The sequence below is a fragment of the Hydrogenophaga sp. SNF1 genome, assembly GCF_034421675.1.
GTDB classification, from domain to species: Bacteria; Pseudomonadota; Gammaproteobacteria; order Burkholderiales; family Burkholderiaceae_C; genus Hydrogenophaga; species Hydrogenophaga borbori.
Genome location: NZ_CP139793.1, coordinates 2,004,564 through 2,231,296, shown reverse-complemented (window position 1 = coordinate 2,231,296; position 226,733 = coordinate 2,004,564). Strand labels below are relative to the sequence as shown.

At 70.6% G+C, this 226,733-nt stretch carries 200 protein-coding genes, 1 other RNA gene and 2 pseudogenes (2 of these 203 cut by a window edge); 66 read left to right on the top strand and 137 right to left on the bottom strand.

All coding sequences use genetic code 11. From position 1 onward, the window contains the following. The 3 genes from SOM08_RS10600 to SOM08_RS10590 all read right to left on the bottom strand — a co-directional run. A protein-coding gene (locus SOM08_RS10600; protein WP_322470641.1) for a thiamine pyrophosphate-binding protein crosses the window boundary here: on the bottom strand, positions 1-540 show its beginning. 1,167 nt of this gene lie to the left of the window's left edge; 540 of the gene's 1,707 nt are visible here — the first part of the coding sequence; the start codon lies at positions 538-540; the stop codon falls past the left edge of the window. After that, entirely contained in the window at positions 537-1,784 is a 1,248-nt protein-coding gene (locus tag SOM08_RS10595; RefSeq protein ID WP_322470640.1) for an MFS transporter, read from the bottom strand. Before SOM08_RS10595 ends, SOM08_RS10600 begins: the two co-directional genes overlap by 4 nt. A gap of 88 nt (positions 1,785-1,872) precedes the next feature. After that, entirely contained in the window at positions 1,873-4,287 is a 2,415-nt protein-coding gene (locus SOM08_RS10590) for a DUF1631 family protein (RefSeq protein WP_322470639.1), read from the bottom strand. A 265-nt stretch (positions 4,288-4,552) separates the two neighbouring features. Here SOM08_RS10590 and SOM08_RS10585 point away from each other — a divergent pair, with 265 nt between their 5' ends. After that, the gene (locus SOM08_RS10585; protein ID WP_116957906.1) at positions 4,553-4,792 is read left to right on the top strand and encodes a hypothetical protein; all 240 of its coding nucleotides are present in this window, start codon (positions 4,553-4,555) and stop codon (positions 4,790-4,792) included. A gap of 29 nt (positions 4,793-4,821) precedes the next feature. Here SOM08_RS10585 and clpB read toward each other — a convergent pair whose 3' ends face one another. The 9 genes from clpB to SOM08_RS10540 all read right to left on the bottom strand — a co-directional run bounded on the left by clpB (position 4,822) and on the right by SOM08_RS10540 (position 14,930). After that, positions 4,822-7,428 carry an ATP-dependent chaperone ClpB gene (gene clpB / locus SOM08_RS10580; protein ID WP_322470638.1) on the bottom strand — a complete coding sequence of 869 codons (2,607 nt, stop codon included), beginning with the start codon at positions 7,426-7,428 and terminating at the stop codon, positions 4,822-4,824. 122 nt (positions 7,429-7,550) lie between these two features. Further along, the gene (locus tag SOM08_RS10575; RefSeq protein WP_322470637.1) at positions 7,551-8,303 is read right to left on the bottom strand and encodes a GNAT family N-acetyltransferase; all 753 of its coding nucleotides are present in this window, start codon (positions 8,301-8,303) and stop codon (positions 7,551-7,553) included. An 11-nt stretch (positions 8,304-8,314) separates the two neighbouring features. Beyond that, positions 8,315-8,788 carry a molybdenum cofactor biosynthesis protein MoaE gene (locus SOM08_RS10570; protein WP_116957903.1) on the bottom strand — a complete coding sequence of 158 codons (474 nt, stop codon included), beginning with the start codon at positions 8,786-8,788 and terminating at the stop codon, positions 8,315-8,317. Positions 8,789-8,790: 2 nt separating this feature from the next. Continuing rightward, positions 8,791-9,045, bottom strand: a complete 255-nt coding sequence (locus SOM08_RS10565; RefSeq protein WP_070397853.1) for a MoaD/ThiS family protein — start codon at positions 9,043-9,045, stop codon at positions 8,791-8,793. Next, a complete protein-coding gene (gene glp / locus SOM08_RS10560; RefSeq protein ID WP_322470636.1) occupies positions 9,042-10,325 on the bottom strand; it encodes a gephyrin-like molybdotransferase Glp in 1,284 nt (427 codons plus the stop codon). The genes SOM08_RS10565 and glp (SOM08_RS10560) overlap by 4 nt, the downstream gene beginning before the upstream one ends. After that, positions 10,322-10,855 carry a molybdopterin-guanine dinucleotide biosynthesis protein B gene (gene mobB, locus SOM08_RS10555; protein ID WP_070398232.1) on the bottom strand — a complete coding sequence of 178 codons (534 nt, stop codon included), beginning with the start codon at positions 10,853-10,855 and terminating at the stop codon, positions 10,322-10,324. Before mobB ends, glp (SOM08_RS10560) begins: the two co-directional genes overlap by 4 nt. A gap of 61 nt (positions 10,856-10,916) precedes the next feature. Then, positions 10,917-12,359, bottom strand: coding sequence for a threonine synthase (thrC, locus tag SOM08_RS10550; protein WP_322470635.1), 1,443 nt, complete (start codon positions 12,357-12,359; stop codon positions 10,917-10,919). Then, positions 12,359-13,681 (bottom strand): homoserine dehydrogenase, encoded by a 1,323-nt coding sequence (locus SOM08_RS10545; RefSeq protein ID WP_116957900.1) that lies wholly within the window; start codon positions 13,679-13,681, stop codon positions 12,359-12,361. The genes thrC and SOM08_RS10545 overlap by 1 nt, the downstream gene beginning before the upstream one ends. Positions 13,682-13,703: 22 nt before the next feature. Next, positions 13,704-14,930, bottom strand: coding sequence for a pyridoxal phosphate-dependent aminotransferase (locus SOM08_RS10540; RefSeq protein WP_070397857.1), 1,227 nt, complete (start codon positions 14,928-14,930; stop codon positions 13,704-13,706). 116 nt (positions 14,931-15,046) lie between these two features. Between SOM08_RS10540 and SOM08_RS10535 the strand changes: the two genes are divergently transcribed. The 3 genes from SOM08_RS10535 to SOM08_RS10525 all read left to right on the top strand — a co-directional run bounded on the left by SOM08_RS10535 (position 15,047) and on the right by SOM08_RS10525 (position 18,003). Next, positions 15,047-15,448 carry an Mth938-like domain-containing protein gene (locus tag SOM08_RS10535; protein ID WP_116957899.1) on the top strand — a complete coding sequence of 134 codons (402 nt, stop codon included), beginning with the start codon at positions 15,047-15,049 and terminating at the stop codon, positions 15,446-15,448. 129 nt (positions 15,449-15,577) lie between these two features. Further along, positions 15,578-16,054 (top strand): peroxiredoxin, encoded by a 477-nt coding sequence (locus SOM08_RS10530; RefSeq protein ID WP_070397859.1) that lies wholly within the window; start codon positions 15,578-15,580, stop codon positions 16,052-16,054. A gap of 209 nt (positions 16,055-16,263) precedes the next feature. Continuing rightward, complete coding sequence (locus SOM08_RS10525) at positions 16,264-18,003, top strand: PhoH family protein (protein WP_116957898.1); 1,740 nt, start codon at positions 16,264-16,266, stop codon at positions 18,001-18,003. Positions 18,004-18,012: 9 nt separating this feature from the next. Here the strand turns inward: SOM08_RS10525 and SOM08_RS10520 are convergent, their stop codons facing one another. From SOM08_RS10520 to ppsA, 15 genes are all read right to left on the bottom strand, one after another. Then, positions 18,013-18,387, bottom strand: a complete 375-nt coding sequence (locus tag SOM08_RS10520) for a hypothetical protein (protein WP_322470634.1) — start codon at positions 18,385-18,387, stop codon at positions 18,013-18,015. 80 nt (positions 18,388-18,467) lie between these two features. Beyond that, positions 18,468-19,445: a hypothetical protein gene (locus SOM08_RS10515; protein ID WP_322470633.1), complete on the bottom strand. Its 978-nt coding sequence runs from the start codon at positions 19,443-19,445 to the stop codon at positions 18,468-18,470. Positions 19,446-19,584: 139 nt separating this feature from the next. Then, entirely contained in the window at positions 19,585-21,006 is a 1,422-nt protein-coding gene (gene dnaB / locus SOM08_RS10510) for a replicative DNA helicase (RefSeq protein WP_116957895.1), read from the bottom strand. Between the two features lie 157 nt (positions 21,007-21,163). After that, on the bottom strand, positions 21,164-21,619 hold the full coding sequence (rplI, locus tag SOM08_RS10505; protein WP_070397864.1) for a 50S ribosomal protein L9: 456 nt from the start codon (positions 21,617-21,619) through the stop codon (positions 21,164-21,166). 14 nt (positions 21,620-21,633) lie between these two features. After that, positions 21,634-21,915 (bottom strand): 30S ribosomal protein S18, encoded by a 282-nt coding sequence (gene rpsR, locus SOM08_RS10500; protein WP_009520643.1) that lies wholly within the window; start codon positions 21,913-21,915, stop codon positions 21,634-21,636. A 12-nt stretch (positions 21,916-21,927) separates the two neighbouring features. Next, the gene (priB, locus tag SOM08_RS10495; protein WP_116957894.1) at positions 21,928-22,215 is read right to left on the bottom strand and encodes a primosomal replication protein N; all 288 of its coding nucleotides are present in this window, start codon (positions 22,213-22,215) and stop codon (positions 21,928-21,930) included. 30 nt (positions 22,216-22,245) lie between these two features. Next, positions 22,246-22,617, bottom strand: a complete 372-nt coding sequence (gene rpsF, locus SOM08_RS10490) for a 30S ribosomal protein S6 (protein ID WP_070397866.1) — start codon at positions 22,615-22,617, stop codon at positions 22,246-22,248. Between the two features lie 195 nt (positions 22,618-22,812). Beyond that, positions 22,813-24,927: a sodium:solute symporter family protein gene (locus SOM08_RS10485; RefSeq protein ID WP_322470632.1), complete on the bottom strand. Its 2,115-nt coding sequence runs from the start codon at positions 24,925-24,927 to the stop codon at positions 22,813-22,815. Between the two features lie 3 nt (positions 24,928-24,930). Continuing rightward, positions 24,931-25,191 (bottom strand): DUF4212 domain-containing protein, encoded by a 261-nt coding sequence (locus SOM08_RS10480; RefSeq protein WP_116958016.1) that lies wholly within the window; start codon positions 25,189-25,191, stop codon positions 24,931-24,933. Positions 25,192-25,337: 146 nt separating this feature from the next. Then, positions 25,338-25,913 (bottom strand): tetratricopeptide repeat protein, encoded by a 576-nt coding sequence (locus SOM08_RS10475; protein WP_116957892.1) that lies wholly within the window; start codon positions 25,911-25,913, stop codon positions 25,338-25,340. After that, positions 25,910-26,209 (bottom strand): hypothetical protein, encoded by a 300-nt coding sequence (locus SOM08_RS10470; RefSeq protein ID WP_070397870.1) that lies wholly within the window; start codon positions 26,207-26,209, stop codon positions 25,910-25,912. Before SOM08_RS10470 ends, SOM08_RS10475 begins: the two co-directional genes overlap by 4 nt. 180 nt (positions 26,210-26,389) lie before the next feature. Further along, positions 26,390-28,060, bottom strand: a complete 1,671-nt coding sequence (locus SOM08_RS10465; RefSeq protein ID WP_116957891.1) for an MFS transporter — start codon at positions 28,058-28,060, stop codon at positions 26,390-26,392. A gap of 237 nt (positions 28,061-28,297) precedes the next feature. After that, positions 28,298-30,361: a VC_2705 family sodium/solute symporter gene (locus tag SOM08_RS10460; protein ID WP_322470631.1), complete on the bottom strand. Its 2,064-nt coding sequence runs from the start codon at positions 30,359-30,361 to the stop codon at positions 28,298-28,300. Beyond that, positions 30,354-30,638 (bottom strand): DUF4212 domain-containing protein, encoded by a 285-nt coding sequence (locus tag SOM08_RS10455; RefSeq protein WP_116957890.1) that lies wholly within the window; start codon positions 30,636-30,638, stop codon positions 30,354-30,356. Before SOM08_RS10455 ends, SOM08_RS10460 begins: the two co-directional genes overlap by 8 nt. Before the next feature lie 63 nt (positions 30,639-30,701). Further along, entirely contained in the window at positions 30,702-33,107 is a 2,406-nt protein-coding gene (gene ppsA, locus SOM08_RS10450; protein ID WP_116957889.1) for a phosphoenolpyruvate synthase, read from the bottom strand. Positions 33,108-33,270: 163 nt separating this feature from the next. Here ppsA and SOM08_RS10445 point away from each other — a divergent pair, with 163 nt between their 5' ends. Continuing rightward, complete coding sequence (locus SOM08_RS10445; RefSeq protein ID WP_070397875.1) at positions 33,271-34,092, top strand: pyruvate, water dikinase regulatory protein; 822 nt, start codon at positions 33,271-33,273, stop codon at positions 34,090-34,092. Between the two features lie 93 nt (positions 34,093-34,185). Here SOM08_RS10445 and ahpF read toward each other — a convergent pair whose 3' ends face one another. Beyond that, a complete protein-coding gene (gene ahpF, locus SOM08_RS10440; RefSeq protein ID WP_116957888.1) occupies positions 34,186-35,766 on the bottom strand; it encodes an alkyl hydroperoxide reductase subunit F in 1,581 nt (526 codons plus the stop codon). A gap of 101 nt (positions 35,767-35,867) precedes the next feature. Then, on the bottom strand, positions 35,868-36,431 hold the full coding sequence (gene ahpC / locus SOM08_RS10435; protein WP_116957887.1) for an alkyl hydroperoxide reductase subunit C: 564 nt from the start codon (positions 36,429-36,431) through the stop codon (positions 35,868-35,870). 385 nt (positions 36,432-36,816) lie between these two features. Here ahpC and SOM08_RS10430 point away from each other — a divergent pair, with 385 nt between their 5' ends. Then, a complete protein-coding gene (locus SOM08_RS10430) occupies positions 36,817-38,997 on the top strand; it encodes a catecholate siderophore receptor Fiu (protein WP_116957886.1) in 2,181 nt (726 codons plus the stop codon). Between the two features lie 78 nt (positions 38,998-39,075). On the opposite strand, the gene ppk2 is transcribed toward SOM08_RS10430, so the two are convergent. Together ppk2 and SOM08_RS10420 are read right to left on the bottom strand one after the other, a co-directional pair. Beyond that, positions 39,076-39,987 (bottom strand): polyphosphate kinase 2, encoded by a 912-nt coding sequence (gene ppk2, locus SOM08_RS10425; RefSeq protein WP_116957885.1) that lies wholly within the window; start codon positions 39,985-39,987, stop codon positions 39,076-39,078. A 91-nt stretch (positions 39,988-40,078) separates the two neighbouring features. Next, positions 40,079-41,275 carry an MFS transporter gene (locus tag SOM08_RS10420; RefSeq protein WP_416187007.1) on the bottom strand — a complete coding sequence of 399 codons (1,197 nt, stop codon included), beginning with the start codon at positions 41,273-41,275 and terminating at the stop codon, positions 40,079-40,081. A 97-nt stretch (positions 41,276-41,372) separates the two neighbouring features. On the opposite strand from SOM08_RS10420, the gene SOM08_RS10415 reads away from it, so the two are divergent. From SOM08_RS10415 to SOM08_RS10400, 4 genes are all read left to right on the top strand, one after another. Next, positions 41,373-42,290: a LysR family transcriptional regulator gene (locus SOM08_RS10415; protein WP_116957883.1), complete on the top strand. Its 918-nt coding sequence runs from the start codon at positions 41,373-41,375 to the stop codon at positions 42,288-42,290. A gap of 85 nt (positions 42,291-42,375) precedes the next feature. Next, positions 42,376-44,079: a YbaL family putative K(+) efflux transporter gene (gene ybaL / locus SOM08_RS10410; RefSeq protein WP_116957882.1), complete on the top strand. Its 1,704-nt coding sequence runs from the start codon at positions 42,376-42,378 to the stop codon at positions 44,077-44,079. A gap of 49 nt (positions 44,080-44,128) precedes the next feature. Continuing rightward, positions 44,129-44,458 carry a hypothetical protein gene (locus tag SOM08_RS10405; RefSeq protein ID WP_116957881.1) on the top strand — a complete coding sequence of 110 codons (330 nt, stop codon included), beginning with the start codon at positions 44,129-44,131 and terminating at the stop codon, positions 44,456-44,458. A gap of 88 nt (positions 44,459-44,546) precedes the next feature. Continuing rightward, positions 44,547-45,869 carry a hemolysin family protein gene (locus tag SOM08_RS10400; RefSeq protein ID WP_116957880.1) on the top strand — a complete coding sequence of 441 codons (1,323 nt, stop codon included), beginning with the start codon at positions 44,547-44,549 and terminating at the stop codon, positions 45,867-45,869. A gap of 27 nt (positions 45,870-45,896) precedes the next feature. Here SOM08_RS10400 and SOM08_RS10395 read toward each other — a convergent pair whose 3' ends face one another. From SOM08_RS10395 to SOM08_RS10385, 3 genes are read right to left on the bottom strand one after another with little or no spacing between them, the layout of a single operon-like run. Then, complete coding sequence (locus SOM08_RS10395; RefSeq protein WP_322470630.1) at positions 45,897-46,961, bottom strand: maleylacetate reductase; 1,065 nt, start codon at positions 46,959-46,961, stop codon at positions 45,897-45,899. Between the two features lie 23 nt (positions 46,962-46,984). Beyond that, a complete protein-coding gene (locus tag SOM08_RS10390; RefSeq protein WP_116957878.1) occupies positions 46,985-47,845 on the bottom strand; it encodes an NAD(P)-dependent oxidoreductase in 861 nt (286 codons plus the stop codon). Next, entirely contained in the window at positions 47,842-49,206 is a 1,365-nt protein-coding gene (locus SOM08_RS10385; RefSeq protein WP_322470629.1) for an amidohydrolase family protein, read from the bottom strand. Before SOM08_RS10385 ends, SOM08_RS10390 begins: the two co-directional genes overlap by 4 nt. A gap of 219 nt (positions 49,207-49,425) precedes the next feature. Between SOM08_RS10385 and earP the strand changes: the two genes are divergently transcribed. From earP to SOM08_RS10365, 4 genes are all read left to right on the top strand, one after another. Beyond that, positions 49,426-50,463, top strand: coding sequence for an elongation factor P maturation arginine rhamnosyltransferase EarP (gene earP / locus SOM08_RS10380; RefSeq protein WP_322470628.1), 1,038 nt, complete (start codon positions 49,426-49,428; stop codon positions 50,461-50,463). A 105-nt stretch (positions 50,464-50,568) separates the two neighbouring features. Continuing rightward, positions 50,569-51,123 carry an elongation factor P gene (gene efp / locus SOM08_RS10375; protein WP_070397887.1) on the top strand — a complete coding sequence of 185 codons (555 nt, stop codon included), beginning with the start codon at positions 50,569-50,571 and terminating at the stop codon, positions 51,121-51,123. A gap of 70 nt (positions 51,124-51,193) precedes the next feature. Continuing rightward, on the top strand, positions 51,194-52,072 hold the full coding sequence (locus SOM08_RS10370; protein ID WP_116957876.1) for an AEC family transporter: 879 nt from the start codon (positions 51,194-51,196) through the stop codon (positions 52,070-52,072). Between the two features lie 16 nt (positions 52,073-52,088). Then, a complete protein-coding gene (locus SOM08_RS10365; RefSeq protein ID WP_116957875.1) occupies positions 52,089-52,982 on the top strand; it encodes a TIGR00730 family Rossman fold protein in 894 nt (297 codons plus the stop codon). A gap of 16 nt (positions 52,983-52,998) precedes the next feature. Here the strand turns inward: SOM08_RS10365 and SOM08_RS10360 are convergent, their stop codons facing one another. The 3 genes from SOM08_RS10360 to SOM08_RS10350 are packed head-to-tail and all read right to left on the bottom strand — an operon-like array spanning position 52,999 to position 58,749. Further along, on the bottom strand, positions 52,999-54,381 hold the full coding sequence (locus SOM08_RS10360; RefSeq protein WP_181936419.1) for an efflux transporter outer membrane subunit: 1,383 nt from the start codon (positions 54,379-54,381) through the stop codon (positions 52,999-53,001). Beyond that, a complete protein-coding gene (locus tag SOM08_RS10355) occupies positions 54,371-57,529 on the bottom strand; it encodes an efflux RND transporter permease subunit (protein WP_116957874.1) in 3,159 nt (1,052 codons plus the stop codon). The genes SOM08_RS10360 and SOM08_RS10355 overlap by 11 nt, the downstream gene beginning before the upstream one ends. Before the next feature lie 11 nt (positions 57,530-57,540). Further along, positions 57,541-58,749, bottom strand: a complete 1,209-nt coding sequence (locus tag SOM08_RS10350) for an efflux RND transporter periplasmic adaptor subunit (RefSeq protein ID WP_116957873.1) — start codon at positions 58,747-58,749, stop codon at positions 57,541-57,543. 111 nt (positions 58,750-58,860) lie between these two features. On the opposite strand from SOM08_RS10350, the gene SOM08_RS10345 reads away from it, so the two are divergent. Beyond that, complete coding sequence (locus SOM08_RS10345; protein WP_322470627.1) at positions 58,861-59,601, top strand: TetR family transcriptional regulator; 741 nt, start codon at positions 58,861-58,863, stop codon at positions 59,599-59,601. On the opposite strand, the gene SOM08_RS10340 is transcribed toward SOM08_RS10345, so the two are convergent. Genes SOM08_RS10340 through SOM08_RS10305 form a run of 8 tightly spaced genes read right to left on the bottom strand, consistent with a single transcriptional unit; the run spans position 59,502 to position 67,074 of the window. After that, complete coding sequence (locus tag SOM08_RS10340; protein WP_116957871.1) at positions 59,502-60,668, bottom strand: MFS transporter; 1,167 nt, start codon at positions 60,666-60,668, stop codon at positions 59,502-59,504. The genes SOM08_RS10345 and SOM08_RS10340 overlap by 100 nt on opposite strands. Before the next feature lie 8 nt (positions 60,669-60,676). Next, a complete protein-coding gene (gene rmuC / locus SOM08_RS10335; RefSeq protein WP_116957870.1) occupies positions 60,677-62,065 on the bottom strand; it encodes a DNA recombination protein RmuC in 1,389 nt (462 codons plus the stop codon). A gap of 2 nt (positions 62,066-62,067) precedes the next feature. Then, a complete protein-coding gene (locus tag SOM08_RS10330) occupies positions 62,068-63,066 on the bottom strand; it encodes a 2-hydroxyacid dehydrogenase (RefSeq protein ID WP_070397896.1) in 999 nt (332 codons plus the stop codon). Positions 63,067-63,110: 44 nt separating this feature from the next. After that, positions 63,111-64,523 carry a sodium:proton antiporter gene (locus SOM08_RS10325; protein WP_322470626.1) on the bottom strand — a complete coding sequence of 471 codons (1,413 nt, stop codon included), beginning with the start codon at positions 64,521-64,523 and terminating at the stop codon, positions 63,111-63,113. Between the two features lie 13 nt (positions 64,524-64,536). After that, positions 64,537-64,884, bottom strand: coding sequence for an FKBP-type peptidyl-prolyl cis-trans isomerase (locus tag SOM08_RS10320; RefSeq protein WP_070397898.1), 348 nt, complete (start codon positions 64,882-64,884; stop codon positions 64,537-64,539). Between the two features lie 47 nt (positions 64,885-64,931). Then, the gene (locus SOM08_RS10315) at positions 64,932-65,651 is read right to left on the bottom strand and encodes a nitroreductase (protein ID WP_116957867.1); all 720 of its coding nucleotides are present in this window, start codon (positions 65,649-65,651) and stop codon (positions 64,932-64,934) included. After that, positions 65,648-66,091 carry an acyl-CoA thioesterase gene (locus SOM08_RS10310; RefSeq protein WP_116957866.1) on the bottom strand — a complete coding sequence of 148 codons (444 nt, stop codon included), beginning with the start codon at positions 66,089-66,091 and terminating at the stop codon, positions 65,648-65,650. Before SOM08_RS10310 ends, SOM08_RS10315 begins: the two co-directional genes overlap by 4 nt. Next, positions 66,088-67,074, bottom strand: coding sequence for a histone deacetylase (locus SOM08_RS10305; protein WP_116957865.1), 987 nt, complete (start codon positions 67,072-67,074; stop codon positions 66,088-66,090). The genes SOM08_RS10310 and SOM08_RS10305 overlap by 4 nt, the downstream gene beginning before the upstream one ends. Positions 67,075-67,325: 251 nt before the next feature. Here SOM08_RS10305 and SOM08_RS10300 point away from each other — a divergent pair, with 251 nt between their 5' ends. The 5 genes from SOM08_RS10300 to SOM08_RS10280 all read left to right on the top strand — a co-directional run bounded on the left by SOM08_RS10300 (position 67,326) and on the right by SOM08_RS10280 (position 72,048). Continuing rightward, entirely contained in the window at positions 67,326-67,868 is a 543-nt protein-coding gene (locus tag SOM08_RS10300) for a phasin family protein (RefSeq protein WP_116957864.1), read from the top strand. Between the two features lie 301 nt (positions 67,869-68,169). Beyond that, a complete protein-coding gene (locus tag SOM08_RS10295; protein WP_322470625.1) occupies positions 68,170-69,507 on the top strand; it encodes an NAD(P)/FAD-dependent oxidoreductase in 1,338 nt (445 codons plus the stop codon). Beyond that, positions 69,504-70,505, top strand: a complete 1,002-nt coding sequence (locus SOM08_RS10290) for a hypothetical protein (RefSeq protein ID WP_220377553.1) — start codon at positions 69,504-69,506, stop codon at positions 70,503-70,505. Before SOM08_RS10295 ends, SOM08_RS10290 begins: the two co-directional genes overlap by 4 nt. Then, positions 70,505-71,314, top strand: a complete 810-nt coding sequence (locus SOM08_RS10285; protein ID WP_322470624.1) for a lysophospholipid acyltransferase family protein — start codon at positions 70,505-70,507, stop codon at positions 71,312-71,314. Before SOM08_RS10290 ends, SOM08_RS10285 begins: the two co-directional genes overlap by 1 nt. Further along, positions 71,281-72,048, top strand: coding sequence for a glycosyltransferase family 2 protein (locus SOM08_RS10280; protein ID WP_322470623.1), 768 nt, complete (start codon positions 71,281-71,283; stop codon positions 72,046-72,048). The genes SOM08_RS10285 and SOM08_RS10280 overlap by 34 nt, the downstream gene beginning before the upstream one ends. On the opposite strand, the gene fabG is transcribed toward SOM08_RS10280, so the two are convergent. The 16 genes from fabG to SOM08_RS10200 form a co-directional block, all read right to left on the bottom strand. Next, positions 72,029-72,757, bottom strand: a complete 729-nt coding sequence (gene fabG / locus SOM08_RS10275) for a 3-oxoacyl-ACP reductase FabG (RefSeq protein WP_116957860.1) — start codon at positions 72,755-72,757, stop codon at positions 72,029-72,031. The genes SOM08_RS10280 and fabG overlap by 20 nt on opposite strands. Beyond that, positions 72,754-73,236 carry a 3-hydroxylacyl-ACP dehydratase gene (locus tag SOM08_RS10270; RefSeq protein WP_116957859.1) on the bottom strand — a complete coding sequence of 161 codons (483 nt, stop codon included), beginning with the start codon at positions 73,234-73,236 and terminating at the stop codon, positions 72,754-72,756. The genes fabG and SOM08_RS10270 overlap by 4 nt, the downstream gene beginning before the upstream one ends. Further along, complete coding sequence (locus SOM08_RS10265; protein ID WP_322470622.1) at positions 73,233-74,051, bottom strand: beta-ketoacyl synthase chain length factor; 819 nt, start codon at positions 74,049-74,051, stop codon at positions 73,233-73,235. Before SOM08_RS10265 ends, SOM08_RS10270 begins: the two co-directional genes overlap by 4 nt. Beyond that, positions 74,048-75,238, bottom strand: coding sequence for a beta-ketoacyl-[acyl-carrier-protein] synthase family protein (locus tag SOM08_RS10260; RefSeq protein WP_322470621.1), 1,191 nt, complete (start codon positions 75,236-75,238; stop codon positions 74,048-74,050). The genes SOM08_RS10265 and SOM08_RS10260 overlap by 4 nt, the downstream gene beginning before the upstream one ends. Before the next feature lie 22 nt (positions 75,239-75,260). Next, positions 75,261-75,980, bottom strand: coding sequence for a class I SAM-dependent methyltransferase (locus tag SOM08_RS10255; RefSeq protein WP_322470620.1), 720 nt, complete (start codon positions 75,978-75,980; stop codon positions 75,261-75,263). 13 nt (positions 75,981-75,993) lie between these two features. After that, positions 75,994-76,812: a polysaccharide deacetylase family protein gene (locus SOM08_RS10250; RefSeq protein ID WP_322470619.1), complete on the bottom strand. Its 819-nt coding sequence runs from the start codon at positions 76,810-76,812 to the stop codon at positions 75,994-75,996. Then, the gene (locus SOM08_RS10245; RefSeq protein ID WP_322470618.1) at positions 76,809-77,468 is read right to left on the bottom strand and encodes an alpha/beta hydrolase; all 660 of its coding nucleotides are present in this window, start codon (positions 77,466-77,468) and stop codon (positions 76,809-76,811) included. Before SOM08_RS10245 ends, SOM08_RS10250 begins: the two co-directional genes overlap by 4 nt. Further along, positions 77,465-79,801, bottom strand: a complete 2,337-nt coding sequence (locus SOM08_RS10240) for an MMPL family transporter (protein WP_322470617.1) — start codon at positions 79,799-79,801, stop codon at positions 77,465-77,467. The genes SOM08_RS10245 and SOM08_RS10240 overlap by 4 nt, the downstream gene beginning before the upstream one ends. Before the next feature lie 55 nt (positions 79,802-79,856). Further along, positions 79,857-80,432, bottom strand: a complete 576-nt coding sequence (locus tag SOM08_RS10235) for a LolA-related protein (RefSeq protein WP_322470616.1) — start codon at positions 80,430-80,432, stop codon at positions 79,857-79,859. Then, the gene (locus SOM08_RS10230) at positions 80,429-81,346 is read right to left on the bottom strand and encodes an acyl-CoA synthetase (RefSeq protein ID WP_116957851.1); all 918 of its coding nucleotides are present in this window, start codon (positions 81,344-81,346) and stop codon (positions 80,429-80,431) included. The genes SOM08_RS10235 and SOM08_RS10230 overlap by 4 nt, the downstream gene beginning before the upstream one ends. A 46-nt stretch (positions 81,347-81,392) precedes the next feature. Further along, a complete protein-coding gene (locus tag SOM08_RS10225; RefSeq protein ID WP_116957850.1) occupies positions 81,393-81,695 on the bottom strand; it encodes a 3-hydroxyacyl-ACP dehydratase FabZ family protein in 303 nt (100 codons plus the stop codon). Further along, positions 81,682-83,043 (bottom strand): AMP-binding protein, encoded by a 1,362-nt coding sequence (locus SOM08_RS10220; RefSeq protein WP_322470615.1) that lies wholly within the window; start codon positions 83,041-83,043, stop codon positions 81,682-81,684. Before SOM08_RS10220 ends, SOM08_RS10225 begins: the two co-directional genes overlap by 14 nt. Beyond that, on the bottom strand, positions 83,040-83,702 hold the full coding sequence (locus SOM08_RS10215) for a hypothetical protein (protein WP_322470614.1): 663 nt from the start codon (positions 83,700-83,702) through the stop codon (positions 83,040-83,042). Before SOM08_RS10215 ends, SOM08_RS10220 begins: the two co-directional genes overlap by 4 nt. 67 nt (positions 83,703-83,769) lie before the next feature. Then, positions 83,770-84,057, bottom strand: coding sequence for a phosphopantetheine-binding protein (locus SOM08_RS10210; RefSeq protein ID WP_116957848.1), 288 nt, complete (start codon positions 84,055-84,057; stop codon positions 83,770-83,772). Positions 84,058-84,084: 27 nt separating this feature from the next. Continuing rightward, positions 84,085-85,344 (bottom strand): beta-ketoacyl-[acyl-carrier-protein] synthase family protein, encoded by a 1,260-nt coding sequence (locus tag SOM08_RS10205; RefSeq protein WP_116957847.1) that lies wholly within the window; start codon positions 85,342-85,344, stop codon positions 84,085-84,087. Between the two features lie 2 nt (positions 85,345-85,346). Further along, positions 85,347-85,586, bottom strand: a complete 240-nt coding sequence (locus SOM08_RS10200) for an acyl carrier protein (RefSeq protein ID WP_116957846.1) — start codon at positions 85,584-85,586, stop codon at positions 85,347-85,349. Between the two features lie 138 nt (positions 85,587-85,724). Between SOM08_RS10200 and SOM08_RS10195 the strand changes: the two genes are divergently transcribed. Next, entirely contained in the window at positions 85,725-86,429 is a 705-nt protein-coding gene (locus SOM08_RS10195) for a phosphatase PAP2 family protein (protein WP_245980820.1), read from the top strand. Here the strand turns inward: SOM08_RS10195 and SOM08_RS10190 are convergent. Further along, positions 86,395-87,351, bottom strand: coding sequence for a patatin-like phospholipase family protein (locus tag SOM08_RS10190; protein WP_116957845.1), 957 nt, complete (start codon positions 87,349-87,351; stop codon positions 86,395-86,397). The genes SOM08_RS10195 and SOM08_RS10190 overlap by 35 nt on opposite strands. 95 nt (positions 87,352-87,446) lie before the next feature. On the opposite strand from SOM08_RS10190, the gene SOM08_RS10185 reads away from it, so the two are divergent. Continuing rightward, positions 87,447-88,496 carry an extracellular solute-binding protein gene (locus tag SOM08_RS10185; RefSeq protein WP_116957844.1) on the top strand — a complete coding sequence of 350 codons (1,050 nt, stop codon included), beginning with the start codon at positions 87,447-87,449 and terminating at the stop codon, positions 88,494-88,496. A gap of 51 nt (positions 88,497-88,547) precedes the next feature. Here the strand turns inward: SOM08_RS10185 and SOM08_RS10180 are convergent, their stop codons facing one another. The 9 genes from SOM08_RS10180 to SOM08_RS10140 form a co-directional block, all read right to left on the bottom strand. Continuing rightward, positions 88,548-89,252 carry an SDR family oxidoreductase gene (locus SOM08_RS10180; RefSeq protein WP_116957843.1) on the bottom strand — a complete coding sequence of 235 codons (705 nt, stop codon included), beginning with the start codon at positions 89,250-89,252 and terminating at the stop codon, positions 88,548-88,550. 74 nt (positions 89,253-89,326) lie between these two features. Beyond that, positions 89,327-90,739 carry a sulfite reductase subunit alpha gene (locus SOM08_RS10175; RefSeq protein ID WP_322470613.1) on the bottom strand — a complete coding sequence of 471 codons (1,413 nt, stop codon included), beginning with the start codon at positions 90,737-90,739 and terminating at the stop codon, positions 89,327-89,329. Positions 90,740-90,774: 35 nt separating this feature from the next. Further along, complete coding sequence (locus SOM08_RS10170; protein WP_116957841.1) at positions 90,775-91,794, bottom strand: FAD:protein FMN transferase; 1,020 nt, start codon at positions 91,792-91,794, stop codon at positions 90,775-90,777. Between the two features lie 134 nt (positions 91,795-91,928). Further along, complete coding sequence (locus SOM08_RS10165) at positions 91,929-92,792, bottom strand: DUF4198 domain-containing protein (protein WP_322470612.1); 864 nt, start codon at positions 92,790-92,792, stop codon at positions 91,929-91,931. A 28-nt stretch (positions 92,793-92,820) separates the two neighbouring features. After that, complete coding sequence (locus SOM08_RS10160) at positions 92,821-93,333, bottom strand: DUF2271 domain-containing protein (protein ID WP_116957839.1); 513 nt, start codon at positions 93,331-93,333, stop codon at positions 92,821-92,823. 22 nt (positions 93,334-93,355) lie between these two features. Beyond that, positions 93,356-94,018 carry a PepSY-associated TM helix domain-containing protein gene (locus tag SOM08_RS10155; RefSeq protein ID WP_116957838.1) on the bottom strand — a complete coding sequence of 221 codons (663 nt, stop codon included), beginning with the start codon at positions 94,016-94,018 and terminating at the stop codon, positions 93,356-93,358. A gap of 123 nt (positions 94,019-94,141) precedes the next feature. Further along, positions 94,142-95,527, bottom strand: a complete 1,386-nt coding sequence (locus SOM08_RS10150; RefSeq protein ID WP_322470611.1) for an efflux transporter outer membrane subunit — start codon at positions 95,525-95,527, stop codon at positions 94,142-94,144. A 46-nt stretch (positions 95,528-95,573) separates the two neighbouring features. Continuing rightward, complete coding sequence (locus SOM08_RS10145) at positions 95,574-97,580, bottom strand: MacB family efflux pump subunit (RefSeq protein WP_116957836.1); 2,007 nt, start codon at positions 97,578-97,580, stop codon at positions 95,574-95,576. Beyond that, positions 97,577-99,121, bottom strand: coding sequence for an efflux RND transporter periplasmic adaptor subunit (locus SOM08_RS10140; RefSeq protein ID WP_116957835.1), 1,545 nt, complete (start codon positions 99,119-99,121; stop codon positions 97,577-97,579). Before SOM08_RS10140 ends, SOM08_RS10145 begins: the two co-directional genes overlap by 4 nt. Before the next feature lie 162 nt (positions 99,122-99,283). On the opposite strand from SOM08_RS10140, the gene SOM08_RS10135 reads away from it, so the two are divergent. Then, positions 99,284-100,810: an ATP-binding protein gene (locus SOM08_RS10135; protein ID WP_322470610.1), complete on the top strand. Its 1,527-nt coding sequence runs from the start codon at positions 99,284-99,286 to the stop codon at positions 100,808-100,810. After that, positions 100,803-101,492, top strand: a complete 690-nt coding sequence (locus tag SOM08_RS10130; protein ID WP_116957833.1) for a response regulator — start codon at positions 100,803-100,805, stop codon at positions 101,490-101,492. The genes SOM08_RS10135 and SOM08_RS10130 overlap by 8 nt, the downstream gene beginning before the upstream one ends. A gap of 4 nt (positions 101,493-101,496) precedes the next feature. On the opposite strand, the gene SOM08_RS10125 is transcribed toward SOM08_RS10130, so the two are convergent. Genes SOM08_RS10125 through SOM08_RS10100 form a run of 6 tightly spaced genes read right to left on the bottom strand, consistent with a single transcriptional unit; the run spans position 101,497 to position 106,089 of the window. Further along, positions 101,497-102,438, bottom strand: coding sequence for a metal ABC transporter solute-binding protein, Zn/Mn family (locus SOM08_RS10125; RefSeq protein ID WP_322470609.1), 942 nt, complete (start codon positions 102,436-102,438; stop codon positions 101,497-101,499). Then, positions 102,435-103,340 carry a metal ABC transporter permease gene (locus SOM08_RS10120; protein WP_322470608.1) on the bottom strand — a complete coding sequence of 302 codons (906 nt, stop codon included), beginning with the start codon at positions 103,338-103,340 and terminating at the stop codon, positions 102,435-102,437. The genes SOM08_RS10125 and SOM08_RS10120 overlap by 4 nt, the downstream gene beginning before the upstream one ends. Then, complete coding sequence (locus tag SOM08_RS10115) at positions 103,337-104,149, bottom strand: metal ABC transporter ATP-binding protein (RefSeq protein WP_322470607.1); 813 nt, start codon at positions 104,147-104,149, stop codon at positions 103,337-103,339. Before SOM08_RS10115 ends, SOM08_RS10120 begins: the two co-directional genes overlap by 4 nt. After that, on the bottom strand, positions 104,146-105,081 hold the full coding sequence (locus tag SOM08_RS10110) for a metal ABC transporter solute-binding protein, Zn/Mn family (protein WP_220377552.1): 936 nt from the start codon (positions 105,079-105,081) through the stop codon (positions 104,146-104,148). Before SOM08_RS10110 ends, SOM08_RS10115 begins: the two co-directional genes overlap by 4 nt. Positions 105,082-105,113: 32 nt before the next feature. Next, positions 105,114-105,719 carry a DUF6162 family protein gene (locus SOM08_RS10105; RefSeq protein ID WP_116957830.1) on the bottom strand — a complete coding sequence of 202 codons (606 nt, stop codon included), beginning with the start codon at positions 105,717-105,719 and terminating at the stop codon, positions 105,114-105,116. A 31-nt stretch (positions 105,720-105,750) separates the two neighbouring features. Next, positions 105,751-106,089: a hypothetical protein gene (locus SOM08_RS10100; RefSeq protein WP_322470606.1), complete on the bottom strand. Its 339-nt coding sequence runs from the start codon at positions 106,087-106,089 to the stop codon at positions 105,751-105,753. Positions 106,090-106,415: 326 nt separating this feature from the next. Here SOM08_RS10100 and SOM08_RS10095 point away from each other — a divergent pair, with 326 nt between their 5' ends. From SOM08_RS10095 to SOM08_RS10085, 3 genes are read left to right on the top strand one after another with little or no spacing between them, the layout of a single operon-like run. Next, positions 106,416-107,138: an energy transducer TonB gene (locus SOM08_RS10095; protein ID WP_116957828.1), complete on the top strand. Its 723-nt coding sequence runs from the start codon at positions 106,416-106,418 to the stop codon at positions 107,136-107,138. A gap of 33 nt (positions 107,139-107,171) precedes the next feature. Further along, a complete protein-coding gene (locus SOM08_RS10090) occupies positions 107,172-107,918 on the top strand; it encodes a MotA/TolQ/ExbB proton channel family protein (RefSeq protein ID WP_116957827.1) in 747 nt (248 codons plus the stop codon). A 4-nt stretch (positions 107,919-107,922) separates the two neighbouring features. Next, a complete protein-coding gene (locus SOM08_RS10085) occupies positions 107,923-108,333 on the top strand; it encodes an ExbD/TolR family protein (RefSeq protein WP_116957826.1) in 411 nt (136 codons plus the stop codon). 117 nt (positions 108,334-108,450) lie between these two features. Here the strand turns inward: SOM08_RS10085 and SOM08_RS10080 are convergent, their stop codons facing one another. Further along, entirely contained in the window at positions 108,451-108,858 is a 408-nt protein-coding gene (locus tag SOM08_RS10080) for a GlcG/HbpS family heme-binding protein (protein WP_116957825.1), read from the bottom strand. Between the two features lie 183 nt (positions 108,859-109,041). On the opposite strand from SOM08_RS10080, the gene SOM08_RS10075 reads away from it, so the two are divergent. After that, a complete protein-coding gene (locus SOM08_RS10075; RefSeq protein WP_070397943.1) occupies positions 109,042-109,740 on the top strand; it encodes a Bax inhibitor-1/YccA family protein in 699 nt (232 codons plus the stop codon). 108 nt (positions 109,741-109,848) lie between these two features. Next, complete coding sequence (locus tag SOM08_RS10070; protein ID WP_116958008.1) at positions 109,849-110,166, top strand: hypothetical protein; 318 nt, start codon at positions 109,849-109,851, stop codon at positions 110,164-110,166. A 102-nt stretch (positions 110,167-110,268) separates the two neighbouring features. Here the strand turns inward: SOM08_RS10070 and rlmD are convergent, their stop codons facing one another. The 5 genes from rlmD to surE all read right to left on the bottom strand — a co-directional run bounded on the left by rlmD (position 110,269) and on the right by surE (position 115,059). After that, on the bottom strand, positions 110,269-111,690 hold the full coding sequence (rlmD, locus tag SOM08_RS10065) for a 23S rRNA (uracil(1939)-C(5))-methyltransferase RlmD (protein ID WP_322470605.1): 1,422 nt from the start codon (positions 111,688-111,690) through the stop codon (positions 110,269-110,271). Positions 111,691-111,725: 35 nt separating this feature from the next. Beyond that, positions 111,726-112,511, bottom strand: a complete 786-nt coding sequence (locus tag SOM08_RS10060) for a 3'-5' exonuclease (RefSeq protein WP_116957823.1) — start codon at positions 112,509-112,511, stop codon at positions 111,726-111,728. 12 nt (positions 112,512-112,523) lie between these two features. Next, the gene (locus SOM08_RS10055) at positions 112,524-113,423 is read right to left on the bottom strand and encodes a peptidoglycan DD-metalloendopeptidase family protein (RefSeq protein ID WP_116957822.1); all 900 of its coding nucleotides are present in this window, start codon (positions 113,421-113,423) and stop codon (positions 112,524-112,526) included. 77 nt (positions 113,424-113,500) lie between these two features. Continuing rightward, positions 113,501-114,280 (bottom strand): protein-L-isoaspartate(D-aspartate) O-methyltransferase, encoded by a 780-nt coding sequence (locus SOM08_RS10050; RefSeq protein WP_116957821.1) that lies wholly within the window; start codon positions 114,278-114,280, stop codon positions 113,501-113,503. Next, a complete protein-coding gene (surE, locus tag SOM08_RS10045; RefSeq protein ID WP_116957820.1) occupies positions 114,277-115,059 on the bottom strand; it encodes a 5'/3'-nucleotidase SurE in 783 nt (260 codons plus the stop codon). Before surE ends, SOM08_RS10050 begins: the two co-directional genes overlap by 4 nt. Positions 115,060-115,216: 157 nt before the next feature. Here surE and SOM08_RS10040 point away from each other — a divergent pair, with 157 nt between their 5' ends. Continuing rightward, positions 115,217-116,203, top strand: coding sequence for an NADPH:quinone oxidoreductase family protein (locus SOM08_RS10040; protein ID WP_116957819.1), 987 nt, complete (start codon positions 115,217-115,219; stop codon positions 116,201-116,203). Between the two features lies 1 nt (position 116,204). On the opposite strand, the gene SOM08_RS10035 is transcribed toward SOM08_RS10040, so the two are convergent. The 5 genes from SOM08_RS10035 to SOM08_RS10015 all read right to left on the bottom strand — a co-directional run bounded on the left by SOM08_RS10035 (position 116,205) and on the right by SOM08_RS10015 (position 122,708). After that, a complete protein-coding gene (locus tag SOM08_RS10035) occupies positions 116,205-116,828 on the bottom strand; it encodes a TolC family protein (RefSeq protein ID WP_322470604.1) in 624 nt (207 codons plus the stop codon). Continuing rightward, on the bottom strand, positions 116,825-117,349 hold the full coding sequence (locus SOM08_RS10030; RefSeq protein WP_322470603.1) for a TolC family protein: 525 nt from the start codon (positions 117,347-117,349) through the stop codon (positions 116,825-116,827). The genes SOM08_RS10035 and SOM08_RS10030 overlap by 4 nt, the downstream gene beginning before the upstream one ends. A gap of 299 nt (positions 117,350-117,648) precedes the next feature. After that, a complete protein-coding gene (locus tag SOM08_RS10025) occupies positions 117,649-120,876 on the bottom strand; it encodes an efflux RND transporter permease subunit (RefSeq protein ID WP_116957817.1) in 3,228 nt (1,075 codons plus the stop codon). Positions 120,877-120,888: 12 nt separating this feature from the next. Continuing rightward, positions 120,889-122,067 (bottom strand): efflux RND transporter periplasmic adaptor subunit, encoded by a 1,179-nt coding sequence (locus tag SOM08_RS10020; RefSeq protein ID WP_116957816.1) that lies wholly within the window; start codon positions 122,065-122,067, stop codon positions 120,889-120,891. Between the two features lie 143 nt (positions 122,068-122,210). Beyond that, the gene (locus SOM08_RS10015) at positions 122,211-122,708 is read right to left on the bottom strand and encodes a c-type cytochrome (RefSeq protein WP_322470602.1); all 498 of its coding nucleotides are present in this window, start codon (positions 122,706-122,708) and stop codon (positions 122,211-122,213) included. A 258-nt stretch (positions 122,709-122,966) separates the two neighbouring features. Here SOM08_RS10015 and SOM08_RS10010 point away from each other — a divergent pair, with 258 nt between their 5' ends. After that, a complete protein-coding gene (locus SOM08_RS10010; RefSeq protein WP_116957814.1) occupies positions 122,967-123,695 on the top strand; it encodes a sigma-70 family RNA polymerase sigma factor in 729 nt (242 codons plus the stop codon). Between the two features lie 52 nt (positions 123,696-123,747). Continuing rightward, on the top strand, positions 123,748-125,019 hold the full coding sequence (locus SOM08_RS10005) for an MFS transporter (protein WP_116957813.1): 1,272 nt from the start codon (positions 123,748-123,750) through the stop codon (positions 125,017-125,019). Between the two features lie 17 nt (positions 125,020-125,036). Here the strand turns inward: SOM08_RS10005 and SOM08_RS10000 are convergent, their stop codons facing one another. Beyond that, on the bottom strand, positions 125,037-125,588 hold the full coding sequence (locus SOM08_RS10000) for a dihydrofolate reductase family protein (protein WP_322470601.1): 552 nt from the start codon (positions 125,586-125,588) through the stop codon (positions 125,037-125,039). Positions 125,589-125,742: 154 nt separating this feature from the next. Between SOM08_RS10000 and SOM08_RS09995 the strand changes: the two genes are divergently transcribed. The 13 genes from SOM08_RS09995 to SOM08_RS09935 all read left to right on the top strand — a co-directional run bounded on the left by SOM08_RS09995 (position 125,743) and on the right by SOM08_RS09935 (position 138,089). After that, on the top strand, positions 125,743-126,570 hold the full coding sequence (locus SOM08_RS09995; RefSeq protein ID WP_116957812.1) for a metal-dependent hydrolase: 828 nt from the start codon (positions 125,743-125,745) through the stop codon (positions 126,568-126,570). An 89-nt stretch (positions 126,571-126,659) separates the two neighbouring features. Then, positions 126,660-127,430 carry a FadR/GntR family transcriptional regulator gene (locus SOM08_RS09990; RefSeq protein ID WP_116957811.1) on the top strand — a complete coding sequence of 257 codons (771 nt, stop codon included), beginning with the start codon at positions 126,660-126,662 and terminating at the stop codon, positions 127,428-127,430. Further along, the gene (locus tag SOM08_RS09985) at positions 127,427-128,104 is read left to right on the top strand and encodes an aldolase (protein ID WP_116957810.1); all 678 of its coding nucleotides are present in this window, start codon (positions 127,427-127,429) and stop codon (positions 128,102-128,104) included. The genes SOM08_RS09990 and SOM08_RS09985 overlap by 4 nt, the downstream gene beginning before the upstream one ends. A 46-nt stretch (positions 128,105-128,150) precedes the next feature. Then, entirely contained in the window at positions 128,151-129,179 is a 1,029-nt protein-coding gene (gene denD, locus SOM08_RS09980; protein ID WP_116957809.1) for a D-erythronate dehydrogenase, read from the top strand. A gap of 40 nt (positions 129,180-129,219) precedes the next feature. Continuing rightward, positions 129,220-130,191 carry a TRAP transporter substrate-binding protein gene (locus tag SOM08_RS09975; protein ID WP_116957808.1) on the top strand — a complete coding sequence of 324 codons (972 nt, stop codon included), beginning with the start codon at positions 129,220-129,222 and terminating at the stop codon, positions 130,189-130,191. Positions 130,192-130,312: 121 nt separating this feature from the next. Then, entirely contained in the window at positions 130,313-130,804 is a 492-nt protein-coding gene (locus tag SOM08_RS09970; protein ID WP_116957807.1) for a TRAP transporter small permease, read from the top strand. 33 nt (positions 130,805-130,837) lie between these two features. Next, positions 130,838-132,166 (top strand): TRAP transporter large permease, encoded by a 1,329-nt coding sequence (locus tag SOM08_RS09965; RefSeq protein WP_116957806.1) that lies wholly within the window; start codon positions 130,838-130,840, stop codon positions 132,164-132,166. A gap of 13 nt (positions 132,167-132,179) precedes the next feature. Then, positions 132,180-133,613 (top strand): aldehyde dehydrogenase family protein, encoded by a 1,434-nt coding sequence (locus SOM08_RS09960; RefSeq protein WP_322470600.1) that lies wholly within the window; start codon positions 132,180-132,182, stop codon positions 133,611-133,613. A gap of 27 nt (positions 133,614-133,640) precedes the next feature. Further along, positions 133,641-134,402 carry an SDR family oxidoreductase gene (locus SOM08_RS09955; protein ID WP_116957804.1) on the top strand — a complete coding sequence of 254 codons (762 nt, stop codon included), beginning with the start codon at positions 133,641-133,643 and terminating at the stop codon, positions 134,400-134,402. Positions 134,403-134,416: 14 nt separating this feature from the next. Next, positions 134,417-135,532 (top strand): GTP 3',8-cyclase MoaA, encoded by a 1,116-nt coding sequence (gene moaA, locus SOM08_RS09950; protein WP_116957803.1) that lies wholly within the window; start codon positions 134,417-134,419, stop codon positions 135,530-135,532. A 15-nt stretch (positions 135,533-135,547) separates the two neighbouring features. Continuing rightward, positions 135,548-136,177 carry a molybdenum cofactor guanylyltransferase MobA gene (mobA, locus tag SOM08_RS09945; RefSeq protein ID WP_116957802.1) on the top strand — a complete coding sequence of 210 codons (630 nt, stop codon included), beginning with the start codon at positions 135,548-135,550 and terminating at the stop codon, positions 136,175-136,177. Then, positions 136,174-137,448 carry a gephyrin-like molybdotransferase Glp gene (gene glp / locus SOM08_RS09940; protein ID WP_322470599.1) on the top strand — a complete coding sequence of 425 codons (1,275 nt, stop codon included), beginning with the start codon at positions 136,174-136,176 and terminating at the stop codon, positions 137,446-137,448. The genes mobA and glp (SOM08_RS09940) overlap by 4 nt, the downstream gene beginning before the upstream one ends. 245 nt (positions 137,449-137,693) lie before the next feature. Further along, entirely contained in the window at positions 137,694-138,089 is a 396-nt protein-coding gene (locus SOM08_RS09935) for a hypothetical protein (RefSeq protein ID WP_322470598.1), read from the top strand. 6 nt (positions 138,090-138,095) lie between these two features. On the opposite strand, the gene SOM08_RS09930 is transcribed toward SOM08_RS09935, so the two are convergent. From SOM08_RS09930 to SOM08_RS09915, 4 genes are all read right to left on the bottom strand, one after another. Further along, positions 138,096-141,191 (bottom strand): efflux RND transporter permease subunit, encoded by a 3,096-nt coding sequence (locus SOM08_RS09930; RefSeq protein WP_322470597.1) that lies wholly within the window; start codon positions 141,189-141,191, stop codon positions 138,096-138,098. A 31-nt stretch (positions 141,192-141,222) separates the two neighbouring features. After that, positions 141,223-142,368, bottom strand: a complete 1,146-nt coding sequence (locus SOM08_RS09925) for an efflux RND transporter periplasmic adaptor subunit (RefSeq protein WP_116957798.1) — start codon at positions 142,366-142,368, stop codon at positions 141,223-141,225. Positions 142,369-142,511: 143 nt separating this feature from the next. Continuing rightward, positions 142,512-142,946 (bottom strand): ribonuclease HI, encoded by a 435-nt coding sequence (gene rnhA / locus SOM08_RS09920; RefSeq protein ID WP_116957797.1) that lies wholly within the window; start codon positions 142,944-142,946, stop codon positions 142,512-142,514. 70 nt (positions 142,947-143,016) lie between these two features. Then, positions 143,017-143,784: a class I SAM-dependent methyltransferase gene (locus SOM08_RS09915; protein ID WP_181936417.1), complete on the bottom strand. Its 768-nt coding sequence runs from the start codon at positions 143,782-143,784 to the stop codon at positions 143,017-143,019. Positions 143,785-143,851: 67 nt separating this feature from the next. Here SOM08_RS09915 and gloB point away from each other — a divergent pair, with 67 nt between their 5' ends. Together gloB and SOM08_RS09905 are read left to right on the top strand one after the other, a co-directional pair. Further along, complete coding sequence (gene gloB, locus SOM08_RS09910) at positions 143,852-144,625, top strand: hydroxyacylglutathione hydrolase (RefSeq protein WP_116957795.1); 774 nt, start codon at positions 143,852-143,854, stop codon at positions 144,623-144,625. After that, a complete protein-coding gene (locus tag SOM08_RS09905; RefSeq protein ID WP_416187006.1) occupies positions 144,604-146,259 on the top strand; it encodes a transglycosylase SLT domain-containing protein in 1,656 nt (551 codons plus the stop codon). The genes gloB and SOM08_RS09905 overlap by 22 nt, the downstream gene beginning before the upstream one ends. A 19-nt stretch (positions 146,260-146,278) precedes the next feature. Here the strand turns inward: SOM08_RS09905 and SOM08_RS09900 are convergent, their stop codons facing one another. The 4 genes from SOM08_RS09900 to dnaX form a co-directional block, all read right to left on the bottom strand. Beyond that, positions 146,279-147,337 (bottom strand): ABC transporter substrate-binding protein, encoded by a 1,059-nt coding sequence (locus SOM08_RS09900; RefSeq protein WP_322470596.1) that lies wholly within the window; start codon positions 147,335-147,337, stop codon positions 146,279-146,281. Between the two features lie 82 nt (positions 147,338-147,419). After that, complete coding sequence (recR, locus tag SOM08_RS09895) at positions 147,420-148,022, bottom strand: recombination mediator RecR (RefSeq protein ID WP_070397975.1); 603 nt, start codon at positions 148,020-148,022, stop codon at positions 147,420-147,422. Between the two features lie 11 nt (positions 148,023-148,033). Continuing rightward, complete coding sequence (locus tag SOM08_RS09890) at positions 148,034-148,366, bottom strand: YbaB/EbfC family nucleoid-associated protein (RefSeq protein ID WP_116957792.1); 333 nt, start codon at positions 148,364-148,366, stop codon at positions 148,034-148,036. Between the two features lie 112 nt (positions 148,367-148,478). Next, entirely contained in the window at positions 148,479-150,431 is a 1,953-nt protein-coding gene (dnaX, locus tag SOM08_RS09885; RefSeq protein WP_322470595.1) for a DNA polymerase III subunit gamma/tau, read from the bottom strand. Positions 150,432-150,501: 70 nt separating this feature from the next. Between dnaX and ffs the strand changes: the two genes are divergently transcribed. Then, positions 150,502-150,598: signal recognition particle sRNA small type (ffs, locus tag SOM08_RS09880), an RNA gene on the top strand. A 14-nt stretch (positions 150,599-150,612) separates the two neighbouring features. Further along, on the top strand, positions 150,613-150,966 hold the full coding sequence (locus SOM08_RS09875) for a DOPA 4,5-dioxygenase family protein (RefSeq protein ID WP_322470594.1): 354 nt from the start codon (positions 150,613-150,615) through the stop codon (positions 150,964-150,966). A gap of 138 nt (positions 150,967-151,104) precedes the next feature. Here the strand turns inward: SOM08_RS09875 and SOM08_RS09870 are convergent, their stop codons facing one another. The 5 genes and pseudogenes from SOM08_RS09870 to SOM08_RS09850 form a co-directional block, all read right to left on the bottom strand. Further along, the gene (locus tag SOM08_RS09870; protein ID WP_322470593.1) at positions 151,105-152,046 is read right to left on the bottom strand and encodes a hypothetical protein; all 942 of its coding nucleotides are present in this window, start codon (positions 152,044-152,046) and stop codon (positions 151,105-151,107) included. Positions 152,047-152,176: 130 nt separating this feature from the next. Beyond that, positions 152,177-153,483, bottom strand: a pseudogene (locus tag SOM08_RS09865) (TIGR03862 family flavoprotein). Beyond that, entirely contained in the window at positions 153,480-154,697 is a 1,218-nt protein-coding gene (locus tag SOM08_RS09860) for a 3'-5' exonuclease (RefSeq protein WP_322470592.1), read from the bottom strand. The pseudogene SOM08_RS09865 and the gene SOM08_RS09860 overlap by 4 nt, the downstream one beginning before the upstream one ends. After that, positions 154,646-156,754 carry a UvrD-helicase domain-containing protein gene (locus SOM08_RS09855; RefSeq protein WP_322470591.1) on the bottom strand — a complete coding sequence of 703 codons (2,109 nt, stop codon included), beginning with the start codon at positions 156,752-156,754 and terminating at the stop codon, positions 154,646-154,648. Before SOM08_RS09855 ends, SOM08_RS09860 begins: the two co-directional genes overlap by 52 nt. After that, the gene (locus tag SOM08_RS09850) at positions 156,751-159,285 is read right to left on the bottom strand and encodes a PD-(D/E)XK nuclease family protein (RefSeq protein ID WP_322470590.1); all 2,535 of its coding nucleotides are present in this window, start codon (positions 159,283-159,285) and stop codon (positions 156,751-156,753) included. The genes SOM08_RS09855 and SOM08_RS09850 overlap by 4 nt, the downstream gene beginning before the upstream one ends. Before the next feature lie 213 nt (positions 159,286-159,498). Here SOM08_RS09850 and trxA point away from each other — a divergent pair, with 213 nt between their 5' ends. The 4 genes from trxA (at position 159,499) to SOM08_RS09830 (ending at position 163,539) form a co-directional block, all read left to right on the top strand. Next, positions 159,499-159,831: a thioredoxin TrxA gene (gene trxA / locus SOM08_RS09845; RefSeq protein WP_070397983.1), complete on the top strand. Its 333-nt coding sequence runs from the start codon at positions 159,499-159,501 to the stop codon at positions 159,829-159,831. Positions 159,832-160,037: 206 nt separating this feature from the next. Further along, positions 160,038-161,300: a transcription termination factor Rho gene (gene rho, locus SOM08_RS09840; RefSeq protein WP_070397984.1), complete on the top strand. Its 1,263-nt coding sequence runs from the start codon at positions 160,038-160,040 to the stop codon at positions 161,298-161,300. A 170-nt stretch (positions 161,301-161,470) separates the two neighbouring features. After that, positions 161,471-161,725 (top strand): type B 50S ribosomal protein L31, encoded by a 255-nt coding sequence (locus tag SOM08_RS09835; protein WP_070397985.1) that lies wholly within the window; start codon positions 161,471-161,473, stop codon positions 161,723-161,725. A 110-nt stretch (positions 161,726-161,835) separates the two neighbouring features. Then, positions 161,836-163,539 carry an ArnT family glycosyltransferase gene (locus SOM08_RS09830; RefSeq protein ID WP_116957785.1) on the top strand — a complete coding sequence of 568 codons (1,704 nt, stop codon included), beginning with the start codon at positions 161,836-161,838 and terminating at the stop codon, positions 163,537-163,539. A gap of 27 nt (positions 163,540-163,566) precedes the next feature. On the opposite strand, the gene phoR is transcribed toward SOM08_RS09830, so the two are convergent. The 7 genes from phoR to pstS form a co-directional block, all read right to left on the bottom strand. Further along, positions 163,567-164,889: a phosphate regulon sensor histidine kinase PhoR gene (gene phoR, locus SOM08_RS09825; protein WP_116957784.1), complete on the bottom strand. Its 1,323-nt coding sequence runs from the start codon at positions 164,887-164,889 to the stop codon at positions 163,567-163,569. Between the two features lie 58 nt (positions 164,890-164,947). Next, on the bottom strand, positions 164,948-165,679 hold the full coding sequence (gene phoB / locus SOM08_RS09820; RefSeq protein ID WP_116957783.1) for a phosphate regulon transcriptional regulator PhoB: 732 nt from the start codon (positions 165,677-165,679) through the stop codon (positions 164,948-164,950). Beyond that, complete coding sequence (gene phoU / locus SOM08_RS09815) at positions 165,676-166,377, bottom strand: phosphate signaling complex protein PhoU (protein WP_070397988.1); 702 nt, start codon at positions 166,375-166,377, stop codon at positions 165,676-165,678. Before phoU ends, phoB begins: the two co-directional genes overlap by 4 nt. A 39-nt stretch (positions 166,378-166,416) precedes the next feature. Next, positions 166,417-167,244, bottom strand: a complete 828-nt coding sequence (gene pstB, locus SOM08_RS09810) for a phosphate ABC transporter ATP-binding protein PstB (protein WP_245980814.1) — start codon at positions 167,242-167,244, stop codon at positions 166,417-166,419. Positions 167,245-167,282: 38 nt separating this feature from the next. Then, the gene (gene pstA, locus SOM08_RS09805; protein ID WP_116957782.1) at positions 167,283-168,137 is read right to left on the bottom strand and encodes a phosphate ABC transporter permease PstA; all 855 of its coding nucleotides are present in this window, start codon (positions 168,135-168,137) and stop codon (positions 167,283-167,285) included. Between the two features lie 19 nt (positions 168,138-168,156). After that, positions 168,157-169,149 (bottom strand): phosphate ABC transporter permease subunit PstC, encoded by a 993-nt coding sequence (gene pstC / locus SOM08_RS09800; protein WP_116958005.1) that lies wholly within the window; start codon positions 169,147-169,149, stop codon positions 168,157-168,159. Positions 169,150-169,294: 145 nt separating this feature from the next. Continuing rightward, positions 169,295-170,326, bottom strand: coding sequence for a phosphate ABC transporter substrate-binding protein PstS (gene pstS / locus SOM08_RS09795; protein ID WP_070397991.1), 1,032 nt, complete (start codon positions 170,324-170,326; stop codon positions 169,295-169,297). 196 nt (positions 170,327-170,522) lie between these two features. Here pstS and SOM08_RS09790 point away from each other — a divergent pair, with 196 nt between their 5' ends. Next, on the top strand, positions 170,523-172,010 hold the full coding sequence (locus tag SOM08_RS09790; protein ID WP_116957781.1) for a Ppx/GppA phosphatase family protein: 1,488 nt from the start codon (positions 170,523-170,525) through the stop codon (positions 172,008-172,010). Positions 172,011-172,082: 72 nt separating this feature from the next. After that, positions 172,083-172,544: a hypothetical protein gene (locus tag SOM08_RS09785; protein WP_181936416.1), complete on the top strand. Its 462-nt coding sequence runs from the start codon at positions 172,083-172,085 to the stop codon at positions 172,542-172,544. 7 nt (positions 172,545-172,551) lie between these two features. Here SOM08_RS09785 and SOM08_RS09780 read toward each other — a convergent pair whose 3' ends face one another. From SOM08_RS09780 to SOM08_RS09765, 4 genes are read right to left on the bottom strand one after another with little or no spacing between them, the layout of a single operon-like run. Next, entirely contained in the window at positions 172,552-173,034 is a 483-nt protein-coding gene (locus SOM08_RS09780; RefSeq protein ID WP_116958004.1) for a SixA phosphatase family protein, read from the bottom strand. Positions 173,035-173,059: 25 nt separating this feature from the next. Then, positions 173,060-175,138, bottom strand: coding sequence for a polyphosphate kinase 1 (gene ppk1 / locus SOM08_RS09775; protein WP_116957780.1), 2,079 nt, complete (start codon positions 175,136-175,138; stop codon positions 173,060-173,062). Next, positions 175,135-176,058, bottom strand: a complete 924-nt coding sequence (locus SOM08_RS09770; protein ID WP_116957779.1) for a UDP-2,3-diacylglucosamine diphosphatase — start codon at positions 176,056-176,058, stop codon at positions 175,135-175,137. Before SOM08_RS09770 ends, ppk1 begins: the two co-directional genes overlap by 4 nt. Beyond that, the gene (locus SOM08_RS09765) at positions 176,058-176,840 is read right to left on the bottom strand and encodes a GNAT family N-acetyltransferase (protein WP_116957778.1); all 783 of its coding nucleotides are present in this window, start codon (positions 176,838-176,840) and stop codon (positions 176,058-176,060) included. The genes SOM08_RS09770 and SOM08_RS09765 overlap by 1 nt, the downstream gene beginning before the upstream one ends. Before the next feature lie 96 nt (positions 176,841-176,936). On the opposite strand from SOM08_RS09765, the gene SOM08_RS09760 reads away from it, so the two are divergent. Further along, entirely contained in the window at positions 176,937-177,470 is a 534-nt protein-coding gene (locus SOM08_RS09760; protein WP_322470589.1) for a DOMON-like domain-containing protein, read from the top strand. 11 nt (positions 177,471-177,481) lie between these two features. Then, positions 177,482-178,687: a DUF1343 domain-containing protein gene (locus tag SOM08_RS09755; RefSeq protein WP_322470588.1), complete on the top strand. Its 1,206-nt coding sequence runs from the start codon at positions 177,482-177,484 to the stop codon at positions 178,685-178,687. A 13-nt stretch (positions 178,688-178,700) separates the two neighbouring features. Here SOM08_RS09755 and SOM08_RS09750 read toward each other — a convergent pair whose 3' ends face one another. The 5 genes from SOM08_RS09750 to SOM08_RS09730 all read right to left on the bottom strand — a co-directional run bounded on the left by SOM08_RS09750 (position 178,701) and on the right by SOM08_RS09730 (position 184,236). After that, positions 178,701-179,192, bottom strand: coding sequence for a GNAT family N-acetyltransferase (locus tag SOM08_RS09750; RefSeq protein WP_322470587.1), 492 nt, complete (start codon positions 179,190-179,192; stop codon positions 178,701-178,703). Next, positions 179,192-180,526 (bottom strand): phosphoglucosamine mutase, encoded by a 1,335-nt coding sequence (gene glmM, locus SOM08_RS09745; protein WP_322470586.1) that lies wholly within the window; start codon positions 180,524-180,526, stop codon positions 179,192-179,194. Before glmM ends, SOM08_RS09750 begins: the two co-directional genes overlap by 1 nt. 75 nt (positions 180,527-180,601) lie before the next feature. Continuing rightward, positions 180,602-181,423 (bottom strand): dihydropteroate synthase, encoded by an 822-nt coding sequence (gene folP, locus SOM08_RS09740; protein WP_322470585.1) that lies wholly within the window; start codon positions 181,421-181,423, stop codon positions 180,602-180,604. Between the two features lie 73 nt (positions 181,424-181,496). After that, entirely contained in the window at positions 181,497-183,413 is a 1,917-nt protein-coding gene (gene ftsH, locus SOM08_RS09735) for an ATP-dependent zinc metalloprotease FtsH (RefSeq protein WP_116958003.1), read from the bottom strand. Between the two features lie 157 nt (positions 183,414-183,570). Next, positions 183,571-184,236, bottom strand: coding sequence for an RlmE family RNA methyltransferase (locus SOM08_RS09730; protein WP_116958002.1), 666 nt, complete (start codon positions 184,234-184,236; stop codon positions 183,571-183,573). 39 nt (positions 184,237-184,275) lie between these two features. On the opposite strand from SOM08_RS09730, the gene SOM08_RS09725 reads away from it, so the two are divergent. From SOM08_RS09725 to SOM08_RS09715, 3 genes and pseudogenes are all read left to right on the top strand, one after another. Beyond that, positions 184,276-184,746 (top strand): YhbY family RNA-binding protein, encoded by a 471-nt coding sequence (locus tag SOM08_RS09725; RefSeq protein ID WP_116957772.1) that lies wholly within the window; start codon positions 184,276-184,278, stop codon positions 184,744-184,746. Between the two features lie 57 nt (positions 184,747-184,803). After that, positions 184,804-186,873: a M3 family metallopeptidase gene (locus SOM08_RS09720; protein ID WP_116957771.1), complete on the top strand. Its 2,070-nt coding sequence runs from the start codon at positions 184,804-184,806 to the stop codon at positions 186,871-186,873. Positions 186,874-186,919: 46 nt separating this feature from the next. Further along, positions 186,920-187,584, top strand: a pseudogene (locus tag SOM08_RS09715) (DUF4124 domain-containing protein). A 7-nt stretch (positions 187,585-187,591) separates the two neighbouring features. Here SOM08_RS09715 and rpiA read toward each other — a convergent pair. Continuing rightward, positions 187,592-188,263, bottom strand: coding sequence for a ribose-5-phosphate isomerase RpiA (rpiA, locus tag SOM08_RS09710; RefSeq protein ID WP_116957769.1), 672 nt, complete (start codon positions 188,261-188,263; stop codon positions 187,592-187,594). Positions 188,264-188,305: 42 nt separating this feature from the next. Between rpiA and SOM08_RS09705 the strand changes: the two genes are divergently transcribed. Then, entirely contained in the window at positions 188,306-189,388 is a 1,083-nt protein-coding gene (locus SOM08_RS09705; RefSeq protein ID WP_116957768.1) for a quinone-dependent dihydroorotate dehydrogenase, read from the top strand. Between the two features lie 12 nt (positions 189,389-189,400). On the opposite strand, the gene SOM08_RS09700 is transcribed toward SOM08_RS09705, so the two are convergent. From SOM08_RS09700 to SOM08_RS09665, 8 genes are all read right to left on the bottom strand, one after another. After that, positions 189,401-190,519, bottom strand: coding sequence for an NAD(P)/FAD-dependent oxidoreductase (locus SOM08_RS09700; protein WP_322470584.1), 1,119 nt, complete (start codon positions 190,517-190,519; stop codon positions 189,401-189,403). Then, on the bottom strand, positions 190,516-191,286 hold the full coding sequence (locus SOM08_RS09695) for a S1 family peptidase (RefSeq protein WP_116957766.1): 771 nt from the start codon (positions 191,284-191,286) through the stop codon (positions 190,516-190,518). The genes SOM08_RS09700 and SOM08_RS09695 overlap by 4 nt, the downstream gene beginning before the upstream one ends. 1 nt (position 191,287) lies before the next feature. Beyond that, positions 191,288-192,397 carry a nucleotidyltransferase family protein gene (locus tag SOM08_RS09690; RefSeq protein WP_147326177.1) on the bottom strand — a complete coding sequence of 370 codons (1,110 nt, stop codon included), beginning with the start codon at positions 192,395-192,397 and terminating at the stop codon, positions 191,288-191,290. 61 nt (positions 192,398-192,458) lie between these two features. After that, positions 192,459-193,379 (bottom strand): HprK-related kinase A, encoded by a 921-nt coding sequence (locus SOM08_RS09685; RefSeq protein ID WP_116957764.1) that lies wholly within the window; start codon positions 193,377-193,379, stop codon positions 192,459-192,461. Continuing rightward, positions 193,376-193,672: a hypothetical protein gene (locus SOM08_RS09680; RefSeq protein WP_116957763.1), complete on the bottom strand. Its 297-nt coding sequence runs from the start codon at positions 193,670-193,672 to the stop codon at positions 193,376-193,378. Before SOM08_RS09680 ends, SOM08_RS09685 begins: the two co-directional genes overlap by 4 nt. Further along, the gene (locus tag SOM08_RS09675; RefSeq protein WP_147326176.1) at positions 193,669-194,283 is read right to left on the bottom strand and encodes a hypothetical protein; all 615 of its coding nucleotides are present in this window, start codon (positions 194,281-194,283) and stop codon (positions 193,669-193,671) included. The genes SOM08_RS09680 and SOM08_RS09675 overlap by 4 nt, the downstream gene beginning before the upstream one ends. 111 nt (positions 194,284-194,394) lie before the next feature. Then, positions 194,395-195,789 (bottom strand): TIGR03013 family XrtA/PEP-CTERM system glycosyltransferase, encoded by a 1,395-nt coding sequence (locus SOM08_RS09670; RefSeq protein WP_116957761.1) that lies wholly within the window; start codon positions 195,787-195,789, stop codon positions 194,395-194,397. Between the two features lie 678 nt (positions 195,790-196,467). After that, complete coding sequence (locus SOM08_RS09665) at positions 196,468-197,829, bottom strand: hypothetical protein (protein WP_322470583.1); 1,362 nt, start codon at positions 197,827-197,829, stop codon at positions 196,468-196,470. A gap of 281 nt (positions 197,830-198,110) precedes the next feature. Between SOM08_RS09665 and SOM08_RS09660 the strand changes: the two genes are divergently transcribed. Continuing rightward, positions 198,111-200,294 (top strand): hypothetical protein, encoded by a 2,184-nt coding sequence (locus SOM08_RS09660; RefSeq protein ID WP_322470582.1) that lies wholly within the window; start codon positions 198,111-198,113, stop codon positions 200,292-200,294. 12 nt (positions 200,295-200,306) lie between these two features. On the opposite strand, the gene SOM08_RS09655 is transcribed toward SOM08_RS09660, so the two are convergent. Then, positions 200,307-201,362 (bottom strand): glycosyltransferase, encoded by a 1,056-nt coding sequence (locus SOM08_RS09655; RefSeq protein ID WP_116957758.1) that lies wholly within the window; start codon positions 201,360-201,362, stop codon positions 200,307-200,309. A 26-nt stretch (positions 201,363-201,388) separates the two neighbouring features. Further along, the gene (locus tag SOM08_RS09650) at positions 201,389-202,168 is read right to left on the bottom strand and encodes a class I SAM-dependent methyltransferase (protein ID WP_070398011.1); all 780 of its coding nucleotides are present in this window, start codon (positions 202,166-202,168) and stop codon (positions 201,389-201,391) included. Positions 202,169-202,571: 403 nt separating this feature from the next. Between SOM08_RS09650 and SOM08_RS09645 the strand changes: the two genes are divergently transcribed. From SOM08_RS09645 to SOM08_RS09635, 3 genes are read left to right on the top strand one after another with little or no spacing between them, the layout of a single operon-like run. After that, entirely contained in the window at positions 202,572-215,252 is a 12,681-nt protein-coding gene (locus SOM08_RS09645) for a non-ribosomal peptide synthetase/type I polyketide synthase (protein WP_322470581.1), read from the top strand. Positions 215,253-215,288: 36 nt separating this feature from the next. Next, the gene (locus SOM08_RS09640; protein ID WP_322470580.1) at positions 215,289-216,095 is read left to right on the top strand and encodes an alpha/beta fold hydrolase; all 807 of its coding nucleotides are present in this window, start codon (positions 215,289-215,291) and stop codon (positions 216,093-216,095) included. Positions 216,096-216,100: 5 nt separating this feature from the next. Further along, positions 216,101-216,961, top strand: a complete 861-nt coding sequence (locus SOM08_RS09635; protein ID WP_322470579.1) for a serine aminopeptidase domain-containing protein — start codon at positions 216,101-216,103, stop codon at positions 216,959-216,961. On the opposite strand, the gene SOM08_RS09630 is transcribed toward SOM08_RS09635, so the two are convergent. Both SOM08_RS09630 and SOM08_RS09625 read right to left on the bottom strand, forming a co-directional pair. After that, entirely contained in the window at positions 216,952-217,218 is a 267-nt protein-coding gene (locus tag SOM08_RS09630; RefSeq protein ID WP_181936414.1) for a Txe/YoeB family addiction module toxin, read from the bottom strand. The two genes, SOM08_RS09635 and SOM08_RS09630, sit on opposite strands and share 10 nt — an antisense overlap. Next, entirely contained in the window at positions 217,212-217,454 is a 243-nt protein-coding gene (locus SOM08_RS09625; protein WP_116957754.1) for a type II toxin-antitoxin system Phd/YefM family antitoxin, read from the bottom strand. Before SOM08_RS09625 ends, SOM08_RS09630 begins: the two co-directional genes overlap by 7 nt. Positions 217,455-217,622: 168 nt before the next feature. On the opposite strand from SOM08_RS09625, the gene SOM08_RS09620 reads away from it, so the two are divergent. Next, positions 217,623-217,949, top strand: a complete 327-nt coding sequence (locus tag SOM08_RS09620) for a hypothetical protein (protein ID WP_147326175.1) — start codon at positions 217,623-217,625, stop codon at positions 217,947-217,949. 14 nt (positions 217,950-217,963) lie between these two features. On the opposite strand, the gene SOM08_RS09615 is transcribed toward SOM08_RS09620, so the two are convergent. The 6 genes from SOM08_RS09615 to SOM08_RS09590 form a co-directional block, all read right to left on the bottom strand. Next, positions 217,964-218,794, bottom strand: a complete 831-nt coding sequence (locus tag SOM08_RS09615) for a DMT family transporter (protein WP_416187005.1) — start codon at positions 218,792-218,794, stop codon at positions 217,964-217,966. Positions 218,795-218,852: 58 nt separating this feature from the next. Then, entirely contained in the window at positions 218,853-219,854 is a 1,002-nt protein-coding gene (locus tag SOM08_RS09610; RefSeq protein WP_116957751.1) for an NADPH:quinone reductase, read from the bottom strand. A gap of 142 nt (positions 219,855-219,996) precedes the next feature. Beyond that, positions 219,997-220,902, bottom strand: coding sequence for an alpha/beta fold hydrolase (locus tag SOM08_RS09605; RefSeq protein WP_322470577.1), 906 nt, complete (start codon positions 220,900-220,902; stop codon positions 219,997-219,999). Beyond that, the gene (locus SOM08_RS09600; protein ID WP_116957749.1) at positions 220,899-221,666 is read right to left on the bottom strand and encodes a serine aminopeptidase domain-containing protein; all 768 of its coding nucleotides are present in this window, start codon (positions 221,664-221,666) and stop codon (positions 220,899-220,901) included. The genes SOM08_RS09605 and SOM08_RS09600 overlap by 4 nt, the downstream gene beginning before the upstream one ends. Beyond that, a complete protein-coding gene (locus SOM08_RS09595) occupies positions 221,663-225,001 on the bottom strand; it encodes an amino acid adenylation domain-containing protein (protein ID WP_322470576.1) in 3,339 nt (1,112 codons plus the stop codon). Before SOM08_RS09595 ends, SOM08_RS09600 begins: the two co-directional genes overlap by 4 nt. Beyond that, positions 224,998-226,733 carry the 3' end of a type I polyketide synthase gene (locus tag SOM08_RS09590; protein ID WP_322470575.1) on the bottom strand. Its footprint extends 2,818 nt past the window's final position, so 1,736 of the gene's 4,554 nt are visible here — the last part of the coding sequence; its start codon lies off the right edge, out of view — the gene reads right to left on this strand; the stop codon is at positions 224,998-225,000. Before SOM08_RS09590 ends, SOM08_RS09595 begins: the two co-directional genes overlap by 4 nt.

Sequence of the window (226,733 nt, the reverse complement as noted above, 5' to 3'; positions counted from 1 at the left end):
CACGCTGTCCACGCGCTGCGTGAGCATGTCCTCGGGCAGCACCAACACAACGGGGCCGGGGCGGCCGTTCATGGCGGTGGCGAAGGCGCGCGCCACGTACTCGGGAATGCGGCGGGCGTCGTCGATGCGCTCCACGCGCTTGGCCATACCCTTGGTGGACGGGCCGAAGAAGGCGGCGAAGTCCACTTCCTGGAAGGCCTCGCGGTCGCGCGCGTCGCTGGCCACGTCGCCCACGAACAGCACCATCGGCGTGCTGTCCTGGAAGGCCGTGTGCACGCCGATGGAGGCGTTGGTGGCGCCTGGACCGCGCGTGACGAAGCAGACGCCGGGCCGGCCCGTGAGCTTGCCCTGGGCCTCGGCCATGAAGGCGGCACCGCCCTCCTGCCGGTTGGTGACGAAGCGGATGCGCTTCGCGTGCGCGTGAAAGCCGTCCAGCACGGCCAGGAAGCTCTCGCCCGGCACGCCGAAGGCGTGCGTCACGCCCTGCTCGATCAGGCACTCGACCAGCAGGTGACCCGCGAGCTTGGTGGACGCGGTCATGCCACCGCCACCCGCTTGCCCACGCCCAGCGCGGCGTAGGCGGACAGGGCCAGCACCACCGCGCCGCCCGCCAGCGTGGCCGCGTACCAGCCGTGGTCCATGAGCACGCCGAACACCAGCGGCGCGAGCGCGAAGCCCACGTCCAGGCCCGAGTAGACCGTGCCGTACACCCGGCCGGTGGCGCCCTTGGGCGTGGCGCGTTTGATGAGCATGTCGCGGCTCGGCCCGGCCACGCCGAGGGCGAAGCCCGTGATGGCCAGCACGGCCATGGTGCCGAACTCGCCGAACCAGCCGGTGGCGCACACCAGCATCAGCAGCGCGCCCAGGCCCATGCCCCAGGCCAGCACCGTGTCGCTGGAGATCTGGTGCCGCTGGCCATAGACGGTGACGAAGCCGCCGACGAACATGCCGAAGGCCGAGCACAGCATGTAGGCGCTGACGGTCAGCGTGGCCGCCTCCATCGAGGTGCCGTACAGCGCCTGCAGGATGGAGGGCACGAAGCTCTGCACCACGGCCAAGGTCATGGTGGAGAGCAGGAAGAAGGCGAAGCACCACCACACCACGGGCAGCTTCAGGAAGGCCAGGTCGTGTGCCCCGCCGGCGTGCGCCGCGGGGGCGCGCACCACCACCTCGGTGCGCAGCTTGTCGCGCTGCCACCAGAGCAGCGCCAGCACGCCCGTGTACAGCAGGGCGGCCGAGTAATAGGCCGTGCGCCAGTCGCTCAGGCTGGTGATGCCGACCAGGAAGACCGGCGCCAGCGCCCAGCCCAGGCTGCCCGTCACGCCGTGCACGCTGAAGGCATGGCCCAGGCGGGCGGTGGACACGCGCTGGTTGAGGATGGTGAAGTCACAGGGGTGGAACGGCGCGTTGCCCAGACCCGCGAGCACGGCCGTGGCCATCAGGCCCCAGTAGCCGGTGGCCTGCGAGGCGACCAGCGAGGCCAGCAGGAAGCAGCCGATGGCGGCGAACAGCACCGGGCGGGCGCCCACGCGGTCGACCAGGAAACCCGACAGCGCCTGGCCCACACCCGAGATGATGAAGAACACCGTCATGAGCAGGCCCACGTCGGCGAAGCCCAGACCGAAGTCGCGGATGAACAACGGGAACAGCGGCGCCAGCAGCATGTGGGAGAAGTGGGAGGTGCCGTGCGCCAGGCCGACCAGCCCGATGACGGCGGCGTCTTGCCTGAGCGGAACGGGGTTCGCGGGCGGCAGCGTGCCCAGCGCGGTGGCGGCGGAAGTCATGGGCCGAGATGGTACCCAGGCGGCACCCGCCCCGGGCGCTCACGGGTTTTCACCGAAAGGTGGCGCGCGGCGCGGCGGGGGCGGGCCCTTATTGCACGCTGACCGGCTCGAGCACCGGCGGTGCGCCCGAGGCCAGCACCGTGTCCAGCGCCGTCTGCACCACCGGACGGGCCTCCACCGGGCGCAGCCAGCGGTTGCGGATGAGGCGCACGCAGACGCGCTTGGTCATGGAGTGCGCCCGGCCGCCTCGGCTGGTGAACATGAACAGCGTGCCGCGCGTGCTGGCCCAGATGAGCTGGGCGCGCAGCCACTCGCCGTGTGAGTACATGTCGACCCAGGTGCCTTCGCGCAGCGACATCAGCAGCTGCTCGGCGTCCATGGCCGGCGCCTCCAGCGGCGCGTGGTCGGAATCCCCCTCGCCGTGCAGGCTGCCGAGGTCGGAGGCCAGGGTGTCCTCGAAGCCTGCGTTGGCCAGCTCTTGCTGGCCCAGCCAGGGCTGCGCCGCTGCCTTGGGCAGGCGCTGCTCGGGCGTGGCCGGCGCGAATTCGTCGAGCCGGGTGGGGTCGAACGCGGGCTCCAGCGGGATCGGGTCGGAATGGCCCGAATCGCTGCGCACCTTGGCGCGGCGCAGGCCCAGCACGGGCTCATGCAGTCGCATCAGGGCGTCGAAGAACGGCTGGGTCTCCTCGCGCGTCTTGCCCAGGGCGTCCAGCCCCTGGTGCAGGGTCTTGATGAGGCCGGGCACGATGCGGAACAGGTCGGCCGGACGGCGCAAGGTCACTTCCTTGCGGATGCTCCACAGCAGGTCGGTGACCGCCTTGCGGTAGGCGTTGAGCTCGGCCTGGCTGTCGGGCAGGCCCATTTCGGCCTGCGCCAGCACCAGGGCCCAGCTGCCGTAGATGAAATCCAGGATAAAGCCCGGCGCGTTCTCCACGTCAGGGCGCTGGCTCAGGTCCCAGGCGGTGCGATCGGCCAGGGCCTGGCGCTCCTCGGCGTGGCGCAGGGCGTGCAGGCGGTCGTTCTGCAGCTGCTGTTCGCGGTCGTCCTGCGAGCGCCAGTGGCCGCGCAGCTTGTCCAGGGCCTCGCCGAAGGCCTTGGGCTCCTTGCTGGCGCGCTCGTTGAGCTGGCGAAAGGCATCGCGCACCGGCCCGAAGAAGGATTCGAACTCCTCGCTGAACTCGTCGTTGTAGCGGAAGCTGCGCTGCGCCACGCTTTCCACCAGGCGGCGCGCGGGGTGGGCGTCTTCGTTGAAGTAGCGCGGCTCGGTCAGCGCCTGGCTGAGCAGCGCGGGCTCCAGCGCCACCACGGCCTCGCGCACCGGCGCCAGCAGCAGCGGGTCGCGCGCCACCTGGTTGACCAGCTTGCGCACCACGTCCAGGCCGATGGCCTGGCCCACCGAGCGGGCCTGGCGCTTGAGGTCGAGCAGCGCGCGCGTGCGCGCAACCGCGCTGGCGAAATCGCCCCAGGCCTCGGCCTTGAGCTGCGAGCCGATGCTGACGCCGCGCGCCGGGCGGTCCACCACGGGCAGGTCGCGAAAGCGCGTGCGCTCCTCTTCGAGCACCGCGTCGTCGAGCACGGGCAGCGAGGCCTCGGCCTGCATCGCGGCCATTTCGCGGTCGAGCTGGCGGAAATACTGCTCGTTCAGCGCCTGCGCATACTCTTCGCCGCCCTGCTGCAGGAACTGCTGCATCACGTCGTGGTCGAGCGTGGGGTGGGCGCGGGCCAGGTCGCCCATGGCCGGCATGAAGGGATGGACCGGCTCGGGCCGGGCCGGCGCGGCCTCGGTGGCCACGCCGCTGGGGGTGAAGCCGAAATCGAGCAGGTCGCGCTTGGGCTGTGCGGGCCGCGTCGCCTGCGGATCGGCCACCAGCCGAACGCGGTAGCTGGCCTCCTGCACGTTCGCGCGCTGCAGCATCAGCGCCAGGTTTTCGTACAGGCCGCGCAGTTCGCGGCCCAGCACCGGGGCCAGGTGGCGCATCCAGAGCGTGCGCACCTCGGCGTCGCTTTCGCTGGCGGTCAGCATCTCGCGCAGCACCCGCACGTAGACCGAGGGGCGCAGCGGGTTTTTCTCGGCGTGCACGGTGTCCAGGCCGATGAGCGAGCTCATGCGCGCGTCGAGCACGGCCAGGGCCTGCTCCACCTCGGGCAGCAGGTTCTGCAGCAGCTTGGCGGACTCGATCGATTCGGCCACCGCGTTGTCGTCCACCAGCGCCAGCAGCTCGGTGTTGGACAGCAAGGCCAGGCTGGAGGTATTGCCTTCGTTGTACCCGGTGTGAAAAGCCGCCTTCAGGCGCTGCGCGAAATTGGGGCCCCAGCCATTGCGGTGCTTGAGCAGCGCGAACCAGGACCGCGCCGCGCGGTCGCGCGCGGCCACCTCGCGCAGGTCCTTTTCCTCGGCCTGCAGGGAGGACACGCCCACGTCGATGCAGCGCCCCAGCATGGGCGCGGCGTGGCGGACGGCTTCCTCGAAGCACTGCTCCAGCAAGGGAGAAGGAACGGTCATGTCGGCAAAGGGGCCAGGGGAGCGGCGGTCACCAGGTGATGAAAGCATCACGTGATGCAGGTCACGGTTATAGCCGCCCGAGGTGTGAACGAAGTGGTGATCGGCCGATTTCCGGACAGGGGTAGCCCCTGGGGCTCCAATCGGTCGCCCGGGGCTGCCGGACGGCCCCGCAGGCGCGCGCCCGCGGCTGGCCCGGAACTTGTATGCCCGGGCATCGGGCGCGGTTTCACGGTGAAGTCACGCCGCCAATGCACGCTTCAGGGACATGGAAGGCCACCTCTACACGAAGACGCCCCGCGCCTGGGAGGCGCTGGCCCGCCCCGACGGGCTGGACCGCCGGGCGCACACCCTGCTGCTGATGGCCAACGGCCGGCGCAGCCTGCGCGAACTCTCGCGCCTGCTGGACGAGGACGTGCACGAACTGGCCCGCCGCCTGGCCGCGCAGGGCTATCTGCTGGACAACCAGACGCCGGTACTGGCCGACGTGGACGACGAGGCGGCCTGAGGGCCGGCCGCGCCACGCGCGGCGGCCGATCAGGCCATGGGCAGCGGCTCGCCGAACTCGAACACGCCCGGGTTGCGCACCGGGTCCACACCGACCGGAATGGCCGACTTGGGCGGGTAGCGGCCCTCCAGCAGCAGCTTGGACAGCGGGTTCTCGATGCGCTGCTGGATCGCGCGCTTGAGCGGGCGCGCACCGAACACCGGATCGAAGCCGACCTTGGCCAGCTCGCCCAGCGCCGCCGGCGAGACCTCGAGCTTGAGGTCCATCTTCTGCAGCCGCGCCTGCAGCGCCTGCAGCTGGATGGCGGCGATCGCCTCGATGTTCTTGGCGTCGAGTGCGTGGAACACCACGGTCTCGTCGATGCGGTTGAGGAACTCGGGGCGGAAATAGCCCTTGAGCTCGCCCCACACGGCTTCCTTCACCTCGTCGTAGGGCTGGCCGACCATGGACTGGATCATGTGCGAGCCGATGTTGCTGGTCATCACGATCACGGTGTTCTTGAAGTCCACGGTGCGGCCCTGGCCGTCGGTGAGGCGACCGTCGTCGAGCACCTGCAGCAGCACGTTGAAGACGTCGGGGTGGGCCTTCTCCACCTCGTCGAGCAGCAGCACCGAGTAGGGCTTGCGGCGCACCGCTTCGGTGAGGTAGCCACCCTCCTCGTAGCCCACGTAGCCGGGCGGCGCACCGATCAGGCGCGCGACCGAGTGCTTCTCCATGAACTCGCTCATATCGATGCGCACGAGGTGGTCTTCGCTGTCGAACAGGAAGCCCGCCAGCGCCTTGCACAGCTCGGTCTTGCCCACGCCGGTGGGGCCCAGGAACAGGAAGGAACCGGTGGGCCGGTTCGGGTCGGACAGGCCCGAGCGCGAGCGGCGGATGGCGTTGGCCACCGCGCTGATGGCCTCGTCCTGGCCCACCACGCGTTGGTGCAGGCGGTCCTCCATCTGCAGCAACTTGTCGCGCTCGCCCTGCATGAGCTTGCTCACCGGAATGCCGGTGGCGCGCGCCACCACCTCGGCGATCTCCTCGGCGCCGACCTGGGTGCGCAGCAGCTGCGGGCGGCCGCCCTCCTTCTTGCCGGTCTCGGCCGCCTGGGCGTCCTTCAGGCGTTTTTCCAGTTCGGGCAGCTTGCCGTATTGCAGCTCGGCGACCTTGTTGAAGTCACCCTTGCGGGTGAATTCCTCGATCTGGTGGCGCAGCTTGTCGATCTCTTCCTTCACCTGGGCCGAGCCCTGGGCCTGGGCCTTTTCGGCCTTCCAGATCTCCTCCAGGTCGGCCAGCTCACGCTTGAGGCGCTCGATCTCTTCGTCGATCAGGCCCAGGCGCTTCTGCGAGGCCTCGTCGGTTTCTTTCCTGATGGCCTCGCGCTCGATCTGCAGCTGGATGAGCCGGCGGTCCAGCCGGTCCATGGCCTCGGGCTTGGAGTCGATCTCGATCTTGATCTTGGCCGCGGCCTCGTCGATCAGGTCGATGGCCTTGTCGGGCAGGAAGCGGTCGGTGATGTAGCGGTGGCTCAGCTCGGCCGCGGCCACGATGGCCGGATCGGTGATCTCCACGCCGTGGTGCACCTCGTACTTTTCCTGCAGGCCGCGCAGGATGGCGATGGTGGCTTCCACCGACGGCTCGTCCACCAGGATCTTCTGGAAGCGGCGCTCCAGCGCGGCGTCCTTCTCGATGTACTTGCGGTACTCGTCCAGCGTGGTGGCGCCCACGCAGTGCAACTCGCCACGCGCCAGCGCGGGCTTGAGCATGTTGCCCGCGTCCATGGCGCCTTCGGCCTTGCCGGCACCGACCATGGTGTGCAGCTCGTCGATGAAGACGATGGTTTGGCCCTCGTCCTTGGCCAGTTCGTTGAGCACGCTCTTGAGGCGCTCCTCGAACTCGCCGCGGTACTTGGCGCCGGCCAGCAGCGCGGCCATGTCCAGACTGAGCACGCGCTTGCCTTTGAGGCTGTCGGGCACCTCGCCGGCCACGATGCGCTGCGCCAGGCCCTCGACGATGGCGGTCTTGCCCACGCCGGGTTCACCGATCAGCACCGGGTTGTTTTTGCTGCGCCGCTGCAGCACCTGGATGGCGCGGCGGATCTCGTCGTCGCGGCCGATCACCGGGTCGAGCTTGCCCGCGCGGGCGCGCTCGGTCAGGTCCATGGTGTATTTCTTGAGCGCCTCGCGCTGGCCCTCGGCCTCGGGGCTGTTGACCTGCTGGCCGCCACGCACGGCGGCGATGGCCGCCTCCAGGCTCTTGCGCGACAGCCCGTTCTCGTTGGCGATGCGGCCCAGCTCGCCCTTGGCGTCGGCCACGGCGAGCAGGAAGAGCTCACTGGCGATGAAGGCGTCGCCGCGCTTGATGCCGTCCTTTTCGGTGGCCTGGAGCAGCTTGGCCAGTTCGGGGCCGACCTGCACCTGCTCCTGGCCCTGCACCTGGGGCAGCCGCTTGACAGCCGCCTCGGCCGCCTGCACGAGGCCGGGCACGTTCACGCCGGCGCGCTGCAGGATGGACACCGGCCCGTCGGTCTGGCGCAGCATGGCCAGCAGCAGGTGCACGGGTTCGATGTAGGCGTGGTCATTGCCCAGCGCGAGGGACTGGGCGTCGGCCAGGGCTTCCTGGAATTTGGTGGTGAGTTTGTCGAGACGCATGGGAGGGGCGCTCCGAAAATGTGGATTGCCAGGCACATGGCGGCAATGGAGCCATTTTCAAGCCGGCCCGGCCTGCCTGCCAACGCCCGCGCTTGATCCAGGTCAAGCCGGAGTGGCCTGCCTCAGCGGCGCCAGTAGGCGTAGGGCCAGGCCAGCTGGAAGCCCGCGCGCTGGTACAGCGCCAGCGCCGGTGCGTTGCCCGCGTCCACCTGCAGGAACACGCGAGGAATGCCGCGGCGCAGCGCCTCGCCGGCCATGGCGCGCAGCACCATGCCCGCCAGCCCTCGCCCGCGCTGGCGGGCGGCCGTGCGCATGCCATGCACGCCCAGCCAGCCGTGGCCGACGCTGGCGGCGCCGCAGGCCAGGGTCTGCCCCGCCTCGCTCAGGCTGGCGAAGCGCGTGCCCTGGGCGCGCGAGAGCGCGCGCGAGCGGCTCGCGCCATCCACCGGGTCGAGGCCCTCGCCGAGGAACATGGCGAGCCAGGCGGCGTCCGGGGCATCGGCCAGGCGCAGCTCGACGCCGTGCGGCGGGTCGGGCAGGCGGCGCAGCAGCTCGGCCGTTTCGGCGATGTGGGTCTGCGTGGGCTGGGCCCGCCGGAAGCCGCGTTCGCCCAGGGCCTGGGTGAAGGCCGCCCAGTCGGGCCGTTCGGGCAGGCGCCAGGCCACGGGGAAGCCGCGCGCGCCGTAGCGCTCCGCGATGGCGTCGATGAGGGCGGGATCGGGGGCCGCGTGCGACAGCGGAACGGCGCACTGCGCGCGTCCCACGGTGCCCCGGTCCATGGGCAGCAGCCAGCCCGGCAGGCCATCGTCGAGCTGCTCGGGCGCCACGGCCTGCACCGTGTTGCGTTCGATCGCCTCGACGGTGCGGCTGTCCATGCCCTCGGTCCTCAGGCGTTGCTCGCGGGCAGGCCCCAGCGGGCCAGCGCGGCGTCGTCACTCACGCGCGCGTCGACCCAGCGCGCGCCCTCGGGCGTTTGCTCCTTCTTCCAGAACGGCGCCTGGGTCTTGAGGTAGTCCATCAGGAACTCACAGGCCTGGAAGCTCTGGCCCCGGTGGGCGGCGCTGACCACCACGAGCACGATCTGGTCCAGTGGCTGCAGCGGCCCCACGCGGTGGATGACCCGCGCACCGAGGATGTCGAAGCGCCGGAAGGCCTCGTCGATCATGGACTCGATGGCCTTTTCGGTCATGCCGGGGTAATGCTCCAGCTCCATCGCGCTGACGGCGAGGCCGTCGTTGCGGTCGCGCACGGTGCCGATGAAACTGCAGACCGCACCCACGCCCTTGTCCTGCAGGCGCAGCAGCGCGACCTCGGTGCTGAGGTCGAAGTCGGCGGTCTGGATGGAAACGCGCGCGACCATGTTCAACCGCCGGTCACCGGCGGGAAGAAGGCCACCTCCGCACCGTCGGCAAGCGCGGCGCTTTCGTCGGCCATGGCCTGGTTCAGCGAGACGCGAACGGCCTTGCCGCGCGCCAGCGCCTGCGCATGCGCGCCGCCGCGCGCGATGAGTTCGTCGCGCAGCGCCGCCAGCGTGGGCGCGGCCGTGCTCAGGCGCTCGGCGCCGGTGCCGATGGCCTCGCGGATGGAGGCGAAGTAGCGCAACTGGATGGTGTTCATGCAAGCAGGTCCGACAGGGCGATGAAGCGCACGGTGTCGCCCGGCGCGATGGTGGTGCCCGAGGGGTTGTCGACCAGGCCGTCGGCCCAGACCACGGAGGTGAGCACGCCCGAACTCTGGTTCGGGAACAGCTCGACGCCGCCGCTGGCGTTGCGGCGCGCGCGCAGGAATTCGCGGCGCCTGTCGGCGCGCGGCAGGCTGAAGTCGGCGCGCAGCGGCAGTGCCGCGGGCAGGCGCAGGGCGTGGGGATCGGCAACGCCCTGCAGCTGCAGCAGGAAGGGACGCACGAGCAGCAGGAAGGTGATGTAGCTGGACACCGGGTTGCCCGGCAGGCCGATGAAGTGGCAATGGCTGCCCACGCCCTGCCCCGCGCCCGCGTCGCGCCGCACATGGCCATAGGCGAAGGGCTTGCCGGGCTTCATGGCGATCTGCCAGAGATCGAGCCCGCCCAACTGCTGCACCGAGGGTTTGATGTGGTCTTCCTCGCCCACCGACACGCCGCCGCTGGTGAGGATCAGGTCATGGTGGTCGGCCGCCGTCTTGAGCGCGGCCAGCGTGGACTCGCGCTGGTCCGGCACGATGCCGAGGTCGCTCACCTCGCAGCCGAAGCGCTGCAGCAGCGCGCGCAGGAAAAAGCGGTTGGAGTTGTAGATGGCGCCGGGCTTCATGGCCTCGGGCGGCACCTCGCCGGGCATCACGAGCTCGTCGCCGGTGGAGAACAGGGCCACGCGCGGGCGGCGCACCACCCGCAGATGGGGCAGGCCCAGGCTGGCCGCCAGGCCCAGGGCGCCCTCGTCCAGGCGCTGGCCGCGCGTCAGCACGGTGGCGCCGCGCGTCACGTCCTCGCCCGAGCGGCGCACCCACTGGCCAGGTTCGGGAATGGTGTCGATGTGCACCGCGTGCAGGTCGCCGCCGACCTCGCGCGTGTCTTCCTGCATGACCACCGCGTCGGCGCCTTCGGGCATGGGCGCGCCGGTGAAGATGCGCGCGCAGGTGCCGGGCTGCAGCGGCCCGCCCGAGTGACCGGCCGGGATGCGCTGGCTGATGGGCAGCACCACGCCTTTGTCGGTCACGTCGGCGCAGCGCACGGCGTAGCCGTCCATGGAGGAGTTGTCCTGCGGCGGCACCTGCAGGGCGCTCACCAGGTCCTGCGCCAGCACGCGGCCCACGGCGTCGATGGTGGGCACCGTGTCGGTGTCGGCAAGGGGCATGACGCGGCCGAGCAAAGCGGCCAGGGCGTCGTCCAGGGCCATCAGGGGCGCGCGGGCCGGAGCGTTCATGGGGCGTCGGGGGGTCTGTAGTGGAACCGGCTGGCATTGTCGACCAGCCACGCGGCCACGTCATCGGGCGCGTTCAAATCCAGCACCGGGCGTGCGGGTGGCTCGGGCAGGGCCGCCGGGCTGTCGGTGGCCACGGCCAGGACCCGGGGCTGCGCCGGGTAGATCACGGGCTGGCCACTGGCCTGGCGCCAGACCTCGATCTTGGGCAGGCTGCTGCCCTTGAAACCCTCGACCAGCACCCAGTCCACCTCGGCGCTGAGCCGTGCGATGAGCGCGTGCACGTCGTGCGTGGCCTCGGTCTCCAGCTCGCGCATGAAGACCACCCGCCGGGGCGACGCGGCCACGATCTCCACGGCGCCGGCCTCGCGGTGGCGCCAGGTGTCCTTGCCGGGGTGGTCGATGTCGAAGCTGTGGTGCGCGTGCTTGATGACCGAGACGCGGTGGCCGCGCAGGCGCAGGGCGGGAATGAGCTGTTCGACCAGCGTGGTCTTGCCCGAACCCGAGAATCCCGCGAAGCCGACGACGTTCACCGGAGCACCCTCCGCGCCGCGCCTGGCGGGGCTGATCGCCTGGGGAACGGCCCGGCGACGCTCATGCGGCCGCGGTGCGCTGGGCGATGTAGGCCTTGACCCGGTCGACGTCGGCCGGCATCACGGTCACGCGCTTGGGCAGCGACTCGATGCCCACGTAGGCGGCCGGGCGCTCGGGCTCGTGGCCCAGGGCCTCCACGATGGTCTCGGCGAACTTGATCGGCAGGGCGGTTTCCAGCACCACCATGGGCACGCCCGGCTCGAGGTGCTCGCGCGCCACCTTGACGCCATCGGCGGTGTGGGTGTCGATCACCACGGCATGGCGTCGGTCGACCTCGCGGATGGTGGCCAGGCGGTCGGCGTGGGTGCTGCGCCCGCTTAGGAAGCCGTAGTGCGCGGCGGCGTCGGCGAAAACGGCATCGCCGCTCAGGTCGAAGCGGCCTTCGCTCGACAGCGCGTCGGCGAACAGCGCCTTGCAGCGCGCCGGGTCGCGGCCCACGAGGTCGAAGACGAAGCGCTCGAAGTTGCTCGCCTTGGAAATGTCCATCGAGGGGCTGGAGGTCTCGTGCGTGTCGGCGCTGCCGCGCACGCGGTAGACGCCGGTGCGGAAGAACTCGTCGAGCACGTCGTTCTCATTCGTGGCCACCACCAGCCGGTGGATCGGCAGGCCCATCTGCCGCGCCACGTGGCCCGCGCAGACGTTGCCGAAGTTGCCGCTGGGCACGGTGAAGCTCACGCGCTCGCCGTTGTGCCCCGTGGCCTGGAAGTAGCCGGCGAAGTAATAGACCACCTGGGCCAGCAGCCGCGCCCAGTTGATGGAGTTGACCGTGCCGATCTTGTGGCGGCGCTTGAAGTCGAGGTCGTTGCTGACGGCCTTGACGATGTCCTGGCAGTCGTCGAACACGCCCTCGATGGCGATGTTGTGGATGTTCGGGTCCGTCAGGCTGAACATCTGCGCCTGCTGGAAGGGGCTCATGCGGCCGTGCGGGCTGAGCATGAAGACGCGCACGCCGCGCTTGCCCTTCATGGCGTGCTCGGCCGCGCTGCCGGTGTCGCCGCTGGTGGCGCCCAGGATGTTGAGCGACTCGCCGCGGCGGCCCAGCTCGTACTCGAACAGCTGCCCCAGCAGTTGCATGGCCATGTCCTTGAAGGCCAGCGTGGGGCCGTTGGACAGGGCCTCGAGGTAGAAACCGTCCTCGAGCTGCTTGAGCGGCACGATGGCCGGGTTGCCGAACACCGCCTCCGTATAGGTGCGCTCGCAGAGGGCGCGCAGGTCGGCCGCGGGGATGTCGTCGATGTAGAGCGACAGGATCTCGAAGGCCAGCGCCGCGTAGCCGCCAGGCTTGCCTTCGTTGAAGACCGCGCGCAGGCGTTGCAGCGCGGCGGCGTCCACCTGCGGGTAGCGCTCGGGCAGGTACAGGCCACCGTCGGGTGCCAGGCCTTCCAGCAGGATCTCGCAGAAGCGCTTGCGTTCGGCGTGGCCGCGCGTGGACAGGTAACGCATCAGCGGAGCTCTTCCTTGCGGATGCGCACGATGGGCGAAAGCACCGTGGGCAGGGCCTGCAGCTCGGCCAGCACCTTGTCCATGGTGCCTTCGCGCGTGTCGTGCGTGAGGATGATGAGGTCGGTGCTGGTGGCGCCCTCGCCGCCCACCTCGTCGGCCTCGCGCTGCAGCACGGCGTCGATGCTGATGCCGTTGAGCGCGAGCACGCCCGTGACCTTGGCGAGCACGCCGGCCTCGTCGGCCACGCGCAGGCGCAGGTAGTAGCTGGTGACCACCTCGCTCATGGGCAGCACCGGCAGGTCGCTCAGGGCGTCGGGCTGGAAGGCCAGGTGCGGCACGCGGTGGTGCGGGTCGGCCGTGTGCAGGCGCGTCACGTCCACCAGGTCGGCGATCACGGCGCTGGCCGTGGGCTCGCTGCCCGCGCCCTTGCCGTAGTACAGCGTGGTGCCCACGGCGTCGCCGTGCACCACCACCGCGTTCATCGCCCCCTCGACGTTGGCCAGCAGGCGCTTGGCCGGCACCAGGCTGGGGTGCACACGCAGCTCGATGCCGCGCGGCGCGCGCTTGGTGATGCCCAGCAGCTTGATGCGGTAGCCCAGCTGCTCGGCGTAGCGGATGTCGGTGGCCGACAGCCGGGTGATGCCCTCGACGTAGGCCTTGTGAAACTGCACCGGGATGCCGAAGGCGATGGCGCTCATGATGGTCGCCTTGTGCGCCGCGTCCACGCCCTCGATGTCGAAGGTCGGGTCGGCTTCGGCATAGCCCAGGCGCTGCGCCTCCTTGAGCACGACCTCGAAGTCGAGCCCCTTGTCGCGCATCTCCGAGAGGATGAAGTTGGTGGTGCCGTTGATGATGCCGGCGATCCACTCGATGTGGTTGGCCGAGAGGCCCTCGCGCAGCGCCTTGATGATCGGGATGCCACCGGCCACGGCGGCCTCGAAGGCCACGATCACGCCGCGCGCCGAGGCCGCCGCGAAGATCTCGGTGCCGTGCACCGCGAGCAGGGCCTTGTTGGCCGTGACCACGTGCTTGCCCGCCGAGATGGCCTCCATCACCAGGGCCTTGGCGATGCCATAGCCGCCGATGAGCTCGATCACGATGTCGATGTCGGGATTGGCGATCACCTCGCGCGCGTCGCCCACGACGGTGACGCCCTCGCCCACCACGGCCCTGGCACGCGCCACGTCGAGGTCGGCCACCATGGTGATCTGGATGCCGCGGCCGGCGCGGCGGCGGATCTCTTCCTGGTTGCGTTGCAGCACGTTGAAGGTGCCGCTGCCCACGGTGCCAATGCCCAGCAGGCCCACTTGAATCGGTTTCATCGGTCGATCGGAAAGGAAAAACTCAGTTGCCGTGGCGTTTTCGCCAGTGTTCGAGGAAGCGCGCGACGCGGCCGATGGCCTCGCGCAGGTCGTCCTCGTGCGGCAGGAAGACGATGCGGAAGTGCTGGTTGTCGGGGTAGTTGAAGCCCGATCCCTGCACCAGCATCACGCGCGTTTCCTGCAGCAGTTCCAGGAACAGCTGCTGGTCGTCCTGCACGGGGTACATCGCCGGATCGAGCTTCGGAAACATGTAGAGCGCCGCCTGCGGCTTGACGCAGCTCACCCCCGGGATCGCCGTGATGAGTTCGTAGGCCAGGTCGCGCTGGCGGCGCAGGCGCCCGCCCTCCTGAACCAGGTCGTTGATGCTCTGGTAGCCGCCCAGGGCGGTCTGGATCGCCCACTGGCCCGGCACGTTGGCACACAAGCGCATGTTCGAGAGCATGTTCAGGCCCTCGATGTAGTCCTTGGCGGGCTTCTTGTCGCCCGACACCACCAGCCAGCCCGCGCGGTAGCCGCAGGAGCGGTAGCTCTTGGACAGCGAGTTGAAGGTGAGCGTGAGCACGTCGTTCGACAGGCTGCCGATCGGCACGTGCTTGACGTCGTCGTACAGCACCTTGTCGTAGACCTCGTCGGCGAAGATCACCAGGCCGTGCTGGCGCGCCAGGCCCACGATCTGCTGCAGCAGCTCCTTGGGGTACAGCGCGCCCGTGGGGTTGTTCGGGTTGATGACCACGATGCCCTTGGTGGCCGGCGTGATCTTGCGGCGGATGTCCTCGATGTCGGGCATCCAGCCCTTGGACTCGTCGCACATGTAGTGCACGGGCGTGCCGCCCGAGAGACTGGCCGCCGCCGTCCACAGGGGGTAGTCGGGGGCCGGCAGCAGCAGCTCGTCGCCGTCGTCGAGCAATGCGTTGGTCGCCATCACGATCAGCTCGCTGGCGCCGTTGCCGAGGTAGATGTCCTCCAGCGTGACACCCTGGATGCCTTGCAGCTGGGTCTCGTGCATCACCGCCTTGCGCGCCGCGAAGATGCCCTTGCTGTCGGAGTAACCCGCCGAATTCGGCAGGTTGCGGATCATGTCCTGCTGGATCTCCTCGGGCGCATCGAAACCGAACACCGCCAGATTGCCGATGTTGAGCTTGATGATCTTGTGGCCCTCTTCCTCCATCTGCCGCGCCGCGTCCATGATGGGACCGCGGATGTCGTAGCAGACGTTGGCGAGCTTGGCGGATTTCTGGATGGTCTTCAAAGTCCCTCCGAGGGCGGAAGCCTGGCGCGGTAAGGCTAAGATGGGTGCCGCGCCGGTCACGAGCAAACTTGCGATTTGACCACAGTTCTCCAGCCCGCCCAGGGCGCGAACGCCCCATGAAACTGCACGCCGACACGCCCCACCAGCTCGCCATTACCGCCCTCGGCGAGGGCTGGATCGCGATCAACGGTGAGCGCCACACGGCCAGTGTGGTGCTCACGGCCGGTGGGCAACTGCGCCCCTGGAACTGCGAGCGTTTCGAGGACCTGGGCCCCGGGCACTTCGAGGAACTGCTGGACCCGGCCGGCGTGACGCCGGAATTGGTGGTCTTCGGCAGCGGCGCGCGGCTGCGCTTCGTGGCACCCCGGCTGCTGCGCGCCCTGCTGGAACGCGGCATTGGCGTGGAAACCATGGACACCGCGGCCGCCTGCCGGACCTACAACATCCTGGCCGGCGAAGGGCGCCGCGTCGCGGCGGCCCTCCTACAAGAAGGTGGATCCCAGCCCGTATCCGGGTAATCGGGCCCTCAAAGAGGTAAAATACTGGGTTGTTGCCCGGTCAGACCTTCCGTATGCATGCGCAGCGTCGGTCCGGCCACTCGGGCAGCCAACGCAACACCATCCACTTACGTCAGGGGTCTCCACAGCATGGCCGTCGTTGTCAACAAACCCATCCCCGAGTTCGAATCCCTGGCCACCGGCGGCGTCAAGGTCAGCCACCAGAGCCACCTCGGTCAGACGCTCGTGCTGTATTTCTACCCCAAGGACAATACGCCTGGCTGCACCACCGAGGCCATGCAGTTTCGCGACAAGTACAAGGATTTCGTCAAGGCCGGCGCCCAGGTGTTCGGCGTCTCGCGCGACAACATGAAATCGCACGACGACTTCAAGGCCAAGCTGGAGCTGCCCTTCGAGCTCATCGCCGACACCGAGGAAAAGATGTGCCACATGTTCGGCGTGGTCAAGAACAAGATCATGTACGGCAAGAAGGTCAAGGGCATCGAGCGCAGCACCTTCCTGATCGGGCCCGACGGCGTGCTGCGCCAAGAGTGGCGCGGCCTGAAGGTTCCCGGCCACGTCGAGGAAGTGCTCAAGGCCGTCAAGGCACTCAAGAAGGCCGCCTGAACGCCCGGTGGTGCGGCGCAGCGACACCCCGCTGCCCGACCGCGTCACCGCGCTTTCGGTGACATGCGGAAGGTGTATAGTGATTCGCATGTCTTCGGGCATCTTCCCTGTCCACCGCTGTTTCCGCCCCCTCCGACGCACGCAAAGCCGCCCGGTTTTCCCGGCGGCTTTTTGTTTTTTCGAGCCCGCGCGCTGAACGCCAAGCCCACATGCCCCTGCCCCCCGCCCCCTCCAAACGCGCCGCCCTCCTCGCCCCCGACGCCTACACCCTCAAGGCCTCCAACGCCAACCTCGAAGATTACGACGAGCGCGCCGGCGGCCTGAACATCCTCCCGGACGACGACACGCTGGCGGCGCCCGAGCCGGTCGACGCACCCGCCCCGCGAAAAGCGCGCCCCGCGCCGGCCGCCAAGGCCCGCCGCGCACCACCCCCCGCCCTGGAACTCAAGGACCGCACCGAGCGCCCCGAGCCGGCCGCGCCCGCCTCCACCAGCCTCGCGCCCTCCTCGCCCGTGGCCGCCCCGCGGCGCCGCGCTGGCGGCAAGCTGGCCAGCGGCGGCCCCGCCCGCCTCTTCGTGCTCGACACGAACGTGCTGCTGCACGATCCGATGAGCCTCTTCCGCTTCGAGGAACACGACATCTACCTGCCGATGATCGTGCTGGAAGAGCTGGACGGCCACAAAAAGGGCATGACCGAGGTCGCCCGCAACGGCCGCCAGACCAGTCGCACGCTCGATGCCCTGGCGGCCCAGGCCGGTGGAGACATGACCAAGGGCCTGAAGCTCTCCGCCACCGGCCACCAATCCGCGCGCGGCCTGCTGTTCTTCCAGACCGAGCCGCTGCTGAGCGAGTTGCCCCCGTCTCTGCCCCAGGGCAAGGCCGACAACCAGATCCTCGGCGTGGTGGCTGCGCTGCGCCAGCGCCACGCCGATCGTGAAGTGATCCTTGTGTCCAAGGACATCAACATGCGCGTGAAGGCGCGCGCACTGGGTCTGGCCGCGGAGGACTACGAGAACGACAAGACCCTGGACGACGGCGAGCTGCTGTACCCGGGCTCGCTGGCCCTTCCGCAGGACTTCTGGACGCGCCAGAGCAAGACCATCGAAAGCTGGCAGAGCGGCAGCCACACCTTCTACCGCGTGAGCGGCCCGGCGGTGGGCCAGTTCCACATCAACCAGTTCGTCTACTTCGAAGCGCCGGGCGAGCCCTCGCTGTATGCGCGCGTGACCGAGATCCGCGACAAGACCGCGGTGCTCAAGACGCTCAAGGACTACACCCACCTCAAGAACGCCGTCTGGGGCGTGACCAGCCGCAACCGCGAGCAGAACTTCGCGCTCAACCTGTTGATGGACCCCGAGATCGACTTTGTGACGCTCGCCGGCACCGCCGGTACGGGCAAGACGCTGATGGCGCTGGCCTCCGGCCTCACGCAGGTGCTGGACGACCGGCGCTACACCGAGATCATCATGACCCGGGCCACCGTCAGCGTGGGCGAAGACATCGGTTTCCTGCCCGGCACCGAGGAAGAAAAGATGGGCCCCTGGATGGGCGCGCTGGACGACAACCTGGAGTTCCTGGCCAAGGGCGACGGCGGCAATGCGGGCGAATGGGGCCGCGCAGCCACCAATGAACTCATCCGCAGCCGCATCAAGGTCAAAAGCATGAATTTCATGCGCGGCCGGACCTTCATGAACAAGTACGTGATCATCGATGAGGCGCAGAACCTGACGCCCAAGCAGATGAAGACGCTGATCACGCGCGCGGGCCCAGGCACCAAGATGATCTGCATGGGCAATCTGGCGCAGATCGACACGCCCTACCTCACCGAAGGCTCCTCGGGCCTGACCTACGCGGTGGACCGCTTCAAGGGCTGGCCGCACGGCGGGCACATCACGCTGGCGCGTGGCGAACGCTCAAGGCTCGCCGACTTCGCCTCCGAGGTGCTCTAAGGCCCGCCTTCATTCGGGTGGCGCGCCGCCGTCGGCCTCGGCCAGGCCCACCAGAACGGAGAGCAACAGCCGGACATCGGTCTCACGGCGCACGTCCACGTCGATGACCGGCACGCGCCAGCCCGCCGCCTCCAGGCCGGCGCAGTAGGCCTCGACGCCGGGCGAGGGATGCGTCTCCAGCCGCCCCACGCCCACCACTGTCGGCAGGGGCCCGATGGGCCCGGCCAGCACTCGCAGGTGCCGCTCCACCTGGGCAATGGGGTCGGTTTGGCTGTTGTCGGCCAGCACGATGAGGCCCCACGCGCCAGCGGCGGCGGGGGGCTTGCCATTCAGTGCTCCACCACTTCCGTCGAGGCTCATGGGCACGGCGATGCCCTCACCCATGGATCGGCTGGCGGTGGCCTTGCCAGCACCCCTGGGCCCGGTGATGACAACCTTGAATTCGGCAGGTGTCGTGGCGGGGGTCACCACAAGCGCCACTTCTCGCGCAAGGGCTTGAACCGCGCCGACACCGTGGCGTCGCGGACCGCCCCCAGGGGACGGGTGGTCTCTTCCAGTTGGCCAAGGCCCAACGCGTCCCCCGTGAGCACAAAGGCGCGCACCACCGGCAGCGGCAGACCCGCACGCTCGGCCAATTCCAGGGCGGTGTATGGCCGGCGCCACAGCAAGGCCGCCAGGTGCGGATGGCCCGGCGCCATGAGCCCCATGGCCTGAGGCCAGCGCCGCAGGCGCCAGGCACCGCGCAAAGGCGGATGGGGGGCGCGCGCCTCCACCATGGTCGCGCTCAGGCGCCACAGGAACGCGCTCAGCGAATGCGTCTCGGCGCCTTGCAGCACGTCTTCGTCGGCCGCCGTGCACGGGCGCAGCGCACCCAGGTCATGGGCGTGCGAAAGCAGTTGCTCAACCGGAACGCTGGCCTGCATGGACTGCGACACCGCATCGAGGCGGAGCAACTGCCCTCCGCCGATCGGCAATACGCTGTGGCCACAGGTCCGAAGCGCCGCCCGCAGCCGCTCGAACAGAAAGGACAACCACCGCTGGCGATGCCGGGGGTTCGAAGACCGCCGCCGGGGCATGGCCTGTTGCAAGGCCGTGATGACGCCGCTCATGCGCAAGGGAGAACTGACGGTGATCGGGCCACCCCACCCGAACGGCACGGTGGCGGCGTCGGTGACCACGACGGTGGTGCGGCCCGGGCAGGTGCTCAGTGCCGCCGGCGAGGCAAAGACCACATGGCAACCGGCGACGTCCTCGCTGTACCGAAGCCCCATCCCGAGCGCCCCGTCCAGCCAGCGCACCAGCGCCCGCAGGATGGTGGTGTCCTGGGCCGGCAGGGCCAGCGATCCGATCGTCACGCCCTCAGGGCCTGGGTGGCCCCGCCGATTGGCGGGGCTTGGTGGCACCACGGCCGGCACATCCCATGGTGGCGACTGGCTGATCATGCGTCCTCCCTGCATCAAGAGGCGCGAACTATGTGCGTCCCCCTACCGGTACTGGTGTGGTCGGACCCTAGAGAACAGCAGATGGTGAGAACTCAGGGCGTCGGGGTGGGAACGCCCGCGCTTTCCCGGCGCGAAGGGGTCAGTAGTCGCCGCCGCCCACGAGCGATTCGAAACGGGTCAACATATTCAAGAAGGCCAGCTTGACCGTTCCCGTGGGGCCGTTTCGCTGCTTGCCGATGATGATCTCCGCAACGCCCGGCTCTTTGCAGGCGTCCTTGGTGTAGTACTCGTCGCGGTAGATGAACATGATGATGTCCGCGTCCTGCTCGATGGCGCCCGATTCGCGCAGGTCGCTCATCATCGGGCGCTTGTCGGTGCGCTGTTCGACCGAACGGTTGAGCTGGGACAGCGCGATCACCGGGCATTGCAGCTCCTTGGCCAGCATCTTCAGGCCACGCGAGATCTCGCCGAGCTCGGTGGCCCGGTTGTCGCCGCCGTCGCTGCTGGAGCCGCTCATGAGCTGCAGGTAGTCCACCACGATCAGACCGAGCTTGCCGCAGGTGCGCGCCAGGCGACGTGCGTTGGCGCGCAGCTCGCTGGGCGTGAGGCCGGGCGTCTCGTCGATGTGCAGCGAGACATTGCGCAGCTTCTCGATGGCCTCGGTCAGGCGCGGCCATTCGTCGTCGGTCAGCTTGCCGGTGCGCAGGTGGCCCTGGTTGATGCGTCCGATGGAGCCCACGATACGCACCGCGAGCTGGGCCGCGCCCATTTCCATGGAGAACACGGCGACGGGCAGGCCTTCGTTCAGCGCCACATGCTCGGCGATGTTGATGGCGAAGGCGGTCTTGCCCATCGACGGACGCGCCGCCAGCACGATCAGATCGCCCCCCTGCAGGCCCGCGGTCATGCGGTCGAGATCGATGAAGCCGGTGGGCACGCCGGTCACGTCCTGCGGGTTGTCGGCCATCTCCTGCACACGATCGAGCAGGTCGACCACCAGCCGGTCCATCGACTGGAAGCCCTCCTTCATGCGCGAGCCTTCTTCGCCGATCTTGAAGATCTTCTGCTCGGCCTCGTCGAGGATCTTGGCGACCGGCTTGCCCTGCGGGTTGAAGGCGGAGGTGGCGATTTCGTCGCTGGCGGCCACGAGCTTTCGCAGCACGGCGCGCTCGCGCACGATCTCGGCGTAGCGGCGGATGTTGGCCGCGCTGGGCACGTACTGCGCGAGCGAGTTGAGGTAGGCCAACCCGCCCGCCTCGTCGGCCTTGCCCAAATTCTGCAGGTGCTCGAACACGGTCACCACGTCGGCCGGCTTGGAGGCGTTCACCAGCGCAGCTATGGCCGAGTACGTCAGGCGGTGCTCGTAGCGGTAGAAGTCGGAGTCGTTGAGCAGGTCCGCCACGCGGTCCCAAGCCCCGTTGTCCAGCAACAGGCCGCCGAGCACGCTGGACTCGGCTTCGATGGAGTGCGGCGGAACGCGGAGCTGCGCGACCTGGCGGTCACCGGTCTCGTCGAGGCCGCTGCCAAGGTCAGGAAATGGGCTGGAGAAGGCGGTGGACATGCGGCGTCAGGGCAAAGGGGCATGGTACGCCCCCGGGTAGCCCTCGTCAGGGGACAACCCTGTGGAGAACCGGTGGGAATGCGGTGCATCCCCGGTGAAAAGAAAAAGCCGCTGCCCGAAGACAGCGGCTTTCTGGCGGACCGGAGCCCGCGGGCGATCAGGCGGTTTCGCCCAGCACCGAGACGGCCACGTCGACCGTGACGTCGGTGTGCAGGTTGATCTGCACGGTGTAGTCGCCCACGGCCTTGAGCGGGCCATTGGGCATGCGCACCTGCGACTTGACCACGTCCTTGAAGCCTTGCTTGTGCAGCTCGTCGGCCACGTCGTGGTTGGTGACGGAGCCGAACAGACGGCCATCCACGCCAGCCTTCTGCGTGAGCTTGAGGGTGGTGGCGGCCAGCTTCTCACCCACGGCCTGGGCGGCGGCCAGCTTGGCGGCGGCGGCCTTCTCCAGTTCGGCGCGGCGGGCCTCGAAGGCCGCCAGGGCGTCCTTGGTGGCGCGGCGGGCCTGGCCGGTCGGGATCAGGAAGTTGCGGGCGTAGCCATCCTTGACCTTGACGACATCGCCGAGGGCGCCGAGGTTGTGGACTTTTTCGAGAAGAATCACTTGCATGTCGGGCTCCTCAATCAGACGCGGTGCTGATCGCTGTAGGGCAGCATGGCCAGGAAGCGCGCGCGCTTGATGGCGGTGGTGACCTGGCGCTGGTAGATCGCGCGGGTGCCGGTCAGGCGCGCCGGGATGATCTTGCCGTTTTCAGAGATGAAATCGCGAAGGACGTCGATGTCCTTGTAATCCACCTCTTCGACCTTGGCGACGGTGAAGCGGCAGAAGCGCTTGCGCTTGAAGAGCAGCGACTGGGTGTTGCGCTTGGGGCGCTTGTCTTTGTTGAAACGCTTGGGTGCAGCCATGATGGGCCTCTCCTATGTCTTGCTGAATGCCTGGATGTGGAAGACCACGCCTTTGCCGTTGCGCGCATTCGCGAGGAACCCGTCGAAGTCCGCCAGTTCGTTGAGCGCCTGCTTCTGCAGGGTCTCGGCCAGGGCCCCGAAGGCCACGGCACGGATCTGGAGGGCGACGGTGCGGGGTGTGTCCAGTTCGGTCTGCTGTGACTCGTGTTCGAGCACGAGATTGAGCACCGGGATGCCTGCCGGTGTGTAACGCAGGTTCTGCACCTGCACCACCGCGGCCTGCAACTGGAGACGGTTCACCCGATTCCCGCGAACCTCACGCCAGGGGCGTCAGGCGGATTGCTCCTGCGATTGCTGCTGGGCCTTGCGGGCCTCTTCGCGCTCGACCGTCTTCATCATGGACGACGGGCCGGTGTCGGCCTTCTTGCGCTGCACGCTCAGGTGGCGCAGCACCGCATCGTTGAAGCGGAAGGCGTGCTCCAGCTCGTTCATCACGGCCTGGTCGGCCTCGATGTTGACGCAGAGGTAGTGGGCCTTGGACAGCTTGTTGATCTGGTAGGCCAGCTGGCGGCGGCCCCAGTCTTCAACGCGGTGGATCTTGCCGCCACCGGCGGTGATCATGCCCTTGTAGCGCTCCAGCATGGCCGGAACCTGTTCGCTCTGATCCGGATGGATCAGCAAGACGATCTCATAGTGACGCATGGACTCTCCTTGTGGATGCCCCCGGCCGATCGGAAAACCCTGGCCTGGGAGTTTGACAGCCGCCCCCAGGCGTCAGCAGGGGTGCAGCAAGGCAAGCCCCCGATTATACAAAAGTGAAAAGCCCGGGCCACCTGCCGGTGGTCCGGGCCTGGAATCGCCCGCCGGCGCGGCGGGCGAGGGCCTATCGGGTGCCGTTCAGGCGGCCTTCAGGTTGGGGTAGCGCACATGCTCCACCAGCTCCTGGATCTTCTTGCTCGGTGCCGGGGTCACCAGGCTGACCAGGACGATCACCGCCATGCCCAGCGGCACGCCGAACACGCCGGCCGAGATCGGCTGGATGCCCCACCACAGCTCGATCGGCGAGGTGACGCCGAAGATGCCACGCAGCCAAGGCTGCGTGGTGGCCATGTAGTAGAAGGTGATACCCAGGCCCGCGATCATGCCCAGCGAAGCGGCGATGCCGGTGGCGCGCTTCCAGAAGATGCCGAGCACCAGCGCCGGGAAGAACGCCGAGGCAGCGAACGAGAACGCCGCGGAGACCAGGAACAGGATGTCGGCCGGCTTCTGGGATGCCACATAGGCGGCGGCCAGGGCCACGACCAGCAGCAGCGTCTTGGAGATCGTGACGCGGCGGGCCGTCGAGGCGTTGGGGTCGATCATCTTGTAGTACAGGTCGTGCGACAGCGCGTTGGCGATCGTCAGCAGCAGGCCGTCGGCCGTGGACAGCGCCGCGGCCAGGCCGCCGGCCGCCACCAGGCCCGAGATCACGTACGGCAGGCCGCCGATGGCGGGGGTTGCCAGCACGATGATGTCGCCACCGATGCTCATCTCGTTGAGCTGCAGGATGCCGTCCTTGTTCACGTCGGTCACCGACAGCAGGGTCGGGTCGACGCGGTTCCATGCCGCTATCCACTCCGGCAGGTTGTTGAACGGTGTGCCCACCAGGACGTTGAACACCTCGAACTTGACCAGCACGGCCAGGGCAGGCGCGGTGAAGTACAGCAGGAAGATGAAGAACAGCGACCACGTGACCGAGGCCCGCGCCTCCTTCACGCTGGGTACCGTGTAGTAGCGCATCAGGATGTGCGGCAGCGCGGCGGTGCCCACCATCAGGCAGAAGATCAGCGCGAGGAAGTTGCGCCGCGATTCGTCGAAGGTCTTCTTCGCGGCCGCGTCGCCGTTCGGGTCGCCCGCGTACTGCGCGGCGTGGCGCGGCATGCCGTTGAGCGGCTTGGTCTTCGCGTCCGCGGCGGCTTTGGCGCGCGTCCAGGCAGCCTTGGCGGCGGCCTCGTCCTTCGGCAGATCCGCGACGGCCTTCTCGGCCACCGCGATCTCGGCGCTGGGCGCATTGGCGGCGCGCAGGTCGGCCAGCTTCTTGTCGGCAGCGGCCTTGTCGGCGGCCAGCGCGGCGACCGGGTCCTTCAGCTTCTCGGCCAGGGCGTCCGAGCGCTGCTTGAACACGTTGCGGACCTCGATCTCCTTGGGATCGTTGATCAGCCGCGTCTCGGCTTCGGTCACCTTGACCAGTTGCTGCCCGTAGATGAGCTGCGGCACGGGCACGTTGGTCTGCTTCACCGACAGCCAGACCACCGGGATCATGTAGGCAATGATCAGGATGATGTACTGGGCGACTTGCGTCCAGGTCACCGCGCGCATGCCCCCCAGGAACGAGCACACCAGGATGCCGCCGAGGCCCAGGAAGATCCCGAGTTCGAAGGCCACGCCGGTCAGGCGCGCCGTGATGATGCCCACGCCGTAGATCTGCGCCACCACGTAGGTGAAGGAACAGAGGATGGCCGCGAGGATGCCCAGGAAACGCGGCAGGTTGCCGCCGTAGCGCTCACCCAGGAAGTCGGGAATGGTGAACTGGCCGAACTTGCGCAGGTAGGGCGCCAGGAACAGCGCCACCAGGCAGTAGCCACCGGTCCAGCCCATGATGAAGGCCAGGCCCCCATAGCCCGTGAGGTAGAGCGTGCCCGCCATGCCGATGAAGGACGCGGCCGACATCCAGTCCGCGCCGGTGGCCATGCCGTTGTACACGGCCGGCACGCGGCGCCCGGCCACGTAGTACTCGGCCGCGTCGGTGGTGCGGCTCATGATGCCGATGCCGGCGTAGAGCGCGATCGTCGCGATCAGGAAGATGAAGCCAATCCACTCGCGCGACAGCCCGAGCTGCTCGAAGATGGCCAGTGCAATCACGAAGACAAAGAAGCCCCCCGTGTACCACTTGTAGACCTTGTTGAGCTGCTGCTTGAACGCAGCGTTGGAGCCGGCGCCAGCGGCGCCGCCTGTTTCAAACATGCCTGCCATGGTTTACTCCTCGGCCTCGTCGACACCGTGTTCGATGTCGAGCTTGTTCATGTACCAGGCGTAGTAGGCAATGATGGCCACATAGACCACCAGCGCCCCCTGCGCCCCCACCCAGAAGCTGAACGGCCAACCGAAGAAGTTGAAGTGCAGATCCCGGGCGAAGTAGCCCACCACGAACGTCACGACGAACCAGATTGCAAGCAATATGGCCGTGATGTTGAGGTTCTTCCGCCAGTACTGGCGGTGCTTCTCTGTCAATTGCATTGCATCGACCTCCATCAACAAACCCTCACGGGCACGTCACGGACACCACCCGTCTCCTCATGGGTGACCTGCACGCCAAGTCCATGTTGTCGGCACCGCCTTGCGGGCGGTGCCCCTTTTTTGCGGCCGCTCGGCGGCAGCGCGCCTCAGGTCGGTTCTTGAACCAGCCCTGTCTCGCGCTCCAGCTGGGCGGCCACCTTGGGCTCGAACCGTTTGAGGTGGCGAATGATCTTCGCCGCCTCTTCGGGCTCTTGCCGATCGACATGAACCCGCGCGAGCTGATACCAGCCGTACGGACTCATGGGCTGCAGTTGGGTGTTGCGCTTGAGCGCGACCACGGCGTCGTCGAAGCGCCGCTGGCGGATCAGGCACAGGGCCAGGCCGTACCAGGCCCGGTCCATTTTTTCTTCAAGGGCGATGGCCTGGCGAAACGCCGCCTCGGCGTCTTCCAGCAGACCCAGTTCCTCGCGCAGGAAACCCAGGTTGAACCAGCCCGCCGCCTGCTGCGGCCGCACGGCGACCACGCGCTCGAGCGCCGCCACCGCGCCGGCCTTGTCGCCCTGCTCCGCCCGAAGATGGGCGAGCGTCGCCCAGGCGTAGGCCTCGTCGGGATCGATGGCCAGCATGCGCTCCACACGCTCGAGCGCCGCCGCACGCCGGCCGAGGGCCAGCAACAGCTTGATCTGCCAGCGCAGGAAGCGCAGTTGCATCGAGGCGTTCATTTGCACAGCTCCACACCGATGCGCAGGCAATGCTGGATGCGCAGCGCCGTCACCACGATCCAGGCGAAGGCCAGCACCAGGAAAGCCACCAGCGGCACATGGCGGTCCAGCACGATGCTGCGCGGCGTGATGAAGCGCGCCATCACCACGAAGGGGCGGCCGATCTGCGCCAGCAGCTGGTAGAAAAAGTTGGTGTCGCGCTTGGCGCCCGCCAGCAGGCCCAACACCCACTGGCCGAACAGCGACATGAGCGCGATCTCGCAGATCAGCTTGGCAATGGACAGGAAAAGCAACATGCGTAAGTGACACCTGGGGTTGCCGCCATTCTTTCGCTGCCCCTTACGGTTTACTTACGATTCCTCACGCCAGGCGCCCCACAGCGGGTGATCCCTGTGAGGGTTATCCCTAGATCGCAGACACAAGAAAGGGCTCCGAAGAGCCCTTTGCCTGACCGGGACGGTCCGGTGACGCCGAATTCAGTCGGCGGCGAAGATGTCCTTCTTGTGGTTGTCGGGCACGAACACCGCGCCGATGAGCACCGTGGCCAAGGCGATGACGATGGGGTACCAGAGGCCGTAGTACGGATCGCCGGTGTGGGCAATCATGGCGAAGGCTGTGGCCGGCATCAGGCCGCCGAACCAGCCGTTGCCGATGTGGTACGGCAGGGACATGCCGGTGTAGCGGATGCGGGTGGGGAACAGCTCGACCAGCGCCGCGGCGATCGGGCCGTACACCATGGTCACCAGGACCACGAGGTAGGCAAGGATGATCACCAGCGGGAAAGCCTGTGCGTTGAACACGCCGAAGAAGCCGTCCACCTTCACGATGCCGGGCGCGGGCTTGTCGGCCGCGGGGTAGCCGGCCGCGGCGAGCGCCGCGTTCACGCTCTTCGTGAACGCGGCAGGCACGGCCTTGGCGTCGTCGCCGCTGAGCTTGGCGGCCTCGTAGGCGGTGATCTCCGTGCTGCCGATCTGCACCTTCGCGGGCACGGCGCCGGCCTGGTACTGCACCGAGTAGCTCACCGAGTTGCGCGCCAGCAGCGCCTTGGTCACGTCACAGGAGCTGGTGAACTTGGCCGTGCCGGTGGGGTTGAACTGGAACGAGCAATCGGACCGGTCGGCGATGATCGTCACGGTGGTGTTCTGCTGGGCCGCGTGCAGCGCGGGGTTGGCCAGTCGCGTGATCGCGTTGAAGACAGGAAAGTAGGTCAGCGCGGCCAGCAGGCAGCCCGCCAGGATGATCTTCTTGCGCCCGATCGTGTCGGAGAGCGAGCCGAACACCACGAACCCACCGGTGCCCAAGATCAGCGCCCAGGCAATCAGCATGTTGGCGGTGAACATGTCCACGCGCAGGATGGTCTGGATGAAGAACAGCGCATAGAACTGGCCCGTGTACCAGACCACCGCCTGGCCGGCCACCAGGCCCAGCAAGGCCAGCAAGGCGTACTTGCCGTTTTTCCAGTTGCCGAAGGCCTCGGAGATCGGGGCCTTCGATTGGGCGCCTTCGGCTTTCATCTTCTTGAAGGCGGGAGACTCTTCCATCTGCAGACGAATCCACAGCGAGACCCCGAGCAGGAAGATCGACAGCAGGAAAGGAATGCGCCAGCCCCAGGTGGTGAAGGCCTGTTCACCCACCGCCGAACGCACCACCAGGATCACCATGAGCGAGAGCAGCAGGCCCAGCGTCGCGGTGGTCTGGATCCAGCTCGTGAAGAAGCCACGGCGGCCGTGCGGCGCGTGCTCGGCCACGTAGACCACGGCACCGCCGTACTCGCCACCGAGCGCCAGACCCTGCAGCATGCGCAGCGCGATCAGCAGCACGGGCGCGGCCCAGCCAATGGAGTCGTAGCTGGGCAGCAGGCCGACGACGAAGGTCGAGATGCCCATGATCAGGATCGTGATCAGGAAGGTGTACTTGCGGCCCACCAGGTCACCGAGGCGGCCGAACACCAGCGCACCGAAGGGCCGCACCAGGAAGCCCGCCGCGAAGGCCAGCAAGGCAAACACGTTGCGCGTGGCCTCGGGAAAGGAGGAGAAAAACTGCGCGCCGATGATCGCGGCGAGCGAGCCGTAGAGATAGAAGTCGTACCACTCGAAGATGGTGCCGGCCGATGAGGCCAGGATGACCCGCTTCTCTTCGCGGGTCATGGGACGTTTTCGGGGGTCCGGCGCACTGCTTGCGCCAGCCGCCATGGCTGCGGTGTTCCTGTTCACATGCGTCTCCTCATTCAATGGGCTGGAAGGCCCGATGGCTTCCGGAGCCGATTTGTAGAGACGCGCGCTTACCAGCCCCTGACCCGGAACTGACTTCAAACTGACCCGAGGCTGAAGAAGAACTTAAAGCGGCACCGATGCCGGTGCGCGACCGGCCCGAGGCCGACGCGACTACGCCCCCGCCACGCGGCGGCGCGTCAGCACACTCAGGACAAGGATGACCGCAAAACCCAGCGGCACGCCGAACACCGCCGCGGACACCGGCTGGATGTCGAACCAGAGCGACTGGCCGGCCGGCAACCGCAGCACGGCCCGCACCGCCGGGGCGTTGAGCACCATGTAGCCCACCGTCACGCTCAGGCCCGCGAGCATGCCGGCCACCGCCGCCGCGCCCGTGGTGCGCGACCAGAAGATGCCCATGATCATGGCCGGCACCAAGGCTGAGGCCGCCAGCGAGAACGATGAGGCCACCAGCGGCAGGATCTCCGCCGGCCTGAGCGATGCCACGAAGGCCGCGACCGTGGCCACACTCAACAGCGCGAACTTGGAGAGGATCACGCGCTGCTCGGGGGCCACATGGCGCCCGAACTCCTGCAAGTAGGTGTCGCGCACCAGCGAGTTGCTGATGGTCAGCAACAGGCCATCGGCCGTGGACAGCGCGGCGGCCAGACCACCCGCGGCCACCAGGCCGGACACCACGTAGGGCATGCCGCCCAGTTCGGGCGTGGCGAGCATGATCAGGTCGGCCCCCAGCCGGATCTCGCCGAACTGCAGGATGCCATCGCCATTGATGTCGCGCACCGAGAGCAGCGAATCGTCGTAGTGGGACCATTGCGCGATCCACGACGGCAGCGCGTTGAAGTGGCTGCCCACGACGTTCTGCATCAGCTCGTACTTCACCAGTGTCGCCAGCGCGGGCGCACTCAGGTACAGCAGCGCAATAAAGAACAGCGACCAGGCCACGGAGGCCCGCGCGGTGGCCACGGACGGCGTGGTGTAGTAGCGCGTCAGCAGATGGGGCAGCCCGGCGGTGCCCACCATGAGGCAGAACATGAGCGCCAGGAAGTTCGCGCGGGACGACTGAAAGGCCTGACGCTCAGCCTCGCTGCCGTTCGGATCGCCGACATAGGCCTGCGTGTGCGGCGGCAGCCCGCCCAGGAAACGGGAACGGTCCTGGCTGTCCTTCATGGCGCGCGCCCACTGCTCGCGCGCCTCGGCCGCGTCCCTGGGCAAGGCCGACAGCGCCCGACGCGCGGCCACGACGCGCTCGACGGGGGCGTTCTGGGCCACCAGCTCGCGCACGCGCTCCTGGGCCAGGGTGCGCTGCTCCCGCAGCGAGCCCTCCACGTCCTGGAGCCAGCGCTGGTACTGGCGGGCGCGTGCCTGGAACTCGGCCTGCACCTCCTGCTCCTGCGGCGAGGCCTGCAGCTTCTTCTCGAGCGCGGCAATCTTCTCGAGCTGCTTGCCGTAGGCCAGCGGCGCCAGGGGGTTGCCCAACTGCTGGTAGGCCAGCCAGGACACAGGGACCAGGAAGGCCAGCAGCAGAATCACGTACTGCGCGACCTGGGTCCAGGTGATGGCCCGCATGCCGCCCAGGAAGGAACACAGCACCACCCCGCCCAGGCCCAGCATGATGCCGATCTCGAAATGCACCCCGGTCAGGCGCGAAGCCACCAGACCGATGCCATAGATCTGCGCCACCACGTAGGTGAAGGAACACAAGATCGCCGAGAACGCCGCCAGACGGCGCGGCCACCGGCCGCCAAAGCGGTGCATGAAGTACTCGGGCACCGTGTAGAGGTTGAGCTGACGCAGGTGCGGCGCAATCAGCAGGCCCACGAGGCAGAAGCCGCCGGTCCAGCCCAGCACGAAAGCCAGTCCCCCCGCATGCACGTCGGTGCCGCCGAAGCCCTGCAGGTAAAGACCGCCGGCCAGGCTGATGAAGGACGCCGCGCTCATCCAGTCGGCGGCCGCAGCCATGCCGTTGTAGACCGGCGGAATGCGCCGGCCCGCCACGTAGTACTCCTCGGGGTCGGCGGTGCGGCCATAGACGCCGATGCCGCCGTACATCATCACGGTGGCGAACAACATGATCGGCCCCAGCCAGCGGCGCGACAGGCCGCTCTGCTCGGCCCAGGCCATCAGCAGCAGGAAAGCGATCAGCGCCAGCACATAGAGCGCCAGGATGCGGTGCAGGCGGCGCTGGTAGGCGGCGTACACGGGGCCCTCAGCCACCGCCGTCCCCGTCCGGCCCGTCCCCGCCGCCCTCGCCGTCGCGCGCCTCCAGGCGGTTCATGGCCCAGGTGTAGACCGCCAGGATGGCGATGAACACCAGCACCGCGCCTTGGGAGGCGATCCAGAAATGCAGGGGCCAGCCCATCACGGAGAAGCTGAGCTCTCGCGCGAAGAAGCACGTACCGAAGGACACCAGCACCAGCACCGCCAGCAACACGGCCTTCAAGGCCAGTGCGCGGCGGTCGTGGCGCGGGTTCGTGGCGGGCGCGGGGGGCATCGCGGGATCATCGCATTGCGCGCGCGCCCCCGCCTAGGTGTTTGCGCGGGCTGCCGCGCGCGCTCAGCCCCGCGCCAGCAGCTGCCAGGTGTCGATCACCGTGTCGGGGTTGAGCGAGATGGAGCTGATGCCCTCGTCGCGCAGCCACTGCGCGAAGTCGGGGTGGTCGCTGGGGCCCTGGCCGCAGATGCCGACGTACTTGCCCTCGGCCTTGCAGGCGCCGATGGCCAGCTTGAGCAGCGCGCGCACGGCCGGGTCGCGCTCGTCGAAATCGTGCGCGAGCAGCTCCAGACCGGAGTCGCGGTCGAGGCCGAGCGTGAGCTGCGTCAGGTCGTTCGAGCCGATGGAGAAGCCGTCGAAGTACTGCAGGAAGTCCTTGGCCAGCACGGCGTTGCTGGGGATCTCGCACATCATGATGAGCTGCAGGCCGTTCTCGCCGCGCTTGAGGCCCTTGGCCGCCAGCAGCTCGGTCACGCGCCGCGCCTGCGCCAGCGTGCGCACGAAGGGCACCATCACCTGCACGTTGCTCAGGCCCATGTCCTCGCGCACGCGCTTGAGCGCCTCGCACTCCATGGCAAAGGCCTCGGCGAAGTCGTGGCTGATGTAGCGCGCCGCGCCGCGGAAACCCAGCATGGGGTTTTCTTCGTCGGGTTCGTAGCGCGAGCCGCCCACCAGCTTGCGGTACTCGTTGCTCTTGAAGTCCGACAGGCGAACGATCACCGGCTTGGGCCAGAAGGCCGCGGCGATGGTGGCCACGCCCTCGGCAACCTTGTCGACGTAGAACGCGCGCGGCGAGGCGTGGCCGCGCGCCACCGACTCCACCGCCTTCTTCAGGTCGGCGTCGACGTTGGGGTAGTCGAGGATGGCCTTGGGGTGCACGCCGATGTTGTTGTTGATGATGAACTCCAGCCGCGCCAGGCCCACGCCGCCGTTGGGGATCTGGGCGAAGTCGAAGGCCAGCTGCGGGTTGCCCACGTTCATCATGATCTTCACGTCGAGGTCGGGCATCTCGCCGCGCTTGACTTCGCTGATCTCGGTCTCGAGCAGGCCGTCGTAGATGTTGCCGGTGTCGCCCTCGGCGCAGCTCACGGTGACCAGGGTGCCGTCCTTGAGCCGCTCGGTGGCGTCGCCGCAGCCCACCACGGCCGGGATGCCGAGTTCGCGCGCGATGATGGCCGCGTGGCAGGTGCGTCCGCCGCGGTTGGTGACGATGGCGCTGGCGCGCTTCATCACGGGCTCCCAGTTGGGGTCGGTCATGTCAGTGACCAGCACGTCGCCCGGCTGCACCTTGTCCATCTCGCCGATGCTGTGCACCAGGCGCACGGGGCCGGTGCCCACCTTCTGGCCGATGGCACGGCCGCTGGCCAGCACCGAGCCCTTGCCCTTGAGCTTGTAGCGCACCTCGGTCTTGCCGGCGCTCTGGCTTTTCACCGTTTCGGGGCGCGCCTGCAGGATGTAGAGCTGGCCGTCGGTGCCGTCCTTGCCCCACTCGATGTCCATGGGACGGCCGTAGTGTTGCTCGATCACCAGCGCGTACTGGGCCAGCTGCGCCACGTCGGCGTCGCTCAGGCTGTAGCGGTTGCGCTGCTCCACGGGCACGTCCACGGTCTTCACCAGCTTGCCTTTCAGCGGGCCGTCGGCGGCCTTCTCCTCGGCCGTGCTGAACACCATCTGGATCAGCTTGCTGCCCAGGTTGCGGCGGATGAGCGCGCGTTTGCCGGCCTTGAGCATGGGCTTGTGCACATAGAACTCGTCGGGGTTCACCGCGCCCTGCACCACCGTCTCGCCCAGGCCGTAGCTGCTGGTGATGAAGACGACGTCGGAAAAGCCGCTCTCGGTGTCGATGGTGAACATCACGCCGGCCGCGCCCAGGTCGGAGCGCACCATGCGCTGCACGCCGGCCGACAAGGCCACGTCGGCGTGGGCGAAGCCCTTGTGCACGCGGTAGCTGATGGCGCGGTCGTTGTAGAGGCTGGCGAACACCTCCTTCATCTTGTGCAGCACCTCCTCGATGCCGACCACGTTGAGGAAGGTTTCCTGCTGGCCCGCGAAGGATGCGTCGGGCAGGTCTTCGGCGGTGGCGGAGGAGCGCACGGCGAAGGAGGCCTTGGCGTTGCCCTCGCTCAGGGCGGCGAAGGCCTCGCGGATGGCCTTTTCCAGGTCCGCCGGAAAGGGCTGGGCCTCGACCCAGGCGCGGATCTCGGCGCCGGCGGCGGCCAGGGCGCGCACGTCCTCTGTGTCGAGCGTGGCCAGCCGCTGGTTGATGCGCTCGGCCAGGCCGCCGTGCTTGAGGAATTCGCGGAAGGCGTGCGCCGTGGTGGCGAAGCCGGTGGGCACCTTCACGCCGCTGGGCAACTGAGAAATCATCTCGCCCAGGCTGGCGTTCTTGCCGCCGACCGACTCGACGTCGCTCATCCGCAGCTTCTCGAAAGGCACGACCAAAGCGGTCGCCTCGAACAGGTTGGACATGGAAAAACTCCTAAGGTTGAAAAACCGGGGTTCCATGCACCAGCGTGTGACCTGTGGTTGTGTTGTGGGTCGGCCACCGGGCAAGGCGGAAATCGGGGAAGCGCCACGGGCCCGGATAATGGCCCGCCACGCAACAGCAGCGGATTGTAAGGACGCCCCTCCCATGTCCCACCGAACGGTCTTTTTCGTCTCAGACGGCACCGGCATCACCGCCGAAACCTTCGGCAACGCCATCCTCGCCCAGTTCGAGGCCACGGTGCGCCGCGTGCGCCTGCCCTTCCTGGACAGCGTGGACAAAGCCCACCAGGCGGCGCGCCAGATCAACCACACCGCCGAGGTGGAGGGCCGCCGCCCGCTGGTGTTCACCACCGTCGTCAATGCCGAGGTGCTCGACGTCTTCCAGCACCACTGCCGCGGCATGCTGCTCGACATGTTCGGCACCTTCGTGCAGCCGCTGGAGGAAGAGCTGGGAATCAAGAGCAACCACCGCGTGGGGCGTTTCTCCGACGCGTCCAAGAGCAAGGCCTACCACGACCGCATCGAGGCCATCAACTACTCGCTGGCGCACGACGACGGCCAGAGCGACAAGGACCTGGAAAGCGCCGACGTGATCCTGGTCGGCGTGAGCCGCAGCGGCAAGACGCCGACCTCGCTGTACCTGGCCATGCAGTACGGCCTGAAAGCCTCCAATTACCCGCTGATTCCCGAGGACTTCGAGCGCCGCAAGCTGCCACCCGCCCTGGCGACGCACCGCAAGAAGCTGTTCGGCCTGACCATCGCGCCGGATCGCCTGAGCGAGATCCGAAACGAGCGCCGCCCCAACTCGCGCTACGCCGACCTGGAGAACTGCCGCATGGAGGTGGCCGAGGCGGAGGCCATGATGCGCCGCGAGGGCATCCGCTGGCTCTCCACCACCACCAAGTCGATCGAGGAGATTGCGACCACCATCCTGCAGGAGGTGCGGCCCGAACGCCTGGAATATTGACCCGCCGCGCCCCGCCGCGCTGCGCGCGACCCCTCGAGCGGCGGCAGCGGCGGCCCGGCCAAACCGGTTCCGCGCTGCCCCGGGGGGGCGACCTCAGGCGGTGGTGGCCGCTTCGACCAGCGGCTGACGGATCAGGTAGTCGAAGGCGCTCAGGGCGGCGGTCGATCCTGCGCCGGCGGCGATCACGATTTGCTTGTACGGCACCGTGGTGCAGTCGCCGGCCGCGAACACGCCGTCCACGTTGGTGTGGCCCTTGGCGTCGATCACGATCTCGCCAAAGCGGCTGAGCTCCACCGTGCCCTTGAGCCATTCGGTGTTGGGCACCAGGCCGATCTGGACGAACACGCCTTCCAGTTCGACGTGGTGCTGCTCGCCGCTGGCGCGATCCTTGTAGCTCAGGCCGTTCACCGTGCCGTTGGCGCCGGTGATCTCGGTGGTCTGCGCGTTGGTGTGGATCGCCACGTTGGGCAGGCTCTTGAGCTTGGTGACCAGCACCGCGTCGGCCTTGAGCGCGTCGGCGAACTCGATCAGCGTCACGTGCTCGACGATGCCGGCCAGGTCGATCGCGGCCTCCACGCCCGAGTTGCCACCGCCGATCACCGCCACGCGCTTGCCCTTGAACAGGGGGCCGTCGCAGTGCGGGCAGTAGGCCACGCCCTTGTTGCGGTACTCGGCCTCGCCAGGCACGTTCACGTTGCGCCAGCGCGCGCCGGTCGACAGGATCACGCTGCGCGCTTTCAGGGTGGCGCCATTGGCCATGACCACCTGCACGGGACCGCCCGGCTCACTGGCGGGCACCAGCTTCTCGGCGCGCTGCAGGTTCATGATGTCCACGCCGTAGTGGCGCACCTGGGCCTCCAGCGCGGCGGCGAACTTCGGACCGTCGGTTTCCAGCACGCTGATGTAGTTCTCGATCGCCAGCGTGTCGTTCACCTGGCCGCCGAAGCGCTCGGCCGCCACGCCCACGCGGATGCCCTTGCGCGCCGCGTACACGGCCGCCGCGGCGCCGGCGGGGCCGCCACCGACGATCAGCACGTCGAACGGGTCCTTGGCGTCCAGCTTGGCCGCCTCGCGGGCGTCGGCGTTCACGTCGAGCTTGGCGACGATCTCCTCCAGCGACATGCGGCCACCGCCGAACTCCTCGCCATTGAGGAAGACCATGGGCACCGCCATCACCTGGCGCTGCTCCACCTCGGCCTGGAACAGGCCGCCATCGATCACCGTGACCTGCACCGCCGGGTTGCGGATGGCCATCAGCGACAGCGCCTGCACCACGTCCGGGCAGTTGTGGCAGCTCAGGCTCATGTAGACCTCGAAGCGCAGGTCGCCCTGCAGCGTGGCGATGGCGTCCAGCGTTTCCTGCTCGGCCTTGGGCGGGTGGCCGCCGGTCCACAGCAGAGCCAGCACCAGCGAGGTGAACTCGTGGCCCAGGGGAATGGCGGCGAAGCGCACGCCCGTGGTCTCGCCTTCGCGGGCGATCACGAACGAGGGCTTGCGCGCGTCCGTGCCGCTGTCGTCGTAGCTCACCTGGTCCGACAGGCCGGCGATGGTCTGCAGCAATTCGCGCAGCTCCTGCGACGCGGCGGAACCGTCGAGCGAGGCGATGAGGCGGATGGGCCGCTGCAGCTTGCCCAGGTAGGCCTGCAACTGGGCCTTGAGGGTGTCGTCGAGCATGGGGGACTCCTTTCGATTCAGCGTTTTGCGAGGAACCCTGGGCGCCTGGCGCCCAAGGTTCAACGCAAAACCCTCAACGGGTTTTCAGCGGATCGCGGCGATCAGATCTTGCCGACGAGGTCCAGCGAGGGCGTCAGGGTCTTGGCGCCGTCGTTCCATTTGGCGGGGCACACCTGGCCCGGGTTCTTGGCCACGAACTGGGCGGCCTTGAGCTTGCGCAGGGTTTCCTTCATGTCGCGGGCGATGGCGTTGTCGTGGATCTCAGCGGTCTTGATCACGCCCTCGGGGTTGATGATGAAGGTGCCGCGCAGCGCCAGGCCTTCTTCGGGGATGTGCACGCCGAAGGCGTTGGTCAGCTGGTGCGTGGGGTCGCCCACCAGGGGGAACTTGGCCTTGCCCACGGCGGGCGAGGTCTCGTGCCACACCTTGTGCGAGAAATGGGTGTCGGTGGTGACGATGTAGACCTCGGCGCCCAGCTTCTGGAACTCGGCGTAGTTGTCGGCCGCGTCTTCCACCTCGGTCGGGCAGTTGAAGGTGAAGGCCGCCGGCATGAACACCAGCACCGACCACTCGCCACGCAGGCTCGCGTCGCTCACGGGCACGAACTTGCCGTTGTGGAAGGCCGTGGTGGAGAAGGGTTGAACGGTGGTGTTGATCAGGGACATGGGAACTCCTGGTTGCGGTTGAAGGAAAAGGGGACAACGGAGGCGGCGCCGAACGCTGTTCAGCGCGACAGGGGCAATCATAGTCGATGACTATGAATTGTTCGGATTAATAGTATTTATCCGACTCATAGGGAATTTTGTGCTGGGCACATGTCGGCGGCCGGTTGTTCCCGGGCAAACCGCGCGCCCATCACCCGCTGATGCACCCACACAACACTGTGTGAAGAAATTCTGCACGAATTGTTAATGAGAACAGTTTTCATTAGCAATAATAGGCGGCAGCCAGCCACCGACCCAGCGCCTCCCCCATCCGTGCCCCGGCACCTGAGCGCCGTGACGAGGAAGCCAGCCAGCCGACTCACCACAACAGCCTCAAGGACCGCCCATGGCTCGCTACCGCCGCCGCACCGCCCGCCCATCCACCCAACTCCTGGCCCTGCTGGCCGCCGCCCTGCCCGCCGCGGGCATGGCGCAAACCGCGCCCGCCACCACCCTGCCGACCGTCACGGTGAAAGAAGCGCCCGAGGTGCCGTACAAGGCCGAGAAGTCGGCCAACGACAAGTTCACCGCCCCCCTGCTCGACACGCCCAAGACGGTGCAGATCATCAAGAAGGAAGTGATCGAGGAGCAAGGCGCCGTCACCTTGATGGAAGCCCTGCGCAACACCCCCGGCATCACCATGCAGATGGGCGAGAACGGCAACACCTCGGCCGGCGACACCTTTCAACTGCGCGGCTTCTCGCTGCAGCAATCCACCTTCGTCGACGGCATCCGCGACCTGGGCGCGGTCACGCGCGACACCTTCAACCTCGAGCAGGTCGAGGTCGTGAAGGGCGCCGCCGGCGCCGAGACCGGCCGCGGCGCGAGCGCCGGCTTCATCAACCTGATTTCCAAGCAGGCGCACCTGGGCGATGAGAGCAGCGTTTCCGGCACCGTGGGCACGGGCGACCGCCGCCGCGCCACGGTCGACCTGAACCGCCAGCTCAGCGAGACCTCGGCCCTGCGCCTCAACGCGATGGTGCAGGACAGCGGCGTCGACGGCCGCGACTTCGTGGAGAACAAGGGCTACGGCGTGGGCCTGTCGTATGTGGCCGGCCTGGGCACGCCCACCCGCGTGCACCTGTTCAGCCAGCACCTGCGCCAGGACAACGTGCCCGACGGCGGCATTCCCGCCATCGGCTATGAGGGCTACACCTCCGTCATCGGCCCCAAGGTGCGCCGCGAGAACTTCTACGGCAGCGTGAACGACCGAGAGAAGGTCGACGCCGACATGTTCACCGTGAAGGTCGAGCACGACCTCGGCGAGGCCACGACGATCCGCAACGTCACGCGCTACGGCAAGACGCACATGGACCGCACGCTCACCGGCATGAACACCGGCGGCGCGGGCATCGGCAACACGGGCGGACCGCTCTCGACCTGGACCGTGAACCTCTCGCGCCAGCGCGTCGATCAGGAAAACAGCATCCTGGCCAACCAGACCAGCCTGAACACCGAGTTCGACGCGGGTGGCATGCGGCACTCGCTGGCCGCCGGCGTGGAGTTGCTGCACGAGAAGCAGACGAACTTCAGCCACGGAACCGCAACGGGTACCTCGCCAGCCAATCTGTACAACCCGGACCCGTACCGGGCCATGGTCAACTTCGGCCCGCGCACGGGCGACGAGTCGGGCACCACCACCAACACCATCAGCGTCTACGCCTTCGACAACGCCAACATCAACGAGCGCTGGTCCATCAACGGCGGCGCGCGCGTGGACGTCTACAAGCTGAGCTCGAGCGCCGCCGTCGGGGCCACCCCGCTCGAGGACTCGCGCAGCCTGGTGAGCTGGAGCGTCGGCGGCGTCTACAAGCCGGCGGAGAACGGCAGCGTCTACGCGTCCTATGCGACCTCCGCCACCCCGCCCGGCGCCTTTACGCAGTTGAGCACCAGCGCCACCAGCATCAACAACCCCGCGTTCGACCCGCAGAAGACCAACACGGTCGAGCTGGGCACCAAGTGGGACCTGCTCAATAAGCGCCTCAACGTCGCGGCCGCGGTCTTCCGCACGGTCAACGACAACCAGACCACGGTCGACCAGGTCACCTTGGCCACCGTGCAGGAAGGCAAGACCCAGGTACAGGGCATCGAGCTGTCGGCCACGGGCCAGATCACCCCCTTCTGGCAGATCACCGCCGGCCTGGCCAAGACCAGCACCAAGCAGATCGACGTGCGCAACGCCTCCGGCGTGGGCACCGACCGCGTGCGCTGGTCGCCGGACCTCAGCGCCACGCTGTGGACCTCGTACCAGTGGGACAAGCTGACGATGGGCCTGGGCGCGCGCTACGTGTCGGAGGCCAAGCGCTTCGTCAACACCAGCGGCGCCCAGGGCAACATGCCCAACGTGCCCTCCTACTGGGTGGCCGACGCCATGGCCAAGTACCAGGTGAACCCCAAGCTCAGCCTGCAACTGAACATCTACAACCTGTTCGACGAGGAGTACCTGATGACCTTGAACAACGGCGGCGGCCGACTGGCCCTGGGCGCGCCCCGCTCGGCGACGTTCACCGCCAACTACAAGTTCTGAACGGCCCCGCAGAACCCAAGAAAAACGCCAGGCTTCGGCCTGGCGTTTTTCCTTTTTTGCCCTGGCGGCGGGGCGGAATCAGTAGATCTGCGGCACGTAGATTTCACCCGGCACCTGGTGGCGGCGATAGCCCTCGTGGCGAATGCGCTCGGGCAGCGTGATGCCGGGGCGCTCGACCTCGTGGTATGGGATCAGCGAGAGCAGGTGGTGGATGCAGTTCAGCCGAGCCGTTTTCTTGTCGTCGGCCGGCACCACCCACCATGGCGATTCGGGGATGTTCGTGCGCGCCAGCATCTCTTCCTTGGCCTTGGTGTAGAGCTCCCAGCGGCGGCGGCTCTCCAGGTCCATGGGGCTGAGCTTCCACTGCTTGAGCGGGTCGTGGATGCGGCCGAGGAAGCGCGCCTCCTGCTCCTCGTCGGAGATGGAGAACCAGTACTTCACCAGCTGGATGCCCGAATGCACCAGCATCTTCTCGAACTCGGGCACGGTGCGGAAGAACGACTCCAGCTGCTCGTCGTCACAGAAACCCATGACGCGTTCGACGCCCGCGCGGTTGTACCAGCTGCGATCGAACAGAACGATCTCGCCGCCCGCAGGCAGGTGCGTCACGTAGCGCTGGAAGTACCACTGCGTGCGCTCGCGGTCGTTGGGGGCCGGCAGCGCCACCACGCGGCACACGCGCGGGTTCAGGCGCTGCGTGATGCGCTTGATCACCCCGCCCTTGCCGGCCGCGTCGCGGCCCTCGAACACCACCACCAGCTTGTGGCCGGTGCTCACCACCCAGTCCTGCAGCTTCACCAGCTCCGCCTGCAGGCGGAACAGCTCGCGAAAGTAGACCCGGCGCGCCTCCTTGCGCTGAGCGGCGGCCTGCGGGTCCGCGCCGTCGTCCAGGCCGCGGTCCTCGATCTCCATCTCGAGTTCTTCGTCGTAGCCATCCATGAGGTCGTCACTCAGGCGGCGCATCAGGTCGTCGTTGCCGTTCAGAAGCATGGGGCGGTCCTTTCCCTACTGAACCACCCAGTATTGCCTCGATGCGTGACATTCACATGACAGTCACACGAAGCCCGTGCACCGGGCTGCGCTATGCCCGCCAGCGCCACAGCAGGGCCAGGGCCGCGCTCGCCACGCCGATGGCGGCGACGGCCGGCCAGCCGCCATGCGCGAACGCCAGTGCCCCCACCACCGAGCCGCTGGCCATGCCCACGAACATGGCCGTGATGAGCATGGCGTTGAGCCGGCTGCGCGCGGCCGCGTCCAGGCCGTAGACCGTGCTCTGGTGCGCGATGAGCGCGGCCTGGAAGCCGAAGTCGAGGCCGATGGCGCCGAGCACCAGCAGCAGCAACTGTGCCGGCGCCGGCAGCACCTCCATGCCCAGCATCAGCGCGTAGGCCAGCGCCGCCACGCCGGCGCCCAACAAGGCCACGCGGCGCGGGCCGTGCCGCTCGGCCAGGCGGCCGGCGAGCGGCGCGGCCAGCGCCCCCGCCGCGCCGGCGAGCCCGAAGGCCCCCGCCGCGCCGCTGCCCAGGCCGAATCGTGCGTGCAGCATCACGGCCAGCGTGGACCAGAAGGCGCTGAAGCCCACGCCCAGCAGGGCCTGCGCCCACGCGGCGCGGCGCAGCGGCGGGTGCCGGCGCCACAGGCTGGCGAGGGAGGCCAACAGCTCGCCATAGCCCAGCCGCGTGGCCGGGGGGAAAGCGGGAACACGCCAGAACACCACCAGCGCCAGCAGCACCACGCTCGCGGCGGCCAGGCCGAACATCGCGCGCCAACCCAGCGCCTGCGTGACCAGGCCACTGACCACGCGCGACAGCAGGATGCCCAACAGCAGCCCCGTCATCACCGCACCCACGGCCCGGCCGCGGCTGTGTTCTGGCGCGATCGAGACGGCCGCGGGCACGAAGTCCTGCGCGAGCGAAGCGGTGACGCCCACGAACAGGCTCGCAGCCAGTAACACGGCGACACCCGGCGCGAATGCGCTGGCCAGCAGCGCCAGCGCGAGCAGACCCGCCTTCACCAGCATCACGCGGCGGCGGTCGTAGCGGTCGCCCAGCGGCGCCAGCAGCAGGATGCCGGCGGCGTAGCCGAGCTGCGTGAGCATGGGCACTGCCCCGATGGCGCCCTCGCCGGCCTGCAGGCCTCGCGCCAGCTCGGGCAGCATGGGCTGGCTGTAGTAGATCGAGGCGACGCTGAAGCCGGCGCCAGCCGCGAGCAGCGCGGGCAGGCCGGCGGGCGCGGCATGGCCCTCCTTCTGGTCATGCGTCATATGAATGGAAGACACGAGAACTCCTGAGCAAAAAACGGAATAGCGCGGATTCTTCCCGTATATCAACGCCCGGGATAGACTGTCCGGTGAACTAACTTCATACGTTCAACGCATGAAAGAAGCCCCTCTCGCCCTCGACCGCATCGAACTGCTGCAGACCTTCGTGCGCATCGTGGAGAGCGGCAGCCTCTCGGCGGCGGCCCAGCGCCTGGACACCACGCAGCCCACCGTGAGCCGCCGCCTGCAGGCGCTGGAGCGCCACTTCGGCGTGCGCCTGCTGCGCCGCTCCACCCATGCGGCCACGCTCACGCCCGACGGCGAGCGCTGCCTGGCCATGGCGCGCTCGCTGATCGACGAATGGGACGCCATGCAGGAGGAGCTGCGCGGCTCGCGGCGCTCGGCCAGTGGCACCCTCAAGGTGCTGGTGCCGCATGCGCTGGGGCAGGAGCAACTGGTGGCCCCGCTGGCGCAGTACCTGCGCGCCCACCCCGAGGTGCGCGTGGAGTGGCTGCTCGCCGACCGCGAGGCCGATTTCGTCGCCGAGGGCATCGACTGCGCGATCCAGGTCGGCAAGGTGCGCGACCCCAACCTGGTGGCCGTGCCGCTGTTCGAGCTGCCGCGCATCGTGATCGGCGCGCCCGCGCTGCTGGACCTGCACAAGGCGCCGCGCGCGCCCGAGCAACTGCGCGAACTGCCCTGGCTGGCGCTGCAGACCTACTACCGCGACCGCGTGGTGCTCAACCCCGTGGGCGGTGGCGCCGCGCTGCGCTTCGACATCCGCCCTCGCCTGCGCACCGACAGCCTGTACGCGCTGCGCAGCGCGGTGCTGGCCGGACTGGGCGTGGCCGTGGTGTCGGCCTGGCTGGTGGCGGAGGACCTGCGCGAGGGCCGGCTGGTGCACCTGGTGCCCGACTGGCGCGCCGAGCCACTGCCGGTGCAGCTCGTGTACCCGCCGGCGCGCTTCCAGACCGCGCGGTTGCGGCGCTTCCTGGAGATCGTGAAGGCCCACGGCCAGTCGCTCGCCCAATGAGAAATGCCAGCGCCCGGGCCAGGCGCGAAATTGCGCGACACTCGGGTGCCTCTGTCCCCGCGCCACCCACCGCCCCAGCCGCCGCATGCACACCAACCTCACGTTGATCAACACGATCGCCGCCGGACTCGGGCTGGCGCTGATCCTGGGGTTCATCTGTGCGCGCGTGAAGCTGCCGGCCCTGGTGGGCTACCTGCTGGCGGGCGTGATCATCGGCCCCTACACACCCGGTTTCGTGGCCGACACCGAGATCGCCTCGCAACTCGCCGAGATCGGCGTGATGCTGCTGATGTTCGGCGTGGGCCTGCACTTCTCGCTCGACGACCTGCTCTCGGTGCGCAAGATCGCCCTGCCCGGCGCCGTGGTGCAGATGGTGGTGGCCACGCTGATGGGCATGGCCATGGCGAGCTGGTGGGGCTGGGCCATCGGCCCCGCGCTGGTGCTGGGCATCTCGCTGTCGGTGGCCAGCACGGTGGTGCTGCTGCGCGCGCTGGAAAGCCTGGGCATCCTGGGCTCCATCACGGGACGCATCGCGGTCGGCTGGCTGGTGGTGGAAGACCTGGCCATGGTTCTCGTGCTGGTGCTGCTGCCGCCGCTGGCCGGCTTCCTGGGCGGCCACCCGCCCGACAGCAGCGGCGCCGAGTCCGTGGGCACCGCCCTGGGCTTGACGCTGCTGCGCGTGGGCGGCTTCGTCGCCCTCATGCTGCTGGTGGGGCGCAAGCTCTTCCCCTGGCTGCTGTGGCAGGTCACGCGCACCGGCTCGCGCGAGCTGTTCACGCTGTGCGTGGTGGCCGCGGCCCTGGGCATCGCCTTCGCCTCGGCCGAGCTGTTCGGCGTGTCCTTCGCCCTGGGCGCCTTCTTCGCCGGCATGGTGCTGCGCGAATCCGAGTTCAGCCACCGCGCAGCCGAAGAATCGCTGCCGCTGCGCGACGCCTTCGCGGTGCTGTTCTTCGTTTCGGTGGGCATGCTGTTCGATCCCTACGTGCTGATCGAGGAGCCGGTCCACGTGCTTGGCGTGGTGGCCATCATCGTGGTGGGCAAGTCGCTGGCGGCGGTGGCCCTGGTGCTGCTGATGCGCTACCCGCTGCACACCGCGCTCACCATTTCGGCCAGCCTGGCGCAGATCGGCGAGTTCTCCTTCATCCTGGTGGGACTGGGCGCCCAGCTGGGGCTCATGCCCGACGAGGGCCACAGCCTGGTGCTGGCAGGCGCGTTGATCTCCATCGCCCTCAACCCCCTGCTGTTCAAGGCCATCGAGCCGCTGCGCCAGCTGCTGCGCGAGCACTCCTTGCTGGTCCGCCGCCTGGAGGCGCGCGACGACCCGCTGGCCGAGCTGCCGCGCAGCACCGAGGCCAAGTACCTGTCGCGCCAGGTGGTGCTGGTGGGCTACGGCCGCGTGGGCCGGCGCATCGCGCAGGCGCTCAAGGCGGCGGGGCAGCCCTTCGTGGTGGCCGACCAGAACCGCGAGCGGGTGGAAGCCCTGCGCGCCAAGGGGATGGCCGCCGTGGTGGGCAACGCGGGCGATCCCGAGGTGCTGATCCAGGCCCACATTGCGCAGGCCCGCATGCTGGTCATCGCCACCCAGGACACGCTGTCGCTGCACCAGATGATCGAGACCGCGCGCACGCTCAACCCCGAGATACAGATCGTGGTGCGCTCGCACAACGAGGACGAGGCCGAGCGCATGAAGGCCGCGGGCGTGGGCACGGTGTTCCTGGGCGAGGCCGAACTGGCGCACGCCATGGCGCGCCACGTGCTGGCGCCACCGCCGCTGGAAAAGGCGCATTGACGGGGCCTGCCAAGGTCCCGCGGGACGGTTTCGTAAAATCGCCGCTCTTATGCGCCGCTGGCTCATTGCGCTGTTCGCCTGCCATTTCCTGCTCGGGGTGGTGGGCTTCGGCATCCCCGACCACATCGTCGACGTGCCGCGCGCGGCCGACGCGCTGATCGACGCCAACGCGAACCACCCGCTCGCCAAAAGCCAGAAAGGCCTGGCCGACCTGGAACACGCGCTGGGCGACGAGCTCCCCGACCTGCCCGACACGCTGCAACGGCGCGCCGCGCCACCGCTGTCCCACGTGATGACCCCGGCCCAGGCGCCGGCCGACCTGGGTCCGCCGCCGGCGCCCCTGCTGGACGGACCGTTCCGCCCGCCCCGGCGCGCCTGAGCCACGCCCCTTTCCTGCTCCGTCCGCCCCGACGTGGCGCCACCCGCGCGCCACCGCGGACGGCCCGGCACTTGCTTGACACACCCCCATGGAAATTGCCTTACTGATCGCGCTCATCCTCCTCAACGGCGTCTTCGCCATGTCGGAGCTGGCGCTCGTCACCGCGCGCAAGGCGCGACTGCAGAAACTCATCGACGAAGGCGACGGCGCGGCCGCCGCGGCCGTCAAGCTCGGGGAAGACCCGAACCGCTTCCTCTCCACCATCCAGATCGGCATCACCTCCATCGGCGTGCTCAACGGCATCGTCGGCGAGGCCGCCCTGGCCGGGCCGCTGGCCATCTGGCTGCAAAGCCTGGGCGCGCCCGAACAGGCCAGCCAGTTCGGAGCCACCGCGCTGGTGGTGGTGGTCATCACCTACTTCTCCATCGTGGTGGGCGAGCTGGTGCCCAAGCGCCTGGGTCAGACCTACCCCGAATCGCTGGCGCGCCTGGTGGCGCGGCCCATCGACTGGCTGTCCAAGGCCACCAAGCCGTTCGTGATCCTGCTGTCGGTGTCCACGCGCGCGCTGCTGCGCCTGCTGGGCGTCAAAGAAGGCAACGCCAACGCCGTCACCGAGGAGGAAATCCACGCCATGCTGGCCGAGGGCACCAGCGCGGGCGTGATCGAATCGCACGAGCACGCCATGGTGCGCAACGTGTTCCGGCTCGACGATCGCCAGATCGGCTCGCTGATGGTGCCGCGCAGCGATGTGGTGGTGCTCGACCTGGAGGAGCCCTTCGAGGTCAACATGGCGCGCGTGGAAAGCAGCAACCATTCGCGCTTTCCGGTGGTCAAGGGCAACCTGGGCCAGCTGCAGGGCGTGCTCAACGCGCGCCAATGGCTGGCGCAGGCCATCCGCGGCACGGCGCGCGAACTGGCCGAGCAGCCGCTGCAAACGCCCCTGTACGTGCCCGAGACCATCACGGGCATGGAGCTGCTGGACAACTTCCGCCTCTCCGACGTGCAGATGGCCTTCGTGATCGACGAGTACGGCGAGCTGCAGGGCATCGTCACGCTGCAGGACCTCATCGAAGCGATCACGGGCGAGTTCCAACCGCGCGACCCGGAAACCGCCTGGGCCATGCAGCGCGAGGACGGCTCCTGGCTGCTCGACGGCCACATCCCCGTGCCCGAGCTGAAAGACCGGCTGGGGCTGCTCAGCGTGCCCGACGAAGAGCGCGGCCGCTACCACACCCTCAGCGGCATGCTGATGCTGCTGACGGGCCGCCTGCCGCGCGTCGGCGACTGCGCCACCTGGGAAGGCTGGCGCCTGGAGATCGTGGACATGGACGGGCGAACCATCGACAAGGTGCTGGCCACCCAGCTGCCCATCGATCCGCCCGCGCCCGAGGGCGAGCGCTCGGACAGCTGACGGCCGCACGGGGGCGGCCCCGGCCATTCAGGCCGGCGGCGCGCCCTCCCAGGCCGCCTGCAAGAGCGCTCGGATGGCCCGCGCCTCCAGGGGGCGCGGGTTCGGGTACTGGTTCTGCAAGGCGATCTCGCCCGCGCGGTCCAGGTCCTCGGCCTTCATGCCGAGGTCGCGCAGCGCCACCGGCGCGCCGTTGTCCTTCGCCAGGTCGAACACCGCCCGCGCGGCCTGCCCGTCGTCGCGCCCCAGGGCCCGCGCGATGCGCCGCATGGCCTGCGGCGCCGCGGCCGCGTTGTAGGCCAGCGCGTGCGGCAGCACCACGGTGTGCGTCTCGGCGTGCGGCAGGTTGAAGCTGCCGCCGAGGGTGTGGCACAGCTTGTGGTGCAGCGCCATGCCCACCGAGCCCAGCACGATGCCGCACAGCCAGGCGCCGTACAGCGCGTCGCCGCGCGCCTCCACGTCGCCGGCGCTCGCGCGGATGCGCGGCAGCGCGCGGCCGATGGCGGCGATCCCCTCCTCCGCCATCAGGTCGATCACCGGATTGCCCTCCGCCGAGTACAGCCCCTCGGCCGCGTGCGCGATGGCGTTGAGGCCGCTGGTCACGCTCAGGCCCACGGGCAGCGTCAGCGTGAGCTCGGGGTCGTAGATCACGCTGCGCGGCAGCACCTTCAGGTCCTTGCCGGTCTTCTTCAGGCCGGCCTCGGTGATGCCGTAGATCGGCGTCATCTCCGAGCCCGCGTAGGTGGTGGGAATGGCCAGGATGGGCAGGCCCGAGTCGAGCGCGATGGCCTTGCCCAGGCCGGTGGTGGAACCACCGCCGATGGCCACGGCACAGTCCGCGCCGAGCCGCTGCGCCACCTCGCGCGCCTCGCGCGCGGTCTCGATCGGCACATGCATCACCGCGCGGTCGAAGATGCCGGCGGCCCTGTCGCCCAGCAACTGCGCCACGCGCTCGGCGCTGGCGCGCTGCTCCGGCGTGCACAGCACCAGCGCGCGCCGCGCGCCCATGGCCTCGATGGCCTGCGGCAGCTGGGCCAGCGCACCCGCGCCAAACACCACGCGGCTGGGCAAGCCTTGATAAACGAACGATCGCATGCGCTGCCTTTCTGTCTGTCGCGTCAATCGGTGTCCAGGCCGGCGGCCCGCTGCGCCACGCGGATGATGGCCGCATAGTCCAAGGCTTCGTCGCCCTGGGCCTGCGCGGCCGACATGAGCTGGCGCGTGGCCGCCGTCTGCGTCAAGGGCACCCGCAGGCGGGCGCCCTCGCCCAGGATGAGGTCGATGTCCTTGTTCATCTGTCCCACGGTGAAAGTGGGTGTGTAGTCGCGCTGGCTCAGCTGCACGCCCTTGGCCTTCACGATGGGCGAGGCGACGGCGCTGGCGCCGATGACCCGCCACATGTCCTGCCAGGCCAGGCCGCCCTTCTGCCCCAGGCTCAGCGCCTCGGCCAGCATGGCGCTGGTCTGCGCGATCATGAGGTTCACCACCAGCTTCATCAGGCGCGCCTGTTCGGCCTCGCCAAGCCAGAACTGCGTCGGCCCCCAGCGGCTCAGCAGGGGCAGCAGGCGCTCATGCAGCGCCTTCGGGCCCGACGCCATCACCGTGAGCTGCGCGGCCTCGGCCATGTGGTTGTTGCCCGAGACGGTGCAACGCAGCACCTGCACCCCGGCGCGCGCGCAGGCCTCGGCCGCGCGGGCCGAGGCCTCGGGCGACACCGTGCTGGTGTCCACCCAGGCCGCGCCTTTCGACGCGTGCGCGGCCACGCGCTCGCCCACGGCGAGCAGCGCCCCGTCGTGCGGCAACGACGAAACGATGAGCTCGGCCTGGGCCAGGCCATCGGCGACCGCCAGGCCGGCCTCGCGCGCCAGCGCCAGTCGGTCCGACGCCGGGTCCTCCACCGTGACACCGTGGCCGGCGGCGAGCAGGTGGCGCGCCATGGGCAAGCCCATCTTGCCGACGCCAATGAAGTGAACCTTCATGCAAAAACTCCATTCGATGCGCCCATGCCCATGGCGCGGATGATCTTCTCGCCCGACGCGCGCAGCGCAGCGAGCAGGGGGGGCAGGTCCACGCCGACGAGCTGGCCGGCGCGCTTGCGCCATTGCCCCGCGACCATGACCGAATCGATGTTGGCCAGCGTGGCCTGGAACACCACCGCGCTCACCGGGTCGTGCACGGGCTGCATGTTCAAGCCGTCCGCGCGGATCAGCACCAGGTCGGCCTGCTTGCCCGGGGCCAGGGTGCCGATGCGGTGCAGCTGGCGCAGCATGCGCGCGCCCTCGACCGTGATCCAGGCCAGCGCCTCTCGCGTGGTGATGCTGGTGGTGTCCGGGATGCCGCCGTGAGCGGCGCGGTGGGCCTCGTTGTCCAGGCTGCGCTGCATGCCCAGCGCGATGCGCGCCTGGCCGATCATGTCGCCGCCCAGCACGCTTTCCAGGTCCACGCCCAACGAGGGCGCGTGGCCCAGCGCGCGCAGCCGGCCCGTGAGCGGGTGGCCGTGGCCCTGGGTCATCTCGTTCTCGGCCGCGGCCGAAAAGCTCATGCCCAGGCCACAGAAGCGCTTGAGCTGCTCGTCGCTCAGCGCGTGGCCGTGCACGATGTTGATCTGCTCGCCCAGCAAGCCCAGCGCTTCCAGGTGCGCCCAACCCTCGGGCGTGCGCGGCGCACCGCCGCCCTGGTGAAGCGAGGCGATGAGGCCGAGGTCGCGGGCCATGCGGAAGTCGTGCACCGCCACCTCCAGCGTGCTGTAGTGCGGGCCCAGCACGGCGGCGTGCACGCTGAGCAGCGGCCGGCCCTGGTGGGCCTTGAGCAGGCGCTCGACCTCGGCGCGCGGGTGGGGCACCTCCCAGAACGGCACCTGGCCCGGCTGGGGGTCGGGCTTGGGCGTGCCATGGAAGAAGGCCGCGCGAATGCCCGAGGCCAGCAACGCGTCGACGGCCGCGTCGCTGTGCGCCGGCGTGGGGTTGTTGTGGCACCAGTCCACCAACGTGGTGGTGCCGAAGTTGAGCTGGTTGAGCGCCCCCGCCAGCGTGGCGATGCGCAGGTCCTCGGGACCGAACACCGTGGCCAGGCCGGCGTGCATGTGCCTGAAGTACTGCAGCAGCGTCCAGTTGGCGGCGACGCCGCGCAGCGCGGTCTGCCAGGTGTGCATGTGCGCGTTGACGAAGCCCGGCACCAGGATGCAGCCGGTGGCGTCGACCACCCGCGCGCCGTCCACCGACAGCCGCGGCGCGATGGCCTCGATGGTGTCGTCCACCACCAGCAGATCGCCGGCGGGCAGGTCGCCCTGCGCGTCCATGGTGACGATGGACGCGCCGCGGATGAGGGTGCGCTGCGCCATGTCCGGCTCAGCCCCGCGGGCCGCCGATCGCGCCCGCGTTCGGCGGCGCCATGCCCGCTTCCGTCCACTCGGCTGCTTGGCTCACGTGCGTGTCTCCTCTTTGTCGGCGGTCCAGGGCGGCGAGTGTGTCCACGCACACCCCCCGCGACAACCCGGCGCGCGGAAATCAGTTTTCCAGGGCCGGCCGGCCCCGCGTCGGATGCGGGCATGATCGCCCGCATGAGCACCCCGCGCACCTGGGACATCTTCTGCCGCGTGATCGACAACCACGGCGACGCCGGCGTCTGCTGGCGCCTGGCCGCGCAGCTGGGCGCGCGCGGCCAGGCCGTGCGGCTGTGGATCGACGACCCCGCGCCGCTGGCCTGGATGGCGCCCGAGGGCGCGTCCGGCGTGAGCGTGCGTCCCTGGCGCGAGCCCTTCGACGCGCAGGGCCTGGTGCCCGGCGAGGTCTGGATCGAGGCCTTCGGCTGCGAGCTGCCCGAGTCCTTCGTCGCCGCGCGCACCGGCGAGCCGGTCTGGATCAACCTGGAGTACCTGAGCGCCGAGGCCTGGGTCGAGCGCTGCCACGGCCTGCCCTCCCCCGTGATGAGCGGCCCGGGCCGGGGCCTCACCAAGCGCTTCTTCTATCCCGGCTTCACGGCGCGCACCGGCGGGCTGCTGCGCGAAGACGACCTGGCCAGCCGCCAGGCGGCATTCGACCGCGGGGCCTGGCTCACGGCGCAGGGCCTGCCCGCCCAGGGTCGGCGCATCGCGCTCTTTTGCTACGAACCGCCGAGCCTGCCGGCCATGATGGCGCAGGCCGAGGCGCACTGGCTGGTCACGCGGGGCCGCGCCGCCGCCGCCGCGATGGACCTGCCGCTGGCGCCGGGCGCCACGCGCCATGCCCTGCCCTGGCTGAGCCAGCGTGGCTTCGACGAGTTGCTCTGGAGCGCCGACCTCAACCTCGTGCGCGGCGAGGACTCCCTGGTGCGCGCGCTCTGGGCCGGCCAACCCTTCGTCTGGCAGATCTACCCGCAGCACGACGGCGCGCACCACGCCAAGCTGCAGGCCTTCCTGGACTGGCTGGACGCGCCGGCCAGCCTGCGCGCCTTCCACCACCACTGGAACGGCCTGCCGGGCGCGCCCGCCGCAGCGGCCTGGCCCGGCTGGGCCGAGGTAGACGGTTGGCGCGAGGTGGTGCAGGCCGCGCGCCAGCGCCTGCTTGCCCAGCCCGACCTCGCCACGCAGTTGGCCGAGGCGGTGGGGCGAAAACGGTAAAATAGTGGGTTTCGCGACAAACCCGCAACCCGGGCCCGGTCCATCCACCGCCGATGCCGGCCCCTCGCCCGAACCGCCGGGCGATCCCTTCAACGGAACTCCCTCATGAAAATCGCCCAAGAAATCCGCGCCGGCAACGTGATCATGCACGGCAAGGACCCGATGATCGTCCTGCGCACCGAATACGCCCGCGGCGGCCGCGGCGCCGCCACCGTGCGCATGAAACTCAAGGGCCTGCTCGGCAACATCGGCACCGAAGTCGTCTTCAAGGCCGACGACAAGATGGACCAGATCATCCTGGACCACAAGGAGTGCACCTACTCCTACTTCGCCGACCCCATGTACGTGTTCATGGACACCGACTACAACCAGTACGAGGTGGAGGCCGAGAACATGGGCGACGCCCTCAACTACCTGGAAGACGGCATGGCCGTCGAGGTGGTGTTCTACGAAGGCAAGGCCATCTCGGTGGAACTGCCCACCAGCGTGGAGCGCGAGATCACCTGGACCGAACCCGCCGTCAAGGGCGACACCTCGGGCAAGGTACTCAAGCCGGCCAAGATCGCCACCGGCTTCGAGATCCCCGTGCCGCTGTTCGTGAGCCAGGGCGATCGCATCGAGATCGACACGCGCACGGGCGAATACCGCAAGCGCGTCTGACCGCTTCCATTGCGTGATACGAAGGGCTCCACAGGGAGCCCTTCTGTTTGGAACGCCACGCCCGAACGCCATGGACCTGATCACCCGCATCGCCGACATCATCATCCCGGTCTTCCTGATCGTGGCCATTGGCTATGGCTACGCGCGCCGCCGCCCGCCGGACCTCAGCAGCTTCAACCGCATCTCGCTCGACGTGCTGGCGCCCTTGCTGGTGTACTCGGCCCTGGCCTCGCGCGACTTCGCCATCGGCGAGCACGTGCCACTGCTCATCGGCGGCACGGCGCTGATCCTGGGCAGCGGCCTGCTGGCCTGGCCGCTGGCCAAGGCCTTCGGCGCGCAGCCCCGCACCCTGGTGCCGGTGGTCATGTTCAACAACTGCGGCAACATGGGCCTGCCACTGGCCCTGCTGGCCTTCGGACCCGCGAACTTCGGCGCCGCGGTGGCGCTGTTCTCGGTCAGCAACCTGCTGCACTTCTCGCTGGGCGCGCGCGTCACCAGCGCCGCCGCGCGCACGCGCGACCTGCTGCTCAGCCCATTGATGGTCGCCACCATGCTGGGCTTCTTCAGCGCCTTCACCGAACTGCGCCCACCGCCGGTGCTGCTGTCGGGCCTGAAGCTGCTGGGCGACGCCGCGCTGCCCCTGATGCTGTTCGCCCTGGGCGTGCGGCTGACCGGCCTGACGCGCCAGGGCCTGGCCCTGGGCCTGCTGGGCGCGCTGGCGCGCCCCCTGATCGGCCTGGCCATCGGCATCCCGCTGGCCTGGGCCATGGGTCTGGAGGGCGCGGCGCGCGGCCAGCTGCTGCTGTTCGCCGCCTTGCCGCCCGCCGTCATCCAGTTCATGCTGGCCGACCGATACCATCAGGAGCCCGAGAAAGTGGCCGCCTCCATCATGGTGGGCAATGCGCTGGCGGTGGTCTTCGTGCCGCTGGCGCTGGCCCTCGGGCTGTGACCCCGGAGTGAAGAACATGACCGACCCCCACACCGCCCCCCCTGCCACGCACGACATCACCGAACGCCGCCTGGCCGACGCCTGGGCCGAACTGCAGGCCCATTCGGACAGCGGCAACCCGCTGGCGGCCGACGCCTACCGCCTGGCTTTCGCCGACCCCGAGTTCCTGCTGCGGCGCGAGACGCGCGGCATCCGCATGCAGCTGGAGTTGCTCAAGCCCGACCTGGCGCAGCAACAGCTGGGCATCGAGAGCACCATCGTGGTGTTCGGCAGCGCGCGCTTTCGCGAACAGAGCGAGGCCGAGGCCAGCCTGCGCGCGGCCGAGGCCTCGGGCGAACCGCGCGCCATCGCCAAGGCCCGCGCCATGGTGCGCAACGCGCATTACTACGACCGGGCGCGCGAGTTCGGTCGCATCGTGGCCCAGTACAGCGCGCACTGCCTGCCGCACGAGAAGCTCTTCATCTGCACCGGCGGCGGGCCGGGCATCATGGAAGCGGCCAGCCGGGGCGCGCACGACGAGGGCGCGCTCAACGTGGGACTGAACATCGCGCTGCCGCACGAGCAGTCGGCCAACCCCTACATCTCACCGCGGCTGAGCTTCAAGTTCCACTACTTCGCGCTGCGCAAGATGCACTTCATGATGCGCGCGAAGGCACTGCTGGCCTTCCCGGGCGGCTTCGGCACGCTGGACGAGCTGTTCGAGGTGATCACGCTCGTGCAGTGCAAGAAGTCCAAGCCGGTGCCCATCCTGCTGTACGGCAGCGACTACTGGAAGCGCCTGTTGGACCTGGAGCTGCTCGTGGAAGAAGGCACGATCTCGCCCGAAGATCTGCAGCTCTTCCAGTACGTGGACGACCCCCAGGTGGCCTGGGAGGCGATCGTGAAGTTCTACCAGTTGCCGGCGGGCTGAGCCCACCGGCCCGGGCTCACTCCAGCCAGCCCCCGCCCAGCGCCGCGTACAGCGCCACGCGGTTCTGCTGCAGGGCCAGGCGCGTCTGCGCCTCGGCCTGCTGCGCCGCGAACAGCGCGCGCTGCGCGTCCAGTACGTCGAGGAAGCTCGCCACACCGTTGCGGTAGCGCAGGTCGGCCAGGCGGAAGCGGTCCTCCTCCGCCGTCACCTGGTCGCGCTGCGCCTGCAGCTGGTCGGCCAGCGTCGCGCGCCCGGCCAGCGCGTCGGCCACCTCGCGGAACGCCGTCTGGATCGCTTTTTCGTACTGCGCCACGGCGATGTCGCGCGAGACCTCGGCCGATTGCAGGCCCGCGCGGTTGCGGCCCGCGTCAAAGATCGGCAGCAGCGCCACCGGGTTCAGCGTGAAGCCCCAGCTGCCGTCCTTGAACAGGCCCGACAGGTCGCTGCTCGCCGTGCCCGCGCTGGCGGTCAAGGTGATGCGTGGAAAGAAAGCCGCGCGCGCCGCACCGATGTTGGCGTTGGCCGCGATCAGGGTCTGTTCGGCCTGGCGGATGTCCGCGCGCCGCGTGAGCAGGTCCGAGGGCAGGCCGGCCGGCACGTCCGCCAGCAAGGCGGCGTCGCCCTCGGCCACTTGCAGCAGCTCGGCCGGCACCGGCTCACCCACCAGCAGGTTCAACGCGTTCACGTCGAGCGCACGCGCCCGCTGCTGCTGCGCCAGCGCCGCGCGGGCCGTGGCCGCGAGCGACTCGGCCTGGCGCAGGTCCAGCGCCGAGGCGGCGCCGTTGTCGAAGCGCAGCTTGGTCAGGCGCAGCGAGTCCTCGCGCGTGGCCTGGGTCTGGCGCGTGATGGCCAGCAGCGCCTCGTTGGTCTGCAGGCTCAGCCAGCTGCTGATCACCGCCGAGACCAGGCTGGTCTGCGCGGCGTTGCGCGCCTGTTCGCTGGCCAGGTAGTCGGCCAGCGCGGCCTCCTTGAGCGCGCCCAGGCGGCCGAAGAAGTCGATCTCCCAGGTGCTCAGGGCCAGGCCCACGCTGTAGGTGCTCTGGATGCCGCCGCTGCCGTTCGGCTGGCGGTTGCCGCTGGCGGCCACGCCGATGGTGGGGAACTGGTTGGCGCGCTGGATCTGGTACTGCGCGCGCACGCGTTCGATGTTGAGCGTGGCGACCCGCAGGTCGCGGTTGTTGTCGAGCGCGCGCTGCACGAGCTCGCGCAGGCGCGCGTCCTGCACGAAGTCGCGCCAAGCGGTGTCCGCCGCGCTGCGCACGCCCGCGGTGTCGGCCGCTTGCGGATAGGTCTGCGGCACGGGCGCGGCGGGGCGCTCGTAGGTGGGGATCATCGAGCAGCCGGCCAGCAGCAGCGCCGCCGCCAGCGGGCCAAGGCGGGTAGTGAAATCAGGATTCATCGTTGTCGACTCCATGTGCGCGCGCGCTCTCGCGGTCGCGCTGGTGTTGGCGCTCGCTGCCCTTGAAGAAGCGGCGCACCACCACGAAGAACAGCGGCACGAAGAACACGGCCAGCAAGGTGCCGGAGATCATGCCGCCGATCACGCCGGTGCCGATGGCGCGCTGGCTGGCCGAGCCTGCGCCCGACGCGATGAACAGCGGCACCACACCCAGCGTGAAGGCCATCGAGGTCATGATGATGGGCCGGAAACGCAGGCGGGCCGCGGCCAGTGCCGCCTCCATGGCGCTCTTGCCCTGGGCCTGCACGTCCTTCGCGAATTCGATGATCAGGATGGCGTTCTTCGCCGACAGGCCGATGATGGTGATCAGGCCGACCTGGAAGTACACGTCGTTCTGGTAGCCGCGCAAGAGCGTGGCCAGCAGCACCCCGACCACCCCCAGCGGCACCACCAGGATCACCGACAGCGGGATCGTCCAGCTTTCGTACAGCGCGGCCAGGCACAGGAACACCGCGAGGATGGCGAAGCCATAGAGCACCATGGCCTGCGCGCCGGCGAGCTTCTCCTCGCGCGAGGTGCCGGTCCATTCGTAGCCGATGCCCTGAGGCAGCTGCGTGGCCAGGCGCTCCATCTCGTTGAGCGCCGCGCCCGTGCTGTAGCCCGGCGCCGCCATGCCGCTGATGCGCATGGTGGGGTAGCCGTTGTAGCGCACCGTCTGCATGGGTCCGGTGATCCACTTCGTGGACGCGAAGGCCGACAGCGGCACGGCCTGGCCGCGGTTGTTCACCACGTTCAGCCGCAGCAGGTCATCGGGCTGCATGCGCGCCGCGGCCTCGGCCTGCACCACCACGCGCTGCAGCCGCCCGCTGTTCGGGAAGTCGTTCACGTAGCTGGAGCCCAGCGCGGTGCCGATGGCGGCGTTGATGGCGTCGAAGCCCACGCCCAGCGCCTGCGCGCGGTCGCGGTCGATGTCGAGCTGCAGCTGCGGCGCGTCCTCCAGGCCGTCGGGGCGGACCTGGGTGAGCACCGGGCTTTGCGCGGCCAGCTGCAGCAGTTGCCCGCGCGCCTGGGTCAAGGCCTCGCGGCCAAGGCCGCCCCGGTCCTGCAGGCGGAAGCTGAAGCCCGAAGACGCGCCCAGCTCCGGAATCGGCGGCGGGCTCAGCGGGTAGATGAAGGCGTCGCGGATGCCCATGAGCGCGCCAAAGGCGCGGCCCGCCACGGCCTCGGCCGAGCTGCCGGGCGCGTGGCGCTCGGCCCAGTCCTTGAGCGTGATGAAGGCCAAGGCGGCGTTCTGGCCCTGCCCCGAGAAGCTGAAGCCCAGCACGCTGACCATGCTCTGCACCTCGGGCTGCTTGAGCATGTAGCCCTCGACCTGCTCCATCACCTCCAGGGTGCGCTCCTGCGTGGCGCCCGGGGGCAGCTGCACGTTCACGAGCATGGTGCCCTGGTCTTCGTTGGGCAGGAAGGAGGTGGGCAGGTTCACGTACACCCAGGCCGCCGCCGCGCCGATGGCCAGGTAGACGATGAGCATGCGGCCAGCCCGCGGCAGCAGCGCGCTCACCGTGCGCGAGTAGCCGCCGGTGGTGCGCGCGAAGCCGCGGTTGAACCAGCCGAAGAAGCCCTTCTTCTCGACGTGGTGCCCCTTGGGCACGGGCTTGAGCAGCGTGGCGCACAGCGCGGGCGTGAGCGACAGCGCCATGAAGGCCGAGAAGGCGATGGACACGCCCATCACCGCCGCGAACTGGCGGTAGATGTTGCCCACCGAACCGCTGAAGAAGGCCAGCGGCACGAACACCGAGATCAGCACCACGGTCACGCCGATGATGGCGCCCGAGATCTGACCCATGGCCTTGCGCGTGGCCTGCAAGGGTGGCAAGCCTTCCTCGCTCATGATGCGCTCGACGTTTTCCACCACCACGATGGCGTCGTCCACCACGATACCGATCACCAGCACCATGCCGAACATGGTGAGCACGTTGATCGAGAAGCCCATGGCCAGCAGCACGGCGAAGGTGCCCAACAGCGCCACCGGCACCACGATGGTCGGGATGATGGTGTAGCGGAAGTTCTGCAGGAACAGGAACATCACCAGGAACACCAGCGCCACCGCCTCCAGCAGCGTCTGCGCCACCTGCTGGATGGAGATCTTCACGAAGCGCGAGCTGTCGTAGGGAATGGTCCAGCTCATGCCTTCGGGGAAGAAGCGCTCCAGCTCGGTGAGCTTGGCGCGCACCGCGTCGGCCGTGGCCAGCGCATTGCCGCTGGCCGACAGCTGCACGCCGATGCCGGTGGAGGGCTTGCCGTTCAGCCGGGCGGAGGTGGCGTAGGCCTGTGCGCCAAGTTCGATGCGCGCCACGTCCTTCAGGCGCACGGTGGCACCGCCGGGGGAGGCGCGCAGCACGATGTTGCCGAATTGCTCGACCGTGCCGAGCTGGCCGTTGACCACCACGGTGGCCGAGATGCCCTGCCCCGCCACGTTGGGCAGCGCGCCGATTTCACCCGCCGAGACCTGTGCGTTCTGCGCGCGGATGGCCGCGTTCACGTCGGCCGCGCTCAGGTTGAAGCCGAGCAGCTTGGCCGGGTCGATCCAGATGCGCATGGCGCGCTCGGTGCCGAACAGCTGGGCCTGGCCCACGCCGGGCACGCGCTGGATTTCGGGCAGCACGCTGCGCGCGGCGTAGTCGCCCAGCGCCACCGGATCCCATTTGGGGTCGTCGCTGGTGAGGATGGTGAAGAGCAGGAAGTTGCTGCGCGCCTGGTCCACGCGCACCCCCTGCTGCGTCACGGCCGCCGGCAGGCGCGGCGACGCGCGCGACAGCCGGTTTTGCACGTCCACCTGCGCCAGCGCCGGGTTGGTGCCGGGCTGGAAGCTCAGCGTGATCGAGCCGGTGCCGTTGGCCTGCGCCACCGACTCCATATAGATCAGGCCGGGCGAGCCGTTCATTTCCTGCTCGATGATGGACAGCACCGAATCCTCGAGCGTCTTGGCGGACGCGCCGGGGTAGGTGGCGTTGATCGTGATGGAGGGCGGCGCCACCGGCGGGTACTGCGCGATGGGGAGCTGCGTGATGGAGACCGCGCCCATCACGATCACGAACAACGCGATCACCCACGCGAAGATGGGCCGGTCGATGAAGAACTTCGCCATGTGTGCTTGCCTCAGCTGGCCTTGGAAGGCGCGGCCCCATTGGGATTCTGCTCACCCGGCTTCTTCCAGGGCACGGGCTTGACGGTGCCGCCCGGATGCAGTTTCTGAAAGCCGTCGACCATGACCTGGTCGCCGGACTTGAGGCCCTCGGTCACGACCCACTGGCCCTCTTGCTGGCCCCGCACGGTGATGTTGCGCGGCGCGACCTTGCCTTCGCCGTCGACCACCATCACCGAATCACCCTGCGCCGTGCGCGTGACGGCCTGCTGGGGCAGCAGCAACGCATTGCCCGCCGTGGCCTGCTCGATGCGCACGCGCACGTACAGGCCGGGCAGCAGGACCCCGTCGGGGTTGGGCACCTCGGCGCGCAGCGTCACCTGGCCGGTGGCGCTGTCCACGGTGAGATCGGAGAACAGCAGGCGGCCGTCGCGGCCATAGACCGAGCCGTCCTCCAGCACGATCTTCACGCGAGCGACCTGATCGCCCGCGCCCTTGAGCGATCCGCTCTGCAAGGCGCGCCGCAGGCGGTAGACCTCGGAGGCCGACTGCGTGAAGTTCACGTACATGGGGTTGATCTGCTGGATCACGGCCAGCGGCGTGGGCTCGCCCTGCCCCACCAGCGCGCCCTCGGTCACCAGCGCGCGGCCGATGCGCCCGCTGATGGGCGCGGTGACGTTGGCGTAGCCGAGGTTGATGCTGGCGGTCTGCACCGCGGCGCGGCCGGCGGCCACGTCGGCCTCGGCCTGCTTCTGCGCGGCCTGGGCGTTGGCGTATTCCTGCTGGCTGATGGCGTTTTCCTTCACCAGCGGTCCATAGCGGTCGGCCAGGGCCTTGGCCTGGCTCAGGTTGGCCTCGGCGCGGGCCAGCGTGGCGCGCGCGCTCTGCAGCGTGGCTTGGTACGGCGCGGAGTCGATCTGGAACAGGCGTTGGCCGGCCTTGACCTCGCTGCCCTCGCGGAACAGGCGCTGCTGGAGGATCCCGGCGGCGCGCGCCCGCACCTCGGACACGCGCGAAGCCTCCAGGCGACCCGGGAGTTCGTTGACCAGGCCCACGTCGCCCAGGGCCACGGTGATCACGCCCACCTCGGGCGGCGGCGGCGCGCCGCCGCCGGCCTGGGCCGGGGCGCCCTGCTTGCCGCAGGCGGCCACCAGGGTGACCAGGGCGATGGCAACAACGGTTTTGGCCGCGCGGGAGCGCGGCAGCGGGAAGGAACTGGGCATGGAATAGACCTCGGCGCGCGGGTGGGCTCGGGAAACGCGCGAGTATACATACGTGAATGTATGTATATTCGGCTTTTTTCCGCAAAGCCCCTCTTTTACCAAAGTCCATTCATGGCCCGCCGCACCAAAGCCGAAGCACAGGAAACGCGCAACCGGCTGCTCGACGCCGCCGAGCGCCTGTTCCAGGCCAAGGGCGTGTCGGGCACCACGCTGAACGACATCGCCACCGCCGCGGGCGCCACGCGCGGCGCGGTCTACCACCACTTCAGGGACAAGGCCGACCTGTTCAACGCCATGATGGAGCGCGTGACCCTGCCGCTGGAGACCTCACTCGCCGAGGCGGGCCGTGCGGCCGCCGCCGAGGACGATCCCCTGCGCTCCCTGCGCGACACCATGGGCAGCGCCTTGCGCCAGACGGCACGCGACGAGCGCACGCGGCGCGTGTTCGAGGTGGCCACGCACAAAGTGGAATACACCGACGAGATGCAGGCCGTGCGCGATCGCCACCTGCGGGTGCGCAACGAGTGCATGGCGGTGACCCGCGATACCCTGCAGCTGGCCGCGCAGCGCCAGGGCCTGAGCCTGCCCATTCCCCTGTCGGCGGCGGCGCTGGGCCTGCACGTGATGATCGACGGCCTGATTCAGAACTGGCTGCTCGACCCCAAGGCCTTCGACCTGGTCACGCGCGGACGCCAGACCATGGACATCTACCTCACCGGCCTGGGCTTTCGGGAGCCAGCGGCCGACGGTCCTCAGGGCCGAGAGCGTTCCGGCGGCGCGACCGCCGGCCGCAAGCGCCAGGCCATGGGCGAGGCCATGCCCACCACGCCCCCCACGGCCCAGAACACGTAGGCCACGCCCACCGCCGCGCCGGCCGAGCCGAACAGCAGGGGCATCGCGACGCTCGATCCGTTGATGGCCATGGCGCGCAGGCCCAGGGCCTCGCCGTGGCGGTGCGGCGGGGTCATCTGGTGCAGCATGCTCATGATCATGGGCTGCACCGAGCCCAGCGCGAAACCCAGCAGCACCGACAGCGTGGCCATGGCCCAGGCCGCGTGCGCGAAGGGGTAGAGGGCGAACAGCGTGGCGGTGGCGAACATGGCCGCGGCGATCACCGCCGATTCGCGCAGGCGCGCGGCGATCCAGGGCATGAGCACGCGGATGGCCGTGGCCGCGAGCGCGAAGCCGCCCAGGATGGCGCCGATGGCGGTGGCGCTCAGGCCGCGCTCGTAGCCCAGCACGGGCACCAGGAAGGTGTGCACGTCCCAGCAGGACGACAGCATCCAGTTCAGGGCCATCAAGCGGCGGAAATCGGGCTGGCGCAGCAGGTCCCAGGACGAACGTTTGCGGGCGCCTTCGGGCGCGGACTCGCGCGGCAGTTCCTGCGTGCGCCGCACCCACCACCAGGCCAGCCAGGGCAGCAGCGCGAGCACCAGGTAGGCCCAGCGGAACCCCGCGTGGTCGATGACGAAGCCGGCCAGCACCGGTCCCAGGAAGTTGGAGATCGACGGCCCCACCGCCATCCAGCTGAACACCTGGCGCAGCTCGGTCGCGTCGTGCGCGAGCCGGCCCACGTGGCGCTGCAGCGCGATCATGGCCAGGCCACTGGCGGCGCCACAGGTGGTGGCCGACAGGCACAGCACCCAGAACGTGGGCCAGGCCACGGCCGCCAACCCGCCCAGGCTTGCCACGGTCACGGCCAGGCGCACCGGGCGCTGCAGGCCGTGCCGGTCGGCGAAGCGGCCGGCCGGCAGCGCCAGGAACACCGGCGCCAGCGCAAACAGCGCCAGCAGCACGCCCACCGACCAGGCGCTGTGGCCTTCGCGCAGCGCCATCAGGGGCGCCGCCATGCGAAAGCCGGTCATGCAGGCGTGCACGCTGATCTGCGAAGCGATCAGCCGCGCGAGATCCACGCGCAAGCGGGGGTTCAAGGGGCCTCGGGGTCGGAGGGGTCGCTGTCCAGCGGCAGCAGCGCGCTGCTGCGGTCCTGCGGCAGCGCTTCCACGGTCTTGAGCGCACGGCCCATGGCGCGGCTGCGCACCTCGGCCTGGTCCAGGGTGTTGAGCACCGTCTGGGTCTGGCTCTTCACGCGCGCCAGCACGTCGCCGAACTTGCCGAACTCGGTCTTGACCGCGCCCAGCACCTGCCAGACCTCGCTGCTGCGCTTTTCCAGCGCCAGCGTGCGAAAGCCCATCTGCAACGAGTTGAGCATGGCCATCAGCGTGGTCGGGCCGGCCAGGGTGACGCGGTGCTCGCGCTGCAGCAACTCCATCAGGCCGGGGCGGCGCAGCACCTCGGCGTACAGGCCCTCGGTGGGCAGGAAGAGGATGGCGAAGTCGGTGGTGTGCGGCGGCTCGAGGTACTTGTCGGCCATGGACTTGGCCTCCAGGCGGATGCGCTGCTCCAGCGCACGGCCCGCGGCCTCGGCGCCGTCCCCGTCGGCGCGCTGCTGGGCGTCGAGCAGGCGCTCGTAGTCTTCGTTCGGGAACTTGGCGTCGATCGGCAGCCAGCAGGGCGCGCCGTCGTCGCCACGGCCCGGCAGGCGCACCGCGAAATCGACCGGGTTGCGCGTGCCGGGGCGCGTGACCACCTGGGCCGCGTACTGGTCGGGCGCGAACACCTGCTCCAGCAGCGCGGCCAGCTGGGCCTCACCAAACATGCCACGCGTCTTCACGTTGGTGAGCAGGTGCTTGAGATCGCCCACGCCTTGCGCCAGCGTCTGCATCTCGCCCAGGCCCTTGTGCACCTGCTCCAGGCGGTCGGCCACCTGCTTGAAGCTCTCGCCCAGGCGCGCCTGCAGCGTGCTCTGCAGCTTCTCGTCGACCACGGCACGCATCTCGTCGAGCTTCGCGGCGTTGCCTTGCTGCAGCTGCGTGAGCTGGGCGTCCAGCGTGGTGCGGATCTCGGCCAGGCGGCGCGCGTTGGCCTCGCTCATGTCCTGCAGCTGGCGCGTCAGCGCGTCGCCCAGCGCGCCGCGCAGCTGCACCAGCTGCTGGGCGAAGCCGTCGAGCTGCGCGTTCTGCGTGCGCGTGGTTTCGGCCGACTGCGCGGTGATGGATTCCTGGAAGCGGCTCAGGCTCTCCTGCTGCTCCTGTCGTGCGTTGCGGGCGTTGTCGCTCACCTCGCGCCGCAGCTCGCCTTCCACATGCTCCACGCGCTGGGCGATCTGTTGGAGCTGCGCCAGCACCGCCTGGCGGTGGGCGATGTCCTCCGGCGACACCGGGGGAGGTTCGGGCCGGCGGCGCCACAGCAGGAGCTGCAGCGCCACGCCCACGAAGGCCAGCGCCAGCAGCGCGATCAGCAACCAGGTGTCCATGGTCAGGCGCGCGCGCCTTTCCCGATGATCTCGGCGTTGAGCGGCGTGCGCGGCTGGCCGGTGGTGAGGTAGTCGATCACGTTGTCGGCCGCCAGCATGGCCATGGCGCGCCGCGTCTGGATGGTGGCGCTGGCGATGTGCGGCGTGAGCACCACGTTGGGCACGGTGAGCAGATCGGGGTGCACCTGGGGTTCGCCTTCGAACACGTCCAGGCCGGCGGCGGCGATGCGCCGCTCCTTCAGCGCCTTCGCCAGCGCCGCGTCGTCCACGATGCCACCGCGCGCGATGTTGACCAGCGTGGCGCTGGGCTTCATCTGGGCGATCTCGGCCGCGCCGATGGCGTGGTGGCTTTCCTTGCTGTAGGGCAGCACCAGGATCAGGTGGTCGGCCTCGCGCAGCAGCGTGGCCTTGTCCACGTAGCGGGCCTGGCATTCGGCTTCGGTGGACGGATCCAGGCGCGAGCGGTTGTGGTAAATCACCTTCATGCCGAAGCCCAGGGCGCCGCGGCGCGCGATGGCCTGGCCGATGCGGCCCATGCCCAGGATGCCCAGGGTACTGCCATGCACCTCGGCACCGGCGAACATGTCGAGCGCCCATCGGTTCCACTGGCCGGCGCGCAGGAAATGCTCGCTCTCGGTGAGTCGGCGCGCGGTGGCCATGAGCAGCGCGAAGCCGAAGTCGGCCGTGGTTTCGGTGAGCACGTCGGGCGTGTTGGTGGCCAGCACGCCGGCCGCGCTGAGCGCGGGCACGTCGAAGTTGTTGTAGCCCACCGCGATGTTGGCCACGATGCGCAGCGAGGGCACGGCCTGGACGATGGCGCCGTCGATGCGCTCGCTGCCGGTCGTCAGGGCGCCCACCTTGCCCTGCAGGCGCTCGATGAGCTGGGCCGGCGCGAGCACGCCATCGGCGTCGTTGTGATCGACCTCGAAGTGCTGGCGCAGGTGCTCGACGACCTCGGGGAAGATCTTGCGGCTGATGAGGATGGCGGGCTTGGCGGCCATGCGGCGGGTCTCCTTGGGGTGGTGTTGTCGGGAAACGGGGCGGGTCAGAGGAACCAGATCCAGGTGACGACCAGGAACAGCGGCACCAGAATGGCCACCGACCAGGCCATGTAGCCGAAGAAGCTGGGCATCTTCACGCCACGGTCCTCGGCGATGGCCTTGACCATGAGGTTGGGCGCATTGCCGATGTAGGTGTTGGCGCCCATGAACACCGCGCCGGCCGAGATGGCGATCAGCGTGGGCGCCAGCGTGGTCATCAGCACCTGCGGATCGCCACCAGCCGTGTTGAAAAACACCAGGTAGGTGGGCGCGTTGTCCAGGAAGGAGCTCAGCGCGCCCGTGGCCCAGAAGTACATGGCGTTGTTCGGCGAACCGTCGGCGTGCGTGACCGCGCGGATCACGGCCGCGAAGGGTCCGTCCACGCCCGCCTTGAGCATGGCGATGACCGGGATGATGGTCAGGAAGATCGCCGCGAACAGCTTGGCCACTTCCTGCATGGGAGCCCAGTTGAACTGGTTGCCCTCATGCGCGCTCTCCGGCGTGATGCGCAGCGAGACCAGCGTAACGATGATCAGACCGACGTCGCGCACGATGCCGGGCAGGCCGACCTCGGTGCCGGCCACGTTGAACACCACAGGGGACTTCCACAGGCCGCTCATCAACACCAGCACCACCACCACGCCCAACAGCGCGAAATTGATGGCGCCGTCGAAGCCCAGGCGCGGCGTGTCGGGCGTGGGATCGGGCGCGCGGACCTCCTCGCGGCGGCGGTAGTAGTACGAGTCGATCAGATAGAACAGCACCAGCAGCACGCCGATGATGAAACCGGTCTTGGCCCACAGATGCTCGAGCGTCCAGAAGAAGCCCACGCCCTTGAGGAAGCCCAGGAACAGCGGCGGATCGCCCAGCGGCGTGAGGGCACCACCGGCGTTGGACACGATGAAGATGAAGAAGACCACCACATGCACCTGGTGCCGGCGGTTGTCGTTGGCGCGGATCAGCGGGCGGATCAGCAGCATGGAGGCGCCGGTGGTACCCATGAAACTGGCGAGCACCGCGCCGATGGCCAGAATGCCCGTGTTCAGCCCCGGGCTGCCGTGCAGGTTGCCGCGCACGAAGATCCCGCCGGCCACGGTGAACAGCGCCGTGAGCAGGATGATGAAGGGGATGTACTCGGCCAGCGCCGCGTGCACCACCGCGGCGCCCGTGGCGCCAGCGCCGAACGTGAGGGCGAAGGGCACCAGGAAGACCAGGGCCCAGGCTGCCGACACCTTGCCGAAATGGTGGTGCCAGAACATGGGCGCCAGCAGCGGCATGACGGCAATGGACAGCAGCACGCCGGCGAAGGGCAGGCCCCACCAGGCGGACAGCTGGCTGCCGTCGAGCTCGGCGGCGCCGGCCAGGCCGGGCAACAACAGGCACGACAGGGCCAGGGCCCTGAGCGAAAGGGAGCTCACGACGCGCTCCCGTTCAGACGGCCAGCAGGTCGACTTCAAACAGCAGCGTGGCGTTGGGCGGGATCACGCCGCCCGCGCCGCGCGCGCCGTAGCCCAGCTCGGCCGGGATCACCAGGCGGCGCGTGCCACCGACCTTCATGCCCTGAACGCCCTCGTCCCAACCGCGGATGACGTGGCCCATGCCCAGCGGGAATTCGAAGGGTTGGCCGCGGTCCTTGCTCGAATCGAACTTGCTGCCGGCGGCGCCGTTGACGTACAGCCAGCCTGTGTAGTGCACCTGCACCGGTCGGCCTGCCTGGGCTTCCTCGCCCTGCCCGACCACGGTGTCTTCGTATTGCAGGCCGCTGGGGGTGGTGATCATGTCTGTCTCCTGAAGAAGAAAAGGAAAAACGGAAAGAGCGGGTGGCCTCAACCCAACCAGTGGGTGAACGACCGGACCGGTTCGCGCGGCGTGTGAAAACCGTTGACGGGCTCGTCGGGGTTCGCGTAGCCCAGCGCCATGCCGCAGACCACCATTTCGTCGGGGCCGGCGCCGATGTGCGGGAGGATGATTTTCGCGAAACCGTTCCAGGCCGCCTGCGGGCAGGTGTGCAGGCCCTGGCCGCGCGCGGCCACCATGATGTTCTGCAGGAACATGCCGTAGTCCACCAGCGAGCCGCGGCCCATCACGCGATCGAGCGTGAACATCAGGCCCACGGGCGCGTCGAAGAAGCGGAAGTTGCGGTGGTGCTGCGCATGCATCTTGTCCTTCTCGCCCTTGTTGATGCCCAGCAGACCGTACAGACCCCAGCCGTTCTCGCGCCGGCGGTCGATGTAGGGGCTGACCCATTTCTCGGGGTAGTAGTCGTACTCCTCACGGTACTCGGCGGCCAGCGCGGGGTTGGCGTAGATGGCGTCGTGGGCGGCGCAGACCTTGGCCACGAGTTCGTCGCGCGCCGCATGCTGCAGCACGTACACGCGCCAGGGCTGGGTGTTGGTGCCCGACGGGGCGCGGCTGGCCACGTCCAGGATGTGTTCGATGGTCTCGCGCGGCACCGGCGTGGGCAGGAAGGCGCGCACCGACATGCGGCTGGTGATGGCGGCGTCGACGCTCGCGGGGTCGATCGCGACGGGCTCGGCGAGGTTCATCTCAGGGTCTCCAGGGTCTTCTTCAAGGCGTCGGGCAAGGACACGGGTCGGCGGCTGGTCCGGTCCACGTAGACGTGCACGAAATGGCCGTGCGCCGCCGTGCGGTCCGCGCCGTCGGCGAACAGGCCCACCTCGTAGCGCACGCTGGACGTGCCCAGGTGCGCCACGCGCAGGCCGGCCCACACGGTCTGGGGAAAGCTCAGCGGCTCGAAATAGTGGCACTGCGTCTCCACCACCAGGCCGATGACGCCGCCCGCGTGGATGTCGAGCGCGCCGGATTCGATCAGGTGCGCGTTGACCGCGGTGTCGAACCAGCTGTAGTAGACGACGTTGTTGACGTGGCCGTAGACGTCGTTGTCGGCCCAGCGGGTGCCGATGGCGCGAAAGACGCGGAAGTCGCTGCGGGGCCGGGCCTGGGGACGGGAAGCCGGTGCGGTCATGGCGCAGGATTGTGCCAGTGCGTACCGGAGGGGGTTCCAGCCGCCAGCGCCGGCGGCCTTGCCAGCCAGCGGCGCTCGAAGGCCAGCGCCGTGCGGTAGGTGTTGATCTGCACCTGCACCGTGGCCTCCAGGTCGTGGCCGTAGCCGCCGCCCATGGCGAAGACCAGCGGCAGCCGGCGCGACCAGGCCCAGTCCATCACGCGGCGATCGCGCGCTTCGAGGCCGTCGAAGCTGAGCTTGAGGCGTCCCAGGCGATCGCCCTCGTGCGGGTCGGCGCCCGCTAGGTAGAGCACCAGTCCGGGCTCGAAGCGGCGCGCCAGCTCGTCGAGCGCCAGGTCCAGGGCGTGCAGGTAGTCGTCGTCGCCGCAGCCGTCGGGCAGCTCCACGTCCAGGTCACTCGGCTCCTTGCGGAAGGGAAAATTCTTGGCGCCGTGCAGCGAGAGCGTGAACACGCTGGGGTCGGCCGCGAAGAGGCGTGCCGTGCCATTGCCCTGGTGCACGTCAAGGTCGACGATGGCCACGCGCAGCGGCTGGCGGTGGCGGCGGGCGTGTTCGGCCTGCATCAGCCGCGCGGCGACCGCGAAGTCGTTGAAGACGCAAAAGCCACCCCCCTTGTCGGCGTAGGCGTGGTGCGTGCCGCCCGCCAGATTGGCCGCCAGGCCGCCGCCCTGCCCCATCACGCGGCGCGCGGCCTGCAGCGTCGCGCCCACCGAACGGCGCGCGCGCTCGGCCATCGCCGGGCTCCAGGGGAAACCGATCTCACGCTGCATCGCAGGGCTCAAGGAGCCGTCCGCCACCGCGGCGATGTAGGCCGGCGCGTGCACCAGGGCCAACTCCCCGTCGCTGGCGGGCAGCGCCTCGTGCAGATCCACCTCGGGCAGTTCGCGCGCCAGGCGTTCGCGCAGACGGCCGTACTTGGCCATGGGAAAGCGGTGCCCGCTGGGCAGGGGCAGCACGAAGTGGTCGGCGTAGTAGGCGTGCACGGGGCGCGGGCGAAACGGCGGCGGCGCATTGTGGGCGCGGCGCGAAGCCGCAGCGCGGGCCCCGGATTTAGAAAGCGCCCCCTAAATTGCTGCAACGCAGCAAAAAGGGCTTGCATCCCTGGCACAGCTCCTGAATAATTCGATCCATGTTGCAGCGCAGCATAACGAACGAGACCACCGTTCGAGCCGAGGCCACCCGCCTCCACGCCGCAGCCTCTGTTGTCCCCCATCCACCCCTCAGGAGAATCTTCATGCTGACCGCCGAACAAATCATCGCCGCCCAGAAGTCCCAGATGGACACCCTCTTTGGCCTGACCCAGAAGGCTTTCGAAGGCGTCGAGAAGCTGGTTGAGCTCAACCTGCAAGCCACCAAGGCCGCACTGTCCGAGTCCGCCAACAACGCCCAGGCCCTGCTCAGCGTCAAGGACGCCCAGGAACTGCTGAACCTGCAAGCCAGCCTGATGCAGCCCCTGGCCGAGAAGTCCGTGGCCTACAGCCGCCACCTGTACGACATCGCCTCCGGCACCGGCGCCGAGTTCGGCAAGGCCGCCGAAGCCACCGCCGCCGACGCCCAGAAGAAGTTCATGGCCGTCGTGGACAACGCCGCCAAGAACGCCCCGGCCGGTTCCGAAACCGCCGTCGCCGTGATGAAGAGCGCCGTGTCCGCCGCCAACAACGCCATCGAGTCGGTGCAGAAGGCCGTCAAGCAGGCCACCGAAATGGCCGAATCCAACTTCAATACCGTGGCCGCCACCGCCGTGAACGCCTCCAAGACCGCCGCCAAGAAGCGCTGAAATAGCACAAGAACGCTGCCGTTGATCGCGGGACTTGACTTTCCGTCGCCCGCCCACAATTGACAGCGTATCGCAGGCCTTAGTCTGAACACCCAAGGTTTGCTGTCATCGGTTTTTCTGGTTGTCTCCTCGGGTCCTTTTCGAAATTCGGTTTCATCGGACCCTTCACAGCCCTCACCCTTCGGTGAGGGCTTCTTTTTTTGGTTACATGCCCCCCCACTCTGGTGCCGAGTGGGCCTCCTAGAATCCCTGGATTTCCGCGCCGCCTCCCAAGGCAGCGCCCAGTGATCAGCGAGGTTTCATGCAAGCGACAGACACCGCGCCGCGCGACTGCGACGTTCTGGTGATCGGCGGCGGGCCGGCGGGCTCCACGGTCTCCACCTTGCTGGCGCGCCAGGGCCACCGCGTGGTGCTGCTCGACAAGGACCACCACCCGCGCTTTCACATCGGCGAGTCGCTGCTGCCGGCTAACCTGCCCCTGCTCGATCGGCTGGGCGTGGGCGAAGCCGTGCGGGCCATCGGCATGCTCAAGCCCGGCGCCGAATTCGTCTCGCCGCAGCACAGCCACACGCAGACCTATTACTTCGCCGACGCCTGGGACAAGTCCATGCCGACGGCCTACCAGGTCAAGCGGGCCGACTTCGACCACCTGTTGCTGCGCAACGCCGCCGAACAGGGTGTGGAGGTTCACGAGGGCACGCTGGCCCGCGAACTGCGCTGGGCCGCCGACGGCCAGCGTGTGGCATCGGTCGTCTCCACCGACGCACAGGGGCGCAGCACCGAATGGCGACCGCGCTTCCTGGTCGACGCCTCGGGCCGCGACACCTTCCTCGCGGGCCGGCTCAAGACCAAACAGAAGAACCCCGACCACAACAGCGCCGCCGTCTACGCCCACTTCCGCGGCGCGCGTCGCCACGAGGGCCAGGACGCCGGCAACATCACCATCTTCTGGTTCGAGCACGGCTGGTTCTGGTTCATCCCGCTGAGCGACGGCGCCACCAGCGTCGGCATGGTCACCTGGCCGTACCACATGAAGACCCGCGGCGGGCGCGAGCTGATGGACTTCCTGCTGGACAACATCCGCCATTGCCCGGCACTGGCCGAGCGCCTGGCCGGCGCGCAGCCCTCAACGCCCGCCGAGGCCACCGGCAACTACTCCTACCGCTCCACCCTCAGCCACGGCGCCGGCTTCCTGCTGCTGGGCGATGCCTATGCCTTCGTCGACCCGGTGTTCTCCTCGGGCGTGTGGCTGGCCATGAGCAGCGCGGAAATCGGCGCGCGCACCGTGGACACCTGCCTGCGCGAGCCGGCGCGCGCGGCCCAGGCCCTGCGCCGCTTCGACCGCCACATGCGCCATGGCCCGCGCGAGTTTTCCTGGTTCATCTACCGCATGACCAACCCGACCATGCGCGGCTTCTTCATGGAGCCGCACAACCCCCTGCGCATGAAGGAGGCGCTGCTGTCGGTGCTGGCGGGCGATCTGTTCGGCCGCACGCCGATCTGGCCGTCGCTGTGGGCCTTCAAAGGCCTGTACCTGACGGTCAATCTGGGCAACCCGCTGCGCAGTTGGCGGGCCTGGCGGCAGCGCCGGCGCAACATCCGGCCCGCCGCTTCGGCCAGTGCCTCCTCCAGCGCATGAGCGGCCTGCGATTGCTCACGCCGCGCGTCGTCGACGCTCTTGCCCCGTCCGGCGTGTTGGGCGGGGCCGCCCTGGACGGCGCGTGCGGCACGCCCGCCTGGCCCGAGCAGCGCCTGCGCATGCCGGGCGAGCGCGGCGCCGCGGCCGCCTGGCGCGAGGCCTGGGCCAGCGACGGCCCGCTGCAGCAGGGCCAGGACGGCGGCCTGCGCTGGCGCGGCGACGGCGACTGGCTGTACGGCCTGATCGAACTCGACGAGCCCACGCCCGACGCGCCCGAGCGCGGCGCGTGCCTGCGCGAACGCACCCGCGAGGCCTACCTGCGCCTGTTCGCCCTGCTCGGGGCGCGCGGCACGCCGCACCTGTGGCGCGTGTGGAACTACATGGCCGGCATCAACAGCGATGAGCAGGGCCTGGAGCGCTACCGCTGGTTCAACCTGGGCCGCCACGACGCCTACCAGGCCCTGGGCGCCACCGCCGCCGCCCAGATGCCGGCGGCCAGCGCCCTGGGCTGGGCGGGCCACGGGCCGCTGTCGATCGCCTTCCTCGCCGGGCGCCGGGCCCCGCGCCCGATCGAGAACCCGCGCCAGGTGAGCGCCTTTCACTACCCGGGCGACTACGGCCCGCGCCCGCCGCTGTTCGCGCGCGCGGTGCTGGCCGACTCGGGCGCCGGCGAGTGGCTTCTGGTCTCCGGCACCGCGAGCATCGTCGGCCACCAGACCGTGCACCCGGGCGACGTGGTCGCGCAATGCGAGGAAACCGCGCGCAACCTGCGGGCCGTGCTGGACGAGGCCAACCGCGCCACGCGCACCAGCGGGCATCGCGCCGAGGCACTCAGCCACCGCGTGTACGTGCGCCACGCGGCCGATTTCCCCGTCGTGCGCCGCACGCTCGAGCGCTGCCTGGGCGGCGCCGGCCTCACGCTGATGCAGGCCGACATCTGCCGCCAGGACCTGCTGGTCGAGGTGGAGTCCCTGGCCCACGGTGCCGTCCTGCGCTGATGCGGCTCACCCTGTCCCGCCCCACCCAGTGGCTGCAGGCGCTGCGCGAGCACCTGGCCATGGTGCTGGGCCTGGGCCTGCTCGCCACGCTGTGCCTGAGCTGGTCGCCGATCGCCCTGGTGCTGCACCACGCGCTGCCGCGGCGCTGGGGGCAGGCCGTGGGCCGGCGTGTGGCCACGGCCTGCTTCCGCTTCTACCTGGGCGCGCTGCGCGCGGCCTGCGGCTGCCGCTTCGATCTGGACGCGCTCGATGGCCTGGCCGGGCAAGGCCCGATGATCGTGGTGGCCAACCACCCCAGCCTGCTCGACGCCCTGCTGCTGGTCTCGCGCCTGCCCAACGCGGTCTGCATCATGAAGGCCGGCCTGATGGACAACCCGCTGTTCGGCGCGGGTGCCCAGCTCGCGGGCTATGTGCGCAACGACAACCTGCTGCACGTGATCCTGCAATGCCGCAGCGAACTGCGCAAAGGCACCCAGGTCATCGTCTTTCCCGAAGGCACGCGCACCACCGACTGGCCCATGAACCGCGTGCCCGCCTCCATCGGCCTGCTGGCGGTGCGCTCGCAGGTGCCGGTGCAGACGGTGCTGCTCGATTTCTCCAGCCCTTACCTGGGCAAGGCCTGGCCGCTGTGGCGCCGCCCCGAGCTGCCGCTGCGGGTGAGCGCGCGCCTGGGGCGGCGCTTCGAGCCGCCCAGCGACGCCCGCACCTTCACCGACGAACTGCAAAGCCACTTCGACCAGGCGCTCAAGAACGCCCAGGTCGCGTCCGCGAACCCATGCCCCAGCCGTCCACCACCCACCTCGTCCTGATCCCCGCCTACAACCCGGGCGAGTTGCTCGCGCGCACGGTGCGCGCGGCGCGCGCGCAGTGGGCACCGGTGTGGGTGGTGGTCGACGGCAGCACCGACGGCTCCACCGCCGAGGTGCAGGCCCTGGCCGCGCAGGACCCCCAGCTGCGCGTGATCGTGCTGCCCCGCAACCAAGGCAAGGGGGCGGCGGTGCTGGCGGGCCTGCAGGCCGCCGCGCGGGCGGGCTTCACGCACGCGCTGACCATGGACGCCGACGGCCAGCACCCGGGCGAACTGATCCCCCGCTTCATGGCCACCTCGCTGTCCCAGCCCGAGGCCATGGTGCTGGGCAAGCCGGTCTTCGGTCCCGAGGCGCCCGCGCTGCGCGTGCAGGGGCGGCGCATTTCCAACGCCTGGGCCAACATGGAAACCCTGGGCATGGGCGTCGGCGATTCGCTCTACGGCTTTCGGGTCTACCCGGTGCGCGCGCTCATCGACGTGATGCGTTCCACGCGCTTCATGCGCCGCTTCGACTTCGACCCCGAGGCCGTGGTGCGCCTGTGCTGGGCCGGCGTGCGCCCGATCAACGTGGACGCGCCGGTGCGCTACCTCGCCCCCGAGGAAGGCGGCGTGTCGCACTTCAAGTACCTGCGCGACAACCTGCTGCTCTCCTGGATGCACAGCCGGCTGTTCGCGGGTTTCGTGCTGCGGCTGCCCCGGCTGTTGTGGCAGCGGCTCAGGCCATCGCCCCGTTGATGCCGATCACCTGCCCGCTGATGTAGCCGGCCCGCTCGGAGGCCAGGAAGGCCACGAGATCGGCCACCTCCTCGGCGCGGCCCGCGCGCTGCATGGGCACCAGCTGCTTCACCGTGGCGGCGTCGAACACGCCGTCGGCCATGCCGCTGTCGATGATGCCGGGCGCCACGGCATTGACGGTGATGCCGCGCGCGGCCACCTCCAGCGCCAACGAGCGCCCCGCCGCGTGCAGCGCGGCCTTGGCCGCCGAGTAGTTCACCTGCCCGCGGTTGCCCACCACGCCGGACACCGAGGTGATGTTGATGACCCGGCCCCAGCGCGTGCGGATCATGGGCAGCATGAGCGGCTGCGTGATGTTGAAGAAGCCGTTGAGCGACACGTCGAGCACGCGGTCCCATTGCTCGCCCGTCATGCCGGGAAAGACGGCGTCGTCGTGCACGCCGGCGTTGTTCACGAGCACCTGCACCGGGCCCTGCTCAAGCAGGCCAGCCAGGGCCGCCGCGCAGGCCGCGCGGTCGGTCACGTCGAATCGGCAGGCGCTCGCCCGGCCACCGGCGGCCAGGATGCGGTCGACCACGGCCTGCGCGCGTTCCATGCCCTGGTTGGCGTGCACCAGCACCTCCAGGCCGTCCTGCGCCAGGCGCTGCGCGATGGCCGCGCCCAGGCCGCCGCTGCCGCCCGTGACCAGGGCCCGTTTCGGGGCCGTCATGCCGCCCCCCCGTCGCTGGCGAGGCCCGCGGCATCGAGCACCACCGCCGCGCGGCCATCGGCCAGGGCGCCGCGGGCGCCCTCGACGCTGAAGCCGTAGAGCACGTTTCGCGCATCACCCGACAGGCGCTCGGCGCGCACGCGCAGCGGCGCGTCGGCGGCTTCGATGCTCAGCGTGTGCAGGTTCACCCCCCGCACGCTGGCCAGGTAGCCCGCGCGCGGCGCCTCGTGCAGGCCGGCGACCAGGGCGCCGTGCACGGCCATGGCCTGGGCCGCGTATTCGATGGCGTGCACCGCGCCCAGGGCGCCATCGGCGCCGCGCAGCGGGTGTGTGGCCAGGCTGTCGAGCCGCGCCTCGCAGTGGATGGCCTCGGGCGACCAGTGCCGCACGGCGTCGAGCAGGCACATGTCGAGCTGGTGGGGGATGCGGCGCGCGATCGCGTCGCGGTCGAGCGGGGCGTGGGGGGTCGGGTCGGTCATGGTTGGCGGGGCGTGAAGCGCAGCCGCAGGTGCTGGGGCGCCAGGTAGTCCAGCACCACGGGGCGATCATCGCCGCGCGCGATGCGCTCGAGCAAGGGCAGACCGCGCAGCGCGGGAAAGGCCCTGCGCAGGCCGTCCAGCGGCGCCGCCGCCAGCGTGTCCACCGGATCGCGCGTGAGCGCGCCGTGCAGCGTGCCCAGGCTTCGCTCGCGCGGCGCGGTGCCCAGCCAGAGCGCGATGCCCGCCGCATCGGGCACGGGCCGGCAGGCGTGCAGCGGCTCGGGGTACTCGCTGTCGTAGGCCACCAGCAGCACCTCGGGCGCGCCGTCGAGCAACTGGCCCACGGCGTCGATCCAGCCCGCACCCAGGCTGGCGTCGTGGGCGCACAGCACCTGGCTCGGCGCCATGGAGCGCGTGGCGATGCCCCAGTAGCCGGCCGCCGCGTTGTGCACCGAGTTGTGGAATCGCGTGGGCGAGATGGCGCGGTCCTCGCCCGCCAGCTGTTCGCACAGGGCGTGGCAGTTGTGGCCGTCGGCGCCGGACGAGGTGAAGACCGTGGCGATGTCGGCCGGGTCCTGTCCGTCCAGCGCGCGCTGGCCCAGCGCCAGCGCCAGGCGCACCACGCGGCTGGCGCGGCGGCGCTCGGCGGCCGGCAGTGCCTGGGCCGGCGGCAGCACCGAAGGCGCGTGCGCCCAGGCCTGCTCGCCGCGCAGCACGGCCGCGGCCTGGGGCCAGTCGGCCAGGCCGGGGGCGATGATGGAGACGCCGTGCAGCCAGACGGCGGTGTGCGGTGCGGCGTGGGGGCGCTGGTTCATGCTTGGCCCCCACCGAACACGAGGCTGCAATTGCTGCCGCCAAAGCCGAAGGAGTTGGAGAGCGCGTACCGCAGCCCGGGCGCGGGCGCGCCGTCGAGGCGGTAGTCCAGTTCGAGCGCCGGATCGAGTTCGCGCGTGCCGGGGCTGCCGGGGATCCAGCCCTCGCGCAGCGCGATGGCGCAGGCCACCGCCTCCAGCGCGCCGGCCGCGCCCAGCGTGTGGCCGGTGGCGCCCTTGATGGACGAGCACGGCGCACCGCGCCCGAACAGCGCGGCCACGGCCAGGCCCTCGGCCGCGTCGTTGGCCGGCGTGGCGGTGCCGTGCAGGTTGATGTAGCCGATCTGGTCCGCCCGCAGGCCAGCCGAGCGCAGCGCGGCCTGCATGGCCAGGCGCGCGCCCAGGCCCTGCGGGTGCGGGGCCGACATGTGGTGCGCGTCGCTGGACTCGCCCACACCCAGCAGCCGCACGGCGGCCGGTGCGCCGTCGCGCTCCAGCAGCGCGAAAGCCGCCGCCTCGCCGATGGAGATGCCGTCGCGCCGCGCATCGCTGGGCCGGCAGGGCTCGGCCGAGGTGAGTTGCAGCGAGGCGAAGCCGTACAGCGTGGTGAGGCAGAGCGAATCGACGCCACCCACCACGGCGGCGTCGATGGTCCCCGCCGCGAGCTGGCGCGCGGCGGCGGCGAACACCTTGGCGCTGGACGAGCAGGCGCTGGACAGCGCCATGGCCACGCCCTGCAGCCCGAAGGCGGCGCGCACGAAGGCGCTCACCGAGCCGGTGTTGTGCGTGGTGTCGTAGTGGAACCAATCGGGCAGCGCGCCCGTGGCGGGGTCGCGCTCGCGGTAGGCCAGTTCGGTCTGCAGGATGCCCGAGGTGCTGGTGCCGACGAACACGCCCACGCGGTCCGCGCCGTGGCGGGCCACGGCCTCGCGCACGCGCTCGGCGAAGCCATCCTGCTGCAGGCCCATCCAGGCCAGGCGGTGGTTGCGGCAGTCGAAGGCGCTCAGCGCGGCCGGCAATGCCACGGCGTCGACGCCAGGCACCTCGCCGATCCAGGTGGGCAGGTCCACGGTTTCGAAGCGGCAGGGCGTCAAGCCACTGCGCGATTCGCGCAGTGCCCGCGTGTGCTCGGCCAGGCCCTGCCCCAGGCAGGAGGTGGCGGTGTAGGCGGTGAGGGAAACGGCTTGCATGGGGAAACCCGGGACGCGGCGCTCAGCGCACGCGGCAGTACAGCATGACGTTGGCCAGGGGCTTGTTGCCGCTCATGTCGCGGCTGTCCACCTCGAAGCCCAGCGATTCGAGCTCGGCGCGCCACTCGGCCAGCGGCCGCGCGTACAGGCGCGAGAGCCGGTGCCCGCGCGCGAAGGTCACCACGCGGTCGATGTTCAGGCCCATCTGGTAGCGCCAGCCGGCCGACGCGTCGCCGATGCGGGTGAGGAACACGCCGCCCGCCGGCAGCGCGGCGCGGATGCGCGCCAGCAGCTCGCTCTGGCGCTGGTGGTCCACGTAGTGCAGCGCGTCCAGGATGGTGATGGCGTCGGGCCGGCCGAGCTCGGTGCGTGTCATGTCGCCGCGCTCGATGCGCACCACCGGGTGCGTGGCGCCGAAGGCCTGGGCCGCGCGGTCCACGTCCTTGTCCATCAGCTCGATGCCGCGCAGCGCGCGGGGGGTGGGCGGCGGCGCCCAGTCGGCGGGCCAGCGGCCCCGCGCCGCCAGCTGCTGCGCGGCCAGCAGCCAGGAAAACAGGCTGCCCTGCCCGCTGCCCAGGTCCAGCACGCGCGGCGCGCCGCTCAGCAGGCCGCGGCGCAGGATGTCGTGAAAGATGGTGTCGTGGCCGAGTTTGCCGCGCGCGTAGTGGTACGCGAAGCGACCGCCGGCGCGGAAGCGTTCGCTGGCGTGGTCGACCAGTTCGTGTACGAAGGCGTGGCTCATGCGAGGGACGGGATCATTCAAGGGATTGGAACAGGGTCTCGGGCCGCAGCCCCCGGCGGTGCGCCTCGGCCATGACGGCGGGCAGCGCGTGCAGCAGGGCCGGCTGACCGTCGGGGGCGCGCGCGGCGTGGCCGTCGTGCAGCAGCAGGATGTCGCCAGCGGCGAAGCCGCGCAGCAGCCGGCGCTGCACGGTGGCCGGATCGCCGGTGCGGGTGTCGAAGCCGCGGCGCGTCCAGCTGGCGTGCCGCAGGCCCAGGCCGTGCAGCACCGGGTCGAGGAAGGGATTGCGCAGACCGGCCGTGGGCCGGAAGAAGCGCGGCGCCTGGCCGGTGATGTCGCTCAGCGCGGCCTGCGCGGCGGCGATGTCGCGCCGCATGCGGCCGGGCCCGAACAGCGAGAAGGCATTGGAATGCGACTGGCCGTGGTTCTCCACGCGGTGTCCACGCGCCACGATGGCGCGGCACAGCGCCGGCTGCGCCTGCGCGCGGCGGCCGATGCAGAAGAAGCTGGCCTTGGCCCCGAGTTCGTCGAGCAGGTCCAGCACGCGCGGCGTGATCTCGGGGTCGGGGCCGTCGTCGATGGTGATCGCAAAGGCGCCGCGCGCGGCCGCGGCCGCGGGCAGGTGCACCCAGTTCTCGCCCAGCCATTGCGAGCGCGGCCACAGGCCCGCGGCCACCACGGCCGCATGGTTGGCCACCACACCGCTCGCCAGCCAGGGCCACCAGCCGGGCTGCCACAGCCCCGCGCCCAGCGCAGCGCCGTGCAGCAGCACGCTGGCCTGCAGCAGCGGCGCGGGCCGCCAGCGCGGGCCGTTCAGCCGGGCCGGCGTCATGGCGCGCCCTCCCCGTCCGCCGCCCAGGGCCGCCGCGCCACCAGGGCGGACCACAGGGCCTGCCAGCAGGCCCAGTCGTGACCGCCGTCGATGCGCAGCACGCGCTCGGCGGGCAGGCGCGCGGCCATGCGGTCCATGCCGTCGGCGAAGCGGTCCTGGCGGCCATAGCCCATCCAGGCCACGGGGCGCGGTGGTGCTTGCTTCCACCAGGCCCAGACCTCAAAGGCCGGGTCGCTGTCGTCGGGCGCAGGGCCGGGCCAGGCGTCCAGCCCGCCCGCGCGTTCGATGGCGTTCCAGGCCAGCCGATCGCCCGGGTAGGGCGCCAGCAGGCACAGGCCATCGACCAGGTCCGGGTGGCGCCGCGCGCACAGCACGGCCTGCCAGCCGCCCAGCGAAAGACCGCCCAGCCAGACGCGGCGCCCCGCCTCGCGTGCGGGCCGCAGCCACTCGGTGGCCAGGGCCTCGATGGCGTCGGCGCCGTCGTAGCGCTGTGCCTGCAGGTCGAGCGCCACCATGTCGATGGCCTGGCCCGCGGCGGCGGCCTCGGCGTCCCAGCCTTGCGCGGCCACGTCGGCGGCGCCCATGGCCGCGCCGGGCAGCCAGACCAGGCGGCAGGGGGCCTCGCCGGTCCAACCCGCGAAGCGCTGGGCCTTCATGGGACGGGGTCCTTGTGCGCCGGCGTGAGCACCGCCGACAGCAGCAGCGCCAGCACCGCGCCCGGCGCCACCGTCACACCCACCGCCTGCAGCACCGGCACCGAGGACAGCGAGAGCACGCCGAAGCCGATGGCCGTGGTGGCGCAGGCCACCAGCACCGACAGCAGGGCCCGCGGATCGGCGTGCGGGTCGCGCCGCCAGCGCTCGATGAACAGCGAGTAGTTGGAACCCACGGCCACGATGAGCAGCATGCCGATGAGGTGCAGCAGGTGCAGGCGCACGCCCAGCGCGTGCAGGCTGGCGATCACGATCAGCACCGCCGCCACGATGGGCAGCAGCACGCCCAACAGGCGGCCCGGCCCGCGCAGCGAGGCGCCCAGCACCAGCACGATGCCCGCCAGCCCGGCCAGCGACAGCGCGATGGCCTCGCGCAGGTAGCTGCCGTAGAGCGATTCGAATTCCTGCTTCAGGTCGACGAAGCGCGCACCGCTGCCCTGCAGCGCCGCGCGCAAGACCTCGGCCGGCAGGTCGGCGCCGACCGCGCCGGGCGCGGGGCGCAGCGGCAGCAGGGCGGTCCAGCCATCGGCGTGCGGCTGCAGCAGCGAGTCCACGGCGATGGCCAGGGCCGAGCCGTCGAGGTCCTCGCGCCGCAGCGGCGCGGCCGCGCGCGCCTGCGCCACGGCGTCCACGAAGGGCTTGAGCCGCGCGGCCGACAGGGGCTGCCCCTGCAACGCCAGGTTCAGGTCGCGCGACAGCGCCTCGGGCGCGGGCAAGGCGCGCTGACGCTCACGTTGCAGGGCCTCGCTGGGCAGGAAGCGCGCGGGGCTGTCGTAGCCGCCGATCAGGCCCTGCGCCACCAGCGGCTGCAGGCGCGCGGCGGCCGCCTCGGCGCCGCGCAGCGCGGCCTCGCGGTCGCTGGCGCGCACCACCACCATGTAGCGCGCGTCGGGCGCGCCCAGGTCGCCGCGCAGGCGGGCGTCGCGCTCGGCGTCCTGCGGGCTCACGCTGGACAGGGCGGACAGGTTCGGCTCCCACAGCGTGTCGCGCTGCACCACCAGCCAGGCCAGCGCCAGCAGCGCCGCGCCCAGCACGGGCCAGCGCCAGGCCCGCAGCGCCAGCACGCGCGGCGTCACCCAGGCCGGCAGCTCGGGCGTGCGCGCCACCTGGCCGCCGGCCATGGCGGGCAGCACCAGCCGCGTGGTCAGGGCGGCGACGAACACACCCGTCATGGCGTACAGGCCGAGCTGCGCGAGCCCCGGGAAACCCGCGAACAGCAGCGCGCCGAAGCCCAGCACCGAGGTGGCCACGCCCAGGCGGATGGTGGGCCAGAAGTTCTCGTGCCAGCGCCGGCCCTCGCCGCTGTCCTCGCGCCCGGTCTGCACGAAGTAGTAGATGCCGTAGTCCACCGCCTCGCCCACCAGCGCGGCGCCGAAGCCGGCCGTGATGGCGAACACCGAGCCGTGCACCTGCCCCACCGCCACCAGGCCCGCGAGCGAGCCGCTCACCGCCGGCACCAGGGTCAGCAGCAGCGGGCGCCAGCGCCGGAACATGCACCACAGCAGCAGACTGATGCCGATGGCGCTGAACAGGGTCAGCCGCGCGACGTCGGCCTGGATGGCTGCTCGCGTCTTCACCGCGAACACGCCGGGCCCCGACACCTCCAACCGCAGCGCGCCCGGCGGCAGCGCGTCGAAGGCGGCCTGCACGCGCGCCACGGCCTCGGCCTGGCCGTCGGTGTCCGCGCCCGCCGCGCGCGTCTGCAGCAGCAACATCGCGCGCGCGCCGTCGCGCGACACCCAGACGCCCTCGGCCATGTTGGGCTGGCCCTGCGACTGCCAGCCCATCAGCACCTCGAAGGCCTCGCCCGTGGGGTCGGACGGGAACCGCGCCTTGAACGGCAGCCCCGCCGGCGAGGACACGATGTCGATGGCGTTGAGGATGGCCTCGCGCAGGCCCTCGGGCGTGAAGCGCTGCGGTCCCACGGCCGGGCTCAGCGTGTAGCGGTGCTTCTGCAGCAGCGCGAACTCGCGGTCCAAGGCCTCCAGCTCGCCGTTCTGCACCGAGACGAAGGCGCCGTCGGCCGAGAGCCGCTGGCGCAGCGCGCGCGAAGCCTCGGCGCGCGCCGCGCTGTCGCCGCCGTCGATGGCCACCATGAGCAGGCGCGAGACCACGCCCTCGCGCAACTGCTCCACCAGCACCTGCTGCTCGGCGCTGGGGTGGGAGGGCAGGAAGAAGGACAGGTCGGTGGTGAAGCGCGTGCGCGAGGCCAGCCAGCCGCCCAGGGCCATGGCCAGGGCCCAGGCGAGCACGATCCACGCGGCACGGCGGGTCATCGGAGCCCCCCCGGGCGCGCTGCGGTGCGAGCGCCTTCGGACGGCCGGGCGGCGCTCACGGCTTGCCCACCGGTTCCAGTCGCATCTCGGTGCGGTCGCCGTCGGACTGGCTGTAGTCGATGCGGTCCACCGCGACGCCCACGCCCGAGATGACGATCTGCGTGACGATGCCGCGCAGGCGCGCCTGCAGCGGCTCCAGCGTGAGCGTCCAGCGCTTCTCGGGCTGGCCCTGCAGGGCCACGCGGTAGTGGCGCTCCAGCGCCGCGCGGTCGCCCTGCAGGGTGCTGCGGATGCTGGCCACGAAGGCCTCGACCTCGGGGCGCTGGCTCACGGGCATGCTCATGCGACGCTGGTCGCGCTCCAGCGTGAGCGTGTCCTTGTCGAGCAGCAGGCGCTCGGGCCGGGGCGAGAGCGTGCGCCGCTCCAGCCAGTCGGGCGCGCGGTAGCTCATCTCGCCGCGCGAGACCAGGGGCGCGTCGAGCATGGCCATGTGGCGCCGCTCGACGAAGCGCACCGTGCCGCCGGGGTGCGCGGCGAGCAGGGCCATCAGGCGCTCGAGTTCGTCGGCCGCGCGCGCGGCCGTCAGGGGCAGCAGCATCAGCGCCAGTAGCCAGAGCCTGCGGGAGATCATCGTTGCCAGAAGTCGAAGAAGTTGAACCAGTTGAACGGCGCCTGCCGGCAAGCGGCCTGCAGGCGCTCCACGTAGGCGGCGCGGGCCGCCTGGATCGCGGCATCGCGGGCCGCGCCACGGCCAACCGTACCAAAGTCGGCCAGCGGTTCGAACACCAGCCGGTAACGGTTCGCACCCAGGTACAGGCCTGCCATGAAGAAGACCGGCCGGCGCAGCACGGCGGCCACGCGCCAGGGCGCGACCGGAAAGGCCGCGGGGTCGCCCAGGAAATCGTGCAGGGCGCGGTCGTCCGCGTCCAGCGAGCGGTCGACCAGCATGCCCACCAGGTGGCCCTGCTCCAGCCGCTGCGCGGCCTCGACCATGGAGTCGGGCCGGCCCAGCGGCACCACGTCCTGCCGGGCCTCAGGGTTGATGGCGGCGAGCGCGGCGCGCATCTGGCGCGCGTTGTCCTCGTACATCAGCATGCTCACCTGAAGGCCGGGCCGCTGGCGGCCCACGCAGCGCAGGGCCTCGAAGCTGCCCAGGTGCGCGCCCATCAGCAGCACGCCACCGCTGTCCATGGCGCGCAGCAGCGCCTCGGCGCCCTGCACCTCCACGTCGAACAGGTCGACACGTCCGTTGAGCAGGTAGACACGGTCGTGCACCGTGGTGGCGAAGCTCAGCAGGTGGCGGTAGCGCTCGCGCCAGGTGGGCGGGCGGCCCAGGGCGCGGCGCAGGTAGTCGCGGCTGGCCGCGCGCGGGCGCGGCGCGAACAGCAGAAAGTACAGCGTGGCGCCGTGCAGCACCGCGCGGCTGAGCCGTCGGCCCCCCCACAGCGACAGGCGCACCATGAAGCGCAGCAAGCCCAGGTGGCCACGCTCGGGCCGCTGGCGCCACTCGGGCAGCGCGCGCCCATTCACCGGGTGCCCCCCCATGCCGCGCACCGCGGGGCTGGGTGCCTGGGGAACGGCCGGGCAGCGCTCATGCGTCCACCGGCCGCAGCTGGCCGGTGGCCACCGGCTCGCCACCGCGCGTGAAAACGAAGGCGAAGCCCGTGCGGGGCAAGGCACTCAGGCTCAGCCGCAGTTCGTCGCCGGGCCGCACGGCTTGCAGGAACTTGGCTTGCGGCAGGCCCCAGCCGCGCGCGCCGGGCGCCAGTTCGCGCGCCGCGCGCAGGGCCTCGTCCAGCAGCACCACGCCCGGCAGGATGGGCTGACCCGGGAAATGCCCCGCGAAGGCCGGGTGGTCCGGGGGCACGCGCCAGACGCGCTCAAGAAGGCTCACGCAGCACCTCGCGGCGGTACAGCGCAGCCAGCGCCTCGCGCGTGAGCTTGCCGGTGGCGTTGCGCGGCAGCGCCGGCAGCAGCACCAGCGGGCGCGGCAGGAAGATGGCGTCGACGCGCTCGCGCAGCTCGGCCAGCAGCGGCGCCGGCTGGCGGCCGGGCGCCACCGCGAAGGCCACCAGCCGCGTGACGGCGGCGTCACCGCCCGGCGCCTCGGGCAGGAAGAAGGCGGCGTCGAGCACGCCCTCGAGCCCCGCGAGCTGGCGGTTCAGGTAGGCCAGCGACGTGCGCTTGCCCGCGATGTTGATGAGGTCGGCGTGCCGGCCGTGCAGCACGAAGCGGCCGTCGGCCAGCGGCTCGATCAGGTCGGCCAGCGGCACGGTCCCCTCGACATGCCCGCCCTCGGCGCTGGCCACGTCGCCCGCGAACCGCAGGCGCGCGCCGGGCAGCAGCGTCCAGGCCGGGCCCGCCACGGTGCGCCGGCTGGCCAGCGCGGAGGACTCGGTGGAGCCGTAGATCTCATGCAGTTCGGCGCCGCAGGCGGCCTCGGCCTGCTGCGCCAGGCCCTCGGCCAGCGGCGCGGTGGCCGACAGCAGGCGCTGCGGCAGGGCGCCCGACGCGGCGCTGGCCAGCCAGTTGGCCAGGTGAAAGGGCGTGGTGACCAGCAGGCGCGGCGCCGGCACGGCGGCCAGGGCGTCGTTGATGTCCTGCGGGAAGAAGGGCTTGCCCGACCAGAAGCTGCAGCCGCCGTGCAGCGCCAGCAGAAAGGTGGATTCGAAACCATAGCTGTGCTGGATGGGCACGGTGCCCACCAGCACGTGCGGCGTGCGGTCCAGCCCCAACGCGGCGGCCTCGGCCTGGCCGTTGCGCACCAGGCGGCCCCAGTGCTTGGGGTGCGGCTGCGGCCGGCCGGTGGAGCCCGAGGTGAACAGCACGGCGGCCCGCCGGGCGTCGTCGATCCAGGGCATCTCGGCGACCGGCGGGCGGCCGGCGCCGGGGCGCGCGGCCACCTCGCGCCGGGGCAGCCCGGCGGCCTCGGCCGCGAGCGACATCTCGGCGCCGTCGACCAGGCACAGCGCGCCCGGGAAGTCCTGCGCCAGCTGGCGCAGGCTCTGCGGCGCCAGCGAGGACGGCTGCAGGCTCACGCGCCCGCGCAGCAGGCCGGCGGCAAAGCCCACGGCGAAGCGGTAGCGGTCCTCGCAGAGGTTGATGAGATCGCCCTCGGGCGGCAGCGCTTGCGCGAAGGCCACGGCGTCGGCCAGGAATTCGCCCACGCGCACCGGGCCGTCGGGGCACCAGGCGAACACGCCGTCGATGGCGTGCACGCTGATCAGCGGGGAAAGGCTCATGGCTGCCCCCGCGCCGACTGGCGGCGTTCGCTGTCGGCCCGCCAGGCGCGCAGCACGGCCGACAGGCTGGGCCGCTCGTGCGGCGGCAGCGCCAGCCGCCGCCACAGGGTTTCCAGCAGGAACGTCAGGCCCACCAGGGGACCCGTGAGCACGTTGGCGTGCAGCGACCAGAGCTCGCGTGGCGCGAACAGGAACAGCGCGGTGGACACCAGCGCGTTCAGCACGAAGAAGGCGGCCCAGGCGGCCGTGACCTGGCGCGTGTAGCGCAGGTGGCCCGGCGAGAGTTCGGCGCCATGCACCAGGCGCGCCAGCCGCGTGACCAGCGCGTCGCCCGGCCCCAGCAGGCTGGCGCCGAACAGCGCCGCCAGCGCGAGGTGGATGCCCAGGTGCTGCAGGTAATACAGCAGCGCCACCTCGCCGCGCAGCCAGGGCCACAGCCCCCACAGCAGCGCCGCCACCGCCAGCCAGGCAAGCCGGCGCAGCGCCGGCCGCGCCAGGCGCGCGAAGGCGACGGCCAACGCCGCGGCGAAGGGCGCCACCGCCACCGCCACGTGCAGGTCCACCGGCCCGCGGCCCGTGCTGCCGAGGTGCGAGGCCACGACCCAGCCCAGCAGCAGCAGGCCGGACGCGGCGGCGCGCAGCGGGGCCGATGGGCTCATGCGATCCGGCGCCGGGCCGCCCCCGGCCAGGCCTTGCGACCCGCGCCGCGGTGGAGCGTGCGGGTTTTCATGTGGTGCGCTGGCGCGTGATGTGGGCCGCCAGCGCGCGTGGGCTGGCGAAGATCTTCTGGTTGTTCTCGCTGTCCGAGCGCATCGGGAAACCGTAGCGCTTGGAGATGACGAGCGCGATCTCGAGCATGTCGATCGAGTCCAGGCCCATGCCCTCGCCGTACAGGGGCGCGTCGGGGTCGACCTCACCCGGGCTCAGCTCCAGGTTGAGCGCCTCGATGATGAGCTGCACGAGTTCGGGAATCAGCTGCTCCACGGCTTCGGCGTTGACGGTGTCTTCCTGCATGGCGAACTCCTGGGGAGCGTGAGGTGATCAGTGGGCGGGGGCCGCGAACGCCAGCACGACGTTGCTGCCGCCGAAGGCGAAGGAGTTGGACAGCGCCACGCGCAGGCCGTTCGCGTGCCGGCCCTGTGGCACATGGTCCACGCCCTCGCAGGCCGGGTCGAGGCGGCCCGCCAGATGGGCGGTGGGGGGGATGGCTTGCTCGCGCAGGGCCATGGCCGTGACGACGGCCTCGATGGCCCCGGCCGCGCCCAGCAAGTGACCGTGCATCGATTTGGTGGAACTCACGGGCAGGCGCTCGGCCTGTTCGCCGAACACCTCGCGCAAGGCCTGCACCTCGATCGGATCGCCTTCGGGCGTGGCGGTTCCGTGGGCGTTGACGTAGTGCACCTCGCGCGGGGTCAGGCCGGCATCGTCCAGCACGGCGCGCAGGGCGCGCACCTGGCCGGCGCGGTCGGGCCGCACCAGGTGCGTGTGGTCGCAGTTGGTGGCGAAGCCGATGAGTTCGCCGTGGATGCGCGCGCCGCGCGCCACGGCGCGGTCCCAGTTCTCGAGCACCAGCGCCGCCCCGCCCTCGCCCAGCACCAGGCCATTGCGATCGTTCGAGAAGGGCCGGCAGGCGCTGGGCGCGGTGTGCTCGTCGCCACGCGCGAGCACGCGCATGGCCTCCCAGGCCTTCACCACGCTCACGGACTGGCAGACGTCGGAGCCGCCGGTCACCATCAGCTCGGCCTCGCCCGAGCGCACGCGGCGAAACGCCTCGCCGATGGCCATGGAGGCCGAGGCGCAGGCGGCGGTGTGGCTGCTGCTCACGCCGCCCAGGCCCAGCTGGATGGAGATGTGCGCGTTGGCCGCGTTGTTCATGCCCATGACCACCGACAACGGCGACACCCGTTCGCGGCCCTTGAGCCAGAGCTCGCGCGCGCCCCGCTCGTGCGCCGCCAGGCCGCCCAGCGCGGTGCCCCACAGGCACCCCCATTGGCCGCGGTCGCTGCCGTCCTCGGCGGCCGACCGGGCCAGGCCCGCGTGGCGCCAGGCCTTGAAGACGGCGGCCATGCCCAGCTGCGAGAAGCGCTCCATCATGGACGCCAGCGGCTTGCCCAGCTCGCGCTCGGCGTCGAAGCCCTCGCAGCGCACGTAGGGCAGGCACAGGGGGCGCGGCTCGTCCTCGGTGACCATCCACCGCACGGCCGATTCGCCGGCCCACACGCGCTGAAAGAAATCCTCGAGATCGCCGCCGTAGGGACTCACAAGGCCCAGGCCGGTGATCGCGACGCGGTGCCGCGCCATGCTCACTCCGTCTTGCTGGGCACGAGCGATTCGATGACCGCCACCATGTCCGCCACGCTTTTGGGCGGGGTCTGATCGGAGGGGATCTCGATGCCCAGGCGGTCTTCGGCCTCGAACATGAGCTCGGCCAGCATCAGCGAATCGACGCCCAGCTCGGCCAGGGCCGCCCCGGGCACCACGGCGGACTCGGCCACGCCCAGGCGATCGACGAGAAACTGGCGGATCAGTTCGATGGCGTTCATGTGGGCCCGAAAAAAGTGCGGAATTATAGTGAGCGCCCCTCAGGCCGCCCTGGGGTGTACCACCCCGACGGGGGATGTCACACGCCTCGGGTACAGTGGCCCCCGCTCTACCCCACCACAGCACCCGCGCCCGCCGCCTTGACCGCCACCCCCGCACCGGCCTGGACCCGCGCCCTCGCGCGCCGCTTCTTCGCCCTGTGGCCGCTCAAGGCCGTGGGCACCACCGCCTTCATGGTGCTGTTCTTCCACGCCTACTTCTGGGTACTGAAAAACCCCTCGGGCGAATCGCTGGAGCTGCCCCTGCTGGCGCCGGACCGCTGGGTGACGTTCGAACCCTGGGCCATCTATGCCTACGGTTGGCTCTGGGTCTACGTGTCGGTGGCGCCGGGCCTGCTGGACCGCTGGCGTCCGCTGGTGCGCTATGGCGCCTGGGTGGCGCTCATGTGCGCGCTGTGCCTGGCGATCTTCTGGCTCTGGCCCACGCGCACACCGGTGTTCGACGTCGACTGGTCGGCCTACCCGCGCCTGGCCTTCCTCAAGGGCATCGACGCGTCCAGCAACGCCTGCCCGTCGCTGCACGTGGCAGCGGCGCTGCACGCGGCCTGCTGGCTGCATTGGCACCTGCGCGAGCTGGGCGCGCCGGCCTGGACGCGCTGGGTCAGCGCCTTGCAGTGCGTGGCCATCGTGTGGTCCACCATGGCGATCCGCCAGCATGTGTTCATCGACGTGCTGGCCGGCGCGGCCGTGGGCCTGCTGTTCGCCTGGCTGTCGATCCGCTCGGAACGCGCGGCCCAGGCCAGGCCCCCCGCTACAGCGGCCGCCGCTGCGCCAGCAGCGCGTTGAGCCGAGGCAAGGCCGCGCGCATGGCCTCGCGCCCGGCCTCGATGGCGCGCTCGCGCGAGGAAAAATCCGCGCCCCCCATGCCGTTGAGCACCGGACGCACCACCAGGTCGGCCGTGGCGAGTTCGTGGCGGTTGATGCTCTGCCCCATGATGGCGAAGGTCTGCAGCAGCACGTCCAGGTTGCCGGTGGCGGCGTTGGTCTCGGGCGTGGCGGAGATGTCCACCGCGAGCACGATCTCGGCGCCCATCTCGCGCGCCTGGCGCACCGGCACCGGCGCGGTGAGGCCGCCGTCTACGTACTCGGTGCCGCCGATCTTCACCGGCGCGAACACGCCCGGCACGGCGCTGGAGGCACGCACCGCGAGCGCCGCGTCGCCACGGCGAAACAGCACGCCACGGCCGGTGTGCAGGTCGGTGGCGAGCACGCCCACGGGCAAGGCCATGTCCTCCAGCAGCTTGCCGTCGATGGTGCGGCGCACGTAGCGCGCGAGCGCCTCGCCGCGCAGCAGCCCCCGGCCCAGGATGGGCAGCGACCAGTCGGCGATCTCGGCCTCCTGCATGCGCAGCGCCAGGCGCTCCAGTTCCTTGCCGGGCATGCCGCTGGCGTAGAAGGTGGCGACCAGGCTGCCGGCCGAGGTGCCGGCGAGCAGGTCGGGCCGGATGCCCACGCGCTCCAGCTCCTGGATGACGCCGATGTGCGCGAAGCCGCGCGCCGCGCCGCCGCCCAGCGCGAGGCCCAGGCGCGGCGGGCGCGTGAGCGTCACGGGTGGCGTCACGGGCGGCACCACGGGCTCGACCACCACCGGGGGCACCGGCCTGTCGGGCGCCTGCGGGGGCACGAGGGCACAGCCCGTGATCAGCAAGGCCAGCGCGCACGCCCACGCGCGGCCACCGGGGAACCATTGAAAGCGCTTAAGAATCATTCTCGTCTCTGCTAGCATCTATCACCGCTGTCCGGCGGGTGCGGGATTGTCCCAAAGCGCCGGGCGGCACCCTCTTTCGCAACCAAGAGACCACCATGAAAACCACCCGTACCATCGTCTCGGCCCTGGCGGCCGCCGCCACGCTGAGCCTCGGTGCCGCCCAGGCGCAGGAGAAGGTGCTCAATATCTACTCTGCCCGCCATTACCAGACGGACGAGGCGCTGTACAGCGGCTTCACCCAGGCCACGGGCATCAAGATCAACCGGGTGGAAGCCGACGACGCGGGCATCGTCTCGCGCCTGCGCGCCGAGGGCGCGGCTTCGCCGGCGGACATCGTGCTCATGGTGGACGCCGCCCGCATGGCCGCCGCCGACGCGCAGGGCCTGTTCCAGCCGATCAAGTCGAAGAAGCTGGACGACACCATCCCCGCCACGCTGCGCGCCGCGCCCACCGCCGATGGCGTGACCTGGACCGGCTTCTCCACCCGCGCGCGCATCGTCATCTACGACCCGGCGCGCGTGAAAGCCGAGGACGTGGCCACCTACGAGCAGCTCGCCGACCCCAAGCTCAAGGGCCTGCTGTGCACGCGCTCGGGCTCGCACCCGTACAACATGTCGCTGTTCGCCACGGTGGTGGAGCGGCTGGGCGACCAGAAGGGCGAGGCCTGGCTCAAGGGCCTGGTGGACAACCAGGCGCGCGCGCCCAAGGGCGGCGACACGGACCAGATCCGCGGCGTGGCCTCAGGCGAGTGCGGCGTGGCGATCGCCAACAGCTACTACATGGCCCGCATCCTGAAGTCGGACAAGCCCGAGGACAAGGCGGTGGCCGCCAAGGTGAAAGTGGTGTTCCCGAACCAGGGCACCACGGGCACGCACGTGAACATCGCCGGCGCGGCGGTGGCCAAACACGCCAAGAACCGCGACAGCGCGATCGCCTTCATGGAGTACCTGGCCAGCCCGGCGGCGCAGAAGTACTTCGCCGACGGCAACAACGAGTTCGCCGCCGCCAAGGGCGTGAAGCTGGACAACCCGGCGCTGCAGGCCATGGGCGGCGAGCACTTCAAGCTCGAGACCGTGCCGCTGGCGGCCGTGGCCAAGAACCTGACCAAGGTGCAGCAGATGCTCGACCGGGTGGGCTACAAGTAAGGCTTGTTGCCGCCGTGAAAAAGGCCGCGCCACCGCGCGGCCTTTTTCTTTTCAGACCGAACGCGTCAGCCCGCCGTCCACCCGCAGGTTCTGCCCCGTGATGTAGCCCGCGCCGTCCGAGGCAAGGAAAGCGACGGTGGCCGCGATCTCCTCGCTCGTGCCGTAGCGCTTCATGGGCACGCTCTCGCGGCGCGCCTCGGTGGGCGGCAGGCTGTCGATCCAGCCCGGCAGCACGTTGTTCATGCGCAGCTTGTCCGCCGCGTAGGTGTCGGCGAAGACCTTGGTGAAGGACGCCAGCCCCGCGCGAAACACCGCCGAGGTGGGGAACATGGCGCTCGGCTCGAAGGCCCAGGCGGTGGAAATGTTGATGATGGCCCCGCCCTTCTGCTGTTGCATGTGCGGCGTCACCAGCCGCGTCGGGCGGATCACGTTCATCAGGTAGGTGTCCATGCCGCGATGCCAGTCCTCGTCGCTGATGTCGAGGATGGGGCCGCGCGGCCCGTGGCCCGCGCTGTTCACCAGCACGTCGATGCGGCCCCAGCGTTCCAGCAGCGCGTCCAGCAGGCGCCTGAGGTCGTCGGTGGACTGGTTCGAGCCCGTCACGCCCACGCCGCCCAGTTCCTTGGCCAGGGCCTCGCCCTTGCCCGAGGACGAGAGCACGCCCACGCCGTACCCATCGGCCGCGAGCCGCCGCGCCACGGCCGCGCCCATGCCGCTGCCACCCGCCGTGACCATCGCCACCTTGACTGCCGCCATGTCCTTGCCTTCCGTATGAGTGAGGGAAGCGGCGGATGCTACCCGGGGACCGAGAAGCGCGCGGGCCGGAGGCCTCAATACACGTCGCGCCGGTAGCGGCCTTGCGCGGCCAGGTCTTCCAAGGCCCGGTCGCCCAGGATCCCGCGCAGCGTGCGGTCGACCTCGCCTGCCATGCCGTCGAGGCTGCCGCACACATAGAGGGCGGCGCCCTGCCCCACCCAGTCGCGCACGGCCCCGGCCGCGTCGGCCAGCGCGTGCTGCACGTAGCGGCGCTGTGCCTGGTCGCGCGAGAACACCCAGTCCACGCGGCTGAGCCAGCCCTGGCGCGCCCAGGCGTCGATCTCCTCGCGGTGGTGCGCGTCGTGGGCCGACTGGCGTTCGCCGAACAGCAGCCACATCGGCGCCACATCGGGCGGGCGCGGCGCGTTCGCGGCACCGTGCAGACGGCCCGCGGCGGCGAGGCGCTCGCGCAGGTGCCCGCGCAGGCCGGCCAGGCCGGTGCCGTTGCCGATCAGGATCAGCGGGCGATCGGCATTGCCAGCGATGCGAAAGCCCGCGTGCGCGCGCACGCGCAGCATCACGGTGCCATCGAGCGCCAGGCCCTCGGTGAGCCAGCCCGAGGCGACACCCGGCTGGCCGTCGGCGCGGCGCGAACGGCGCACCAGCAGGTGCAGCGCGCCATCGGCCGGCACCGAGGCAATGGAATAGTCGCGCGGCGCACCCGGTGCCCCGGGCACCTCGACCTGCGCCAGGTCGCCGGCCTGCCAGTCGGGCAGTGCGCCAGTGCTGGGCACCAGCTCCAGGTGGTGCACCGGTTCGCCCGCGCTGCCCGGGTTGAGGTGGCGGCGCGCGCGCAGCCGCCAGGGCTGCAGCGCCGGGGCCTCCCAATCGGGCAGGTCGCTGGTGCCGGCCAGGTGGGCCAGGTGCTGGCGCCACTGGCGCAGCGCCTCGGGATCGCCCTTGTCCACGTCGATGCGTTCGAACAGCGGCAAGGCGCCGCGCGCCCGCAGCCAGGCATCGAGCGCGCGGCCGAAGCCGCAGTAGTGGGCGTAGGCGGTGTCGCCCAGGGCCAGCAGGCCCACGTGCAGGTGCGACAGGCTCACGTCGGCCGAAGCCATGACCTGGCGCGCGAACCGGGCGGCGCTGTCGGGCGGATCGCCCTCGCCATAGGTGCTGGCCACGCACAGCAGGCGATCGGCCTGCCGCAGTTCGGCCAGGCCCAGCTCGTCCAAGGACGCCAGCCGCACCGGCACGCCGGCGGTGTGCAGGGCCTGGGCGGTCTGCAGGGCCAGTGCCTCGGCCTGCCCGGTCTGGCTGGCGTAGGCCACCCACCAGGCGGGCACGCCGGGCGTGGCGGGCAGCAGCGCGGCCACACGGCGCCGCGCCTCGGCCTGGCGGCGCCGGTGCTGCCAGGCGAAGGCGCCGCACATCAGGGCGTACAGGACCAGCACGGCCAGGGCGTAGGTGATCTTTTCCGGGAGGGGCATCGGGTGGTGTGGGCGCGGCGGACGGCGGACGCGGTTCAGCCCGCGAGACGCGCCATCGCGCTGGTGAGGGTTTCGCTGAGGCGGCCGTCGGCCTCGCGCTGCAGGAACAGGGCCGCGATGCCGTGGGCCTCGGCCAGGGCCAGGCCCTGCTCGCGGCCGGCCACGGTGAGCGCGGTGGACCAGGCGTCGGCCCAGAGGCAGTCGGCGTGCAGCACGCTCACCGAGGCCAGGCCGTGCGCCACGGGCCGGCCGCTGCGCGGGTCGATGCTGTGCGGCAGGCGCTGGCCGTCCACGAGGTAGGCGCGGCGGTAGTCGCCCGAGGTGGCGACCGACAGGCCGTGCAGCGCCACGCGCGTGGCACGCGGCGCGACCTGGCCGGCGCGCACGGGCGGCGTTTCCAGGTCGACCCACCAGGGCATGCCGTCGGGCCGCAGGCCCTGACCGCGCAGCTCGCCGCCCAGCTCCACCAGTGCGTGCGAGACGCCCATCGCCCGCAGCCGCCGCGCCACACGGTCCACCGCGTGGCCCTTGGCGATGGCCGAAAGATCGAGCCGCAGGCCACCGGGCTGCGTGGCCTCGCGCGCGGCGGCGTCGAAGCGCAGCGCGCGCCAGTCGGTGGCGGGCATCGCGGCCCGCACGGCTTCGGCCGAAGGCGGTGCGAAGCCGGGGTCGGTGTAGCGCGGCGCGGGACCAAAGCCCCAGAGGTTGACCAGCGCACCCGAGGCCGGGTTGAAGGCGCCCGAGGAGCTGTCGGCCAGCCAGAGCGCCGCCGCGAGCACCTCGGCGAAGGCCTCCGACAGGACCTGGCGCGCGCCGGCGGGCGCGGCGTTGAACCGCGACAGCTCGGACGTGGGCCGCCATGTGCTCATCTGCTCCACCACCAGGTCCAGCTCGGCCTCGATGGCCGCGCGCAGCGGCCCCTGGCGCGCCGCGTCGCGCTCGGCCCAGAGCACCTGCCAGGTCGTGCCCATGCTCTCGCCATGCAAGCGCTGCAGGCGCGCGCCCAGCAGGGGCGCGGCGCCAGCGATGTGCTCGGGCACCAGCACGCGCGTCATGACAGGGTGATCTCACTCATCACACGATCCGCCGCGGCCGGTTCCGCGCCACCGGGGGCAGCGCGGAACCGGCTTCGCCGGGCCGCCGCTGCCGCGCCCTTGAGGGGGTCGCGCGACACGCGGCGGGGGTGAACCTATTTCGGCAGCACTTCCAGCGTCAGGCTGTAGTTGGAGCGGCGCACCGGCTCGGCCAGGGTTCCGGCGGGGCCGCTGGGCGGCGCGGGCGGCGCGCCTTCCACGCGCGGCGCCCGCGGCGGGGCCACGTTCACCCAGTACATGCCGGCCGCCGGCCACTTCACCTGGATCTCGCCGTTCTGGTCGGTGTCAAGGCGGATCTCGCCAAGCTCGCTGCGGTAGCGCAGGCCGTCCAGGATGACGGTGGCCGAGTAGCCCGCGGCGGGCTTGCCGTTGTCGAGGAAACGGAAGGTGGCCGTGTCGCCCTCGACCAGATCGTTCGGGTGCGTCACCGCCACCAGTTCGATGCCCGCGCCCGTGGGCTTGAGCGCGTCGGTGCTGGGCTTGCCGCGCGTCACGAAGGTCTCCACGCGGCTGTTGTTCTGGCTCACGCGCAACTCGGTGGCGTTGGCCGGGATGTCCTTGGCCAGGGACTCGGCCGAGCCGCGCAGGCGCTTGGTCTCGCCGCCGACCTTGAAGCTGGCGATCAGGCCGTCGTTGACGAGCGCGATGCGGTAGGTGCCCTGCTGCTCGAGCTTCACGTCGAACATGCTGCGGTAGCGGCCCTTGGCCTGGTTCTCGGCCTGCACCGGCTGTCCGTTGGGGCCGATGACAACCAAGTTGTCCAGGCCGGCGGCGTTGTGCTCGTAATAGAAGATGTCGTTGGAGATGGCGGCGTCCACGCTCACCCAGGGCTGTTGGCCCGAGTAGACGGTGCCCGAGGGCAGCAGCCAGGCGCGGTGCGCGTGTGCGGCCAGCGGCAGGGCCAGGGTGGCGGCAGCGGCCAGAACGAGCGCGCGGGCGCGAAGCGGGATGTTCTTCATCGAGAGGTCTCCGGTCGGTTTCGGGGCTTCAGGGTTTGACGGTGACGCGGATCGCGCCGAGTTCGTGCTGGCCGCTGGCCTGCGTGGTGGTGGCGCCCTTGGGCGGCCACACGAACGGCACCTTCACAAGCTCGCGGCCGCCCACCTCGCGCGCGGCCTCCAGCACCACGGCGTATTCCCCGGGGGCCAGCTGGCCCAGGGCGGCGTCGCCGAACTGCAGGCTGTGCTCGCCGGGCGCGCGCGTGGCGCCGCTCAGGCCATCCACGGGCATGCTCAGCTCGCGCCCGCTCTTGCGCCACCAGGCCCGCATGTCCTTGAGCCACTTGGTGCCCTCGTTGTTGCGCAGCTTGATGTCGTACCAGACCGCGAGGTTGCCCACGAAGGACTGGTCGGGCTTCTCGATCCAGATCGCCACGTAGGGGCGGTGGTACTCCGCCACCGACAGGCGCGGGATCTCGACCTTGAGCGCCATGTCGGCGGCCACGGCGGGCCAGGCGAGGCCGGCCGCGGTGAGCGCGGCGGCGTAACGGATGGTCGTCATGGGAAAACGGCTCCTTCGAGGGTCAATGGATGAACAGGATCACGAGCAGCAGCGGGATCACCAGCCCCGCGCCCACCATGGGCCAGGTGGTGGGCCGCGCGGCGGCGTGGAACTTGAGGATGAACAGGCCGGTGATGGCGAACACCAGGCAGGCCAGCGAGAAGATGTCGAGGAACCACTTCCAGGCCAGGCCGGTGTGGCGGCCTTTGTGCAGGTCGTTGAGGTAAGAGATCCAGCCGCGATCGGTGCGCTCGTATTCCACGCCACCGGTCTCGCGCTCGATGCGCAGCCAGGCATCGCCACCCGGTCGCGGCAGCGAGAGGTAGATGTCCTCGGGCGACCACTCGGCCTCGCTGGCGGGCAGGCTCAGGTCCAGCGCCGCCGACAGCCAGGCATGCACGGCGGGCGGCAACGCGGCGTTGCCGGGCTCGTCGTCCTTCACCGCCAGCGCGGCGCGCAGGTCCTCGGGCAGCTCCAGCACCTTGTTCTGCACCACGGGCGTCGAGGGGATATCGGCGGCGTGGTTGAGCGTGATGCCCGTGAAGGCGAACAGCAGCATGCCGATCAGGCACAGCGCGGAGCTGATCCAGTGCCACTGGTGCAGGGTCTTGAGCCAATAGGCCCGGCTGGACGCCGCCGGGGCGGCCGAAGGGGGTTGTGCGGAGGTGATTGACCGGGTGTTCACAGTTTGCAAATTATAACTATTCTCATTTGCAAAAAAGCCAAGAGGTACCGAAGGGCCGGCTTGGCCAGGCCGCAGGTGGCGCACGCGTGAAGGGGATCGCGCGAAGCGCGGGCGGGGGTGGGCTCACGACAGCGGCGGGGACTCGACCCAGTCGCCGCCCAGGGCCTTGTAAAGATCCACCGCGGCCGTCAAGCGCGAGAGCTTCTGCGTGGCCAGCGCGTCCTGCGCCGAGAACAGCGTGCGCTGCGCGTCCAGCACCGAGAGCAGGTCGCCGCTGCCCTCGCGGTAGCGCAGTTCGGCCAGTTGCAGCGAACGCTGCGCCTGCGCCACCAGCTCGCGCTGCAGCGATTCCTGCCGCTCGCTGCGGGAGAGATTGCCCAGGCCGTCGTCGACTTCCTTCAAGGCGGTGCGGATGGCCTTGCCGTAGTTTTCGATCAGCACCACGCGCTGTGACTCGGTGGTGCGCACCTGCAGGCGCTGGCGGCCACCGTCGAAGATGGATTGCGCCAGCGACAGGCCCAGCGAGACGCTGCGCGTGGGGTCGGCCAGGCTCAGCAGGGCCGAGGTGCCCAGGCCCAGCGAGCCCGAGAGCGATACGCTGGGCAGCAGCGCCGCGCGCGCGGCGGCGACGTTGGCGTCGGCGGCGGACAGCTGCGACTCGGCGGAGGCCAGGTCGGGCCGCCGCGTGAGCAGCGCGGTGGGCAGCCCGGGGGCGAGTTCGGGCACGCGCAGCTGCGAGAACGCGCCGCCGGCCGGCGTGTAGCCCTGCGGCACGCGGCCCAGCAGCAGGGCCAGGGCCGAGGCGGTCTGGCGCTGCTGCAGCTCCAGCGGGATCAGCGCGGTGCGCGCCGAGAGCACCGTGGCGCGCTGCTGAGACACCTCCAGTGCCGTGGCCACGCCGTTGCGCTGACGCGCCTCGACGATGCGCAGCACGCGCTCGGCGGTCTCCAGGTTCTGGCGCGCGATCGCCAGGCGCTCGCCGGCGCTGAGCCAGAGGAAGTAATTGCCAGCCACGTCCGCGAGCAGGCCCAGGCGGACGGCGCGCCAGTCGTGCTGGCTGGACTCGAACGAGGCCTCGCCCGCGCGCACGCCGGCGGCGATGCGGCCCCACAGATCCAGCTCGTAGCTGACGGCCAGGCCGGCGCTGGTGGATTCGCGCGACGTGGACGGTGTGCCGGGCGCGTCGTTGCGGCCGGCGTTGGTGCCCAGGCTGGCGCCCACCGAGGGCAAGCGCGAGATGCCGGCCTGCTGCAGGGCGATGTCGGCCTGGCGCATGCGCTCCACGGCGATGCGCAGGTCGGCGCTGCCGGCCTGGGCTTCGTCCAGCAGCTGCACCAGCGCGGGCGAACCGAAGCCCTGCCACCAGTCGGTGGTGAGCGCGGGCGAGTCGACCGCAGCGGCCGGGGCGTCCCACCGCGCGGGCATGTCCACCACAGGGTCGCGCGCCGGGTCCTGCGTGATCGCGCAGGCCTGCAAGGCCAATGCACTGCTCAGCAGGGACAACTTCAAGACAAGACCACGGTTCATTCCACTGCTCCAGGCGCGGCGGGGGGGTTCATTCGGACGCCAAGGCCACGACAGGGTCGAGCCGCGCGGCCTTGCGCGCTGGCAGGAAGCCGAAGATGAGGCCGGTGGCGAACGCACAGCCGAAGGCCAGCACCACCGGGGCGACGGAAAACTGCACGGCCGTGCCCGAGGCGCCCACGACGGCGGCCACGCCCAGGCCGACGACCACGCCGATGACACCGCCCAGGGCCGAGACCACCAGGGCCTCGATCAGGAACTGCTGCAGGATGTTGCGCGTGCGCGCCCCGGTGGCCATGCGGATGCCGATCTCGCGGGTGCGCTCGGTCACGCTCACCAGCATGATGTTCATCACCCCGATGCCGCCCACCAGCAGCGAGATCGCCGCGATGGAGCCGAGCAGCACCGTCATGGTGTTCTGCGTCTCGGTGGCGGTGTCGATGATGGAGGCCATGTTGCGGATCTGGAAGTCGATCACGCCGTGGCGTTCGGCCAGCAGAGACTCCACCGCCGACTGCGTCTCGTCGATGCGGGTCACGTCGTCCACCGCCACGGTGACGTTGCGCAGGAAGCGCTGGCCCGACAGGCGCAGCTGGCTGGTCGCGTACGGCACCATGACGATGTCGTCCTGGTCGTCGCCGTTGGGCGAGGCGCCGCGCGTGCTCATCACGCCGATCACCTGGAAGATCAGGTTGTTCACCAGGATGTACTGGCCCAGCGGCTCCTGCCCGCCGGGGAACAAGGCCTTGGCCACGGTCTTGCCCAGCACGGCCACGGTGGCGTACTCCTGTTCGTCTTCTTCGGAGAAGAAGGTGCCGCGCTCGACCTTCCACTGCCGCGCCAGCGGGAACTTGGACGAGGTGCCGCGCACGCTGCTGGCGTAGTCCGACTCGCCGAAGCGCAGCGTGACGCTGCTGGTCTGCTCGGGCACGGCGGCCAGCACGTTGGGCACCTCCTTGTCGATGGCCTGCACATCGGCCAGCACCAGGGTGGCGATGTTCTGGAAACCACGCTGGTTGGGCGCACCCGGGCGCACCAGCAGCAGGTTGGAGCCCATGGCGCTGATGCGGTCGATGACGGACTGCTTGGCGCCGTCGCCGATGGCCAGCATGGCGATCACCGAGGCCACGCCGATGACGATGCCCAGCAGCGTGAGGATGGCGCGAAACACGTTGGCGCGCAGCGCGCGCAGGGCTGTTTTGGCGGCCTCGGCCATGTCGCCCAGGTGGGAGATGCGGCCGCGCCGCGGCACCCAGCCGCGCGCCAGCTGCGCGGCCTCGCCCTGCGGCGGTTGCGGGCCGGGGTCGGCCACCACGTGGCCGTCCTTGATCTCGATCACGCGCTGCGCGTGCGCGGCCACCTCGGCCGCGTGGGTGATGAGGATCACCGTGTGGCCCTGCGCCGACAGGTCCTTGAGCAGCGCCATCACGTCGGCGCCGCTCTTGCTGTCCAGTGCGCCGGTGGGCTCGTCCGCCAGGATCACGCGCCCGCCGTTCATGAGCGCGCGCGCGATCGACACGCGCTGCTGCTGGCCGCCCGAGAGCTGGTTGGGCCGGTGGTGCGAGCGCTCGCCCAGGCCGAGGGAAGCGAGCAGCTCGGCCGCGCGCGCGTGGCGTTCGGCCGGCGGCACGCCGGCGTAGATGGCGGGCACCTCCACGTTGTCGGCGGCGGTGCCGGTGGCGATGAGGTTGTAGCTCTGGAACACGAAGCCGAAGGCGTCGCGGCGCAGCTCGGCCAGCTCGTCGCGCTCCAGCTCGGAGACGTCGCGACCCATGAAGCGGTAGCTGCCGGTGGTGGGCTTGTCCAGGCAGCCCAGGATGTTCATGAGCGTGGACTTGCCCGAGCCCGAGGCGCCCATGATGGCCACCAGTTCACCGGGGTAGATCTGCAGGTCGATGCCGTGCAGCACCTCGACCGCGAGCTCGCCATTGCGGTAGGTCTTGGTGATGCCGCGCAGGTCGATCAGCGGCAGGTCCGCTTCGGCCGGCGCGGCCGCTGGCCGCACGGTGGCGCCGGGGGCGGCGGGCGACTGGCTCATCGGCGCGCTCCGGCCGGTGCGGCTGCCGGCATGCCGCCCGGACCGCCCGGCCCCCGCTGACCCAGGGCCGAACCCTGCGGGCTGCTGTTGCGCGGTTCGGCCTCGCGCGTGCCGGCGATGACCCGATCGCCCTCCTTCAAGCCCGACAGCACCTCGGCATGCACGCGGTTGCCGATGCCGATGGTGACCTCGCGCTCCTCGACCGTGCCGTCCGCGAGCAGGACCTTGACCTTGGCCTGGCGGGGGCCACGCGTGGCGCGCGGCGCGGCGCCAGGGCCGGCCGCGGCCTGGGGACTTGCGTTGGGCGTCGCTGAGGGTGAGGTTGCGGGCGCGCCGGCACCGCCCTGCCCTTGTTCGCGCGCCTGGCGGCGCCGCTCGCGCAGGCGCTCGCGCTCCTCGGGCGTCATCTTCTCGAAGGCCTCGCGGTCGACGCGCGGGCGCTCGGTGCTCGGCGCCTGCGGCGCGACCGGTGCGGTGCCGGACTGGCGTCCAGGCGCGACACCGCCCTGCCCACCGGCCCCGGCTCCGCGCTCGCGCCCCCCCGGCGCGCCGCGCTGGATCGTCAGCGCCGACATCGGCACCATCAGCACGTCGCGCGCCTCCGCCACCACGAAGAACACCTGCGCGGTCATCTGCGTCATCAGGCTGCGGTTGCTGTTCGGCACCTCGAACAAGGCGTTGTAGAGCACCACGTTGTTGGTCACCGTGGGCGTGGGCTCGATCTTCTTGAGCTCGCCGTACCAGCGCCGCCCCTGGCCACCCAGGGTGGTGAAGTACACCGGCATGTCCTGGCGCAGCTTGCTCACGTCGGCCTCCGAGACCTGGGTCTGCACCGTCATCACCGACAGATCGGCGATGCGCAGCAGCGTGGGCGCCTGCTGGTTGGTGTTGAGCGTCTGGCCCTGGCGAGCGGTGATGCTGACCACGGTGCCCGCCATGGGCGCGTAGATCTTGGTGTATTTGAGGTTGGCCTCTTCCACGCGCATGCTGGCCTGCACCTGCTCCATCTGCGCCTTCAGCGAGTTGATCTGCGCGCGCGCGGTGCGCGCCGCCGTCTCGGCGTTCTGCAGGGTCTCGGCGGTGGTGGCCTCCTCGGCCATCAGGTTCTTCTGGCGCTGCAGGTCGCGCTCGGCCTTCACCAGGGCGAGTTCGCGTTCGGCCATCTGGGCCTGCTGCGAACGCAGCTGCGCGCGGCTGGCGTCCACCCGCGCCTGCGAGGTCTCGGCGTCGATCTCGGCGAGCAGGTCGCCCTCCTTCACCTCGGTGCCCACCTCCACGTGCAGCTTGCGCAACTGGCCCGAAACCTGGGCGCCCACGTCCACGTAGTCGCGCGGCTGCAGCGAGCCCGTGGCCGCCACCTGGTCCTCGATATCGCCGCGCTGGATGGTGGCGGTGATGTAGGTGCTCTCGGTCTTGGCGCCGGGCCCCCACTTGAACCACCAGGCCGCGCCACCGCCCAGCAGGGCCAGGGCGGCCAGGATCAGGAGCGCGGTGCGCCAGGGGTGGCGGCGGACAGAGGAAGTCTTCTGGGTCGGGTTCATGGTCGGGTACGCGCGGCCGCGTTCGGCGGTTCTTTGAGGGCGCATGGTGCGGGGCAAATATGGAAAGAAAACGCACGGCATGCGAAGACCGGTTCACACAAGGGACCCGGCCAGGCGCGGGCCTTGCACAGTGTTTGCGCGATTCCGGTTTAGGCTCGCCCCATGTCCGCCGGCCCGTCCCCTTCCCGCGCACGCTCCCGCGCCTGGCTCTCGCGCTTCGACTCGCTGCGCGTGAAGCTCTTCCTGGCCATCGCAGGCGCCAACGTGGTGCTGGTGATGGCGGCTTACCTCATCTACAGCTGGAGTTTCGACAAGGGCCTGGTCGAGTACCTGAACAAGGCCGACGAGACGCGTCTGCAGCCCCTGGTGGTGCGCCTGGCCAATGGCTACCGCGAGCAGGGCCACTGGGACTGGATCGTGAACGACCGCGAGCGCTGGTTCGAACTCTCGCGCGAGGTGCTGGGCTCCGGGCGCGTGCCGCGCCGCGCGGGTGAACAGGGCCAGCCGCCCGGCGCTCCGCCGCCCGCGAACGCACCCGCGCCATCGGCCTCGCGCCCACCGACCGACGCGCCGCCGCCCGGCAACCCGCCCGCGCTCACCATCGACCCGCGCCTGCTGCTGCTGGACGCCGAGCGCCGCGTGCTCATCGGCCCCGAGTGGCGCGCCGAGCAGGCCGTGTTCAAGCCCATCACGGTGGACGAGCGCCTGGTCGGCTACCTGGGCTATGTGCCGCGCCTGCAGATGGTGGCTTCGCTGGAGCGCGTATTCCAGGCGCAGCAGGCGCGCACCTACGCGGCCATCGCGCTCGGCCTGTTCGCGGCCGTGCTGCTGAACGCGGCGCTGATCGCGCAGTGGCTGTCGCGCCGCCTGCGCGCCCTGGGCGCTGGCACCACCGCCATCGCGCAGGGCGACTACGGGGTGCGCCTGAACGCCCAGGGCCACGACGAGCTGGCCCAGCTCGCCGACGGCTTCAACCGCATGGCCGAGTCGCTGCAGGCCGCGCGCCAGGCGCGCCAGCAGTGGATCGCCGACATCGCCCACGAGCTGCGCACGCCACTGGCCACGCTGCGCGCCGAGATCGAAGCGCTGCAGGACGGCATCCGCCGGCCCGACGCAGCCAACCTCGACTCGCTTGCGCAGGAAGTGAACCGCCTCACGCGCCTGGTGGATGACCTGCGCCTGCTCTCCCTGTCCGACCTGGGCGCGCTGGACTACCGCTTCGCGCCGCTGGACCTGGGCCCCTTCGTGGCCGACTACCTGCACGACGCCACCGCGCGGCCGGGCCCGCGCCTGCAGCTGCACACCGACCTGCCCGCCGGCCTGCGCGTGCGCGCCGATGGTGACCGGCTCGACCAAGTGCTGGCCAACCTGCTGCAGAACACGCGGCGCTACACCAAGGACCCGGCCACGCTGAGCGTGCGCCTGGCGCGCGAGGGACAGGAAGCGCGCCTGAGCTGGGAAGACTCCGCGCCCGGCGTGCCAGCCGAGGCCCTGCCACGCCTGACGGACCGGCTCTACCGCGTGGACGAATCGCGTGCCAGCGCCAGCGGCGGCTCGGGCCTGGGCCTGGCCATCGCGCGCGCCATCATCGAAGGCCATGGCGGCCGCATGATCGCCGCGGCGAGCGCGCTGGGCGGACTGCGCTGGGACATCTGGCTGCCGCTGCACACGGAGGCCGCGCATGGTTGAACCGGCGGGCCGCATCCTCATCGTCGAGGACGAGAACAAGATCGCGGGCGTGCTGCTCGACTACCTCGCGCAGTCGGGCTTCGAGACGCACCACCTCACGCGCGGCGACGAGGTGGAGGGCTGGCTGGCCGAGCACCCCGTGGACCTGGTGCTGCTGGACCTGATGCTGCCCGGCAAGAGCGGGCTGGACGTGTGCAAGGCCCTGCGCAGCGGCCAGCCCGGCCGGCCGGCGCCGGCCATCGTCATGGTCACGGCGCGCGTGGAGGAAATCGACCGCCTGCTGGGCCTGGAGCTGGGCGCCGATGACTACATCTGCAAGCCCTTCAGTCCGCGCGAGGTGGTGGCGCGCGTGAAGGCGGTGCTGCGCCGGGGCAGGCACGCGCCCGCCAGCGCGCCGGGCGGCCTGCGACTGGACGAAGCCGCCTGGCGCGCCACACTCGACGGCCATGACCTGGGCCTGACCGTGGTGGAGTTCCAGCTGCTCAAGGTGCTGAGCGCGCGGCCGGGCCGCATCTTTTCGCGCGAGCAGCTCATGGACGCGATGTACCGCGACGAGCGCATCGTCTCCGACCGCACGGTGGATAGCCACATCAAGAAGCTGCGGCGCAAGATCGAGGACGCCGCGCCGGGCCGCGATCTCATCCACTCGGTGTACGGCCTGGGCTACAAGTACGAGCCCTGAGGGCTCACGGCGCCAGCGCGCCCAGGCGCTCGGCGTTGGCCTGCAGATCGGCCAGCGGGTCGCGGCCCTCGGTCTGCAGCACGATCAGCCGCGCGCCGGCGGCTTGCACGGCCTGCGCCACGGCGATCGGCGGTTCGCGGTGGTGCAGCGCGGCGGCCACCGAGCCGTCGCGCAGGCGCTGTGTCAGCGCCGCCAGGGCTTCGGGTGTCCAGGCCGCATCGTCCTCACGCGAATCGGTACCCACCAGGTCCAGGTTGAATCCGCTCACCAGGTAGTCCAGCCGGTCGGACAGGCTGAACACCGACAGATTGGCCGCGCGCGCCAGGCGGGCCTCGCTCCGCGCGGTGACGGCCATCAGGCGCTGGCGCAGCGCGGCCGCGTTGTCCTGCAGGCGCGGCCTGGCGTGCGGCACCAGGCGCGACACGTCGGCCGCGATCACGTCGGCCATGCGGCCCAGGTTCACGGCGTCGAGCCAGGGCAGCGCGGCTGCCGGGTCCGCGCCCTCGCGCAGCGCGATGCCGGGCAGCGAGGCGTCGAGCGGGCGCGCGGCGTCGATCTCGATCAGGCGGATGTTCTGGCGCCGCGCCAGCGGAAACAGCGGGTCGTCGGGCCAGATGGAGCGCAGCGCGATCACCGCGTCGGCCTGGCGCGCGGCCTGGGCCAGGCCGGCCGCGCCGCGGCTGCCGAAGAAGGCGAGCTGGCGGTTCGCCGGCAGTGTCTCGGGCACGGGCCGCAGCACCGCGATGCCGGTGCCCTGCACCACCGCTTGTGTGAGCGAGGCCACCACCGGGTGCGCCACCAGCAGGCGCGCGGGCGCGGCAGGGGTCGCGGCAGACGGAGCGGCGGGGGCGGCGGTCTGAGCGTGCGCCGCCAGCGGCGCGGTGGCGATCAGCAGCGCCGCCAGACAGGCGCCGCCCAGGCGGCGGGAAACGGAGCGTGGGTTCATCCGGCGTGTCCTTTGAGGGCGGGCGTGAAGCCGCGAACGATGGCGGCGAGCCCGAACAGCGCGCCAGCGGTGAGGATGATGGCCGCGCCCGAAGGCACCGGCAGCTCGAGTTCGATCGGCACCAGGATGCCGACCTGCGTGCTGAGGGTGGCCATGAGCACGCTGAGCCAGAAGAAGCCGCGCAGCGACAGGCTCAGCAGGCGCGCGGCCGCGGCCGGAATGATCAGCAGCGCGCCCACCAGGATGGCACCGATGACCTTGACCGAGGCCACGGTGACCAGGGTGACCAGCACCACGAACAGGTAGTCGAGCAGCTTCACGCGCACGCCGCGCACGCTGGCCAGTTGCGGGTTGAAGCTGGCCAGCATGAAGCGGTTGTAGAGCGGCAGCGTGAGCGCCACCACCAGCGTGGCCACCACCAGCAGCACCAGCAGGTCGCTGGTGTCCACCGTGAGCACCGAGCCGAACAGCACGTTCTCCAGGATGTGGATGTTCACGCGGCCCGACAGCACCAGCAGCAGGCTGGCGCCCAGCGAGAGCGAGACCGCTAGGAAGACGCCGATCAGCGTGTCCGGCGACAGGCCGGTGCGGTTGCGCAGGTACATCAGCAGCAGCCCGAACAGCGTGCAGTAGGCGAACAGGCTGCCGTAGGGCCCGGTGTAGGGCTCGCCCAGCAGGATGCCGATGGCCACGCCGGTGAGCGCCGCGTGGCCCACGGCCTCGGAGAAAAAGGCCAGGCGCTTGACCACCACCAGCGTGCCCAGGCCACCGAGCACGGGGCCGATGCACAGGCCCGCGAGCACGGCGTTGACCACGAAGCCATAGCTCAGCGAGTTCGGCAGCGCGCCGTGCTCGGCCAGGCGCTGGATGGCGTGGCGCAGGGCCTCGATCAGACCGGTCATGCGGCCACCTCCTCGGCGGCGGATGCGCCCTCGTGCCGCGGGCGGTGCGAGAACAGCGCCAGCACGCGCTGCGGCGTCAGTGCCTCGGTGGGCGCGCCGTCGAACAGCACCTGGCGGTTCAGGCCGGTCACCCGGTCGGCCAGGCGCGTGACGGCGTCCAGGTCGTGCTCGATCCACAGCACCGTGGTGCGCCGCTCGCGCCAGTGCGCCAGCAGGTCCTCGAACACGCGCATGCCGGCCTCGTCGAGCGCGGACATGGGTTCGTCGAGCAGGATCAGGTCGGGCGCGGGGATCAGCGCCTGCGCCAGCAGCACGCGCTGGCGCTCGCCACCCGACAGCGCCCCCATGCGGCGCCGCGCCTTGTCCCACATGCCCACCCGGCGCAAGGCCTGCTCCACCGGCACCTGCCAGCGCCGCGACAGGCCCAGCAGCACCGGGCGGCGCTGGCACATGGCCCCCATGAAGTCCAGCACCGTCATCGGCAAGCCGGCGTCGAAGGCCAGGGCCTGCGGCACGTAGCCCACCACGCCGGGCCGCTCGCCCGGCCACTCCAGGGCGATGCGGCCGCGGTGCGGGACCTGGCCCAGGAGCGCCTTGAACAGCGAACTCTTGCCGCCGCCGTTGGGCCCCACCAGGGCATGCACGCCACCGGCGGCCACGCGCAGGTCCACGCCTTGCAGGATCCCGGTCTGGCCAAGGGTGAGGGAGACCCCGTCGAACGCCAGGGCGGGCCCGCCACGGCCCGCCGGGCCGTCGGCCCCGGGAGGCGACGACCCGCGCGGCGGCGCGCCGGGGCGCCCCGCGCTCACGCCGCCTCCTGGATCGCGCGCACCACGGTGGCGAGGTTCTTCGCGATGTCCTGCTCGAACTTCTCGGCCGTGTAGGGCCCGTGCGAGATGTGCGTGAGCGCGTACAGGCGCACGCCGGTCTCGCGGCGGATGGTGTCGACGTAGGCCGAGGGAAAGTCCATCTCCGAGAAGATCACCTTCACGTCGAGCGCACGGATCTGATCGATGGTGCCCTTGAGCTGCGCCGGGCTGGGCTCGATGCCGTGCGCCGGCTCCACCACCGCCGCCACCTCCAGGCCGAACTCGCGCAACAGGTAGTCGTAGGCGCCGTGGATGGTGGCGATGCGGAAATCGGCACCCGGCGTTTTCACCAGCTGGCCAAGCGCGTCGGCGCGCAGCTTGCGCAGCTTTTGCGCGTAGGCGCGGGCATTGGCGGTGTAGGCGGCGGCGTTGGCGGGATCGAGCTGGCCGAGCGCGCGCGCGATGGTGTTGACCTGCGAGATGGAGGCCGTGACCGACAGGAAGGTGTGCGGGTTCACCACCTTGCCCGAGGTGCCGCGCCCCGCGCCCACCGCCGCCAGCAGCGGCACCTGGGCGTTGGCCTCGATCACCTTGAGGTCGGGCTTCTCGCTGGCCTTGATCATGCGGCCCGCGAAGTCGTCGTGGCCGACGCCGTTGAGCACGATCGCGTCGAGCGAAGCGATGCGCTTGATGTCTTCGGTGCGCGGCTCGTAGGCGTGCGGGTTGAAGCCGGCGGGAATCACGGGCACCACCTCGGCGCGCTCGCCCACGATGTTGGCAACGTAGCTGTAGTAGGGGTGCAGGGTCACGCCCACGCGCAGGCGCCTGGCCTGGGCGAAGGCGGGTAGGCCGGTGGCGGCCAGCGCCAGGGGCGTGCTGGCCAGGGCCGCGAGCAGGCGGCGGCGCGCCAAGGGCATCTGAAGGTCTTGCATGGTGATGTCTTCGGTGAATGTGGGCGCCGGGCTCAGTGCGCGATGTCCTTGCGCGTCACGCCGGCGTCGTAGCGCGTGACCACCTGGCGCCAGCCCTGGCGCATCAGCGCCGGGCCGTCGATGCCCTCGGGCCAGACCACGGGGCCTTCGCGCTGGATCCAGATCTCGACCGCGTGGTGGTGCGCGTGCCCATCGGCGGCGGCGACGGCCGTGGCCGGCACGCGCAGCAGCAGGGACGCGGCCACCTGCGGCTCGGCGCTGCGGCCGACGAAGGCCAGGTCCTGCCCCTGCGGGCTCGAGCGCCACTCGTGCGCACCGCGGGCACGCGCCTCGGGGCCGGGGGCGAAGGGCGGCAGGCCCAGTTCGCGCAGGCGGTCCAGCGTGGGCATGGCCTGGTCTTCGTCGCGCAGCGCGGCGATCTCATCGGCGGCAACCAGCAGGTCGGCGTGCACGCCCTGCTCGGCCGCGTTCAGCTGCGTGCGCGCGTCCACCTGGTGCGCGGCCAGGGCGGCGGCGGCCGGGGCCTGTGAGCGCACGCCGACGACCAGCGCCGCCAAGGCGAGCACACCCGCCGCGGCGAGCAGCACCCACAGGGTTTCGTGGCCGGCGCCGGCCGGCCTCACCACTTGGGTGGTCATGCGGACACCTCCCCGCGGCGCGCAGCGGCGCTCATGGCTTGACGTCGGTGTGGTCCACCTCTACCGAGTGTTCGCCGCCGTCTTCCAGGCGCACGAAATACTCGCCCTCGGGCGGGTGGAAGCGCCAGGTGGAGTCGCCGCCCAGCGTGCCTTTGGCCAGCACGCGCTCGTCGTAGGCTTTCACCGACACGGCCATGCCGGCCGCATCGCTGCCGTCGGAGAACTCGCCCTTGCACTGCACCATGTTGTCGGCGGCGGGCTGGCAGACCAGCAGCAGGCTGTGCGCGCTGGACAGGCCGGGCCAGGCCAGCGCGCCCGTGAGCAGGACGGGGGCCCACCGGGCGGCGGGACGGGACAGGAAAGAGGGCATGGAGTGATCAGGCGGGTTCGTCGATGGGTCTGAATCATAAATGAGAATTGTTTTTACTCTCAAAACAGACCCTCACTCGCCTGCCGGGATCGATCGGGCAAGCCCTCGCCGAAGCGCACAATCGGACTCGGCGGTGTGTCGGCGGAATTTTTTTGCGCCAACCATGAGAATGAGAAACATTCTCGTTTAGAATGCCTCCACTTTCCTGTCACACCCCGTGTGCGCCGCTGTCGCGAAAGGATGTCCTCCATGATCACAGGCCTCGTCGTTCACGTTGCCAGTCTCATGCTGACGCTGATCGCGCTGTACTGGATCTTTCGACGCGAATGAGCTTTGACACGACCGTCCCCGCACCGGCCCCGTCGCGGCGCCTGAACCGCCGCCTCGCCGTGGTCGGCTCGGTGGTGGGTTTTCACGTGCTGGCGGTCTGGGCCCTGCAGAGCGGCTTGCTGCGCCGCGCGGTGGAGTTGGTGATTCCCGTGGAGGTGATGGCCGAGCTCATCGAGCTGCCGCAGCCCCAGGTGACGCCCGAACCGCCGGCCCCGGCCCCTGCGCCGCCCGCGCCCAGGCCGCCACCGCCCAAGCCGCGCCCGGCCCCGCCCCCGCCGCGCCCGCTGCCGGTGGCCACGCCCTCGCCCGCCCCCGCGCCGATCCAGGCCGCGCCGCCCGAGCCCGTGGTGCCGGCGCCGCCGGCACCCGTGGTGGCCGCGCCGGCGCCCGCGCCGGCACCGCCTGCACCGCCAGCGCCAGCGCCCGTGGTGATCCCCCCCTCCAGCGATGCGGACTACCTCAGCAACCCCAAGCCCGCCTATCCCTCGCTGTCCAAGCGCATGGGCGAACAGGGACGGGTGCTGGTGCGCGCCTTCGTCGACACCAAGGGCATGCCCAGCCGGGTCGAGGTGGCCCGCTCCAGCGGCTTCGAGCGGCTGGACAAGACCGCCGTCGACACCGTGCTGCGCTGGCGCTTCGTGCCCGGCAAGCGCGGTGGCGAACCCGTGGCCATGTGGGTCGAGGTGCCGATCGTTTTCGAACTGAACTTTTCGAACTGAAGTCAACCGCTTTTTCTCAGGAGCCCGCTTTTCATGGATTCGCCGTTCGTCTCATCCGGCCTCGCCCACGTTTGGACCCAGGGTGACTGGGTCACCCGCAGCGTCGCCCTGGTGCTGCTGACCATGTCGCTGGCCTCGTGGATCATCATCCTGTGGAAGGCGCTGGACCTGCGCGCCCAGCGCGCGCAGGCGCGCGGCGTCGAAGGTTTCTGGCACAGCAGCGACTTCGCCGAAGGCCTGGAAAAACTCGGCGACGCCGACGGCAACCCCTTCCGCACCGCCGCCATCGAGGGCCGCGAGGCCGCACGCCACATCACCCACCAGGACGGCGCCAGCCGACCGCAGCTGCACGACAACCTGGACGTGAGCGACTGGATCGAGCGCGCCCTGCGCAAGAGCGTGGACGACTTCACCATCCGCGCCCAGGGTGGCCTGTCGGTGCTGGCCTCGGTGGCGTCCACCGCGCCCTTCGTCGGCCTGTTCGGCACGGTCTGGGGCATCTACCACGCGCTGCTGAGCATCGGCAGCTCGGGCCAGGTGGCCATTGACAAGGTCGCCGGCCCGATCGGCGAGGCCCTGATCATGACGGCCCTGGGCCTGCTGGTGGCCATTCCCGCCGTGCTGGGCTACAACGCGCTGGTGCGTGGCAACAAGGCCGTGCTGCACAAGCTCAACCGCTTCGCGCACGACCTGCACGCCTACTTCGTCACCGGTGCCCGCGTGAGCGTGGGCGCCGAGGGCAAGGTACTGCCCATCAAGCAGCAGCAACAGCGGGGTTGATCACATGGCCATTGGCACGCAAGACACCAGCGACGAAGTCATGAGCGAGATCAACATGATCCCGTTCATCGACGTCATGCTGGTGCTGCTCATCATCTTCATCATCACGGTGCCGGTCATCCAGCACGCGGTGAACATCGACCTGCCGCAGGTGAGCGTCGAAAAAGTGCAGGACAAGCCCGAGAACATCCGCTTCTCGGTGAACGCCGAGGGTCAGTACTTCTGGAACGACCAGCGCCTGGCCGATGGCGAACTGGAGGGCAGGCTCAGCGCCGCCGCCGCGCAGGACCCGCAGCCCGAGCTGCACATCCGCGGCGACAAGGCCGTGCGCTACGAGCGCGTGGCCCTGGCCATGGCCGCGGCGCAGAAGGCCGGGCTGCGCAAGATCGGTTTCATCACGGAGCCCACGCCCTGAGGGGCGGGGACCGCGTCACGTATCGTGGGGCGACCCGGGGATTCTCCATCCCCGCGCGTCGTTTTTAGCCAGCCAGGGCGGTCACCCGCCGATAGCCAGGCGTTTTTTACCCGATCCTCAAAGACCGAGCGCGGCGATGCCCGCACGAGCGATCTGCGCGTCCTCGCTCGACTTCACGCCGCTCACGCCGACAGCGCCGATGCACTGGCCGTCCTTCATCACCGGCACCCCGCCCTCCAGCATGCCTTGCAGCTGCGGCGCGCTCAGGAACGAGGTGCGGCCCTGGTTGATGACGTCCTCGTAGACCTTGCTCTCGCGGCGACCCAGCGCGGCCGTGTGCGCCTTGGCGGGCGCGATGTGGGCCGAGATGGCCGGCGCGCCGTCCAGGCGCTGCAGCCACAGCAGGTGGCCGCCGTCGTCCACGATGGCGATGGTCACGTGCCACTGGTTTTTCAGGGCCTCGGCCTCGGCGGCGGCGGCCATCGCCTTCACGTCGGCGGCGTCGAGCTGGTGTTTGGTCTTCATGAACGTCTTTCTGTATTCAAGATCGAAAAGCAGGAAAGCCCGACGATAACCCGGCGATTCCTGACCCGACAGTCACAACTGCCCTCACCGGAGGCCCAAGGGCGCCGGCCAGGAATTTGAGGGCCCCAAGGAACCTCGTGCACAATGCCAGAGTCTTACGGCAGACTTAAGGAGAATTCCACCATGTCCGACCACGTGCAAACCAACGGCCGCTTCGGCACCGCTGTTTCGGCCAGCGCCACGCAACGCAACCGCGTGCTGCGCAACACCTACTGGCTGCTCGCGCTGTCCATGCTGCCCACGGTCCTGGGGGCGTGGGTGGGCGTGAGCACCGGCATCACCGCCAGCCTCACGGGCGGCCTGGGCCTGATCGTCTTCCTGGGCGGCGCCTTCGGCTTCATGTTCGCGATCGAAAAGACCAAGAATTCGGCCGCCGGCGTGCCGATCCTGCTGGCCTTCACCTTCTTCATGGGCCTGATGCTGTCGCGCCTGCTGGCGATGGTGCTGGGCTTCTCCAACGGCGCCAGCCTGATCATGATGGCCTTCGGCGGCACCGCCGCCGTGTTCTTCGGCATGGCCTCGCTGTCCACCATCATCAAGCGCGACCTGTCGAACATGGCCAAGTTCCTGTTCATCGGCGCGATCCTGATCGTGGTGGCGGCCGTGGCGAACGTGTTCATCCAGTCCAGCGCGCTGATGATCACCATTTCCGTGCTGGCCGTGGGTGTGTTCTCCGCCTTCATCCTCGTCGACCTCAAGCGCGTGCAGGACGGCGAGGAAACCAACTACATCAGCGCCACGCTGGGCGTGTACCTGAGCCTGTACAACGTGTTCCAGAGCCTGTTGATGCTGCTGGGCGTGTTTGGCGGCGACCGCGAGTGAGCCGTTTCATCCCATGAAACAAGGGCCTTCGGGCCCTTTTTTCTTGGCCACGGACGTCAAGTTCCGGCCCGGCTCGCCGAAATGCAAGGGCAAGCCACCAAGACCACCATGCGACGCCCCGCCCTCATCCTGCTCACACTCGCCAGCACCTGGCTGGCCGGCTGCGATGCCCTGGGCATCGAAACCGCCACGCAGGTGAACGCCCGCAAGGAGTCGGAGGGCCGCGCCATCGGCAGCGCCTGCCGCCACGCGGTGCGCAGCATCGAGTCCTGCTTCCAGACCAACCCGCGCGCGGGCAAGGCCGCGGTGTTCGCGGGCTGGCGAGAGATGGATCAGTACATGCGGGACAACAACGTCGTGGGCATGCCCTCCGAAGGCGAGGCGGCGCCGGCCGAGAAGGCTTCGTCGGACAAACCCACGTCCTGAAGACGGCGAACCCGCAGCTCGCGGCGCTGGCGGCCACAGGGCACGCTGCTCCACGAACGACCCCCGCCGGAGCGGCTGCGCCGGCCCACCTCCCCTGATTCGCTACGCGGGGCGCCCGGCGTCCGCCAGCTCGAACACAGCCATGCTCTCGACGTGGGCGGTGTGGGGGAACATGTTGACCGCCCCCGCCGCGACACAGCGGTAGCCCGCCTGGTGCACCAGAAGGCCGGCGTCGCGGGCCAGCGTGGCGGGGTTGCAGCTCACGTAGACGATGCGCTTCGGGGGCGTCCACCCGCCGCCCCGCAGCTCGGGTTGCTGGTGCAGATCGGCCAATGCCTTGGCCAGGGCAAAGGCGCCTTCCCGTGGCGGATCGACCAGCCACTTCTGCGCCACGCCATCGGCCACCAACTGCTCGGGCGTCATCTCGAACAGGTTGCGGGCGGCAAAGCGCGTGGGCGCGAAGGCCCGCGCCCGGCCTTCGCCGTTGCGCGCCAGGTTCTCGCGCGAGCGGGCGACCAGCGCTTCGCTGCCCTCCACGCCCAGCACCTCGCGCGCCGTGGTGGCGATGGGCAGGGTGAAGTTGCCCAGGCCGCAGAACCAGTCGATCACGCGCTCGTCGGCGCGCGCGTCCAGCAGACGCAGCGCGCGCGACACCAGCACGCGGTTGATCGAAGGATTGACCTGCGTGAAATCGGTGGGCCTGAAGGGCATGACCACGCCGAACTCGGGCAGGGCGTAGCTCAGTTCCTCGCCGCCCTCGTCGAGCCGGCGCACGGTGTCGGGTCCCTTGGCCTGCAGCCACCACTGCACGCCATGCCGCTGGCCGAAGGCGCGCAGGCGCGACAGGTCGTCCTCGCTCAGCGGCTCCAGGTGGCGCAGCACCAGCGCGGTGACGCTGTCACCGCAGGCCAGTTCGATCTGCGGGCAGGTTTCGCGCGCGTCCATCTCGAAGATCAGCTCGCGCAGCGGCGCCAGCATGTCGCTCACGTGTGGCGGCAGCACCAGGCACACGCCCATGTCGGCCACGTAGCGGCTCTTGCGCTCGTGAAAGCCGATCAGCACCACGCCCTTCTTGTGCACGTGGCGCACCGACAGCCGCGCGCGGTGGCGGTAGCCCCAGGCGGGGCCTTCGATCGGGCGCAGGATGGTCTCGGCGCGCACCTTGCCCAAGTGCCAGAGGTTGTCCTCCAGCACGCGCTGCTTGATGGCCACCTGCGCGGCGGGGTGCAGGTGCTGCATCTTGCAGCCGCCGCAGGCGCCCGCGTGCAGGCCGAAATGCGGGCAGCGGGGCCGCACGCGCTGCGAGGACTCGCGGTGCACGGCCGTGGTGGTGGCGGCTTCCCAGTTGTTCTTCTTGCGATGGACCGAGACGCTGACCTGCTCGAATGGCAGCGCACCCTCGATGAACACCACCTTGCCGTCGGCGCGGTGGGCGATGCCCTGGGCTTCGATGTCCAGGGACTCGACGGCGAGCGAGCCGTCGGGGTAGGCGGGGGATGTGTTGTGGGGAGACTCTGCGGACATCCCGCGATTGTCTCAGGCCGGCCGCCAGCGATCGCTCACGCCCAGGCCGCCAGGTATTCCTGCCAATGCGCTTCGCCCGGCGCCAGGCCCCCCAGCGTCTCCTTCACGTAGGCGATCTCGCGTTCGTACTCGTCGGGCGTGAAGCCGCCGCGCATTTTCTGGAAGCGGCAATACATGAGGTAGGTGTTCATCACGTCCGTCTCGCAGTAGCGGCGGATGGCGTCGGTCTGCCCCGCGAGGAACTGCGGGTAGACCTGCGAGCCGTCCATGCCCAGCTTTCCGGGAAAGCCGCAGAGCTTGGCCAGGCTGTCGAGGGGCGCGTTGTTCTTCGGCGTGTACATGGCCAGCAGGTCCATCAGGTCCAGGTGGCGCATGTGGTAACGGCCGATGTAGTTGTTCCACTTGAACTCACGGTCGTCCTCGCCCATGTCCCAGTACTTGTTGGCCTCCAGTCCGTGGCGCAGGCCGCGGTAGTGCAGCACCGGCAGGTCGAAGCCGCCGCCGTTCCAGCTCACGAGCTGGGGCACGTGCTTCTCGATCGCCTGGAAGAAGCTCTGGATGACCTTGCCCTCGCTCTGGCTGTCCCTGTCGACGAAGGAGTGGATGCGCAGGCCCTCGGCGTTGCGGAACACGCAGCTGATGACCAGCACGCGCTGCAGGTACAGGGGCATGAAGTCGCTCTGCCCCTTTTCCTTGCGCTCGGCCACCCAGGCGGCGTAGACCTGCTCATCGCTCAGTTCGGCGCCGGCCCCGCGCAGCGCGCGCAGGCCGTCCACGTCCGGGATGGACTCGATGTCGAAGACGAGGACCGGCCAGGCCATGCGCGGCCGGGCTCAGCGCTTCGGCAGGTGGGCCAGCGGGTCCACCGGCTTGCCCTGGCGACGCACCTCGAAGTGCAGCTTCACGCGGTCGGCGTCGCTGCTGCCCATCTCGGCGATCTTCTGGCCCTGGCGCACCGACTGGTTCTCGCGCACCAGCAGCGCCTGGTTGTGCGCGTAGGCCGTGAGGTAGGTGTTGTTGTGCTGCAGGATGATGAGGTTGCCGTAGCCGCGCAGACCGGCGCCCGCGTAGACCACGCGCCCATCGGCCGCCGCGACCACGGGATCGCCGATCTTGCCGCCGATGCTCACGCCCTTGTTGGTGTTCTCATCGAAGCCCGCGATGACCGGGCCCGAGGCGGGCCACACGAACTGGATGTCGTCGCCCGCCGCCGCAGGGGCCGGCGTTGGCGCGGGGGCGGGCGCGGGCGCCGGCGCCGCGGACGGGCTGGTTTCGCTCAGTGGCCGCGAGGCCACGCTGCCGCTGGTGACGGGCGCGGTGCCCACGCTCGGGGCCGGGGCCGGGGCCGGGGCTGGCGCCGCGGCGGTGGGCGGCACCACGCGCAGCAGCTGGCCGACCTCGATGGCATTCGGGTTGGGCAGGTTGTTCCAGGTCGCGATGTCGCGGTAGTCCTGGCCGGCGTTGAGGGCGATGCGGTACAGCGTGTCGCCAGGCTGCACCGTCACATAGCCCACGCGGGGCTGCGCGGCGGCAGGGGCCGGGGTGGCCGTTGCCGACTCCGCGGCGGGCCGGGATGTGCCCCGGTCGTCGACCGGTGCGGGACGCGCCACGCGCTGCGAGCCGCAAGCGCTCACGAGCAGGGCCAAGCCGAGCACGGACCAGGTCAGCGCGCGCTGGGCTGTGCGTCCCTGCGCCCGGGTGTGACCCAGGTCGTGTCTTGCCATTTGGTTCATGAAGACTCCACCATTGTCTTGCGGGCCCCGAAGGGGCCCATTTCGATACACGCTCGACGCCGGCAAGGGCGGGACCGTCAGGCGAGGCCCGATTTTAGGGGCACGAAATGAACGGCCTCGAGCTCGGTGCGGACCACGCCATTGGCGGTTTTGTCAACCACCACGAGGTTCTGTCGACCGGCGGCCGTCACGGCCGGTGCCACCAGCCGGCCACCGACCGCGAGCTGATCGATCCAGGCGGCGGGCAGATCGTTCCCGCCGGCCGCCGCAATGATGCCCGCATAAGGAGCCCCCTGCGGGAAACCCACCATGCCATCACCGAAGAGCAGGTGCAGATTGGGCACGCGCAGGGCGCGCAGGTTGTCGCGCGCCTTCTCGTGCAGGCTGCGGATGCGCTCGATGCTGTAGACCTCCTTGGCCACGCGGGCCAGCACGGCGGCCTGGTAGCCGCAGCCAGTGCCGATTTCGAGCACCCGCCCCAGCGGCTGCACGCGCGCCTGGCACAGCAGCTCCACCATGCGCGCCACCACGCCGGGCTTGCTGATGGTCTGGCCCTGGCCGATGGGCAGGCTGGTGTCTTCGTAGGCCTGGTTCACCAGCGCCGAGTCGACGAAGCGGTGCCGTTCCACCGCGAGCATGGCCGCCACCACCGCCGGGTGCGAGATGCCCTGCCCCTGCAGCTTGCGCACCATGGCGGCGCGCACGGCGGCCGAGTCCATGCCGACGCCGCTGGGCCGGGCCGGGGCATGCGCGGGCGGTGCGTCGGGCTTGTGCTGGCGCGCGGGCACGGGGGCCGGCGTGCCGGCCGGCAGGCGGGCCGGAAAACCCGGGCGCTGGCGTGGCGGCGGCGCTTTCACGCGCCCTCCTTGGACAGCGCGGCCGCCGTCGGCACCCAGTAGGCCAGGGTGTCGTGGTCGGTCAGGTCCACCTGCAGGGGCGTCAGGCTGACGTAGCCCTGCTGCGTGGCGTGAAAGTCGGTGCCTTCGGCCTCGTCGCGGGCGGGACCGGCGCTGCCGATCCAGTACATGGTCTCGCCGCGCGGGTTGACCTGCGCGATCACGGGCTCGGCCGCGTGGCGCCGCCCCAGGCGCGTGACCTTCACGCCGCGGATCTGCTCGGCGGGCCGGCACGGAATGTTGACGTTGAGCAGCCAGGCCTGGCCGCGCTGCTGCATCTCGGGCAGCGACGGCAGCAGCTGCTGCACCAGCTCGGCCGCCTTGGTGGCGGCCACGTCCAGGTGGGCCCAGCCCCTCTCGGTCTGCGAAAACGCGATGGCGGGCACGCCGAACAGGTAGCCCTCCATGGCCGCGCCGACGGTGCCCGAGTAGATGGTGTCGTCGCCCATGTTGGCGCCGTTGTTGATGCCGGAGATCACCAGGTCGGGCCGGTAGCCCAGCAGGCCGGTGAGCGCGATGTGCACGCAGTCGGCGGGGGTGCCGTTGACGTAGCGGAATCCGTTGGCGGCGGTCTGCACGTAGAGCGGCGAGTGCAGGCTCAGGGCGTTGCTCTTGGCGCTGTTGTTGTGCTCGGGCGCGACGACCTCGACCTCGACGCCCGGCAGGGCCTTGACGGCGTCGTACAAGGCGACGAGGCCCTTGGCCTGGAAGCCGTCGTCGTTCGAGATCAGGATTTTCATGGGCGAAATTCTATTGACCCGAGGTGTGGCGCTTTCTTCTTATCCCGGGTGGCGTTGCGGCGGCGGCCACGCCCGTCGCCCAAGGGACAAAGCCCACTGCGCGAATGCAAAACCGGTGCCTATCATGCCCCGCCCCCATTCCAAGAGGAGACCCACCATGCACGCCTGGCTGTGCGAGAACCCCATCGGCGTCGACGCCCTGCAATGGAAGGAACTGCCCACGCCCGAACCCGGCGCGGGCCAGGTGCGCCTGCGCATCGAGGCGGCCAGCCTGAACTTCCCCGATCTGCTCATCGTGCAGAACAAGTACCAGATGAAGCCGCCGCTGCCCTTCGTTCCCGGCAGCGAATACGCCGGCGTCGTTGAGGCCGTGGGCGACGGCGTCAAGCACCTCAAGCCGGGCCAGCGCGTGGCCTGCCTGAGCGGCACCGGCGGCTTCGGCACCCACACCCTGGCGCCCGCCGCGCTGTGCATGCCCCTGCCCGACGGCTTTCCCGCCGTGGACGCGGCCGCGTTCATCATGATCTACGCCACCTCGTACCACGCGCTCATGGACCGCGCGCAGCTCAAGGCGGGCGAGACGGTGCTGGTCCTCGGCGCGGCCGGCGGCGTGGGCACGGCCGCCATCCAGATCGCCAAGGCCGCCGGCGCGCGCGTGATCGCGGCCGCATCCAGCGACGACAAGTGCGCGCTGTGCGCCTCGCTCGGCGCCGATGCCACCATCAACTACACCCAGCACGGCCCCCTGGGCGGCCTGCGCGACGAGATCAAGCGCCTCACAGGGGGCAAGGGCCCGGACGTGGTCTACGACCCCGTGGGCGGCGATTTCGCCGAACCGGCCTTCCGTTCCATCGCCTGGCGCGGGCGCTACCTGGTGGTGGGTTTTGCCAGCGGGCCCATTCCCAGCCTGCCCCTCAACCTGGCGCTGCTCAAGGGCGCCAGCATCGTGGGGGTGTTCTGGGGCGACTTCGCCAAGCGCGAGCCCCAGGCCAACGCGGCCATGATGCAGGCGCTGGCCGGCATGTACGCCAAGGGCCAGGTGAAACCGGTCATCGACCAGACCCTGCCCATGGCCGACCTGCGCAAAGCCTACGCGATCATGGGATCGCGCTCGGTCAAGGGCAAGCTGGTGCTGGTGAACTGAGTCAGCGCGCGGCGGTGGTCGCCGCCCCCGCCGACCAGCCACCGCCGATGGCCCGGTACACCGCCACCAGCGCGCCCGCCGTGCCCACCTGGGCCTGCACCAGCTGTTCCCGGATCGACAGCACCTCGCGCTCGGCCTGCAGCACGGCCTGGAAGTCGGTCACGCCCGCCTCGAAGCGCGCGCGCGCCAGTTGCGCGGCCTCGTCGGCGTGGCGCGCGGCCTCCAGCAGGCGCCCGGCGCTTTGCGCGTGGCGGTTGTAGCCGCTGAACGCGCCCTCGGTTTCCTCCAGCGCCAGCGCCACGGTCTGCTCGAACACCACCAGGCCCTGCTGCGCGCGCGCCTCGCTGGCGGCCACGCGCGAGCGGATGGCGCCGAAGTCGAACGGCGTCCACGACAGGCCCACGCCCAGCGCATAGCGCGCCGCGTCGCTGGTGAACAGGTCACCCAGGCGCGCGGCGTTGAAGCCCAGCAGGCCGGAGAGCGAGATCCGCGGGTACAGCTCGCTGCGCGCGATGCCGATGCCCGCGGTGGCGGCGGCAAGCCGGCGCTCGGCGGCGATCACGTCGGGCCGGCGCTGCAACCACTGCTGCGGCGTGCCCACCGGCAGCGCGGCCAGGTCCGTCACCGGCAGCGACGGCAGGGGCCGCTGCGTGGACAGCTCGGCCAGCGCCGCGCGCGCGGCGGCTGGGCGCTGAGCGTGGCCAGGCGGTAGGCCGCGGCCTCGACGCCGGCCTGCAACACGGGCAGCAGCGCCTCGGTGCTGGCGACCAGGGCGCGCGCGCCGGCCACGTCGAGCTGGCGCGCGCGGCCGGCCTCCAGCCGCGCCTCGGTGATGCGCAGCGACTCGCGCTGTTTCGTCAGGCTGGCCTCGGTCACGCGCTGGCGCTCCTGCAGGCCGCGCAGTTCCAGGTAGTAGCGCGCCACCTCGGCCGCCACGGCCGTGTGCACCGCGTGCAGGCCCGCCTCGCTCGCGCTCACCTGCGCGGCGGCGGCCTCGCGCGTGCGGCGCACGCGGCCGAACAGGTCGAGCTCCCAGCCGGCGACGAAGCTGGCGTCGAAGCTGTTGCCTGTGCGCTCGCTGCGCGAGGCGCCGGGCTGCTGCGTCAGCGGCGTGACCGCTCGTTGCGCGCTGCCTTCGATGGCCACGCCGGGTCGCGCGGCCGCGTCGGCCTCGCCCTGCAGCCCGCGCCTCCTGCAGGCGCGCCTGCGCGAGGCGGATGTCGGTGTTGGCCGCCAGCGCGCGCTCGATCAGCGCGTCCAGCGCCGGGTCGTTGAAGGCGCGCCAGAAGCGCGCGATGTCTTCGCCCGGCGCCTGGACGTTGCTGCCGCTGGCGCCGGCGTTGATGAAGCGCTCGTCCAGCGCCACGGTCGGCGCTTGGTGGTCGGGCCCCACGGCGGCGCAGCCGGTGAGCAGCGCCGCCAGTGCGACCGTGCAAAGGCTCCCCTCACGCATGTCGGGCCTCCGTCTCGTCTTGCCCCAGGCGGTGCGCGCGGCGCGAGCGCAGCAGCGCGTAGAACACCGGCGTCATGAAGATGCCGAACAGGGTGACTCCCACCATGCCAGAGAACACCGCGATGCCCATGGCGCGGCGCATCTCACTGCCCGCCCCACTGCCCACGATGAGCGGGATCACGCCCGCGCAGAAGGCGATGGAGGTCATCAGGATGGGCCGCAGCCGCATGCGGCAGGCGTGCACGATGGCGTCGACCAGCGTCTCGCCGCGCTCCTCCAGTTCCTTGGCGAACTCCACGATCAGGATCGCGTTCTTGCACGCCAGGCCCACCAGCACCACCAGCGCCACCTGGGTGAAGACGTTCAGGTCGCCCGGCTGCATGAAGGGCGGGAAACTGGACAGCCACACGCCGAACAAGGCCGACAGAATGCCCATGGGCACGATCAGCACGATCACCAGCGGCAGGGTCCAGCTTTCGTACTGCGCGGCCAGCACCAGGATCACCAGCAGCACCGAAATCAGGAGCACCGCCGCCAGCACCGGCAGGGTGATGTGCGTGCCCGGGACGGTGAAGTCGCGCGTGAGCCGGTCCTGGTAGCTGAGTTCCGTCCACTCGTAGGTCATGCCGCGCGGCAGCGTGCGCTGCAGCAGGGTCTCGATCTCGCCTTCGGCCTGGCTCGACGAGAAGCCCGGATTGGGCGCGCCGTTGATGTCGGCCGAGGGGTAGCCGTTGTAGCGCGTCACGCGCGTGGGACCGAAGCTGGGCTCCACCGTCATGAGCGCGCCCAGGGGCACCATCTCGCCCGCGGCGTTGCGCGTTTTCAGATTGGTGATGGCCTCGGCGTCGGCGCGAAACGGCGCGTCGGCCTGCACCACCACCTGGTAGGTGCGGCCGAAGCGGCTGAAGTCATTCACGTAGAGCGAGCCCAGGTTCACCTGCATGGTGTCGTAGATATCGGCCAGGTGAATGCCCATCTGCTTGGCGCGCGTGCGGTCGACGTTGGCGTAGAGCTGCGGCACGTTGATGTCGTAGCTGGAGAAGGGCGTGCCCACGGCCGACTTCGGGTTGGCGTACACCTGCCCCAGCGTGCCCCAGACCGCGCCGTACAGCGCCTGCTCGCCCAGGCCGCCGCGGTCCTGCACCTGCAGCTTGAAGCCGCCGACGTTGCCCAGGCCGTCCACCGCCGGCGGCGGCACCACGAACATGCGCGCGCCCTGGATCTGCTGGATCGCGCCGTTGACCTGGCCCAGGATGGCCTCCTTGCTCATCTCGGGCGAGGTGCGCTCCTCGAAGGGCGCCAGGCCGAAGAAGATGATCCCTTCGTTCGGCGCGGCCGAGAAGCCCGCGATCGACAGGCCCGGGAAACCCACCGAGTCGATCACGCCGGGTACCTTGAGCGCGATGTCGGTCATCTCGCGGATCACGGCGTCGGTGCGGTCGATGGAGGCGCCCGCCGGCAGCTGCGCGATGCCGATGAGGTACTGCTTGTCGGGCGCGGGCACGAAGCCGGCCGGGATGCGCGCGAACAGCAGGCCGGTCACGCCCAGCAGCACCGCGTACACCACCAGCGAGACGGTCTTGTGCCGCACGATGTAGCCGACGCGGCGGCCGTAGCCTTCGCTGCGGCGGTGGAAGGCGCGGTCGAACCAGCGGAAGAAGCGGCCGAAGACCTTGTCCATGGCGCGCGTCAGCCGGTCGGGCGACTGGTCGTGCGGGTGCAGCATCAGCGCCGACAGCGCCGGGCTGAGCGTGAGCGAGTTGAAGGCCGAGATCACCGTGCTGATGGCGATCGTCACCGCGAACTGCTTGTAGAACTGGCCCGTGAGGCCGGGCACGAAGGCCAGCGGCACGAACACCGCGCACAGCACCAGGGCGATGGCGATGATGGGTCCGGAGACCTCGCGCATGGCCTTGATGGTGGCCTCGCGCGGCGACAGGCCCTCTTCGATGTTGCGCTCCACGTTCTCCACCACCACGATGGCGTCGTCCACCACGATGCCGATGGCCAGCACCAGGCCGAACAGCGTGAGCGTGTTGATGGAATAGCCCAGCAGCAGCAGGAAGGCGAAGGTGCCCACGATGGACACCGGCACCGCCAGCAGCGGGATGAGCGAGGCGCGCCAGGTCTGCAGGAACACGATGACCACCAGCACCACCAGCGCGATGGCCTCCAGCAGCGTGGCCACGACCTTCTCGATCGAGGTCTGCACGAAGCGCGTGGGGTCGTAGACGATGTCGTACTCCACGCCGGGCGGGAAGCCCTTGGACAGCCGCTCCATGGTCTCGCGCACGCTGTTGGACAGCGCCAGCGCGTTCGAGCCCGGGGCCTGGAAGACAGCGATGGCCGCGGCCTCCTTGTTGTTGAGCAGGCTGCGCATGGCGTAGGTGCCGGCCGCCAGTTCCACGCGGCCGACGTCGCGGATGCGGATCAGCCCGCCCGTGGCCGGGTCGGTGCGCACGATGATGTCGGCGAACTCCTCCTCGGTCGTCAGCCGGCCCTGCGTGTTCACCGAGAGCTGGAACTCCGTGCCCTTGGGCGCGGGCGGCGCGCCCACCGTGCCGGCGGCCACCTGCGCGTTCTGTTCGCGGATGGCGCCCACCACCTCGGCGGTGGTGAGGTTGCGCGCGGCCAGCTTGCCCGGGTCCAGCCAGATGCGCATGGCGTAGTCGCCGGCGCCGAACAGGAACACCGAGCCCATGCCGGGCAGGCGCAGCAGGTCGTCGCGCACGTTCATCTGGCCGTAGTTGCGCAGGTAGAGCGCATCGCGGCTGTTGTCCGGGCTCAGCAGGTGCACCACCATCGTCAGGTTGGGACTGCTTTTCTCGGTGGTCACGCCGATCTGGCGCACGATGTCCGGCAGCCGGGGCAGCGCGCGGTTGATGCGGTTCTGCACCGCCGTCTCGGCCGCCTCGGGGCTGGTGCCGATCTTGAAGGTGACCGTGAGCGCCATGCCGCCGTCGGCCGTGGCCGACGAGTCGTAATAGAGCAGGTTTTCGATGCCGCTGATCTGCTCCTCCAATGGCGTGGCCACGGTTTCGCTGATGACGCGCGGGTTGGCGCCCGGGTACTGGGCGCGCACCACGATCTGCGGCGGCGCGACCTCGGGGTACTCGGACAGCGGCAGCTGGAAGATGGCCAGCGCGCCGACCAGGAACAGGAAGATCGACAGCACGGCCGCGAAACGCGGCCGGTCGATGAAGAACCGGGAGATGTCCATTCGGGCGCTCCCTTACTGGCCGGGCTGCTGCGGCGCGGCCGAAGTCGGCGGAGGAAGGGGCATGCCCTTGTCGTCCACCTTCAGCACCTGCGGCTGCACCGGCACGCCGGGCATGATGCGCTGCAGGCCTTCCACCACCACGTGCTCGCCGGGCTTGACCGCGTCGCCCAGCAGCACGCGCATGCCGTCCTGCAGGGCGCCGAGCTGCACCACGCGGAACTGCGGCTGGCCGTCGGCGCCCACCACCACCACGGTCTTGCGGTTCTGGTCGGTGCCGATGGCGCGCTCGGGCACCAGCGTGGCCTGGTAGGGCGCGCTGGTGGTCATGGTCAGCCGCGCGGCCAGGCCGGGCACGAAGCGGCCGTCGCGGTTGTCGAAGCTGGCGCGCAGGCGAATGGCACCGGTCTGCGGGTTGAGGCGGTTGTCGACGAAGTCCAGCGTGCCCTGGTGCGGGTAGCCGGTCTCGTTGGCCAGGCCCAGACGCACCACGGGCTTGGCGTTACCGGCGGCCCGCAGGCGCAGGAAGGTCTGCTCGCTGCCGTCGAAGTAGGCGTACACGCGGTTCGTGGCGGCGATGGTGGTGAGCACCACCTGTTCGTTCACCAGGTTGCCCGCCGTGGCGCTGGCGCGCGACAGCCGCCCGCCGATGGGCGCGCGCACCGCCGTGTAGGCCAGGTTCAGGCGCGCCACGCGCAGCGCGGCCTCGGCGGCCTTGATGTCGGCCTCGCTGGTGCGCGCGCCGGCGGCGAGCTGATCGAACTCCTGGCGCGACACGGCGCGGCTGTCGAGCAGCTTCTGGGCGCGGGCGTACTCGGTCTGCGCCAGCTCGGCGCGCGACTTCGCGGCCGCCAGCTGCGACTCGGCGCGCGCCACCTCGGCCTCGAAAGGGCGCGGGTCGATGGTGAACAGCAAGGCACCGGCCGCGACGCTGGCGCCGTCGGTGAAGTGCACCTTGTCGATGGTGCCGGCCACGCGCGGGCGCAGCTCCACGAACTCGGCCGCTTCCAGGCGGCCGCTGAAGGTTTCGACGTCGGTGACGCTGCGCTGCACCGCGGGCGCCACGCTCACCGGCATGGCCGGTGGCGGCGCGCCCTGCGCGTCGGCGGGGCCGCCGCAGGCCGGCAGAAGGGACAACAGCACGGGGAACAGGACGGCCAGGGCGGGGATGCGCCCGTGGGACTTGGCTGGCATGGGGGTGCTCCAGAAAATGCCGGCGCCGACACCCCCGGGTAGGGGGTGTGGCGCTGAGGGAGTTGCGGATTAAGCCGCAATCCCGGGGGAATTGACGAGGGCTTTTCGAGCGCGTGTGGCGGCCCGCCGACACGCCTGGCGGATCAGGGTTTGCCAGCCGGCGGCGGCGAGGGAAACGCCACCACCGGCGTCCTCACGGCCACCCCGGGCGGGGCGTAGGCCGGCGCGGCCTGGCCGGCCGGGCCGGCGGCGCGCACGTAGGCGTAGATCGCTTTCAGGTCGGTGTCGGCCATGTCGCGCAGCGCGAACCACGGCATGGGCGGGCGCATGGGCAGGCGGGCGCGCTGCAGCCACTGCGCCTCGCTCATCTGCTGGAACTGCTGGCGCAGGTTGCTCGGGTAGGTGGTGCCCCAGGGGCCCTGCAGGCCCACAGCATCGCCCGTGAGCCACTGGGCTTCGGGCACGGCGCCCGCGCTGGGGGCGTAGCCGGGGGTATGGCAGTCGTTGCAGCCCGAGGTCTTGACGAGGTAGCGGCCCAGGGCCACGAGGTCCGTCTCGGGCGGACGGACGGGGGCCGGGCCATTGGCCAGTGCGGCCGTGGACGCGAACAGGCCCAGGGCCAGCGCGGCGGTGCGGAACATGAAAACACTCCTTGTTTTGGTGTGCCGGCATTGTTCGCAAGGGGCTCAGTCCTCCGTCCTAAATCTTTCCTAGGCGAAGCTTAAAAAATACCTAAGCGCGCGCGGCGGTACCGGAAACGCCTACGGCCTTCGCCGCCCGGTGCTGACAGGGCGCATCCAGCAATCCCCACAGACGGTGGGGCGACCGATCCCCAGAATTTCTGCCATGGCCACGCGGCCCTTGAGCCCCGCGTCCAGGCCGTCAGAAGGGACATCCGCATGAGCACCACCGCCTGTTTCGCCGACCCGCGCAACGCCCAGATCCGCCTCTACCAGCCCCTGGTGCGGCGCGTGGCCCGCCACCTGCGCGCCCAGCTGCCGCCCTCGGTCGACGTGGACGACCTGATACAGGCCGGCATGATCGGCCTGAACGAGGCCATCGGCCGCTGCGACCCGGCCGAGGCCGAGGCCGGCGGACTGGAGAAATTCGCCATGCCGCGCATCCGAGGCGCCATGATCGACGAGCTGCGCGCGACCGAATGGGCCTCGCGCGGTTGCCGGCAGAGCCGGCGCGACATCGACGAGGCCGCGCAGCGCCTGCAGCAGCGCCTGTGCCGCCGCCCGCACGACAGCGAAATGGCCGCGGAGCTGTGCCTCACGCTCGATGAATACCACGCGCTGCAGGCCAAGCTGCACCGCTCCCAGCTGATGCCGCTGGACGACACCGGCCTGGTGGGGGAAGAGGACGACGACGGCCTGCACGGCAGCGAGTTCGGCGACAGCACCCACGACCCGCTGAGCGTGCTGGAACAGCAGCGCATGCGCCTGGCCCTGGTCGACGCCATCCAGGGTCTGCCCGAGCGCGAACAGCAGGTCATGCTCAGGCACTACGGCGAGGACATGATGTTCAAGGACATCGGCCGCGAACTGGGCGTGAGCGAGTCCCGCGTCAGCCAGGTGCACCGCCACGCCATCGACCTGCTGCGTGCGCAACTGCAGGCGCACTGATATTTCACCGGCGACAGCGCGCGGCGGCGGCCCGGCGTAGCATCGCCCGGCCATGAAAACACCCCACCGAGACAACACGCCCGCCGACCCCAGCCTCATCGATTCCCGCGCCGCCGCCTGGCGGCTGCTCACCGTGCTGGGCCTGGTCACCCTGGGCAACAGCGGCATGTACGTGGTGGCCGTGGTGCTGCCCGCGGTGCAGACGGAGTTCGGCATCGGCCGCGGCGACGCCTCCCTGCCCTACACCCTGATGATGGTCTGCCTGGGCCTGGGCGGCCTGTGGACCGGGCGCATGGCCGACCGCCACGGCATCACGCCGGTGCTGCGTCTGGGCGCGGTGGCGGTGGCCGGCGGCTTCGCGGCCGCCGCGCTGTCCGGCAACATCTGGACCTTCGGTCTGGCGCACGGGCTGCTGCTGGGGCTGCTGGGCAGCTCGGCCACCTTCGCGCCGCTGCTGGCCGACACGGCGCTGTGGTGGCGCAAGCGGCGCGGCATCGCGGTGGCCATCGCGGCCAGCGGCAACTACGTGGCCGGCACGGTGTGGCCGCCACTGGTGCAATGGGGAATCGAGACCATCGGCTGGCGCAACACCTACTTCCTGCTGGCCATCGTCTGCGGCACGGGCATGTTCCTGCTGGCCAACCGCATGCGCCAGCGCCCGCCCGTGGTCGTGATGGCCGCGCCCGCCACGCCCGGCGGCGCCGTGCCCGACACCCGCCGCCCCTTCGGCATGACGCCCGCGCGGGCGCAGACCCTGCTGTGCCTGGCCGGCGTGGGCTGTTGCGTGGCCATGTCCATGCCGCAGGTGCACATCGTCGCCTACTGCGTCGATCTGGGCTTCGGCGCCGCGCGCGGCGCCGAGATGCTCTCGCTCATGCTGGCCAGCGGCATCGTCAGCCGCCTGGTCTCGGGCTGGATCTGCGACCGCATCGGTGGCATCCGCACCCTGCTGCTGGGTTCGGCGCTGCAGTGCGTGGCGCTGCTGCTGTTCCTGCCCTTCGACGGCCTGGTGCCGCTGTACGTGATCTCTGCCCTGTTCGGCCTGTTCCAGGGCGGCATCGTGCCCAGCTACGCCATCATCGTGCGCGAGTACTTCGCGCCGCAGGAGGCCGGCGCCCGCGTGGGCGCGGTGATCATGGCCACGCTGGTGGGCATGGCGCTGGGTGGCTGGATGTCGGGCTGGGTGTTCGACCTCACGGGCAGCTACCGCGCGGCCTTCCTCAACGGGATCGGCTGGAACCTGCTCAACATGGGCATCGCGCTGTTCCTGTTCTGGCGGGTGCGGGGGAGCGGGCCGGGGGTGGCGCGGGGGGCGGCGGCCTGAAGGCGCGCGCCCTTCGTTTATTTCGGCACATACCGCATCGCCACCGCCCCCGAGCCGAACTCGAGCCGGCTCACCAGCCTCAGGTCGACATGCTTCGACAAGCCCGCGAACACGCTCGGCCCATGGCCGGCCAGCCGCGGGTGCACGATGAACTCGTACTCGTCGATCAAGCCCAGCTCCGCCAGGGCCAGCGGGAGCTTCACGCCCCCCACGAACAGGCCCTTGCCCGGTCGCTGCTTGAGCCGCCGCACCAGCGGCCCCAGCTCCCCGCGCACGAGCTCCGCGTTCCAGTCGACCACGTCCAGGCTGTCGGACACGACGTACTTCCGCGCGGCGTCGATCGTCCGGGCAAAGGGGTCCACCGCGTGAGACCCTGCGGCCGCCCCCGCGGGCGCCCGGAACGCCGACTCCATCAACTCATAGGTCACCCGCCCGAACAGCAGGGCATCGGCCTGCCGGAGGTTCTCCACGGCGTGGCGGTGCAGCTCCTCGTCCGCGGGAATGGCGCTGTGGTCGCAGCAGCCGTCCAGCGTGAGGTGGATGGAATACCGAAGGGGTCGCATGGGCATGGTTCAGTCCTCGCTGGGGCGGCCGCGGTTCGACGCGAACGCTGGAGCCGGCCCCGTCTGCACGACGGATCAGCCGTCACCGATTCGACAGCCCCACCCGCTTGACAGCCCTTGCGCAGGCGCGCACAGTCGCCCGGTACTCACCTGTACCAACATGACCAACCTCACCATCCGACGCCTGCTCATCGACCTGGAAACGCCCGTCGCGCGCCACTGGTGCGGCGGCGACGCCTTCCTCACCGCCTGGTTCAACGCCCTGTCCATGAGCTTTCCGGTGGGCGAGCAGTTCTTCATCGACGCCGTGCGGGAAGGCGCCAAGGCCCTGCCCGCCGACCAGCAGGCGCGCTGGGAAGCCGAGATCAAGGGCTTCGTGGGCCAGGAGGCCACGCACCGGCGCATCCACGCCCTGTTCAACGCGCAGATCGAGAAGCACGGCCTGGTGAACGCGTGGGCGCCGCGCGCCGAGTCGCGCATGGTGTTGTTCGAGGGCGCCGATCCCCGCCACCCGCTGGGCGTGACCGCGGCCTACGAGCACTTCACCGCCCTCTTCGCCGAGTGGCTGCTGTCGCATCCCCAGGTGCTGGACGGCAGCGAGCCGCGCCTGCAAACCCTGTGGCTGTGGCACAGCGCCGAGGAGGCCGAGCACAAGAGCACCGCATTCGACCTCTACCAGGCCCTGGGGGGCGACCACGCCTGGCGCGCGAAATGGATGCGCCGCGTCACCGTCTTCTTCCTCAGCGACGCCCTGCGCCAGACCGTCTCCAACCTGCGGCGCGACGGCACGCTGTGGCGCTGGTCCACCTGGCGCAGCGCCGCGCGCCACCTGCTGGGCCGGCAAGGCCTGCTGAGGACGAACTGGCCGGCCTGGCGGGCCTATTTCCGGCCCGACTTCCACCCGAACCAGCAGCACAGCGAACGCTCGGCCACCTGGCTGCGCGAACACAACGAACAGTTCGTGCCGGTGAGCGCTGCCGGTCGCTGAACGAGTGCGCGTCCCGGGTTTTCCCGGGATTTTTTTCGCCCGCTCAACTTGTATGATGACCTGACAAGCACACCAATGGCCGAGACACCATGAACCCCGACAGCGCCGAGCCCCTGCAGGCGCCGCCCCGCCTGACCGACCAGTTGGCGGCCCTGCTGATGCAGCGCATCGAGTCGGGCGAACTGGGCCCGGACCAGCGACTGCCCACCGAGCAGCGCCTGGCCGAGCAGTTCGGCGTGTCGCGCACCGTGGTGCGCGAGGCCATCAGCCAGCTCAAGTCCATCGGCCTGCTCACCTCGCGCCAGGGCGCGGGCGTGTTCGTGGCGCCCAGCCACCAGGCGCGCGCCCTGGCCTTCGACCCCACCGTGCTGCACTCCATGGAGGCCGTGCTGCAGGTGGTGGAGGTGCGGCGCGGCCTGGAGGCCGACGTGGCCGAACTCGCGGCGCGGCGCATCACGCCCGAGAAAGCGCGCGCCATCATGGACGCGCTGGCCGAACTGGAGGCCTGCCCGCCCGTGGGCGCCCCCGGCGTGGAGGCCGACCTGCGCTTTCACCGCAGCATCGCCCGCGCCACCGACAACCCGCACTACGAGCGCCTGCTGGGCTTCCTGGAGCAGTACCAGCGCGACGCCATGCGCGTGACGCGCACCAACGAATCCCTGGACAGCGGCTACATGGTGGAGGTGCACCACGAGCACCGCGCCATCGCCGAGGCCGTGTGCCGCGGCGACGTCACCGCCGCGCGCGAGGCCGCCATGCGCCACATGGCCAACGCCGCGCACCGCATCGAACACGCCTCGCCGCCCGTGCGCCGCGCCCTGGACGCGCTGCTCAAACCCACCCTGTCCCGCCCCGAATGAGCGACGCCATCCCCCCCGCCCAGCAGGCCTGCCGCGACGAGATCGTGCGCGTGGGCGCCTCGCTGTTCCTGCGCGGCTACGCGCATTCCACGGCCGGCAACATCAGCCTGCGGCTCGACGCCTCGCAGGGCGGCGGCTTCCTCATCACCCCCACCGACGCTTGCCTGGGCCACCTGCGCCCCGAGGCCCTGGCCTGGGTGGGCGAAGACGGCCACCAGCGCGGCGGCGAACGCGCCAGCAAGACCCTGGCCCTGCACCGCCACATCTACGACGCCGCGCCCCAGGCCCGCTGCGTGCTGCACACCCACAGCACCCACCTGGTGGCGCTGAGCCTGCAAGGCGTGTGGGCCGAGCACGACATCCTGCCGCCGATCACGCCCTACCAGGTGATGAAGGTCGGCCACGTGCCCCACGTCGCCTACCGCGTGCCCGGCGACCCCACCGTGGCCCACGAGGTGGCCGGCCTGATCGCCCGGGCCGAACAGCCCTTGCGCGCCGTGATGCTGGAACGCCTGGGCCCCGTCGTGTGGCACCAGGGCCCCGCGCAGGCCATGGCCCTGCTGGAAGAACTGGAAGAGACCGCGCGCCTGTGGCTGCTCTGCTCCCCCCGCCCCGCCCCACTGAGCGACGCGCGCATCGACGAACTGCGCCAGCGCTTTGGCGCCCCCTGGTAAGGCCCCAGTCCCCACCGCCCCGCCCATCCGCCCACCGCTTCACCGCATGAACATCCTCATCACCGGCGGCGCCGGTTTCCTGGGCAGCCGCCTCGCGCGCGAGCTGCTGCAACGCGGCCGGCTCGCCGGACGTCCCATCGACAGCCTGATGCTGGCCGACCTGTTCGCGCCCGGCGACGCGGCGCTCACGCGCGACCCGCGCGTGCGGTCCCTGGCCGGCGACCTCATGGACAGCCTGCCCACCCTGTTCGCCCAGCGCTGGGACGCGGTCTTTCACCTCGCCTCGGCCGTGTCCGCCGAGTGCGAGGCCGACTTCGACCTCGGCCTGCGCGCCAACCTGGACACCACGCGCGCCCTGCTCGACGCCTGCCGCCGGCAGACGGCCGACGGCCATGCGCCGGTCCTGTTCTTCTTCTCCAGCTCGGTCGCCGTCTACGGCAGCGACCCGGCCCTGCCCCTGCCCGCGGTGGTGGGCGACGACACCCTGCCCACGCCGCAGTCCAGCTACGGCATCCACAAGTTCGTGTGCGAGCAGCTGGTGGCCGACTACACCCGCAAGGGCCACATCGACGGCCGCGCGGCGCGCCTGATGACGGTCTCGGTGCGGCCCGGGCGGCCCAACGGCGCGGCCTCGGGCTTCCTGTCGGGCATGCTGCGCGAGCCCCTGGCCGGCCTGCCCAGCAACTGCCCCGTGCCACTGGACACGCCCGTGGCACTGTCCTCGCCGGCCACCACCGTGGCCGGCATCCTCGCCGTGGCCGAGGCCAGCCGCGAGGCCTTCGGCGGGCGCACCGCCATCAACCTGCCCGCGCTGAGCCTGCGCGTGCGCGACATGCTGGACGCCCTCGTCGACTTTGCCGGCCCCGAGGCCGCCGCGCTCGTGGGCCACGAGCCCGACGCCGCCACCGCGCGCATCGTGGCCGGCTGGCCCGCGCGCTTCGACAGCCCGCGCGCGCGCGCCCTGGGCCTACAGGCAGACCCCGATTTCCATGCCGTCCTGCGCCAGTACGCTCAGGACCACCCCGATGCCGTGAAACCACCTGCGGCGCGCCCACGGCCGACACCCGCGCGCTGAGTCCTTTTTTGCCAGTGACCCACCCCAAGGAGACAAACGCATGAAAAAAACGCTGCTCACCCCCCTGGCCATGGCCGCGCTGCTGGCCGCCACCGGCGCCCAGGCGCAGACCGTGCTCAAGATCGGCTACGCCACCTCGCCCACCTCGCACTACGGCGTGGGCTCCACCGTGTTCTGCGAGGAAATGGAGAAGGGCACGCAAGGCCGCTACAAGTGCCAGCAGTTCCCCAACTCGGCCCTGGGCGGCGAACGCGAGCAGATCGAGGCCGTGCAGCTGGGCACGCAGGACCTGGTGAACACCTCCACCGGCCCGCTGGGCAACTTCGTGCCCGAGGTCAAGATCGTCGACATCCCCTTCCTCTTCCGCGACTACGACCACGCGCGCAAGGTGATGGACGGCCCCATCGGCCAGGACCTGAGCAAGAAGATGGAGGCCAAGGGCCTGATCAACCTGGCCTGGACGGAGAACGGCTTCCGCCACATGACCAACAGCAAGCGGGCCATCACCCAGGCCAGCGACGCGGCCGGGCTGAAGATGCGCACCATGGAAAACAAGGTGCACATGGACGGCTACAAGACCTTCGGCATCCTGCCCACGCCCATGCCCTTCCCCGAGCTGTTCACCGCGCTGCAGCAGGGCACGGTGGACGGCCAGGAGAACCCGATTCCGGTCATCCTGTCCTCCAAGTTCTCGCAGGTGCAGAAGCACCTCTCGCTGACCGGCCACGTGTACTCGCCGGCCGCGCTGATCCTCTCGCCCGCCGTCTGGAACAAGCTCTCGGCCGGCGACAAGAAGGTCTTCCTGGAGGCCGGCAAGAAGGCCGCCGCCGCGCAGCGCAAGAAGGTCAACGACGACGAGAACACGGGCATCGCCCAGCTGGAGAAGGACGGCATGCAGGTCGTCAAGCAGGTCAACGGCGAGAGCTTCCGCAAGGCCGTGGCGCCCGCCTACCAGCAGTACGCCAAGGAGTTCGGCGCCGACAAGATCGCCGCCATTCAAGCGGTGAAGTAGGTCCCCCCGCGCCGGCCCACTGGCGTGGGCCGTCACCCCCCCAAGAGACGGTGCCTGCGGACCGGCAACGCCGGATCCGCGGCATCGCTGGTTGGGCGGGCCTGCCCTCGAAGGTGCTCTCATGAAATCCCTCTTTCTGCGGCTGGACCGCGCGCTCACCGGTCTGTGCCTCACGCTGGCCTGCGTGCTGCTCGCGCTCATCTCCTGCCTGGGCCTGTGGCAGGTCACCAGCCGCTTCGTGCTCTCGCAGCCCTCCACCTGGACGGAGGAGGCCATGCGCCGCCTGCTCATCTGGATGGTGATGCTGGGCGTGGTGGCCGCGCTGCGCCAGGGCGCGCTGGTCTCGGTGGATCTGATGCTGCGCCTGTCGCGCGGCGCCTGGCACCACACCGTGCGCTGGGTCATCACGCTGGTCAACCTGGGCTTCCTGGGCGTGATCCTCTGGTTCGGCATCGACCTCGTGACGCGCGTGCGCTTCCAGACCTTCGCCAGCATGGAGCTGTCCATGGCCTGGGCATACGCCGCGCTGCCCGTGGGCGCCGCGCTGGGCATGGTCGCGGTGATCGCGCACCACCTGGACCCGAAGAACGAAGAACTCGCCACGGCCCAATAAGGCCCAGACCCGCCGACCACGCCGGACCGCGCCATGACCTTCACCCTGATCTTCACCATGCTGCTGGGCTTCGCGCTCAGCATCTCCATCGCGGTCGCCATCGGCGGCTCGGCCATGCTGGGCCTGGCGCTGTTCGACGGCGACAAGCTCATCCTGGTGCCCAAGGAGATGTTCAGCGCGATCGACAAATTTCCGCTCGCCGCCATCCCCTTCTTCATCCTCGCGGGCAACCTCATGGAGACCGGCGGCATCTCGCGCCGCCTGGTCAACTTCGCCAAGTCGCTGGTGGGCGGCGTGCAGGGCGGCCTGCCCATGACCTGCGTGCTCACCTGCATGATCTTCGCCGCGGTGTCGGGCTCGTCGGTGGCCACCACCTTCGCGATCGGCTCCATCCTCATCCCCGCGCTCGTCAAGCACGGCTACCCGGTGGGCTACGCGGCCTCGCTGCAGGCCACCTCGGCCGAGCTGGGCGTGGTCATCCCGCCCTCCATCCCCATGATCCTGTTCGGCGTGGCGGCCGAGGTGTCCATTGGCGAGCTGTTCATCGCCGGCGTGGTGCCGGGCCTGCTGATCGGCGGCACGCTGATGCTGTTCGTGCACCTGTGGTGCCGCTTCAAGGGCCTGGGCAAGAACGACGGCGACGGCCGCCTCACCGTGGGCCGCGCCACGCGGGAGGCCGGCTGGGCGCTGCTGATGCCGGTGATCATCCTGGGCGGCATCTACGGCGGCGTGTTCACGCCCACCGAGGCCTCGGTGGTGGCGGTGTTCTACGCGCTGCTGGTGGGCCTGGGCATCCACCGCGAGCTGGCCCTGAAGGACCTGATGCCGGTGCTGCGCAAGTCGGTCATCTCCAGCGCGGTGATCATGTTCATCATCGCCAACGCGGGCCTCTTCGCCTTCCTCATCACGCGCGCCGGCATCCCCGACGCGATCGGCCTGTGGCTCAAGGACGTGCTGCAGTCGCCCCTGTGGTTCCTGCTCGGCGTGAACGCGGCGCTGTTCGTCATCGGCATGTTCATCGAGACCTCGGCGGCCATCATCGTGCTGGCGCCCATCCTGGTGCCGGTGGCCGTGCACTTCGGCGTCGACCCGGTTCACTTCGGCATGATCATGGTGGTCAACCTGGCCATGGGCATGATCACCCCGCCCTTCGGCGTGAACCTGTTCGCCGCGGCCACCGTCGCCAAGATATCGCTGGACCGCATGGTCGCCCACCTGGTGCCCTTCGTGCTGGTGATCGTCGGCTGCCTGGCCGTCATCACCTACTTCCCCTCGGTCTCGCTCACCCTGCGCGACCTCGTCTACCACAAGCCCGCCGCCGTGGCGCCGATCGGGCCCGCGCCCGCCATCGGCCCGCAGTGAAGGAGTTCCTTCCATGGCCCTGCATTTCATCGACAACCGGTCCGTGCCCAGCGCCTCGGGCCAGACCCTGCCCGTCATCGACCCCGCCGACGGCCAGACCTACGACAGCATCGCGCGCGGCAACGCCGCCGACGTGGACGCGGCCGTGCAGGCCGCGCGGCGCTGCCTGGACGGCGCCTGGTCGCGCCTGACGGCGGCCGAGCGCGGGCGCCTGCTCATGAAGCTCAGCGCCGCCGTGGCCGCGCACGCCGACGAGCTGGCCGCCATCGAGCAGCGCGACTGCGGCAAGCCCACCAAACAGGCCAAGGCCGACGCCCTGGCCCTGGTGCGCTATTTCGAGTTCTACGCCGGCGCGGGCGACAAGCTGCACGGCCACACCATCCCCTACCTGGACGGCTACAGCGTGCTCACCTGGCACGAACCGCACGGCGTCACCGGCCACGTCATCCCCTGGAACTACCCGATGCAGATCTTCGGGCGCAGCGTGGGCGGCGCGCTCGCCGCGGGCAACGTCTGCGTGGTCAAGCCCTCGGAGGACGCCTGCCTCTCGCTGCTGCGCGTGGCCGAACTGGCGGCCGAGGTGGGCTTTCCGCCCGGCGCCATCAACATCGTCACCGGCTACGGCCACGAGGTGGGCGACGCGCTGGCGCGCCACCCCGGCGTGGACCACATCAGCTTCACCGGCAGCCCGCGCGTGGGCACGCTGATCCAGCAAGCCGCGGCCGAGCGCCACTGCCCGGTCACGCTGGAGCTGGGCGGCAAGGGCCCGCAGATCGTCTTCGATGACGCCGACGTGGACGCGGCCCTGCCCTTCATCGTCAATGCCATCGTGCAGAACAGCGGCCAGACCTGCAGCGCCGGCTCGCGCCTGCTGGTGCAGCGCGGCCTGTACGAGCCGCTGCTGCAGCGCCTGGGCGAGGCCTTCACCGCCCTGCGCGCCGGCCCGCCCACCCTGGACCTGGACCTCGGTCCGCTGATCCGCCAGACCCAGCAGGAACGCGTGCGCGGCTTCCTGGACGAGGTGCGGCGCGACGGCCTGCCCATCGTCGCGCAGGGCCGCATCGACCCCGCCGCCGACGCCAACGGCTACTACGCCGCGCCCACCCTGGTGCGCGACGTGCCGCCCCAGCACCGGCTGGCGCAGGAAGAGGTCTTCGGCCCGGTGCTCGCGGCCATGCCGTTCGAGGACGAGGACGAGGCGGTGCGCCTGGCCAACGGCACGTCCTTCGGCCTGGTGGCCGGCGTGTGGACGCGCGACGGCGCGCGGCAGCTGCGCATGGCGCGGCGCGTGAAGGCCGGGCAGGTGTTCATCAACAACTACGGCGCCGGCGGCGGCGTGGAGCTGCCCTTCGGCGGCGTCAAGTCCAGCGGCCATGGCCGCGAAAAAGGCTTCGAGGCCCTGCTGGGCTTCACCACCCTCAAGACCGTGGCCATCCGCCACGGCTGATTCAGCAAGACCACAGAGGCACATCCCATGCGAGTGAAAGACAAATCCATCATCGTCACCGGCGCGGGCGGCGGCATCGGCGAGGGCATCGCCCACCGACTGGCCGAAGAAGGCGCGCGGGTCATCGTCAACGACGTCAACACCGCTGGCGGCGAGCGCGTGGTCGCCGACATCACGGCCAAGGGCGGGCGCGCCAGCTTCTTCGCCGCCGACGTCACGCGCTCCAGCGACATGAAGGCCCTGGTGCAGGCCGCCGTGCAGCGCCACGGCCGCCTCGACGCCATGGTCAACAACGCCGGCTGGACACACAAGAACCAGCCCGCGCTGGACGTGAGCGAGGAAGAGTTCGACCGCTGCTACGCGGTCAACGTCAAAAGCATCTACCTCTCGGCCGTGCACGCGGTGCCGGTGTTCCGCGCCAACGGCGGCGGCGCCTTCATCAACATCGCCTCCACCGCCGGCGTGCGCCCGCGCCCCGGCCTCACCTGGTACAACGGCTCCAAGGGCGCGGTCATCACCACCAGCAAGTCGCTCGCGGCCGAACTCGGGCCGGACAACATCCGCGTCAACTGCATCAACCCGGTGATGAACCCCTTCACCGGCCTGGGCACGGCCTTTGCGGGTGGCGAGCTCACCGACGAGCGACTGGCCAAGTTCCGCAGCACCATCCCGCTGGGGCGCTTCTCCACCCCCGAGGACGTGGCCAACGCCGTGCTCTACCTCGCCAGCGACGAAGCCGCGTTCATTTCCGGGGTTTGCCTGGAGGTGGACGGCGCCCGCTGCGTTTGAACCACAATCGGGGGATGTCCGAACGGGTCATTCCCCTCATCGACCAGCGCCTGCAGCGGCGCGCCGCCACGGTACCGGCACAAGCCGTGCCCGCCACCGGCCTGCTGGGCGACGCCCTGGGCCGCCCGCTGCGCGACCTGCGCATCAGCGTGACGGACCGCTGCAACTTCCGCTGCAGCTACTGCATGCCGAAGGAAGTGTTCGACAAGGACTACCAGTACCTGCCGCACGGCGCCCTGCTCAGCTTCGAGGAAATCACCCGCGTGGCGCGCCTGTTCGCCGCGCACGGCGTGCAGAAGATCCGGCTCACCGGTGGCGAGCCGCTGCTGCGCAAGAACCTGGAAATCCTGGTCGGCCAGCTGGCCGCGCTGCGCACCGCCGAGGGCCGGCCGCTGGACCTGACGCTCACCACCAACGGCTCGCTGCTCGCGCGCAAGGCCGCCGCGCTCAAGGCCGCCGGCCTGCAGCGCGTCACGGTCAGCCTCGACGGCCTGGACGACAAGGTCTTCCGCGCCATGAACGACGTCGACTTCCCCGTGGCCGAGGTGCTCGCCGGCATCGAGGCCGCGCAGGCCGCGGGCCTGGGGCCGATCAAGGTCAACATGGTGGTCAAGCGCGGCACCAACGACGACCAGATCCTGCCGATGGCGCGCCACTTCAAGGGCACCGGCATCGTGCTGCGCTTCATCGAATACATGGACGTGGGCGCCACCAACGGCTGGCGCATGGACGAGGTGCTGCCCAGCGCCGAGCTCATCGAACGCATTCAGCGCGAACTGCCCCTGGTGCCGCTGGACCCCACCGCCCCTGGCGAGACCGCCGAGCGCTGGGCCTACGCCGACGGCTCGGGCGAGATCGGCGCCATCAGCAGCGTGACGCAGGCCTTCTGCGGCGACTGCAACCGCGCGCGCCTGTCCACCGAGGGCCAGCTCTACCTCTGCCTGTTCGCCACCGAAGGCCATGACCTGCGCCACCTGATCCGCGGCGGCGCGAGCGACGCCGAGCTGGCCAGCGCCATCGGCGCCATCTGGCAAGGCCGCGACGACCGCTACTCGCAGCTGCGCGCCTCGCTGCCGCCCGAGCCCGGCTCGGGCAAGCGGCGCGTCGAGATGAGCTACATCGGTGGCTAAGCCTCACTTCCTCGAATGATCCACCCCAGAGAAATCACGGCACTGGTCCTGGCCGGCGGCCGGGGCTCGCGCATGGGCGGGGCCGACAAGGGCCTGCAGAAGTTCAACGGCACGCCGCTGGCGCTGCACGCGCTCATGCGCCTGCAGCTGCAGGAGGGCGAACACATCGGCGAGCTGATGCTCAACGCCAACCGCAACCTCGGCGCCTACGAGGCCTTCGGCGTGCCGGTATGGCCCGACACCCTGAGCGACTACGCGGGCCCGCTGGCCGGCTTTCTCACCGGCCTGGAGCGCGCCGAAACGCCCTACCTGCTGACGGTGCCTTGCGACACGCCGCGCTTCCCGCTGGACCTCGCGCGGCGCCTGGCCGCCGCCTTCGACGACCCGGCCACCGACATCGCCATGGCCAGCGCGCCCGAGAACGGCAGCGCGCCGCGGGCGCAGCCGGTGTTCAGCCTGTTGCGCGTACAACTGCTCGAGAGCCTGGTGGCCTTCACGCAGGCCGGCGGCCGCAAGATCGACCGCTGGACCGAGCAGCACCACACCGTGCTCGTGCCCTTCGACCAACCCGGCGACGACCCCCTGGCCTTCTTCAACACCAACACCCTGGACGAGCTGCACGCGCTGGAGCAGGGCCGCCCATGAAGACCATCGAACAGATCGCGGCCGAGCTGCAGGGCTATGACCCCCAGGCCCTGTCGGCCGAGCGCGTCAGTGCATTCCTCGCGCGCCTCGTCGAGCCGATCAACGACACCGAGGACGTCGGCATCTTCGAGGCCCTGGGCCGCGTGCTGGCCGAGGACGTGGTCTCGCCCATCAGCGTGCCGCCCCACGACAACTCCGCCATGGACGGCTTTGCCTTCGATGGCGCCGCGCTGGGTTCGTCGCCGCTGGTGCTGCGCTGCCAAGGCACGGCCTTCGCGGGCAAGGCCTGGACGCACCCCGTGGGCGCGGGCGAGTGCCTGAAGATCATGACCGGCGCCATCATGCCGGCGGGCCTGGACACGGTGGTGCCGATCGAATTCGTCCGGGTCGATGGCGACACGGTCACCATTCCGCCCGGCGTGGTCAAGCCCGGCGACAACCGCCGCTTCATGGGCGAAGACCTGATGGCGGGCCAGCCCGCGCTGCGCCGCGGCCAGGTGCTGGGCCCCGCGGCGCTGGGCCTGGTGGCCAGCCTGGGCCTGCCCACGGTGCGCGTGCGGCGCCGCGCGCGCGTGGCCTATTTCTCCACCGGCGACGAGATCCTCAGCCTGGGCGAAGCCCCACGCGAAGGCGCGGTCTACGACAGCAACCGCTACACCGTGTTCGGCCTGCTCACGCGCCTGGGCGTGGAGGTGATCGACATGGGCGTGGTCCCCGACCAGCCCGCGCGCCTGGAAGCCGCCTTCCGCGAAGCCGCCGCGCGCGCCGACGCCGTCATCACCAGCGGCGGCGTCAGCATGGGCGAGGCCGACCACACCAAGGCCATGATGAAACAGCTCGGTGACGTGGCCTTCTGGCGCATCGCCATGCGCCCGGGCCGCCCGATGGCGGTGGGCCGCATCAACGAAGGCGCCCAGTCCGCGGTGCTGTTTGGCCTGCCGGGCAACCCGGTCGCCGTGATGGTGACCTTCCTGGCCTTCGTGCGCCCGGCCCTGCAGCGGCTCATGGGCGCGGACGTGGCGCCACCGGTGCTGCTGCAGGCCAGGAGCGGCGAAGCCATGCGCAAGAAACCCGGCCGCACCGAGTACCAGCGCGGCACCGTCGAGCGCGCGGCCGACGGCACGCTGGTGGCCCGCACCACCGGCAACCAGGGCTCGGGCGTGCTCAGCTCCATGGTCCAGGCCAATGGGCTGATCGTGTTGCGGCACGACCAGGGCAACGTGGCCGTGGGCGACACCGTCGAGGTGATGGTCTTCGACGGGGTGATCTGAAGACCTGGGCCGCGAGGCCCGCTCCCCCCTAGGCCCGGCATCGGCCATGCGGCCGAACGCGGAACGAATGGCGGCCCGCGGCGACTGAAGCGGCATTGTCAGCATCGACTCCACGGACCGATATGAGACATTGCCCTTCCCCTCCCGACGCCGCCCCCCTCGAGCAGCCCCCAGGGGACGCCAGCGGTCCCCATGAGGCCAGCGCCCCATCGCTCGACGAAGCCACCGGGGTGGTGAAGGGGTTCATGGCGCTGCTCACCGCCGACCAACAAGCCGACAAGGCCCTCTGCATGGACCACGGGCAATGCGCATGGGAGGAACCGATGTCCCTGCGGCGGCTGCTCGACTGCGGATTCAACATCACGAAGTACCGGCAGACCCGCCAGTCGGCCAGGCAAGCGGCCAGCCTTCGGTTCAAGACCGCCTGCCGCGTCCTGGCCGAAGAGCACCCCTTCCTTCTGGTTCGCAACATGGCGCACAAGCTGCTTGCACGGATCCCCGTGCAGGACGTGCGCAATGGCAAGGCGCTGCGCAGCGCGGCGCGGGACCTTCAGGCCGCGCTCAGCGTGTGTGAGGCCCCCGAGCCAGGCGGGGCGCGGCGCGCCGTACCGCTGCCCGACGCCGTGGGCGTGCCCCTGTAACCCCGCCTACTTGGCGGGAATCGCCCCGGCGTGATCGCCACCCGCTTCGTCGCGCATCACCGGGTGCGCCGACTCGCCCGACTGGCGGCGCGACAGCAGCGTGTACATGGTGGGCACCACGAAGATGGTGAGCAGCGTACCCACCGACATGCCGCCCACGATCACCCAGCCGATCTGCTGGCGGCTTTCGGCGCCGGCGCCCGTGGCCAGCGCCAGCGGAATCGCGCCCAGCACCATGGCGCCCGTGGTCATCATGATGGGCCGCAGGCGCAGGCCGGCCGCTTGCTTCACCGCGTCCAGCTTCTCCAGTCCCTGCTCGCGCAGCTGGTTGGAGAACTCCACGATCAGGATGCCGTGCTTGGTGATCAGCCCCACCAGCGTGATCAGGCCGATCTGGCTGAACACGTTCAGCGTGCCCCCTGAAAGCTTGAGCGCCAGCAGCGCGCCCATCATCGACAGCGGCACCGACAGCATGATGATGAAGGGATCGACGAAGCTCTCGAACTGCGCCGACAGCACCAGGTAGATGAACAGCAGCGACAGCACGAAGACCAGCGCCAGCGAGCCCGAGGCGTTGCGGAACTCGCGGCTCTGGCCGTTCAGGTCGGTGGCGTAGCCCGCGGGCAGGATCTCACGCGCCGTCTGCTCCATGAACTGCAGCGCCTCGCCAAGCGAGTAGTCGGGCGCCACGTTGGCCGTGATCGAGGCGCTGCGGCGTTGGCCGAAATGGTTCAGTTCGCGCGGCACCACCACCTCACGCGTGCTGATCAGCGAGGCCAGCGGGATCATCGCGTCGCCGCGCCCGCGCACGAACAGCCGGTCGATGTCTTCGGGCGTGCTGCGGTTGGCCGAGACGGTCTGCACCACCACGTCGTACTGTTCGCCGTCGCGCTTGTAGCGCGTGACCGTGCGCCCCCCCAGCATGGTTTCCACCGTTCGCGCGATGGCGTCCACGCTCACGCCCATGTCGGCGGCGCGCTCGCGGTCCACGTCCATGCGGATCTCGGGCTTGTTCAGGCGCAGGTCGGTGTCGACCTGCACCAGACCCGGGTTCTGCGCCATGCGGTCCTGGAACTGGCGCACCACGGCTGCGAGGTTTTCGTAGGTGTCGTTGGTGACGATGACGAAGTTGAGCGGCCGCTCGCGAAAGCCCTGGCCCAGCGAAGGCGGCGTGATCGGGTAAGCGCTGATGCCCGGCAGCGCCGCCATGCGCGGCGCCAGCGCGCGCGCGATCTCCATGGTGCTGCGCTCACGCTCCTCCCAGGCCTTGCCGCGCATGGTCACGCTGCCCTGCGCCACCGAGGGGTTGCCCACCACCGCGAAGATGCGGTCGAACTCCGGCTGCTCCCTGGCCATCTTCTCGATCGCGTCCACATAGCGGCGCGTGTAGGCCAGGGTGGCGCCGTCGGGTCCATTGATGTTGGCCAGCACCACGCCGCGGTCTTCCATGGGTGCCAGCTCCGAGCGCGTGGAGCTCAGCAGCCACCAGCTCGCGCCGGCGCTGGCGAGCATCACCCCCACCACCAGCCAGCGCACCTGCAGCGACAGGCCCAGCAGGCGGTCGTAGCCCTGGTTGATGCGCACCAGAACACGCTCCATGAAGCGGTCGAAGCGGCCGGGCTGGTCCACGTGGCGCAGCAGCTTGGAGCACATCATGGGCGAGAGCGTGAGCGCCACGAAGCCCGAGACCACCACCGCGCCGGCCAGCGCCAGCGCGAACTCGGCGAACAGCCGCCCGGTGCGCCCGGGCGTGAAGGCCAGCGGCGCGTACACCGCCGCCAGCGTGAGCGTCATGGCCACGATGGCAAAACCGATCTCGCGCGCGCCCTTGATCGCCGCGTCGAAGGGTTTCATGCCCTCCTCGATGTGGCGGTAGATGTTCTCCAGCATCACGATGGCGTCGTCCACCACCAGGCCGATGGCCAGCACCAGCGCCAGCAGCGTGAGCGTGTTGATGGAGAAGCCGAACAGGCCCATCAGCGCGAAGGAGCCGATCAGGCTGACCGGGATGGTGATCAGCGGAATGACCGAGGCGCGCAGCGTGCGCAGGAACAGGAAGATCACCAGCGCCACCAGCACCACCGCCTCGGCGATGGTGGTGTAGACCGCCTTGATGGAGCGGTCGATGAAGATGGAGTTGTCGTTGGCGACCTCGATGCTCACGCCCCTGGGCAGTTCGGCGCTGATGCTGGGCAGCATCTTCTGCACCGCGGCCGAGAGCTCCAGCGGGTTGGCCGTGGCCTGTCGGATCACGCCCAGCGACACGGCGTCGCGGCCGTTGTAGCGCACCGACGTGCGCTCATCCTGCGGCGCCTGCTCCACGCGCGCCACGTCGCCGATGCGGATGGTCTGGCCCTTGACCGTGCGGATGCCGATGGCGCGGAACTGCTCGGGCGTCTGCACGTCGGTGGCGGCCGTCACGTTGAACTCGCGCTGCAAGCTCTCGATGCGCCCGGCCGGCACCTCCAGGTTGGAGCGGCGCAGCGCGTCCTCCACGTCCTGCACCGTCAGGTTGTAGGCGGCCAGGCGGTCCGGGTCGAGCCAGATGCGCATGGAGAAACGCCGCTCGCCCCAGATGCGCACGTCGGCCGCGCCGGGCGCGGTCTGCAGGCGCGGCTTGATGAGGCGGTTGGCCACGTCGCTGAGGTCCAGGGCCGACACCGTGTCGGAGTTGAGCGCGAGCCAGATGACGGGCGTGGCGTCGGCCTCGACCTTGGCGATGGTGGGTTCGTCGACGTCGTCGGGCAGGCGCTGGCGCACGCGGCTGACCTTGTCGCGCACGTCGGCGGCGGCGGAGTCGGGGTCGCGCTCGAGCTTGAAGCGCACCGTGATCTGGCTCTGCTCCTGCCGGCTGATGGAGGTGATGATGTCCACCCCCTCGATGCCGGCGAGCGAGTCTTCCAGCACCTTGGTGACCTGGGACTCGATCACCTCGCTGGAGGCGCCGCCGAAGCGGGTGGTGACGGTGACGGTGGGTTCGTCGATGCGCGGGTACTCGCGCACCGTGAGGTTGTTGAACGAGACCAGGCCCACCAGCAGGATGAGCAGCGACAGCACGGTGGCGAACACCGGCCGGCGGATGGCGACTTCGGGCAGTTGCATGCGGGCCTCCGGTGGCGGGCGCGCGGCGGCGTCAGTTCGCGGCGGCGGCGCGGGCCGCCAGGTCCACCACGCGCACCACGGTGCCGTCGCGCTGCAGGCGCTGCTGGCCGGCCACCACCACGGTGTCGCCGGGTTTCAGGCCCTGGGTGATCTGCACGTCGGCGCCGCGGCGCACCCCCAGCTCCACCTCGACGCGGCGCGAGGTGCGCTTGCGCGCGTCGCCCTGCCCCTGCTCGTCGAGCACGTAGACGTACTGGCGCCCGCCCTGGGGCACCAGGGCCTCCTCGGGCACCACCAGCGCGTTCTCGTTCACCGAGAACACGATCAGCACGCGCGCGAACATGCCGGGGCGCAGCTCCTGGCCGCGGGAGGACGGCATCTCGGCGCGCACCGCGATGGAGCGGCCGTTGGCGTCCAGCAGGGGATCGACCGCGAGCACACGCGCCGGGTAGCGCTGGCCGGGCAGCGCGTCGAGCTGCACCTGCACGGACTGGCCCGGGGCGATGCGGTTCTGATAGCGCTCGGGCAGGCGGAAATCCACCGTCAGCTGGGAGGTGTCCTCCAGGTTGACGAGCGGATCGCCGTCCTTCACGTACTGGCCCAGGTTGATGCTGCGCAGGCCCAGCGTGCCATCGAAGGGCGCGGTGATGCGCATGCGCTGCAGCCGCGCCTGGGCCAGGTCCACCTGAGCCTCGGCCACCTGCAGGGCGGCGCGGCTTTCGTCCACCACGCGCGCGGCCACGAAGCTCTGCGCCAGCAGCTCCTCATTGCGCTTGAGATTGGCGCGCGCGATGGACAGCTGGGCCTGGGCCTGGCTCAGCTCGGCGCGCTGCAGCGTGTCGTCGAGCTGCACCAGCAACTGGCCACGCTTGACGCCCTGGCCGTCCTTGAACGCGATGCGGGCGACGCGGCCCGCCGTTTCGGGCTTGAGGGTGACGGCCTGGCGCGAGTTCAGCGAGCCCACGGCCTGGGCGTCGTCCTGCAGGCGCGCCTGCTTGACGGCGGCGATCTCCACGCTGACCGGACCGGCGCCGCTGGCGGCACGGGGCGCTGAGGCCGCGCCCGCCGAGCCGGACACGCCCGAGGCGCGCGGCTGCTGCTGCCACCACCAGGCACCGCCCAGCGCCAGCGCCAGGCCCAGCACCGCCAGCCAGACCGTTGATTTGGGTTTCGCCATGAAGTCTCCGCTCGAATGCTGCTGTCAGCCCTGTGCCCCTGAGGCAACAGTTTCCATGCCAACAATCCCGACATTGTGCAGTCCGAATGTGTCCCGCTGACAAACGGTAACAGTCGAACCGGGCGATTTTTCGCGCAGAACCCTCAGCCCGGCACGCCCCGGTTGGCCAGCGCGTCGGCGCGCTCGTTGCCGGCGTGGCCGGCGTGGCCCTTCACCCAGTGCCACTCGACGCGGTGCGGCCCGCCGTGCACCAAGGCGTCGAGGCGCTGCCACAGATCGGCGTTCTTGACCGGCTGCTTGCTTGCCGTCACCCAGCCCTTCTTCTTCCAGCCGTGGATCCATTCGGTGATGCCCTTGCGCACGTACTCGCTGTCCAGGTGCAGCGACACCCGGCAGGGCCGCTTCAGGGCGGACAGAGCCTGGATGACCGCCATGAGTTCCATGCGGTTGTTCGTGGTGTCGCGCTCGCCGCCCCACAACTCCTTTTCATGCCCGCCGGATTTCAGATAAACGCCCCAGCCGCCGGGGCCGGGATTGCCCTTGCAGGCGCCATCGGTGTAGATCACCACGTGGTCCAAAGAATGCTCCATCCAAAGAAAAAATGCCCGGTGGCCGTGCGTGCCGCCGCGCGGCGCGACGGCGAGCGCCTCAGCGCCGCTGCCGGTTGGCCAGCGGCACCGGCGCCGTGGCCGGCACGCGGCGCGGCTTCCAGGCCGGGCCCAGCAGGCGCATGCCGCGCACCCGCTTGACCGCGGTGGTGACGTGCACCGCACCAAAGATCGGCCACCAGCGCGCGCCGGCGCGGTCCATCCAGCGCAGGCGGTGCAGCCATTTGTCGGTGCGCACCGCGGGACGGTAGCAGCCGCAGTGCTGGGCCTCGATCTCGAAGCTCAGCAACCGCAACCAATCGCGCAGGCGGCCCGGCCCGATGAACTCGCCCGCCTCGGGCAGGTACGGACGCGTGCCCCGGCCCAGCCGCTGCAGGGCGCGCGCGCGCGCCTGGCGCAGGCCCCACAGGCTCGCGGGATTGAAGCCGGTGAGCACCACCCGACCCTCGGGCACCAGCACGCGCTCGACCTCCCGCAGCACCTGGTGCGGGTCGGCGCTGAGCTCCAGCGTGTGCGGCAGCACCACCAGGTCGAGGCTGGCCTCGGGAAACGGCAGGGCCGCGGCGTCGGTGACGAGCGCCACGCGCGCGCCATCGATGGCGGGCGCATCGCCTTCGGGCAAGGCCAGCCAGCGCTGCGGCATGCGGTTGGCGCGCAGCGCGTCGAGCTCGGGCACACCGAGCTGCAAGGCATGGAAACCGAACACATCGGCCACCGCCAGGTCGAACCGGTCCTGCTCCCAGGCCAGCAGGTACCTGCCAGGCGGGGTCGCGAACCATTCGGTCAACCCTATAATTTTTTCGGTCATCGGCGCGGGGGCGTGTTCACAGTGCCCGCACTCTACACGCCCCACCCCTACGCCCACCGCAGCCCCCATGCAGCTCCTGCCCATCCCCGCCTTCACCGACAACTACATCTGGCTGCTGCACGACGGCCGCCGCGCGCTGGTGGTCGACCCGGGCGAGGCCTCGGGCGTGCTGGCCACGCTGAAGGACCTGGGCCTGGCGCTCGACACCATCCTCATCACGCACCACCACGCCGACCACACCGGCGGCGTGGCCGCCCTGCGCGAGGCCACGGGTGCCCAGGTCATCGGCCCCGTCCACGAGCCCATGCCCGAGCCGCTGCACCGCGTGGGCGGGGGCGAGCGGGTCGCGGCGCTGGGCCTGGCCTTCGAGGTGATCGACGTGCCGGGCCACACCAGCGGCCACATCGCGTACTACACCCCCGAACTCGACGGCCTGCCCCTGCTGTTCTGCGGCGACACGCTGTTTTCGGGCGGCTGCGGCCGACTGTTCGAAGGCACGCCCGCGCAGATGCACCATTCGCTGAACCGCCTGGCGGCCCTGCCCGGCACCACCCGCGTGTGCTGCACGCATGAGTACACCCTCTCCAACCTGAAATTCGCGCAAGCGGTGGAACCCGGCAACGCCGAGCTCGCGGCCTATGCGCGGCACTGCCAGCAGCAGCGCGCGCGCAACCAGCCCACCCTGCCCAGCTCCATCGATCTGGAGCGGCGCATCAACCCATTTCTGCGCACCGCGGAACCCGAGGTGGTGGCCGCGGCTCAGCAACAGGCGCCCGGCCTCTCGGCCGATCCGGTGGCCGTGTTCGCCACGCTGCGCGAATGGAAGAACGTTTTTCGATGATCCCTTGTCTTGCCCCGGCGCTCGCGCGCCTGCGTGGCGGTGCCCAGCGCCTGGCGCTGGCCCTCGCCCTCCCCGTGGCGCTGGCCGGCTGCGCCAGCACCGTCGCCGTCAATGCCCCCGGCTCGCCCACCGCCAGCGCGCCCGCCAGCGACCCCGCCACCGGCGCGCGCGGCGGTCCCGCCGTGCGCCTGCCCGGCAACGTGCCCCTGAGTGACCTCGCCGTCGCGCCGATGGACGCGCCCACCGTCACCTCGCTGGCCGCGCCCGCCGATCTGTGGGAGCGCATCCGCCGCGGCCTGGCCCTGCCCGACCTGAACGACGAGCTGGTGCGCCAGCACGAGCAGTGGTACCTCTCGCGCCCCGACTACATCCAGCGCATGACCGAGCGCTCCAGCCGCTACCTCTTCCACATCGTGGAGGAGATCGAGGCGCGTGGCCTGCCCATGGAGCTGGCGCTGCTGCCCTTCATCGAAAGCGCCTTCAACCCGCAGGCCGTGTCCAGCGCGCGCGCCGCCGGCATGTGGCAGTTCATGCCGGCCACCGGCGCCTCCTTCGACCTGAAGCAGAACGCCTTCCGCGACGACCGGCGCGACGTGCTGGCCTCCACCCGCGCCGCGCTCGATTACCTGGAGCAACTGCACGCCCGCTTCGGCGACTGGCACCTCGCGCTGGCCGCCTACAACTGGGGCCAGGGCAACGTCAGCCGTGCCATCACGCGCAACCAGCGCGCGGGCCTGCCCACGGGCTATGGCGACCTCATCATGCCCGCCGAGACGCGCCACTACGTGCCCAAGCTGCAGGCGGTGAAGAACATCGTGGCCAACCCGGCGCGCTACTCGGCCACCCTGCCCGACATCGGCAACCACCCCTTCTTCGACACGGTCGGCATCGAGCGCGACATGGACGTGGCCGTGATCGCGCGCCTGGCCGAGGTCGAGGAGGCCGACGTGCGCGCGCTCAACCCGTCCCTCAAGCAGCCCGTGGTGATGGCCGCCGGCACGCCCCAGGTGCTGCTGCCCTGGGACAACGCGGTGATCTTCCAACGCAAGCTGCAGGCCTACAGCGGCCCGCTGGCGAGCTGGACGGCCTGGGTGGTGCCCAGCACCATGACGGTGGCGCAGGCGGCCGAGCGCGTGGGCATGAGCGAGGCCGAACTGCGCAAGGTCAACGCCATTCCGCCGCGCATGCGGCTGCGCGCGGGCTCCAGCCTCATCGTGCCGCGCAACGGCAAGCTGGACCGCGACGTGCCCGCCCACGTGGCCGACAACGGCACCCTCAGCCTGCAGCCCGAAGTGACCACGCGGCGCGTGGTGGTGAAGGCCCGCAAGGGCGAGAACGTGGCCCGCCTGGCGCGGCGCTACGGCCTGAGCGCGGCGAGCGTGGCCGAATGGAACCGCCTCTCGGTGGGCAGTTCGCTCAAGACCGGCCAGCGCGTGACCCTGCATCTGCCGTCCCAGCGCGCCAAGGCCACGACCACGGCGCGGTCCACCAAGGCGGTCAAGCCACGCGCCAGCGCGAGCCGCTCGGCAGCGGCAAAAAAACCCGCGGCCAAAAAGTCGGCGACCGCCGCGAAGACCTCCTCCAGCAAGTCCCGCACGGCCAGCTCGGGGTCGAGCAAGACCGCGCGCCAGTGACGCGGCGCGCGGGCGGGCCTCAGGCCCTGAAGCGCGCCTTCGCCTTCTGCGCGAAGGCGTTCGTGAAATGCCGCGCCACCTCGGCCGGCGCCAGCGGCGTTCCCTCCCCCACGCGGTTCATGGCCTCGGGACCGCCGCGCGGCATCAGGCCATCGGCCGTCCAGGCGTCGCGCGATCGCTCCACCGTGGCCAGGTAGATTGCCCGGTCGCCCTGGAAGTGGCTCTCGGGCACGGTCTTGATGAGGTCCGAGGGACCGGCCGTCTGCAGCCATTTGAGCGCGTGCACCACGGCGTCGGTCAGCGCCTGCGTCACGCGCGGGTACTGCTCCAGGAATTCGGCCGGCGCGCTCAGGCAGCCCACCGGCACGGGCCCGCCGAACACCTCGGTGGTGCCGCCCAGGCTGCGCGTGTCCACCGCCACGCGCAGCTCGCCCAACTGCTCCAGCAGCGTCATCATGGGATCGGCATGGCACAGCGCGTCCAGCTGCCCGCCGCGAAACGCCAGCAGCGCCGCCCCGGGGCTGGACTGGGGCAGCACCTGCACCTCGTCCTCCCTCACCTGTTCGCGCTGCAGGAACGCCGTGAGCACGCGCCGGGCCAGCGGGTCCTTGGCGTGCAGTCCGACGCGCCGCCCGCGCAGATCGGCCGGGCCACGAAACCCCGGCACCGTCTTGTGCGACACGCCCAGCACCACCTGCGGCGCGCGGCCCTGCACCACGAAGCTCTGCCAGCCCAGGGCGTGCGCCGGCGGCGCGATCAGCTGCGCGAAGGGCACGCACACCACGTGCGCCGCCTTGGCCTGCACCGCCGCCATGGCCTGGCCCAGGTCGGGAAATTCGCGCAGCTCCACGTCCAGGCCTTCCTCGCGGAAGAAGTGGCGCTGTTCGGCCACCGTGAGCGGCAGGTTGCCCAGGCCGGTGCGCGGCTCCAGCGCGATCACGATGCGGGTGTCCACCAGCTTGGGTGGCCAGGGGGCCGGACGCGGGGTGGGCTGAGCGGCCCCGGCCGGCCCCGCACCGGCGGCCAGCGCCAGCCCGGCCATGGCGGCGCTCCACTGGCGGCGGTTCAGGGGACCCATGCGCCGAGATTAGGGGGGCGAGGCGCGCCCGCCATCCGGGCGAGTCCTGAGCGGGTTTACACCGACCCGCGGAACGGGAACTTCAGCGCCGATCGACCAGGGCGTGCGCGATGGTGCCCAGGTCGACGTACTCGAGCTCGCTGCCCACCGGCACGCCGCGCGCCAGGCGCGTGACCTGCAGGCCCCGGTCCTTCAGCGCCTGCGCGATGACGTGCGCGGTGGTCTCGCCCTCGGCGGTGAAGTTGGTGGCCAGGATCACCTCGCGCACCGGCACCTCGGCGGCGGGGTCGTCCACGCGGTCGAACAGCTTGTCCAGGCCGATGTCGCGCGGGCCCACGCCGTCAAGCGGACTGAGCTTGCCCATGAGCACGAAGTACAGGCCTTTGTAGGCCCCGGTGCGCTCCATGGCGGCCTGATCGGCCGGGGTTTCCACCACGCAGAGCTGGCTGCGGTCGCGCCGCGGGTCGCGGCAGGTGGCGCAGACCTCGTCTTCGGTAAAGGTGTGGCAGAGCGCGCAGTGGCGCACCTCGCTCACCGCCGCCTGCAAGGCTCCTGCCAGCAGCTGCGCGCCCTCGCGGTCGTGCTGCAGCAGGTGAAAGGCCATGCGCTGGGCCGACTTCACACCCACGCCGGGCAGGCGCCGCAGCGCCTGCACCAGGTTCTCCAGGGAATGGTTGTCGGCCACCGGGCGGGGGATCAGAAGGGAAACTTCATGCCCGGCGGCAGGCCCGGCATGCCAGCGGTGAGCTTGCCCATCTTCTCGCTGGAGGTCTCCTCGGCCTTGCGCACGGCGGCGTTGAAGGCGGCAGCCACCAGGTCTTCGAGCATGTCCTTGTCGTCGGCGAGCAGGCTGGGGTCGATGGTGACCCGCTTGACGTCGTGCTTGCAGGTCATGACCACCTTGACCAGGCCGGCGCCGGACTCGCCGGTGACCTCGATGTGGGCGAGTTCTTCCTGGGCCTTCTTGAGGTTGTCCTGCATGGCCTGGGCCTGCTTCATGAGGCCGGCAAGTTGTCCTTTGTTGAACATGGCAATCCTTGGGGTTGATCGGGGCACACCGCGGAACCGCCCTTTGACATGTGCAGGACGGGCCGCTGGTGTGCCCCCTGGAGGGGGTCGCGCGAAGCGCGGCGGGGGTGATTCAGCTTATCGCCTTGAGCGAGCCGGGCACGATTGTGCCGCCGAAGTCGCGCATCATGGCCTGAACGAAGGGGTCGCCGAGGATCTGCTGCTCGGCCTCGCGCTGGCGGCGCTCGGCCTCGGCGGTGGCGCGCCGCGCGGGCGAATCGGTGACCACGCCGTTCTCCAGCGCGAGTTCGACGGTGTGGCCCGCGGCGTGCAGCGCGGCCATGAGCCGTTCGCGGTTGCTGCCCTGGGCCAGGGTTTCGCGTTCGATGCGCAGCAGCCAGCGCGCACCCTCGCGCGACACCAGCTGTGACTGCAGCGCGAGCTCGCGAGTCAGCGCGGTGATAGCGCCACTGTCCGCCAGCTGCTGCACCAGCCCGGACCAGAAGTCGCCCTCGGGCGTGGGCTGCAAGGGCGCGGCGGCGGGCCGGGGTTGGTCTAGCCGGCCCGGCGAGCCCGGGTCGCGCACGGGGATGCGCACCACCGGCGCGGCGGCGGGGGCCGGTGCCGCGGGTGACCGAGCCGCCGTGGGCGCCGGCACCGGGTCCCAGGGCGGCAGGTCCTCGTCGGGCTCGGGCCACGGGGCTTCGTCGTCGGGCGGGCCATCGGCGGCGGTCGCGGGCAGCGGCGGCGCGGCGATGGGCTCCCGGGCCACGGGCGCCACCGGCGCGGGGGCCTGCGCTGGCGCGGCGGGGGCCGGTCGCGCGCCCGGTTCGCCAGCGACCGGCGCCCCCACGGGCGCAGCGGGCACCGGACGCGGTGCGACGGCCACAGGCGCAGCGGGCACGGCGGGCGCCGCCGTGGCGACCGGTACCGCCGGCGCTGGCCGGGCCTCAGCCGGCCTCAGAGTTTTTTTTTCCGCCGCGCCCGAAGGCTTGAAGGCGAGCAGGCGCAGCAGCACCATGGTCAAGGCCGCGTACTCGTCGGGTGCCAGGCCCAGTTCGGTGCGGCCATGCAGGCACAGGCTGTAGAGCAGTTGCGTCTCGTCGGCGGGCAGGGCCTCGGCCAGGCGCGCGATCTCGGGCGCGTCGGGGTCGTCGTCGGTGGTGGCCGACTCGGGCACGCTCTGCAGCACCGCCATGCGCTGCAGCAGGCCGGTCATCTCCTCCAGCGTGGACGCCGCGCTCAAGCCGTTCATGCGCAACGTGTTCACGGTGTCCACCACGGCCGCGCCGTCGGCGCGCGCCAGCGCGTCGATGAGGCGCAGCACATGGCTGCGGTCGACCGCGCCGAGCATCTGGCGCACCGGCGCCTCCAGCAGCTGGCCGCCGCCGAAGGCGATGGCCTGGTCGGTGAGCGACAGCGCGTCGCGCATGGAGCCGCGCGCCGCGCGCGACAGCAGCCGCAGCGCCTGCGGCTCGGCGTTCACGCCCTCGGCCTGCAGCACCTGCTGCAGGTGTTCGGCCACGGTCTCGGGTGCCATGGGACGCAGGTTGAACTGCAGGCAGCGCGACAGCACCGTCACCGGCACCTTCTGCGGGTCGGTGGTGGCGAGCACGAACTTGAGGTACTCGGGCGGCTCCTCCAGCGTCTTCAACATCGCGTTGAACGCGGTGTTGGTGAGCATGTGGACCTCGTCGATCATGAAGACCTTGAAGCGGCCCTGCACCGGCTTGTAGACCGCCTGCTCCAGCAGCGACTGCACCTCGTCCACGCCGCGGTTGGAGGCCGCGTCGAGTTCGGTGTAGTCGACGAAGCGGCCGGCATCGATGTCGGTGCAGGCCTGGCACACACCACAGGGCTCGGCGGTGATGCCGCCCTGACCGTCGGGCCCGGTGCAGTTGAGCGATTTGGCCAGGATGCGCGAGACCGTGGTCTTGCCCACACCACGCGTGCCCGTGAACAGGTAGGCGTGGTGCAGGCGCTGGCTGGTGAGCGCGTTGGCGAGGGCCTGCACCACGTGGCCCTGGCCCACCATCTCGCGGAAATTGCGCGGCCGGTACTTGCGGGCGAGGACGACGTAGGACATCGGGCGATTCTATGCGTCGGGGTACCCGTGCCCCGGTGGCGGTCATGCCCCGTCGCCTACAATCGCGGGTGACGGGCCTTCCCGCATGGTGAAGCGGCCAACCGGGTCAGGTGGGGAACCAAGCAGCCCTAACTGTGGAGCCAGTGCCGGGGTCAAGGCTCGTCACCTTCTTTCTCTTCCCATGTCCCCGCGCGATCCCTCTTCCATCGCCAGCTGGCACGCCCACGTCTACTTCGACGCCGCCACGCGCGACGCGGCCTGGGCCCTGCGGGAATTGATCGCCAGCGATCTGGCCGAGCGGGTGCAGATCGGCCGTTTCCACGAAAAACCCGTGGGGCCACACCCGATGTGGTCGTACCAACTGGCCTTTGAGGCCGACCAGTTTTCGTGTGTGACCAGCTGGCTCGCGCTCAACCATGGCGCGCTTGATGTGTTCATCCACCCCAACACCGGCGATGAACTGGGCGACCACCGCGACAGCGCCTTGTGGCTGGGCAGGTCGTATGCGCTGGTCCTCAGCGCCTTGAGCGACTGAATTAAGCGACCGAACCGCGCCCGCCTAGCGGCGGGAGGCGGCTTGGCGATTCATCCGCCCCAAACACAACGGGAGATGCCGACAGCATCTCCCGTTGAGGTGGATCGCGATGCTGGTCCACCGCGCGTCAGCGCGCCCTTACAGCCCCGCGTTCGCGAGTTCGTTGTACAGCTTCATGAACCGGTTGGCTTCCGAGGGCGGCACGCGGACGAGGAAGGGCGTATTCCACAGCAGGTGGTGAAGCGCCTCGGTGCGAGTGCCGAATGTGATGCCATCGAATCCGTTCAAGGCTTGGATCGAACGCCCCCCCTTGGCCAGTTTTTCCGTCCCCCCCGTCGTGATGAACGTCAGCAGGTCCGACACCGGTTGGCCCGCGGATGACCGCGCCTCGAAAGGGTTCTCGCCGCCGTACGTCTGACGCGCATAGGCGGTCACGGCGGCGTCGAGTTCGCGAGACCATCTGACGCGGCCTTGGCGCATCGCGTCGTATCGTTCCTGCAGTTCATGAGGAAGTGCAGGATGGAACGCCGACACGACCGCATCGAGTTCCACGAGAGGGCTCGCACTGGCAGCACCAGACGCCAGCTTCTGTCGGGCAAGCGCCGTCAGCTGGTTGCCAAAGCCGGTCTCTTTCAAGAATCGGTCTTTCTCTTCGCGGCGCTGGAAACGCTGAAAGGCTCCGCTGGAGGGGTCGGCCAGTGTGCGTACCGCCGCGCGCAGCTTCGGTGTCACGTCGAACGCATCGCTGCCGTTCTTTTCAGCGATTTGCGCCACGAATGTCGCCGCTTCGCGCACCGTGGGATCCGGGTGGAACAGGTTCTCGACGCCCAGTTTGTGAAAGAACCGGTGGGTATCCCGGTTGATGGCATCCATGCCTTTCTGACACCGCTTGAACCAGTTGGGCGTCGCCATCGACAGCTCTCGAAACCCCGGCAGCTTGAAGACGAAGGCTTGCTTCGCCTGGGGATTGCGACCGAGCACCCTATCCACTCTTTGGGCGGTGGCGCTGCCCTGGTCGACGGGCACCTGCGGCGCTGTCACGGGAGTCGATGAACGCTTGATGGCGGTGGGTTGGGTCATCGAAGGGCTTTCACGAAGGAAGGAGATGAGGGCAAATGGCAACCCCGGATGGCCGGGGCCTGCGCTGAGTAACGGGCCCCAGGGCAAAGTTCATCCGCGCCCCTCGCCACCGCCACCCAGCCCTGGCCGTTCAGCCCGGCCGCACCCAGCGCCGCATCGCGTCTCCCGCCCACGCCCCGCTGGCCAGGCTGGCCGTCAGCAGGTAGCCCCCCGTGGGTGCCTCCCAGTCGAGCATCTCGCCCGCCACGAACAGGCCGGGCCGCCCGCGCGCCATCAGGCCCTCGTCCAAACACGCCAGGCGCACGCCGCCGGCCGTGCTGATGGCCTCGGCCATCGGGCGGGGGCGGATCAGGCGCAGCGGCAGGGCCTTGATGGCGACCGCGAGGCGCGCGGCGTCGTGCATGGCCTCACGGTCCAGGCATTCGTTGAGCAAGGCGAGCTTGATGCCGTCGAGCCCGAGCCGGCCCTTCAGGTGGCTGGACAGGCTGCGCGAGCCGCGCGGGTGCGCCACCTCCGCCAGCACCCGCTCGGCCGAGCGGTCGGGCAGCAGGTCAACCCACAGCGTGGCCGAGCCCTCACGCGCGATGCCTTCGCGCAGCGGCGCCGACAGCGCATAGACCAGGCTGCCTTCAACGCCGGTGGCGGTGGCGACGAACTCGCCGCGATGCCACTGCCGCGCATCGGGGCGCGCGTCCGGCCGCGCGGCGGCGGCGGCGGCCCGCCCACCGCCACCGCCACGGTCTTGAAGGGCTGGCCCGCCCAGCGCTCGGCGAACACGGCGCTCCAGCCCTCGGCCACCCCGCGCGCCGGCGCGCCCGCCAGGTCGAAGCCGCAGTTGGCGGCCCGCAGATCGGCCACGTCGAGACCCGCCTCGCGCAAGCGCGGCACCCAGGCGCCGTCGGAGCCCAGGCGCGGCCAGCTCGCACCGCCCAGGGCCAGCAAGGCGGCGCGCGCGTGCACCGTCCGCTCGCCGTCGGGGGTGTGGAAGCGCAGCCCACCATCGGCGCCGAAGCCCAGCCAGCGGTGCCGCATGTGGAAGTGCACGGCCTCGCCGCCCGGCGCCGGGTGCCGCAGCCGGTGCAGCCAGGCGCGCAGCAGCGGCGCGGCCTTCATGTCGGTGGGGAACACCCGCCGCGAACTGCCGACGAAGGTGCCGATGCCCAGGCCCTCGGCCCAGTCGCGCACCTGCTGCGGGCCGAAGCGTTCGAGCAGGGGCCTCAGCGCCCCGGCGCGTTCGCCGAAGCGCGAAACGAAGGCGTCGAAGGCTTCGGCGTGCGTGAGATTGAGGCCGCCCTTGCCGGCGAGCAGAAACTTGCGCCCCACCGAGGGCATGGCGTCGAACAGGTCCACGGGCACACCAGCGCCCGACAGCACCTCGGCCGCCATCAGGCCCGCCGGGCCACCGCCGACGATGGCCACGCGTTGATCAGGCTTCATTCCCCGCTCCATTCGAACACCCGCCCTTGCGGGTTGATGAACGCCAGGCGCAACGGCTCCCCGGGGTGGATGGCCGACACCGCCGCGCGGTAAGCCGCCATCTGCTCGCGGTGCGCGGGCACGGTGTGCGGCGCTTCGTGGGTCTTGAAGTCCAGCACCCACCAGGTGCCGCTGGCGCGCTCGCGCACCAGGCGGTCGAGGCGGCGCAGCTGCCCGCCGTGCAGCAGCTCCACCTCGTTGCCCCATTGTTCGACGAGCCCGTCGTCCCAGGCCCAGGCCGCTTCGCCGCGCACGATGCGGCGCGCGGCCTCGACGGCCCGGGCGCCGCCGGCGGCGTCGAGCGCGTGCCGCTCGGCGGCGGCGCGCTGGTGCGTGGGGGTCCAGTCAAACCCGCGCGCGGGTGTGGGGCACCACTGCAGCAGCTGGTGCACGGCGCGACCGAAACGGGTCTGCTCGTCGGCCTCGGCCGCTTCGGTGTCGGCCACCGGTTCCGGGGCCACGCGCAAGCCGGGCAACGCGTGCAGGACAAACGGCTCGGCGTCGGCCCGCGCGGCGGGCGCGGCGGCCTCGGGCGCGGCCAGCGGCTCGGCGAGCGGCGACAGCCGCTGCCACCAGGACGCGCCGGTGCCCGCGCGGCCGGGCTCGAAGCTGGACACCACGAGCCGGCGGCCCGCGCGCGTCATGGCCACGTAGAGCGCGTTGAGTTCTTCCAGCGAGCGCGCGCGGCGCTCGGCGTCGAGCAGCGCCTGGGCGCAGAGCGGCGCCGACTTCTCGCTCGCCAGGAAGACGAAGCGGCGCGGCTGCGGCGCCTCGCCGGGCCAGTCGACCAGCACGCCCATGGTTTCGGCGCGCGCGGGCGCCGCGTCGGTGTCGAGCAGCAGCACGGTGTCGGCCTCCAGGCCCTTGGCGCCGTGGATGGTGAGCAGGCGCACCGCGCCGGGCGTGGCCACCGGCGGCAGCGGCGTGCCACCGGCCTTGAGCGCGCGCACGAAGCGGTAGGCGCTGAGGAAGCGGCCACCTTCGTGGTCGAGCGCCTGCCCCAGCAGGGCCTGCAGCTGCGCCAGCGTGGCGGCGCGCTGCGCAGGCGGCACGGCGCGCAGGTAGCGCGCGGGCAGATCGCCGTCGCGGAACACGAGCGAGAGCGCGTCGTGCGGCGGCAGGTTCAGCAGTGCCTCGCGCCAGGCCCGCCAGCCAGCGTGGCGGTGTCGCGCCACAGCGGCGGGACCTCGGCCGAGCCGGCCGCGTCCTGCAGCACGGGCCACCAGCGCGCGCCCGCGCCGGCCGCGCGCACGGCGGCGGCCAGCGCGGCCAGGTCCTCGTCGCCCCAGCCGCCGATGGGCGAGCGCAGGGCGCGCGCCAGGCTCAGGTCGTGGCCCGGGGACACCAGGGCGTCGATGAGCGCGATGACATCCTGCACGGCGGGCGCCTCGGCCAGGTCCAGCTTCTCGGGCTGTTCGCTGGCGATGCCGCGCTCGCGCAAGGCTTCATGCATCCAGCCCAGGCGCTCGCGCTTGCGAGCGAGCACCATCACCTCGTCGGCGCGCAACCGGCCGGCGGCGATCTCATCGGCGATCCAGTCGGCCGCCTGGCGGGCCTCCCGCTCGCTCATCAGGTCCTCGGCCAGGTGGCGGGGCGTGGCCAGGCTGTCGCGCCAGGCGCTCGGGTCCCCCGCCTCTGTGGGGGTGCGCGCCTCGCGCGGGACCACGGGCAGGGACAGCACGGCGCCCGCCTGCGCGCTGGCGGTGGTGTGGGGGCGGAAGGCCGCGCCCACGGCCTCGCCGTACTCGCCCGCGTCCACGGCCCGCTGCAAGGCGGTGTTGACGGCGTCCACCACGGCGATGGCGCAGCGGCGCGTGTGGTCGCAGGCCAGCAGCGAGCCGCCCAGGCCCTCGACCACGAAAGCCTGGGCCGCGCGGAACACCTGCGGCTCGGCGCGGCGGAAGCGGTAGATGGACTGCTTGGGGTCGCCGACGATGAAGACGCTGGGGGCCTGTCCCGGCCCGGCACCCGCGTAGGCCGAGAGCCAGCCGTACAGGGCCTGCCATTGCAGCGGGTTGGTGTCCTGGAATTCGTCGATGAGCAGGTGGCGCACGCGCGCGTCCAGGCGCTGCTGCAGCCAGCCGGAGAGCTCGGCGTCGCCCAGCAGGCGGCGCGCCGCGCCCTCCACGTCGTTCATGTCGACCCAGCCGCGTTCGCGCTTGAGCTCGGCCAGCGCGCTCAGCAGCACACGCGTGAGCCGCGCCAGCCGCTGGTGGTGCACCCAGGCGCGCTGCTGGCGTTCGGCCTGCAGCGCTTCTTCGATGCGCGCGTGCGCGGCCTGCACGGCGGGCAGCGCGTCGGGCTGGGCCCCCAGTTTGAGTGGCGTCCCCTTCGCCGTGGTGAGGGCAGAAATAGCGGCCCGTCCATCGCCACTGGTCACTGCCTCTTCTAGCTCGCGTGCCGCCTTCTCAGACTTCTTGAGCTTGCTGAAACCACCCAGCGCTGTCGCGGCGGCCATCAGTTCCGCACGGAAACGTTCGTTGAGCACCAGCCAGGCGACAGGGTCGTCGCCCGCCTCGGCCCAGTCGGGCATCTGCTCGGCCAACGGCCGCACGGCGCCGTCGACGGCGCCCGCGCTGTCGGCCCACTGGAACTCCACCCGCTTGGCGACCGCGTTGCGCAGCGCGGCCAGGGTCTGGTGGCGACCGATGTCGGCCACGCTGGCGAAGAAGTCCTCGCGCGCGGCGGCGTCCTGCGCGAGCGCGGCATAAAACCGCGGCCACAACCGCTGAAGGATGGCGCTGTCGTCTTCCTGCAGCTCGTACTGGGGCGGCAAGCCCAGCTCTTGCAGCACCGACAGGGGCGCGCCGCGCAGCAGCGCCGCGAACCAGCTGTGGAAGGTGCGCAGTTGCACCGGACGGCCGTGTTGGCGCAACCGCTCGCGCAGGCCGCGCGCGGCGGGCACCAGGGCGCTCGCGGCGGCCTCGTTCAGGCCGCGCATCACCAGCGCGGCGCACAGTTCGTCGTCGCTCAGCCGGGACCATTCGGCCACCGCCTGCTGCAGGCGCTCGCGCATCTCGCCTGCGGCCTTCTTGGTGAAGGTGATGGCCAGGATGTCCTGCGGCAGCGCGCCGTCGAGCAGCGCGCGCAGGATGCGCGAAACCAGCATCCAGGTCTTGCCGGCGCCGGCGCAGGCCTCCACCGCCACACTGCGCGCCGGGTCGCAGGCGCGGGCATAGAAGGCCTCGGGGCCAGCAGGCTGGCCATCGACGCGGTAAGCAAGCCCGCTCATGGCAGTCCCTGCACGCCGTCGGTCGACGGGGTCCAGAAATCCTTGCGGCACAGGCCGCGCGCCGCGCAGTACTCGCAGGCCATGCCCTCGCCCAACGCCCGCATGGCGGCACCGCCGGCCACGCGGTCGAGGTCGTGCACCAAGCCCTGCACGATGGCGTCGCGCGCCGCCAGCACCTCGGTCTGCTCGATCAGCTTCGCGGGTTCGTCGCGCTCGCCGCGCGTGTCGGCGATGCTGAGGTAGGCCGCGCGCAGGCGCGGCTCGGGCAGCAGCGCGGCGTAGAAGGCCAGTTGCGTGTCCTCCATCGGCTCCTTCACGCGCGCCTCGGTGCGCGCGCGGCTCTCGGTTTTGTGGTCGATGACGAAGCTCTCGCGGCCATCGGCGTCGCGCCGCGCGTCGATGCGGTCGAGCCGGCCATACAAGGCCCAGCGGCCCGCGCGCTGCTCGCGCTCGGCCTCGGCCGCCACGAAGCGCCAGCCCTCGGCCTCGTGCGGCCAGAGCCAGCGCAGGTAGGCCTCGCGCAGCGCGGGCCAGACGGCGCGGTACGGCAGGAAGCCGCCGGCCTGCACCTCATCACCCAGGCCCATGTCCAGCGCCACACGCTCGGCCAGCGCGTCGAGCGCGGCGCGGTCGGCGTCCTCGCCCGGGCGATCGTCGCCGCGCGCTTCGTGGAAAGCGCGCAGCACCGCGTGCAGCCAGTTGCCCAGGTCGCCCTGGTCGGGTTCGGCGTCGAGCTCGTCCACCTCGTCGAGCCGCAACTGGCGGCGCGCGAAGAAGCGGTAGGGGCAGGTGCGCAGGTCGTCGTAGGCGCTGGCGGACAGGCGCTCGGGCAGCAGCGCGGGCGCGCGGGCCGCGGGCGGGGCCGTGCCGCCCGCGGGCACGGCGCTGGCGGGCAGCAGCTCGCTGGCCGGGCGCGGTTCGATGCCGTCGATGAAGGCGCTGGGCAGCAGCGCCTCGCCGGCCTCGTGGCGGCGCCACAGCGCGTCCACCGGCGCGCCGTCGAACAACTGCGCCCAGGCCGAGGCCTCGGCGCGGGCCAGGGCCTCGCGGTCGGGCAGGCCCAGCAGCGCGCGCTGTGCGGCGGTCCAGGCGCTGTCGGGTTCGGGGCTGGCGCTCAGGTGGCGTTCGTCGCTGCCGGGCGCCACCACGGCGGCCACGCGGCGGCCCAGGCGCTGCGCCATCGGCAGCACGACGACCTGCGGCGCGCCACGCCACGGTGGCTGGAACACCGCGCCCTCGAGCACGTCGCGCACCCAGGCGGCGAAGGCCGTGAGCGGCCAGCGGGCCTTGGCGCCGCGCTCACCGGCGGCGGCCTCACCCAGGCCGTCGAGTTCGTGCGCGCCCTCGCCCAATCGCAACACGCCAATCAGTTGGCGGCCGGCTTCGTCGGCCTGCAGGGCAGCCCACTGGCCGCTGCGCTCCAGGGCCGCCGCGGTGTCCTTGAGCCACAGGAGCAAGGGGCGCGAGGCCTGCAGTTCGGCGCGCTGGGGATCGATGTCGGCGCCGCGCCAGTCCAGCGGCACGGCGGACCAGCGCGCCACACCCCGCTGCCGCAGCCGCCGCTCCAGCGACTCCACCGCCAGCGGCGGGAAGGCCGGCGAGAGCTTGAGCCAATCCAGCACCTCGTCGGTGCTGGCGCGCGCGTCCGCCGCGCGCAGCAGGGCCATCAGGCTGGCGGCCGCGCGCGTGGTGGACAGCTTCCAGCCGGTCTCGTCGCGCAGGCGCACGCCGGCGCCCACCAGCAGCGCGCTCGCACGGCGGGTGAGCAAGCGGTCGTTGGCGATCAGCGCCACCGGCGCACGCCCGGCGTTGAGGTGTTCGATGGCGCAGGCGGCCGCGGCCTGGGCCTCGGCCTCGAAGTCCTCGCAGGCCCACACGCGCGGGGCCGGCTCGGCGGGCGCCGACCAGGCGAGCCGAGCGGCGCGATCACCCCAGTGGGCCAGCAAGGCCTCGGCCAGCGGGTCGGGGTGGTGGCCGGGCAGGCACAGCAGGCGGTCGGCGTCGGCACCGGGTGCGGCCAGCGGTGACCACAAGGCGTCGGTGACGTAGGCCGAGCTGCCCGCCCAGGTGATGGCCAGGCTCGCCACCAGCGACTCCCATTGCGCGGCGGCCGAGCCCAGCGTGGCGGCCAACGCGGCGCGGCGGTCCTCGGCCCAGGCCGCGCGCCGCTCGGGCGGCTGCGCGGCCGCCAGCGGGGCCAGCTGCCGCGCGGCGCCGATGAGGCGCGCCACCAATTCGCGGCGCAGGCCGGGCTCCAGGCGCTCGCGCACCACGCGCTCTATCCAGGCGGCGGCGACCAGCGCGTCGCGCGCCATGTCGTGGCTGATGTCGTCCGAGCCCGGCCGCCAGGGCGACAGCGCGGCGGCCCAATCGCGCGCCGTGGTGAAGCGCGGCGCGAAGCCCGAGGCCTGCGGCGCACGGGCGGCCCAGGCGCGGCGCGCCTCGGCCACGAGCGCTCCGTAGGGCAGCAGCACGACCACGCGCGACGGCGCCAGGCCCGCCTGGGCGACCTGGCGCGCCAGTTCGTCCATGGGCAGGCGCCACGCGCACGGCATCCCGCCGTCCTGCACAGCGCCGGCCACAAGGGCTGACTCGTCGTGAGGTCTCGCGGGCGCTGGCGTCATGGATGGGGGGTTTCTGTCACAATGCGGCCGCTTGCACGAGGGAGCCGATGTCGTCGCCCGGCCTGCCGCAAGCGCCGCACTGTAACCTCCCACCGCTCACCGAACACCCAAGGACGAACCATGGCCAGCGACCTGATCAAACACGTTTCCGATGCCAGCTTCAAGGCCGATGTGCTGGACAGCAAAGCCCCGGTGCTGGTGGATTTCTGGGCCGAATGGTGCGGCCCCTGCAAGATGATCGCGCCCATCCTGGACGAGGTCGCCGGCACCTACGACGGCAAGCTGCAGGTCGCCAAGCTCAACGTCGACGACAACCGCGATGTGCCCGCCAAATTCGGCATCCGCGGCATCCCCACGCTGATGCTGTTCAAGGACGGCCAGCTCGCCGCCACCAAGGTGGGCGCCCTCAGCAAGGCCCAGCTCACCGCCTTCATCGACCAGCAGTTGGCCTGACCCCCCTCCCTGGCCCGGGCACCCGCCCGGGCCCCGAGCCGCGCGCGGGCTCGGCGACAGGGCGCACACGCAGCGATTCCTGTCATAATCCGCCGCAACGCGGGCAGCAAGCCCGCCGCTTTCCCCCAGCGCAACGTCCGTCATCCGGACCGCAGCGCCCACCTCCCCGCTCATCCCCCTATCGCCTCCGCCCTGGAGTGACGGCTATGCACCTGAACGAACTCAAGGCCCTGCACGTTTCCGAAGTGGTCAAGCAGGCCGAAGCGCTCGAAATCGAAAACACCGGCCGCATGCGCAAGCAGGAGCTGATGTTCGCCATCATCAAGAAGCGAGCGAAAGCCGGCGAACAGATCTTCGCCGACGGCGTGCTCGAGGTCCTGCCCGATGGCTTCGGCTTCCTGCGCGCGCCGGACACCAGCTACACGGCCAGCACCGACGACATCTACATCTCGCCCAGCCAGATCCGCCGCTTCAACCTGCACACCGGCGACATGATCGAGGGCGAGGTCCGCATCCCCAAGGACGGCGAACGCTACTTCGCCCTCAACAAGCTCGACAAGATCAACGGCCTGGCTCCCGAGGAGAACAAGCACAAGATCATGTTCGAGAACCTGACGCCTCTGTTCCCCAAGGAGCAGATGCGCCTGGAACGCGACATCAAGAGCGAAGAGAACATCACCGGTCGCATCATCGACATCATCGCGCCCATCGGCCGCGGCCAGCGCGCGCTGATCGTCGCCCCGCCCAAGAGCGGCAAGACGGTGATGATGCAGCACATCTGCCACGCCATCACCGCCAACCACCCCGACGTGGAGCTCATGGTCCTGCTGGTGGACGAGCGCCCCGAGGAAGTGACCGAGATGCAGCGCACCGTGCGCGGCGAGGTCATCGCCTCCACCTTCGACGAACCGGCCGCCCGCCACGTGCACGTGGCCGAGATGGTGATCGAACGCGCCAAGCGCTTGGTCGAGCTCAAGAAAGACGTGGTGATCATGCTCGACTCGATCACCCGCCTGGCCCGCGCCTACAACAACGTGCTGCCCTCCTCGGGCAAGGTGCTCACCGGCGGCGTGGACGCCAACGCCCTGCAGCGGCCCAAGCGATTCTTCGGCGCGGCGCGCAAGGTGGAGGAAGGCGGCTCGCTGACCATCATCGCCACCGCCCTGGTTGATACCGGCTCGCGCATGGACGAGGTGATCTTCGAGGAGTTCAAGGGCACCGGCAACTGCGAGATCCACCTGGACCGCCGCCTGTACGAAAAGCGCGTCTTCCCTTCCATCCAGCTCAACCGCAGCGGCACCCGCCGCGAAGAGCTGCTGTTGCAGCCCGAGATCCTGCAGAAGACCCGGATCCTGCGCCAGTTCATGTACAACATGGACGAGATCGAGGCCATGGAAATGGTCCTCAAGAGCATGAAGGCGACGAAGAACAACTCCGAGTTCTTCGACATGATGCGCCGAGGAGGCTAAGCCTCCCGCGCCCCCCTGGACGGGGGCCCAGGCCCGCGGCCCGGCCAAGCCGGTCCCGCGCCATTCCCGGCCAGACATTCGCGCTCGGCTATAATCGCCGGCTTTGCTTGGCGGCAAGTACGTCGGAAGGGTTCCGGCGCGGCTGTCGCAACCGACCTCAAGGAACCGCCATGAAAGAAGGCATCCACCCGAACTACCGCCCGGTCTGCTTCCAGGACCTGTCGAACGGCGCCCAGTTCATCATCAATTCCTGCGCCCCCACCAAGGAAACCGTCAAGCTGGACGATGGCCGCGAACTGCCGCTGTTCAAGCTCGACACCTCCAGCGAGTCGCACCCCTTCTACACGGGCACGCAGAAGAGCGTGGACAACATGGGCGGCCGCGTCGAGAAGTTCCGCAACCGCTACGCCAAGGCAGCCAAGTAAGCCTGGCGCCTGGCCCCCCAAAAGCAGCCGCCACCGGCTGCTTTTTTTTTGCCCCCGCCGCCACGCGCACGCCGCTTGCCCCGGCCATGCCGCTTGTATAGTCCCCAGCCGTGAACCGCCCGACGCCCGCCATCGTGAGCCAGTCGGCCGTGCGCCGCCTGCCGCGCGTGGCCCTGATTCTGTTCTGCGTGGCCTATGTGCTGCCCGGCTTCCTGGGCCGCGAGCCCTGGAAGAACGCCGACGTCGGCGCATTCGGGGCCATGGCCGAAATGGCCGCCGGCGGCAGCTGGTGGCACCCCGCCGTGCTGGGCCTGCCGGTGGAGGACGCCGCCCTGCTGCCCTACTGGCTGGGCGCGCTGTTCATCAAGGCCCTGCCGTTCCTGCCCCCCGATTTCGCGGCCCGCCTGCCCTTTGGCCTGCTGCTGGCGCTCACCCTGAGCTGCACCTGGTACGCGGTGTACCAGCTGGCGCGCCAGCCCGCCGCCCTGCCCGTGGCCTTCGCCTTCGGCGGTGAGGCGCAACCGGCCGACTACGCCCGCGCCCTGGCCGACGCCGGCTTGCTGGCCCTGGTGGCCTGCCTGGGCCTGGCGCAGTTCTCGCATGAAACCACGCCCGACGGGGTGCGCCTGGCCGCCACCGCCGCCATGCTGCTCGGCGCCGCCCGGCTGGCGCATCCCAGCCTGCCCCGCGCCTGGCGCGGCCTCATGTGGTGGGCGGGCGGTTGGCTGGCGCTGGCGCTCAGCGGCTCGGCCACCCTGGCGCTGACCCTGGGCCTGGGCTGGCTGGCGCTGCTGTGGTTCAACCGCCAGGCTCAGCCCGGCGAAGAACGCCACGATGCCGCCACGCTGGGTGCCGCCAGCGCCGTCGGCGCGCTCATGGCCCTGGGCAGCGCCTGGTCGGGAGCCCTGGCGCTGCCCGACACGTCCCTGGCGCTGAGCCGTCCCTGGGACAGCTGGGGCCGGCTGCTGCTCTGGTTCACTTGGCCGGCCTGGCCGCTGGCGCTCTGGACGGTGTGGCGCTGGCGCCGCCAGTGGCAGCAGCCCCACGTGGCCCTGCCGTTGTGGGCCGCGCTGGTCGTGGTGCTGCACTCCGCGCTGGACCCGGATCGCGACCGCGCCCTGCTGCTCGCCTTGCCCGCGCTGGCCGCGCTGGCCGCCTTCGCCCTGCCCACCTTGCGGCGCAGCGTGGCGGCGCTGATCGACTGGTTCACGCTGCTCTTCTTCTCCTTCTGCGCCCTGGTCATCTGGGTGATCTGGGTGGCCATGATGACCGGCGTGCCGGCCAAGCCCGCCGCCAACGTGGCGCGCCTGGCACCGGGTTTCGTGCCCGAGTTCTCCTTCCTGCTGTTCGCGCTCGGCGCCGCCGCCACGCTGGCCTGGCTGTGGCTCGTGTCCTGGCGGGTGGGCCGCCACCGCGAAGCCATCTGGAAAAGCCTGGTGCTGCCCGCGGCCGGCAGCACGCTGTGCTGGCTTCTGCTGATGACCCTGTGGCTGCCGCTGCTGGACTTCGGCCGCAGCTATGGGCCGATCTCGCGGCGCATCGCGGAGCTGGTGCCCCCGACGTCCTGCGTGCTCGCCGACGGCCTGTCCCAGGCGCAGATCGCGGCCCTGCGGCACCACGGCGGGCTGAGGCTGGTGCGGACCGGCCAGAACGACCCGGCCGGCGCCGACTGCCGCAGCCTGATCGCCACCCCGCAAAGCCAGAGCAGCCTGCACCAGCGCGTCGACCTCACGCAGTGGGCCTTCAAGGCCAACCTCTGGCGCCTCAACGACAGCAAGGAAAGTCTGGTGCTGTACCTGCGCGTAGGCCGCTGAGCCTGCCGCGCCTCGGCTCCGCTCGCCTCAGTCCGGCGCCGTGGTCCTCACCCGTGTGGGCGGCAGGGTGATGGTGAAGGTTGTGCCCTGCCCCACCGTGCTCTGCACGTCGATGCGCCCGCCATGCCGCTGCGCCACGTGCTTCACGATCGCCAGCCCCAGGCCCGTGCCGCCGGTCTCGCGCGAGCGGCTGCGGTCCACGCGGTAGAAGCGCTCCGTCAGGCGCGGCAGGTGCTCGGCCGCGATGCCGGGGCCCGAGTCGCTGACATAGAACTCCGCCAGGCCTTCGTCGTTGATGCGCCAGCCCGGCTCGATGCGGCCGCCGCCCGGCGTGTAGCGTACGGCGTTGCTCATCAGGTTGGACATCGCGCTGATCAGCTCCGTCTTGGCACCCGACACCCAGAACGAGGCGCTGTTCGCCGACGGCTCGATGCGGTGCGGCGTGCTGGCAATCGCCTGGCTCAGGCCACGCGCCTCCTGCACCACATGCTCCAACAACTCCTGCGTGCCGGTCCACTCGCCCGGCCCCGGCGCCGGGCTGCCTTCGAGCCGCGACAAGGTCAGCAGGTCGTTCACCAGCGTTTGCATGCGGTGCGCCTGTTGGCTCATGAGGCCCAGGTACTGCTGGCGCTCCTCTTCGCTGAGCTCCAGGCTCTGCATGGTCTCCACGAAGCCGCTGAGCACCGTCAGCGGCGTGCGGATCTCGTGCGACACGTTGGCCACGAAGTCGCGCCGCATCGTCTCGGCCAGCTGCACGGCCGTGACGTCGCGGGTGATCATCAGCTTGCGCTTCTTGCCGTAAGGGTGGATCTGCAGCGATATCTTGGTCGGCTGCGATGGGCGCGGCCCGATGCCGTCGATGGTGATCTCGTGCCCGAAATCGCCCGCGCTCAGGTAGGCGTTGAACGCCGGGTGACGCACCAGGTTGCGCACGTACTGCCCCAGGTCGCGCTGCGGATCGAAGCCCAGCTGGTTGGACGCGGTGAGGTTGGCCCACTCGATGCGGCCCGTGGCGTCCAGCAGCACCACACCGTTCGGCGAGGCCTGGATCGCGGCCAGGAAGTCTTCCAGGCGGGCGTCGCTGCTGGCGGCCTTTTTCTCCAGCTTCTTGATCAGCTTGCGGCAGCGGTCGAGCAGTTCGCCCCAGAAACCGCCGAGTTCGGGCATGCGCGAGGCATCGGCCTTGTTCAGCCAGCGCAGCACGCGCTGGGCGCGCAGGGCGTCGCGCACGATCCAGATCGAGCAGCCCGCCAGGGCGCCCACGAACGCCAGGGCCGCGCGGTCGGCGGCCCAGCCGACCGCCGCTCCCAACGCCACCAGCAGCAGCAGCTCCAGAATCCGGCGGCTCATGGGGTCACGGGCGCGCAAGCCGCCGCGGTGCGAGCCCTTGCGGGCGGCCGGGCCGGGTTCATGTCGCCGAGAGCGGCGTGCCGGGCGTCTGGCGTGCGGGGCTGCCCATGGCGGTGAGGCGGTAACCCGCGCCGCGCACCGTCTCGACCATGGTCGAGGCCTCACCCAGGGACTCTCTCAATCGCTTGACGTGAACGTCCACGGTGCGCTCCTCGATGAAGACATGGTCTCCCCAGACCTTGTCGAGCAGCGTACCACGGGTGTGCACGCGCTCCGCGTGCTTCATGAGGTAGTGCAGCAGCTTGAACTCGGTGGGCCCCACCTTGAGTTCACGCCCGCGAAAGCTCACGCGGTAGGTGGCCGCGTCGAGTGTGAGCTCGCCCACCTGCACCGAGTCGTTGACGATCTCGGGCGCGCGGCGGCGCAGCACCGCGCGGATACGCGCGAGCAGCTCCTGCGTGGAGAACGGTTTGGTGATGTAGTCATCGGCACCGGCGTCCAGGCCCTGCACCTTGTCGCTCTCGTCGCTGCGCGCGGTGAGCATGAGGATGGGCACGCTCTTGGTGCGTTCGCTCTTGCGCCACTGGCGCGCCAACACCGCGCCGCTTTCGCCGGGCAGCATCCAATCGAGCAGGATCACGTCGGGCAACACCGCGTCCACCTCGCGCTGTGCGGCCGCGCCATCGAACACGATGGTGGGCGCGAAGCCGTTGTGGCGCAGGTTGACGGCGATCAGTTCGGCGATCGAGGGCTCGTCCTCGACGACCAGGATCCGGGGCAGCTTTCTCATCCGGCAACGGACTCCACTTTGTCGACGGGCGTGTGACGGACGTCTTCGCCCTTGACGATGAAAATGATTTGCTCGGCGATGTTCTTCGCGTGGTCGCCGATGCGTTCGATGGACTTGGCCAGGAACAGCAGGTCCAGGCTCGGCGAGATGGTGCGCGGATCTTCCATCATGTAGGTGATGAGCTTGCGCAGGAAGCCGTTGTACTCCTCGTCGATCTGGTCGTCGGCCTTGATGATGGACACCGCCATCTGCGTGTCCAGGCGCGCGAAGGAGTCGAGCGACTTGCGCAGCAGCGCGGCAGCCAGATCGGCCGCCAGGCGCAGCTCGGAGATCGGCAGGTTGCGCGGCGTGCCGTTGCCGATGATCGATTTGACCATGCGCGCCATGCGCGCCACCTCATCGCCCGCGCGCTCCAGGTTCTGCGTGGTGCGCGAGATCGCCATCAGGAAGCGAAGGTCACGCGCCGTGGGTTGGCGGCGTCCGATCGTGGAGATGATCTCGTGGTCGATCGAGAGCTCCATCTGGTTGATGCGGTTCTCGTTCTCTTCCACCTGGAGGGCGGACTCCAGGCTCATGTTGCCCAGGGCGTAGACCGCTTGGTGAAGCTGGGATTCGACCAGGCCGCCCATCTCGAGCACGTGGGTGGAGATGGAGTTCAGCTCGGCGTCGAACTGGCTGGACAGGTGTTTGTCGCTCATTCGCGTGTCTCCCGTGGGGTTGGCGTCTGCAGGGCCGGGTCAGCCGAAGCGGCCGGTGATGTAGTCTTCGGTCGCCGTCTTGGTCGGCTTGAAGAAGATCTGCTCGGTGGCGCCGAACTCGATCAATTCGCCCAGGTACATGTAAGCGGTGTAGTCGCTGCAGCGCGCGGCCTGCTGCATGTTGTGCGTGACGATGGCGATGGTGTAGTCGGACTTGAGCTCATGCACCAGTTCCTCGACCTTGCCGGTGGAGATCGGGTCCAGCGCGGACGTGGGCTCATCGAGCAGCAGCACCGAGGGCTTGACCGCCACGCTGCGCGCGATGCACAGGCGCTGCTGCTGGCCGCCGGACAGCGACAGGCCGCTCTGGTTGAGTTTGTCCTTCACTTCCTTCCACAGCGCGGCCTTGGTCAATGCCCATTCCACGCGGTCGTCCATGTCGCTGCGCGACAGGTTCTCATACAGGCGCACGCCGAAGGCGATGTTGTCGTAGATCGACATCGGGAACGGCGTGGGCTTCTGGAACACCATGCCGATGCGCGCGCGCAGCAGGTTCAGGTCCTGCTTGGGGTCGAGGATGTTCTGTCCGTACAGGCGGATCTCGCCCTCGGCGCGCTGACCGGGGTACAGGCTGTACATGCGGTTGAGCGTGCGCAGCAGCGTGGACTTGCCGCAGCCCGAGGGGCCGATGAAGGCCGTGACGCGCTTTTCCTGAATGTCCAGCGTGACGTTCTTGAGGCCCTGGAACTTGCCGTAGAAGAAGTTCAGGTTGCGCACCTCGAGGGCGTTGCGCGCTTCGCCCGGGGCGGCGGGCGCACGGCTGGCGGCCAGGTTCTCGGGGCGGATGGCGATGGCGGATTCGGACATGGTCGTGTTCCTTGTGGTGCGGTCGGCTCGCGTGGGCGTCAGGCTTTCACCTTGTCGCGGAAGAACACGCGCGCCAGGATGTTGAGCGCCAGCACGGTGAGCGTGATGATCAGCGCGCCAGCCCAGGCCAGGCGGACCCAGTTGTCGTAGGGGCTCATGGCGAACTGGAAGATCACCACCGGCAGGTTGGCCATGGGGCGGCTCATGTCGGTGCTGAAGAACTGGTTGCTCAGTGCGGTGAACAGCAGCGGCGCGGTTTCGCCACTGATGCGGGCCACCGCCAGCAGCAGGCCGGTGATGACGCCGCTCTTGGCCGCGCGCAGCGTGACCATGAGCGAGACCTTCCAGCGCGGCGCGCCGAGCGCGAAGGCCGCCTCGCGCAGACTGCCGGGCACCAGGCGCAGCATGTTCTCGGTGGTGCGAACGACGACCGGCACGGCGATCAGCGAGAGCGCCAGGCTGCCCGCGTAGCCCGAGAAATGGCCCGCCGTGGCGACCGCGATGGAGTACACGAACAGACCGAGCACGATGGATGGGGCCGACAGCATGATGTCGGTGACGAAGCGCGTGAACTCGGCCACCTTGCTGTTGTCGCCGTACTCGGTGAGGTAGATACCCGCCAGGATGCCCACCGGCGTGGACACCAGCACCGACAGGCCCACGATCATCAGGCTGCCCAGCAAGGCGTTGCGCAGGCCGCCCCCTTCCGACCCCGGGGCCGGCGTGTCGGCGGTGAAGACGTTGAGGTCCAGGCCCGCCAGACCGTTGGAGAACAGGACCCACAGGATCCACAGCAGCACGAAGAGCCCCAGGCCCATGGCGCCCATGGAAAGGCTCAGGCCAACGAGGTTGGTGCGCTGGCGGCGCTTGTAGAGCGATTGGTTCATCTGCATGGTGTGTCTCGCTCGGGGCTCAGGCGCCCTTGGCCTTCTCGGTGCGCAGGATCATCCACTTGGCCAGTGCCAGCACCACGAAAGTGATGCAGAACAGCAGGAAGCCCAAGGCGAACAGGGTGTTGAAGTGCAGGCCCTCGGCCTCGCCGAACTCATTGGCCAGCACCGAGGCGATGGAGGTGCCGGGCGAGAACAGCGAGGTGGGCATGCGGTTGGCGTTGCCGATCACGAAGGTGACGGCCATGGTCTCGCCCAGGGCACGTCCCAGGCCGAGCATGATGCCGCCGATGACGCCCTTCTGCGTGTACGGCAGCACCACCTTGGCGACCACCTCCCAGGTGGTGCAGCCCAGGCCGTAGGCCGATTCGCGAAGGATGGGCGGCGTGATCTCGAAGACGTCGCGCATCACCGCCGCAATGAATGGCAGCACCATGAACGCCAGGATGACGCCCGCCGCCAGGATGCCCAGGCCGTTGGGCGCGCCGCCGAACAGCCAGCCGATCAGGGGCATGCCCATCATCAATTCGCGCACCGGCACCTGAAAGTAGTCGGCGAACACCGGTGCAAACACGAACAGGCCGAACATGCCGTAGATGATGGATGGCACGGCCGCCAGCAGCTCGATGGCGGTGCCCAGCGGCCGGCGCAGCCACACGGGACAGGTCTCGGTGAGAAAGAGCGCGATGCCGAAGGCCAGCGGCACGCCGAACAGCATGGCGATGCCCGCGCTGAGCAGGGTGCCGACGATCGCGATGGCGGCGCCGTACTGCTCATTGACGATGTCCCACTCCACGGTCCACAGGAACTTCAAGCCAAAGGTCTTGAAGGTGGGCCAGGCGTTGAGGAACAGGGAAACGATGATGCCCACCAGCGCCACGAGCACCAGCAGCGAGAAGGCCTGGGTCAGGCGGTGAAAGACGAGGTCTTGCCATTGCTGGCGGCGGGCGACGGCCATCATGGCGTCGTCGCTGCGCTGGTCACGCGCACCGGATGGGGAACGGGAGGAAGCCATGCTGGTGCCTGCGCTGCGGGTGGTGGTGTTCATCGGACCCCCTTCGGGCCGTTTATGACGGACTGTATGACAGACATCGGACCGAAAAAACCCACCGGCCGGCCTGTGCCCACCGGTGGGTTCGTCGGGGCCCGGGCCCCGACGATCAGCGGGCGATCTGCGACCAGACCTTGTCGCGGATCTGGCCGGTCACCGCGTCGGGCATCGGCACGTAGTCCAGGTCGATGGCGGCCTGCTTGCCGTTCTTGAAGGCCCAGTCGAAGAACTTGAGCACCTCGGCCGACTGCGCCTTGTCGGCCGGCTGCTTGTACATGAGGATGAACGAGGCGGTGCTGATGGGCCAGCTGTCCTTGCCCTTGGCGTTCACCATGGACACGCCCATGCCCGGCACGCTGAACCAGTCCACGCCGGCGGCGGCCGCCGCGAAGCTCTTGTCATCGGGCTGCACGTACTGGCCGTCGGCGTTCTGCAGCGTCATGTGGGGGATGTTGTTCTTCTTGGCGTAGGCGTACTCGACGTAGCCGATCGCGCCGCGGGTGCGGCTGACGTTGGCGGCCACGCCTTCGTTGCCCTTGCCACCCACCGAGGTGGCGGCCGGCCACTTCACGGCGGCACCCTTGCCCACCGCGTCGGCCCAGTCCTTGCTGACGGCGCTCAGGTAGTCGGTGAAGTTGAAGGTCGTGCCCGAACCGTCGGCGCGGTGCACCACGGTGATGGCGGTGTTGGGCAGGGTCTTGCCGGGATTCAACGCGGCGATCTTGGCGTCGTTCCAGGCGGTGATCTTGCCCAGGAACATCTCGGCCAGCACGGGGCCGGTGATGCGCACCGAGCCGGGGGCGAAACCTTCGAGGTTGAACACCGGCACGGTGCCGCCGATGATGGCGGGGAACTGCACCATGGCGTCCTTGTCGAGGTCGGCGCCGCTCACCGGGGCGTCGGAGGCGCCGAAGGCCACCGTCTTGGCGCGGATCTGGCGCAGGCCGCCCGACGAGCCGATCGACTGGTAGTTCAGGCCGGTACCCGTCTGAGCCTTGTACATCTCCGCCCACTTGGCATAGATCGGGAACGGGAACGTGGCGCCGGCGCCGGTGATGTCGGCGGCGTGCGCGGTACCGAGGGCGACGGTGGCCATCGCGGCAGCGGCCAGGGCTTTCAGGAGGGTGCGTTTGCTGTTCATGCGAGGGGTCCTCAGGGGTTGCGGAAAAGGCGGACGAACGGACTTTATGGAGGCTGTGTGACAACTGCGTGACATCAAAAGCCCGTCACAAAAAGAACCACCCACGCCACCCCCGCCACCGCCCACGCCCGGGGCATGCGTCACAATCGGCGCCTCGCCTCCCTGCGGGGTTCACCCGCACGCCCCCCATTTCTTCATGCAAAACGGAACCCTCCTCGCCGCCGTTGACCTCGGCTCGAACAGCTTTCGCCTGGAGATCGGCCGCTACCACGCCGGCCACATCGAGCGGGTGGAGTACCTGAAGGAAACGGTGCGCCAGGGCAACGGGCTGGACGAGGAAAAAAACCTGGGTTCGGCCGCCATGGTGCGCGGCTGGGAATGCCTGGCGCGCTTCGGCGAGCGCTTGCAGGGCTTCAAGAAGCAGCAGGTGCGCGCCGTGGCCACGCAGACCTTGCGCGAGGCCCGCAACCGGGACGAATTCCTCAACCGGGCGCAGCAGGTGCTGGGCTTTCCGATCGAGGTGGTTTCGGGCCATGAGGAGGCGCGGCTGATCTACCAGGGCGTCTCGCGGCTGCTGCCGCATTCCGACGAGCGCCGCCTCGTCGTCGACATCGGCGGGCGCTCCACCGAAATGATCATGGGCCAGGGCTACACCGCCGAGGTGCTGGAGTCCTACCGGCTGGGCAGCGTGGCCTGGTCCTCGCGCTACTTCCCGCGCGGCCAGTTCACCGCGTCCACGCTCAAGACGGCCGAGGTGGCCGCCAAGGCCGTGCTGGACGAGGCGCTGGACAAGTTCCCGCCCGCGCAGTGGCACGTGGCCTACGGTTCCTCCGGCACGGTGGGCTCCATCGCCGACATGCTGGGTGCCAACGGCTGGGCCATGGGACTGATCACCCGCTCGGGCCTGGACTGGCTGACCGAGCGGCTGCTGCGCGCCGGCCACGTGGACAACCTGCGCCTCGACGGCCTGAAGGACGACCGCCGTCCCGTGCTGGCGGGCGGCCTGGCGGTGTTGCGCGCGATCTTCGACCTCTACGGCCTGGACCAGATGCTGCCCGCGCAGGGCGCGCTGCGCCACGGCGCGCTGTACGACCTGATCGACCGCGAGAGCGATGGCGGCGATGTGCGCGAGCGCACCGTGCGCTGGCTGGCGCAGCGCTTCTCAGCCGATGAGGCGCAGGCGCGCCGCGTGGGCGAGGTGGCCAACGCCCTGTTCTCGCAGATCGCCGCGCCGGACGAGCAGGACAGCCGCTACTCGCAGAAGCTGGCCTGGGCGGCGCAGCTGCACGAGATCGGCTCACACATCTCGCACGAGCGCAACCACCACCACGGGGCGTACATCCTGGACAACCTGGACGCACCGGGTTTTTCGCTGCGCGAGCTGCACCGCATGAGCGAACTGGTGCTGGGACAGCGCGGCAAGCTGCGCAAGCTGGAGCAGTCGCTGCAGGACGAGCTGTTCGCCAAACAGCTCATCTGCCTGCGACTGGCGGTGCTGCTGTGCCACGCGCGCCAGATGCCCGAGTACCAGGCGATGCGCCTGAACTACAAGTCGGGCGCTTTCAAGCTGTCCACGCCATCGGGCTGGGCTCGGCGCTTCCCGCAGTCTGCCTGGCTGTTGGGTGAAGAGGTACAGGCCTGGCAGAAAGTGTCGGCCTGGAAGTTCACGGCGGACGTCCGCTGACGCCGCCCTGCCTTTTTCATATAAACCGTTTATACGGTTTATACTGAACGCCCCATTAACCAAGGAGCGTTCATGGCGCCTGCCACCGACAAGTCCACCAGCAAGAAGCCCAAGCTCGTTCGCGACAGCTTCACCATCCCGAAGAACGAGTTCGCCGCGATCGAAACGCTCAAGACCCGCGCCATCGCCCTGGGCATCAGTGTCAAGAAGAGCGAGTTGCTGCGCGCCGGACTGATGGTGCTGCAAGGCCTGAGCGACGCTGCCTACAAGGCCGCCGTGGCCGCCGTGCCCACGCTCAAGACCGGCCGGCCGGCCGCCGAAGCGCCCGCCGCCCCGCCGGCCCCGTCGAAGCAGAAGACCGCGGCGAAGCAGCCAGCCGCCAAGAAGGCCACCCGACCCGCCACACAACCCGCCGCCAGGGCCGCGCCCAAGGCGCCGGCCAAAACCGCCGCGAAGCCCACGGCCAAAGCTGCGGCGAAGCCGGCCCCCGCCAGGAAGGCCTCCCCCCGCAAGGCGCCCGCCAAGGCCGCCTGAGCCGGCGTCACAGCATTTCGGGCGTCTGCACCGTCACGACCACGGTCTCGCCCACGCCGGCGCGCTCGCGGTGGCGCAGCCACCACAACGCGCCTTTTTTCACCGAGCAATCGTCCTCGGTAAAGCCCAGCAGGCGCGCGACCACCTGGCCCAGGGTGGGCTGGTGGCCCACCACCAGCACGGGGCTTCTTCCCGCCGGCCACTGCACCAGGTCCAGCAGGGCCTCGGCGCTGGCCTCGGGTGCGATCGCCTCGCTCAGCTTGTAGCGCCGGCCCAGCGCCATCACCGTCTGCTCGCAGCGAGCGGCCGGGCTGCTCCAGACCCGCGCGCCCTCCGGCAGCTGGCGGTCCAGCCAGGCCGCCATCCGCGCGGCCTGCTTCTCGCCGCGCGGCGTGAGCCGGCGCGCCAGGTCGAGGCGGTCGCCCGGCAGGCCTTCGGCCGCGTCGGGGTGGTCCTGCGCTTCGGCGTGGCGCCACAGGATCAGGTCCATGCCGCGCACCGCCATGGCCATGCCTTCAGCCTTTCCCGCCATGCCGGGCCATCAGGCTGGCCTGGGCCGACTGCAGGTGGTGACGCTGGCGCCCCGAGGCGCCCTGCCCGGCCGGCACATAGCGGCCGTCCGGCTGCAGCAGCCAGGCATCGCGCGTGTCGTGCAGATACGCGTTGAGGCATTCGTCCACGATGCGCTGGCGCAAGGCCGGATCGGTCACCGGCCAGGCCAGCTCCACGCGGCGCAGCATGTTGCGGTTCATCCAGTCGGCGCTGGCCAGCCAGACCTCTTCCTCGCCACCCACGCGGAAGTGGTACACGCGCGAATGCTCCAGCAGGCGGCCGATGACCGAGCGCACGCGCACGTTGTCGGTGAAACCCGGCACGCCGGCCGGCAGCACGCAGGCGCCGCGCACGATGAGGTCAATCTTCACGCCCTGCTGCGAGGCCGAGGCCAGCGCGCGCGCCAGCGGTTCGTCGGTGAGGGCGTTCATCTTCAGCGTGATGCGCGCGTCCTGCCCGCGCGCCGCCGCCTCGCCCGCGGCGGCCACCTTGTCGAGCATGGCCTTGTGCAGCAGGAAGGGCGCGATCAGCGCCTTGTTGAGCCGGGCGAGGCGGTTCTGGCTGGCCAGGTGCAGGAAGACCTGGTCCACGTCGGCGGTGAGCGCCTCATCGGCCGTGAGGGTGCTCAGGTCGGTGTAGACGCGCGCGGTGCCGGGGTTGTAGTTGCCGGTGGACAGGTGTGCGTAGCGGCGCAGGCCCTCGGCCTCGCGGCGCGTGATCAGCAGCATCTTGGCATGCGTCTTGAGGCCGACCACGCCGTACACCACCTGCGCGCCCACGGACTCCAGGCGCTCGGCGTAGTTGATGTTGGCTTCCTCGTCGAAGCGGGCCTTGAGCTCCACCACCGCCGTCACTTCCTTGCCGCGGCGCACCGCCTCGCGCAACAGGTCCATGAGCTCGCTCTTGGCGCCCGTGCGGTAGATGGTCTGCTTGATCGCCAGCACATCGGGGTCTTCCACCGCCTCGCGCAGAAAGGACAGCACCGCGTCGAAACTCTCGTACGGCTGGTGGATGAGCACGTCGCCCTGGCGCAGCCGCTCGAAGAAGGACTGGCCCGGCGTGAGCTGCAGCGGCCAGCCGGGCAGGTAGGGCTCGAAGCGCAGCTCGGGTGCGTCGACCTTGTCGATGAGCTGGTTCAGGCGCACCAGGTTCACCGGGCCGGGCACGCGGTACAGGCAGGCCTCGGGCAGGCCGAACTGCTCCAGCAGGAAGTCGGACAGGAAGGTGGAGGCGCCGGCCGACACCTCCAGCCGCAGCGCCTGGCCGTAGTGGCGCTGCTGCAGGCCCTTGCGCAGCGCGGTGCGCAGGTTCTTCACCTCTTCCTCGTCCACCGCCAGGTCGGAGTGGCGCGTGACGCGGAACTGCGAAAACTCGGTCACCTGGCGACCGGGGAACAGGTCGCCCAGGTGCGTGCGGATCAGGCTGGAGATGGAGACGAAGTGGATCTGCCGCGAGCCCTTCACCGACGGCAGGCGGAAGAAGCGCGGCAGGATGCGCGGCACCTTGACGATGGCGATCTCGTTTTCGCGCCCGAAGGCGTCTTTGCCCGTGAGGCGCACGATGAAGTTGAGCGACTTGTTCGCCACCTGCGGAAACGGGTGCGCCGGGTCCAGGCCCACGGGCATCAGCAGGGGCTGCACCTCGTTGTGGAAGATCTCGCGCACGTGGCGGCGCTGGCGCGCGTTGCGCTCGCTGTGGGCGACGATCTTGATGCCTTTCTTCTCGAGCGCGGGCAGCAGCTCGTCGTTGTAGATGGCGTACTGCTGGGCCACCAACTCGTGCACCTTGGCCGACAGGGCCTCGAAGGTCTGGGCGGTGTAGAGGCCGCGCGTCTCGTGGGCCTTGGCCGCCGCCAGCTGCGGCGCCATGCGCACCTCGAAGAATTCGTCCAGGTTGCTGGAGACGATGCTGAGGTAGCGCAGGCGCTCCAGTTCGGGCACGTCGGGGCGGCGCGCCCAGTCCATGACGCGTTCGTTGAACGCGAGGATGCTGTGGTCGCGATCGAGGAGGGAAAAGCGCGGAATGGAGGCAGAGCCGATCATGCGCCGATTATGGTTTGGCCGCGCGCATTTTCACCATGCGCGATGCCCTCGGGCAAGGCGCCCGGCGCCCAGTGCACCAACTCCAGCCGGCCGTCCAGGTGCTCCACCAGGGCCGACAGACTTTCCACCCAGTCGCCGTCGTTGCAGTACAGCGTGCCGTCGATGCTGCGCATCTCGGGCCGGTGGATGTGGCCGCAGACCACGCCGTGGTAGCCGCGCGAGCGGGCCTCGGCCGCCACGGCGCGCTCGAAGTCCATCACGTAGTTCAGGGCCTTCTTGACCTTGTGCTTGAGGTACTGGGAGAGCGACCAGTACGGCAGGCCCAGGCGCGCCCGCAGCGAATTGAGGTGGCGGTTCAGGCGCAACAGCAGCTCGTAGGCGTTGTCCCCCAGGTAGGCCAGCCACTTCGCGCACTGGATGACGCCGTCGAAGTGGTCGCCATGCACCACCCACAGGCGGCGACCGTCGGCCGTGAGGTGCACGGCCTCGTTGCTGACCTCGATGCCACCGAACTGGTGGCCGTCGAACTGGCGCGCGAACTCGTCGTGGTTGCCGGGCACGAAGACCACGCGGCAGCCCTTGCGGGCGCGGCGCAGCAGCTTCTGCACCACGTCGTTGTGCGACTGCGGCCAGAACCATTTGCGGCGCAGTTGCCAGCCGTCGATGATGTCGCCGACCAGGTACAGGGTGTCGCTCGGGTGCCGCTTGAGGAATTCCAGCAGCTGGCGCGCCTGGCAGCCGGCTGTGCCCAGGTGCAGGTCGGAGATGAAAACGGCCCGGTAGCGGGCGCGCTCCGGGCCGTCGGGGGTGTCGTCGCCGTCGTCGTCGGCCCCCAGGTCGATGGGCAGGACACCACCGGCCGCAGCCGGCAGGCGCGAACGCGCCGCCCAGCCACCCAGTGCATCAAAAGCGGATCGCATCAGGCGTTCCCCAACAGGTGTTTGCGGTAGCGAGCGGGCAGATCGCCCAAGCGCATCAGCATGGGCAGGTCGGCGGTGTTGAAGTCCGGGTCCCAGGCCGGCGGCCCCAGTACCTTGGCGCCCAGCCGCAGGTAGCCCTTGATGAGGGCCGGCGGCTCCACCTCGAGCGAATCGTCCAGCCGGTCGACGGGCAACGGCAGGCGCGGGCGAACGTGCCAGTCGATGGGCGCCAGGTGGCGCTCGCGCACCTGGCGCCAGAGGCTGGCGGCCAGGCGGCCGTCGTGCTGCATGGGGATGCTGGCGCAGCCGATCATCACGTCCAGCGCATTGCGCTGCATGAAGTCGCCCAGCGCGCCCCACAGCGCCAGGATCACGCCGCCCTGGCGATGCGCCGGGTGCACGCAGCTGCGGCCCAGCTCCACCATGCGCTCTCGCACCTGGCGCAGGCGGGTGAGGTCGAACTCGGTGTCGCTGTAGGTGCTGCCCACGCGGCGCGCCTGCACGGGCGTGAGCACACGGTAGGTGCCGACCACCGCGCCGGTCGCGGCGTCGCACACCAGCAGGTGCTCGCAGAAGTCGTCGAAGAGGTCGATGTCGTGGCCGGGCAGCGGCGTGGACAGCCGTGCACCCATCTCGCCCGCGAAGACCTCGAAGCGCAGGCGCTGCGCCGCGCGCACGTCGTCGAGGTGGCGCGCCCAGCGCACCTGCAGGCCGCTGGCGCGTTCGGGCGCGGGCGGGGCCATGGGCGGCGCCGGCGCCGCGGAGATCAAGGTCTTGTCCATGGCCTTTCATGCTGCGCCGCTTGCGTGGCGCACCCATGGCAGACCAATGACCGTTCCGTGACTCGGTGCGGGGCGCGGGCTGACACAATGGCGCCCGTGTCCGCCGCCCTCCACCTCAGCCCCCACCCCGCATCGCCGCGCATCGAACTGTCGGTCTCGGTGCTGGTGAGCGCCGAGCCGCGCGAACTGGTGCTGCACTACCGCGTGCGCGGCGACACCGCCGCGGTGCGCTGGCCCGAACCTCAGGGCAGGGGCATGGCCGACGGCCTGTGGCGCCACACCTGCTTCGAGGCCTTCATCGGCCAGCCCGGCCAGGGCGCCTACCGCGAGTTCAACTTCTCCCCCTCGGGACAGTGGGCCGACTACGCCTTCAGCCGCACGCGCGTGCGCGATGCGCTGAGGGGACCGCCGAACGCGCCCCTGATCGAGCGGCGCGAGACGGCCGAGAGCGTCGAACTCGTCGCCGTGCTCGATCGCCGGCAACTGCCGCCCGGGCCCTGGCAGCTGGGCCTGAGCACCGTGATCGAAGACCAGCGCGGCCAGGTCTCGCACTGGGCCTTGCACCACCCCCGACCCCTACCCGATTTCCACGACCCCGCGGGCTGGACGCTGCGCCTGCCCGCCGATTGAACACACCGCCCATGCAATTCGGCATCGAACGTTTCCTGAACGATCCCGCGCTGCGCGCGCCGCTGGCCGGTCGGCGCGTCGCCGTGCTGGCCCACCCGGCCTCCGTCACGCGCGACCTCACCCACAGCCTGGACGCCCTGGCCGCCCTGCCCGACCTCCAGCTCAGCGCGGCCTTCGGCCCGCAGCACGGGCTGCGCGGCGACAAGCAGGACAACATGGTCGAGTCGCCCGACTACACCGACCCCCGCTGGGGCATCCCGGTGTTCAGTCTGTACGGCGAGGTGCGCCGCCCCAGCGACGCCATGATGGACAGCTTCGACGTGCTGCTCGTCGACCTGCAGGACCTGGGCTGCCGCATCTACACCTTCATCACCACGCTGCGCTACGTGCTGGAGGCCGCCGCGCGCCGGGGCAAGGCGGTGTGGGTGCTGGACCGGCCCAACCCGGCGGGTCGCCCGGTGGAAGGCCTCACGCTGCGCGAGGGCTGGGAGAGCTTCGTGGGTGCCGGCCCCATGCCCATGCGGCACGGCCTCACCATGGGCGAGCTGGGCCAGTGGTTCATCGCCACGCTGGGCCTGTCGCTGGAGTACCGGGTGATCGCCATGGACGGGTGGCGGCCGGACGAGGCGCCGGGCTTTGGCTGGCCCATCGGCGAGCGCAGCTGGGTCAACCCCAGCCCGAACGCGCCCAACCTGTCGATGGCGCGCGCCTACGCGGGCACGGTCATGCTGGAAGGCACCACGCTCAGCGAAGGCCGGGGCACCACGCGCCCGCTGGAGTTGTTCGGCGCCCCCGACATCGACACCACGCGCCTGCTGGCCCACATGCGCCAGCTGGCGCCGCAGTGGCTGCGCGGCTGCGTGCTGCGCGAGTGCTGGTTCGAGCCCACCTTCCACAAGCACGCGGGCCAGCTGTGCGCCGGCGTGCAGATCCATGTGGAAGACCCCGCGCACTATGGCCACGCGGCCTTCCAGCCCTGGCGCCTGCAGGCCCTGGCCTTTCGCGCCATCCGCCTGCAGCGACCCGACTACCCGCTGTGGCGCGACTTCCCCTACGAATACGAACGCGACCGCCTGGCCATCGATCTCATCAACGGCGGCCCGGCGCTGCGCGAATGGGTGGACGACGTGGACGCGCCACCCGAGGCACTGGACGCGCCGGCACGGGCCGACGAGGCCGCGTGGACCGAGGCGCGCCGGCCCTTCCTGCTCTACTGAGCGCGCCTGCGCCTCAGTCCAGCCACTTCTGCAGGAACTGCGCGGTCCCCATCGCGGGATCGAGCTGGTAGCCCTCGAAGCCCACGCGCTGGTACAGCCGCATGGCGGGCGCGTTGCCCGATAGCACCTCCAGCGTGAGCTTGCAGGCGCCGCGCTCGCGCGCGAGGCGCTCCACCTCGACCAGCATGGCCTCGGCGATGCCGCGGCCGCGGTGGCTGGCGAGCACCGCCACGTCGTGCACGTTCACCAGCGGCAGGCACTTGAAGGTGGAAAACCCCTCGATGCAGTTGACCAGGCCCACGGCGGCCTCGCCATCGAAGGCGAGCACGCTGAAGGCCTGGGGCCGGCTCGCGAGCTCGGGCACCAGCCGCGAGCGGGCAAAGTCGCTCAGGGGCTCGCCGCCACCGGCCGGGTCGCTGGCGTAGGCGTCGAGCAGGGCCACGATGGCCCGCGCATCGCTGGGGCGGCCGTAGTCGGCGGGGCGCACCGAGAAAGCGGCCGACATCAGGCGGCCCTCGCGGCCTCGGCGAGGCGTTCGGCGCTGGCCTTGGCCACGCTGGCGTCGCGCGCCTCCACCATGACGCGCAGCAGCGGCTCGGTGCCACTGGCACGGATCAGCACGCGGCCAGCCTCGCCGAGCTCGCCCTCCACGGCCTGCGTGGCGTCGGCCAGGCGCTGATTGGTCTTCCAGTCCTGCCCGGGCTGCAGGCGCACGTTGATGAGCGTCTGCGGAAACAGGGTCACGTCGGTCAGCAGCTGCGCCAGCGTCTTGCCGCTGCCCACGCAGGCATAGAGCACCTGCAGGGCCGAGACCAGGCCATCGCCCGTGGAGTGGCGGTCGAGCACCAGCAGGTGGCCCGAACCCTCGCCGCCGAGGATCCAGCCATGGCGCTCCAGCTCTTCGAGCACGTAACGATCGCCCACCTTGGCGCGCACGAAGCGCACGCCGCGCGCCTTGAGCGCCACCTCCACCGCCATGTTGGTCATGAGCGTGCCCACCACGCCGGGCACGTCTTCGTCGCGCGCCAGGCGGTCGGCCACCATCAGGTAGAGCAGCTCGTCGCCGTTGTAGAGCCGGCCGTGGCGGTCGGCCATCTGCAGGCGATCGGCGTCGCCGTCGAGCGCGATGCCGTAGTCCGCACCGTGCTCGCGCACCGCCGCCAGCAAGGCCTCGGGGTGGGTGGCACCCACCCCGACGTTGATGTTCAGGCCGTCGGGTGAGCAGCCGATCTTGACCACCTCGGCCCCCAGCTCGTGGAACACGGCGGGCGCGATGTGGTACGCCGCGCCGTGCGCCGCGTCGACCACGATCTTCAGGCCCTTGAGGCTCAGGTTCTGCGGGCAGGTGCTCTTGCAGAACTCGATGTAGCGGCCTGCGGCGTCGTCGAGCCGGCGCGACTTGCCCAGTCCGGCCGCCGGCACCCAGACCGGGGGCTCGTCCAGCGCGGCCTCGACATCGAGCTCCCACTGGTCGGGCAGCTTGGTGCCCTGCGCGCTGAAGAACTTGATGCCGTTGTCCGCGAAGGGGTTGTGGCTGGCCGAAATGACCACGCCCAGGCTGGCGCGCTGCGCGCGCGTGAGATAGGCCACCGCCGGCGTGGGCACCGGCCCCAGCAGCACCACGTCCACGCCCGCCGAGTTGAAGCCCGACTCGAGCGCGGCCTCGAGCATGTAGCCGGAAATGCGCGTGTCCTTGCCGATCAGCACCGTGGGGTGGGTCTCGGTGCGCTTGAGCACCCGGCCCACCGCGTGCGCCAGGCGCAGCACGAAATCGGGGGTGATCGGGGCTTGACCGACGGTGCCGCGGATGCCGTCGGTGCCAAAGTACTGCCGGGCCATGTCTTGTTCTCCTGGGAATGGCTTGTTTTGTGTGACCTTTTGATTATCGCGATCCCCCGGGGCGAACGGCCGCCCTCAGCGTGAGGCCTGCCACACCGTGAGGGCCTCGACCGTGGCGCGCACGTCGTGCACGCGCAGCACACGCGCACCACGGTCGACCGCCAGCACCGCAGCGGCCACGCTCGCGTGCACGCGCTCGGCGGGGCTCTGCACGCCCGTGACCGCGCCCAGCGAGGACTTGCGCGACCAGCCCGCCAGCAGTGGATACCCTCGTCCAGCAGCTCGGCCTGGCGCGCGAGCAGGCTGAAGTTCTGCGCCACCGTCTTGCCGAAACCGATGCCGGGATCGAGCACGATGCTCGCGCGCCACGCCGCGCTCGCGCAAGGCCTGGGCGCGCTCGCGCAGGAAGCCGCGCACCACGGGCAGCACGTCGCCCTCCAGCGGCGCCACCTGCATGGTCGAGGGATCGCGGTGCATGTGCATCAGGCACACGCCCGCGCGCGGATGGGCAGCCACCACCCCGAGCGCATCGCCCTGGCGCAGGGCCCAGATGTCGTTGACGATGTCGGCGCCGAGGTCCAGCACGGCGCGCATCACCTCCGGCTTGTTCGTGTCCACGGACAGGGGCACGTTCAGGCGCAAGGCCTCGCGCAGCACGGGCAGCACGCGCGCCAGTTCCTCCTCCAGCGGCACGGGCTGGCTGCCCGGGCGGGTGGACTCCCCACCGATGTCCAGCAGGTGCGCGCCCTCGGCCACCAGCCGCTCGGCATGCACGATGGCCGCGCGCGCGCTGGCGTGCTGACCGCCGTCGGAGAAGGAGTCGGGCGTGACGTTGACGATGCCCATCACGCGGGGCTCGGTGAGGTCGATATCGAAGCGGGCGGTGGTCCAGCGCATGGCGGGCACGTGGGCGGGAAAAGAAAACGGGGCCGGCGAGGGCCCCGTTCGGGTGGTGTGGGTGTCTTGGCGATCAGGCCGCGTTGGGCGCCGGGTCGGGCGTCACGGTGGACGAGCCACCACCGTTGCCGCCGCCACCCACGGGGTTGCGCGGCGTCCAGTCCTTGGGCGGACGCGGCGGCTTGCCGGCCATGATGTCATCAAGCTGCTCGCCGTCGATGGTCTCCCATTCGAGCAGGGCCTTGGCCATGGCGTGCATCTTGTCGGCGTGCTCCTCGATCAGGCGGCGCGCCTCGGCGTACTGCTCGTCGATGATGCGGCGCACCTCGGAGTCGACCTTCTGCATGGTCTGCTCGGAGATGTTGGTCGTCTTGGTGACCGAGCGGCCCAGGAAGACCTCGCCCTCGTTCTCGGCGTAAACCATCGGACCCAGGGCGTCGGTCATGCCGTAGCGCATCACCATGTCGCGCGCGATGTGCGTGGCGCGCTCGAAGTCGTTGCTGGCGCCGGTGGTCATCTGGTTCATGAACACCTCTTCCGCGATGCGGCCGCCAAACAGCATGCTGATCTGGTTGAGCATGTACTCGCGGTCGTAGCTGTAGCGGTCTTTCTCGGGCAGGCTCATGGTCACGCCCAGCGCGCGCCCTCGCGGGATGATGGTGACCTTGTGCACCGGGTCGCACTTGGGCAGCAGCTTGCCGATGAGCGCATGGCCGGCCTCGTGGTAGGCCGTGTTGCGGCGCTCTTCCTCGGGCATGACCATGCTCTTGCGCTCGGGGCCCATGAGGATCTTGTCCTTGGCCTTCTCGAAGTCCTGCATCTCCACCGTGCGCGCGTTGCGGCGGGCGGCCATCAGCGCGGCCTCGTTGCAGAGGTTGGCCAGGTCGGCGCCGCTCATGCCCGGCGTGCCGCGCGCGATGATGGCGGCGTTCACGTCGGTACCCAGCGGAATCTTGCGCATGTGCACGTTGAGGATCTGCTCGCGGCCGCGGATGTCGGGCAGCGTCACGTAGACCTGGCGGTCGAAGCGGCCCGGGCGCAGCAGCGCGGCGTCAAGGATGTCGGGGCGGTTGGTGGCGGCCACCACGATCACGCCCAGGTTGGTCTCGAAGCCGTCCATCTCGACCAGCATCTGGTTGAGGGTCTGCTCGCGCTCGTCGTTGCCCCCGCCCAGGCCGGCGCCGCGCTGGCGGCCGACCGCGTCGATCTCGTCGATGAAGATGATGCAGGGGGCGTTCTTCTTGGCGTTCTCGAACATGTCGCGCACGCGGGCCGCGCCCACGCCAACGAACATCTCCACGAAGTCGGAGCCCGAGATGCTGAAGAACGGCACCTTGGCCTCACCCGCGATGGACTTGGCCAGCAGGGTCTTGCCGGTGCCCGGCGGCCCCACGAGCAGCAGGCCACGCGGGATGCGTCCACCCAGCTTCTGGAACTTCTGCGGGTCCTTCAAGAAATCGACGACCTCCTTCACCTCTTCCTTGGCCTCGTCGCAGCCCGCGACGTCGGCGAAGGTCACGGTGTTGTTGTTCTCGTCGAGCATGCGCGCCTTGCTCTTGCCGAAGCTGAAGGCACCGCCCTTGCCCCCGCCCTGCATCTGCCGCATGAAGTAGATCCAGACGCCGATCAGCAGCAACATGGGGCCCCAACTCACCAGCAGGGTCATCAGCAGCGAGCCTTCTTCGCGCGGGCGCACGTCGAACTTGACGTCGTAGTTGATGAGATCGCCGACCAGGCCCCGGTCGAGGTAGGTGGCGGTGGTGCGCACGCGCCGGTCGTCCTGGGTGACGGCCACGATTTCGGTGCCGCCCTGGCCTTCCTGGATGGTGGCGCTCTTGATCTGGCGGGCCTTGACCTGGTCAAGGAACTCGGAGTACCCGATGTACCCCGCGCCTGCGGTCGAACGGCCGTCGAACTGCTTGAAGACCGTGAAGAGCACCATGGCGATGACCATCCACACGGCGATTTTCGAGAACCACTGGTTGTTCAACTGCTGCTCCTGGGTGCGCACGCGCGCATTTGCACGCATATGCAAGGCATTCTAGGACTTTCAAGTCCCCCTGCCGTTCGTCGGTGACGTGGAAATGTCAATGGGCGTCTTGGCTTGGCCCCTGCCGCACCGCCCACTCATCGGACGAACGGGCGGTTCAGCCCTTCAGACCCAGCCCAACGAGGAAGGTTTCGGCGGATTTGTCGCGGCTGGCCTTGGGCTTGATCGCCTTGACAACCCGAAAGTTCTGCCGGAACAGGGCCAGCATGGGGTCATAGGCCCCGCCGTGGAAGAGTTTGACCACCAGCGCGCCCTCGCGCTTGAGGTGGGCCCGGGCGAAATCCACGGCCAACTCGATCAGGTGCTCGATGCGGGCGGCATCGGCGTCGGCCACGCCCGACAGGTTGGGCGCCATGTCCGACACCACCAGGTCGAGCTGGGCCAGGCCGCGCTCGGCCAGCGCGGCCTCCAGCTGCGCCAGCACCTCGGCCTCGCGGAAGTCGCCCTGGATGAAGAGCACGTCCTCCACCGGTTCCATGGGCAGCAGGTCGAGGGCGACGATGGTGCCGTTGAGCTGGCCGAGCGCCGCCCCCTGCGGGCTGAGGCGGCGGCGCAGGTACTGGCTCCAGGCGCCCGGGGCGCTGCCGAGGTCGACCACGGCCATGCCGGGCTTCACGAGGCCCAGGGTTTCGTCGATTTCCTTGAGCTTGTAGGCGGCCCGGGCGCGATAGCCCTCTTTCTGGGCCAGGCGCACGTAAGGATCGTTCACGTGCTCGTTGAGCCAGGCCTTGTTGACCTTCTTGCTCTGGGTGCGGACCTTGATGCCCATGCGTGCTCGGGGGTGGTAAACGATAATTCTCCCATGCCCTCCATCACCCTCACGCCCGCCCAACGCAAGGTCCACCGCGCCGAGGCCCACCACCTCGACCCCGTGGTCCACATCGGCAACGACGGTCTTACCCCCGCCGTGCGCAAGGAAGCCGATGCCGCGCTCAAGGCGCACGGCCTCATCAAGATCCGCGTGCTCAACGACGACCGCGCCGCGCGCGAGGCCATGCTGGCCGAGCTGTCCGAGGCCCTCGACGCCGCGCCGATCCAGCACATCGGCAAGCTGCTGGTGCTCTGGCGCCCCCTGCCCGAAAAAGCCCGCCCCGCCGACGAAGACCGCAAACCCGGTCCGCGCGAGGTGAAGGTGCTCAAGTTCGGCAAGCGCCCCGGCCAGAAACCCGAGGTCAAGGTCGTGAAGGTGCTGGGCAACCAGCGCATCACGCCCGGCGGCCAGGTCAAGCGCGCCAAAGTCCGCAAAAAGAGTGTCAAGAAGACCGCCGGCTGAGCGCCCGCTCGCGCCGATGGCTTGAACTCCCGCCCGCCGCCACCCATCTGAGCCGCCATGAACGTCCGCCAAGACCCCGCCCAGCTCAACCCCCTGCTCGATTTCAGCGGCCTGCCGCGCTTCGACGCCATCACCCCCGACACCGTGGGCCCGGCCGTCGATGAGCTGCTGAACCAGGCCAGCGCCGCGCTGGAGGCGGTGACGGCCGCCGGCTTTCCCGCCGACTGGGCCGCCATGGCCGGCACCCTGGACGTGGCGACCGAGCGCCTGTCGCGGGCCTGGGGGGCGGTGAGCCACCTCAACAGCGTGGCCGACACCCCGGCGCTGCGCGCCGCCTACAACGCGGCCCTGCCCAAGGTCACCGAGTTCTGGACCCGCCTGGGCGCCGACGAGCGGCTCTACGCCAAATACAAGTCCATGGACCCGGCCTCGCTCACGGCCGAGCAGGCCCAAGCCCACCACAACGCGCTGCGCGGCTTCGTGCTGGGCGGCGCCGAGCTGCAGGGCGCCGCCAAGGACCGCTTCGCTGCCATCCAGGAACGCGCGGCCGAACTGGCGCAGAAATTCAGCGAGAACGCGCTGGACGCCACCGACGCCTTCGCGCTGTACGTGGACACCGATGAACTGGCCGGCGTGCCCGAGGACGTGGTCCAGGCCACCGCCGCCGCGGCGCGCGCCGAAGGCCGCACGGACCACAAGCTCAGCCTGAAGATGCCGGTCTACCTGCCGGTGATGCAGTTCGCCCGCTCGGGCGCGCTGCGCGAAAAGCTCTACCGCGCCTACGTCACCCGCGCCAGCGATCAGGCCCCGGCCGAGCTCGCGCGCTTCGACAACACCGCCCTCATGGTCGAGCTGCTGGCCCTGCGCCACGAAGAAGCGCGCCTGCTCGGCCACCGCCACTTCGCCGACGTCTCGCTGGTGCCCAAGATGGCCGAGTCGCCCGAGCAGGTGAGCGCTTTCCTGCGCGACCTGGCGACGAAGGCCCGCCCCTTCGCGGAACAAGACCTGGCCGACCTGCGCGCCTTCGCGGCCGATCACCTGGGCATCGCCGACCCCCAGGCCTGGGACTGGCCCTACATCGGTGAAAAGCTCAAGGAGGCGCGCTACGCCTTCAGCGAACAGGAAGTCAAACCCTACTTCACGGCCCCCAAGGTGCTCGCCGGCCTGTTCCAGATCGTCGAGACGCTGTTCGAGGTGGCCATCCGCCGCGACAGCGCGCCGGTCTGGCACCCGGGCGTGGAGTTCTACCGCATCGAGCGCGGTGGCCAGCTCGTGGGCCAGTTCTACCTGGACCCTGGCGCGCGCACCGGCAAGCGCGGCGGCGCCTGGATGGACGACGTGCGCGCCCGCTGGCTGCGCCCCGATTCGCGCGCCCTGCAGACGCCCGTGGCCCACCTGGTCTGCAACTTCGCCGAGGGCGTGGGCGGCAAGCCGGCGCTGCTCACGCACGACGACGCCATCACGCTCTTCCATGAGTTCGGCCACGGCCTGCACCACATGCTCACCCAGGTGAACGAGCGCGACGTCTCGGGCATCAGCGGCGTGGAGTGGGACGCCGTGGAACTGCCCAGCCAGTTCATGGAGAACTTCTGCTGGGAGTGGGACGTGCTCAAGCACATGACCGCCCATGTGGACAGCGGTCAGCCGCTGCCGCGCGCCCTGTTCGACAAGATGCTGGCCGCCAAGAACTTCCAAAGCGGCCTGCAGACCCTGCGCCAGGTGGAGTTCGCCCTGTTCGACATGCTGCTGCACAGCGAAACCCCACCGCCAGCGGACGGTGCGGCCATCCTCACCCTGCTCAACCGCGTCCGCGACGACGTGGCGGTGCTGCAGCCGCCCGCCTACAGCCGCACGCCGCACACCTTCAGCCACATCTTCGCGGGCGGCTACGCGGCCGGCTATTACAGCTACAAGTGGGCCGAGGTGCTGAGCGCCGACGCCTACGCCGCCTTCGAGGAGGCCGCGGCGCAACAGGGTCGCAGCACCCTGGACGTTGCGACGGGCCGGCGCTACCGTCAGTCGATTCTGGAGGCCGGCGGCAGCCGCCCTGCGATGGAATCGTTCAAGGCCTTCCGCGGCCGCGAGCCATCGATCGACGCCCTGCTGCGGCACCAAGGCATGGTTTGAACCCGCGCGCCGGCCGCCGACCAGCCCAAAGAACCGAGGGACGAAGATGAAGAAGCGCTCCGCCGCCGCCCGTGTCACCACCGCCCTGGCCCTGCTGGCCGCGCTGCCGGCCATGGCCCAGGGGGTCCACCGCATCGTCGGCCCGGACGGCCGCGTCACCTTCTCCGACCAGCCGCCCCCAGCGCCTCGGCGCGCCCTCAGCCGGGCGCCAGCGGCAGCGCCCCGGCCACCTCGGCCGGCGGGGGGGGCCAGTTGCCGTACGAGCTGCGCCAGATCGCCTCGCGCTATCCCGTGGTGCTTTACACCGGCGACAGCTGCGCGCCCTGCAACACCGGCCGCAACCTGCTCAACTCGCGCGGCGTTCCGTACACCGAAAAGACGGTGAACACCGCCGACGATGTGCAGGCCTTGCGCCGCCTCAACAGCGACGCCACCCTCCCCTTGCTGACCATCGGCGGCCAGAAGCTGCGCGGCTACCTCGAAACCGAGTGGACGCAGTACCTCGATGCGGCGGGTTACCCCAAGCAGTCGGCCCTGCCGTCCAACTACCGCCGCCCGGCACCTGCGCCGCTGGTGGCCGCCACGCCGGCGCCGGGTTCGCCCACCCCAGCGGGCGAAGCGTCCGCCGACGGCACCGCCGCCCCTCAGCCCGCGCCCGCCGAGACCCCGGTGCAGCCGCCGGTCACCAACCCGGCCGGCATCCGCTTCTGAGCCGCGCTCAGAAGTTCAGGGTCTTCACCCCCGCCGGCGTGCCCAGCAGGCACACGGCGGCTTTCTGGTGGGCGAACACGCCCACCGTCACCACCCCCGGCCACTGATTGACCTCGCTCTCGAAGGCGAGCGGGTCGGTGATGCGCAGGCCGGTCACGTCCAGGATGTGCTGGCCGTTGTCGGTCACCAGGGCTTGGCCGTCCTTCAGGCGCACCCGGGCCTGGCCGCCCAGGGCCGCGAACTGGCGCACCAGGCGCGCCGTGGCCATGGGGATCACCTCCACCGGCAGGGGAAACGCGCCCAGGGTCTGCACCAGCTTGGACTCGTCGGCGATGCAGACGAAGCGGCGCGACTGGGCCGCCACGATTTTCTCGCGCGTCAGCGCGGCGCCGCCGCCCTTGACCATGTGGCCGCGCGGGTCGATCTCGTCGGCGCCGTCGATGTAGACCGAGAGCTCGCCCACCTCATTGGCCTCGAGCACCGGGATGCCGATGGCCTTGAGCCGGGCGGTGGAGGCCTCGGAGCTGGACACCGCGCCGGGCACGCGGTCCTTCATGCTGGCCAGGGCCTCGATGAACTTGTTCACCGTGGAGCCCGTGCCCACGCCGACCACCTCGCCGGGCGTCACGTAGTGCAGGGCGGCCTGGCCCACCAGCGTTTTGAGTTCGTCCTGGGTCATTTGCGAGAATCCGGGGTTGGTCGAAAAACCGCGGATTATCCGATGTCACTCTTTCCCTACGGCGCGGCGCGCCCCTTCCTGTTCGGCCTGGACCCCGAGGCCGCCCACGAACTGACGCTGGGCGCCATCGCCCGCGTGCAGCACTCGCCGCTCACCTGCCTGTACAGCCAGCCGCGCGTGAGCGACCCCTTCACGCTCGCCGGCCTGCAGTTTCCCAACCGCGTGGGCCTGGCGGCGGGCCTGGACAAGAACGCGCGCTGCATCGACGGCCTGGCCGCCATGGGCTTCGGCTTCGTGGAGGTGGGCACGGTCACGCCCAAGGGCCAGCCCGGCAACCCCAAGCCGCGCATGTTCCGCCTTCCCGAGCGCCAGGCCCTGATCAACCGGCTGGGCTTCAACAACGACGGCCTTGACGCCTTCCTGGCCAACGTGCAGCGCGCGCGCTTTCGCCGCGACGGCGGCGCCACGCCCATGCGGCTGGGTCTGAACATCGGCAAGAACGCCAGCACGCCGATCGAGCGCGCCACCGAGGACTACCTCACCTGCCTGGACGGCGTCTACCCACACGCCGACTACGTCACCGTCAACATCTCCAGCCCAAATACGCAGAACCTGCGCAGCCTGCAGAGCGACGCTGCGCTGGACGCGCTCTTGGGCGCGGTGATGGAGCGGCGCGAACAGCTGGCGCAGCGGCACCAGCGCCGCATCCCGGTGTTCGTGAAGATCGCGCCCGACCTGGACGAGGCTCAGATCGGCGTCATTGCCGAGACCCTGCGCCGCCACGGCTGCCGCGCCGACGGCCAGGCCAGCGGCGAGCTGGGGGTGATCGCCACCAACACCACGCTGTCGCGCGAGGCCGTGAAGGGCCTGCGCCACGCCGAAGAAGCCGGCGGCCTGTCGGGCGCGCCGGTGCTGGAGGCCAGCAACCGCGTGATCCGCGCCCTGCGAACGGCCCTGGGGGCCTCGTTTCCCATCATCGGCGTGGGCGGCGTGCTGAGCGCGCGCGACGCGCTGAGCAAGATCGAGGCGGGCGCGGACCTGGTGCAGATCTACACCGGCCTGATCTACCAGGGCCCGGCGCTGGTCTACGAATCGGCCAAGGCGATCGCGGCGCTCAAGCGCTGAAGCTGCACCCGCTCAGCCGGCCAGCATCTCGCGCACCCGCTCGCCGATGGCCAGGCAGCTGGTCAGCCCCGGCGATTCGATGCCGAAGAGGTTGACCAGCCCCGGCAGCCCGTGCTGCGCGGGGCCCTGGATCAGAAAGTCGGCCGCGGGCTCGCCGGGGCCACTGATCTTGGGCCGCAGGCCGGCGTAGCCCGGCTGCAGTGCGCCGTCGGGCAGCGCCGGCCAGTAGCGTCGCACGGCGGCGTAGAAGCCCTCGCCGCGGGCGGGGTCGACCACCAGGTCGTCGGCGCGGTCCACCCACTGCACGTCAGGCCCGAATTTGGCCTGCCCGCCCAGGTCCACCGTGAGGTGCACGCCCAGGCCGGCCAAGTGCTGGTCGGGCTCGGGCGCGGGATAGATGAGCCGCTGGAACGGCGAACGGCCGGCAAGCGTGAAGTAGCTGCCCTTGGCGTAGCGCGGCGTCGGCACGCTGCCGGCGGGCAGCGCGGCGATGCGGCCGGCCAGCTCGCAGGCGTGCAGGCCGGCGCTGTTGACCAGGGTGCGCGCCAGCAGCGGCGTGCCGTCCTCGGACACGATCAGCCAGGCGTCGCCCTGGCGTTCGATCTCGCGCACACCGCTGTGGCAGACCACCATGCCGCCGTCGGCCTCCAGGTCGCCCTGCAGCGAAAGCATCAGCGCATGGCTGTCGACGATGCCGGTGGACGGCGAGAGCACCGCGCCCAGGCACTCCAGCGCAGGCTCCCGTTCACGCGCCGCGTCGCGCGAGAGCATCTCCAGGTCGTCCACGCCGTTGGCCACCGCGCCCGCCACGATGCCCGGCAGTCCCGCCAGCTGCGAGGGCGTGTTCGCCACGATCAACTTGCCGCAGCGCCGGTGCGCGATGCCGCGCTCGGCCGCGTAGGCGTACAGCGCCCGCTTGCCCTGCACGCACAGCCGGGCCTTGAGCGAGCCTGCGGGGTAGTAAATGCCCGCGTGGATGACCTCGCTGTTGCGCGAACTGGTGCCGGTGCCGATGGCCGCCTCGCGTTCCAGCACCAGCACCTCGCGGCCGGCCTGCGCCAGCGCGCGCGCCACGGCCAGGCCGACCACGCCCGCTCCCACCACCACCGCATCGACGCGCTCGGCCGTCATCGCTGGGTCCTCATCAGTTCGCGAACACGCGCCGAAGGGATGGCGTAGGCGATACCCGAGGGTTGGCTCAGCGCCGACTCGCGCGTGCCCTTGATCAGCACCATGTTCATCATGCCCACGACCTCTCCCGTGTCCGGGCGGAACAGCGGCCCCCCGCTGTTGCCCGGGTAGGCCACGGCGTCGAGCTGGAAGATATCGAAGGCGCCTTCGCGCGCGCCACGGATCGCCGGACCACGCAGGCGATCGGCGTCCGGGCTCGGCGGCACCGAGGTCGCGATGCTGGACACCATGGCCCGGTGCACCACGTGCGCGTAGCCCAGCACGTTGCCGATGGGAAAGCCCATGAAGGCCAGGTCGTCGCCCTCGCGCACCGACGCCGAATCGCCCAGTGCCGCCAGCGGCCCGGGCGGACCGTCGATGCCCAGCAAGGCGATGTCGCCGTGGCGCTCGGTGTCCAGCACGCGGGCCTGGCGCAGCGACCAGCCGCCGTCGCGCTGCCACACCTGCGCCACCAGCTGCGCGGGCGGCGCGCCGTCCTCCTGGGTGGGCAGCACGTGTGCGCAGGTCACCACCTGAGAGGGCCGGCCGGCCAGGAAGCCGCTGCCACGCAGCTGGAAGCGCGGGCTGTCGGTCTCGCGCCAGGTGCCCACCAACACCACCGAAGGCTTCATGCGCGCCACGGTATCGGCCAGCGCGGCCCGCGCGGCGCCGGGCATCCCCCACAGCGGCAGGGCACCAATCAAACCCAGGCAGTGCCGCCTGTCCATGTCAGTTCTCCGTGGCGCCACGCGGCGCCCGCAGCGCCATCAGCGACTTGCGGGCCAGGTGTCCGGCCAGCAGCCAGGGCGGCATGCGCAGCCAATGGCCGCGCACATACAGGCCGGCGCGGGCCAGCGCGGTCCAGTGGTCCGACAGGGAGTGGTGGTCGGGGCGCAGCGCGCGCCGGTACATGGCGTCGAGCAGGCGGCCGCGCCAGCCCGGTGCCCAGCGGCGGTGCGCCCGCGCGGCCCAGTCGCGCGCCTCGGGCGGCAGCGGGGTGCGCAGCAGCTCGTCCAGATAAACCAGGGCCTGTGCCAGCGGACGCTCCCAGTGCAGCGCCGTGGCGCGCGCGGTGAGCGCGGGCCAGAACGCGGGGTCTTGCCCGAACTCGCCCACCAGCAGCTCGATGTCCAGCAGGCCGCGGCAACCCAGCTCCAGTTCGCCTTCGGCATAGAGGTGCGCGGCGCTGTGCAACACCATGTCCACGGGTGCCAGCGCGTGCACGCCCGGGTGGCCGGGGATGGGGCGGATGTCGCCCAGCATGGCCGAAGGATCGGCCCGCAGCCGGCCCGACAGCGGCACCAAGGCGTGGTGCACATCCAGCACCGTGCCCCGGCGCAGGTGGCGCATGGGTGGCAGCTCGTGCATCCAGGTGCGGTAGTAGCGCTGGTCGTAGGCATTGGTGTTGGTGCTGACCCAGCCGCTGAGCATCAGCGCCGACTCCACTTCGGCCAGGCGCTCGCGCGGCACCAGGATGTCGATGTCCGACACCATGCGCCCCTCGCCCACGCGCAAGCCCTGCAGCACGTAGGCCGCGCCTTTGAGCAACACCAGCGGCAGACCGGCCTGCCCGAACACGCGCAGCAGTTGCTGCGTCTCGTGCCGCAGTTCCTCGTGCTGGCGCCGCGCCAGCAGTTGCATGGACCACAGGTGGCGCGCCACCTCAGGCGGCACGTCCGCCCAGCGGCCGGCGGCGTCGATGCGCTCGGCCATGCGGGCCAGGAGATCGGCGCGGCGGCCTTGGCGCACCAGCAGGTCCCACTGGCCCGGCGTGAGCGAGCCCAGGCGCTCGGGCTCGCGCAGCGGCAGCATCAGCAGGTCGAGCGCGGGCAATGTCACGGGGCGACCCTCCGTGCCGCATACCGCGGTGCCGAGCGATGCGGGCACAGGTCGGCGGCGCTCATGCGGCCCTCGCCAGGGAATCGAACCACGCCGCCGCGTCGTCGAGCTCGCTGTAGCGCAGATCGAAAGCGTCGCAGCCGTCAACGATGTCGGCCATGCGCTCGAAACCGCGCGGGCCGTGCACGTGGTGGTTAAAGCTGTTCGACGCCAGCTCCACCAGCGTCTGCGGCTTCGGGCGCGGCACGGCGCTCAGGGGCGCGCCCTTCTCGAAACGCGGAAACACGATCCAGCGCGGCAGGGCCGGCAGCGCCGCCTGGCGCAGGCTGGCCTCGTTCACCCGCAGGTGCGCCACCACGCCCTTGAGCGTGTCGTGCGCCAATGGGCCGATCACCGCGTCCGGCATGCGCTTGCGCATCAAGGGAATGGATTCGTTCTTCAGGCTCACGGGCCGCGGCGAGGCGCTGAGCTGCCCGCTCGCCGGATCGATCAGCGCGAGCTCATCGGACATCAAGCGCCAGCCCCGGTGCATGAGCCAGGCGCACAGCGTGCTTTTTCCCGAGCCAGGTGGCGCCGGCAGCAGCACCGCGCGGCCGTCGCGCTCCAGCACGGCGGCGTGCACCGTGAGCCAGTGGTGGCAGTGGCTGGTCACGCACCAGTTCAAGCCCCACTCGAAGAAGGCGAAGGCCTCGCCGCGCGCCAACGGCGTGAACGGCCGCTGGCCGTCGACGTCGAGTTCGCAGCGAAGGCTGGTCCAGCCCAGACTGGGCAGGATGCTCACGTGGAAGTCGCAAAACACGTCTTCGTCGCCCGCGTGCTCATGCAGCGCGTACAGCCGCTCGATGCCTTCGCGCACGATGGGAATGGGGCTTCGCACACGCACGGTGAACGGCGGCACCGACAGCACCAGACCGCCGTTGTTGAGCCGGGCCGACAGCTCCGTGGGCGTCAGGTCGGCGACGCGTCCGCGGACCGCCCTCACGCAGACACCCGTTCGATGAAACCCATGTGCTCGAACTGCGCGAGGTGCTGGCGCACGCCCTCGACGTCCTCGGCTTCAGGGGGGGCTTGCAGCAGATGCCGCGCCAGGGATTCGGCGTCGGCGGGCCGCCCATCCAGCAGCCGCTCGATGAGCTCGGCCGCCACGGGCGAAATGGCACTGAGGCTGCCGTCCGCGGCGTCGTAGACCACGCCGCCATCGGGCCATCGCCGCAGGTACAGCGCCTGCGTGCGCCGACAGACCCAGGCGAACGGATCGCCTGGTGCCAGGGTCACAGAAACGAAGGACCGTAGACCAGGTCGAAATAGGCCATGGTCTGGCTCAGCGTCCAGGTGGTGCCCGCGAAGGGCTGCCAGACACCTTGGCCGTTCCAGATGGCGCGGCACTGCGCCTGGGTGAGCATCACGCGCGACGGGTCGTTCTGGTAGGCCTTGGCCGTGAGGAAGGCGGCGACAACGTGGCGGGCCAGCGCGGTATTGCCCTGGTTTCCGCCGGACTCCAGCACCTGCTGCAGGCTCTTGCCGGTGAAGACGCCGGCCGGGTTCTGGGTGAAGCCCGTTTCCGTGGACAGGAACCGGGTGGTGGTCTTGTAGTCGCGCGGCAGGCCGTTGTCGCGGTTCTTCCAGTAACCGTGCGACTGGCACTCGTAGTCGGTCTTGATCTCGCGCCGAGCGCTCACCTTCATCTGCGCCGCGCGCAGCGAGGAGAAGGTAGAGGGCTTGATGCAGGTGTGGTCGCCGCCAGCGAGCACGGTGTTGCTCTTGAGCGCGGCCAGCACGGGCGCGGCGCTGAGGCCGGCCCGAACCAAATGGCGACGCGAGACCCCGGACTTTTGGGCCCCGGCTTCCCGCACGGCGCCGTCTTCAGATTGGTTCACATCGGACATGGAAAAACTCCTTCGGCCTGACAGCCAAAACCCCGCGAGTTTGGCCGCACGTATACGGGGTATTGTAGATCGATCTGTAGCAAAAAGTAATCGTCTGGACGGCCGGCAGCCTCATTGCGCGCCCTTACCTGTTAACACTACCCCCACCGTCTCGAACAGCACCACCAGATCAAGAAAAAGTGAGTGGTTTTTCACGTAATACAGGTCGTATTGGAGCTTCTCGGCGGTGTCTTCCACGGTCGAGCCGTACTGGTACCGCACCTGGGCCCAGCCCGTCACCCCCGGCTTAACGCTGTGGCGCACCGCGTAGAACGGGATTTCCTGGATCAGCTTGTCAACAAAGAAGCCCCGCTCCGGGCGCGGCCCCACCAGGCTCATGTCTCCGTTCAGCACCGAAAAGAGCTGAGGCAGTTCGTCCACGCGCAGTTTGCGGATGACCTTGCCCACGCGGGTGACGCGGCTGTCGCCGGCGGTGGCCCAGCGCGGCACGCCGTCCTTCTCGGCGTCGGTGCGCATGCTGCGGAACTTCACCACGTTGAAGGGGCGGTTGTTCAGGCCGATGCGTTCCTGGCGGTACAGGATGGGGCCAGGGCTCTCCAGCTTGATGGCCAGCGCCGCGATCGCCATGATCGGCAGCGAGATCAGGATCAGCACCGACGCGCCCAGGATGTCGAAGAGGCGCTTGATGGTGGTACGCACCACCCCCTGGTTGAAACCGTCGCCGAAGATGAGCCAGCCGGCAGACACGGCCTCCAGCCGGATCTGGCCGAGGTTCTGCTCATAGAAGGCGGCGATGTCGGTGACGCGCACGCCGCCCAGCTTGCAGTCGAGCAATGCCCGCATGGGCATGCTGCCGCCGCGCCGCTCGGTGATGGCCACGACGATCTCGTCGATGCGCCGGCTCTGCACCAGATCCGTCAAGGCCTGCTGGGTGGTGATCACCTTGCCGGCGGGCACCTGCTGCTCCTGTTCATTGGGGCCGGCCAGGTAGCCGCAGAGTTCGGCGTTGGCCCCGGGCAATTCCAGCGCACGGCCCACGGCCAGCGCGCGCGCGCCGGTGCCGAACACCAGCACCCGGCGCCTGGGAATGGCCTTCGGCAGGAATTCCCCCACCAGCACCTGGTACAGCAGCAGCACGGCGGTGACCATCATGATCAGCACCACCGACCAGGTGCGGCCGTAGAAGGCCTGCAGCGGCAGCAGCAGCAACACCGCCACCACCAGGGCCGTGGTCAGGCTGAACGACACCAGCGAACGCGCCAGCGCTTGCCGGGTGGACAGGATGGTGCGGCGGTCGTAGAAGCCCAGGGCGGCGTTGATCGCCAGGAAGCCGATGCCCATCAGCAGGCCGCGCGCCGCGCCGCGGCCGATCTGGGCGCTGGTGAGGTCTTCGGGCTTGGAGAGTGCGATCAGCGCGCCGACGAAAACGCCGGCGACCAGCGTGACGTCAAGCAACAGCTGGATGAGGGTGTGTCGGTCGAAATAGTGGTTGAAGATCCTGATCACGCGCGGTTCTCCGGGCACGGCAGATCGGTGTCATGTGGGTACTCCCTACCGCATCCTGCCCATTCGTCCGAGGATAGTGGCCACACCATGTCAACACAATCGCTTACATCCTGCTTTTGTGTGAAGTATTTCGCCCGAATGCCAAGCCAAGGCCCAGGGTGACCCACCAGCACCAGGCCACCCGGGGCACTTCGGTCACGCTGATGAGCAGACCGAGCGCCGCGATGGCGACCACGCCGGCCAGCCAGGCGCCGGCCAATGGCTCGCGTTCCCGCACCCCGCGCCAGGCAGCCTGCGCCGTGCCGACCAGCCAGGCCAGCAGCGCCACCAGCACGACGGCGCCGCGCTCGACCAGCACCTCCAGGTACAGGTTGTCCGCGTGCCAGGGTTCGAAATGCCCCTGGGCGGCGGGCAGCCAGCGGGCGGCCCCCTGCTCGAAGCCGGTGTTGAGCAAGCGCTGGCGGCCCTGGGGATCGAACAGCTCGAGGCGCTCGACCGTCACCGCCACGCCGGGGTTCAGCACCGACAGGCTGAAAAAGCCTTCACGCCAGCCCGCCAGCGGCGCGTCGGGGGCCAGCGAATCGCCGAACAGATCCACCTCGCGCACCACCCGGCCGGTCTCGCCGGCGGCGTCGTCCGCGTGGCGGATGAAGCGCCACTGGCAGCGGCGGTCGTAGATCAGGTGGCGTTCGCAGGCACTGACCAGCAGCCGCAGCCCGGGGCGCGCCTCGTAGACCAGTCGCGCGCGGTAGGTGCCGGCCTCGAAGCCGCGCAGGCGCTGCACCACCGCGAAGCGCACGCCGTCCAGGCCCGCACGATCGGGGCCGTGCAGCCGCAGGCGCGTCGCGCCGTCGGCCGTCGGCCACTGCACGCGGCCCGGCATCCCCCGTCGGGGCGCTCGGCCCAGCGCGCCGGCAGGCGGCCGGCGCCGATGCCCAGGGCCACGTCCGCCATGCCATCGGCCGCCGAGGCCACGGCCCGCCAATGGCCGAAGCGATCGCTGAAGTCCTGGCCCGAGCGCGCCAGCCGCTGCGCGATGGCGGTGGTCCCGAGCAGCACCCAGACCAGTTGGGCCAGCACCAGCGACACCACCACGGCATTGCCCAGGCGCGGCGGCGCCCGGTCGCCGTCGGATGCCCCCAGTGGCATCAGCCGGTGCAAGGCGGCGGCCAGCAGCGTGCCGATCAGCGCCGCGCCGTACAGGCCGCGCGACTGGGTCGTCAGCACCACATGGCAGCCCAGCACGAACAGCGCGGCCGCCGCCCACCAGGCCCATGGGCCGCGCGCGCGCAACCACCACCAGGCGGCCAGCGGCAGGCTCAGGGCGAGGTAGGCGTCGATGGCACCGCCGCCCACGTGCATTTCCCAGAACCAGGCGGTGGTGCGGTAGCCCGACCACAGGTCGAACAGGCCGGCGTACAGCACGCGCTCCAGCAGCACCAGAGCGCAGACCGTGGCCAGGCCCGTGAGGCAGCCGCGCCACCAGGCCAGGCGCCAGCGCTGCCGCGATTCGCCATTGCCGCTGCTCCACAGCGGCAACAGCAGCGCCGCCCAGACCAGCGACTTGCTCGACCGCCAGGCGTTGGCCGGCGACGCGTAGTCGGCGAAGGGGAACAAGGCCCAGGACGGCCAGGCCCCGCCATCGCCCAGGGCGCGGCCCGCACCCCAGGCCGCCACCACCAGCAAGGCGGCCGACAGCGCGAGCGAGCGCCGGTCCAGCGCCGGCCCGCCGTCGCGGTGCCGCCAGGCCTGCAGCGCCCAGGCGCCCCAGCCGCCGGCCGCCACGGCCAGCACCATCAGGTCGAACTCGTCGAACATGAGCCAGCCGGTGTGCACGGCCTGGCTGGCCCAGGGCAGCAGCGCCGGCAGCAGCCACGCGCCCAGCAATGGGCGCCAGGCCGTCAGCGCCATCGCCAGCAGTACCCCTGCGCCCAGGCCCAGCGGCAGGACCGGGTGGGCCGATGCCCCGATCAAGGCCGCGGCGGCGGTGCTCAGGGCAAGGGCGGCGGCCGCCAGCGTCTTCAGGGCTCGAACGGTCATGAAGACCCAAATGTATCAATCCGAAACCACGGTATCTGCCCCGCCAGGGCCCGCAGACCCTGCAGGCCACCGAGACAAAGCCCGGGCCTTTTCAGATGGTTTCGATTTCGGCGGAACTCACATTCTGAATCCTTGGCGTCACGAATTCGTGAAAAAATCCACGCGCCGCCAAATTCCCTCCAGGCGTTCACGCGGCGCCCGTCCTTCCCGCTTCCAAGAACCTCGGTGACCTTCTGTCGGTGCCGCGTGGCCCGGCGCAGAGATTGTTTGACCTGTCATCCATGAACACCTACTTTTTCGAGGTTCAACAGCGCGGAACCATGCTCGCGACGCTCTTTGCCGCCACCTGTCTGGTGGCCGCCTGTGGTGGCGGCGGTGGCAGCGGCGGGCTGGTCAGCGACGCACCGGCCCAGACACCCGGCGCAGTGTCGCCTCCCGGCGCGTCGCAGCCGCCCGCGCCGCCGCCCGGCTTCCCGCCGCCCCCGCCGCCGCCACCCGCTCCCTCGGCTGGCGCAGCGGGTCTGGCCTGCGCCGCGGGCGCCATCACCTGCGTGGAGGTGACGTCCGGCAGCGCCCAGACCAACCTGCCCATCACCTTCGGCCAGCCTTTCCGCAGCGGCGACCTCTCCACCAGCCAGGGCCTCAGCGCCCAGGACAGCGCCGGCAACACCGTGCCCGTGCAGATGGACGAGGTGTCCACCCACGCCAACGGCTCCGTGCGTTTCGCCGTGCTCAGCGCCACCTTGCCCAGCCTGCCGGCCAATACCGCGCGCCTGATCAACCTCTACCCCGCCGCCAAGAGCAATCCCGCCGTCTCGCTACCGGCCGATCCGGCCTGGAACCTGCAGGTCACGGCGCGCCTGTCCGACGGCACCACCCTGGTGGCCAACCCTCAGCAGCAGCTGCGGCAACTCATCGCCTCGGGCGCCGGCCGGCGCCTGCACGGCCCGGTGGCCAGCGAGTTCAACGTCGTGGCCCCCATGATCAACCAGGCCACCGGCGCGGCCCACCCGCACCTGGTGGCGCGCCTGCACACCCGCCTGTACAACGGTGGCAGCCGCATCCGCACCGACGTGGTGATGGAGAACAACTGGGCGCTCAAGGCCAACCCCACCAACCTGAGCTACTCGCTGACCGTCACGGCCAACGGCCAGACGCTGCTGTCGCAGCCCTCGTTCACACACACGCACCATGCGCGCTGGCACAAGGTGGTGTGGAGCGGCGGCGCCGCGCCGAACGTCCGCCTGCGCCACCACATGCCCTACTTCCTGGCCAGCCGCGCCACCTGGAACTACAACCTGGGCCTAAACATTCCCGACAGCGTGCTGCTGGACGAGGCGCGCTCGCTGTCGAGCAGCAACACCGGGCCCATGGGCACGGCCATGCTGACCACCAACATGCCCGGTACCGGTGGCCGCGACGAGATCGCGCCGCTGCCGCGCTGGACGGCGCTCTACCTCATCACGCAGGACGACCGCGCCCGCGCCTCCATGCTGGCCAACGCCGACGCCGCCGCCAGCGCCCCCGTGCACTACCGCGACGAGTCCACCGACCAGCCCATCAGCGTCGTCAAGTACCCCGGCATCGCACTGCGCTACGGCGCCTCCAGTCCCTCGGTGCCCGCGGGCAATGGCTCCAGCGCCTGGACGCCGGACATCGCGCACCAGGGGTCGTACTCGTACATCCCCTACCTGGTCACCGGCGACGCCTTCTACCTCGACGAAATGATGTTCTGGGCCGCCTGGAACATCGCCGCCAACGACCCCATCTACCGCGAGCGCGACAAGGGCCTGCTGATGCCCGAACAGGTGCGCGGCCAGGCCTGGGGCATCCGCTCGATCGCGGAGGCCGCTTTCGCCGCCCCGGACTCGCACGCCATGAACGGCTACTTCGACACCATGCTGTCGAACAACATGGCTTGGGCGCTGGCCACCTACGGCCCGGGCAAATCGGGCCCGCTGTTCTCGCCCATGGGCGCGCTGATCTCGCAGTACAACAACAACCAGACGCCGTCGTACGAGTCGGACTTCTTCGCCACCGTGATGAGCTGGCTGGCCGAGAACAACGTGCCGAACGCCAGCGCCGTGCTCAACAGCGTGGGCCGCATGCAGATCGACCGCTTCCTGGCCAGCACCCAGTCGGCCGGTTTCTGCACCAGCCGCGCCGCGGGCTACTGGCTGCAAACCATGAGCGGCGGCAGCTACATCAACAACTGGGCCGACTTCTACCGCGCCAACTACGGTTCGGCCGCCTGCGAAGGCTCTGCCGCGGCCGGCGATCCCGCCTATCCCGACTGGGCCGGCGGCTACGCGGCCGTGGCGCGCGGCATGCTCGCCGCCGCCAGCAACGCCGGAGCCAACAACGCCGCCACCGCCTATGCGCGCTGGAGGGCGTTCACGCCCCAGCTGGAGTCGGGTGCGCGCGGCTTCAGCAGCGACCCGTCCTACGCCATCGTGCCGCGCTGAGCAGCTGGCGGTTCAAACCGCCGCGCGCTCGCTCGGGGCGGTCGCCGGTGTGGCGGCCACATCGCGCCACAGGTCCAGCAGCGTGGAAAACTGGCCGCCGAGCCGGTCGCGAAAGTGCGCGCAGACGCGGTCGATGCGGCGCAGGAACTCCTGCAGGTCGTGCTCGTTGCGCACATAAGGCGTGTTGCCCGGTGCCAGCGAGGGTGAGTGGTAGGTCAGGCTGAACACCCGCACGCCCTGCGCGTACAGCGCCTCCATCAATCGGATCTGTGTGTCCGCGTCGAACCCCTCGGGGCTCAGGCGGGCGCGCCACAGCACGTCCAGGCGGCTCAGCACCGACTGCACGCGCAGCTGCTGCAGCATGGGGTTGTCCCAGAGCGCGGCGAAGCGCTGGCCGGCCCACCAGGCGCGCCCGCCGTAGCCCACGGTCAGCGGCACCTCCAGCAGATCGCGCGACTCGTCGGCGAAGAAGGGGTGCATGGACGTGCCCAGAAAGTTGGGCCCGTGCACGCGCTCGAAGCTGGTGGCCGGCACGAAGCTGCAATCGATGCGGTAGCCCAGGCGCCGGATCACGCCCATGGTGGCCGCGCCGACGCCATAGCGTCCGGCCTTGAAGATGAGCGGCCGCTGCCCGAAGGCCTGGGCCACGGCCTCCGTGCTGGCCTCCAGCTTGGCGGCTTCCAGCTCGGGCGGCAGGTTGCCGTGAAAGGAGTTGTAGGCGTTGACCTCGTCGTCGTACGGCGGCGTCACCCAGGGATGGCAGTGCGTGCCGAAGTGGGCGCGGCCCGCGTCGACCAGCCGCCGCAGGTAGCTCGCCGCCGGCGCCGAGCGGGCCACCGCATAGTCCAGCACGTAGGTCGGCACGATGCCGTACTTGTCGAACACCGCGTGGGCATGGTCCTGCGCGGGGATCGACTCCGTCGCCACGGCGTCGCGGTTGAAGGGCTGGGTCCAGTCGAACTCTTCCTCGGTGTCCACCACCACGAGCAACAGGGGCCGATCGGACGAACGCCGCGCCGGCACCGGACGCAGTTCCGGGTGATCGATCGGGCGGTAGCCGGCGACCATCGGGCGGGCGGTGGAACGCGCCGGGCTCACACGCGGCGCGTGCCGTGCACGGTGACCGTGCGGTAGTAGGCGCCGAGCGAGGGCATGGACGAGGCGATGGCGGCGTCGACGCGGTCGGCCGCGTTCACCATCCAGTTGCTGGGCTGCGCGCGCACCGCCTTGGACAGCACCGCGGCGGGAAAGGCGAACAGGTCGGTGTACAGGTGCTTGGGCGCGAAGTAGCGGTCCAGGATGTCGAGTTCCTCGCGCGCCAGCGGCTTCTCGTCGGGCGTGCGCGCCTTGGGCGTGAGGGCGCGCACCAGGCGCGCCACCGGGTTGAGCAGCAAAGGTTCGACGAACAGGATCTCGCCGCCCGGCTTGGTCACGCGCGCGATCTCCTTGACCGCGCGCTCGAATTCCAGGTGGTGCAGGATGGCCGTGCCGAACACCAGATCAAAGGTGGCGTCGGGGAATTGCAGCTCGTGCGCGTCCATCAGCTTGAACTCCACCGGCAGGCCCTTGGCCTGGGCCACCTGGCGGCCTTTGTCGAGTTCACGGTCGGAGATGTTGATGCACGTGAGCTGCGTGGGCTTGAGGTTCCACTTGAGGTAGTGGGCCTCCCAGGCCTGGCTGCCGACTTCCAGCACGCGGGTGTCGGTGTGGCGCGTGTGCACGGCGCGGATCAGCTCGTCGCGGCGGCGCCGCGCGGGGCCCATCTGCGTATAGGCCATGACCGCCTCCAGGCGGTCGCGCTCCAGCTCGTCGTTGTCGTAGATCTCGGCCTCGCGGCTGACGCGTTGGGCATCGTGTGAAGTCGGGCTCGTCATGCGAAGGCCTCCAGTTGATTTGCGCGAATGGGCGCCCAAGGGCCGCCACCATCCGTCGAAGCTAGCACAGGGATGCACATTTACATACCTTCGATGCACATCCGAACGTGCGATATCTCCACGAAATGGCGATGCATGAGATGTCAATCATCAACACAATCGCCTTACTGGTACTCGCATTCCGCCGCCAGCAGGCCTCAGCGCACCGCTTGGCGCCTGATTCCCCATACCGCCACCGGTACCGTCAAAAAGTTCACAACCGCGCGGCCACGGCGATTGGCCTTCGGGAACGCCGTTGTTACAGTCGGTTTCGAGTGGCGTTATTTTGTATTAGATTCTCCGGCTCTGGTTCTACGAGGTGAGGATGGACAAGAAAGCTCAAACGGAACCATCGGCACGGCGCGTGTCCCGTTTGGGTGAATGGCTCGTCCAAGCGGCGCGGGCCTGGCCCGAGCGGCCCGCCCTGGAAACCGCCGACGGTCAGACGCTGACGTACCGCGAACTGCTCGCGCGCGTCGAAGACGGCGCGCGCCGCTGGCGGGAGGCGGGCGTGCGCGGTGGCGAGCGCATCGCCATCGCCGCCACGCGCTCGCCCGAGTCCATCGTCCACATCCTCACCGCCGCCCACCTGGACGTGGGCTACGTGCCGCTCGATCTGGCGTACCCCGCCGAACGACTGGCCGCCATGCTCGATGACGCGCGCCCGCGCGCCGTGGTGGGCGAGGCATCGGCACTGGCCCTGCTGCGCGAACGCGTGGGCGAGCTGCCCACGCTGGAGCGGCCAGCCCCCGCCACGTCGGACCTGCACGCCGCCGGACCCCGCCTGGCCTACGTGCTCTTCACCTCCGGCTCCACCGGCCGGCCCAAGGGCGTGGCCATGGGCGAGGGTCCGCTGCGCCACCTCATTCACTGGCACGTGGCGCACCCGCGCCTGGGCCAGGCCGCGCGCACCCTTCAGTTCGCGCCGCTGTCCTTCGACGTGCACTTCCAGGAAATCTTCTCCACCGTGGCCACGGGCGGCACCCTGGTGCTGGTGCCCGACGCCCAGCGCCGCGACCCGGCCTTGCTCCACCGTGCGCTGATCGACCTGCGCGTCGAGCGCCTCTTCGTGCCTTACGTGGCGCTGCAGATGATCGCCGACGCCTCGCGCGACGAGGCGCCGCGCCACCTGCGCGAAGTGGTCAGCGCCGGCGAGCAATTGCAGGTGAGCCCGGCCATCCGCGCCCTGTTCCAGCGCCTGCCCGGCGCCGAGTTGCACAACCACTACGGCCCCACCGAAAGCCACGTCGTCACCGCGCACGACCTCACCGGCGACCCGGCGCAGTGGCCCGAGATCCCCCCCATCGGCAAGGCCCTGCCGCACGTGCAGGTGGCCCTGCGCGAGGCGCACGACGACGGCGAAGGTTTCACCGTGGGCGAGCTGTTGCTGGGCGGGGAAACCCTGGCCAACGGCTACCTGGGCCGCGCCGATCTGAGCGCCGAGCGCTTCCGCACCGACGTCGGCCCCGAGCCCGGCCCCGGTGGCCAGACCTGGTACCTCACCGGCGACCTGGTGCGCCGCGACGAACACGGCGTGCTCACCTACCTGGGCCGCGCGGACCAGCAGGTCAAGGTCGATGGCTTTCGCATCGAGCCCGGCGAAATCGAACTCGCCCTGATGGCGCACGAGAGCGTGAAGGAAGCCGTGGTGACGGCGCCCGAGCTGCCCGGCGCGGGCCGCCAGCTGGTGGCGCACGTCGTGCTGAACCCCGGCGTGGCCGCAGCAGCGGCCAGCCTGTCGCCCCTGTGGCGCCAGCACCTGCGCGCGCGCATGCCCGAGTACATGGTGCCGGTGCGCTACGTGGTGCTCGACCGCCTGCCCGTCACGCCCAGCGGCAAGATCGACCGCCGCAGCCTGCCCCTGCCCGCGATGGACGCGAGCCCGCTGGACGCCAGCGACCCGCTGGCCCTGGCGCGCCGACTGTGGTGCGAGCTGCTGGGGGTCGAACGCATCGCGGACGAGCAGAACATCTTCGACATCGGCGCCAAGTCGCTGCTGGTGATGCGCTTCGTCTCGCGTGTGCGCGAGGCGGGCATCACCACCCTTGGCGTGGCCGATGTGTACGACCGCCCCACCCTGGCCGGCATGGCCGCCGCCATGGCGGGCACGGCCAGCGCGCCGCGCCGCCCGCGCCGCGCGGCCCCGGCCAACGCCGCAGGTGGCATCGCCATCGTGGGCATGGCCGTGCGCGTGCCGGGCTCGCCCGACCTCGAATCCTTCTGGCAGAACCTGCTGGACGGGCGCGAGGGCATCCGCCATTTCCGCCCGGACGAACTCGACCCCGCCGTGCCGGAAGAACAACGCGCGCGCCCGAACTTCGTGCCCGCGCACGGCGCGCTGGAACACGCCGACCGCTTCGACGCCGCGCATTTCGGTGTCTCCGCCCGCGAGGCCGTGCTGCTGGACCCGCAGCAGCGCCTGATGCTGGAACTCAGCATCAGCGCGCTGGAGCACGCCGGCATCGACCACACGCGCACCAGCGAACGCGTGGGCGTGTACGCCGGCACCGGCAACAACGCCTACGCGCTCGCTCTGCGCCAGGAGAACCCCGAGCTCATCCGCCAGGTGGGCGAGTTCGCCACCATGCTGGCGAGCGAAAAGGACTACGTCGCCACGCGCATCGCCAACCGCCTCAACCTCAAGGGCCCGGCGCTCAGCATCCACACCGCCTGCTCCACCAGCCTGGTGGCCGTGGCGCAGGCCTGGCACGCGCTGGCCAGCGGGCAGTGCGACATCGCGCTGGCCGGCGGCGCCAACGTGCACGTGCCGCAGGCCACGGGCTACCTGCACGTTGAGGGCGGCATGGAGTCGGCCGACGGCCACTGCCGCCCCTTCGATGCCCAGGCCAGCGGCACCGTGTTCGCCAGCGGTGGCGGCATGGTGGTGCTCAAGCGCCTGGACGACGCAGTCGCGGCCGGCGACACCATCTACGCGGTGGTGCGCGGCGTGGGCCTCAACAACGACGGCGGCGACAAGGCCAGCTTCACCGCGCCCAGCGTCGCGGGCCAGATGGAAGCCATTCGCATGGCGCTGGAGCACGCCGGCGTCGACCCGCGCAGCATCGGCTACGTGGAAGCGCACGGCACCGCCACGGCGCTGGGCGATCCGATCGAGATCAGCGCGCTGAGCAAGGCCTGGGCCGAAGACACCGCGGACACGCAGTTCTGCGCCATCGGCTCGGTCAAGAGCAACATCGGCCACCTGGCGGCGGGCGCCGGCGTGGTGGGCCTGGCCAAGGCCGCGCTGGCGCTGCAGCGCGGCGTCATCCCGGCCACGCTGCACTACACCCAGCCCAACCCGCAGATCGATTTCGGGCGCACACCCTTCCAGGTGGTGGCGCGCAACACGCCCTGGACCGAAGGCCATGGCGACGCCCCGCGCCGCGCCGCCGTCAGTTCTTTCGGCGTGGGCGGCACCAACGCCCACGTGGTCATCGAGGCCGCGCCTGCTGCACCTGCTGCGCCGTCTTCCACCGGCGAGCAGGCCGAAGGCCAGCGCTGGGTGCTGCCGCTGTCCGCCCGCACGGCCGACGAGGCCCTGGCGCGCGCCCACGCCCTGGCCGACCACCTGCAGGCCCACCCCGAGCTGCCGCTGCCCGCCGTGGCCGCCACGCTGATGCGCGGGCGCCGGGCCATGGCGCAGCGCCTGAGCGTGGTCGCGGCCTCCACCGCGCAGGCCATCGCGGCGCTGCGCGGGCTCAAATCCCCCACCACCGCCCTGGCCGCACCTCGCCTGGTCTTCCTGTTCCCCGGCCAGGGCTCGCAGCACCCGGGCATGGCGCGCCAGCTGTTCGATGAGGCCCCCGCCTTCGGCGAGGCCCTGCGGCGCAGCACCGAGGCGCTCCAACCCCTGCTCGGCGGCACCGACCTGCTGCCCTGGCTGGTGCAGGCCGATCCGGCCGACGAGGCCATCGCGGCCCAGCTGGCCGACACGCGCCACGCGCAGCCGGCGCTGTTCGCCATGTCCTACGCGCTGGCCAGCTGGCTCGACAGCCTGGGCCTGAAGCCCGCGGCGCTCATCGGCCACAGCATCGGCGAGTACGCGGCCGCCTGCCACGCCGGCGTGATGCCGCTGGACGACGCACTGGCCGCCGTGGTCGCGCGCGGCCAGGCCATGGCCGAACAGCCCCCTGGCGCCATGCTGGCCGTGCGCCTGGGCGCGGACGAACTGCGCGCGCGCCTGCCCGAAGGCATCGACATCGCGGGCATCAACGCGCCCACGCTCACCGTCGTCGCGGGCCCCTTCGAGGCCATCGACTCGCTGGCCAAGACCCTGGAAGCCAGCGAGGTGCACTGCACCCGCCTGCGCGTCTCGCACGCCTTCCACAGCGCCAGCATGGACGGTGCGCTGCCGCGCGTGCAAGCCGCGCTCGCCAAGGCCCCCCTGGGCGCGCCGCGCCTGCCGGTCTATTCCTGCGTCAGCGGCGCGCCGCTGACCGCCGCCGAGGCCACCGACCCCGGCTACTGGGCGCGCCAGGTGCGCGCGCCCGTGCGCTTCAGCCAGGCCGTGCAGGCCGAGCTCGCCCAGGGCGAGTGCGTCTTCCTGGAGGTCGGCCCCGGCCAGGCGCTGTCCGCGCTGGTGCGCCAGCACCGCAGCGCGCAGAACGCGGTGCCGCGTTGCCTGGCCCTGCTCGGTCCCGCCAACCAGCCCGGCGAGCCCGCCGCGCACGCGCTCGCCACCATCGGCGCGCTGTGGTGCGCGGGCGTGGACATCGCCTGGCCCGTGGCCGCGAGCGCGCGCCGCGCGGCCCTGCCCACCTACCCCTTCGGCGGCGAGCGCCACTGGTTCACGCGCCGCGCCCCCCCCCCCCCCACCCTTTCATCGACCGGTGCCCCGGCACCCCAGCAGGCCCCTATTGCCATGAGTCGCATCCCCGCCGTCGAAGCCGAACTGCAACGCATCCTCAGCGATGTCTCGGGCCTGCCCGCCGACGAGATCGCGCCCGAAGCCAGCTTCGTGGACCAGGGCCTGGACTCGCTCTCGCTGACTCAGGCCACGCTGGAGATCGAGCGCGTGTTCGGCGTCAAGCTGCGCTTCCGCCGCCTGCTGGAAGACCTGGACAACACGCACAAGCTCGCGGCCCTGCTCGACGCCGAGATGCCGCCCGAGCGCTTCGCGCCCCCCGCGCCGGCCGCGGTGGCCGCACCGGTCGTGGCCGATGCCGTCGCCCTGGCCGCACCGATGGCCGCACCGATGGCCGCGCCGCAAGCCGTGGCCCTGCCCGCCTTCCATGCCGCCCCGCTGGCCGCCGGCCAGGGCGGCGCGCTGCACACGCTCATCCAACAGCAGATGCAGCTCATGTCGCAGCAGCTCGCGCTGCTCGCCGGCGCACCGGTGGCACCGGCCGCCGTGGCCGCACCGATGGCCGCACCGGTGGCCGCCCCGGTCAGCGCCGCCGCCAGCGCGGCCGCGCCCGTGGCCCGCGCCAGCGCAACCGCCCCCGCACCCGCCGCCGGGGGCAACACCCCCGGTGCCGACGGCGCCGAGCCTTCCATCAAGGCCCTGGTCGACAAACCCTTCGGCGCCTCGCCGCGCCTCACGCTGCAGGCCGGGCAGGACTTCACGCCCGCCCAGCACCGCTGGATCGACGACTTCATCGCCCAGTACAACGCGCGCACCGGCAAATCCAAGTCCTTCAGCCAGGACAACCGCAAGGTCATGGCCGACCCGCGCGTGGTCACCGGCTTCAACCCGATGTGGAAGGACCTGGTCTATCCCATCGTCGTCGAGCGCTCCAAGGGCGCGAGCCTGTGGGACCTGGACGGCAACGAGTACATCGACCTGCTCTCCTGCTTCGGCGCCAACATGCTGGGCTACCAGCCCGACTACCTGCTGCAGGCCATGCACCAGCAGCTCGACCGGGGCCTGGAGGTCGGCCCGCAGCACCCGCTGTCGGCCGACGTCGCGCGCCTCATCTCGCAGTTCACCGGCATGGAGCGCGTGGGCTTCTGCAACACCGGCTCCGAGGCCGTGATGGGCGCCATGCGCATCGCGCGCACCGTCACCGGCCGCAAGAAGATCGCCATCTTCAGCAACTCGTACCACGGCATCTTCGACGAGGTCATCGTGCGCGGCACCAAGCAGCTGCGTTCGCTGTCGGCCGCGCCGGGCATCCTGGCCAACGCGGTCGAGAACATCCTCGTGCTCGACTGGAACAGCGAGGAATCGCTCAAGGTCCTGCGCGAGCAGGGGCCGCAGCTCGCGGCCATCATGACCGAGCCGATCCAGAACAAGTACCCCAACATCCGCCCGCGCGAGTTCGTGCGCTCGCTGCGCGAGATCGCCGACCAGCACGGCTGCGCGCTGATCTTCGACGAGGTCGTCACCGGCTTTCGCGTGGCGCGCGGCGGCGCCCAGGAGTTCTACGGCGTGCGCGCCGACATCGCCACCTTCGGCAAGGTCATCGGCGGCGGCCTGCCCTTCGCGGCCATCGCCGGCAACGCCAACTGGCTGGACGCCCTGGACGGCGGCCACTGGCAGTACGGCGACCACTCCTATCCCGAGGCGGGCGTCACCTACTTCGCCGGCACCTTCGTGCGCCACCCGCTGGCCCTGGCCGCGGCCAAGGCCTCGCTGGAGCACATCGACCGCGCGGGCCCGGCCTTCTATACCGAGATCAACGCGCGCACCCAGCGCATGATCGACCGCCTCAACGCCGGCTTCGCGCAGCGCGGCGCGCCCTGCAGCGCGGTGCACTGCGCCTCCATCTGGCGCCTGCACTGGGACGAAGGGCAGAAGAACGTCAGCCTCTTCTACTACCTGATCCGCCACCTGGGCCTGCACGTCTACGAGCAGTTCGGCCACTTCGTGACCGAGGCCATGACGGAAGACATCACCACCCGCATCGCCGACACCATCCTCAAGGCCCTGGACGAGCTGATGGCCCAGGGCTTCATCACGCGCCGCGATGGCGGCTCGCCCGGCGGCGGCCAGCCCGTGGAGCCCACGCCCACGAACACCACCGCCACCGCGGCGCCCACCGAAGCCGCCCTTTCGCCCGGCCAGACCGAGCGCTGGCTGGTCGGCGCCTTCGACGACAACGCGCGCCGCGCGCTCAACGAGTCCTTCTGCGTGAGCCTGCAGGGCGGCGCCGACAAGGCCGCGCTGCGCCAGGCCCTGCAGGACGTGGCGCAGCGCCACGCCGCCTTCCACCTGGCCTTCGACACCGGCGAGCCGCGCCAGAGCCTGCAGCCGCTCAAGCCCGTGGCCATCGCCGAGGTGGACCTGCGCCACGAGGCCGACGCCGACGCCGCGCTCGACGCTTTCTGCACACAGGCCAGCCGGCGCGACTTCCCCTTCGACCAGGCCCCGCTCGCCGCCTTCAGCCTGCTCGAGCTGTCCGATGGCCGCGTGGTGGTGCACGTGGTCGCCAGCCACCTGATCTTCGACGGCTGGGCCTCCAGCGTCTTCAACGCCGAGCTCGCCGAGGCCTACCAGGCGCGCCGCCAGGGCATGGCGCCGGCCTTCGCCAAACCCGCCGAGTCGCCGCTGGCCTTCGCCGCCGCCGAGCAGGCGCGCCAGGACAGCGCGCAGGCCCGGGAGGCGCTGGCGTTCTGGACCAACGTGATGCAGCAGCCGCCCCCTCCGGTGAACCTGGGCGACCGCAGCCCGGCCGGGCGCCGCCAGTTCACGGCCGACACCGTGCGCGTGCGCATCGAGGGCCCGCGGCTGGAGCAGCTGCGCCAGCGCGCCAAGGCGCGCGGCGCCACCCTGTTCCAGTGGCTGCTCACCGCCGTCACGCGCCTGATCCAGGAACGCGGCGGCCAGGACGAATTCGTCGTCAGCATCCCCTACGCCAGCCAGGCGCTGCAGCGCCATGGCCCGCTCATGGCCGACGGCGTGCTCGACCTGCCGCTGCGACTGTCGTGCTCGCCACAGGACACCGATGAGGCGCTGCTCACGCGCGTGCGCTCGCACCTCATGGATGCCTTGGAGTACCCGGTCATGACGCAGGGCACGCTGGCCCGCGCCCTGGGCCTGCCCAGCCGCGGCGACCGCCCGCCGCTCACCGGCATCTACTTCAACCTCAACCCCAAGGTCGACCTCTCGGGCTACCTGCCGCTGCGCGCCGCCCTGCACGAAGGCCGCAAGCAGGGCCTGCTGGCCGAGCTGTTCTTCAACTTCTACGAGCAGGACGCCGCGCTCACGCTGGACCTGCACCACAGCGCCGAGTTCTTCAGCCTGGAGCGCGCGCAATCCCTGGTGGACGGCCTGCTGGCGCAGATCGACCGGCTCAATGGCTCGCCCGCGGTGGCCGCGCCCGCCACGCCGAAGGCATCCGCGGCGCCGGCCAGCGCCGCCACGCCCACCGTCGACCCGCGCCTGGGCGCCTGGAACCGCGCCACCGACATGCCCTTCGACGTCACCACGCGCGTCGAGGCCTCCATCCGCCAGCAGGCCCTGGCCACGCCCGACGCCATCGCGGTGATCGCGCACGGCGCCCCGCTCACCTACGCCCAGCTCGAACAGCGCGCCCGGCGTTTCGCCCAGCTGCTGGCGCAGCGCGGCGTCGGCCCCGGCCACCTGGTGGGCGTTTGCATGGCGCGCGGCCCCGAGCTGGTGCCCGCGCTGCTGGGCATCCTCAAGACCGGCGCGGCCTACGTGCCGCTGGACCCGAACTTCCCCAAGGACCGCCTGAGCTACATGGCCGAGGACGCGGGCCTGCGCCTGGTCATCACCGAATCGGCGCACGCCGCGCTCAGCGGCCTGTCGCGCGAGCAGCAGGTCCGCGTCGACGACGACCGCGCCCTGATCGACGCCGCGCCCGACACCGAGCTGCCCACGCCGCAGAACCCCAGCGGCGACGCGCCGATGTACGTGATCTACACCTCCGGCTCCACCGGCAAGCCCAAGGGCGTGGTGGTGCCGCAGCGCGCGGTGAGCAACTTCCTCATGGCCATGCGGCGCGAGCCGGGCCTGACGGCCAGCGACCGCCTGCTCGCCGTCACCACCCTGTCCTTCGACATCGCGGTGCTGGAGCTCTACCTGCCCCTGGCCATCGGCGCCTGCACCGTGCTCGCGCAGCGCGAGGAAATCATGGACGGCGAGGTGCTGGGCCGCCTCATCGCCGAGCAGCGCATCAACGTGATGCAGGCCACGCCCACCACCTGGCACATGCTGCTGGACGCGGGCTGGCGCGCGCCCGCGAACTTCCGCGCCCTGTGCGGCGGCGAGCCGCTGCCGCCCTCGCTCGCCGCCCAGCTGCTGGACCAGAAGATCGAGCTCTGGAACATGTACGGCCCCACCGAGACCACGGTCTGGTCCACGGTGCAGCGCATCACCGATGCCACGCAGAAGATCAGCATCGGCCACCCCGTCGCCAACACCCAGGTCTGGGTGCTCGACGAGCAGGGCAGGCCTTGCGGCATCGGCCAGGAAGGCGAGCTGTGCATCGGCGGCATCGGCGTGGCCAACGGCTACTTCAACCGCCCCGAACTCACGGCCGAGCGCTTCGTGGCCGATCCCTTCAGCGCCGCGCCGGGCGCGCGCCTGTACCGCACCGGCGACCTCGCCCGCTGGCTCGACAACGGCACCCTGGAACACCTGGGCCGCCTGGACTTCCAGGTCAAGATCCGCGGCTACCGCATCGAACTCGGCGAAATCGAGGCCCGCCTGGCCGCGCTGCCCGGTGTCGCGCGCACCGTGGTCATGGCGCGCGAGGACACGCCCGGCGATGTGCGCCTGATCGCCTACGCCGTGCCGGCCGCCGGCGCCACGCCCGAGCCCGCCGCGCTGCGCGAGGCCCTGCGCGGCGGCCTGCCCGACTACATGCTGCCCCAGCAGGTGGTGCTGCTGGACGCCCTGCCCCTGCTGCCCAACGGCAAGATCGACCGCAAGGCCCTGCCGCAACCCGTGGCCATGGCCCCGGCCGCCAGCGGCCCGCTCACCGCCGCGGCCACCGACACCGAACGCGCCGTGCTGGAGGCCATGCAGGCCGTGCTCAAGCTGCCCGCGATCGGCGCCGACGAAGACTTCTTCGCGCTCGGCGGCCACTCGCTGCTCGCCGCCAAGCTCATGGGCCAGCTCAACAAGGGCCTCGGCCTGCAGCTGAACCTGCGCGTGCTGTTCGAATCGCCCACGGTGCAAAAGCTGGCGCGCGCCATCGACGAGCAGCGCGGCGGCAAGGCCCCGCAGCGCCCGCCGCTGGTGCACCAGCCCGAGCGGCGCCAGGCCCCGCTCACGCTCATGCAGGAGCGCATCCGCTTCATCGAGGAAATGCACCCCGGCCGCGTGGTCTACAACGTGCCCTCGGCCCACCGCCTGCGCGGCCCCATGAACGAAGCCCTGTTCGACCAGGCCTTCCAGGCCATGGTGCGGCGCCAGGCCTCGCTGCGGACCATCGTCGTGCGCGACGGCGACACCTGGGTGCAGCGCACGCTCGACAGCGTGCCCTGCTCGCTGCTGCCCGTCGAAGACCTGAGCCACGTGCCCGAGGCCCGGCGCGAGGAGGCCATGGCCGACCTCGTCACCACCTGGGTGGCCCAGCCCTTCGCCCTGGACCAGGCCCCGCTGTTCCGCGCCCGGCTCATCCGCATGGACGAGCGCCACCACATCTTTTTCTTCATGACCCACCACGTGGTGTGGGACGGCTGGTCCTTCGACCTGCTGTACGAGAACATGAGCGCGTTCTATTCGGCCCTGCTGGAGCAGCGCGAACCCGTGCTGCCCGCCATGCCGCTGCAGTACGTGGACTTCGCCGCCTGGCACAACGAATGGATGCAGGGCGAAGAAATCGCCAGCCAGCTCGACCACTGGCAGCGCCAGTTCCTCAAACGCCCCGTGCCGGCCGCGCTGACCGACCTGCCGCGCCTGCCCGGCGCGCAGCGCGTGGGCAGCACCGAGTACATGCGCATCGAATCCGCCCATGCGGAGCGCGTGCGCGAAGTCGCCAAGCAGACCGGCTCCACGCTGAGCATCGTCGCCCTCGCCGTGTACGCGGTGCTGGCCTCGCAGCTGCTGCACGACCCCGAGCCCACCATCGGGGTGCCGGTGCGCGGCCGCCCGCACCCGGACCTGGAGCCCATCATGGGCTTCTTCAACAACATGCTGCCGGTGCGCCTGGCCGTGCGGCCCGAGATGAGCTGGCTGGAGTGGATCAAGCACGTGCGCGCCACCATGGTGGACGCCTTCGCCAACCAGGACGTGCCCTTCGAGCGCCTGTCCGCCGCGCTGGAGACCGCCCAGCCCGGCCAGCACGGCCGCCTCTACCAGGCCCTGTTCACCTTCCAGGACGCGCGCGCACGTCCCGCCAACTGGGGCCCGCTCACGCATGAGCGCACGCGCTTCAAACACCGCGGCGCCACCGAGGACCTGAACTTCTGGCTGGTGGAAATCCCCGGCGGCATCGAAGGCGGCATCCAGTACGACACCCAGCTCTTCCTGCCCAGCACCGCGCAGCTGCTGCGCGAGCGCTTCCTGGCCACGCTGATGGGCCTGGCCGACAACCCGAACCGCCGCGTGGCCGACGTCCTGCTGCCCGGCGCCGCCGAGCTGGAGCGCCTGCGCACGCTCGACGCCGCGCCGGTGGTCGGCCACGACCTGCTCAAGGCCCTGGCCCGCGCGGACGGCACCCCACTGCTGCGCCACGGCGCCAACGCCCTGGACGGCGCCGCCCTGCAGGCCCGCGTGGCCGCCGCGCGCGCGCAGCAGGGCAGTGGCCGCTCCGCCGTGGAGATCGCCACCCAGGACCCCATTGAGGCCCTGGCCCGCGCCCTCGCCGCCTTCGGCGCGAACCGGGCGCTGCGCTGGCCCGGCGGCGCCGACACCGACGCCCGCCGCTGGAGCGACACCGTGGAAGCCCTGGCCGCCCAAGTGCAACTGCTGCCCGGCGACCGCCTCATCGCCCACGGCGGCCACCCCGGCCTGCGGCTGGCCCTGCTGGGCCTGGCGCTGCGCCACGGCGTGGAGCTGGTGCTGGCCGACGACCCTGGCGCGCCCGAGGCCCTGGAGGCCCTGCACGCCGACAACACCGCCCTGGTCTTCGCTGACGCCAACGGCTGGGCCACGCTGCTGCAGGCCAACGCCGGGCGCGCGCTCTCGCTCATCGCCGCGCTGGACGTGCGCGAGGCCAGCCCCGAAGGGATGCAGGCCCTGGCCGACACCCAGGCCAGCGCCCTCAACCTGGCCCCAGACCCCGCCACCGGCCTGCCCCTGGCCATGGGCTGGGCGCACGGCCCGGCCGACCACAACACCTTCGGCAAGCCCCTGCTGCCCGACAGCCTGCGCATCGGCGAGGCGGCCGAGCGGCCCGCCGCCATCGGCGTGGCCGCGCCGCTGTGGGCGCGCGGGGCCGACGGCAGCTGGCGCGCCACTGGCACGCTGGCGCGCTGGCGCTCCGACGGCGTGCTGCAGGCCATCGGCGAAGACGGTGCGCACGCCGTGATCGCCGGCCAGCGCCTGGCGCTCGACGCCATCGAACAGGGCATTGCCCAGCTGCCCCTGGTGGCCCGCGCCGCCGCCGCGCTGCAGATCGGCCCGCAAGGCGAGCGCCGCCTGCTGCTGGGCCTGGAGCCCGACACCGGCCTGCAGGACGCCGGCCTGGACGCCCTGCTGCAGCGCGTGGACCAGCGCCTGGCCCAGCACCTGCCCGCCGCCGCGCGCGCCCACCTGCAGGTGCTGTGCTGCGAGCGCCTGGCCACCACCGCCGAGGGCCGCTTCGCGCCCACCGCCTCGCGCCTGCGCCGCCGCGACAGTGCCGCCTCGGCCGCCGACCACTTCCAGGGCACGGCCACCGAGCGTGAGATCTTCCTCGTCTGGAGCGAGCTGCTGGGCACCACCGCCATCCGCCGCAACGACAACTTCTTCGACCTCGGCGGCACCTCGCTGAGCGCCATGCAGGCGGTGCAGAAGCTGGAGAAACGCGTGGGCAAACAGGTGAGTCCGCGCCGCTACGTCTCGGAAACCCTGGCCCAGCTTGCCGCCGCCTACGACGGCCAGGCCGCCGGCGCCACCACCACCGCCCCCGAAACCGACGCCCCGTCCCTCCCACCGAAGAACGGTGGCGGCCTGATGTCGCGCCTGCGTCGCCTGGTGCAAGGCGCCTGAAGCGGTGAACGGCCAAGCCTGTTACCGTCGCCTCCCATGACGATCTCGATCCGGCACTTCGGCCACTGGGACCGGCCGATGGTGGGCATTCACATGGCGGCCGACGGCGGCGCCAGGCCGCGCGCGCGCTTCCTGCTCTGCCGCCCCCTGGGCCAGGAAGCCGTGCGCAGCTCGGCTGTCTTCCGCGTGGCCGGCGAACGGCTCTCGCGCGAGGGCGTGGAGTCCCTGCGCTTCGACTACCACGGCACCGGCGACTCGCCCGGCGACGAGGGCGCGCAGTCGCTGGACGACTGGGTGCGCGACACCCTGGCCGCGCACGAGCTCATCGTCGGCGACGGCGGCCCGCCCGTGCACTGGTTCGGCATGGGCCTGGGTGCGGTCATCGCCCTGCGCGCCGCGCTGCTGGCCAAGCACCCGCCGCGCCACCTGGTGCTGTGGGAGCCGGTGTTCAACGGCCCGGGCTACCTGCAGGCCCTGGTCGCCGGCCACAAGGCCGAGCTGGCCATGATGTTCGCCCAGCCCTGGGAGCAGATCGCGGCCAGCGGCAAAGTGGCCGAACCCGCGCTGCCCGGCGACGTGCTGGGCTTTGACTTCGGCGAGCGCCTGGTCGCCGACCTGCGCGCCCTGCCCGACCTGAACGTGCTGCCGGCGCTGCGCCGCGGCCTGCGCATCACCTGCGCCGTGCGCGGCGACCAGCCCCACCCGCTGGCCGCCCACGCCGGCCTGGCGGCCCTGAAGCTGCACACCGTGGAACACCCCACCGACTGGATGTCCAGTCAGGCCATGGGCACCGCCATCGCCCCCCCCGACATCCCGCGCGTGCTGCTCGCCACCCTCGATTGACCCGCATGCAGGAGCAGACCCGTACCGTCGGCGCCGAAGGCCACCTCGTCGCCACCTTCACCCCCGCCCAGGGCGCGCCGGGCGCGACACCGCCCGTGGTGGCCGTGCTCAGCAACTCCGGCGTCATCCCGCGCGGCGGGCCGCACCGCATCAACGTGCTGCTGGCGCGCGAGTTCGCCGCCATGGGCATCCCCTCGGTGCGCTTCGACATGAGCGGCCTGGGCGACAGCCAGCGCAGCGACAGCACCCGCTCCGTCACCGAGCAATGGGTGGCCGACACGCGCGAGGTGATGGACGCCGCCCAGGCCCAGTTCGGCTGCGCGCGCTTCGTGATGGTGGGTCTGTGCTCGGGCGCCATCATCGGCCACTTGGTGGCCCTGGAAGACCCGCGCATGCGCGCCGTTCTGCTGTGGGACATGTACGCCTACCCCACGCTGCAGTCGCGCCTGCGCAAGCTCGCCTTCAAGATCGGCCGCGCCGGGCTCATCGGCTCGGCGCAGAAGGCCGGCGTGATGCTGCTGCGGCAACTGCGCCTGATGCCGCCCGACGACACGCCGGCCAAGCCCAAGGGCGAGATGTCGGTGTCGCCGCCCAAGGACGAATTCATGGGCCGCGTGGACCGGCTCACGAACCAGGGCGTGGAACTGCTGTTCGCCTACTGCGGCGGCCAACCCGAATGGTTCAACCACCGGGGACAGTTCGCCGCCATGTTCGCGGGCCAGCCCTGGCTGCCCAAGGTCTCGTTCGAGCTGCTGGAGACGACGGACCACCTGATCACGAGCGGGCCGGCGAAGCGGGCGTTCATCGACATGACGACGGGATGGGTGCGGGAGCGGGTGGTGCCGGCGGCTGACCGTCACTCGTAGTGCGTCCACAGGCGAAGGACGCGGACGACCCGCTCCTTGGCGAAAACTTCGTAGACCAGCCGATTGTGGATGTTGATCCGCCGCGAGTACGCGCCGGCGAGATCGCCCACCAGCTTCTCAAAGGCCGGCGGATTCTGAAAAGGATCCTTCTCGAGGATCGCCAACAGCTCGTCGACTTTTGGCTTGAGCCCTGCTGCCTTGACCTTCCTCGCGTCCTTGAGCGCCTGCTTCGCGTAGGCCAGCTCCCACTTCACCATTTCAGCTCGCGCGCGCTCTTGGACAAGGGCTCGGCCATGCCTTCGCGGATGGACTCACGCATGCCCGGCACGGACAGCAGGTGCATCGTTTCCTGAATGGCGGCCCAGTCTTCGGCCGACACCAGCACGGCAGACGCGTTCTTGCCGGCAATCATGACGGGCTGATGGGATTCAGTCGTCTGGTCGATCAGGCGATAGAGATTGGCGCGCGCGGCGGATGCGGTCAAGACGTTCATGGGGCACTCCGGAAAGGGTCAAAGCGTACGCTTTTTCGCACGCCTCGTCAATCGCGCTGCTTTTTTTGCAAATCATCAGCCTGTCCCCGCCACGCCCCCCCGCCCAGGGCTGCTGCGGTGCAATCGCTCCTTTTTTTCCAGCCTCCGCCAAGGGGCGAAAGGAAGAACATGAAGCAGCAGCATGGGTCGAGAAGTTGTGTGGTCATCGCCTTGTTGGCCGGCGCGTTGGGGACGGGTCGCGCCGAACCGCCTCACCATCCCGCGCCGGTGTTCGCCGCCGAGCCGGTCCGGGCGTTTCTGTCGAACCCCGATTTCTGCGCCTACATGCTCTCGCCACCGGACGGCGAGTCGGCCAGCTTCCTGGTTCGCTTCGACGACGCCGCCCAGGCCGCCGTCCGCGGTTTGCGCGCTGCCGACGCCGCCCTCACCGAAACCGGTGCCCTGTTTCGGCTGCGCGCCGGCTGCGACGCCCGCCAGGCAGCAGCGAGCGACTGAGGTGGGGGCAGGCCTCACGCGCCGCTGTCCTTGCTGACGAACCATGTCGCGCCGGCAACGACGAACACGCTCCCCAGCATGGCCAGAGGCCCCATCGAATCACCGAGGATGGCCATGGACAGCAGGATCGTGAAGACGGGGCCGACCGCGCCAATGGCCGAGTGGGCCTGAGGCGACAAGGTTTTCAGCGCGGCGCTGAGAAGAAAGGACGGGAGCACCGTGCCGAGCACGGCCAGGAGACCCGCGTAGACCAGAACGTCGGTGTGCGCGAACCACCCGTCCGTCGGTTGTGCAATGCCACAGGCGGCGATCGTGCAAAGAGCGGCAGCCGACATCGAGATGCACGTGAAGGCGACGGCGCCCACGCCGCGCACGGCGGTGCTCGCCAGCTGTTGGAACAAGGCATAGGTCCAGGCGGAGCCAAAAACCAGGACGACACCGATGGCGCCCACCGTGGCGGTGGTGCCTGCCAAACCTTCAAACAGAACCAAAGCCAGGCCCGCATAGCTGACGAAAAGGCCGGCCAACGCACGGCGCTGCAGTCGATGGCCGAACCAACCGGCTCCCATCACCGCCACAAAAAAGGGGTACGTGAACAGGATCAAGCGCTCGACAGGCGCCGAGACGTACTCGAGACCTTTCATGTCGAGGTAGCTCGATACCGCATAGCCCAGCACGCCTATTCCCGCACTTGTCACCAGGGCCGACCGAGAAACCGGCCTGACCGACCCGCGGAGACGGGCCACGAGCCAGACCGACAGGTAGATGGGCAGCGCGATCAGCATTCGCAAGGCCAGCAGCGCCTCCGCGTTGCCGCCGGCGGCATAAGCGAGCTTGATCAGCACGCTCTTGCTCGAGAAGAGAAGCGCCGCAGCGAGGGCAAGAAGACCAGCGTGCACGGCGTCAACCGGCAGCGCCCGGCAGGGCGATGTCGAGAATGACCTTGCCGGCGGCGCCGGCCTCGACACGCTCGTGCGCGCCGGCGATGTCCTGAAGGCGGTAGGCAACAGGCAAACGAACGGACAGACGACGCGCCGCCAGCATCTGGTTGATGTGTTGAATGGCCTGGTCGCGGCAATGACGGGGCTGCTCCGCGCCAGAGACGAAATGCAGCGTGACGCCGTGTTTCTGAAGCGGCAGAACGTCGACGGCGGGCCGCATGCCGGACGCCGAACCGAAGACCACCACCGACCCGTGTCTTGCGAGCAAACCCAAGTAGAGCCCAACGTTTGCCGCGAAGTCGACGTCCACGATGTGGTCCACGCCGCGAGACCCGGCGAAGCACGTCACGGCTTGCACGAACCCGGGGTCGCTGGCAATGAAGCAGCCATCGGCGCCGACGTCGCTCAGGGACGCCTTGCCCGATGGCGTGCGGACGACGCCCGCAACCATGGCGCCGCGTGACTTGGCGAACTGGACGCAGAGGCGCCCGACGGCGCCGCTTGCCCCGAAGACCAGGACCGATCGGTTCCGCAAATCGTTCAACACGGAGATGCATCGGTGCGCGGTCATGCCGGGAACGCCCAAGGCGGCACCCACTTCGAACGACGCCGACGGCGGGAGCGGGACCGCGTGTGCGCTGGGAAGCGCGATGAATTCGGCGGCGGTGCCGAACGCCCGACACCATTGCGCGTTCCACAACCATACGCGCTCACCCTCGCGGGCCGGTGACACGCCAGCGCCGACCGCATCAATCACGCCCGCGCCATCGCTGTGCGGAATAACGATCGGAAACACCATGGGCCTCGCGATGGCACCGGCACGCCGCTTGACGTCGGCCGGGTTGATGCCGGACGCAAACACCTTGACGCGCACTTCACCCCTTGCGGGCGTGGGCAGATTCAGTTCGTCCACCCGAAGCACGTCGCGGGCGTCGCCTTGCCGTGTATAGAAAGCCGAGAGCATCACGGGCGCGCATCATGCCGCGGCTGCCTCGCAGGCCCGCGAAAAGCGCCTTATGAAGTGATCACGTCTTGCGCCGCCCGCCGGTCATTACCCGACCATCCCGGCCGCGCCCGAAGGCCTGTGCGGGACCTGACGTCCTCCCTCACCGAAACCCCGCCGCCCCCATCCACCTTCTCACCAAGCCCACCAACCTTTGCTGGCTCGCCAGTGTCGTGAACGTGTGGTCGCAGCGCTCGAAGTACTCGATCAGCAGGCGGCCGTTGAAGTCCAGCGCGGGGAACGCGTCCTGCAGTTGCCGGCGGTAGTTGTGCTGGCGCTCGCGGTCGGAGGTGAGCACGGTGAGGAACAAGGCGCCGTTGCCCAGCGCGCGGCCATAGGCGTTCTCAAGGAAGGCCCGCACCTCGGGGTGCTCCAGGGTCACGGCCGGGCGGGCCGCCGCCATGTCGCCGCCCGCCGCGTCGCCCTCGCCCACCGGCGCCCCATGCGCGCGGCGCTTGAGCAGCTGCCACACCGGGTGCCGCCCCAGGGCCACGTTCTTCCAGGTGCGCAGGCTCAGCAGGCGGCCCGAGTAGTGCTTGAGGTAGTAGCCCTTGGTGCGCGGGATTGATGGGTCCAGCAGCACCACACCGACCACGCGCGGGTCGCTGGCCGCGTAGATGACCGAGTGGTCCGCGCCGGAGCACAGGCCCATCAGCACCACGCGCTTCACCTGCCGCGTGGCCTGCAGGGTGTCGATGGTGTCGCGGATGTCGGCCAGGGCCGCGTCCAGCGGGGCCGATCCGTCCTCTCGGCCCTGGCTGTCGCCCAGGCCCGAAAGGTCCACGCGCAGCACGGGGAAGCCATCGGCCGAGAGCGCACGGGCCAGGGACACGTGCAGGCGGTTGGGGCCCACGCGGTGGATGATGCCGGCGTTGAGGATGATGACGAAGGGCGGGTCTTCGCGCGGCGCCTGGCCATTCGCTGGCGGCAGCGGCGGCGTGATGACACCGACCAGGCCATTGGCCGGGCCGAGCAGGAGCGTTTGTTCGGCGGCGTGGGGGGTCGTCATGACACCGTCCACTCCACCACGCGGCGCAGCAGCTTCACCGGCACGGCCCCCGCGCCCGAGTGCCGGTCCTCCAGCCAGGCGGGCTGCACCTCGATGCGCTCCAGCGCCGAGCCGTCGCCCGGCGGCAGCGCCGCGCCCAGCGCGCCCCAGGCCTCGCGGTGTTCGCTCACCACGGCCAGGCTGCGCGCGGGCCAGGTGGGCATGGGGTTCAACAAGTCGATGGCCTCGATGTCCTGCACCAGCGCCTCGCTCAGCGCAAAGCCCAGCAGCTCCGAGGGTCCCGCGCTCAGGCCGCGCGTGCGCAGGGTCTGTTCGTGCAGCGCGCGCAGTTCGGCCAGGTGCTCGCGCCCGCTGAGCACCGGGTCCCACAGCACCAGGCCGTCCACGTCGCGGCGGCGCTTGGTGGCCGCGCGCGCCGCGAGCGTGGCGCCCAGGCGCAGGCCCACCAGGGTCACACGCTGCAGGCCCGCCGTGTCCTTCAGTTCGTCGATGGCGGTCATCACGTCGCCCGTCCAGCCGTCGATGCGCGCATCGCCCATGTCGCCGGCCGAGTCGCCGGTGCCGTGGCAGTCGAAGCGCAGCACGTGCACGCCGGCCTCGCTGAGCCATTTGCCCAGCTGGGCCATGCTGCGGTGCGCGCGCAGGTACTCGGGGCCCCAGGGCGCGCACAGCACGGCGCCGCGCGCGCGGCCGCCGCCAGCGCGCGCGGGGGTGTAGAGGCCGAACAGGCGGCGCGATCGCTCGCCGAAGTACAGGGGCGTCATGCCTTGACCACCCCCTTTCCTGCCGCGGCCGAGGCCACCACCTGGCGCAGGTTCTGGAAGAACAGCGTGCGCGCGTCCATGCGCCAGCCCAGTTTCTGTTCCACCGCCAGCACCACGCGCAGCGAGAGCAGCGAGTGCCCGCCGAGCTCGAAGAAGTTGTCCTCGGCGCCCACGCGCTCCACGCGCAGGATGTCGCGCCAGATCTCGGCCATGGTCTGTTCGGGGCCGCCCTCGGGCGCCACGTAGTGGCGCGCGGCCTGCACCGCGTTCTTGAACGGGTCGGGCAGCGCGGCGCGGTCGGCCTTGCCGTTGGGCGTGAGCGGGATCGCGTCCACCGCCGCCACCACCGAGGGAATCATGTAGTCGGGCAGGTCGCGGCGCAGGTGGCGGCGCACGTCGCTGGCGGTGAGGTCGGCGCCCGGCTCGAAGACGATGTAGGCCACCAGGCGCAGGTCGCCGGGCGCGGCCTCGCGGCCCATCACCACGGTCTGGCGCACGGCCTCGTGCGTGGCCAGGCGGGCCTCGATCTCGCCCAGTTCGATGCGAAAGCCGCGGATCTTCACCTGGTGGTCGAGCCGGCCCAGGTGGTGCAGCCGGCCCTCGGCGTCCCAGCGCGCGAGGTCGCCGGTGCGGTAGAAGCGCGCGCCGGCCTGGGCCGCGAAGGGGTCGGCCACGAAGCGCTCGGCCGTGAGCTCGGGCCGCCCGTGGTAGCCCAGGGCCACGCCCGCGCCGCCGATCCACAGCTCGCCGGGCACGCCCACGGGCAGGGGCTGCTGGTGCGCATCGAGCACGTAGACCTGGGTGTTGGCGATGGGCCGGCCGATGCCCACCGCCGCGGGCGACGGTGCCACGCGTTCGGCGGTGGACCAGATGGTGGTCTCGGTGGGGCCGTAGAGGTTCCACAGCTCACCCACGCGGCTGAGCAGCGCGTCGGCCAGCTCGCGCGGCAGCCCTTCGCCGCCGCAGAAGGCGCGCAGCGCGGGCGACCCGGTCCAGCCCGATTCGATGAGCAGACGCCAGCTGGCGGGCGTGGCCTGCAGCACCGTGGCGCCGCTGGCCTGCAAGGCCTCGATCAGCGAGGGTCCGTCGCTCGCGGTGTCGCGCGAGAGCAGTTCCACGCGCGCGCCCACCAGGAGCGGCAGGTAGAGCTCCAGGCCCGCGATGTCGAAGGAGATGGTGGTGATGGCCGCCAGCACGTCCTCGGCCGCGAGGCCGGGCGCCTGTCGCATGGCGCCGAGGAAGTTGCTCAGCCCGCCGTGCGACACCACCACGCCCTTGGGTCGGCCGGTGGAGCCGGAGGTGTAGATCACGTAGACCGGGTCGCCCGGCGCGGGCGTGCCGTCGAGGTCGCCACCGTCGAGCGCCGCCAGCGCGCCGGCCTCGCGCGCGGGGTCGAACAGCCGCACACCGGACGGCGGGTCCACCGCATCGGCGGCCTCGCCGGTGGTGAGCAGCACGCTCGCGCCGCTGTCGTCCAGCATGTAGGCCAGGCGATCGGCGGGAAAGCCCGGGTCCAGCGGCACGTAGGCGCCGCCGGCTTTCTGCACGGCGAGCAGGGCCACCAGCATGTCCAGCGAGCGCTCGGTGCACACGCCCACGCGCACACCCGCGGCCACGCCCAGGCCGCGCAGGTGGCGCGCCCATTGGTTGGCGCGGCGGTTGAGCTCGCCGTAGCTCAGGAATTCGCCTTCGAAGCCCACGGCGGTGCGTTCGGGCGCGCTCGCCGCCTGGCGTTCGAACTGGCGCGCGAAGGGCGCGGTGTCGAGGGCGCGCGCGGTGTCATTGAAGTCCAGCAGCAGCTGCCGGCGCTCGCCGTCCGTGAGCAGGGGCAGGCGGCTGATCGGTGCCTCGCCCTGCGCCAGCGCGGCGCGCAGCAGCACCTGCAGCTGCGAGGCCAGGCGCTGCATGTGGGCGGCGGAGTACAGGTCGCTGCGGTATTCCAGGCTGCACAGGATGCGGCCCTCGTGCTCGCGCGCGAACCAGGTGATCTCGTTGAGCGCGCCGCCGCTGTGCACCACCACGTCGCCCTGCTCGGGTGCGGCGGCGGCCTGGTGGTAGACCACCGCCAGCTGGAACAGCGGCGAGTGCTGGAAGCTGCGCACCGGGCGCACGCGCTCCACCACGGCCTCGAAGGGGGTGTCGCGGTGCGCGTGCGCGTCCAGCAGCGCGCCGCGCGCGCGCCGCAGCAGCTCGCTGAAACTGGGGTCGTCGGCCGTGCGCAGGCGGATCACCAGCAGGTTCACGAAGGGACCGATGAGGTCCTCGAACTCGGCGCGCTCGCGCACGCCCATGGGGCTGCCGATGAGCGCGTCGCCCTGCCCCGTGTGCGCGCGCAGCAGCGCGGCACTGGCGGCCAGGAAAGCCATGTAGACGGTGGCCTGGCGCTCCTGCACCCAGCGCTTGAGGGCGGCGCTGAAGGCGGCGTCGAACTCGAAATCCACCGTGGCGCCGCGCGCGGGCGCGTCGCTCGCCGGCAGGTCGGGCGGGAACATGGAGGTGGGCGGCGCGCCTTTGAGGGTGTCGTCCCACCAGTCGAGTGCGGCGCGGATGGCCTCGGGGCGCTGGTGCTCGCGCTGCCAGGCGGCGTAGTCGGCGTACTGCAGGCGCGTGGGCCCGCCCTGCGGCTCGGGCGCCGGCGTCTGCAGCTCCCGCGCCAGTTCGCGCAGCAGGATCTGCAGCGACCAGGCGTCCACCGCGATGTGGTGGGCCGCCACGATCAGCCCGTAGCCTTCGGGCGCGAAGTCCAGCAGCTCGAAGCGCAGCGGGGTCTGGCGCGACAGGTCGATGGGCGTGTGCACCGCGCGCTCCCGCGCGGCCTGCACGGCGGCCAGGCGCTCGCTGGCCGGCAGGTGGCGCAGGTCGTGCACGGTCACCGGCGGCACGTCCACCCGGCGCGCGCCGGGCACGCCGTCCTCCTGCACGAAGTGCACGCGCAGGCCCAGGTGGCGCGCGTGCACGCGCTGCACGGCGGCCAGCAGTTGCTCGCGCGGCACCTCGCCGCGCACGGGCCAGGCCAGGGCCAGCAGGTAGGTGGTGCTCTCGGGCTCCAGCTGTTGCAGGATCCACAGGCGCTCCTGGAACAGCGAGAGCGGCAGCAGGCCGTCGTGCGCCACGCGGGCGCGCGGCGCGCCGCCGTCCCTCGGCGCCGGCACCGCGTGCGCCACCGCGCCGCGCTCGGCCAGCAGCGCCATCAGCTCGGCCTTGTGCGCGGCGATGTCGGCCTTCAGCCCGTCGTCGAGCCGGCCGCGGCTGGCGCTCACGCGCAGCCGGCCTTCGGCCACCTCCAGGTCCACACCCAGCCCCTCCAGCCGGTGCAGCAGTTCTCGCGCATTCAAAACTCGATCTCCTCCCGATCGTCGTCGTTGGCTTCGGTCGTGGCCAGGCCCTCCTGCACCCGCTGCGCCAGGGCTTGCAGGGTGGAGGCGTCGAACATGTCGCGCAGCGCCAGCTGCACCCCGAGCGATTCGCGGATGCGCGCGAGCACCCGCGTGGCCAGCAGGGAGTGTCCCCCCAGATGGAAGAAGTCGTCGTGCGCGGCCACGCTGTCCACGCCCAGCAGCTCGACCCAGATGGCGGCCAGGCGGGCCTGCACGTCGCCCGGCGGGGCATCGTCGGCACCCGCGGGCCGCGCGGACGCGGCCTGGCGGGCGGGCGCGGTGTCGCGCGCCGCCGCGTCGGCGCGCGGCGCCTCGATCGGCGGGTTCAGCGCGGCCGAGCGCGCCAGCGACAGGGCCTGTGGCAGGTCGTAGGGCACCACCACCACGCGGCGCAGCTCGCTGGCGAGCACGCGCTCGAAGGCATCCAGGCCGTCGGCCGTGCCGATGGCCTGGGCCAGGTACGCGTCCCAGGCGGCGCGGCGCCAGGCGGGCACCTCCAGCTTCGCGGCCATGCCGACCTCACGCCAGGCGCCCCAGTCGAAGGCCACCACGCGGCGCCAGGCCGGCGGCGCCTCGGCCGATTCGGCAAAGGCGTCGAGCACGGCGTTGGCCGAGGCGTAGTCGGCCACGCCGGGCGCGCCCAGCACGGCGTTGATGGAGCTCATCAGCACCACCAGTTCCAGCGGCTCATCGGCCAGCAGCTCGCGCAGCACGCGCAGGCCACCGAGCTTGGGCGCGAGCACGGCCTCGATGGACTCGGGCGTCTTCAGCGCCGACAGCGCGCCTTCGCCGGCCACGCCGGCCGCGTGGACCACGGCGTCGATGCGTCCCCAGCGCGCGCGCGCGGCCCGCACGGCGGCGGCCATGGCCGTGGCGTCGGCGGCGTCGGCCTGGGCCAGCTCCACCTCGCCGCCCGCGGCCTCGATGGCGCGCAGCGCCGCGATGGTCTGGGCGTGCCGCTCATCGCCGCCGTGCGTGGCCAGCCAGGCGTCCCACCCGGCGCGCGGCGGCAACGCGGTGCGCGCGGTGAGCAGCAGGCGCGCGCGGCGCCGCTCGGCCAGGCGCTGCGCGATGGCCAGGCCCATGCCACCGAGGCCGCCGGTGATCAGCACCACCGCGCCGTCGCGCAACGGCAGGGCGTCGGCGTCCACGGCGGGCAAGGCGGTGCGCTCATGGCGGCGCAGCCAGCGCTGGCCCTGGCGGCGCGCCACCATGTCTTCCTCGTCGCGCGCCAGGGCTTCGTCCAGCAGGCCTTGCGCGGCCGACTCGGCGGACTCGGCGCCCGCGGCCTCCAGGTCGAGCTGGCGCAGGCGCAGGCCCGGCATTTCCAGCGGCAGGGCCAGCACCGGGCCGATGGCGAGCGCGGCCACCGAGCGCGCCACGGCCTCGCCCAACACGCTGTGCGCGCCGGCCGTGGCCACGATCACCCGCACCGGCTCACGGGCCGAGGGCGCCAGCGCGGCGGCCAGCGCCACGGGCGCGTGGTGCAGCCATTGGATGGCCTGCGTGTCGCTGCCCTCGTGCACCGGCAGGCCCCAGAGCGCGAAGGCGCCCGCCACCGGCTGGCCGGCCGCGCGGGCCTGGGCCACGGCGGCCTCGGCCTCGGCGGGCGAGGCGATGCGCACGGCGCGGCCGCCGGCGTCGCCGACCTGGCGCGCCAGCGCCTCGGCCAGCGCGTCGGCCCCACCGG

Excerpts from the sequence above, each read along its gene's own strand:
- SOM08_RS10595 (WP_322470640.1), bottom strand. The coding sequence starts at position 1,784 with ATGACTTCCGCCGCCACCGCGCTGGGCACGCTGCCGCCCGCGAACCCC.
- SOM08_RS10590 (WP_322470639.1), bottom strand. The coding sequence starts at position 4,287 with ATGACCGTTCCTTCTCCCTTGCTGGAGCAGTGCTTCGAGGAAGCCGTC.
- SOM08_RS10585 (WP_116957906.1), top strand. The coding sequence starts at position 4,553 with ATGGAAGGCCACCTCTACACGAAGACGCCCCGCGCCTGGGAGGCGCTG.
- clpB (WP_322470638.1), bottom strand. The coding sequence starts at position 7,428 with ATGCGTCTCGACAAACTCACCACCAAATTCCAGGAAGCCCTGGCCGAC.
- SOM08_RS10575 (WP_322470637.1), bottom strand. The coding sequence starts at position 8,303 with ATGGACAGCCGCACCGTCGAGGCGATCGAACGCAACACGGTGCAGGCC.
- SOM08_RS10570 (WP_116957903.1), bottom strand. The coding sequence starts at position 8,788 with ATGGTCGCGCGCGTTTCCATCCAGACCGCCGACTTCGACCTCAGCACC.
- SOM08_RS10565 (WP_070397853.1), bottom strand. The coding sequence starts at position 9,045 with ATGAACACCATCCAGTTGCGCTACTTCGCCTCCATCCGCGAGGCCATC.
- glp (WP_322470636.1), bottom strand. The coding sequence starts at position 10,325 with ATGAACGCTCCGGCCCGCGCGCCCCTGATGGCCCTGGACGACGCCCTG.
- thrC (WP_322470635.1), bottom strand. The coding sequence starts at position 12,359 with ATGCGTTACCTGTCCACGCGCGGCCACGCCGAACGCAAGCGCTTCTGC.
- SOM08_RS10545 (WP_116957900.1), bottom strand. The coding sequence starts at position 13,681 with ATGAAACCGATTCAAGTGGGCCTGCTGGGCATTGGCACCGTGGGCAGC.
- SOM08_RS10535 (WP_116957899.1), top strand. The coding sequence starts at position 15,047 with ATGAAACTGCACGCCGACACGCCCCACCAGCTCGCCATTACCGCCCTC.
- SOM08_RS10530 (WP_070397859.1), top strand. The coding sequence starts at position 15,578 with ATGGCCGTCGTTGTCAACAAACCCATCCCCGAGTTCGAATCCCTGGCC.
- SOM08_RS10525 (WP_116957898.1), top strand. The coding sequence starts at position 16,264 with ATGCCCCTGCCCCCCGCCCCCTCCAAACGCGCCGCCCTCCTCGCCCCC.
- SOM08_RS10520 (WP_322470634.1), bottom strand. The coding sequence starts at position 18,387 with ATGGGTGAGGGCATCGCCGTGCCCATGAGCCTCGACGGAAGTGGTGGA.
- SOM08_RS10515 (WP_322470633.1), bottom strand. The coding sequence starts at position 19,445 with ATGATCAGCCAGTCGCCACCATGGGATGTGCCGGCCGTGGTGCCACCA.
- dnaB (WP_116957895.1), bottom strand. The coding sequence starts at position 21,006 with ATGTCCACCGCCTTCTCCAGCCCATTTCCTGACCTTGGCAGCGGCCTC.
- rplI (WP_070397864.1), bottom strand. The coding sequence starts at position 21,619 with ATGCAAGTGATTCTTCTCGAAAAAGTCCACAACCTCGGCGCCCTCGGC.
- rpsR (WP_009520643.1), bottom strand. The coding sequence starts at position 21,915 with ATGGCTGCACCCAAGCGTTTCAACAAAGACAAGCGCCCCAAGCGCAAC.
- rpsF (WP_070397866.1), bottom strand. The coding sequence starts at position 22,617 with ATGCGTCACTATGAGATCGTCTTGCTGATCCATCCGGATCAGAGCGAA.
- SOM08_RS10485 (WP_322470632.1), bottom strand. The coding sequence starts at position 24,927 with ATGGCAGGCATGTTTGAAACAGGCGGCGCCGCTGGCGCCGGCTCCAAC.
- SOM08_RS10480 (WP_116958016.1), bottom strand. The coding sequence starts at position 25,191 with ATGCAATTGACAGAGAAGCACCGCCAGTACTGGCGGAAGAACCTCAAC.
- SOM08_RS10475 (WP_116957892.1), bottom strand. The coding sequence starts at position 25,913 with ATGAACGCCTCGATGCAACTGCGCTTCCTGCGCTGGCAGATCAAGCTG.
- SOM08_RS10470 (WP_070397870.1), bottom strand. The coding sequence starts at position 26,209 with ATGTTGCTTTTCCTGTCCATTGCCAAGCTGATCTGCGAGATCGCGCTC.
- SOM08_RS10465 (WP_116957891.1), bottom strand. The coding sequence starts at position 28,060 with ATGACCCGCGAAGAGAAGCGGGTCATCCTGGCCTCATCGGCCGGCACC.
- SOM08_RS10455 (WP_116957890.1), bottom strand. The coding sequence starts at position 30,638 with ATGCCCCCCGCGCCCGCCACGAACCCGCGCCACGACCGCCGCGCACTG.
- ppsA (WP_116957889.1), bottom strand. The coding sequence starts at position 33,107 with ATGTCCAACCTGTTCGAGGCGACCGCTTTGGTCGTGCCTTTCGAGAAG.
- SOM08_RS10445 (WP_070397875.1), top strand. The coding sequence starts at position 33,271 with ATGTCCCACCGAACGGTCTTTTTCGTCTCAGACGGCACCGGCATCACC.
- ahpF (WP_116957888.1), bottom strand. The coding sequence starts at position 35,766 with ATGCTCGACGACACCCTCAAGGCCCAGTTGCAGGCCTACCTGGGCAAG.
- ahpC (WP_116957887.1), bottom strand. The coding sequence starts at position 36,431 with ATGTCCCTGATCAACACCACCGTTCAACCCTTCTCCACCACGGCCTTC.
- SOM08_RS10430 (WP_116957886.1), top strand. The coding sequence starts at position 36,817 with ATGGCTCGCTACCGCCGCCGCACCGCCCGCCCATCCACCCAACTCCTG.
- ppk2 (WP_116957885.1), bottom strand. The coding sequence starts at position 39,987 with ATGCTTCTGAACGGCAACGACGACCTGATGCGCCGCCTGAGTGACGAC.
- SOM08_RS10415 (WP_116957883.1), top strand. The coding sequence starts at position 41,373 with ATGAAAGAAGCCCCTCTCGCCCTCGACCGCATCGAACTGCTGCAGACC.
- ybaL (WP_116957882.1), top strand. The coding sequence starts at position 42,376 with ATGCACACCAACCTCACGTTGATCAACACGATCGCCGCCGGACTCGGG.
- SOM08_RS10405 (WP_116957881.1), top strand. The coding sequence starts at position 44,129 with ATGCGCCGCTGGCTCATTGCGCTGTTCGCCTGCCATTTCCTGCTCGGG.
- SOM08_RS10400 (WP_116957880.1), top strand. The coding sequence starts at position 44,547 with ATGGAAATTGCCTTACTGATCGCGCTCATCCTCCTCAACGGCGTCTTC.
- SOM08_RS10395 (WP_322470630.1), bottom strand. The coding sequence starts at position 46,961 with ATGCGATCGTTCGTTTATCAAGGCTTGCCCAGCCGCGTGGTGTTTGGC.
- SOM08_RS10390 (WP_116957878.1), bottom strand. The coding sequence starts at position 47,845 with ATGAAGGTTCACTTCATTGGCGTCGGCAAGATGGGCTTGCCCATGGCG.
- SOM08_RS10385 (WP_322470629.1), bottom strand. The coding sequence starts at position 49,206 with ATGGCGCAGCGCACCCTCATCCGCGGCGCGTCCATCGTCACCATGGAC.
- earP (WP_322470628.1), top strand. The coding sequence starts at position 49,426 with ATGAGCACCCCGCGCACCTGGGACATCTTCTGCCGCGTGATCGACAAC.
- efp (WP_070397887.1), top strand. The coding sequence starts at position 50,569 with ATGAAAATCGCCCAAGAAATCCGCGCCGGCAACGTGATCATGCACGGC.
- SOM08_RS10370 (WP_116957876.1), top strand. The coding sequence starts at position 51,194 with ATGGACCTGATCACCCGCATCGCCGACATCATCATCCCGGTCTTCCTG.
- SOM08_RS10365 (WP_116957875.1), top strand. The coding sequence starts at position 52,089 with ATGACCGACCCCCACACCGCCCCCCCTGCCACGCACGACATCACCGAA.
- SOM08_RS10360 (WP_181936419.1), bottom strand. The coding sequence starts at position 54,381 with ATGAATCCTGATTTCACTACCCGCCTTGGCCCGCTGGCGGCGGCGCTG.
- SOM08_RS10355 (WP_116957874.1), bottom strand. The coding sequence starts at position 57,529 with ATGGCGAAGTTCTTCATCGACCGGCCCATCTTCGCGTGGGTGATCGCG.
- SOM08_RS10350 (WP_116957873.1), bottom strand. The coding sequence starts at position 58,749 with ATGCCCAGTTCCTTCCCGCTGCCGCGCTCCCGCGCGGCCAAAACCGTT.
- SOM08_RS10345 (WP_322470627.1), top strand. The coding sequence starts at position 58,861 with ATGGCCCGCCGCACCAAAGCCGAAGCACAGGAAACGCGCAACCGGCTG.
- rmuC (WP_116957870.1), bottom strand. The coding sequence starts at position 62,065 with ATGGACACCTGGTTGCTGATCGCGCTGCTGGCGCTGGCCTTCGTGGGC.
- SOM08_RS10330 (WP_070397896.1), bottom strand. The coding sequence starts at position 63,066 with ATGGCCGCCAAGCCCGCCATCCTCATCAGCCGCAAGATCTTCCCCGAG.
- SOM08_RS10320 (WP_070397898.1), bottom strand. The coding sequence starts at position 64,884 with ATGATCACCACCCCCAGCGGCCTGCAATACGAAGACACCGTGGTCGGG.
- SOM08_RS10315 (WP_116957867.1), bottom strand. The coding sequence starts at position 65,651 with ATGAACCTCGCCGAGCCCGTCGCGATCGACCCCGCGAGCGTCGACGCC.
- SOM08_RS10310 (WP_116957866.1), bottom strand. The coding sequence starts at position 66,091 with ATGACCGCACCGGCTTCCCGTCCCCAGGCCCGGCCCCGCAGCGACTTC.
- SOM08_RS10300 (WP_116957864.1), top strand. The coding sequence starts at position 67,326 with ATGCTGACCGCCGAACAAATCATCGCCGCCCAGAAGTCCCAGATGGAC.
- SOM08_RS10295 (WP_322470625.1), top strand. The coding sequence starts at position 68,170 with ATGCAAGCGACAGACACCGCGCCGCGCGACTGCGACGTTCTGGTGATC.
- SOM08_RS10290 (WP_220377553.1), top strand. The coding sequence starts at position 69,504 with ATGAGCGGCCTGCGATTGCTCACGCCGCGCGTCGTCGACGCTCTTGCC.
- SOM08_RS10285 (WP_322470624.1), top strand. The coding sequence starts at position 70,505 with ATGCGGCTCACCCTGTCCCGCCCCACCCAGTGGCTGCAGGCGCTGCGC.
- SOM08_RS10280 (WP_322470623.1), top strand. The coding sequence starts at position 71,281 with ATGCCCCAGCCGTCCACCACCCACCTCGTCCTGATCCCCGCCTACAAC.
- fabG (WP_116957860.1), bottom strand. The coding sequence starts at position 72,757 with ATGACGGCCCCGAAACGGGCCCTGGTCACGGGCGGCAGCGGCGGCCTG.
- SOM08_RS10270 (WP_116957859.1), bottom strand. The coding sequence starts at position 73,236 with ATGACCGACCCGACCCCCCACGCCCCGCTCGACCGCGACGCGATCGCG.
- SOM08_RS10265 (WP_322470622.1), bottom strand. The coding sequence starts at position 74,051 with ATGAACCAGCGCCCCCACGCCGCACCGCACACCGCCGTCTGGCTGCAC.
- SOM08_RS10260 (WP_322470621.1), bottom strand. The coding sequence starts at position 75,238 with ATGCAAGCCGTTTCCCTCACCGCCTACACCGCCACCTCCTGCCTGGGG.
- SOM08_RS10255 (WP_322470620.1), bottom strand. The coding sequence starts at position 75,980 with ATGAGCCACGCCTTCGTACACGAACTGGTCGACCACGCCAGCGAACGC.
- SOM08_RS10250 (WP_322470619.1), bottom strand. The coding sequence starts at position 76,812 with ATGACGCCGGCCCGGCTGAACGGCCCGCGCTGGCGGCCCGCGCCGCTG.
- SOM08_RS10245 (WP_322470618.1), bottom strand. The coding sequence starts at position 77,468 with ATGAAGGCCCAGCGCTTCGCGGGTTGGACCGGCGAGGCCCCCTGCCGC.
- SOM08_RS10240 (WP_322470617.1), bottom strand. The coding sequence starts at position 79,801 with ATGACCCGCCGTGCCGCGTGGATCGTGCTCGCCTGGGCCCTGGCCATG.
- SOM08_RS10235 (WP_322470616.1), bottom strand. The coding sequence starts at position 80,432 with ATGATCTCCCGCAGGCTCTGGCTACTGGCGCTGATGCTGCTGCCCCTG.
- SOM08_RS10230 (WP_116957851.1), bottom strand. The coding sequence starts at position 81,346 with ATGGGGGGGCACCCGGTGAATGGGCGCGCGCTGCCCGAGTGGCGCCAG.
- SOM08_RS10220 (WP_322470615.1), bottom strand. The coding sequence starts at position 83,043 with ATGAGCCTTTCCCCGCTGATCAGCGTGCACGCCATCGACGGCGTGTTC.
- SOM08_RS10215 (WP_322470614.1), bottom strand. The coding sequence starts at position 83,702 with ATGAGCCCATCGGCCCCGCTGCGCGCCGCCGCGTCCGGCCTGCTGCTG.
- SOM08_RS10210 (WP_116957848.1), bottom strand. The coding sequence starts at position 84,057 with ATGCAGGAAGACACCGTCAACGCCGAAGCCGTGGAGCAGCTGATTCCC.
- SOM08_RS10205 (WP_116957847.1), bottom strand. The coding sequence starts at position 85,344 with ATGGCGCGGCACCGCGTCGCGATCACCGGCCTGGGCCTTGTGAGTCCC.
- SOM08_RS10200 (WP_116957846.1), bottom strand. The coding sequence starts at position 85,586 with ATGAACGCCATCGAACTGATCCGCCAGTTTCTCGTCGATCGCCTGGGC.
- SOM08_RS10190 (WP_116957845.1), bottom strand. The coding sequence starts at position 87,351 with ATGATTCTTAAGCGCTTTCAATGGTTCCCCGGTGGCCGCGCGTGGGCG.
- SOM08_RS10185 (WP_116957844.1), top strand. The coding sequence starts at position 87,447 with ATGAAAACCACCCGTACCATCGTCTCGGCCCTGGCGGCCGCCGCCACG.
- SOM08_RS10180 (WP_116957843.1), bottom strand. The coding sequence starts at position 89,252 with ATGGCGGCAGTCAAGGTGGCGATGGTCACGGCGGGTGGCAGCGGCATG.
- SOM08_RS10175 (WP_322470613.1), bottom strand. The coding sequence starts at position 90,739 with ATGCCCCTCCCGGAAAAGATCACCTACGCCCTGGCCGTGCTGGTCCTG.
- SOM08_RS10170 (WP_116957841.1), bottom strand. The coding sequence starts at position 91,794 with ATGACGCGCGTGCTGGTGCCCGAGCACATCGCTGGCGCCGCGCCCCTG.
- SOM08_RS10165 (WP_322470612.1), bottom strand. The coding sequence starts at position 92,792 with ATGAAGAACATCCCGCTTCGCGCCCGCGCGCTCGTTCTGGCCGCTGCC.
- SOM08_RS10160 (WP_116957839.1), bottom strand. The coding sequence starts at position 93,333 with ATGACGACCATCCGTTACGCCGCCGCGCTCACCGCGGCCGGCCTCGCC.
- SOM08_RS10145 (WP_116957836.1), bottom strand. The coding sequence starts at position 97,580 with ATGAGCCAGTCGCCCGCCGCCCCCGGCGCCACCGTGCGGCCAGCGGCC.
- SOM08_RS10140 (WP_116957835.1), bottom strand. The coding sequence starts at position 99,121 with ATGAACCCGACCCAGAAGACTTCCTCTGTCCGCCGCCACCCCTGGCGC.
- SOM08_RS10135 (WP_322470610.1), top strand. The coding sequence starts at position 99,284 with ATGTCCGCCGGCCCGTCCCCTTCCCGCGCACGCTCCCGCGCCTGGCTC.
- SOM08_RS10130 (WP_116957833.1), top strand. The coding sequence starts at position 100,803 with ATGGTTGAACCGGCGGGCCGCATCCTCATCGTCGAGGACGAGAACAAG.
- SOM08_RS10125 (WP_322470609.1), bottom strand. The coding sequence starts at position 102,438 with ATGAACCCACGCTCCGTTTCCCGCCGCCTGGGCGGCGCCTGTCTGGCG.
- SOM08_RS10120 (WP_322470608.1), bottom strand. The coding sequence starts at position 103,340 with ATGACCGGTCTGATCGAGGCCCTGCGCCACGCCATCCAGCGCCTGGCC.
- SOM08_RS10110 (WP_220377552.1), bottom strand. The coding sequence starts at position 105,081 with ATGCAAGACCTTCAGATGCCCTTGGCGCGCCGCCGCCTGCTCGCGGCC.
- SOM08_RS10105 (WP_116957830.1), bottom strand. The coding sequence starts at position 105,719 with ATGACCACCCAAGTGGTGAGGCCGGCCGGCGCCGGCCACGAAACCCTG.
- SOM08_RS10100 (WP_322470606.1), bottom strand. The coding sequence starts at position 106,089 with ATGCCCTCTTTCCTGTCCCGTCCCGCCGCCCGGTGGGCCCCCGTCCTG.
- SOM08_RS10095 (WP_116957828.1), top strand. The coding sequence starts at position 106,416 with ATGAGCTTTGACACGACCGTCCCCGCACCGGCCCCGTCGCGGCGCCTG.
- SOM08_RS10090 (WP_116957827.1), top strand. The coding sequence starts at position 107,172 with ATGGATTCGCCGTTCGTCTCATCCGGCCTCGCCCACGTTTGGACCCAG.
- SOM08_RS10085 (WP_116957826.1), top strand. The coding sequence starts at position 107,923 with ATGGCCATTGGCACGCAAGACACCAGCGACGAAGTCATGAGCGAGATC.
- SOM08_RS10080 (WP_116957825.1), bottom strand. The coding sequence starts at position 108,858 with ATGAAGACCAAACACCAGCTCGACGCCGCCGACGTGAAGGCGATGGCC.
- SOM08_RS10075 (WP_070397943.1), top strand. The coding sequence starts at position 109,042 with ATGTCCGACCACGTGCAAACCAACGGCCGCTTCGGCACCGCTGTTTCG.
- SOM08_RS10070 (WP_116958008.1), top strand. The coding sequence starts at position 109,849 with ATGCGACGCCCCGCCCTCATCCTGCTCACACTCGCCAGCACCTGGCTG.
- rlmD (WP_322470605.1), bottom strand. The coding sequence starts at position 111,690 with ATGTCCGCAGAGTCTCCCCACAACACATCCCCCGCCTACCCCGACGGC.
- SOM08_RS10060 (WP_116957823.1), bottom strand. The coding sequence starts at position 112,511 with ATGGCCTGGCCGGTCCTCGTCTTCGACATCGAGTCCATCCCGGACGTG.
- SOM08_RS10055 (WP_116957822.1), bottom strand. The coding sequence starts at position 113,423 with ATGAACCAAATGGCAAGACACGACCTGGGTCACACCCGGGCGCAGGGA.
- surE (WP_116957820.1), bottom strand. The coding sequence starts at position 115,059 with ATGAAAATCCTGATCTCGAACGACGACGGCTTCCAGGCCAAGGGCCTC.
- SOM08_RS10040 (WP_116957819.1), top strand. The coding sequence starts at position 115,217 with ATGCACGCCTGGCTGTGCGAGAACCCCATCGGCGTCGACGCCCTGCAA.
- SOM08_RS10025 (WP_116957817.1), bottom strand. The coding sequence starts at position 120,876 with ATGGACATCTCCCGGTTCTTCATCGACCGGCCGCGTTTCGCGGCCGTG.
- SOM08_RS10020 (WP_116957816.1), bottom strand. The coding sequence starts at position 122,067 with ATGCCAGCCAAGTCCCACGGGCGCATCCCCGCCCTGGCCGTCCTGTTC.
- SOM08_RS10015 (WP_322470602.1), bottom strand. The coding sequence starts at position 122,708 with ATGTTCCGCACCGCCGCGCTGGCCCTGGGCCTGTTCGCGTCCACGGCC.
- SOM08_RS10010 (WP_116957814.1), top strand. The coding sequence starts at position 122,967 with ATGAGCACCACCGCCTGTTTCGCCGACCCGCGCAACGCCCAGATCCGC.
- SOM08_RS10005 (WP_116957813.1), top strand. The coding sequence starts at position 123,748 with ATGAAAACACCCCACCGAGACAACACGCCCGCCGACCCCAGCCTCATC.
- SOM08_RS10000 (WP_322470601.1), bottom strand. The coding sequence starts at position 125,588 with ATGCCCATGCGACCCCTTCGGTATTCCATCCACCTCACGCTGGACGGC.
- SOM08_RS09995 (WP_116957812.1), top strand. The coding sequence starts at position 125,743 with ATGACCAACCTCACCATCCGACGCCTGCTCATCGACCTGGAAACGCCC.
- SOM08_RS09990 (WP_116957811.1), top strand. The coding sequence starts at position 126,660 with ATGAACCCCGACAGCGCCGAGCCCCTGCAGGCGCCGCCCCGCCTGACC.
- SOM08_RS09985 (WP_116957810.1), top strand. The coding sequence starts at position 127,427 with ATGAGCGACGCCATCCCCCCCGCCCAGCAGGCCTGCCGCGACGAGATC.
- denD (WP_116957809.1), top strand. The coding sequence starts at position 128,151 with ATGAACATCCTCATCACCGGCGGCGCCGGTTTCCTGGGCAGCCGCCTC.
- SOM08_RS09975 (WP_116957808.1), top strand. The coding sequence starts at position 129,220 with ATGAAAAAAACGCTGCTCACCCCCCTGGCCATGGCCGCGCTGCTGGCC.
- SOM08_RS09970 (WP_116957807.1), top strand. The coding sequence starts at position 130,313 with ATGAAATCCCTCTTTCTGCGGCTGGACCGCGCGCTCACCGGTCTGTGC.
- SOM08_RS09965 (WP_116957806.1), top strand. The coding sequence starts at position 130,838 with ATGACCTTCACCCTGATCTTCACCATGCTGCTGGGCTTCGCGCTCAGC.
- SOM08_RS09960 (WP_322470600.1), top strand. The coding sequence starts at position 132,180 with ATGGCCCTGCATTTCATCGACAACCGGTCCGTGCCCAGCGCCTCGGGC.
- SOM08_RS09955 (WP_116957804.1), top strand. The coding sequence starts at position 133,641 with ATGCGAGTGAAAGACAAATCCATCATCGTCACCGGCGCGGGCGGCGGC.
- moaA (WP_116957803.1), top strand. The coding sequence starts at position 134,417 with ATGTCCGAACGGGTCATTCCCCTCATCGACCAGCGCCTGCAGCGGCGC.
- mobA (WP_116957802.1), top strand. The coding sequence starts at position 135,548 with ATGATCCACCCCAGAGAAATCACGGCACTGGTCCTGGCCGGCGGCCGG.
- glp (WP_322470599.1), top strand. The coding sequence starts at position 136,174 with ATGAAGACCATCGAACAGATCGCGGCCGAGCTGCAGGGCTATGACCCC.
- SOM08_RS09935 (WP_322470598.1), top strand. The coding sequence starts at position 137,694 with ATGGCGCTGCTCACCGCCGACCAACAAGCCGACAAGGCCCTCTGCATG.
- SOM08_RS09930 (WP_322470597.1), bottom strand. The coding sequence starts at position 141,191 with ATGCAACTGCCCGAAGTCGCCATCCGCCGGCCGGTGTTCGCCACCGTG.
- SOM08_RS09925 (WP_116957798.1), bottom strand. The coding sequence starts at position 142,368 with ATGGCGAAACCCAAATCAACGGTCTGGCTGGCGGTGCTGGGCCTGGCG.
- SOM08_RS09915 (WP_181936417.1), bottom strand. The coding sequence starts at position 143,784 with ATGACCGAAAAAATTATAGGGTTGACCGAATGGTTCGCGACCCCGCCT.
- gloB (WP_116957795.1), top strand. The coding sequence starts at position 143,852 with ATGCAGCTCCTGCCCATCCCCGCCTTCACCGACAACTACATCTGGCTG.
- SOM08_RS09905 (WP_416187006.1), top strand. The coding sequence starts at position 144,604 with ATGGAAGAACGTTTTTCGATGATCCCTTGTCTTGCCCCGGCGCTCGCG.
- SOM08_RS09900 (WP_322470596.1), bottom strand. The coding sequence starts at position 147,337 with ATGGGTCCCCTGAACCGCCGCCAGTGGAGCGCCGCCATGGCCGGGCTG.
- SOM08_RS09890 (WP_116957792.1), bottom strand. The coding sequence starts at position 148,366 with ATGTTCAACAAAGGACAACTTGCCGGCCTCATGAAGCAGGCCCAGGCC.
- dnaX (WP_322470595.1), bottom strand. The coding sequence starts at position 150,431 with ATGTCCTACGTCGTCCTCGCCCGCAAGTACCGGCCGCGCAATTTCCGC.
- SOM08_RS09875 (WP_322470594.1), top strand. The coding sequence starts at position 150,613 with ATGTCCCCGCGCGATCCCTCTTCCATCGCCAGCTGGCACGCCCACGTC.
- SOM08_RS09870 (WP_322470593.1), bottom strand. The coding sequence starts at position 152,046 with ATGACCCAACCCACCGCCATCAAGCGTTCATCGACTCCCGTGACAGCG.
- SOM08_RS09855 (WP_322470591.1), bottom strand. The coding sequence starts at position 156,754 with ATGAGCGGGCTTGCTTACCGCGTCGATGGCCAGCCTGCTGGCCCCGAG.
- SOM08_RS09850 (WP_322470590.1), bottom strand. The coding sequence starts at position 159,285 with ATGGACGAACTGGCGCGCCAGGTCGCCCAGGCGGGCCTGGCGCCGTCG.
- trxA (WP_070397983.1), top strand. The coding sequence starts at position 159,499 with ATGGCCAGCGACCTGATCAAACACGTTTCCGATGCCAGCTTCAAGGCC.
- rho (WP_070397984.1), top strand. The coding sequence starts at position 160,038 with ATGCACCTGAACGAACTCAAGGCCCTGCACGTTTCCGAAGTGGTCAAG.
- SOM08_RS09835 (WP_070397985.1), top strand. The coding sequence starts at position 161,471 with ATGAAAGAAGGCATCCACCCGAACTACCGCCCGGTCTGCTTCCAGGAC.
- phoR (WP_116957784.1), bottom strand. The coding sequence starts at position 164,889 with ATGAGCCGCCGGATTCTGGAGCTGCTGCTGCTGGTGGCGTTGGGAGCG.
- phoB (WP_116957783.1), bottom strand. The coding sequence starts at position 165,679 with ATGAGAAAGCTGCCCCGGATCCTGGTCGTCGAGGACGAGCCCTCGATC.
- phoU (WP_070397988.1), bottom strand. The coding sequence starts at position 166,377 with ATGAGCGACAAACACCTGTCCAGCCAGTTCGACGCCGAGCTGAACTCC.
- pstB (WP_245980814.1), bottom strand. The coding sequence starts at position 167,244 with ATGTCCGAATCCGCCATCGCCATCCGCCCCGAGAACCTGGCCGCCAGC.
- pstA (WP_116957782.1), bottom strand. The coding sequence starts at position 168,137 with ATGCAGATGAACCAATCGCTCTACAAGCGCCGCCAGCGCACCAACCTC.
- pstC (WP_116958005.1), bottom strand. The coding sequence starts at position 169,149 with ATGGCTTCCTCCCGTTCCCCATCCGGTGCGCGTGACCAGCGCAGCGAC.
- pstS (WP_070397991.1), bottom strand. The coding sequence starts at position 170,326 with ATGAACAGCAAACGCACCCTCCTGAAAGCCCTGGCCGCTGCCGCGATG.
- SOM08_RS09790 (WP_116957781.1), top strand. The coding sequence starts at position 170,523 with ATGCAAAACGGAACCCTCCTCGCCGCCGTTGACCTCGGCTCGAACAGC.
- SOM08_RS09785 (WP_181936416.1), top strand. The coding sequence starts at position 172,083 with ATGGCGCCTGCCACCGACAAGTCCACCAGCAAGAAGCCCAAGCTCGTT.
- SOM08_RS09780 (WP_116958004.1), bottom strand. The coding sequence starts at position 173,034 with ATGGACCTGATCCTGTGGCGCCACGCCGAAGCGCAGGACCACCCCGAC.
- ppk1 (WP_116957780.1), bottom strand. The coding sequence starts at position 175,138 with ATGATCGGCTCTGCCTCCATTCCGCGCTTTTCCCTCCTCGATCGCGAC.
- SOM08_RS09770 (WP_116957779.1), bottom strand. The coding sequence starts at position 176,058 with ATGCGATCCGCTTTTGATGCACTGGGTGGCTGGGCGGCGCGTTCGCGC.
- SOM08_RS09765 (WP_116957778.1), bottom strand. The coding sequence starts at position 176,840 with ATGGACAAGACCTTGATCTCCGCGGCGCCGGCGCCGCCCATGGCCCCG.
- SOM08_RS09755 (WP_322470588.1), top strand. The coding sequence starts at position 177,482 with ATGCAATTCGGCATCGAACGTTTCCTGAACGATCCCGCGCTGCGCGCG.
- SOM08_RS09750 (WP_322470587.1), bottom strand. The coding sequence starts at position 179,192 with ATGTCGGCCGCTTTCTCGGTGCGCCCCGCCGACTACGGCCGCCCCAGC.
- glmM (WP_322470586.1), bottom strand. The coding sequence starts at position 180,526 with ATGGCCCGGCAGTACTTTGGCACCGACGGCATCCGCGGCACCGTCGGT.
- folP (WP_322470585.1), bottom strand. The coding sequence starts at position 181,423 with ATGCGCTGGACCACCGCCCGCTTCGATATCGACCTCACCGAGCCCCGC.
- SOM08_RS09725 (WP_116957772.1), top strand. The coding sequence starts at position 184,276 with ATGCCCTCCATCACCCTCACGCCCGCCCAACGCAAGGTCCACCGCGCC.
- SOM08_RS09720 (WP_116957771.1), top strand. The coding sequence starts at position 184,804 with ATGAACGTCCGCCAAGACCCCGCCCAGCTCAACCCCCTGCTCGATTTC.
- rpiA (WP_116957769.1), bottom strand. The coding sequence starts at position 188,263 with ATGACCCAGGACGAACTCAAAACGCTGGTGGGCCAGGCCGCCCTGCAC.
- SOM08_RS09705 (WP_116957768.1), top strand. The coding sequence starts at position 188,306 with ATGTCACTCTTTCCCTACGGCGCGGCGCGCCCCTTCCTGTTCGGCCTG.
- SOM08_RS09700 (WP_322470584.1), bottom strand. The coding sequence starts at position 190,519 with ATGACGGCCGAGCGCGTCGATGCGGTGGTGGTGGGAGCGGGCGTGGTC.
- SOM08_RS09695 (WP_116957766.1), bottom strand. The coding sequence starts at position 191,286 with ATGGACAGGCGGCACTGCCTGGGTTTGATTGGTGCCCTGCCGCTGTGG.
- SOM08_RS09675 (WP_147326176.1), bottom strand. The coding sequence starts at position 194,283 with ATGTCCGATGTGAACCAATCTGAAGACGGCGCCGTGCGGGAAGCCGGG.
- SOM08_RS09665 (WP_322470583.1), bottom strand. The coding sequence starts at position 197,829 with ATGACCGTTCGAGCCCTGAAGACGCTGGCGGCCGCCGCCCTTGCCCTG.
- SOM08_RS09660 (WP_322470582.1), top strand. The coding sequence starts at position 198,111 with ATGAACACCTACTTTTTCGAGGTTCAACAGCGCGGAACCATGCTCGCG.
- SOM08_RS09655 (WP_116957758.1), bottom strand. The coding sequence starts at position 201,362 with ATGGTCGCCGGCTACCGCCCGATCGATCACCCGGAACTGCGTCCGGTG.
- SOM08_RS09650 (WP_070398011.1), bottom strand. The coding sequence starts at position 202,168 with ATGACGAGCCCGACTTCACACGATGCCCAACGCGTCAGCCGCGAGGCC.
- SOM08_RS09640 (WP_322470580.1), top strand. The coding sequence starts at position 215,289 with ATGACGATCTCGATCCGGCACTTCGGCCACTGGGACCGGCCGATGGTG.
- SOM08_RS09635 (WP_322470579.1), top strand. The coding sequence starts at position 216,101 with ATGCAGGAGCAGACCCGTACCGTCGGCGCCGAAGGCCACCTCGTCGCC.
- SOM08_RS09630 (WP_181936414.1), bottom strand. The coding sequence starts at position 217,218 with ATGGTGAAGTGGGAGCTGGCCTACGCGAAGCAGGCGCTCAAGGACGCG.
- SOM08_RS09625 (WP_116957754.1), bottom strand. The coding sequence starts at position 217,454 with ATGAACGTCTTGACCGCATCCGCCGCGCGCGCCAATCTCTATCGCCTG.
- SOM08_RS09620 (WP_147326175.1), top strand. The coding sequence starts at position 217,623 with ATGAAGCAGCAGCATGGGTCGAGAAGTTGTGTGGTCATCGCCTTGTTG.
- SOM08_RS09610 (WP_116957751.1), bottom strand. The coding sequence starts at position 219,854 with ATGCTCTCGGCTTTCTATACACGGCAAGGCGACGCCCGCGACGTGCTT.
- SOM08_RS09605 (WP_322470577.1), bottom strand. The coding sequence starts at position 220,902 with ATGACGACCCCCCACGCCGCCGAACAAACGCTCCTGCTCGGCCCGGCC.
- SOM08_RS09600 (WP_116957749.1), bottom strand. The coding sequence starts at position 221,666 with ATGACGCCCCTGTACTTCGGCGAGCGATCGCGCCGCCTGTTCGGCCTC.